228 protein-coding genes, 1 tRNA gene and 1 pseudogene (1 of these 230 running past the window's edge) are annotated in these 228001 nt (G+C 66.6%); 112 read left to right on the top strand and 118 right to left on the bottom strand.

The window, feature by feature from the left end; all coding sequences use genetic code 11:
• Positions 1 to 28 precede the first annotated feature (28 nt).
• Both G6N44_RS24535 and pruA read right to left on the bottom strand, forming a co-directional pair.
• Positions 29 to 985 (bottom strand): proline dehydrogenase family protein, encoded by a 957-nt coding sequence (locus G6N44_RS24535; RefSeq protein ID WP_163668544.1) that lies wholly within the window; start codon positions 983 to 985, stop codon positions 29 to 31.
• 1 nt (position 986) lies between these two features.
• The gene (pruA, locus tag G6N44_RS24530) at positions 987 to 2615 is read right to left on the bottom strand and encodes an L-glutamate gamma-semialdehyde dehydrogenase (protein WP_163668543.1); all 1629 of its coding nucleotides are present in this window, start codon (positions 2613 to 2615) and stop codon (positions 987 to 989) included.
• An 84-nt stretch (positions 2616 to 2699) separates the two neighbouring features.
• Here pruA and G6N44_RS24525 point away from each other — a divergent pair, with 84 nt between their 5' ends.
• The 4 genes from G6N44_RS24525 to G6N44_RS24510 all read left to right on the top strand — a co-directional run bounded on the left by G6N44_RS24525 (position 2700) and on the right by G6N44_RS24510 (position 7670).
• A complete protein-coding gene (locus tag G6N44_RS24525; protein WP_163668542.1) occupies positions 2700 to 4271 on the top strand; it encodes a helix-turn-helix domain-containing protein in 1572 nt (523 codons plus the stop codon).
• Between the two features lie 85 nt (positions 4272 to 4356).
• Positions 4357 to 5841, top strand: coding sequence for a carotenoid oxygenase family protein (locus tag G6N44_RS24520; protein ID WP_163668541.1), 1485 nt, complete (start codon positions 4357 to 4359; stop codon positions 5839 to 5841).
• Between the two features lie 9 nt (positions 5842 to 5850).
• The gene (locus G6N44_RS24515) at positions 5851 to 7056 is read left to right on the top strand and encodes a sensor histidine kinase (RefSeq protein ID WP_235682865.1); all 1206 of its coding nucleotides are present in this window, start codon (positions 5851 to 5853) and stop codon (positions 7054 to 7056) included.
• Entirely contained in the window at positions 7053 to 7670 is a 618-nt protein-coding gene (locus G6N44_RS24510; RefSeq protein WP_163668540.1) for a response regulator, read from the top strand. The genes G6N44_RS24515 and G6N44_RS24510 overlap by 4 nt, the downstream gene beginning before the upstream one ends.
• Here the strand turns inward: G6N44_RS24510 and dapC are convergent.
• Positions 7659 to 8765 carry a succinyldiaminopimelate transaminase gene (dapC, locus tag G6N44_RS24505; RefSeq protein ID WP_163668539.1) on the bottom strand — a complete coding sequence of 369 codons (1107 nt, stop codon included), beginning with the start codon at positions 8763 to 8765 and terminating at the stop codon, positions 7659 to 7661. The two genes, G6N44_RS24510 and dapC, sit on opposite strands and share 12 nt — an antisense overlap.
• A 29-nt stretch (positions 8766 to 8794) precedes the next feature.
• Complete coding sequence (gene fdxA / locus G6N44_RS24500) at positions 8795 to 9118, bottom strand: ferredoxin (RefSeq protein WP_163668537.1); 324 nt, start codon at positions 9116 to 9118, stop codon at positions 8795 to 8797.
• A 266-nt stretch (positions 9119 to 9384) separates the two neighbouring features.
• Between fdxA (G6N44_RS24500) and G6N44_RS24495 the strand changes: the two genes are divergently transcribed.
• The 4 genes from G6N44_RS24495 (at position 9385) to G6N44_RS24480 (ending at position 15298) form a co-directional block, all read left to right on the top strand.
• Complete coding sequence (locus tag G6N44_RS24495) at positions 9385 to 11400, top strand: NADPH-dependent 2,4-dienoyl-CoA reductase (RefSeq protein WP_163668536.1); 2016 nt, start codon at positions 9385 to 9387, stop codon at positions 11398 to 11400.
• A 141-nt stretch (positions 11401 to 11541) separates the two neighbouring features.
• Complete coding sequence (locus tag G6N44_RS24490; protein ID WP_163668535.1) at positions 11542 to 13875, top strand: nitric-oxide reductase large subunit; 2334 nt, start codon at positions 11542 to 11544, stop codon at positions 13873 to 13875.
• Positions 13872 to 14498, top strand: coding sequence for a hypothetical protein (locus G6N44_RS24485; protein ID WP_163668534.1), 627 nt, complete (start codon positions 13872 to 13874; stop codon positions 14496 to 14498). Before G6N44_RS24490 ends, G6N44_RS24485 begins: the two co-directional genes overlap by 4 nt.
• Entirely contained in the window at positions 14495 to 15298 is an 804-nt protein-coding gene (locus G6N44_RS24480) for a slipin family protein (RefSeq protein WP_163668533.1), read from the top strand. The genes G6N44_RS24485 and G6N44_RS24480 overlap by 4 nt, the downstream gene beginning before the upstream one ends.
• On the opposite strand, the gene G6N44_RS24475 is transcribed toward G6N44_RS24480, so the two are convergent.
• Together G6N44_RS24475 and fdxA (G6N44_RS24470) are read right to left on the bottom strand one after the other, a co-directional pair.
• Entirely contained in the window at positions 15295 to 15930 is a 636-nt protein-coding gene (locus tag G6N44_RS24475) for a helix-turn-helix transcriptional regulator (protein ID WP_163668532.1), read from the bottom strand. The two genes, G6N44_RS24480 and G6N44_RS24475, sit on opposite strands and share 4 nt — an antisense overlap.
• On the bottom strand, positions 15927 to 16271 hold the full coding sequence (gene fdxA / locus G6N44_RS24470) for a ferredoxin (RefSeq protein ID WP_163668531.1): 345 nt from the start codon (positions 16269 to 16271) through the stop codon (positions 15927 to 15929). The genes G6N44_RS24475 and fdxA (G6N44_RS24470) overlap by 4 nt, the downstream gene beginning before the upstream one ends.
• Positions 16272 to 16320: 49 nt before the next feature.
• On the opposite strand from fdxA (G6N44_RS24470), the gene ctaD reads away from it, so the two are divergent.
• A complete protein-coding gene (gene ctaD / locus G6N44_RS24465) occupies positions 16321 to 18018 on the top strand; it encodes an aa3-type cytochrome oxidase subunit I (RefSeq protein WP_163668530.1) in 1698 nt (565 codons plus the stop codon).
• Positions 18019 to 18110: 92 nt separating this feature from the next.
• Here ctaD and G6N44_RS24460 read toward each other — a convergent pair whose 3' ends face one another.
• Together G6N44_RS24460 and G6N44_RS24455 are read right to left on the bottom strand one after the other, a co-directional pair.
• Complete coding sequence (locus G6N44_RS24460) at positions 18111 to 18659, bottom strand: YceI family protein (RefSeq protein ID WP_163668528.1); 549 nt, start codon at positions 18657 to 18659, stop codon at positions 18111 to 18113.
• 125 nt (positions 18660 to 18784) lie between these two features.
• Positions 18785 to 21376, bottom strand: coding sequence for a bifunctional FO biosynthesis protein CofGH (locus G6N44_RS24455; RefSeq protein ID WP_163668526.1), 2592 nt, complete (start codon positions 21374 to 21376; stop codon positions 18785 to 18787).
• A gap of 202 nt (positions 21377 to 21578) precedes the next feature.
• Between G6N44_RS24455 and G6N44_RS24450 the strand changes: the two genes are divergently transcribed.
• A complete protein-coding gene (locus G6N44_RS24450) occupies positions 21579 to 23066 on the top strand; it encodes a hypothetical protein (RefSeq protein WP_163668524.1) in 1488 nt (495 codons plus the stop codon).
• 1 nt (position 23067) lies between these two features.
• Here G6N44_RS24450 and G6N44_RS24445 read toward each other — a convergent pair whose 3' ends face one another.
• Both G6N44_RS24445 and mshB read right to left on the bottom strand, forming a co-directional pair.
• Positions 23068 to 23490: a hypothetical protein gene (locus tag G6N44_RS24445; RefSeq protein ID WP_170309424.1), complete on the bottom strand. Its 423-nt coding sequence runs from the start codon at positions 23488 to 23490 to the stop codon at positions 23068 to 23070.
• Positions 23491 to 23602: 112 nt separating this feature from the next.
• Complete coding sequence (gene mshB, locus G6N44_RS24440) at positions 23603 to 24460, bottom strand: N-acetyl-1-D-myo-inositol-2-amino-2-deoxy-alpha-D-glucopyranoside deacetylase (RefSeq protein WP_163668520.1); 858 nt, start codon at positions 24458 to 24460, stop codon at positions 23603 to 23605.
• A 640-nt stretch (positions 24461 to 25100) separates the two neighbouring features.
• Here mshB and G6N44_RS24435 point away from each other — a divergent pair.
• The gene (locus G6N44_RS24435; protein WP_163668518.1) at positions 25101 to 26468 is read left to right on the top strand and encodes a hypothetical protein; all 1368 of its coding nucleotides are present in this window, start codon (positions 25101 to 25103) and stop codon (positions 26466 to 26468) included.
• Between the two features lie 75 nt (positions 26469 to 26543).
• On the opposite strand, the gene G6N44_RS24430 is transcribed toward G6N44_RS24435, so the two are convergent.
• Positions 26544 to 28415, bottom strand: coding sequence for an ABC transporter family substrate-binding protein (locus G6N44_RS24430; RefSeq protein WP_163668516.1), 1872 nt, complete (start codon positions 28413 to 28415; stop codon positions 26544 to 26546).
• 536 nt (positions 28416 to 28951) lie between these two features.
• Here G6N44_RS24430 and G6N44_RS24425 point away from each other — a divergent pair.
• Positions 28952 to 30253: a hypothetical protein gene (locus G6N44_RS24425; protein ID WP_163668514.1), complete on the top strand. Its 1302-nt coding sequence runs from the start codon at positions 28952 to 28954 to the stop codon at positions 30251 to 30253.
• Positions 30254 to 30316: 63 nt separating this feature from the next.
• Here G6N44_RS24425 and typA read toward each other — a convergent pair whose 3' ends face one another.
• Positions 30317 to 32218, bottom strand: coding sequence for a translational GTPase TypA (gene typA / locus G6N44_RS24420; protein ID WP_163668512.1), 1902 nt, complete (start codon positions 32216 to 32218; stop codon positions 30317 to 30319).
• Positions 32219 to 32505: 287 nt separating this feature from the next.
• Here typA and G6N44_RS24415 point away from each other — a divergent pair, with 287 nt between their 5' ends.
• On the top strand, positions 32506 to 32772 hold the full coding sequence (locus tag G6N44_RS24415; protein WP_163668510.1) for a hypothetical protein: 267 nt from the start codon (positions 32506 to 32508) through the stop codon (positions 32770 to 32772).
• Here G6N44_RS24415 and G6N44_RS24410 read toward each other — a convergent pair.
• The 8 genes from G6N44_RS24410 to G6N44_RS24375 all read right to left on the bottom strand — a co-directional run bounded on the left by G6N44_RS24410 (position 32769) and on the right by G6N44_RS24375 (position 43176).
• Positions 32769 to 33206, bottom strand: coding sequence for a pyridoxamine 5'-phosphate oxidase family protein (locus G6N44_RS24410; protein WP_163668508.1), 438 nt, complete (start codon positions 33204 to 33206; stop codon positions 32769 to 32771). The two genes, G6N44_RS24415 and G6N44_RS24410, sit on opposite strands and share 4 nt — an antisense overlap.
• Before the next feature lie 5 nt (positions 33207 to 33211).
• The gene (locus G6N44_RS24405; RefSeq protein ID WP_163668506.1) at positions 33212 to 34597 is read right to left on the bottom strand and encodes a WS/DGAT/MGAT family O-acyltransferase; all 1386 of its coding nucleotides are present in this window, start codon (positions 34595 to 34597) and stop codon (positions 33212 to 33214) included.
• 73 nt (positions 34598 to 34670) lie between these two features.
• A complete protein-coding gene (narI, locus tag G6N44_RS24400) occupies positions 34671 to 35396 on the bottom strand; it encodes a respiratory nitrate reductase subunit gamma (protein WP_163668504.1) in 726 nt (241 codons plus the stop codon).
• A gap of 13 nt (positions 35397 to 35409) precedes the next feature.
• Positions 35410 to 36048, bottom strand: coding sequence for a nitrate reductase molybdenum cofactor assembly chaperone (narJ, locus tag G6N44_RS24395; RefSeq protein ID WP_163668502.1), 639 nt, complete (start codon positions 36046 to 36048; stop codon positions 35410 to 35412).
• A gap of 12 nt (positions 36049 to 36060) precedes the next feature.
• Positions 36061 to 37704, bottom strand: coding sequence for a nitrate reductase subunit beta (gene narH / locus G6N44_RS24390; protein ID WP_163668500.1), 1644 nt, complete (start codon positions 37702 to 37704; stop codon positions 36061 to 36063).
• Positions 37701 to 41381: a nitrate reductase subunit alpha gene (locus tag G6N44_RS24385; protein WP_163668498.1), complete on the bottom strand. Its 3681-nt coding sequence runs from the start codon at positions 41379 to 41381 to the stop codon at positions 37701 to 37703. The genes narH and G6N44_RS24385 overlap by 4 nt, the downstream gene beginning before the upstream one ends.
• Positions 41378 to 42559 (bottom strand): nitrate/nitrite transporter, encoded by a 1182-nt coding sequence (locus tag G6N44_RS24380; protein ID WP_170309423.1) that lies wholly within the window; start codon positions 42557 to 42559, stop codon positions 41378 to 41380. The genes G6N44_RS24385 and G6N44_RS24380 overlap by 4 nt, the downstream gene beginning before the upstream one ends.
• Before the next feature lie 206 nt (positions 42560 to 42765).
• Complete coding sequence (locus G6N44_RS24375) at positions 42766 to 43176, bottom strand: (deoxy)nucleoside triphosphate pyrophosphohydrolase (RefSeq protein WP_163668495.1); 411 nt, start codon at positions 43174 to 43176, stop codon at positions 42766 to 42768.
• Positions 43177 to 43203: 27 nt separating this feature from the next.
• Here G6N44_RS24375 and G6N44_RS24370 point away from each other — a divergent pair, with 27 nt between their 5' ends.
• Positions 43204 to 43497, top strand: coding sequence for a 4a-hydroxytetrahydrobiopterin dehydratase (locus tag G6N44_RS24370; RefSeq protein WP_163668493.1), 294 nt, complete (start codon positions 43204 to 43206; stop codon positions 43495 to 43497).
• On the opposite strand, the gene G6N44_RS24365 is transcribed toward G6N44_RS24370, so the two are convergent.
• Positions 43466 to 44611, bottom strand: coding sequence for a mannosyltransferase (locus G6N44_RS24365; RefSeq protein WP_235682864.1), 1146 nt, complete (start codon positions 44609 to 44611; stop codon positions 43466 to 43468). The genes G6N44_RS24370 and G6N44_RS24365 overlap by 32 nt on opposite strands.
• A 292-nt stretch (positions 44612 to 44903) precedes the next feature.
• On the opposite strand from G6N44_RS24365, the gene G6N44_RS24360 reads away from it, so the two are divergent.
• Complete coding sequence (locus G6N44_RS24360) at positions 44904 to 45560, top strand: hypothetical protein (protein ID WP_163668491.1); 657 nt, start codon at positions 44904 to 44906, stop codon at positions 45558 to 45560.
• A gap of 53 nt (positions 45561 to 45613) precedes the next feature.
• A complete protein-coding gene (locus G6N44_RS24355) occupies positions 45614 to 46612 on the top strand; it encodes an Rv1157c family protein (RefSeq protein WP_163668489.1) in 999 nt (332 codons plus the stop codon).
• Positions 46613 to 46704: 92 nt separating this feature from the next.
• Here G6N44_RS24355 and G6N44_RS24350 read toward each other — a convergent pair whose 3' ends face one another.
• Positions 46705 to 46854 (bottom strand): DUF1059 domain-containing protein, encoded by a 150-nt coding sequence (locus G6N44_RS24350; RefSeq protein ID WP_163668488.1) that lies wholly within the window; start codon positions 46852 to 46854, stop codon positions 46705 to 46707.
• A gap of 45 nt (positions 46855 to 46899) precedes the next feature.
• On the opposite strand from G6N44_RS24350, the gene G6N44_RS24345 reads away from it, so the two are divergent.
• Complete coding sequence (locus G6N44_RS24345; RefSeq protein WP_163668486.1) at positions 46900 to 47553, top strand: nitroreductase family protein; 654 nt, start codon at positions 46900 to 46902, stop codon at positions 47551 to 47553.
• A gap of 16 nt (positions 47554 to 47569) precedes the next feature.
• Here G6N44_RS24345 and G6N44_RS24340 read toward each other — a convergent pair whose 3' ends face one another.
• Positions 47570 to 48148, bottom strand: coding sequence for an HhH-GPD-type base excision DNA repair protein (locus tag G6N44_RS24340; RefSeq protein ID WP_163668484.1), 579 nt, complete (start codon positions 48146 to 48148; stop codon positions 47570 to 47572).
• A 92-nt stretch (positions 48149 to 48240) separates the two neighbouring features.
• On the opposite strand from G6N44_RS24340, the gene G6N44_RS24335 reads away from it, so the two are divergent.
• From G6N44_RS24335 to G6N44_RS24305, 7 genes are all read left to right on the top strand, one after another.
• Positions 48241 to 48543, top strand: a complete 303-nt coding sequence (locus G6N44_RS24335; protein WP_163668482.1) for a DUF732 domain-containing protein — start codon at positions 48241 to 48243, stop codon at positions 48541 to 48543.
• Between the two features lie 21 nt (positions 48544 to 48564).
• The gene (locus G6N44_RS24330) at positions 48565 to 49764 is read left to right on the top strand and encodes a sensor histidine kinase (RefSeq protein ID WP_163668480.1); all 1200 of its coding nucleotides are present in this window, start codon (positions 48565 to 48567) and stop codon (positions 49762 to 49764) included.
• Positions 49761 to 50546, top strand: a complete 786-nt coding sequence (locus G6N44_RS24325) for a LytR/AlgR family response regulator transcription factor (protein ID WP_163668478.1) — start codon at positions 49761 to 49763, stop codon at positions 50544 to 50546. Before G6N44_RS24330 ends, G6N44_RS24325 begins: the two co-directional genes overlap by 4 nt.
• Positions 50539 to 50913, top strand: coding sequence for a hypothetical protein (locus G6N44_RS24320; protein ID WP_163668476.1), 375 nt, complete (start codon positions 50539 to 50541; stop codon positions 50911 to 50913). Before G6N44_RS24325 ends, G6N44_RS24320 begins: the two co-directional genes overlap by 8 nt.
• Positions 50910 to 52640, top strand: a complete 1731-nt coding sequence (locus G6N44_RS24315) for a sodium/solute symporter (RefSeq protein WP_163668474.1) — start codon at positions 50910 to 50912, stop codon at positions 52638 to 52640. Before G6N44_RS24320 ends, G6N44_RS24315 begins: the two co-directional genes overlap by 4 nt.
• A gap of 144 nt (positions 52641 to 52784) precedes the next feature.
• Positions 52785 to 53129 carry a DUF485 domain-containing protein gene (locus G6N44_RS24310; protein ID WP_163668472.1) on the top strand — a complete coding sequence of 115 codons (345 nt, stop codon included), beginning with the start codon at positions 52785 to 52787 and terminating at the stop codon, positions 53127 to 53129.
• Complete coding sequence (locus tag G6N44_RS24305; protein ID WP_163668470.1) at positions 53129 to 54760, top strand: monocarboxylic acid transporter; 1632 nt, start codon at positions 53129 to 53131, stop codon at positions 54758 to 54760. Before G6N44_RS24310 ends, G6N44_RS24305 begins: the two co-directional genes overlap by 1 nt.
• Before the next feature lie 26 nt (positions 54761 to 54786).
• Here the strand turns inward: G6N44_RS24305 and G6N44_RS29925 are convergent, their stop codons facing one another.
• Positions 54787 to 54888 (bottom strand): helix-turn-helix domain-containing protein, encoded by a 102-nt coding sequence (locus G6N44_RS29925; protein WP_163668468.1) that lies wholly within the window; start codon positions 54886 to 54888, stop codon positions 54787 to 54789.
• Between the two features lie 692 nt (positions 54889 to 55580).
• On the opposite strand from G6N44_RS29925, the gene G6N44_RS24295 reads away from it, so the two are divergent.
• Entirely contained in the window at positions 55581 to 56903 is a 1323-nt protein-coding gene (locus tag G6N44_RS24295) for an acyltransferase family protein (RefSeq protein ID WP_163668466.1), read from the top strand.
• A 35-nt stretch (positions 56904 to 56938) separates the two neighbouring features.
• On the opposite strand, the gene G6N44_RS24290 is transcribed toward G6N44_RS24295, so the two are convergent.
• Both G6N44_RS24290 and G6N44_RS24285 read right to left on the bottom strand, forming a co-directional pair.
• Complete coding sequence (locus tag G6N44_RS24290; protein WP_163668464.1) at positions 56939 to 57112, bottom strand: DUF5302 domain-containing protein; 174 nt, start codon at positions 57110 to 57112, stop codon at positions 56939 to 56941.
• Positions 57113 to 57158: 46 nt separating this feature from the next.
• A complete protein-coding gene (locus G6N44_RS24285) occupies positions 57159 to 57602 on the bottom strand; it encodes a PPOX class F420-dependent oxidoreductase (protein ID WP_163668462.1) in 444 nt (147 codons plus the stop codon).
• Positions 57603 to 57633: 31 nt separating this feature from the next.
• On the opposite strand from G6N44_RS24285, the gene G6N44_RS24280 reads away from it, so the two are divergent.
• Genes G6N44_RS24280 through G6N44_RS24270 form a run of 3 tightly spaced genes read left to right on the top strand, consistent with a single transcriptional unit; the run spans position 57634 to position 59988 of the window.
• Positions 57634 to 58464, top strand: a complete 831-nt coding sequence (locus G6N44_RS24280; RefSeq protein ID WP_163668460.1) for a class I SAM-dependent methyltransferase — start codon at positions 57634 to 57636, stop codon at positions 58462 to 58464.
• 19 nt (positions 58465 to 58483) lie between these two features.
• Entirely contained in the window at positions 58484 to 59455 is a 972-nt protein-coding gene (locus G6N44_RS24275) for an alpha/beta hydrolase family protein (RefSeq protein WP_163668459.1), read from the top strand.
• Between the two features lie 17 nt (positions 59456 to 59472).
• Positions 59473 to 59988: a DUF1697 domain-containing protein gene (locus G6N44_RS24270; protein WP_163668457.1), complete on the top strand. Its 516-nt coding sequence runs from the start codon at positions 59473 to 59475 to the stop codon at positions 59986 to 59988.
• Positions 59989 to 59992: 4 nt separating this feature from the next.
• Here the strand turns inward: G6N44_RS24270 and otnI are convergent, their stop codons facing one another.
• Positions 59993 to 60778 (bottom strand): 2-oxo-tetronate isomerase, encoded by a 786-nt coding sequence (gene otnI / locus G6N44_RS24265; protein ID WP_163668455.1) that lies wholly within the window; start codon positions 60776 to 60778, stop codon positions 59993 to 59995.
• Positions 60779 to 60882: 104 nt separating this feature from the next.
• Here otnI and G6N44_RS24260 point away from each other — a divergent pair, with 104 nt between their 5' ends.
• On the top strand, positions 60883 to 61716 hold the full coding sequence (locus tag G6N44_RS24260; RefSeq protein ID WP_163668453.1) for a class I SAM-dependent methyltransferase: 834 nt from the start codon (positions 60883 to 60885) through the stop codon (positions 61714 to 61716).
• 15 nt (positions 61717 to 61731) lie between these two features.
• Here G6N44_RS24260 and G6N44_RS24255 read toward each other — a convergent pair whose 3' ends face one another.
• Both G6N44_RS24255 and G6N44_RS24250 read right to left on the bottom strand, forming a co-directional pair.
• Positions 61732 to 64887, bottom strand: a complete 3156-nt coding sequence (locus G6N44_RS24255) for a bifunctional cytochrome P450/NADPH--P450 reductase (RefSeq protein ID WP_163668451.1) — start codon at positions 64885 to 64887, stop codon at positions 61732 to 61734.
• Between the two features lie 47 nt (positions 64888 to 64934).
• Positions 64935 to 66443 carry a flavin-containing monooxygenase gene (locus G6N44_RS24250; protein ID WP_163668449.1) on the bottom strand — a complete coding sequence of 503 codons (1509 nt, stop codon included), beginning with the start codon at positions 66441 to 66443 and terminating at the stop codon, positions 64935 to 64937.
• Positions 66444 to 66543: 100 nt separating this feature from the next.
• On the opposite strand from G6N44_RS24250, the gene G6N44_RS24245 reads away from it, so the two are divergent.
• A complete protein-coding gene (locus G6N44_RS24245; protein WP_163668447.1) occupies positions 66544 to 67773 on the top strand; it encodes an Rv1453 family transcriptional regulator in 1230 nt (409 codons plus the stop codon).
• 6 nt (positions 67774 to 67779) lie between these two features.
• Here G6N44_RS24245 and G6N44_RS24240 read toward each other — a convergent pair whose 3' ends face one another.
• Positions 67780 to 68145, bottom strand: a complete 366-nt coding sequence (locus G6N44_RS24240) for an Rv1152 family transcriptional regulator (protein WP_163670308.1) — start codon at positions 68143 to 68145, stop codon at positions 67780 to 67782.
• A gap of 36 nt (positions 68146 to 68181) precedes the next feature.
• Here G6N44_RS24240 and G6N44_RS24235 point away from each other — a divergent pair, with 36 nt between their 5' ends.
• Positions 68182 to 68910: an NAD-dependent deacylase gene (locus G6N44_RS24235; protein WP_163668444.1), complete on the top strand. Its 729-nt coding sequence runs from the start codon at positions 68182 to 68184 to the stop codon at positions 68908 to 68910.
• Here G6N44_RS24235 and G6N44_RS24230 read toward each other — a convergent pair.
• Genes G6N44_RS24230 through G6N44_RS24220 form a run of 3 tightly spaced genes read right to left on the bottom strand, consistent with a single transcriptional unit; the run spans position 68907 to position 72605 of the window.
• The gene (locus G6N44_RS24230) at positions 68907 to 69542 is read right to left on the bottom strand and encodes a class I SAM-dependent methyltransferase (RefSeq protein WP_163668442.1); all 636 of its coding nucleotides are present in this window, start codon (positions 69540 to 69542) and stop codon (positions 68907 to 68909) included. The genes G6N44_RS24235 and G6N44_RS24230 overlap by 4 nt on opposite strands.
• On the bottom strand, positions 69539 to 70270 hold the full coding sequence (locus G6N44_RS24225; RefSeq protein ID WP_163668441.1) for a TetR/AcrR family transcriptional regulator: 732 nt from the start codon (positions 70268 to 70270) through the stop codon (positions 69539 to 69541). Before G6N44_RS24225 ends, G6N44_RS24230 begins: the two co-directional genes overlap by 4 nt.
• A 1-nt stretch (position 70271) precedes the next feature.
• Positions 70272 to 72605 carry an MMPL family transporter gene (locus tag G6N44_RS24220; RefSeq protein WP_163668439.1) on the bottom strand — a complete coding sequence of 778 codons (2334 nt, stop codon included), beginning with the start codon at positions 72603 to 72605 and terminating at the stop codon, positions 70272 to 70274.
• Between the two features lie 153 nt (positions 72606 to 72758).
• Here G6N44_RS24220 and G6N44_RS24215 point away from each other — a divergent pair, with 153 nt between their 5' ends.
• Together G6N44_RS24215 and G6N44_RS29725 are read left to right on the top strand one after the other, a co-directional pair.
• Complete coding sequence (locus G6N44_RS24215) at positions 72759 to 73295, top strand: DoxX family protein (RefSeq protein WP_163668437.1); 537 nt, start codon at positions 72759 to 72761, stop codon at positions 73293 to 73295.
• A gap of 83 nt (positions 73296 to 73378) precedes the next feature.
• Positions 73379 to 73510, top strand: a complete 132-nt coding sequence (locus tag G6N44_RS29725; protein ID WP_088305117.1) for a hypothetical protein — start codon at positions 73379 to 73381, stop codon at positions 73508 to 73510.
• 78 nt (positions 73511 to 73588) lie between these two features.
• Here the strand turns inward: G6N44_RS29725 and G6N44_RS24210 are convergent, their stop codons facing one another.
• The 3 genes from G6N44_RS24210 to G6N44_RS24200 are packed head-to-tail and all read right to left on the bottom strand — an operon-like array spanning position 73589 to position 76521.
• The gene (locus G6N44_RS24210) at positions 73589 to 74602 is read right to left on the bottom strand and encodes an NAD(P)H-dependent flavin oxidoreductase (RefSeq protein WP_163668434.1); all 1014 of its coding nucleotides are present in this window, start codon (positions 74600 to 74602) and stop codon (positions 73589 to 73591) included.
• Positions 74603 to 74618: 16 nt separating this feature from the next.
• The gene (locus tag G6N44_RS24205) at positions 74619 to 75383 is read right to left on the bottom strand and encodes a 3-hydroxyacyl-CoA dehydrogenase (RefSeq protein WP_163668432.1); all 765 of its coding nucleotides are present in this window, start codon (positions 75381 to 75383) and stop codon (positions 74619 to 74621) included.
• 52 nt (positions 75384 to 75435) lie between these two features.
• Positions 75436 to 76521: a CaiB/BaiF CoA transferase family protein gene (locus G6N44_RS24200; RefSeq protein WP_163668430.1), complete on the bottom strand. Its 1086-nt coding sequence runs from the start codon at positions 76519 to 76521 to the stop codon at positions 75436 to 75438.
• A 112-nt stretch (positions 76522 to 76633) separates the two neighbouring features.
• Here G6N44_RS24200 and G6N44_RS24195 point away from each other — a divergent pair, with 112 nt between their 5' ends.
• Both G6N44_RS24195 and tet(V) read left to right on the top strand, forming a co-directional pair.
• Positions 76634 to 77437 carry an enoyl-CoA hydratase gene (locus G6N44_RS24195; RefSeq protein WP_163668429.1) on the top strand — a complete coding sequence of 268 codons (804 nt, stop codon included), beginning with the start codon at positions 76634 to 76636 and terminating at the stop codon, positions 77435 to 77437.
• A gap of 76 nt (positions 77438 to 77513) precedes the next feature.
• Positions 77514 to 78794 (top strand): tetracycline efflux MFS transporter Tet(V), encoded by a 1281-nt coding sequence (gene tet(V) / locus G6N44_RS24190; protein WP_163668427.1) that lies wholly within the window; start codon positions 77514 to 77516, stop codon positions 78792 to 78794.
• A gap of 19 nt (positions 78795 to 78813) precedes the next feature.
• Here the strand turns inward: tet(V) and G6N44_RS24185 are convergent, their stop codons facing one another.
• On the bottom strand, positions 78814 to 79335 hold the full coding sequence (locus G6N44_RS24185) for a gamma carbonic anhydrase family protein (protein ID WP_090518556.1): 522 nt from the start codon (positions 79333 to 79335) through the stop codon (positions 78814 to 78816).
• Positions 79336 to 79614: 279 nt separating this feature from the next.
• On the opposite strand from G6N44_RS24185, the gene G6N44_RS24180 reads away from it, so the two are divergent.
• Positions 79615 to 80409 (top strand): fasciclin domain-containing protein, encoded by a 795-nt coding sequence (locus tag G6N44_RS24180; RefSeq protein WP_235682863.1) that lies wholly within the window; start codon positions 79615 to 79617, stop codon positions 80407 to 80409.
• A gap of 13 nt (positions 80410 to 80422) precedes the next feature.
• Here the strand turns inward: G6N44_RS24180 and G6N44_RS24175 are convergent.
• The 3 genes and pseudogenes from G6N44_RS24175 to G6N44_RS24165 all read right to left on the bottom strand — a co-directional run.
• Positions 80423 to 81157, bottom strand: a pseudogene (locus G6N44_RS24175) (acyl-CoA dehydrogenase family protein); the annotation flags it as partial.
• 3 nt (positions 81158 to 81160) lie between these two features.
• Positions 81161 to 81955, bottom strand: coding sequence for a crotonase/enoyl-CoA hydratase family protein (locus tag G6N44_RS24170; protein ID WP_163668423.1), 795 nt, complete (start codon positions 81953 to 81955; stop codon positions 81161 to 81163).
• Positions 81952 to 83112: a thiolase family protein gene (locus G6N44_RS24165; RefSeq protein ID WP_163668421.1), complete on the bottom strand. Its 1161-nt coding sequence runs from the start codon at positions 83110 to 83112 to the stop codon at positions 81952 to 81954. Before G6N44_RS24165 ends, G6N44_RS24170 begins: the two co-directional genes overlap by 4 nt.
• Positions 83113 to 83313: 201 nt before the next feature.
• Here G6N44_RS24165 and G6N44_RS24160 point away from each other — a divergent pair, with 201 nt between their 5' ends.
• Positions 83314 to 84105 carry a FadR/GntR family transcriptional regulator gene (locus G6N44_RS24160; RefSeq protein WP_163668419.1) on the top strand — a complete coding sequence of 264 codons (792 nt, stop codon included), beginning with the start codon at positions 83314 to 83316 and terminating at the stop codon, positions 84103 to 84105.
• Between the two features lie 12 nt (positions 84106 to 84117).
• Here G6N44_RS24160 and G6N44_RS24155 read toward each other — a convergent pair whose 3' ends face one another.
• From G6N44_RS24155 to G6N44_RS24125, 7 genes are all read right to left on the bottom strand, one after another.
• Positions 84118 to 85866 carry a DUF3556 domain-containing protein gene (locus G6N44_RS24155; protein ID WP_163668417.1) on the bottom strand — a complete coding sequence of 583 codons (1749 nt, stop codon included), beginning with the start codon at positions 85864 to 85866 and terminating at the stop codon, positions 84118 to 84120.
• Between the two features lie 77 nt (positions 85867 to 85943).
• On the bottom strand, positions 85944 to 86468 hold the full coding sequence (locus tag G6N44_RS24150; protein WP_163668415.1) for a DoxX family protein: 525 nt from the start codon (positions 86466 to 86468) through the stop codon (positions 85944 to 85946).
• A 45-nt stretch (positions 86469 to 86513) separates the two neighbouring features.
• Entirely contained in the window at positions 86514 to 87773 is a 1260-nt protein-coding gene (locus G6N44_RS24145; protein ID WP_163668413.1) for a WS/DGAT domain-containing protein, read from the bottom strand.
• Positions 87763 to 88668 carry an alpha/beta fold hydrolase gene (locus G6N44_RS24140; protein ID WP_163668411.1) on the bottom strand — a complete coding sequence of 302 codons (906 nt, stop codon included), beginning with the start codon at positions 88666 to 88668 and terminating at the stop codon, positions 87763 to 87765. The genes G6N44_RS24145 and G6N44_RS24140 overlap by 11 nt, the downstream gene beginning before the upstream one ends.
• Positions 88665 to 89378 carry a hypothetical protein gene (locus G6N44_RS24135; protein ID WP_163668409.1) on the bottom strand — a complete coding sequence of 238 codons (714 nt, stop codon included), beginning with the start codon at positions 89376 to 89378 and terminating at the stop codon, positions 88665 to 88667. The genes G6N44_RS24140 and G6N44_RS24135 overlap by 4 nt, the downstream gene beginning before the upstream one ends.
• Positions 89375 to 90028 (bottom strand): Rv1363c family protein, encoded by a 654-nt coding sequence (locus tag G6N44_RS24130; RefSeq protein ID WP_163668407.1) that lies wholly within the window; start codon positions 90026 to 90028, stop codon positions 89375 to 89377. The genes G6N44_RS24135 and G6N44_RS24130 overlap by 4 nt, the downstream gene beginning before the upstream one ends.
• Positions 90029 to 90146: 118 nt before the next feature.
• Positions 90147 to 90797, bottom strand: a complete 651-nt coding sequence (locus tag G6N44_RS24125; RefSeq protein WP_235682862.1) for a TetR/AcrR family transcriptional regulator — start codon at positions 90795 to 90797, stop codon at positions 90147 to 90149.
• A 100-nt stretch (positions 90798 to 90897) separates the two neighbouring features.
• Between G6N44_RS24125 and G6N44_RS24120 the strand changes: the two genes are divergently transcribed.
• Entirely contained in the window at positions 90898 to 91770 is an 873-nt protein-coding gene (locus G6N44_RS24120; protein WP_372508285.1) for an alpha/beta fold hydrolase, read from the top strand.
• A 22-nt stretch (positions 91771 to 91792) separates the two neighbouring features.
• Here G6N44_RS24120 and G6N44_RS29125 read toward each other — a convergent pair whose 3' ends face one another.
• Positions 91793 to 91963, bottom strand: coding sequence for a hypothetical protein (locus tag G6N44_RS29125; RefSeq protein WP_170309422.1), 171 nt, complete (start codon positions 91961 to 91963; stop codon positions 91793 to 91795).
• Between the two features lie 26 nt (positions 91964 to 91989).
• On the opposite strand from G6N44_RS29125, the gene G6N44_RS24115 reads away from it, so the two are divergent.
• Complete coding sequence (locus G6N44_RS24115) at positions 91990 to 92685, top strand: guanylate cyclase (RefSeq protein ID WP_163668403.1); 696 nt, start codon at positions 91990 to 91992, stop codon at positions 92683 to 92685.
• Positions 92686 to 92798: 113 nt separating this feature from the next.
• On the opposite strand, the gene G6N44_RS24110 is transcribed toward G6N44_RS24115, so the two are convergent.
• Positions 92799 to 93545 carry a class I SAM-dependent methyltransferase gene (locus G6N44_RS24110; protein ID WP_163668401.1) on the bottom strand — a complete coding sequence of 249 codons (747 nt, stop codon included), beginning with the start codon at positions 93543 to 93545 and terminating at the stop codon, positions 92799 to 92801.
• A gap of 105 nt (positions 93546 to 93650) precedes the next feature.
• Here G6N44_RS24110 and arr point away from each other — a divergent pair, with 105 nt between their 5' ends.
• Positions 93651 to 94058 (top strand): NAD(+)--rifampin ADP-ribosyltransferase, encoded by a 408-nt coding sequence (arr, locus tag G6N44_RS24105; RefSeq protein WP_163668399.1) that lies wholly within the window; start codon positions 93651 to 93653, stop codon positions 94056 to 94058.
• A gap of 55 nt (positions 94059 to 94113) precedes the next feature.
• Here the strand turns inward: arr and G6N44_RS24100 are convergent, their stop codons facing one another.
• Complete coding sequence (locus G6N44_RS24100; RefSeq protein ID WP_163668397.1) at positions 94114 to 94626, bottom strand: OsmC family protein; 513 nt, start codon at positions 94624 to 94626, stop codon at positions 94114 to 94116.
• Positions 94627 to 94731: 105 nt separating this feature from the next.
• Entirely contained in the window at positions 94732 to 95805 is a 1074-nt protein-coding gene (gene ychF, locus G6N44_RS24095) for a redox-regulated ATPase YchF (protein WP_163668395.1), read from the bottom strand.
• Between the two features lie 84 nt (positions 95806 to 95889).
• Here ychF and G6N44_RS24090 point away from each other — a divergent pair, with 84 nt between their 5' ends.
• The gene (locus G6N44_RS24090; protein WP_163668393.1) at positions 95890 to 97080 is read left to right on the top strand and encodes a DUF6542 domain-containing protein; all 1191 of its coding nucleotides are present in this window, start codon (positions 95890 to 95892) and stop codon (positions 97078 to 97080) included.
• Positions 97081 to 97113: 33 nt separating this feature from the next.
• Here G6N44_RS24090 and G6N44_RS24085 read toward each other — a convergent pair whose 3' ends face one another.
• Entirely contained in the window at positions 97114 to 98124 is a 1011-nt protein-coding gene (locus G6N44_RS24085; RefSeq protein WP_163668391.1) for a 4-hydroxy-3-methylbut-2-enyl diphosphate reductase, read from the bottom strand.
• A gap of 64 nt (positions 98125 to 98188) precedes the next feature.
• Between G6N44_RS24085 and G6N44_RS24080 the strand changes: the two genes are divergently transcribed.
• From G6N44_RS24080 to G6N44_RS24065, 4 genes are all read left to right on the top strand, one after another.
• Positions 98189 to 98767, top strand: a complete 579-nt coding sequence (locus tag G6N44_RS24080) for a lipid droplet-associated protein (RefSeq protein WP_163668389.1) — start codon at positions 98189 to 98191, stop codon at positions 98765 to 98767.
• Entirely contained in the window at positions 98764 to 99993 is a 1230-nt protein-coding gene (gene xseA / locus G6N44_RS24075; protein ID WP_163668387.1) for an exodeoxyribonuclease VII large subunit, read from the top strand. Before G6N44_RS24080 ends, xseA begins: the two co-directional genes overlap by 4 nt.
• A gap of 19 nt (positions 99994 to 100012) precedes the next feature.
• Entirely contained in the window at positions 100013 to 100225 is a 213-nt protein-coding gene (locus G6N44_RS24070) for an exodeoxyribonuclease VII small subunit (RefSeq protein WP_163670304.1), read from the top strand.
• A gap of 63 nt (positions 100226 to 100288) precedes the next feature.
• Positions 100289 to 101368, top strand: coding sequence for a 3-beta-hydroxysteroid dehydrogenase (locus G6N44_RS24065; protein ID WP_163668385.1), 1080 nt, complete (start codon positions 100289 to 100291; stop codon positions 101366 to 101368).
• Between the two features lie 7 nt (positions 101369 to 101375).
• Here the strand turns inward: G6N44_RS24065 and G6N44_RS24060 are convergent, their stop codons facing one another.
• Entirely contained in the window at positions 101376 to 101651 is a 276-nt protein-coding gene (locus tag G6N44_RS24060; protein ID WP_163668383.1) for a dsRBD fold-containing protein, read from the bottom strand.
• A complete protein-coding gene (locus G6N44_RS24055) occupies positions 101644 to 102744 on the bottom strand; it encodes a tellurite resistance/C4-dicarboxylate transporter family protein (RefSeq protein WP_163668381.1) in 1101 nt (366 codons plus the stop codon). The genes G6N44_RS24060 and G6N44_RS24055 overlap by 8 nt, the downstream gene beginning before the upstream one ends.
• Before the next feature lie 134 nt (positions 102745 to 102878).
• Here G6N44_RS24055 and G6N44_RS24050 point away from each other — a divergent pair, with 134 nt between their 5' ends.
• From G6N44_RS24050 to G6N44_RS24040, 3 genes are all read left to right on the top strand, one after another.
• Positions 102879 to 104429: an arylsulfatase gene (locus G6N44_RS24050; RefSeq protein WP_163668379.1), complete on the top strand. Its 1551-nt coding sequence runs from the start codon at positions 102879 to 102881 to the stop codon at positions 104427 to 104429.
• The gene (locus tag G6N44_RS24045; RefSeq protein ID WP_163668377.1) at positions 104430 to 105323 is read left to right on the top strand and encodes an HAD family hydrolase; all 894 of its coding nucleotides are present in this window, start codon (positions 104430 to 104432) and stop codon (positions 105321 to 105323) included. It begins immediately after the preceding gene.
• Between the two features lie 78 nt (positions 105324 to 105401).
• Positions 105402 to 106286, top strand: a complete 885-nt coding sequence (locus tag G6N44_RS24040) for a formylglycine-generating enzyme family protein (RefSeq protein ID WP_163668375.1) — start codon at positions 105402 to 105404, stop codon at positions 106284 to 106286.
• Here the strand turns inward: G6N44_RS24040 and G6N44_RS24035 are convergent.
• Complete coding sequence (locus G6N44_RS24035; protein ID WP_163668373.1) at positions 106283 to 106837, bottom strand: TetR/AcrR family transcriptional regulator; 555 nt, start codon at positions 106835 to 106837, stop codon at positions 106283 to 106285. The genes G6N44_RS24040 and G6N44_RS24035 overlap by 4 nt on opposite strands.
• 165 nt (positions 106838 to 107002) lie before the next feature.
• Here G6N44_RS24035 and G6N44_RS24030 point away from each other — a divergent pair, with 165 nt between their 5' ends.
• The gene (locus G6N44_RS24030) at positions 107003 to 108202 is read left to right on the top strand and encodes a cytochrome P450 (protein WP_163668371.1); all 1200 of its coding nucleotides are present in this window, start codon (positions 107003 to 107005) and stop codon (positions 108200 to 108202) included.
• Between the two features lie 12 nt (positions 108203 to 108214).
• On the opposite strand, the gene G6N44_RS24025 is transcribed toward G6N44_RS24030, so the two are convergent.
• Positions 108215 to 108490 (bottom strand): hypothetical protein, encoded by a 276-nt coding sequence (locus G6N44_RS24025; RefSeq protein WP_235682861.1) that lies wholly within the window; start codon positions 108488 to 108490, stop codon positions 108215 to 108217.
• 397 nt (positions 108491 to 108887) lie between these two features.
• Here G6N44_RS24025 and G6N44_RS24020 point away from each other — a divergent pair, with 397 nt between their 5' ends.
• The 4 genes from G6N44_RS24020 to G6N44_RS24005 are packed head-to-tail and all read left to right on the top strand — an operon-like array spanning position 108888 to position 112803.
• The gene (locus tag G6N44_RS24020; protein WP_163668369.1) at positions 108888 to 109967 is read left to right on the top strand and encodes a cholesterol dehydrogenase/isomerase; all 1080 of its coding nucleotides are present in this window, start codon (positions 108888 to 108890) and stop codon (positions 109965 to 109967) included.
• On the top strand, positions 109964 to 110737 hold the full coding sequence (locus tag G6N44_RS24015) for an SDR family NAD(P)-dependent oxidoreductase (protein ID WP_163668367.1): 774 nt from the start codon (positions 109964 to 109966) through the stop codon (positions 110735 to 110737). Before G6N44_RS24020 ends, G6N44_RS24015 begins: the two co-directional genes overlap by 4 nt.
• On the top strand, positions 110734 to 111555 hold the full coding sequence (locus G6N44_RS24010) for an SDR family NAD(P)-dependent oxidoreductase (protein WP_163668365.1): 822 nt from the start codon (positions 110734 to 110736) through the stop codon (positions 111553 to 111555). The genes G6N44_RS24015 and G6N44_RS24010 overlap by 4 nt, the downstream gene beginning before the upstream one ends.
• A 33-nt stretch (positions 111556 to 111588) precedes the next feature.
• Positions 111589 to 112803 (top strand): AI-2E family transporter, encoded by a 1215-nt coding sequence (locus G6N44_RS24005; RefSeq protein WP_163668363.1) that lies wholly within the window; start codon positions 111589 to 111591, stop codon positions 112801 to 112803.
• Here G6N44_RS24005 and G6N44_RS24000 read toward each other — a convergent pair.
• Positions 112800 to 113603, bottom strand: a complete 804-nt coding sequence (locus tag G6N44_RS24000) for a dienelactone hydrolase family protein (protein ID WP_170309421.1) — start codon at positions 113601 to 113603, stop codon at positions 112800 to 112802. The genes G6N44_RS24005 and G6N44_RS24000 overlap by 4 nt on opposite strands.
• Before the next feature lie 23 nt (positions 113604 to 113626).
• Positions 113627 to 114265, bottom strand: a complete 639-nt coding sequence (locus tag G6N44_RS23995; protein ID WP_163668359.1) for a DUF4245 domain-containing protein — start codon at positions 114263 to 114265, stop codon at positions 113627 to 113629.
• Positions 114266 to 114320: 55 nt separating this feature from the next.
• Here G6N44_RS23995 and glpX point away from each other — a divergent pair, with 55 nt between their 5' ends.
• Positions 114321 to 115349: a class II fructose-bisphosphatase gene (gene glpX, locus G6N44_RS23990; protein ID WP_163668357.1), complete on the top strand. Its 1029-nt coding sequence runs from the start codon at positions 114321 to 114323 to the stop codon at positions 115347 to 115349.
• Between the two features lie 18 nt (positions 115350 to 115367).
• A complete protein-coding gene (locus tag G6N44_RS23985; protein ID WP_163668355.1) occupies positions 115368 to 116777 on the top strand; it encodes a class II fumarate hydratase in 1410 nt (469 codons plus the stop codon).
• Between the two features lie 64 nt (positions 116778 to 116841).
• On the opposite strand, the gene G6N44_RS23980 is transcribed toward G6N44_RS23985, so the two are convergent.
• From G6N44_RS23980 to G6N44_RS23925, 12 genes are all read right to left on the bottom strand, one after another.
• Positions 116842 to 118566 (bottom strand): GAF domain-containing sensor histidine kinase, encoded by a 1725-nt coding sequence (locus G6N44_RS23980; protein WP_163668354.1) that lies wholly within the window; start codon positions 118564 to 118566, stop codon positions 116842 to 116844.
• A gap of 42 nt (positions 118567 to 118608) precedes the next feature.
• A complete protein-coding gene (locus G6N44_RS23975) occupies positions 118609 to 119031 on the bottom strand; it encodes a pyridoxamine 5'-phosphate oxidase family protein (protein ID WP_163668353.1) in 423 nt (140 codons plus the stop codon).
• Positions 119032 to 119121: 90 nt separating this feature from the next.
• A complete protein-coding gene (gene dosR, locus G6N44_RS23970) occupies positions 119122 to 119760 on the bottom strand; it encodes a hypoxia response regulator transcription factor DosR/DevR (RefSeq protein ID WP_163668352.1) in 639 nt (212 codons plus the stop codon).
• Entirely contained in the window at positions 119757 to 120212 is a 456-nt protein-coding gene (locus G6N44_RS23965; protein ID WP_163668351.1) for a universal stress protein, read from the bottom strand. Before G6N44_RS23965 ends, dosR begins: the two co-directional genes overlap by 4 nt.
• Before the next feature lie 9 nt (positions 120213 to 120221).
• A complete protein-coding gene (locus tag G6N44_RS23960) occupies positions 120222 to 121202 on the bottom strand; it encodes an Acg family FMN-binding oxidoreductase (protein ID WP_163668350.1) in 981 nt (326 codons plus the stop codon).
• Between the two features lie 77 nt (positions 121203 to 121279).
• A complete protein-coding gene (locus tag G6N44_RS23955; protein WP_163668349.1) occupies positions 121280 to 122164 on the bottom strand; it encodes a polysaccharide deacetylase family protein in 885 nt (294 codons plus the stop codon).
• An 85-nt stretch (positions 122165 to 122249) separates the two neighbouring features.
• Positions 122250 to 123563 carry an RNA 5'-3' helicase PhoH2 gene (locus G6N44_RS23950; RefSeq protein ID WP_163668348.1) on the bottom strand — a complete coding sequence of 438 codons (1314 nt, stop codon included), beginning with the start codon at positions 123561 to 123563 and terminating at the stop codon, positions 122250 to 122252.
• A gap of 200 nt (positions 123564 to 123763) precedes the next feature.
• Positions 123764 to 124591 carry an acyl-ACP desaturase gene (locus G6N44_RS23945; protein WP_163668347.1) on the bottom strand — a complete coding sequence of 276 codons (828 nt, stop codon included), beginning with the start codon at positions 124589 to 124591 and terminating at the stop codon, positions 123764 to 123766.
• Between the two features lie 67 nt (positions 124592 to 124658).
• The gene (locus G6N44_RS23940) at positions 124659 to 126122 is read right to left on the bottom strand and encodes a glycine hydroxymethyltransferase (RefSeq protein ID WP_163668345.1); all 1464 of its coding nucleotides are present in this window, start codon (positions 126120 to 126122) and stop codon (positions 124659 to 124661) included.
• 75 nt (positions 126123 to 126197) lie between these two features.
• On the bottom strand, positions 126198 to 126566 hold the full coding sequence (locus G6N44_RS23935; RefSeq protein WP_163660029.1) for a hypothetical protein: 369 nt from the start codon (positions 126564 to 126566) through the stop codon (positions 126198 to 126200).
• Between the two features lie 311 nt (positions 126567 to 126877).
• Complete coding sequence (locus G6N44_RS23930) at positions 126878 to 127330, bottom strand: hypothetical protein (protein WP_163668344.1); 453 nt, start codon at positions 127328 to 127330, stop codon at positions 126878 to 126880.
• Between the two features lie 189 nt (positions 127331 to 127519).
• Positions 127520 to 128767: a DUF885 domain-containing protein gene (locus G6N44_RS23925; RefSeq protein WP_235682860.1), complete on the bottom strand. Its 1248-nt coding sequence runs from the start codon at positions 128765 to 128767 to the stop codon at positions 127520 to 127522.
• Positions 128768 to 128797: 30 nt separating this feature from the next.
• On the opposite strand from G6N44_RS23925, the gene coaA reads away from it, so the two are divergent.
• Entirely contained in the window at positions 128798 to 129736 is a 939-nt protein-coding gene (gene coaA, locus G6N44_RS23920) for a type I pantothenate kinase (RefSeq protein WP_163668342.1), read from the top strand.
• An 82-nt stretch (positions 129737 to 129818) separates the two neighbouring features.
• Here the strand turns inward: coaA and G6N44_RS23915 are convergent, their stop codons facing one another.
• The 4 genes from G6N44_RS23915 to G6N44_RS23900 form a co-directional block, all read right to left on the bottom strand.
• Positions 129819 to 130232 (bottom strand): hypothetical protein, encoded by a 414-nt coding sequence (locus G6N44_RS23915; protein ID WP_163668340.1) that lies wholly within the window; start codon positions 130230 to 130232, stop codon positions 129819 to 129821.
• Between the two features lie 120 nt (positions 130233 to 130352).
• A complete protein-coding gene (locus G6N44_RS23910; protein WP_163668338.1) occupies positions 130353 to 130778 on the bottom strand; it encodes a hypothetical protein in 426 nt (141 codons plus the stop codon).
• Positions 130779 to 130912: 134 nt separating this feature from the next.
• A complete protein-coding gene (locus G6N44_RS23905) occupies positions 130913 to 132274 on the bottom strand; it encodes a hypothetical protein (RefSeq protein WP_163668336.1) in 1362 nt (453 codons plus the stop codon).
• 12 nt (positions 132275 to 132286) lie between these two features.
• Positions 132287 to 133081, bottom strand: a complete 795-nt coding sequence (locus G6N44_RS23900; protein ID WP_163668334.1) for a (2Z,6E)-farnesyl diphosphate synthase — start codon at positions 133079 to 133081, stop codon at positions 132287 to 132289.
• Between the two features lie 56 nt (positions 133082 to 133137).
• Here G6N44_RS23900 and trhA point away from each other — a divergent pair, with 56 nt between their 5' ends.
• Complete coding sequence (gene trhA / locus G6N44_RS23895; protein ID WP_163668332.1) at positions 133138 to 133881, top strand: PAQR family membrane homeostasis protein TrhA; 744 nt, start codon at positions 133138 to 133140, stop codon at positions 133879 to 133881.
• Position 133882: 1 nt separating this feature from the next.
• Here trhA and G6N44_RS23890 read toward each other — a convergent pair whose 3' ends face one another.
• The 4 genes from G6N44_RS23890 to mca are packed head-to-tail and all read right to left on the bottom strand — an operon-like array spanning position 133883 to position 137429.
• Positions 133883 to 134254, bottom strand: a complete 372-nt coding sequence (locus tag G6N44_RS23890) for a nuclear transport factor 2 family protein (protein WP_163668330.1) — start codon at positions 134252 to 134254, stop codon at positions 133883 to 133885.
• 10 nt (positions 134255 to 134264) lie between these two features.
• Positions 134265 to 136304, bottom strand: a complete 2040-nt coding sequence (locus G6N44_RS23885) for a thioredoxin domain-containing protein (RefSeq protein ID WP_163668328.1) — start codon at positions 136302 to 136304, stop codon at positions 134265 to 134267.
• The gene (locus G6N44_RS23880) at positions 136264 to 136566 is read right to left on the bottom strand and encodes a hypothetical protein (protein ID WP_163668326.1); all 303 of its coding nucleotides are present in this window, start codon (positions 136564 to 136566) and stop codon (positions 136264 to 136266) included. Before G6N44_RS23880 ends, G6N44_RS23885 begins: the two co-directional genes overlap by 41 nt.
• Positions 136563 to 137429 carry a mycothiol conjugate amidase Mca gene (gene mca, locus G6N44_RS23875; protein WP_163668324.1) on the bottom strand — a complete coding sequence of 289 codons (867 nt, stop codon included), beginning with the start codon at positions 137427 to 137429 and terminating at the stop codon, positions 136563 to 136565. The genes G6N44_RS23880 and mca overlap by 4 nt, the downstream gene beginning before the upstream one ends.
• A 127-nt stretch (positions 137430 to 137556) precedes the next feature.
• Here mca and G6N44_RS23870 point away from each other — a divergent pair, with 127 nt between their 5' ends.
• The 3 genes from G6N44_RS23870 to G6N44_RS23860 all read left to right on the top strand — a co-directional run bounded on the left by G6N44_RS23870 (position 137557) and on the right by G6N44_RS23860 (position 139416).
• Positions 137557 to 137979 carry a DUF4307 domain-containing protein gene (locus G6N44_RS23870; protein ID WP_163668322.1) on the top strand — a complete coding sequence of 141 codons (423 nt, stop codon included), beginning with the start codon at positions 137557 to 137559 and terminating at the stop codon, positions 137977 to 137979.
• A gap of 235 nt (positions 137980 to 138214) precedes the next feature.
• Positions 138215 to 138709 carry a transcription elongation factor GreA gene (greA, locus tag G6N44_RS23865; RefSeq protein WP_163668321.1) on the top strand — a complete coding sequence of 165 codons (495 nt, stop codon included), beginning with the start codon at positions 138215 to 138217 and terminating at the stop codon, positions 138707 to 138709.
• 35 nt (positions 138710 to 138744) lie between these two features.
• Entirely contained in the window at positions 138745 to 139416 is a 672-nt protein-coding gene (locus G6N44_RS23860; RefSeq protein ID WP_163668319.1) for a GOLPH3/VPS74 family protein, read from the top strand.
• A gap of 13 nt (positions 139417 to 139429) precedes the next feature.
• On the opposite strand, the gene G6N44_RS23855 is transcribed toward G6N44_RS23860, so the two are convergent.
• The 5 genes from G6N44_RS23855 to G6N44_RS23835 all read right to left on the bottom strand — a co-directional run bounded on the left by G6N44_RS23855 (position 139430) and on the right by G6N44_RS23835 (position 145110).
• Positions 139430 to 140587 carry a cystathionine gamma-synthase gene (locus tag G6N44_RS23855; protein WP_163668317.1) on the bottom strand — a complete coding sequence of 386 codons (1158 nt, stop codon included), beginning with the start codon at positions 140585 to 140587 and terminating at the stop codon, positions 139430 to 139432.
• 48 nt (positions 140588 to 140635) lie between these two features.
• Positions 140636 to 141184, bottom strand: a complete 549-nt coding sequence (locus G6N44_RS23850) for a TM2 domain-containing protein (RefSeq protein ID WP_372508224.1) — start codon at positions 141182 to 141184, stop codon at positions 140636 to 140638.
• 147 nt (positions 141185 to 141331) lie between these two features.
• Positions 141332 to 142441 carry a hypothetical protein gene (locus G6N44_RS23845; RefSeq protein WP_163668315.1) on the bottom strand — a complete coding sequence of 370 codons (1110 nt, stop codon included), beginning with the start codon at positions 142439 to 142441 and terminating at the stop codon, positions 141332 to 141334.
• 207 nt (positions 142442 to 142648) lie between these two features.
• The gene (locus G6N44_RS23840) at positions 142649 to 144043 is read right to left on the bottom strand and encodes a cystathionine beta-synthase (protein ID WP_163668314.1); all 1395 of its coding nucleotides are present in this window, start codon (positions 144041 to 144043) and stop codon (positions 142649 to 142651) included.
• Positions 144044 to 144072: 29 nt separating this feature from the next.
• The gene (locus G6N44_RS23835; protein ID WP_163668312.1) at positions 144073 to 145110 is read right to left on the bottom strand and encodes an alpha/beta hydrolase fold domain-containing protein; all 1038 of its coding nucleotides are present in this window, start codon (positions 145108 to 145110) and stop codon (positions 144073 to 144075) included.
• Positions 145111 to 145303: 193 nt separating this feature from the next.
• On the opposite strand from G6N44_RS23835, the gene G6N44_RS23830 reads away from it, so the two are divergent.
• Together G6N44_RS23830 and G6N44_RS23825 are read left to right on the top strand one after the other, a co-directional pair.
• Positions 145304 to 146254, top strand: coding sequence for an SGNH/GDSL hydrolase family protein (locus tag G6N44_RS23830; protein WP_163668310.1), 951 nt, complete (start codon positions 145304 to 145306; stop codon positions 146252 to 146254).
• A 44-nt stretch (positions 146255 to 146298) separates the two neighbouring features.
• Entirely contained in the window at positions 146299 to 147516 is a 1218-nt protein-coding gene (locus G6N44_RS23825; RefSeq protein WP_163668308.1) for an acetyl-CoA C-acetyltransferase, read from the top strand.
• A 134-nt stretch (positions 147517 to 147650) separates the two neighbouring features.
• On the opposite strand, the gene G6N44_RS23820 is transcribed toward G6N44_RS23825, so the two are convergent.
• Positions 147651 to 148499 (bottom strand): Bax inhibitor-1/YccA family protein, encoded by an 849-nt coding sequence (locus G6N44_RS23820; RefSeq protein WP_163668306.1) that lies wholly within the window; start codon positions 148497 to 148499, stop codon positions 147651 to 147653.
• Positions 148500 to 148676: 177 nt separating this feature from the next.
• Here G6N44_RS23820 and G6N44_RS23815 point away from each other — a divergent pair, with 177 nt between their 5' ends.
• From G6N44_RS23815 to G6N44_RS23805, 3 genes are read left to right on the top strand one after another with little or no spacing between them, the layout of a single operon-like run.
• Positions 148677 to 149711: an enoyl-CoA hydratase/isomerase family protein gene (locus G6N44_RS23815; RefSeq protein WP_163668304.1), complete on the top strand. Its 1035-nt coding sequence runs from the start codon at positions 148677 to 148679 to the stop codon at positions 149709 to 149711.
• A gap of 11 nt (positions 149712 to 149722) precedes the next feature.
• Positions 149723 to 150499: an enoyl-CoA hydratase gene (locus G6N44_RS23810; RefSeq protein ID WP_163668302.1), complete on the top strand. Its 777-nt coding sequence runs from the start codon at positions 149723 to 149725 to the stop codon at positions 150497 to 150499.
• 9 nt (positions 150500 to 150508) lie between these two features.
• The gene (locus tag G6N44_RS23805; RefSeq protein ID WP_163668300.1) at positions 150509 to 152206 is read left to right on the top strand and encodes an alpha/beta hydrolase; all 1698 of its coding nucleotides are present in this window, start codon (positions 150509 to 150511) and stop codon (positions 152204 to 152206) included.
• Between the two features lie 70 nt (positions 152207 to 152276).
• Here G6N44_RS23805 and G6N44_RS23800 read toward each other — a convergent pair whose 3' ends face one another.
• Together G6N44_RS23800 and G6N44_RS23795 are read right to left on the bottom strand one after the other, a co-directional pair.
• Positions 152277 to 152648: a rhodanese-like domain-containing protein gene (locus tag G6N44_RS23800; RefSeq protein WP_163668297.1), complete on the bottom strand. Its 372-nt coding sequence runs from the start codon at positions 152646 to 152648 to the stop codon at positions 152277 to 152279.
• A gap of 5 nt (positions 152649 to 152653) precedes the next feature.
• Entirely contained in the window at positions 152654 to 153169 is a 516-nt protein-coding gene (locus tag G6N44_RS23795; RefSeq protein WP_163668295.1) for a cysteine dioxygenase, read from the bottom strand.
• Between the two features lie 118 nt (positions 153170 to 153287).
• Here G6N44_RS23795 and lpqV point away from each other — a divergent pair, with 118 nt between their 5' ends.
• Positions 153288 to 153746, top strand: coding sequence for a lipoprotein LpqV (gene lpqV / locus G6N44_RS23790; RefSeq protein ID WP_163668293.1), 459 nt, complete (start codon positions 153288 to 153290; stop codon positions 153744 to 153746).
• Positions 153747 to 153818: 72 nt separating this feature from the next.
• A complete protein-coding gene (locus G6N44_RS23785; protein ID WP_179964434.1) occupies positions 153819 to 154793 on the top strand; it encodes a patatin-like phospholipase family protein in 975 nt (324 codons plus the stop codon).
• Position 154794: 1 nt separating this feature from the next.
• Here G6N44_RS23785 and G6N44_RS23780 read toward each other — a convergent pair whose 3' ends face one another.
• From G6N44_RS23780 to G6N44_RS23770, 3 genes are all read right to left on the bottom strand, one after another.
• Complete coding sequence (locus G6N44_RS23780; RefSeq protein ID WP_163668289.1) at positions 154795 to 155652, bottom strand: patatin-like phospholipase family protein; 858 nt, start codon at positions 155650 to 155652, stop codon at positions 154795 to 154797.
• Between the two features lie 35 nt (positions 155653 to 155687).
• Positions 155688 to 156542 carry a class II glutamine amidotransferase gene (locus G6N44_RS23775; RefSeq protein ID WP_163668287.1) on the bottom strand — a complete coding sequence of 285 codons (855 nt, stop codon included), beginning with the start codon at positions 156540 to 156542 and terminating at the stop codon, positions 155688 to 155690.
• Positions 156543 to 156615: 73 nt separating this feature from the next.
• Positions 156616 to 157656 (bottom strand): NAD(P)H-dependent amine dehydrogenase family protein, encoded by a 1041-nt coding sequence (locus tag G6N44_RS23770; protein ID WP_163668285.1) that lies wholly within the window; start codon positions 157654 to 157656, stop codon positions 156616 to 156618.
• Positions 157657 to 157735: 79 nt separating this feature from the next.
• Between G6N44_RS23770 and G6N44_RS23765 the strand changes: the two genes are divergently transcribed.
• Positions 157736 to 158926, top strand: coding sequence for a lipid-transfer protein (locus tag G6N44_RS23765; protein ID WP_163668283.1), 1191 nt, complete (start codon positions 157736 to 157738; stop codon positions 158924 to 158926).
• 124 nt (positions 158927 to 159050) lie between these two features.
• Positions 159051 to 160811, top strand: coding sequence for a hypothetical protein (locus G6N44_RS23760; protein WP_163668282.1), 1761 nt, complete (start codon positions 159051 to 159053; stop codon positions 160809 to 160811).
• A gap of 90 nt (positions 160812 to 160901) precedes the next feature.
• Here G6N44_RS23760 and G6N44_RS23755 read toward each other — a convergent pair whose 3' ends face one another.
• Positions 160902 to 162524 (bottom strand): fatty acid--CoA ligase, encoded by a 1623-nt coding sequence (locus tag G6N44_RS23755; protein ID WP_163668280.1) that lies wholly within the window; start codon positions 162522 to 162524, stop codon positions 160902 to 160904.
• 126 nt (positions 162525 to 162650) lie between these two features.
• On the opposite strand from G6N44_RS23755, the gene G6N44_RS23750 reads away from it, so the two are divergent.
• Positions 162651 to 162956, top strand: coding sequence for a hypothetical protein (locus G6N44_RS23750; protein ID WP_163668278.1), 306 nt, complete (start codon positions 162651 to 162653; stop codon positions 162954 to 162956).
• Positions 162957 to 162960: 4 nt separating this feature from the next.
• Here the strand turns inward: G6N44_RS23750 and G6N44_RS23745 are convergent, their stop codons facing one another.
• Positions 162961 to 163275, bottom strand: a complete 315-nt coding sequence (locus G6N44_RS23745; RefSeq protein ID WP_163668276.1) for a hypothetical protein — start codon at positions 163273 to 163275, stop codon at positions 162961 to 162963.
• 169 nt (positions 163276 to 163444) lie between these two features.
• On the opposite strand from G6N44_RS23745, the gene G6N44_RS29200 reads away from it, so the two are divergent.
• Positions 163445 to 163636 (top strand): hypothetical protein, encoded by a 192-nt coding sequence (locus G6N44_RS29200; RefSeq protein WP_163668274.1) that lies wholly within the window; start codon positions 163445 to 163447, stop codon positions 163634 to 163636.
• Between the two features lie 209 nt (positions 163637 to 163845).
• Here G6N44_RS29200 and G6N44_RS23735 read toward each other — a convergent pair whose 3' ends face one another.
• The 7 genes from G6N44_RS23735 to G6N44_RS23705 all read right to left on the bottom strand — a co-directional run bounded on the left by G6N44_RS23735 (position 163846) and on the right by G6N44_RS23705 (position 169833).
• Positions 163846 to 164934 carry an MmpL3/TtfA transport complex stabilizer gene (locus tag G6N44_RS23735; protein ID WP_163668272.1) on the bottom strand — a complete coding sequence of 363 codons (1089 nt, stop codon included), beginning with the start codon at positions 164932 to 164934 and terminating at the stop codon, positions 163846 to 163848.
• A 434-nt stretch (positions 164935 to 165368) separates the two neighbouring features.
• Positions 165369 to 166055: a helix-turn-helix domain-containing protein gene (locus G6N44_RS23730; protein ID WP_163668270.1), complete on the bottom strand. Its 687-nt coding sequence runs from the start codon at positions 166053 to 166055 to the stop codon at positions 165369 to 165371.
• 67 nt (positions 166056 to 166122) lie between these two features.
• Positions 166123 to 166929, bottom strand: a complete 807-nt coding sequence (locus G6N44_RS23725; RefSeq protein ID WP_163668268.1) for a class I SAM-dependent methyltransferase — start codon at positions 166927 to 166929, stop codon at positions 166123 to 166125.
• Positions 166926 to 167714, bottom strand: coding sequence for an ABC transporter permease (locus G6N44_RS23720; protein WP_163668266.1), 789 nt, complete (start codon positions 167712 to 167714; stop codon positions 166926 to 166928). The genes G6N44_RS23725 and G6N44_RS23720 overlap by 4 nt, the downstream gene beginning before the upstream one ends.
• Positions 167711 to 168418, bottom strand: coding sequence for an ABC transporter ATP-binding protein (locus G6N44_RS23715; RefSeq protein WP_163668264.1), 708 nt, complete (start codon positions 168416 to 168418; stop codon positions 167711 to 167713). The genes G6N44_RS23720 and G6N44_RS23715 overlap by 4 nt, the downstream gene beginning before the upstream one ends.
• 7 nt (positions 168419 to 168425) lie before the next feature.
• Positions 168426 to 168881 carry an MTB12 C-terminal domain-containing protein gene (locus tag G6N44_RS23710; protein WP_163668262.1) on the bottom strand — a complete coding sequence of 152 codons (456 nt, stop codon included), beginning with the start codon at positions 168879 to 168881 and terminating at the stop codon, positions 168426 to 168428.
• Positions 168882 to 168993: 112 nt separating this feature from the next.
• Entirely contained in the window at positions 168994 to 169833 is an 840-nt protein-coding gene (locus G6N44_RS23705) for a peptidoglycan recognition protein family protein (RefSeq protein ID WP_163668260.1), read from the bottom strand.
• Positions 169834 to 170077: 244 nt separating this feature from the next.
• On the opposite strand from G6N44_RS23705, the gene G6N44_RS23700 reads away from it, so the two are divergent.
• Positions 170078 to 170764, top strand: coding sequence for a DUF3060 domain-containing protein (locus G6N44_RS23700; protein WP_179964433.1), 687 nt, complete (start codon positions 170078 to 170080; stop codon positions 170762 to 170764).
• Positions 170765 to 170785: 21 nt separating this feature from the next.
• Here the strand turns inward: G6N44_RS23700 and G6N44_RS23695 are convergent, their stop codons facing one another.
• Together G6N44_RS23695 and G6N44_RS23690 are read right to left on the bottom strand one after the other, a co-directional pair.
• Positions 170786 to 171559, bottom strand: a complete 774-nt coding sequence (locus tag G6N44_RS23695; protein WP_163668256.1) for an amino acid ABC transporter ATP-binding protein — start codon at positions 171557 to 171559, stop codon at positions 170786 to 170788.
• Complete coding sequence (locus G6N44_RS23690; protein ID WP_407666182.1) at positions 171556 to 172926, bottom strand: amino acid ABC transporter substrate-binding protein/permease; 1371 nt, start codon at positions 172924 to 172926, stop codon at positions 171556 to 171558. Before G6N44_RS23690 ends, G6N44_RS23695 begins: the two co-directional genes overlap by 4 nt.
• Before the next feature lie 517 nt (positions 172927 to 173443).
• Between G6N44_RS23690 and G6N44_RS23685 the strand changes: the two genes are divergently transcribed.
• Entirely contained in the window at positions 173444 to 173737 is a 294-nt protein-coding gene (locus G6N44_RS23685; protein WP_163668252.1) for a hypothetical protein, read from the top strand.
• A 126-nt stretch (positions 173738 to 173863) separates the two neighbouring features.
• Here the strand turns inward: G6N44_RS23685 and G6N44_RS23680 are convergent, their stop codons facing one another.
• Positions 173864 to 174178 (bottom strand): hypothetical protein, encoded by a 315-nt coding sequence (locus G6N44_RS23680; RefSeq protein WP_235682859.1) that lies wholly within the window; start codon positions 174176 to 174178, stop codon positions 173864 to 173866.
• 158 nt (positions 174179 to 174336) lie between these two features.
• Between G6N44_RS23680 and G6N44_RS23675 the strand changes: the two genes are divergently transcribed.
• Positions 174337 to 174633, top strand: a complete 297-nt coding sequence (locus G6N44_RS23675; RefSeq protein WP_163668249.1) for a DUF4193 domain-containing protein — start codon at positions 174337 to 174339, stop codon at positions 174631 to 174633.
• A gap of 34 nt (positions 174634 to 174667) precedes the next feature.
• On the opposite strand, the gene G6N44_RS23670 is transcribed toward G6N44_RS23675, so the two are convergent.
• On the bottom strand, positions 174668 to 175408 hold the full coding sequence (locus tag G6N44_RS23670; protein ID WP_163668247.1) for a TetR/AcrR family transcriptional regulator: 741 nt from the start codon (positions 175406 to 175408) through the stop codon (positions 174668 to 174670).
• Positions 175409 to 175499: 91 nt separating this feature from the next.
• Here G6N44_RS23670 and G6N44_RS23665 point away from each other — a divergent pair, with 91 nt between their 5' ends.
• From G6N44_RS23665 to G6N44_RS23635, 7 genes are all read left to right on the top strand, one after another.
• Positions 175500 to 176912, top strand: a complete 1413-nt coding sequence (locus G6N44_RS23665) for an NAD(P)/FAD-dependent oxidoreductase (RefSeq protein ID WP_163668245.1) — start codon at positions 175500 to 175502, stop codon at positions 176910 to 176912.
• A 62-nt stretch (positions 176913 to 176974) separates the two neighbouring features.
• Positions 176975 to 177301 (top strand): hypothetical protein, encoded by a 327-nt coding sequence (locus G6N44_RS23660; RefSeq protein ID WP_163660028.1) that lies wholly within the window; start codon positions 176975 to 176977, stop codon positions 177299 to 177301.
• Between the two features lie 45 nt (positions 177302 to 177346).
• Positions 177347 to 178609 (top strand): YeeE/YedE thiosulfate transporter family protein, encoded by a 1263-nt coding sequence (locus tag G6N44_RS23655; protein WP_163668243.1) that lies wholly within the window; start codon positions 177347 to 177349, stop codon positions 178607 to 178609.
• A gap of 62 nt (positions 178610 to 178671) precedes the next feature.
• Positions 178672 to 179235, top strand: a complete 564-nt coding sequence (locus G6N44_RS23650) for a hypothetical protein (RefSeq protein ID WP_163668241.1) — start codon at positions 178672 to 178674, stop codon at positions 179233 to 179235.
• 62 nt (positions 179236 to 179297) lie between these two features.
• Positions 179298 to 180608, top strand: a complete 1311-nt coding sequence (locus tag G6N44_RS23645; RefSeq protein ID WP_235683120.1) for a Dyp-type peroxidase — start codon at positions 179298 to 179300, stop codon at positions 180606 to 180608.
• Positions 180605 to 181621, top strand: a complete 1017-nt coding sequence (locus tag G6N44_RS23640) for a hypothetical protein (protein WP_163668237.1) — start codon at positions 180605 to 180607, stop codon at positions 181619 to 181621. Before G6N44_RS23645 ends, G6N44_RS23640 begins: the two co-directional genes overlap by 4 nt.
• The gene (locus G6N44_RS23635; protein WP_163668235.1) at positions 181621 to 182460 is read left to right on the top strand and encodes a bile acid:sodium symporter family protein; all 840 of its coding nucleotides are present in this window, start codon (positions 181621 to 181623) and stop codon (positions 182458 to 182460) included. The genes G6N44_RS23640 and G6N44_RS23635 overlap by 1 nt, the downstream gene beginning before the upstream one ends.
• Here the strand turns inward: G6N44_RS23635 and G6N44_RS23630 are convergent.
• From G6N44_RS23630 to G6N44_RS23615, 4 genes are all read right to left on the bottom strand, one after another.
• The gene (locus G6N44_RS23630; RefSeq protein ID WP_235682858.1) at positions 182390 to 182716 is read right to left on the bottom strand and encodes a LuxR C-terminal-related transcriptional regulator; all 327 of its coding nucleotides are present in this window, start codon (positions 182714 to 182716) and stop codon (positions 182390 to 182392) included. The genes G6N44_RS23635 and G6N44_RS23630 overlap by 71 nt on opposite strands.
• The gene (locus G6N44_RS29615; RefSeq protein WP_163668233.1) at positions 182638 to 184653 is read right to left on the bottom strand and encodes a winged helix-turn-helix domain-containing protein; all 2016 of its coding nucleotides are present in this window, start codon (positions 184651 to 184653) and stop codon (positions 182638 to 182640) included. Before G6N44_RS29615 ends, G6N44_RS23630 begins: the two co-directional genes overlap by 79 nt.
• Positions 184654 to 184893: 240 nt before the next feature.
• On the bottom strand, positions 184894 to 185316 hold the full coding sequence (locus tag G6N44_RS23620) for a hypothetical protein (protein WP_163668231.1): 423 nt from the start codon (positions 185314 to 185316) through the stop codon (positions 184894 to 184896).
• A gap of 159 nt (positions 185317 to 185475) precedes the next feature.
• On the bottom strand, positions 185476 to 185649 hold the full coding sequence (locus G6N44_RS23615; protein ID WP_163668229.1) for a hypothetical protein: 174 nt from the start codon (positions 185647 to 185649) through the stop codon (positions 185476 to 185478).
• 131 nt (positions 185650 to 185780) lie between these two features.
• Here G6N44_RS23615 and G6N44_RS23610 point away from each other — a divergent pair, with 131 nt between their 5' ends.
• The 5 genes from G6N44_RS23610 (at position 185781) to G6N44_RS23590 (ending at position 188562) form a co-directional block, all read left to right on the top strand.
• Complete coding sequence (locus G6N44_RS23610) at positions 185781 to 186620, top strand: glycoside hydrolase family 16 protein (protein ID WP_163668227.1); 840 nt, start codon at positions 185781 to 185783, stop codon at positions 186618 to 186620.
• Positions 186621 to 186701: 81 nt separating this feature from the next.
• The gene (locus G6N44_RS23605) at positions 186702 to 187115 is read left to right on the top strand and encodes a PAS domain-containing protein (protein WP_163668225.1); all 414 of its coding nucleotides are present in this window, start codon (positions 186702 to 186704) and stop codon (positions 187113 to 187115) included.
• Between the two features lie 35 nt (positions 187116 to 187150).
• Positions 187151 to 187570 carry a MarR family winged helix-turn-helix transcriptional regulator gene (locus tag G6N44_RS23600; protein ID WP_163670297.1) on the top strand — a complete coding sequence of 140 codons (420 nt, stop codon included), beginning with the start codon at positions 187151 to 187153 and terminating at the stop codon, positions 187568 to 187570.
• Between the two features lie 81 nt (positions 187571 to 187651).
• Entirely contained in the window at positions 187652 to 188089 is a 438-nt protein-coding gene (locus G6N44_RS23595; protein ID WP_163668223.1) for an OsmC family peroxiredoxin, read from the top strand.
• Positions 188086 to 188562, top strand: coding sequence for a hemerythrin domain-containing protein (locus tag G6N44_RS23590; protein WP_163668221.1), 477 nt, complete (start codon positions 188086 to 188088; stop codon positions 188560 to 188562). The genes G6N44_RS23595 and G6N44_RS23590 overlap by 4 nt, the downstream gene beginning before the upstream one ends.
• 8 nt (positions 188563 to 188570) lie before the next feature.
• Here G6N44_RS23590 and G6N44_RS23585 read toward each other — a convergent pair whose 3' ends face one another.
• Complete coding sequence (locus G6N44_RS23585) at positions 188571 to 190403, bottom strand: hypothetical protein (RefSeq protein WP_163668220.1); 1833 nt, start codon at positions 190401 to 190403, stop codon at positions 188571 to 188573.
• Between the two features lie 157 nt (positions 190404 to 190560).
• On the opposite strand from G6N44_RS23585, the gene G6N44_RS23580 reads away from it, so the two are divergent.
• Positions 190561 to 192702 carry a M64 family metallopeptidase gene (locus G6N44_RS23580; protein ID WP_163668218.1) on the top strand — a complete coding sequence of 714 codons (2142 nt, stop codon included), beginning with the start codon at positions 190561 to 190563 and terminating at the stop codon, positions 192700 to 192702.
• 11 nt (positions 192703 to 192713) lie between these two features.
• The gene (locus tag G6N44_RS23575) at positions 192714 to 193439 is read left to right on the top strand and encodes a hypothetical protein (RefSeq protein WP_163668216.1); all 726 of its coding nucleotides are present in this window, start codon (positions 192714 to 192716) and stop codon (positions 193437 to 193439) included.
• Here the strand turns inward: G6N44_RS23575 and G6N44_RS23570 are convergent.
• Positions 193436 to 193927, bottom strand: a complete 492-nt coding sequence (locus G6N44_RS23570) for a DUF6636 domain-containing protein (RefSeq protein WP_163668215.1) — start codon at positions 193925 to 193927, stop codon at positions 193436 to 193438. The genes G6N44_RS23575 and G6N44_RS23570 overlap by 4 nt on opposite strands.
• Before the next feature lie 158 nt (positions 193928 to 194085).
• Entirely contained in the window at positions 194086 to 194718 is a 633-nt protein-coding gene (locus tag G6N44_RS23565) for a cutinase family protein (RefSeq protein ID WP_163668213.1), read from the bottom strand.
• Between the two features lie 140 nt (positions 194719 to 194858).
• Here G6N44_RS23565 and G6N44_RS23560 point away from each other — a divergent pair, with 140 nt between their 5' ends.
• From G6N44_RS23560 to G6N44_RS23545, 4 genes are all read left to right on the top strand, one after another.
• Positions 194859 to 195716 (top strand): CDP-diacylglycerol diphosphatase, encoded by an 858-nt coding sequence (locus G6N44_RS23560; protein ID WP_163668211.1) that lies wholly within the window; start codon positions 194859 to 194861, stop codon positions 195714 to 195716.
• 178 nt (positions 195717 to 195894) lie between these two features.
• Positions 195895 to 196521: a riboflavin biosynthesis intermediates N-glycosidase gene (locus tag G6N44_RS23555; RefSeq protein WP_163668210.1), complete on the top strand. Its 627-nt coding sequence runs from the start codon at positions 195895 to 195897 to the stop codon at positions 196519 to 196521.
• Positions 196522 to 196791: 270 nt separating this feature from the next.
• Positions 196792 to 197019, top strand: coding sequence for a hypothetical protein (locus G6N44_RS23550; RefSeq protein ID WP_163668208.1), 228 nt, complete (start codon positions 196792 to 196794; stop codon positions 197017 to 197019).
• A gap of 61 nt (positions 197020 to 197080) precedes the next feature.
• A complete protein-coding gene (locus G6N44_RS23545; RefSeq protein ID WP_235682857.1) occupies positions 197081 to 197839 on the top strand; it encodes a tyrosine-type recombinase/integrase in 759 nt (252 codons plus the stop codon).
• A 47-nt stretch (positions 197840 to 197886) separates the two neighbouring features.
• Here G6N44_RS23545 and G6N44_RS23540 read toward each other — a convergent pair.
• A tRNA-Leu gene (locus G6N44_RS23540) sits at positions 197887 to 197960 on the bottom strand.
• A 117-nt stretch (positions 197961 to 198077) separates the two neighbouring features.
• Between G6N44_RS23540 and G6N44_RS23535 the strand changes: the two genes are divergently transcribed.
• The 4 genes from G6N44_RS23535 to G6N44_RS23520 all read left to right on the top strand — a co-directional run bounded on the left by G6N44_RS23535 (position 198078) and on the right by G6N44_RS23520 (position 202337).
• Complete coding sequence (locus G6N44_RS23535; protein ID WP_163668206.1) at positions 198078 to 198776, top strand: hemerythrin domain-containing protein; 699 nt, start codon at positions 198078 to 198080, stop codon at positions 198774 to 198776.
• Between the two features lie 25 nt (positions 198777 to 198801).
• The gene (locus tag G6N44_RS23530) at positions 198802 to 199008 is read left to right on the top strand and encodes a hypothetical protein (protein ID WP_163668204.1); all 207 of its coding nucleotides are present in this window, start codon (positions 198802 to 198804) and stop codon (positions 199006 to 199008) included.
• Between the two features lie 123 nt (positions 199009 to 199131).
• Complete coding sequence (locus G6N44_RS23525) at positions 199132 to 199839, top strand: ABC transporter ATP-binding protein (RefSeq protein WP_372508225.1); 708 nt, start codon at positions 199132 to 199134, stop codon at positions 199837 to 199839.
• Complete coding sequence (locus tag G6N44_RS23520; RefSeq protein ID WP_163668202.1) at positions 199836 to 202337, top strand: ABC transporter permease; 2502 nt, start codon at positions 199836 to 199838, stop codon at positions 202335 to 202337. Before G6N44_RS23525 ends, G6N44_RS23520 begins: the two co-directional genes overlap by 4 nt.
• Here G6N44_RS23520 and G6N44_RS23515 read toward each other — a convergent pair.
• The 3 genes from G6N44_RS23515 to G6N44_RS23505 are packed head-to-tail and all read right to left on the bottom strand — an operon-like array spanning position 202324 to position 204714.
• A complete protein-coding gene (locus G6N44_RS23515) occupies positions 202324 to 202947 on the bottom strand; it encodes a class I SAM-dependent methyltransferase (protein WP_163668200.1) in 624 nt (207 codons plus the stop codon). The two genes, G6N44_RS23520 and G6N44_RS23515, sit on opposite strands and share 14 nt — an antisense overlap.
• Positions 202944 to 203513: a DUF4389 domain-containing protein gene (locus G6N44_RS23510; protein ID WP_163670295.1), complete on the bottom strand. Its 570-nt coding sequence runs from the start codon at positions 203511 to 203513 to the stop codon at positions 202944 to 202946. The genes G6N44_RS23515 and G6N44_RS23510 overlap by 4 nt, the downstream gene beginning before the upstream one ends.
• A gap of 10 nt (positions 203514 to 203523) precedes the next feature.
• Entirely contained in the window at positions 203524 to 204714 is a 1191-nt protein-coding gene (locus tag G6N44_RS23505; RefSeq protein WP_163670294.1) for an FAD-dependent oxidoreductase, read from the bottom strand.
• A 262-nt stretch (positions 204715 to 204976) separates the two neighbouring features.
• On the opposite strand from G6N44_RS23505, the gene G6N44_RS23500 reads away from it, so the two are divergent.
• The 13 genes from G6N44_RS23500 to G6N44_RS23440 all read left to right on the top strand — a co-directional run bounded on the left by G6N44_RS23500 (position 204977) and on the right by G6N44_RS23440 (position 220358).
• Positions 204977 to 205081, top strand: a complete 105-nt coding sequence (locus G6N44_RS23500; RefSeq protein ID WP_220099787.1) for a potassium-transporting ATPase — start codon at positions 204977 to 204979, stop codon at positions 205079 to 205081.
• Entirely contained in the window at positions 205078 to 205167 is a 90-nt protein-coding gene (locus tag G6N44_RS23495) for a potassium-transporting ATPase subunit F (RefSeq protein WP_163668199.1), read from the top strand. The genes G6N44_RS23500 and G6N44_RS23495 overlap by 4 nt, the downstream gene beginning before the upstream one ends.
• The gene (gene kdpA / locus G6N44_RS23490) at positions 205167 to 206837 is read left to right on the top strand and encodes a potassium-transporting ATPase subunit KdpA (RefSeq protein ID WP_163668198.1); all 1671 of its coding nucleotides are present in this window, start codon (positions 205167 to 205169) and stop codon (positions 206835 to 206837) included. The genes G6N44_RS23495 and kdpA overlap by 1 nt, the downstream gene beginning before the upstream one ends.
• 119 nt (positions 206838 to 206956) lie before the next feature.
• Positions 206957 to 209014 (top strand): potassium-transporting ATPase subunit KdpB, encoded by a 2058-nt coding sequence (kdpB, locus tag G6N44_RS23485; protein WP_235683119.1) that lies wholly within the window; start codon positions 206957 to 206959, stop codon positions 209012 to 209014.
• A 1-nt stretch (position 209015) separates the two neighbouring features.
• Positions 209016 to 209876 (top strand): potassium-transporting ATPase subunit C, encoded by an 861-nt coding sequence (locus G6N44_RS23480; protein ID WP_163668196.1) that lies wholly within the window; start codon positions 209016 to 209018, stop codon positions 209874 to 209876.
• 19 nt (positions 209877 to 209895) lie between these two features.
• The gene (locus tag G6N44_RS23475) at positions 209896 to 212430 is read left to right on the top strand and encodes a DUF4118 domain-containing protein (protein ID WP_163668195.1); all 2535 of its coding nucleotides are present in this window, start codon (positions 209896 to 209898) and stop codon (positions 212428 to 212430) included.
• The gene (locus G6N44_RS23470) at positions 212427 to 213128 is read left to right on the top strand and encodes a response regulator (protein WP_163668194.1); all 702 of its coding nucleotides are present in this window, start codon (positions 212427 to 212429) and stop codon (positions 213126 to 213128) included. Before G6N44_RS23475 ends, G6N44_RS23470 begins: the two co-directional genes overlap by 4 nt.
• Before the next feature lie 117 nt (positions 213129 to 213245).
• Positions 213246 to 215114, top strand: a complete 1869-nt coding sequence (locus G6N44_RS23465; protein ID WP_163668193.1) for a propionyl-CoA synthetase — start codon at positions 213246 to 213248, stop codon at positions 215112 to 215114.
• Positions 215115 to 215611: 497 nt separating this feature from the next.
• The gene (locus tag G6N44_RS23460; RefSeq protein ID WP_163668192.1) at positions 215612 to 216316 is read left to right on the top strand and encodes a ZIP family metal transporter; all 705 of its coding nucleotides are present in this window, start codon (positions 215612 to 215614) and stop codon (positions 216314 to 216316) included.
• Between the two features lie 17 nt (positions 216317 to 216333).
• Positions 216334 to 217119 (top strand): prolipoprotein diacylglyceryl transferase, encoded by a 786-nt coding sequence (locus G6N44_RS23455; protein WP_163668191.1) that lies wholly within the window; start codon positions 216334 to 216336, stop codon positions 217117 to 217119.
• Complete coding sequence (locus G6N44_RS23450) at positions 217116 to 217532, top strand: hypothetical protein (RefSeq protein ID WP_235682856.1); 417 nt, start codon at positions 217116 to 217118, stop codon at positions 217530 to 217532. The genes G6N44_RS23455 and G6N44_RS23450 overlap by 4 nt, the downstream gene beginning before the upstream one ends.
• Before the next feature lie 8 nt (positions 217533 to 217540).
• Complete coding sequence (locus tag G6N44_RS23445; RefSeq protein ID WP_163670291.1) at positions 217541 to 219097, top strand: radical SAM protein; 1557 nt, start codon at positions 217541 to 217543, stop codon at positions 219095 to 219097.
• Positions 219098 to 219308: 211 nt separating this feature from the next.
• On the top strand, positions 219309 to 220358 hold the full coding sequence (locus G6N44_RS23440; protein WP_179964432.1) for an MPT63 family protein: 1050 nt from the start codon (positions 219309 to 219311) through the stop codon (positions 220356 to 220358).
• 157 nt (positions 220359 to 220515) lie between these two features.
• Here G6N44_RS23440 and G6N44_RS23435 read toward each other — a convergent pair whose 3' ends face one another.
• From G6N44_RS23435 to G6N44_RS23415, 5 genes are all read right to left on the bottom strand, one after another.
• The gene (locus G6N44_RS23435) at positions 220516 to 221460 is read right to left on the bottom strand and encodes a Ppx/GppA phosphatase family protein (protein WP_170309419.1); all 945 of its coding nucleotides are present in this window, start codon (positions 221458 to 221460) and stop codon (positions 220516 to 220518) included.
• The gene (locus tag G6N44_RS23430; RefSeq protein WP_163668187.1) at positions 221451 to 221942 is read right to left on the bottom strand and encodes a DUF501 domain-containing protein; all 492 of its coding nucleotides are present in this window, start codon (positions 221940 to 221942) and stop codon (positions 221451 to 221453) included. Before G6N44_RS23430 ends, G6N44_RS23435 begins: the two co-directional genes overlap by 10 nt.
• A complete protein-coding gene (locus G6N44_RS23425; protein WP_163668186.1) occupies positions 221935 to 222630 on the bottom strand; it encodes an FtsB family cell division protein in 696 nt (231 codons plus the stop codon). The genes G6N44_RS23430 and G6N44_RS23425 overlap by 8 nt, the downstream gene beginning before the upstream one ends.
• A gap of 21 nt (positions 222631 to 222651) precedes the next feature.
• Positions 222652 to 223935 carry a phosphopyruvate hydratase gene (gene eno / locus G6N44_RS23420; RefSeq protein ID WP_163668184.1) on the bottom strand — a complete coding sequence of 428 codons (1284 nt, stop codon included), beginning with the start codon at positions 223933 to 223935 and terminating at the stop codon, positions 222652 to 222654.
• A gap of 97 nt (positions 223936 to 224032) precedes the next feature.
• The gene (locus tag G6N44_RS23415) at positions 224033 to 224764 is read right to left on the bottom strand and encodes a lytic transglycosylase domain-containing protein (protein WP_163668182.1); all 732 of its coding nucleotides are present in this window, start codon (positions 224762 to 224764) and stop codon (positions 224033 to 224035) included.
• 208 nt (positions 224765 to 224972) lie between these two features.
• Here G6N44_RS23415 and efeU point away from each other — a divergent pair, with 208 nt between their 5' ends.
• The 3 genes in view from efeU to efeB are tightly spaced (each overlapping or abutting the next) and all read left to right on the top strand, a layout consistent with a single transcriptional unit that may run on beyond the window.
• A complete protein-coding gene (gene efeU, locus G6N44_RS23410; RefSeq protein WP_163668180.1) occupies positions 224973 to 225920 on the top strand; it encodes an iron uptake transporter permease EfeU in 948 nt (315 codons plus the stop codon).
• Positions 225917 to 227080, top strand: coding sequence for an iron uptake system protein EfeO (gene efeO / locus G6N44_RS23405; protein WP_163668178.1), 1164 nt, complete (start codon positions 225917 to 225919; stop codon positions 227078 to 227080). Before efeU ends, efeO begins: the two co-directional genes overlap by 4 nt.
• A protein-coding gene (gene efeB / locus G6N44_RS23400) for an iron uptake transporter deferrochelatase/peroxidase subunit (protein ID WP_163668176.1) crosses the window boundary here: on the top strand, positions 227061 to 228001 show its 5' portion. It continues 382 nt past the right edge of the window; only the first 941 of its 1323 coding nucleotides appear in the window; the start codon lies at positions 227061 to 227063; the stop codon falls past the right edge of the window. The genes efeO and efeB overlap by 20 nt, the downstream gene beginning before the upstream one ends.

Below are 228001 nucleotides of genomic sequence, written 5' to 3'. Positions count from 1 at the left end.
GGATCACCCCGCTGAAATAGCGGCGGGCTCAGCGTCGTTCGGCCAGAGCACGCAGGAAGAACATCAGGTTGGCCGGGCGCTCGGCCAATCGCCGCACGAAGTAGCCGTACCACTCGTTGCCGAACGGGACGTACACGCGCACATGGTTACCGGCCTCGGCGAGCCGGCGTTGTTCGGCGTCGCGGATGTTGTAGAGCATCTGGTACTCGAAACCGTTTACACCTCGGCCGAATTCAGCGGCCAGTGCCGGCACCGCGTCGATGATCTCCGGGTCGTGCGAGGCCACCATCGGATAACCCGACCCGGCCATCAGCACCCGCAGGCAGCGCAGGTAGGAGTCGGTGACCTCCTCGGCGTCACGGTAGGCCACCGAGGCGGGTTCGTCGTAGGCGCCCTTACACAGCCTGATCCGGGCTCCAGATGCGGACTCGCGACAGTCAGCCTCGGTACGGTGCAGGTAGGCCTGCAGAACGGTGCCCAGCCAGTCGAATTCGGTACGCAGGTCACACACGATCGACAGCGTCGAGTCCGTGGTGGTGTGGTCCTCGGCGTCCACCGTCACCCAGGCCCCCACGTCACGGGCCTTGGCGCAGATCGTGTGCGCGTTCTCGTAGGCGATCTTCTCACCATCGCGCGGCAGTGCCTGCCCGAGCGCCGAGAGCTTGAGTGACACTTCCAGCGGACTCACCGCTGCATCAACGTCACCGCGGTGCGCCAACCCGTCGAGCAGGGTCAGGTAGGCCTGCACGGTGCGTTCGGCGTCCTCATTGCTCGTGGTGTCCTCACCGAGGTAGTCGACGGTGACGAAGCGGCCCGAATCCCGCAGCGCGCCGACGGTGTCGAGCGCGTCGGGCACGGTCTCCCCTGCAACGAAGCGGTCGACCACCTTGCGGGTGATCGGGAGACGTTCGGCCGTGTGACGTAGCCGCGGCGAGTGCGACGCGGCCAGGATCGTGGGGCGCGCAACCCGCTGGAACACGCCCATCTCAGGCCTCCATGTGCGGGTAGGTGTGGTTGGTGGGCGGCACGAACGTCTCCTTGATGGAGCGGGCCGAGGTCCAGCGCAACAGGTTCAGCGCCGAGCCGGCCTTGTCGTTGGTGCCCGAGGCGCGGGATCCGCCGAACGGCTGCTGACCGACGACCGCGCCGGTCGGTTTGTCGTTGACGTAGAAATTGCCTGCCGCGTTCCGCAGCCGATCCTGCGCGGTGAGCACGGCGGCGCGATCGTCGGCGATCACCGCGCCGGTCAGAGCGTAACGAGCCCCGGTATCCACGACGTCGAGGATGCGTTCGTACTCCCCGTCCGGGTAGACGTGCACGGCGAGGATCGGGCCGAAGTACTCCGTGGAGAAGGCTTCGTCCGTCGGGTCGTCGGACAGCAGGACGGTGGGCCGCACGAAATAGCCCTCGCTGTCGTCGTATTCGCCGCCGGCCGCGATGGTGACGCCCGCGGTGCCTTTGGCCCGTTCGATTGCCGCGACGTTCTTGGCGAAGGCGCGTTCGTCAATCACGGCCCCGCCGTAGTTGGTCAGGTCGGTGACATCGCCGTACTTGAGGTCCGATGTGGCCGAGAGGAAGTCGTCGCCCATCTCGTGCCACACCGACCGCGGAATGAAGGCCCGCGAGGCCGCTGAGCACTTCTGTCCCTGATAGTCGAAGGCGCCGCGGATCAGGGCGGTGCGCAGCACATCCGGGCGGGCCGAAGCGTGCGCGACGACGAAGTCCTTGCCGCCGGTCTCGCCGACCAACCGTGGATACGTGTGGTAGCGCTCGATATTCGCGCCGACCTCGCGCCACAGGTGCTGGAACGTGGCGGTCGACCCGGTGAAGTGGATACCGGCCAGGTGCGGATCGGCCAGCGCCACATCGGAAACCGCGATCCCGTCACCGGTCACCAGGTTGATCACCCCGGGCGGCAGCCCGGCGGCCTCCAGCAGCTGCATGGTCAGGTAGGCCGCGAAAGTCTGGGTGGGTGAAGGTTTCCACACCACGGTGTTGCCCATCAGTGCGGGCGCGGTGGGCAGGTTACCGGCGATCGCGGTGAAGTTGAACGGCGTGATGGCGTAGACGAAACCCTCGAGCGGCCGGTGGTCGGTGCGGTTCCACACCCCGGGGCTGCTGATCGGCTGCTGAGCCAGGATCTGGCGGGCGAACTCGACGTTGAACCGCCAGAAGTCGATCAGCTCGCAGGGGGCGTCGATCTCGGCCTGGTAGGCGGTCTTGGACTGGCCGAGCATCGTGGCCGCGGCGATCTTCTCCCGCCACGGTCCGGACAACAGGTCGGCCGCGCGCAGGAACACCGCGGCGCGTTCGTCGAACGGCATCGCCGCCCACTCGTGTTTGGCGGCCAGGGCGGCGTCGATGGCCGCGCCGGCGTCGGAGCGTTCGGCGTTGGTCAGCGTGCCCAGCCGCGCGCTGTGGCAATGCGGCTGCACGACGTCAATCCGTGCGCCGTTGCCCATCATGTGTTTGCCGCCGATGACGTGCGGCAGGTCGATCGGGGCGCCGGTCAGTTCGCCGAGCGCGGTGATGAGCCGGGCGCGTTCGCCCGAGCCCGGTGCGTAGTCGTGGACCGGCTCGTTGGCCGGCGCGGGCACGTCGGTGATGGCATCCATGAGTTCAAGAATCCCCGACGTGACCCACACAACACTTGTCCGATCAGACAAGCTCGACCGCAGATATCAGTAGAATCGGACAACATGCGGACGACGGGTGTCAGCCTGGGCCAACTGCTGTTGGCGCTGGACGCCACGCTGGTCCGGCTGGTGCAGGCACCACGCGGCCTGGACCTGCCGGTGGCCTCGGCCGCGCTGATCGATTCCGACGATGTGCGACTGGGCCTGGCGCCGTCCGCGGGGGCCGCCGACGTGTTCTTCCTGCTCGGCGTCTCCGAGAACGACGCGCTGCGCTGGGTCGAGCAGCAGAGTGTGCGCCGCGCACCCACGGCGATCTTCATGAAGGAACCGTCGGCGGCAGTGGTCAGCCGCGCGGTGGCCGCGGGCACCGCGGTGGTGGCCGTCGACCCGAGGGCCCGCTGGGAGCGGCTGTACCGGTTGGTCAACCACGTCTTCGAACACCACGGTGACGGCGCCCTGCACGATTCGGGCACCGACCTGTTCGGCCTGGCCCAGTCCGTGGCCGAACGCACGCACGGCATGGTCAGCATCGAGGACGCCCAGTCACACGTGCTGGCGTACTCGGCCTCCAGCGACGAGGCCGACGAGTTGCGGCGGTTGTCGATCCTCGGGCGGGCCGGGCCACCGGAGCATCTGGCCTGGATCGCGCAGTGGGGCATCTTCGATGCGCTGCGCTCCCGGCCGGAGGCGGTGCGGGTGGCCGAGCGCCCCGAACTGGGGTTGCGCCCCCGGCTGGCGATCGGCATTTTCGCGCCCGCGCCCGACGAGCGCCGGGCCCCCGCCTTCGTCGGCACGATCTGGGTGCAGCAGGGCGGCCGCCCGCTCGCCGAGGATTCCGAGGACGTGCTGCGCGGGGCCGCGGTGCTGGCCGCACGCATCATGGCCCGGCTGGCGGCGGCGCCGTCGACGCATGCCGTGCGGGTGCAGGAACTGCTGGGCTTGCGAGAGTCAGATGAGGCGTCCGATACCGAGCTGATCGCCCGGGAACTCGGGGTCGCCGTGGACGGTCGAGCCGCGGTGATCGGGTTCGACAGCCACGCCGCAGGTACCCGATTGGCCGACGTTCTGGCATTGAGCGCCAGCGCTTTTCGTCACGACGCGCAGCTGGCGTCGGCGGGGTCCCGGGTCTACGTGTTGTTCCCCAGCACCGGTAAGGCGGTGACGTCGTGGGTGCGGGGCACGGTGGCGGCGCTGCGCGCCGAGCTGGGGCTGGAGTTGCGTGCGGTGGTCGCCAGTCCGGTGGCCGGGTTGTCCGGTGCGGCCGGCGCCCGCGTCGATGTGGACCGGGTGCTCGACACCGCCGAACGCCACCCCGGGACACTGGCCGCAGTCACCTCACTGGCCGAGGCGCGCACCACGGTGCTACTCGACGAGATCGTCACCGCGATCGCCGCCGACGAGCGGTTGATCGACCCACGGGTGCAGACCCTGCGGGCCGACGAGCCGGTACTGGCCGAAACCCTGGGCGTGTACCTGGACTGCTTCGGTGATGTCGCCACGGCCGCCCAGCACCTGCACGTGCATCCCAACACCGTGCGCTACCGGATCCGCCGGGTCGAGCAATTGTTGGGAGCCTCGCTCAACGATGCCGATGTCCGGTTGCTACTCGCGTTGAGTCTGCGCGCGACGGCGTGAGCCGGGCCGTGTCCATCGTTCGGTTGACAGAGGAATCAGCCGTGAAGTCGTCGCGCCGAAGCCGCCGAAGCGGCACCGTAGGGGTATGACTACCGAAGCGGTTCAGCAGGAATCCGAACATCCGTTTCTGAGTGGGAACTTCGCCCCGGTACATGACGAGGTCACCGTCACCGACCTCACCGTCACCGGGACCATTCCGGACTATCTCGACGGGCGCTACCTGCGCACCGGGCCCAACCCGCTGCGGGCTCCCGATCCGAAGCACCACCACTGGTTCCTGGGTGACGGTATGGCGCACGGGATCCGGCTGCGCGACGGCGCCGCGACCTGGTACCGCAACCGCTGGATCCGGTCGAGTTCGGTGGCCCGTGAGCTCGGCGAGAAGTGGGCCGGCGGCGCGCACGCGGGCGGATTCGATTTCCCGGCCAACACCAACATCATCGGTCATGCCGGCAAGACCCTGGTGATCACCGAGGCCGGGGCGCGGCCCTATGAGCTCACCGAGGAACTCGACACGGTGGGCCCGTCCGACTTCTGCGGCACGCTGTTCGGCGGATTCACCGCGCATCCCAAGCACGATCCGAAAACCGGTGAGCTACACGCCGTCTCGTACAACCCGCTGCGGGGAAACCTGGTGAGCTACTCCGTCACCGGGGTGGACGGCCGGGTCCGGCACACCGTCGACATCGCCTTGCCCGCGCACACGATGATGCACGACTTCACCCTGACCGAGAAGTACGTGGTGATCTACGACCTGCCGGTGCAGCTGGACCTGAGCACCATGGTCAAGAGCGCTCCGGCACGAGCCGCGGCGCGGCTGCTGACCGGATTCGCCGCCCGCCACGCGGCACCGGACTTCGTGTTGCGCGCGGCGATGCGCGGTTCCGAACGGGCCGCACTGCCGACCACCTCGATGCCCTACCGATGGGCGCCGGAACACGGTGCCCGCCTCGGGGTGCTGCCGCGCGAGGGTACGGCCGCCGACATCCGCTGGTTCGACGTGCCGCCGTGCTACGTATTCCACGCCCTCAACGGTTTTGACCAGACCGGGCCCGACGGCGAGCAGATCGTGCTCGACGTCGTCCGGCACCCGGCGGTGTTCACCACCGGGGACCGGCTGTTCACCGACTCGATCACATTGGACCGCTGGATCATCGGCCTTCACAGCGGCCGGGTTCACGAGCAGCGACTCCATGACGAGACGCAGGAGTTCCCCCGCATCGACGACCGGCTCACCGGGCGGCAGCACCGGTACGGCTACACCGTCAGCCTCCCGTCAGAACCGGACGCCGCGCCGGCTGCCATCCTGCGCCACGACCTGCGCGACGGCACCACCGACCGAGTCGACTTCGGGCCCGGGCGCGAACCCGGCGAGTTCGTCTTCGTCCCGTCCGGACCTGATGCCGACGAGAACGACGGTGTGGTGATGGGCTTCGTCTACGACCGTGCCGAGAACCGCAGCGATCTCGTACTGCTCGACGGGCAGAGCCTGGCACCCGTTGCCACCGTGCATATTCCGGTTCGGGTTCCGCACGGCTTCCACGGCAACTGGGTGGCGTCGGACCGTTAGCATCGGCAGATGACCGAAACCCCGGCGTCGCGGGCCGCGCTGCGCGAACCGTCGGACTGGCACTGGATGTGGGAGACCTACGTCTGCGGGCTGTGCGTCGCGGCGATCCTCGCCGTCGTGCTTCTGCGACACACCTTCGGCGGCAACCTGCCGGTGGCCTGCGGAGCGCTCATCGCGATGGTGGTGATCGTGCTGGCATTCGGACGCAACATCATTCGCGAAGCAGACCCGATCGCCGGTCCAGTGCGGGCGCGGACGGCAGCGTTCGTGGCGGTGATGATCGGACTGTGGCTCGTCGCACTGCTGGCGGCACCCCCGGCCGTCGCGGCGGTTCCGGCGCTCTACCCGCTGATCTTTGCGACGCTGCCACTGACGGCGGCGCTGACGCTGACCTTCCTGGTCACCGTCGCTCCGTTGGGCCTCGCTGCGGCAAGCCACGGGCCGGGATGGCCGAGTTTGCCTGCCGTGGCGGCGGTGACCCTGGTGGGCGCGGTGGCGGCACCGATCATCGGTACGACGATCATGACGACCATGCGCCAGCGGCAACAGTTGACCGAGACGGTCGCCGAGCTGGCGGCCAGTCGGGCCCGGGCCGCTCAACTGTCCCGCGAGGCCGGGGTGGCCGCCGAGCGGGAGCGACTGGCCCGGGAGATCCACGACACCCTGGCACAGGGGTTCACCAGCATCGTGGCGCTCGCCCAGGCCGTGCAGGCCGAGCGCGAGAGCGATCCGGCCGCCGCCGCCCGGCACGTCGAGCTGATCCGCAGCACCGCACGGGACAACCTGGCCGAGGCACGCACGATGGTGACCCGGTTGACGCCGGCCGCGTTGGAGAAGGGCTCCCTGCCCGCCGCCCTGCGCCGCCAGTGCGAACGCCTGGCTGCCGAGACCGGCATCGTGGTCGACGTCCATATCGACGACGACCTACCGCAGCTCGGGATGGCCACCGACGTGGTGTTGCTGCGCAGCGCACAGGAGGCGATGGCGAACGTACGCCGGCATTCCCAGGCCGATGAACTCCGGGTCCGGCTGGAACCCGCGCCGGACGGGGTACGACTTTCCCTGTCCGACAACGGCGTCGGCCTACGGCCCCATCACGTCGACGGATTCGGCCTGCGTGGCATGCAGGCCCGGCTGGATCAGGTCGGCGGCACGCTGACACTGTCCACACCAGATGGTGGCGGCCTACAGGTGATCGTGGCGGTCCCGGCATGACCACCGTTCTGCTGGTCGATGACCATCCGGTGGTCCGCGAGGGGCTCCGCGGCATGATCGATGTCGAGGACGACCTGACCGTGATCGGGGAGGCCGGCTCCGGGTCCGAGGCGATCGCGCTGGCCCACACACTGCGACCCGACGTCATCCTGATGGATCTGCGGATGCCCGGGATCGACGGGGTCACCGCGACTGCGCAGATTCTGGCCGACAATCCGTCAACCCACATCGTCGTGGTCACGACCTACGAAAGCGATACCGACATCCTGCGCGCCGTCGAGGCCGGGGCGACGGGCTACCTGCTCAAGGATGCGTCCCGCGCCGAGCTGGCCCGTGCCGTGCGCGACGCCGCGCGCGGCAAGACCGTACTGGCCCCCGGGGTTGCCGACCGACTGGTGAACGCGGTCCGCGCGCCCGCGGTGACATTGTCGGTGCGGGAGGCCGAGGTGCTGGCGTTGGTGTCCACCGGTGCCACCAACGCCGATATCGGCCGCGCCCTGCACATCAGCGAGGCCACGGTGAAGACGCATCTGCTGCGCGCGTTCCACAAACTCGGGGTGTCCGATCGCACGGCGGCGGTCACCACCGCGATGTCGCTGGGGTTATTGGGCTGACAACCGCTGCACGGCAGTGGCGATGCGCTCATCGGTCGCGGTCAGCGCAACCCGGACGAACTGGGCCCCGGCGGGACCATAGAACTCGCCCGGCGCCGCCAGGATCCCGCGCTCGGCCAACCACCGGACGGTGTCGCGGCACGGCTCCCCGCGGGTGGCCCACAGATACAGGCCGGCCTCGGAGTGCTCGACGGTGAACCCGGCCGCCTGCAGGGCTGGCAGCAGGACCGCGCGGCGCCTCGCGTACCGCTCGCGCTGGGCGATCTCGTGCTCGTCGTCGTCGAGTGCGGCCACCATCGCGGCCTGCACCGGTCCAGGGACCATCATCCCGGCGTGCTTGCGCACCGCGAGCAACTCGGCGACCACAGCGGGGTCGCCGGCGACGAACCCGGCCCGGTAGCCGGCCAACGACGACGTCTTGGACAGGGAGTGGATGGCCAACAACCCGGTGTGGTCACCGTCGCAGACCGACGGGTGCAGGACGCTGAGCGGTTCGGCTTCCCAGCTCAGCCCCAGATAGCACTCGTCGGAGGCGACCAGCACGCCGCGGTCGCGGGCCCAGGACACCACCTTGCGGAGGTGATCCAGCGGGAGCACCTTGCCGGTGGGGTTACTGGGCGAGTTGAGAAAGATCAGGGCGGGACGCTGCGGGCCCAGCTGAGTCAGTGAATCGGCACGCAGCACCTGCGCCCCGGCCAGCAGGGCACCGACCTCGTAGGTCGGGTAAGCCAGCTCAGGGACAACGACGGCATCGCCGGGGCCGATCGCCAGCAGCGTCGGCAGCCAGGCAATCAGCTCCTTGGTACCGATCACCGGCAGCACCGCCTCCGGCGCCAGGTCGGTGATGCCGTACCGGCGTCGCAGTGCCGCTTCGGCGGAGGCACGCAGGGCGGGGGTACCGGCCGTCGTCGGATAACCGGGAGCGGAACTGGCGGCAGCCAGCGCCCGCTGGACGACCGGAGCTACCTCATCGACGGGCGTGCCTACCGAAAGGTCGACGATTCCGTCGCGGTGCGAACGGGCCAGAGCGGTGACGTCGGCCAGGGTGTCCCAGGGGAACTCTGGCAGTGCCGCCGAACGACGCTGTCGCACCACGTCAGTCTCGAAACCGGATCCGACTGTGCTCAGTCCTCGGCCTTGGCCGGCAGATCCTTGATCACCTGCGGATCGTTGTCGGTCTGGCCGACCTTGGAGGCGCCGCCGGGCGAACCCAACTCGTTGAAGAAGTCGGCGTTGACCTGCGTGTAGCTACCCCACTGGTCCGGCACGTCATCTTCGTAGTAGATGGCCTCGACCGGGCAGACCGGTTCGCACGCGCCGCAATCCACACACTCGTCGGGGTGGATGTACAGCATGCGGGCACCCTCGTAGATGCAATCGACAGGGCACTCCTCGATACATGCCTTGTCTTTGACGTCGACGCAGGGTTCGGCAATGACGTACGTCACTGATGTCTCTCCTGTCCAGTGGGCTGCTGGGCTCGGTGTTCGGGGACTCTGATGAGTTCGACGTCAAAGTATGCGTTGCCCATACTCGGACGCTCGTCTCAGTGTGCCCTAACTTATGCGCGTCACCCCACTCTGGGAGAGGCGCGCAGTAACTGATACTAAACGTCGCACATACACCACGCCTAGCCGCCCGACCGATTCCGCCAACCCGCCCTAAATCAATCAATTAGTTGCATAGGACCGTCGGTCCCACTTACCCTGCGGACATGGCGTTGAGCTATCCGCACCTTTTGTCGCCGTTGGACCTCGGGTTCACCACGCTGCGCAACCGCGTGGTGATGGGCTCGATGCACACGGGTCTCGAAGACCGCGCCGGTGACACTGCCAAGCTGGCCGAATACTTCGCCGAGCGAGCCCGCGGCGGCGTCGGGCTGATCATCACCGGCGGCTACGCCCCGAACCGGACCGGCTGGCTGCTGCCGTTCGCCTCACAACTGGTGTCCTCCACCGAAGCGCGGCGCCACCGCCGGATCACCGGCGCCGTGCACGAGGCCGACGGCAAGATCCTGCTGCAGATCCTGCACGCGGGACGCTATGCGTATCACCCACTTTCGGTGAGCGCATCATCGATCAAGGCCCCGATCAACCCGTTCAAGCCGCGCGCCTTGCGGGACGTCGAGGGCACTGTCGACGATTTCGTCAGCTGCGCACTGCTGGCCCGCGAGGCCGGTTATGACGGCGTCGAGATCATGGGCAGCGAGGGCTATCTGCTCAACCAGTTCCTGGCCCCGCGTACCAACAAGCGCACCGACGCATGGGGCGGGACGCCCGAGAAACGCCGCCGCTTCCCGGTCGAGATCGTGCGACGGGTGCGTGAGGCGGTGGGCCCCGACTTCATCATCTGCTACCGCCTGTCGATGGCCGACTACGTCGAGGACGGTCAGAGCTGGGAGGAAACCGTTGCCCTCGCAACGGAAGTCGAGGCCGCCGGAGCGACGATCCTCAACTCGGGCTTCGGCTGGCACGAGGCCCGGATACCCACGATCGTCACCTCGGTACCCAACAGCGCGTTCGTCGACATCAGCAGTGCGGTGGCCGAACACGTCTCCATCCCCGTGGTGGCATCCAACCGGATCAACATGCCGCAGAACGCCGAACAGATCCTGACCGACACCCACGTCCAGTTGATCTCCATGGCGCGGCCCTTGCTCAGCGATCCGGACTGGGTACTCAAGGCCGCCGAGGCGCGTGCCGACGAGATCAACACCTGCATCGCATGCAATCAGGCCTGCCTCGACCATGCCTTTGTGCACCAAAAGGTTTCGTGTCTACTCAACCCCAGGGCCGGGCGGGAAACGACACTGGTGCTCAGCCCGACACGTCGAGCCCGATCCGTGGCCGTCGTGGGGGCCGGCCCGGCCGGACTGGCCACCGCAGTCAGTGCCGCCCAGCGCGGCCACCGGGTGACACTGTTCGAGGCGGGGTCGGCCATCGGAGGCCAATTCGACCTGGCGAGAAGGATTCCCGGCAAGGAAGAGTTCAACGAGACCATCAGGTACTACACGACGATGCTCGACAAGTTCGAAGTCGACGTGCAGCTGGGGGTTCGGGCCGGAGTCGACGACCTGACCGGCTTCGACGACGTGGTGCTCGCCAGTGGGGTGACGCCGCGGCTTCCCGCCATCCCCGGGATCGACCATCCGAAGGTGCTCACCTATGTCCAGGCCATCACCGGTGCACCCGTGGGTAAGTCGGTGGCGGTGATCGGCGCCGGCGGGATCGGCTTCGATGTCAGCGAATTCCTGACGACCGACAACTCGCCCACGCTGAACCTCAAGGAATGGAAGGCCGAATGGGGCGCGGCCGACCCGCAGGAAGCTCGCGGAGCGCTCACCACTGCGGTGCCCGCCCCGGCCGTCCGTGAGGTGTACCTGCTGCAGCGCACAAAGGGCCCACAGGGCCGCAACCTCGGCAAGACCAGCGGCTGGGTGCATCGCGCCTCATTGAAAGCCAAAGGGGTGCATCAGCTTTCCGGAGTGAACTACGAGCTCATCGACGATGACGGTCTGCACATCAGTTTCGGTTCCGAACGCCGAGACCGGCGTGTGCTCCCCGTCGACAACGTGGTGATTTGCGCCGGGCAAGAGTCGGTGCGCGATCTCGAAGACGCGCTGTGTGCCCGCGGCATCACACCACATCTCATCGGCGGAGCGGCCGTCGCCGCCGAACTCGACGCCAAGCGCGCGATCCGTCAGGGCACGGAGTTGGCCGCCCGGCTCTAGGCCCATCCCGGAAGCGATGTGCTCGGCATTCCCCAATTCCCGAATATTTGACGTTCGGGAAAGGTAGCTTCAGACGCGTCGACAACGTCCATCGTGCGGGGTCAATCGTGGTTCCGCACTGTTCTGTTGGGGAGTCAGAGCATGGCGATCAAGCCCGTCGAACCACCCTCATCGTCGCGCGCCGATGTCACGTCGGCCGAACGGCTGATCGGCAAAGGCTGGGTCCAGGGCGTCGCTCTGGTGATGATCTTCGGATTCTTCGTGATGGGCATCCTGGCCTATCGCACCTACACCGCATCGATGCCGATGCCGGACAAGGTGGCGACCGAATCCGGCCGGGTGGTCTTCACCGGCGAGGATGTCACCCGCGGCCAGGAGATCTTCCAGGCCCGCGGACTACAGGAATACGGGTCGATCGTCGGTCACGGTGCGTACCTGGGGCCCGATTACACCGCCGACTACCTGCGCCGGGCCACCGATGACGTCGCAGCACAGTTGCGGGCCGGTGGCATGACCGATACCCACAACGCCGTGGTCGAGGAGTTCCGTACCAACCGCTACAACCCGGACACCGGCACCCTGATGTTCACCGACCGGCAGGCCACCGCATTCGACAACATCACCGCGCACTATGCCGCGTTCTTCGGCGAGGACTCCACCAAGTACGGTCTGCTCCCGAAACTGATCACCGACCCCACCGAAATCCATGACCTGACAGCATTTTTCGCCTGGACCGCGTGGGCGGCGGCCGCCGAGCGCCCCGGCCACAGCTACAGCTACACCAACAACTGGCCGGCCGAACCGCGGGTGGACAACGGACCCACCGCCCAACTGGTGGTCTGGTCGGCACTGTCTCTGGTGATGCTGCTGGGCGGCACCGGGATCATGTTCGCGGTCTACGGCCGGTGGAGCCAGAAGATCGGCTGGCAGAGCAGCGAAGCTCCCATCCTGTCCTTCCGCCAGCCCGGTGAGGTGGCGCTGACCCGCTCCCAGCGCGCGACGATCTGGTTCTTCGCGATCGTCTCGGTCCTCTTCCTGGCCCAGGCCCTGCTCGGCGCCGCGGTCCAGCATTACCGGGCCGAGCTGTCCAATTTCTTCGGCCTCGACCTCGCCGCGCTGCTGCCCTACAACCTGGCCCGCACCTGGCACCTGCAGCTGGCCCTGCTGTGGCCCGCCGCGGCGTTCCTGGCCGGTGGAATCTTCCTGACCCCGTTCATCGCCCGACGCGAACCCAAACGCCAGCACTGGCTGGCCTACGGTCTGCTCGGCGCCCTCGTCGTGGTGGTGGTCGGCTCGCTGATCACCGAAGCCCTGTCGATCTACGGCCTGGTCCCGTCCGGATCGCTGTTCTCCCAACAGTGGGAGTACCTTGACCTGCCCCGGTTGTGGCAGGTGCTGCTGACCGTCGGCATGTTCCTGTGGATCATCATCATCTGGCGCGGCATGCGCGATCGGCTCAGGGGCGAAGCCAAAACCAACATGCCGTGGGTGTTCCTGTTCGCCGGCCTGGCAATCCCGGCCTTCTATGCAGTCGGACTGCTGGCCGGCAGCGACACCCACCTGACCGTCGCCGATTTCTGGCGGTTCTGGGTGGTGCATCTGTGGGTCGAGGACTTCCTCGAACTGTTCACCACCGTGATGGTCGCCTACATCTTCGTGATGCTCGGCGTGGTGAGTCAGCGGATCGCACTCGGCGTCATCTTCCTCGACGTGATCCTGTACTCCGCGGGCGGAGTCATCGGCACCATGCACCATCTGTACTTCTCCGGAACACCGGTGGAGCACATGGCACTCGGAGCATTCTTCTCGGCCGCCGAGGTGATACCGCTGACCTTCCTCACCATCGAGGCCTGGGCCTTCCTGCAACTGGGGTCCAGACAGAGGGCCGGCGACACCAAACCATTCCCGCATCGCTGGGCGGTGATGTTCCTGGTGGCCGTGGGTTTCTGGAACTTCGTGGGCGCAGGCATCTTCGGGTTCCTGATCAACCTGCCGATCGTGTCGTACTACCAGATCGGCACCGCGCTGACCGCCAACCACGGACACGCGGCGATGATGGGCGTGTACGGCATGCTGGCGGTCGGGCTGGCCATGTTCGCCTTCCGCTACGTGATCCCGTCGCAGAAGTGGCCGGAGAGGTGGGCACGAATATCGTTCTGGTGCCTCAATATCGGGCTGGCCTGGATGGTGTTCGCCAGCCTGCTGCCACTCGGGGTCATCCAGCTGTACCACTCGGTCAACCAGGGGTATTTCGAGGCCCGCTCGCTGGGCTTCCTCACCCAGCCCGGCAACGCCCTGCTGGAATGGCTGCGCCTGCCCGGTGACGTCATCTTCATCGTCGGCGGCATCCTGCCGTTCATCTGGATTTCCTGGCAGGCGCTGCGCCACTTCCGCTACGGCGAGACCGCCGACGAGCTGCCCGAGAACCCGCTCTACACCGAGATCCCGGCCACCCCGGTGAAAGAGGCCCCTTGAGTCCCCCGTCGGTCACCGCGTGGCTGGTCGCCGGCTACGCGATACTGCTGGTCGCGGTCGCATGGGGGTTCGACTCGATGGCCCGGCGGACATCGGCACGCGCGTTACGTTGGCGCACCGGACAATTCACCTATCACGCCGACCACGACGCCTGGAAGTGCCCGGAGGACCAGTGGTTGTGGCCGACATCGTTCGACCCGGCCAACCGGGTGATGCGGTATCGCGCCAAGCCCGCCGTCTGCAACAGCTGCCCGGTCAAGTCCACCTGCACGACGTCCTCACACGGACGCGAGATCAGCCGCGAGGTCGATCCGTGGCCGCACTCCGAGGCCGGCCAGTTCCACCGCGGAATCGCCTGCGTGATAGCCGGTTTGGCGTTGATACTGCTCGCGGCGACCCTGATCGACCAGCACGGCGCCGGTGACGTGATCGTGCTGCTGACCACCGCGGCGGTCGTCGCCGCCGCAACGGTGCCGTTGGCCCGTCACCTGTGGTCGAGCCCGGCCAACGCACCCGACCACCTACCGCACCGCACGGGCGAGCAGGAGCTCAGCGCCGCGACGGTCGACCGGTTCACCACTCGGTGGGGCGGGGACTGGTCGGACCGGAAGGAGAATCAGTGAGCGGATTGTGGTTGTTCCTCGCCGCGGCGGGGGTGATCGTGTTGATCGCGCTGGCCTACTTCTCGTTGAAGGTGCTGCGCGAATATGAGCGCGGCGTGGTGTTCCGGATGGGACGCGCCCGGCCGTTGTACGGGCCGGGCCTGGTGGCGCTGCTGCCATTGGCCGACCGGATGGTGCGTGTCGATCAGCGCGTAGTGACGCTGACCATCCCGCCGCAGGAAGTGATCACCCGCGACAATGTGCCCGCGCGGGTGAACGCCGTGGTGATGTTCCAGGTGACCGATCCGCTGAAAGCGATCATGGCGGTGGAGAACTACGCGGTGGCCACCTCACAGATCGCCCAGACCACACTGCGGTCGCTGCTCGGCCGGGCCGACCTTGACACGCTGCTGGCGCACCGCGAGGACCTCAACGTGGATCTGCGAAGAATCATCGAAATCCAGAGCGCCCTGTGGGGTGTCGAGGTGCGCGTGGTCGAGATCAAAGATGTGGAGATCCCCGAGTCCATGCAGCGGGCGATGGCCCGCGAGGCCGAGGCCGAACGCGAACGCCGCGCCAAGGTGATCAATGCCCGCGGTGAGCTGCAGGCCTCCGAGGAGTTGCGCCAGGCCGCCGAAACCCTGTCGAGAAATCCCGCCTCGCTTCAGCTCAGATACCTGCAGACACTCCTTGAGCTCGGGGCCGACCAGAATTCGACGGTGGTGTTCCCGCTGCCGGTCGACATCATCACACCGTTCTTGAAGAACCCCGCCATCCTGGGTGAGGCCGTGGCCAATGGGTTGGCCAAACACCGGGACTAAGTCGCTGTTGAGCCGCTCAGTTGTGCGACGCACCGGTCGGATTCGACGAACGGGTGCAGGCTGTCAACCGTGACCGGTGCGCCCCAGGCCGTCATCGCCCCCTGCATCAGACCCAGGTGCACCGGGCAGATGACGTCCGGATGTTCCCGCGCAAATTCCAGAAAAGGACAGTGCCGCAACGCGATTTCGGTGCCGGCCTGGTCTGGTTCGGGGGCGAAGCCGAGGTCGTCGAGCAGGTCGACCAACTTCTCCACCGGCGTTCGGTCGGCCGCATCGGATCGGTCGGCCGCCAACCGCGCACCCATCTTGCGCCCCGCTGCAATGGCAGCCGCACCGGGTGCCGCCTCAGCGCCGACCGATTCGACCAGTGCCTCGGCGAGCAGCCGATAGTGGCGCGGACCTGAGGGGTCCATGCCGCCAACCGCGGCGAACAGCTGGGGCGGGCGCCCCGGCTTGTCCCGCGCGCCCGCGACCCGGCGGACCTGTTCCTGCGCGAGGAGGGCATCGAGGTGGAAGCGCACGGTGTTGGCGTGCACGTCGAGTTGTTCGGCGATGGCCGCGATGCTCATCGGCGTATCCGCGTCGCGCAACACCGCCAGGACGTCACGGCGTCGCCCACGGGGCGCGTTCATGACGGTTGTGGCGGCAGGCTCGCCACCAGCGGCGCGTCCGCAGCCACCGGCCCCAGCTTGGCCGCCCCGCCGGGCGAGCCCAACGGCTCGTCCCGTCCGGGCAGCGTGTCGGAGAAGAACGCGTCGTTGTCATCCTTGTAGGCCTCGAGCTCGTCGGGCAGGTCATCCTCGTAGTAGATGGCCTCGACCGGGCAGACGGGTTCGCAGGCGCCGCAGTCCACACACTCGTCGGGATGGATGTAGAGCGCACGCGCACCCTCGTAGATGCAGTCGACCGGGCATTCCTCGACGCACGCGCGATCCTTCACATCAACACATGGCTTGCCGATCACGTATGTCATGGCCCATAGTTTATACAAGGCTTGTTTGTAAAAAAACTGGAGCAATGCGATGACGGCACACACAACCTCGTCAATCAGCACCGACCTCACCAGCACGCGGCCATTCCCGCCGCGTCTAGGGCCACGTGGAAATCTGGTCTACAAGCTCATCACGACCACCGATCACAAGATGATCGGGATGATGTACATGGTCGCGTGCTACGTGTTCTTCTTCACCGGCGGCTTGATGGCGCTGTTCATCCGCACCGAACTCACCGCACCGGGGCTGCAGTTTCTGTCCACCGAGCAGTACAACCAGTTGTTCACCATGCACGGCACCGTGATGCTGTTGTTCTACGCCACCCCGATCGTGTTCGGATTCGCCAACCTCGTCCTACCTCTGCAGATCGGCGCACCCGACGTCGCGTTCCCGAGGCTGAACGCCCTGTCTTTCTGGCTGTTCGTGTTCGGTGCCCTCATCGCCCTCGCCGGGTTCATCACTCCCGGTGGCGCTGCAGACTTCGGCTGGACCGCCTACGCCCCGCTGAGCAATGCCATCCATTCCCCCGGCGCCGGCGGTGACCTGTGGATCCTGGGTCTGGCCGTGGCCGGTCTCGGCACCATCCTCGGAGCCGTCAACATGATCACCACCGTGGTGTGCATGCGCGCGCCCGGCATGGTGATGTTCCGGATGCCGATCTTCACCTGGAACATCCTCGTCACCAGCGTTCTGGTGCTGATGGTGTTCCCGCTGTTGACCGCCGCACTGTTCGGCCTGGCCGCCGACCGTCACCTCGGCGCTCACATCTACGACCCCGCCAACGGCGGAGTCATCCTGTGGCAGCACCTGTTCTGGTTCTTCGGCCATCCCGAGGTCTACGTGGTGGCGTTGCCGTTCTTCGGCATCGTCACCGAGATCATCCCGGTGTTCTCCCGCAAACCGCTGTTCGGCTACACCACCCTGATCTACGCGACGATAAGCATCGGCGCCCTCTCGATGGCGGTCTGGGCACACCACATGTTCGCAACGGGCGCCGTTCTGCTTCCTTTCTTCTCGCTCATGTCGTACATGATCGCGGTACCGACCGGTATCAAGTTCTTCAACTGGATCGGCACGATGTGGAAGGGGCAGTTGACATTTGAAACACCGATGCTGTTCTCGGTGGGCTTCATGGTCACGTTCCTGCTCGGTGGACTCTCCGGTGTCATGCTGGCCAGCCCGCCGATCGACTTCCACGTCACCGATACGTACTTCCTGATCGCACACTTCCACTACGTGCTGTTCGGCACCATCGTGTTCGCCTCGTTCGGCGGCGTGTACTTCTGGTTCCCGAAGATGACCGGCCGACTGCTCGACGAGCGCCTGGGCAAGATCCATTTCTGGCTGACGTTCATCGGTTTTCACACCACGTTCCTGGTGCAGCACTGGCTGGGTAACGAGGGCATGCCGCGTCGCTACGCCGACTACCTGCCGTCGGACGGTTTCACGACGCTCAACGTGGTCTCCAGCATCGGCGCCTTCATCCTGGGTGTCTCGATGCTGCCGTTCGTGTGGAACGTCTTCAAGAGTTGGCGCTACGGCGAGCCGGTTGTCGTCGACGACCCGTGGGGCTACGGAAACTCGTTGGAATGGGCCACCAGTTGCCCGCCGCCGCGGCACAACTTCACCGAGCTGCCCCGGATCCGTTCGGAACGGCCGGCTTTCGAGTTGCACTACCCGCACATGGTCGAGCGGATGCGGGCCGAGTCGCACATCGGCCGCCATTGACCCGCGACGCCCCACCCACCAATGTCACGCTGGAGTGGCTCTCGGACGCGAGAGCCACTCCAGCGTGACAAAGGGTTGGGTCAATCAGCAGATCAGGCCTGCTTGAGCGCCTCGATTTCGAGGGTGATGGTCACCTTGTCGCCGACGACGGTGCCCCCGGTCTCCAGAGGCATGTCGATGTCGATGCCGAAGTCCTTGCGGTTCAACACCACCGAGGCTTCGAATCCGGCCACCGCACCCTGACCCATGCCGGCGTTCACGCCGTTGTACTCAAGCTTGAGCGACACCGGCTTGGTCACGCCCTTGAGGGTGAAATCGCCCTCGACGACGTAGTCGTCCCCGTCGGGTCGCACACCGGTGGAAACAAAGGTCGCGGTCGGGTAGTTCTCGGCATCGAAGAAGTCTGCGGACCGCACGTGCGCGTCGCGCTGCTCGTTGCGGGTGTCGATCGAGGTGACGTCGATGGTGGCGTTGACCGACGGGGTGCCGTCCTCGGCGACGACAACCGCGCCGCTGAACGTCTGGAAACTACCCCGCACCTTGCTGACCATGAGATGGCGGACTGAGAAGTTGACGGACGAGTGCACAGGATCGATGGCCCAGGTACCTGCGGTCAGGTCGGTGGCTACGGCGGCGGTCATGGTGTCTCCTCGGGTCTAGTGCCGGCCGGTCCGGCGCCTTCATCAGACACAACCGGACCGCAGTCCGATTCAATTCCCGATTGCGGAGATTTTCTTCCACCTTTTTCTTGCCGAGCGGTGAAAACCTAGGCAGCGAGCGGCGAGTAGTCCGTGGTGCGCTGCCGGGCGGGACGGCCGATGCCCTCGGCGATCGCGACGAGTTCGGCCACCGTCTTGGCCGACCCGTTCTCCGAACCGGCCATCCGGGAGATCGTCTCCTCCATCAACGTGCCACCCAGATCGTTGGCACCACCGCGCAGCATCACCTGGGTGCGCTCGACGCCGAGCTTCACCCACGACGTCTGAATCGACGAGATCCTGCCGTGCAACATGATCCGAGCCAAGGCATGCACAGCACGGTTGTCACGGTGCGTCGGCCCGGGACGGGATCCGCCGGCCAGATACAGCGGCGAGGACTGGTGCACGAACGGCAGCGGCACGAATTCGGTGAAGCCGCCGGTCTGATCCTGGATGCCACGGAGCACATTGAGGTGGCCCACCCAGTGCTTGGGCGTGTCGACGTGGCCGTACATCATCGTCGACGACGAGCGCAGGCCCACCTCGTGCGCGGTCGTCACGACATTGATCCACTCCGAGGTCGGCAGCTTGCCCTTGGTCAGCACCCAACGCACCTCGTCGTCGAGGATCTCGGCGGCCGTGCCGGGGATCGACCCCAGCCCGGCCTCGCGCAGCGAGGTAAGCCACTCCCGCACGGACAGGCCGCTGCGGGTGACGCCGTTGGCGATCTCCATGGGCGAGAAGGCGTGTACGTGCATGGACGGCACGCGAGCCTTGACGGCCCGCACCAGATCGGCATAGCCGGTGACCGGAAGCTCCGGGTCGATGCCGCCCTGCATGCAGACTTCGGTGGCGCCGGCGACGTGGGCCTCCCAGGCCCGGTCGGCCACCTCGTCGGTGGACAGCGAGTAGGCGTCGGCGTCGCCCTTGCGCTGGGCGAAGGCGCAGAACCGGCACCCGGTGTAGCAGATGTTGGTGAAGTTGATGTTGCGGTTCACGACGTAGGTGACGTCATCGCCGACGACATCGCGACGCAGCGAATCCGCCAGTGCGGTAACGGCTTCCAACGCCGGACCATCCGCCGTGGCCAATGCGAGGTACTCGCCGTCACTGCAGCCGCCCGGATCGCGTTCGGCGGAGCGCAACGCGGCCAGCACATCCGTGTCGACGCGTTCGGGGGCGCGGGCAGCCAGTTCGTGCACCTTGGCGCGGATCGACTCCCAGTCGCCGAACGCACTGTCGAGGTCACTGCGGGTCTCGGTGAGCCTGCCCTCGGAGTCGATCGCGGAGTGCAGATCGATGCGGCCCAACGATTCCGATGCTTCGTCGGGTTCCTGCCACGGCCGCCCGACCGGGTTGACGTCAATGGCGAACCCGGTGTCGGGATCGGCCAGTGCGTCGACGTGCTCGCGCACCCGCGGATCGATCCAGGCCGCCCCGGCCTGCACGTACTGCGGTTGCGCGGTGAGCCGCTGCACCAGGTCGTAGCCGGCTTCGGCGGTGACATCGGCCAGTTCGTCCAGCGCCGGCCAGGGCCGTTCGGGGTTGACGTGATCGGGGGTCAGCGGTGAGACCCCACCCCAGTCGTCCACACCAGCACCGATGAGCGCCAGGCATTCGTCACGCGACACCAGGTTCGGCGGAGCCTGGATCCGCATCTTGGGCCCCAGTACCAGCCGCGTCACCGCGATCGTCGCCAGGAAGTCGTCGATCCCCGCATCGGGCGTAGCCGCCATGGCGGTGTGGTCCTTGGCCCGGAAGTTCTGCACGATCACTTCCTGGACGTGCCCGAACTCCTTGTGGGACTTGCGGATCGCGTGCATGGTCTCGGCACGCTCGGTCAGCGTCTCGCCGATGCCGACCAGCAGGCCGGTGGTGAACGGAACTGAAAGCCTGCCGGCGTCGTCCAGGGTGCGCAGCCGCACCGCCGGGTCCTTGTCCGGGCTGCCGTAGTGCGCCTCGCCCTTGACCTCGAACAGGCGCCGGGAGGTGGTCTCCAGCATCATGCCCATCGACGGCGCGACGGGCTTCAGCCGAGACAGCTCCGACCAGCTCATCACGCCCGGATTCAGGTGCGGCAGCAGCCCGGTCTCCTCGAGCACGCGAATGGCCATGGCTCGCACATAGTCGAGCGTGGAGTCGTAGCCGCGCTCATCGAGCCACTGGCGGGCCTCGTCCCAGCGTTCCTCGGGGCGGTCACCCAAGGTGAACAACGCCTCCTTGCAGCCCAACTCCGCGCCGCGGCGAGCCACGTCGAGAATCTCGTCGGGCTCCATGTACATGCCCATGCCCTGTGCGCGCAGCTTGCCGGGCACGGTCACGAAGGTGCAGTAGTGGCAGGTGTCGCGGCACAGATGCGTGATGGGGATGAAGACCTTGCGCGAATAGCTGACCGGAAGCCGGCCGTTAACCCCGTACCGGCCCGCCGATTGCAGGCCCGCATCGCGTACCCGGGCGGCGCTGGCACACAGATCCGCCAGATCCTCGCCACGGGCCGTCATCGCGATCGCGGCCTCGTCGACGTTGAGGGTCACGCCGTCACGAGCCCGGCGCAACACCCGCCGCAGAGCCCCCGAAGTGGTCGGCGCGGTGGGCGCAGCGGACTTCGGCGGGACGGCCGGGATGGGCAGATCGGCGCCGTGCTGGGGGTTCAGAGCCACTTCCGTGTAACCCCGTCGTTGTGCACGATCATCCACGCGTCTCACATTCTGGAACCAATGCGCCCGGCATACCGGCCACAGTAGCCCCAGCACGTCAACGTGGTGCGGGGCGCTTACTGGACACGGACGGTAAAGGAGCCACAAACCAGTGGGCCACCACGTAAGTTAATCGAGTCGGGGAGGGGATACCGGAGGGGTCGTGATGTCTACAAGTGTTCGTTCCTATCTCGTGGCCGGCGCCGCAGCAGCCACCGCCACAGCCATCGCACTCACCCCGGTGCAGGCAGCCCCGGCTGACATCGCCATCCCGGCGCACCCGACAGCGACCCAGCCTCAACTGACGCAGGCGATGATCGATCTGCTGGCGGCTGCCAGCAGGATGACCGCCGCGGTAGCCCCCAAGGTGGCCGCCCAACCCGGCGCCCCCAGCCTGGGAGTGGCCCCGGCGGCGGCAACGACGGGCCAAGTCGGTGTCCAGAACGCCGCCAGCGACTGGCTGACCTGGGCCTACGACGGCATCCAGAGCTGGGTCGACTGGGGTGTGGCCTACGCACAGGAGATCGCCTACTGGCTGGGAGGCTGGGGAGTTCCGTTCGCCTGGGCGATCGGCGATCAGATCGGCATCTTCTACAACGCCCTGATCAAGCCGATCGCCGATGGCTACTTCGACAACTGGCTGGTTCCGGTCGTCAACGATCCGCTGAACCTCGCCGTGTGGTGGAACGGCTTCGTCAGCACCGTGGGGGCCGCGATCAACGCCGGTGTCAACTTCGGCGTCCAAGAGTTCAATTTCTTCTTCGGCTGGATTCTGCCGCCGCTGCCCGGACCGCCGCCGGGCTGGCCGTTCAACACCCTGGCCACCCAGAGCCTGTCGGCCGGACTCGCCACCCCCGGTGCCCTCTTCCCCGGCCTGCGCGAACTCGTCGGCGACGTTGTCCTGCCGCCCTCGGATTTCGTGACCGACGCAGCGGTGAACACCATCAGCGGCGCCTACGGGCTCGTGCACAATGCGACCAGCTTCGCGGTCGACGGGGCCGACAACGTTCTCGATTCGTTGCGCCTGAACTTCCTCAGCCGGCAGCTCGACATCAACCACGACCTCGTCAGCGCGCTGTCGAGTCAGGGTGTCGGCCTGACCACCGACCTGATCCAGGTCCCGGACCGCTACCTGAACGACGTGTTGAAGGACGGCCAGGGGCTCCTGGAGGCCGCCGGAACCGAAGCCCGCTTCGTCGGCAACAGCATCGTCTCGCATGGCAACAACGCGGTCGACGCCGTCGGGAACTACGTCGGCGATCAGGTCAACTACTTCACCCCCGGATTCGCGGCGACCGAGACCAACACCGACGAGGTGACGAACGTGCCGACGTCGGTGCGCGCGTCGTTGCAGGACCCGGTCGATCAGGTGAAGGACACGGCACCGAAGCCGACCAGTCCGGTCACCAACCGCAATATCAAGACCGAGACGACCGACAAGGCGACGGATCTGCCGTCGCGGGTTCAGGCCCGGGTCCAGGGCGCGGTCGACGCCGCGCAGAAGGCCCGCGACGACGCACGCGAGGCGGTCAAGACCGCCGTCAAGAACGTCACGCCGAAGCCCAGGGTAAAGAAGGAAAAGTCCTTGGCTGCCAAGGACTCCAGCGCCAACGCCCCGTCGAACACAGGCACAGACAAAGACGACAAGAAGTGAGTCAGCGGAGGTAACGCCGTCGCAGCAGTACCAGCGGAGGTAACGCGCCGGCGGCGATCAGTATCAACGATCCGAAGGCCATTACGCCCGGCCCGGCGAAGATGATGTCTCCGCCCGGTCCCCCGAACGTCATCGCCACCACGGTGGCCAGCCATGTCCACAGCGGCAACGCCGCCAACCGCATGGAATCGGTCCAGTACATGGCCGCCCAGACGAGCGCGGTATTGACGGCCCCCGCAGCCAGTGCGCTGATCGGAAACGGGATCGATCCGATGTGTGAAGGCAGCAGTAATGCGCCTACGACGGCTGAGAGGACGCCGTCAACCGCGAGCAGTGCCAGGACGACGCGGCCCAGCACAAGGTCCGAGGGCGGGTTCAGGTGGGAATGCTGTCGAGCAGACCGACCATCGAACCGACCACCCACTGGTAGTTGTCAAAACGGTCCTGCCAGTGCTGCAGGTTCGGATCCATATCGGGGTCCATGAATGTCCCTTCGACGCCACTGATTGACCGGAGCTTACCGCGTGCGGTTTCGGCTATTGCAGATTCAGCCCGGCCAGCAGGTCGGTTTCCCACCCGCGGGTATCGCGCTCGCCCGCGTCGCCCGATACGAGCAGGTAATGCTCCTCACCGAGGATCGGCAGGGCGAGGTTGTTGGACAGGGCGAATCCACTCCCGTCGGGTGCGACGGTGACCTGGGTGGCGTGCGCGCGCATCGCGGCGACCTTGGCCGGCAGTTGGGCGCCGGCCTCGACGACGGCATCGATCTGGTCGTCGGCGTACCCGAACGGAACGTCCCCGACGTCGATGCGGATCCAGTCCTCCGGCACGTCCTTCATGCCTTGGAGGCCGGCCCGCATCGCGGTGCTGGCCATGACCGTCCAATAGAACTTGGGGACGGTCCAGCCGGCGGCCGCGACGGCCGCGGTGGTGACGCGGTGGGCCTGTTTGTGGTCGGGGTGCCCGTACCCGCCGTCGGGGTCGTAGGTGACGACGACGTGCGGTTGCAGATCCTCGATGACGCGCACGAGTTCGTCTACCGCTTCATCAAAATCGGCGTCGATGAACCGCTGTTGCTTGCGCGCCGAGGAACCGTCCATACCCGAGTCCCGCCATCGACCGGGGCCGCCGAGGAATTGCGGTGCGCCGATGCCGAGTGCGCTCAGTGCCTTGGTCAGCTCGCTGATCCGGTATCCGCCGAGTTGATCGGCGTGGTCGACGGCCAGGTTCGCATAGCGATCGCCGATGACCTCCCCCTCTTCGCCGAGGGTGCAGGTCACCACATGCACGTCGGCGCCGAGCGCCGCGTAGTGCGCGATCGTGGCACCGGTGGTGAGGGTTTCGTCGTCCGGATGGGCGTGAACGAACAGCAGGCGGGGCGTTTCGCTGGGCATCGTGATCGACGATAGCCGTGCCCTGCGGGCCGCGCAGAAAGACACTCACCGCCGACCGTCAGACCGATGATCGGCCTGAAATCGCTCGCCTAGCGGCGCAACAACGTAATGGTCGACTAAACAGACCGGGCAAACCCCCGACAACGAAATCCGCAATTTTTGAAACTGACTGAGACTGCCACTTCGTTGCCAACGCAAGCAACGGAGTGGATACCGGGACCGCAGGCCCGACCAGTGTCCGGCATCTCATCCGAGCAGCCCCTGTTTTACAGATCACACTCATATGTCCAATGTGTGCGCGCTAACTTCCCGGCCCACGCCCGGATGACGTTACCGCTGGGTAACCTAACCGAACTTATCGCCAGCACCCCCGCTGGCAACCGAGTGGCATAGCGCGCCAAATGTTTGCTATGACGCTTCGAACTTATGGATAATATCGCTACATCTGGTAGCGAAACAATGCGATTTGACCGCGACAAACTCGCATTACCAGCAATATTTCAGATACCCGGAGTTCATTTGCCGGACAGCACGATGGTTCCGGGGGGCTGAAAATCTGCTGAGAGAATTTGCAGACAACTGAACTTACTTTGGGGTAACTTCTGCGCCGACCCTAGTTACGTCCCCGTAAGGAGATCCCATGCAACTCGTTTCTCGGTCGTACCTGGCCGCCGGCGTCGCGCTCGTAGGCGCCAGCGCCATCGCAATCAGCCCCCTGGCCCCGCCCGCTCCGGACGCTCACTTCCCCGCAATTGACTCCTCGTCTGCTGCGGTGAATCTCACCGCAGCCGCCAATCCCCTCGAACTGTGGGCCGAGGTGATCGGAGCCGCCGTCGGGAACATCGGCGGCCTGGGCGAACAGTGGATGGCGGACCCGGCCCCGATCCTGACCCAGATCATCGCCAACCAGCTGCACACCGCAAATGTCTTGGGCGCCGCGGCGCAGACGACGGCCGACGGACTCAAAGCCGCGCTGTCCCCCGACGGTTGGTCGAGCTTTCCAGCGTCAATGCAGGGCGCTCTCGATCTGATCGCGGCCGGGGATCTGGAGAACGGCCTCGCCAGCGCGGTATCGAGCTTCATCCTGCTCGCACTGCCGCTACAGATCGGTGTGGGCATGGCGTGGCCCGCGCTTGCGCAGCCGTTCGTAAATCTGGGACAGTTCGCCCTCCACGTCAACGACATGGTCCCGGCGATCCTGGTGAGCGGACTGCTGAGCCCCTTGACGGTAACCGCCGCCGCAACCGGACATGTCATCGACAGCCTGGTCAGCGCGGCGAGCAGCGGCGACCCGGCCGAGTTCGCGACCGCCTTGGTGAATGCTCCGGCCACCATCACCGGCGCCCTGCTCAACGGATACGACGTCTTCGGCACCCCCACCGGCGGTCTGCTGAATCCGCCGGACCAGTGGGGCATCGGCGGAGGCATCTCGACGGTGCTGACCGCAATTGCCGGCATCGCGAACTCGATCAAGACGCCGGGCGCCGATCGCGGCGATCTGCTCGGCAACCTGCCCGGCCTCGGGGGTGCGTCCGAGACGAGTGCGGTATTGGATTCCACACTCGCCTCCACCACCAAGACCGTGACGCTGGATGTCACACCGGCCAAGGCGCTGGTAGCTGCCCCGGCGGCCGTGGAGACCTCGACACCGCAGGTTGAGAAGACAGAGTCGGCTCCAATCGCCAGCGCCGTTTCCAGCACTGAAGCTGAGAGTGCAGTCGAGGCTCCGACGGCCGATGCCACGGATGCCGCTGCCGACACCGATGCAGCTGCCACCGAGGGCGACGACGCCACGAAGACCGTCACCAAGGCATCGCCTAAGGCTTCGGTCAAGGCTGCCAAGGGGCAGGCCAAGGTCAGCAATTCCGCCAAGGCGGTCCGCGACCAGGTGAAGTCAGCGGCGAAGAAGTTGACCAACGGCCTCAAGAAGGACAAGACCGGCCCCAAGAAGAGCGCGGAGAAGAAGGCCGGGTCCTCCAGCGACTCGGCCAAGGGCGCCGACAAGTAGCCCCACAGCGCGACCAGGCGGGCCCCCTTCACACGGTGTGGAGGGGGCCCACTGTTCGTTTCTGGCTGTTGCTTCCTACCGCGCCTTTGCCCAACTGCCCGCATCGCCAACGATGCCGACGGGCACGGCGCCGGACAGGCTCACGTTCTGCACACTCGGTCCGGCCGCGACGATCGTGGTGTCCTGCAGGATCGGAAGAACCGTCGCCATACTCCACAGTCGAGGTTCGACAGCCTGGATCACCTCGGCGATGTTCTGCGAACCATCGAGCGCCCCATCGATTTTCGACTGGATGCTGTGGTCGCAGATGCCGGTGATATTGCTGGGCGCCTGCACCAGCTCGTCCGATTCCGGGGCCGGAAGCGGCTGAGTGGGTGTCGGTGTGCTGGCCGGCGGGACGGGCGCGGTGCTCGTGGTGGACTTCGGCGACGGCGACGGCGCGATGCCCGGGACCGTGGTAGAGACGGCTGTCGCCTCCAACGCCCGGCAGCCGTAGCGCGAGGCGAGGCTGGTGGCCAGGTCTCCCCCGGCCTGACGCCAGCCGACGACGGCGTCGACGCGGTTGTTTGTCAACGCATCGCTGTAGAGCGCAACAGGATCCAGGGCCAGCACCGAGGCGTCGATACCGACGTTGCGGAGTTGATCGGCCGCGGTGTTGGCGACGGCGATCGATGTCGGATCGTTGGACGCCACACCGAGAACCAAGGACAGTACCGCGCCGTCCTTGGTGATGCGCTGCCTGCCGTTGTCAGGTTCCGACGATGCTCCGTCTGCAGGCGGCTCGGCTGCGGGCTCGATCTGATAGCCGGCTCCGCGCAACAGATCCAGCGCGGCCTCCCGCGACATGGCCGGCGGTGCGGTGGGGACGTAACCGGGGTCCGACGGCGAGCGCACCTGGGCCTGTGCCAGCGTCACCGTGTTGTCATCACCCGCACCCACCGACGCCAGCAGGTCGACGTCGATCAGGCCCAGGATCGCCCTGCGCACCTGGGCTTGCGCCAGGTCGGGCTGCCCGCCGCGCAGGGTCAGCTGCATCACCCGCGGGGTGACGATCCTGGCGGTACGGACATCCGGGATGGCGCTCAGCTGCGCGAAAGTTGCTGCGCCACCGTGCACCTGGGCTACCTGGGTGTCGCCGTTGCGGATCGAGTCGGCAAGCGCTGCCGGTGCCCCGCCCCGGCGGAACAACACCAGGTCGGGCTTGGCCGGCACACTCCAGTACCGGTCGTTGCGGGCCAGCAGGATCTCATCCCGTTGCGGGTCGATGCTGTCCACCCGGAACTGCCCGCCGGTGACGGGCATCGCGCGGGCCAGACCTGCGCCGAAACCGCCGGGAACGTCCTTGATGATGTGGGCCGGGAGGATGTCGTTGAACAGTTCCCGCCACGCCGGATACGGCTGGGAGAAGGTCACCACCGCCTGCTTGCCGCCCTCCACCGATTGCACTCCGGTGATCAGGTCGTAGCCGGACGGATCGACAACGCCCGGCTGGCCGACCATCTGGCGCCACAGATACCAGTAGTCGTCGGCGGCGATGGGCGCATTGTCGGTCCACTGCGCCTCGGGACGGATCTTGTAGGTGACCGTGAACGGGTTCTCACTGGTCACCTCGGCCGAATCGAGCAGCGTGGTGTCGAGCTCCCAACGCGAGCCCGTCGGGGACTTCGGGTCGGGGACCGGCCGGAACGAACTCGGCAGGACCATCGCCGCGACGGCCGCATTCACCGGCGACTGATCCGACAGCAGGTGCGGATTGAATCCGGGACCGATCGAATCGATCGCCATGATGATCTGCGTCGCCTTCATCGGGGGCGGCGGTGCTGTCTCAGTCGTCTCGGTGCTCTGCGGTGCCGGCGGGGGGCTGACCGTACAGCCGCTGAACAGCAACGTCGGCACGGAAATGAGTATGCCGATCGTCCCGTGGGCGCGGCGAAGGGGTGACGGCACGTCCCTCAGCGTATCGACTGACCGGAAGCGCACTGAGCCACGCACCGACAGGGCGTCCCAACCCCTCGATCCGCAAATGGTGGCCGGCAGGCATCGCGAGCGTGAACCCGCCGCGACAATTCGCGCGAAAAAATCGCAATCGATTCATATTGGGCGCCAAAACTGACCGATTGGGACACCTACCCCCAGATCAAATCTGATTGCTGCTCAACATTGCACGCCGGCACGAGCCAGCGCCCGGCGCGACGCCGCAAACATGGCACAACGGACGATCGCGCCACTTTGCTTGGCGGCGATGCCGATGCACAGCCTTCCCCTACTCCTCAGCTAAATCAACGACACAGGGATCCGTGACTTTCGGTTGCATGACACAACTTGCCAGGAAACTTGGCCGATCGGATGGTCTTTGTGTATGCAAAATCTCGAATTCACCTGAGAAATTCTTAAGTTGACTCTATCGTCGAGGACGTCAGTTTCGGACCAGAGCAACCAAATCAACAGGGGGAAGCACGATGCACGTTGGTGTGAAGCAATCGATGACAACAGCAACAGCGCTACTCGCGGCAGGCGCGATCACCATCGGCCCGGCAATCGGACCGGTCAGCGCACAGACCCCGGAAGCGCTGCGAGCCGCGCATGTTGCGGATATCAACCTCATGGCGAACCCGGATCCGATTGCGGCACTCCAGGGTTTCAGCGAATCCGGGTTGCGTTTCGTCCAAGGCATCGCACAGCTACCGGTGGCCGCCATCGCCGCTGCCCTCGCCATCGCCGACGGCGACCGCCAGGCCTTCTACAACTCGCTCCGTCAAGTCATCGATGCCCCGCTGTGGGCCATCGACCCCGCCCTGGGAATCAACCAAACGTCACTCACCGGCAAGGGCCTGGCGGCGCTGTTCCCCGACCAGGCCGGCGATATTCAGGCCTTCCGCAACGACGTGCTGTGGGCAGCGACCAATAATTTCCGATCATCGATCGCCGACCTCCTCGGGGTCGCCGACACCAGCACTCCCCTCGACGTGCTCACCCCGCTCGCCGGTTTCGCTGCGGGCGCCCTCGACTCCGGGTATCGACTGGTGGAAGGCCTCGCACTGGCCCCGTTCGGACCGCTCAAAGCGATCATTGACATCGCCGGCGGCATGGAGCCCAACGTCGCCGTCTACAACATGCTCAACGATTACATCAGCGCTCCACTTTGGGTGGCCGACTCCTTCATGGGTACCGGCCCGACCCAGCAGGCCATCCCCATCGGGCTGAAGGCGCTGTTGCCCAACCGAGCCGACGGTATTCAGGACTTCCGGAACGACGTGTTGTGGAAAGCGACGAACTCCGTCCGTGAAGTCGTCCGCGACGCGCTTGGCGTGGACCCGAGCGCCAATCCGAACAATCCGCAAAACACATTGGTCACCAGCAATGTGAACGAGCCTCCCGCTCCGAAGACGTTGGTCACCCTCGACGTCGAAACGGCGCCGCCGGCGCCCGAGACGGTCACGGGGGAGACGGTGCCGACGGAGAAGGTGGAGATCAAGAAACCCACGGTCGAGAGGGCGACACCGCTGGTGAGGACACGGAGTCAGCTTCGCGAGAGCCTCAACTTCAGCACGCACCAGACCGGAGCCAAGGTGTCCGGGGACTCGGACGCGTCGACACCGACCAAGCCCGACACCACCGATCTCCAAACCAGCGTCAATCAGCTCAAGGAGAAGTTCGGCTTCAAGGCCGGCAACGACAGCCCGACCCCGGGCAAAGCCACCACCACCGCCGGCAACTCCACCGGTGCCGCCACTACGAACGACGGCGCCGGCAAGAAGTCCGGCCCCAAGAGCGACGCGGCCTGAGAACTGTTGTGCCAGTAGCGATATCGCGGGGGATATCGCTACTGGCACATCACAGCTCGGAAGTTATCCGCGGGCCTTCGCCCGGGCCTTCGCCCGCGCCCGCAGCGAAGCCGTCAGCTCAACCTTGCGCACGCGGACGACCTCGGGGGTCACCTCGACGCACTCGTCCTCGGCGCAGAATTCCATGGCCTGTTCCAGACTCAGGTCCAGTGGCCGCGCCAGCGTCTCCATGACGTCGGCGGTCGACGACCGCATGTTCGTCAGCTTCTTCTCGCGGGTGATGTTGATGTCGAGATCCTCGGCGCGCGGGTTGATACCCACCACCTGACCCTCATAGGTGTCCTCACCCGGCTCGACGAAGAACTGTCCGCGGTCGCCCAGCTGGATCATCGCGAACGGGGTGATCGAGCCGGACCGGTCGCTCACCAGCGAGCCGGTATGGCGGGCCCGGATCTCCCCGGCCCACGGTCGATAGCCCTCGAACACGGCGTTGGCGATGCCGGTGCCACGCGTCTCGGTCAGGAAGTCGGTGCGGAAGCCGATCAGCCCGCGGCTGGGCACCACGAAGTCCATCCGCACCCAGCCGGCGGCGTGGTTGGTCATCTGTTCCATCCGGCCCTTGCGGTTGGCCATCAGCTGGGTGATGGAGCCGACGAACTCCTCCGGGCAGTCGATGGTCAGCTCTTCGAACGGCTCGTGCAGCTTGCCGTCGACGTTCTTGGTGACCACCTGCGGCTTGCCGACGGTCAGCTCGAAGCCCTCGCGCCGCATCTGCTCGACGAGGATGGCCAGCGCCAGCTCACCGCGGCCCTGCACCTCCCAGGCGTCGGGACGGCCGATGTCGACGACCCGGATCGACACGTTGCCGACCAGTTCGCTGTCGAGGCGGTTCTTGACCATGCGGGCGGTCAGCTTGTGGCCCGACACCCGACCAGCCAGCGGCGAGGTATTCGTGCCGATCGTGACCGAGATGGCCGGTTCGTCGACCGTGATGCGCGGCAGAGCGTGCGAGTTGTCGGGATCGGCCAGGGTGTCGCCGATCATGATCTCCGGGATACCCGCGACGGCGACAATGTCGCCGGCGACGGCATCTTCGGTCGGAGTGCGGTCGACGCCCTCGGTGGCCAGCAGTTCAGTGATCTTGGCGGTGGTGATCACCGGGGACCCGTCCACCTCACGCATCCAGGCGACCTGCTGCCCCTTCTTGAGCCGGCCGTTGTAGATGCGGATCAGCGCGAGGCGGCCCAGGAAGGCCGACGCGTCAAGGTTGGTGACCAGGGCCTGCAGCGGCGCCTCCGGATCACCCGAGGGTGCCGGGATGTGCTCCATCAGCACGTCGAACAGCGGGTCCAGGTTCTCGCCCTCGGGGTTCTCACCGTTGGCGGGCTGCGTCGTCGACGCGATACCGGCCCGGCCCGAGGCGTACAGAGTGGGCAGATCCAGCGCCTTCTCGGCGGCGGCCTGAGCCTCGTCGTCCAGGTCGGAGGCAACATCGAGCAGCAGGTCGTGGCTTTCCTCGACCACCTCGGCGATGCGGGCGTCGGGCCGGTCGGTCTTGTTGACCACCAGGATCACCGGCAGGTGCGCGCCGAGGGCCTTGCGCAGCACGAACCGGGTCTGCGGCAACGGCCCCTCCGAGGCGTCCACCAGCAGAACCACGCCGTCCACCATGGACAGGCCGCGCTCCACCTCGCCGCCGAAATCGGCGTGACCAGGGGTGTCGATGACGTTGATCACCGTCATCGTGCCGTCCGCGTGGTGCCGGTGCACCGCGGTGTTCTTGGCCAGGATGGTGATGCCCTTTTCCTTCTCCAGGTCACCGGAGTCCATCAGGCGTTCGACCGCGTCGTCGCCGCGGTGCGTCAAGGCACCCGACTGCCGCAGCATCGCGTCGACTAGGGTCGTCTTGCCGTGGTCGACGTGGGCGACGATGGCGACATTGCGAAAGCTCGGGCGTGAATCCACCTCGACATTCTCGCAGGCTGGCCGGTCGATCACGAAAACGAGAGAGCCCCGTCACGTTGAAGCCCGCAAAGATCGCCGGCCTGAAGCCCAAGAAAAAGTGCTGCAAGAGCAAGCCCCGCTGCAAACGCTGTCCGCTGGTTCTACACAAGGTGCGCAAGGCTGAGCACAACGGATTACGCGGTAAAGAACTGGACAAGGTCTTCAAACGAGCCAGGAAGTCCTAGGTTTCGCGAGTACCGTTTGAGGTATCCGTCACACTGCGATAGGCGAGCTTGGAGGTGCCGGTCATGACGGTTTATGAAGCGCTCACGGTCGCGTTGATCATGGTGCTCGCTGCGGGGACCACCGTCGCGATCTACGTCGGCATGGCCAACTGGATCGGCGCCTGTTACATGGTCCGGTGCAGCGAATGCCACCATCTGACCTTCGCGTCGGCCAACCGGCCGCAGGCTTCCTGCGCGCACTGCCGTCACCCGGTGCTGCTGCACCCCCTGTACGCGACGCAGCACCCGGGTCACGCCGTACGGGTGGTCGGCGACCGGCTCCGGTACTAGCCGGTGCCCGCCGCACCGTAGTGCGGCATCGCATGGTCCCGGAGCTGACGTCCGGTGACCTTCTCCGAGCGGATCCGCACGAAATGATCGCGCCGTCCCTCGGCCCACGGTTGCACGAACGTCCCGGCGATTTGCACCTGCTCGTCCACGCCGGTGATGTGCTCGGCATGCCCGACGATCGTGACGCTCCAGCCGCTGCGTAGATCGGCATCGAGCTCGTCGGCCTGGAACGCCACCACCTGGTGGTCGGTCGCGGCGACCAGCTTGGGCCCGCCGGCCACCCGGATCACCACATCGTCATGCCACAACCGGAAGTTGACGGGCTGCACGGCCGGTAATGCGTCCTCGGTGAACACCAGCCTGCCGACGCGTACCCCCTCCAGCAGATCCAGACACTGCCTGCGGGTGAGGACGCCGAGTTCAGATCCCTTCATGACGATCAACCTCCTTCTACCAGTTGCAGGGTACCCATCGGGGTGCTGCGCCAGTGGCCAATACTGATATCGACCAGACGGGCAACCGCACGTTCGATGCCGCGGGCCAGTTCGGACACATCCGGCGCCGAGTCGTAATCGCCGATCACTCCGAAGGCCAGGCGGTCGGCGTAGCTCATGATCGCGATGCCGGTCCGCAGTTGCATCGCCAGCGGCGGAATCGGAAGCAACCGGACGATCTCACAACCCATGACACGCAACCGATTCCGCGGACCCGGGACATTGGTGGCCACGGTGACGACGCCGCGCTGCGGCAACCGGGTCAGTGCCCGCACCGTCCACGCCGTGAGCGGGAACGGAATCGCGTTCGCCGCGGACGCCAGAATGTTCCCCGCTTCGCGCTGCCCACTGGCCTTGGCCCTGGACAGCCTGGAATGCACGGCGCGCAACTGCTGTACCGGATCGGCCTTGTCGACCGGGAGGTACGGCAACATCACCGACACGCGGTTGTCGGTCCGACCGTCCGCATCCGCGGTGCGCACCGAAACGGGCACCAGAGTGCGCAGCGCGTCGCGCGTCGGCTTTTCACCGCGGCGGATCAGTGTGTTCCGGAATGTGTCGGTGATCGCCGCCAGTGCAACATCATTGACGGTCACACCGAATTCCCGGCACACCGTGTCGACATCGTCCATCGACACCTCGCCGGTGGCATAGCGCCGCATACTGCTCACCGGGCCGGTCAACGAGGTTGCCGCCGCCGGACGCAGCAGGCCGGTGACGATGTCGAGAGCGCCGTGTACCGCCTGCATCGCGGCCGCGGGCAGCCCGCTCGAAATGCGCCACGCCTTACCGATCCACTCGACAGGGCCGAAAGCAGCCGGCCCCCCGGCGGCTTGGAGTTTCGCACCGGGTCCGGCCAGGCCACCGTCGTCACACAGCCGGCTCAACAGACGCGTGGCCGCGATCCCGTCGGCGATGCAGTGGTGGACCTTCAGCAGGATCGCCCATCTTCCACTGGCCAGGCCGTCGACGATCCAGCACTCCCACAACGGCCGGTCCCGGTCGAGACGACGTTCCATGATGTCGGCGGCCCACCGGTACATCGCCGCATCGTCACCGGGTGCAGGCAGCGCCGTGTACCGAATATGGTGTGCGGCATCGAAGTTGGTGTCGTCGGCCCAGTGAGGCGCGCCGAGGTCAAGCGGCTGGGTGTGCAGCAGTTGATGCAATCGGGGTACGGTCAGGGCGCGCTCGGCCAGCGACGCCATGACCTTCTCGGGCCGGGGCATCGGGCCGTCCAACACCGCGATCGCCCCGATCGCCAGGCTCGCGTGCCGGTCGGAGTCCTCCGCTTCCAGGAACCCTGCGTCAAGTACGGTCAACTGCTCCATAGAACGATCGTCCACCTTTTGGCCCTGACCGGGCAGGGCCAAAGGTCCCTACTTGAGACGCCGGCGTACTTCCTCACCAGCCCCGACGGTGCGGCCGTGAGCCGACCAACTCACTGCGCTCGGCGACATCACGGCTGCGGTACACGACGTAAGGACGGAACAGGTAACCGATCGGGGCGCTGAACACGTGCACCAGTCGGGTGAACGGCCACAGGCAGAACAGCGCGAGCGCGATCATCACGTGGATGTGGAAGTACACCGGCGCCTGGGCCATCAGGTCACCGCGGGGCTGGAAGATCCAGATCGAGCGGAACCACGGCGACACGGTTTCGCGGTAGTCGTGCTCGGCACCCCCCGGCGTCACACCCATCGCGGTGCAGGCGAAGCCCGCCACCATCGCCGCCACCAGCACGAGGTACATCGTCTTGTCGTTGGCCGTGGTGGCCATGAAGACCGGGCCGGTGACGCGGCGGCGGTAGATCAGCAGGGCGATCCCGACCAGCGCGGCGATGCCGGCGATGCCGCCCAGGATCACCGCCTGGAGATGGTAGACGTGAGCATTCATCACCAGGTCCATCCACGACTCGGGGATCAGCAGGCCGATGACGTGCCCGATGAACACCACCAGGATGCCGAAGTGAAACATCGGACTGGCGATCCGCAGCAAGCGCGACTCATAGAGTTGCGATGAACGCGTGGTCCAGCCGAACTTGTCGTAGCGATACCGCCACCAGGTGCCGACGGCCACCGTCGCCAGCGTCACGTACGGCACGACGTCCCAGAAGATCTCCCAGTTCATCTCAGCAGTCTCCTTACGCCCTACGTGGCGGTACGGTCAGTTGAAACGGTTGCAGTCCAACGGATTCAGCGGGCGGACCGGCCATCATCAGGTGTGCCACGTCGTCGACGGAGGCCAGGGACGGCAGAGTTGCGGCCACCGCGGCGACCACCGGCGAGTACGGCGAGCCCCCGTCGGCCAACGCGCGCGCAACCACGCCGATCGGGACCCGGTACTTGGCGAGCAGTCGCCGGCCTGCATCGGGGTCGACGGTGGCGGCGAACTCCAGCACCACCGGAAGATGATCGGGTGCCTCGGCTTTCGGCATCTCAACCCCCGCGGCACGGTAGGTCTGGGTGAATTCGACCATCTCCGCGCCACGGTTGCGGGTATCCCCGGACGTCCAGTAGGTCAGCAGCATGGTGCAGCGCTTCTGCAGATCGAAGGTTTCGACGTACTCCTGCGCCAGCTCCATGGTGGGCCGAAGGCTCAGCCCGACAACCGTTTCGCCCAGCAACGCCCTGGGCTCACCGGTGACGTGGTCCAACAGGCGGGCCGCGGTCTGCAGTCGATCGGCATGGCCGTCGTCCGGGTAGGCGAGCAGCAGCGACGCCGCCTGCCACACCAGGCGGTCCTGCAGCGGGCTGCCGGAGCGGCTCCTACGCTTCCTCACTCGTTCTCCTGACTAATCCTGCGGGAACATGCCCGTCGGTGTTCCCCGGCCGTCCCAGTTGAGCAGATTGACCCGCGACGGCCGTTCGGCGTTGGCGGCCATGCCGCTGCCGGTCTGGCGGTGCTGGAGCGCATGGAAGGTCTCCACCGCTACCGGCACCGGCCCGCCGCTGGCCTCGCCGAACGGACCCGACTCATACATCCCGGGCCCGCCTTCGAAGGACAGCGAGCAGCCGGGCTCCTCGGCGCCGGGTATCGCCTCGGAGCTGTACGCAGTCGGAATGACATAGCGCTCCTCGTATTTCGCGATCGCCAGCAGCCGGTACATCTCGTACATCTGTTCCTCGGTCATGCCGACCGCGGCCGGGATGTGCGGCTGTGTCTGACGTCCGAGGTTGATGTCGCGCATGTAGGACCGCATCGCCGCCAGACGGCGCAGCACTCCTTCGACGACGGCGGTGTCCCCCGCAGTGAACAACCCGGCCAGGTACTCGATCGGGATACGCAACGCCTCCAGCGCCCCGAAGAGATTCCCGACGTCCTCACCGTCGTGCCCGTCCCGGCTTACCGCGTCGACCACGGGTGACAGCGGAGGGATGTACCACACCATCGGCACTGTCCGGTATTCCGGATGCAACGGCAGCGCAACGCCATACGTGTGAATGAGCTTGTACACCGGTGAGCGTTGCGCGGCCTCGATCCACTCGTCGGAGATGCCCTCGGCGCGGGCACCGGCAATCACCTCGGGGTCGGTCGGATCAAGCAGGATCTGGCGCTGGGCCTCATAGAGATCCTTGTCGTCGGGTACCGATGCCGCCTCCAGCACCCGGTCGACGTCGTAGAGCACCAGACCGAGGTAGCGCAACCGGCCCACGCAGGTTTCCGAGCACACCGTGGGCAACCCGACCTCGATGCGCGGGTAGCACAGCGTGCATTTCTCCGCCTTGCCGGTCTTGTGATTGAAATAGACCTTCTTGTACGGGCATCCGGACACGCACATGCGCCAGCCACGGCAGCGGTCCTGATCGACCAGCACGATGCCGTCCTCGGAGCGCTTGTACATCGCGCCCGAAGGGCACGACGCCACACACGCCGGGTTCAGGCAGTGCTCGCAGATCCGGGGCAGATAGAACATGAAGGTCTGCTCGAGTTCGAGCTTGATCTGCTCGCTGACCTGTTTGAGGACCGGGTCCCCCGGCACGATCTCGGGCGAACCGGCCAGATCGTCGTCCCAGTTCGCCGACCATGACACCTTCATCGGTTTCCCGGTGATCAGGCTGCGCGGCGGGGCGGTCGGGATGTGCTCGCCCAGCGGTGCCGAGGTCAGGTTCTCGTAGTCGTAGGTCCACGGCTCGTAGTAGTCGTCGATCGACGGCAACTTCGGGTTCGCGAAGATCCTGGCCAACTTGGCCAGCCGGCCGCCGTCCCGCAACCGCAGCCGGCCACGGCGGTCCAGCTTCCAGCCCCCGCGCCACTTCTCCTGATCCTGATAGGTGCGTGGATAGCCTTGCCCCGGACGGGTTTCGACGTTGTTGAACCAGACGTATTCGGTACCGGCCCGGTTGGTCCAGGCCTGTTTGCAGGTCACCGAACAGGTATGACATCCGATGCACTTGTCGAGGTTCATCACCATCGCCATCTGTGCCATGACCTTCACTGGTACTTCACCTCCTGCGAGCGGCGGCGGACCACCGTCACTTCGTCACGCTGATTTCCGGTGGGGCCGAGGTAGTTGAACGCAAACGAGTGCTGCGCGTAGCCACCGGCGAGATGGCTGGGCTTGACCAACAGCCGGGTCAGCGAATTGTGGATGCCGCCACGGGTTCCGGTGGTTTCGCTCAGCGGCACGTCGATGGTCCGTTCCTGTGCGTGGTAGACGTACACCACCCCTTCTGGCATCCGGTGGCTGACGACGGCACGACACACCAACACGCCGTTGCGGTTGACCGCCTCGATCCAGTCGTTGTCTTTCACTTCGATCTTCGCCGCATCCAACGGGCTCATCCACATGGTGGGACCACCACGGGACAGCGAGAGCATGAACAGGTTGTCCTGGTACTCCGAGTGGATCGACCACTTGGAATGCGGGGTCAGGTAGCGCACCGTCAAGCCGATGCCGTCCCGCTGCCCGACCTGGGACTCGCCGAACAGCCTCGCCATGTCCAAGGGCGGCCGGTAGATCGGCAGCTGCTCGCCGAGTTCCTCCAACCAGTCGTGATCGACATAGAAATGCATTCGCCCGGTGAGCGTGTGGAACGGCTTGAGCTCCTCGATGTTCACCGTGAACGGCGCGTAGCGGCGGCCACCCGTCTCACTGCCGGACCACTCCGGGCTGGTGATCACCGGCACGGGCCTGGCCTGGGTGTCGGCGTAGGTGATCCGACGTTCCTCACTGCCTTCGGCCAGGTGCACCAGTCTGCGTCCCGTGCGCTTCTCCAGCTCCTTGAAGCCCTCCACGGCCAGCCGGCCATTGGAGGTGCCCGACAAGGCCAGGATCACGTCGGCCATCCGTTCGGCCGTGGTGATCGCGGGCCGGCCCTGTGCCGCACCCGAATCCATCACCCCGAACTTCAGGCCGAGTTCACGAACCTCCTGATCGGGATGGGTGGTGACGCCCTTGGTGGTCAGGCCCAAGCTGTCGACCAGCGGCCCGAGTGCCGACCACTTCTCGGCGATCGCCGTGTAGTCACGCTCCACGACCACCAGCGGGCCCATCGTCTTGCCCGGCACCGGTGTCTCGCCGGTCGTCCGCCAATCATGTTCGGTACCACCCGGGTAGGCCATCGCACCCGGGGTGTCGTGCTGCAACGTACCCATCACCACATCGGTGCGGGTACCCAGATGCCGGGCCGCCAGAGCACTGAACGTCCGCGCGATCGCCCCGAAAGCCTCGAAGTCCGAACGGGTTTCCCAGGGCGGGTCGACGGCCGGAGTGAACGCATGCACATACGGGTGCATATCCGTGCTGGACAGGTCGGCCTTCTCGTACCAGGTCGCCGCGGGAAGCACCACATCCGAGAGCAGTGTCGTCGAGGTCATGCGGAAGTCGATCGACATCAGCATGTCGAGCTTGCCCTCGGGGATGTCGTCGGTCCAGGCGACGTCATTGGGCCGCAGGTCTTCCCCGGTAGGCTCGGCTTGCACGTTCGACGTGGTGCCGAGCAGGTGGCGCAGGAAGTACTCGTTGCCCTTGCTGGACGAGCCCAGCAGATTGGCCCGCCAGATACTGAGCACCCGGGGCCAGTTGAGCGGATTGTCCGGGTCGGTGACGGCCAATTTCAGTTCGCCACTGGCCAATTGGTCGGCCACATAGTCCGGCACCTCCTGGCCGGCGGCATTGGCCTCGTCGGCCACATCCAGACTGGAGCGGTCGAATTGCGGGAAGAACGGTGTCCACCCCATGGCCGCGGCCGAAGTCAACACGTCCATGGTGTGTTTGTCGCGGAATCGGCCCCGGCCGACCGGACTGGACAGCGCATCGGCGCGGTAACCGTCATAGCGCCACTGGTCGGTGTGGACATACCAGTACGACGTCCCGGCCATCTGCCGCGGCGGGCGTGACCAGTCGGTGCCCATCGCCATCGCAGACCAGCCGGTGACCGGTCGGCACTTCTCCTGGCCGACGTAATGCGCCCACCCGCCACCGTTGCGGCCCATCGAACCGGTGAGCAACAGCAGCGCCAGCACCGCGCGGTAGGTCGCGTCGCCGTGGAACCACTGGCAGATGCCTGCACCCATGATGATCATCGACCGACCGCCGGATTCCTCGGCGTTGCGGGCGAATTCGCGTGCCACCCGGATCGCCTGGGCGGCAGAAACACCGGTGATCTGCTCCTGCCAGGCCGGCGTGCAGCCTTGGCTCGCGTCGTCGTACCCGGTGGGCCACTCGCCGGGCAGGCCCGGCCGGTGCACACCGTACTGGGCCAGCATCAGATCGAACACCGTGCACACCAGGTGCTCCCCGACCCGCCGCACCGGGACACCGCGCTGCAGGGTCGCGCCACTGCCGTCCACGGTGTCAAACCGCGGCAGCGTGATCTCGGCGGTCTCGAAGGTGTCCCCCAGCACGGTCAGGGCGGGAGTCAGGCCCTCCAGGTCGAGGTTCCACTTGCCGACACCGTCGTTGCCGAACCGAAACCCGAGCGAACCCTGGGGTACCGCGACGCTGTTGCTGGCACCGTCGAGCAGCACCGGCTTGAACGCCGCATTCTCCATGTCATAGCCGAGATCGGCCGCGGTGAGGTTCTTCCCGGGGACGAGCACACCGTTGCGCTCCTCGAGCTTGACCAGGAACGGCAGATCGGTGAACTGACGCACGTAGTCGACGAAGAACGGAACCCGTTTCTGCACAAAGCATTCGTCGAGGATGACGTGACCCATCGCCATCGCCAGCGCACCGTCGGTGCCCGCAGCACACGGCATCCACTCGTCGGCGAACTTGGTGTTGTCGGCGTAATCCGGGCTGACGCTGACAACCTTCGTGCCGCGGTAGCGGACCTCGGCCATCCAGTGTGCGTCGGGTGTACGGGTGACCGGGACGTTGGAACCCCACATCATCAGATATGACGCATCCCACCAGTCACCGGACTCCGGTACGTCGGTCTGATCGCCGAACACCTGCGGGGAGGCCACCGGCAGATCGGCATACCAGTCGTAGAACGACGTCATCACCCCGCCGATGAGCTCGATGAACCGGGACCCCGCCGCGAACGACACCATCGACATCGCCGGGATGGGCGAGAAGCCCGCCACCCGGTCCGGCCCGTAGGTCTTGATCGTGTGCACGTGCGCGGCCGCGATCATCTCGGTGGCCTCGGTCCAGGTCACCCGCATCAGGCCGCCCTTGCCACGGGCCTGGTGATAACGCCTGCGCCGCACCGGGTCTCCCTGGATATCGGCCCACGCCAGCACCGGATCCTTCAGGCGGGCCTTGGCTTCCCGGTACATCTCGACCAGCACGCCGCGCGCATACGGATAGCGCACCCGCGTCGGCGAGTAGGTGTACCAGGAGAACGCCGCACCACGAGGACAGCCGCGCGGCTCATACTCGGGCCGGTCCGGACCGACCGACGGGTAATCGGTCTCCTGGGTCTCCCAGGTGATGATCCCGTCCTTGACATAGATCTTCCAGGAACACGATCCGGTGCAGTTCACCCCGTGTGTGGAGCGCACCACCTTGTCGTGACTCCACCGGTCGCGGTAGAACACATCACCCTCGCGGCCTCCCTTGCGGGTGACCGTACGCAGGTCGCCGGAGATCTCACCGGGGGTGAAGAAGCGGCCACTGCGCTCGAGCAGTTCCTCGATCGATCCGCCGACGCGGGGCTTGCTCATCGTTGGGCCTCCTTGGCCGGTTCGGGCTCGTGGGCATGCAATCGGAGTGCGGTGTAGCCCAACGCGACCAGCGCCGTCGCCACCAACAGCATCAGTCCGACCGTGTAGTCGTTGTCGACCGCATCGTATGTCGCACCCATCACCAACGGCGGGAAGTAACCACCCAAACCGCCTGCGGCAGCGACGATCCCGGTGACCGAACCCACTTCTTTCGCGGGTGCCCGGCGGGCCACCCAGGCGAACACTCCGCCGGTACCGATACCCAGGAAGATCGCCAGACTGACGAAGGTGGCCGCTGACCACACGTCAGGCGGCGGCTGGAACATCGCGACGAAGGCCAGCACGGCCGTCCCGGCGAACGAGGTGAGTACCACGTACTTCGGCGGTATCCGATCCGAGATCGCGCCGCCGATGGGCCGGGCAAGTACCGCAGCCAACGCGAATCCCGCTGTGCGGGTGCCTGCTTCGACCGCGGAGAAGTCATAGATGGTCTTGATGTAGGTGGGCAGGTAGTTGCTGAACGCGACGAAGCCACCGAAGACCACCGCGTACAGGAACGACATCTCCCACGTGACCGGCAGTTTCAGTGCCGATTTGAGTTTCGGCAGCACCGGGTCGGTGTTGGGTTGGAAAACCGGCGAGTTCCGCATCGCCACGAAGCACAACAGCGCCGTGAGAGCCAGGGCCACCGCGATGATGACGTGGGTGGTGAACAATCCGAATGCGTGCACGAGTCGCGGTGTGAAGAATGCCGACAACGCCGTGCCGACCATGCCCATGCCGAACACGCCGGTGGCATAACCCCGGCGCGCCGGCGCATACCAGTTGTTGGCGAAGGGGATGCCGACGGCGAATATGGTGCCCGCGATGCCCAGGAAGAACCCGCAGACCAGAAGGAGCGGATACGACCTCGCCTCGCCCGCGGCACCGACCGCCAGCACCGGCAGGATCGAAGCCAGCGTCACCGCGAGGAACATTGTGCGGCCGCCGAATCTGTCGGTCAGCGAGCCGACGGCGATCCGCCCGACCGATCCGACGAGTATCGGTGTGGCGACCAGCATCGAAGCCTGCGTACTGCTGAGCCTCATGTCGCCGGCGTAGGTGGTGGAAAGCGGGCCGATCATGTTCCAAGCCCAAAAATTGATCGCCGAGACCCAAGTGGCCAGCACGAGATTCATACTCTGGCCCTGGAGTGGCGCGCTAGCCGTGCTCACCTCACCAGCAAAACATCATGTCTCTGCGGTTGCGTCACTTTCCCGGAAACGTTGCGGGCGGTTTCATGGAAATGTAATCCGCAACATTTGCATGCCTAAATTGATTCCATTGCCGGTGGCAAGTGATTTATCGCGCGAGCGGACGCGCAGGTACCCGAAATACCGTCGTGTCAGGTACTTTCACGTCTGCTCGGCGGAGAAAGCGCGTCCAGCAGATCCGGTAACCAGGCCCGGTCGGCGGGCACCCATGGCAGATCGTGGAGTTCGTCGGCGGTCACCCACCGCAGCGCCTGGTGATCGTGCGGCTGCGGGGTGCCCGCGCTCAACGTCGCCCGGTATGCGCGCAGCGTCATACCCGTCGGCAGTGCGACGTCGGCACCGAGGCGGGCACCCACGATCACCCCGACACCCAGTTCCTCCCTGAGCTCCCGCACCAAGGCGTCCGCGTCACTCTCCCCCCTCGCCACCTTTCCACCGGGCAGCTCCCACAGCCCGGCCAGCTCCGGCGGCCGCTGACGCTGAGCGACCAGCAGCCGGCCCGCACAGAGCAGTGCACCTGCGACAACGATCTGCTCATTCATCGCGCCCGACGGTATACCGTCGGGCATATGGCCGTGTTATCGAACGATCAAGTCGACGCCGCACTGCCCGATCTGCCGGGCTGGGAACGTGCGGCGGGCGCACTGCGCAGATCTACCAAATTCCCGACGTTCCTCGACGGTATCGACGCGGTGCGCCGCGTGGCTGAATTCGCCGAGGAAAAGGACCACCATCCCGACATCGACATCCGCTGGCGCACAGTCACTTTCGCGCTGGTGACGCATTCGGCCGGCGGTATCACCGAGAAAGACGTCCAGATGGCCAAGGAGATCAACCGGATTCTGACCGGCTCGTCCGACTAGTCGTCGCGATCCAGGCCAGCGTCGCCAGGCTGGCGACGATGTAGATCAGCCCGGCCCAGGCCAGGTACCAGGGGCGGCTGATCTCCCAGATGGTCGGCTGGGCGAAGCTGAGCAGCCACGGCACCCCGATCAGCGTCAGCGCCAACCAGACCCACCCGAGGATTCTCGCGCCCAGCCGGCCGGACAGCGGCCCGTACAACAGCCAGATCATCAGCGGGATCAGCCAGACCCAGTGGTGCGTCCAAGAAATCGGCGAGAACAACAACCCGAACAGACTCACGATCACGATGGCGCCGAGCCGGTCGGTGCTGCCGCCGACGGCCCGCCATGCCAGTACGGCAAGGACCGCGGTGACGGCGATGCCGATCAGCACAACCGGACCGTACCCGGCGTCATGCCCCAGTATCCGGGAGATCCCGCCGCGCCAGGATTGGTTGAACGACGTTCCGATCGGGCCGATCCGGTCGGCGTCCCCGAGCAACTCGGTGAAGTATCGGCGCGCCTGGTCGCCGATCACCCAAGCAGAAACCGCGACGGTCCCGCAGAACACCACGGCCGAGAACACCGCGACGCCCCACCGCCGCGCGCCGAGGAAGTAGAGCCCCGACACCGCAGGCGTGAGCTTGATCCCCGCGGCCAACCCGACCAACAACCCCGACAGCCACCAACGATTGCTGTACACGGCGTAGAGGACTGCCAGCACCAGGACGACATTCACCTGCCCGTAGTCGAACGTGCTGCGCAGCGGTTCGGTCCAGATACCCACGGCGGTCCACACCATCGCGACACGCGGGTCGGCATCCGGCCCCAGGAGCCGTTGACTGATCCGCACCACGCCGTACAACGCTGCGATGATCCCGATCTGCCAGCAGAACGCGACCAGCCCGAACGGCAACAGATGCAACGGGTAGAACACCACCGCAGCGAACGGCGGATACGTGAAAGGCAGTGGGAAATCCGGTGTCTGGTCCGCGTAGACGTAGTCGTAGAGCGCGCCGGGGCCGTCCAGCATGGCGGCGCCACCGACGTAGACGTGCAGATCGACGAAGTTGGCACCGTTGGGGACGAGATACGTCCAGGCCAGGCGTGCCGCGATGCTGAGAACCAGCAACATCGGCGCCAGACGGTAGAGCCGCGCGGTTGCTGAGACGTGGGTGGCCGGTTCGGTGTTAACGGAGACGACTCTAGCGACCCGGTGAGTCCGCTTTGTCACGCCAGCGTGGCTCTCGCCGCCGACCGTCACTCCAGCGTGACATTCGGGGCGCCACATCACGCCCGGGGCACTGCCCGGTAACGAATTCGACCAGCGCAGTAACGGTTGAATAAATGCCACACGTGTCACTTGAGTCCCACCGGTAACTCGATAGTTTCACCTTCAGACGTGTTAGCAACCGATTGGGAGAACCATGATCTTCACCTGGAAAGCACTTTCCACCAGCATGATCGCGGCCGCCGGCGCAGTCCCGGTCGCGTTGGCCCTCAGCGCCACAGCGAACGCCGAACCGGTGGCCCCCGCCCCGGTCCCGGCGCCGAACCTGCCGATCGTCAACCAACTCGCCGGCGTGCCGGCCGCCGCGCCGCAACTGCTGCAAGGCGTGAGCTCGGCACTGACCGGCACCCCTGCCGCCGCACCGGCGCCGGTTCCGTCGGCCACCGCGTCGGTGACGCTGCCGCAGGCACCGACCGCCGTCTCACCGGCAGCGGCCAACGCACCCCTGGGATCGTTCGTGCCGGGCTTGCCGACCGCACCCGTTGCCGCCCCGGCCGCAACGGTCCCGACGGCGCCCGTCACCGGCCCGGCATCGCTGATTCCGTCGGCCGAGGTCACCATCCCACAGGTGCCCGGGATGCCCTTCTCGCTGCCGCAGAAGGTGAACATCCCGGGTGATCTGGCCTCGCTGGCTCCGGTCGCAGCTCAGGCCGCCCTGCCCGCTGCGGCGGCCCCGTTGGCCCCCGCCGCGGCAGCAGCGCCGGCGATTGCGGCTCCTGCCGCCGCCGCTCCGGCCGCGTTCAACCCCGAGATCGCGGCACTGGCACCGCTGCTGACTGCCGGCCTGCCCTGATCCCCGAACTGGTCTGACCGCCCGAAACGATTTGGAAAGCCATGACACCGCGTATGCCCCTGAAAACGATGTTCGGCACCGCCGCTGCAATCGGGTCCACCGCCCTGTTGCTGTTCAGCAGCGCCGTAGCGAACGCCGATCCGGCGCCGCTGCCGATCGACGCGGTGCAGGCACCCGGTCTGCCGGCGATGGAGAGTCTGAGCCCGATCATTCAGCAGGCCGCAGCCGATCCCGGGGGCGCCGTGCAGCTGTTGATGGCGGCCGCGCAAGCGTTCGCTGCCAACAAATCGGAATCGGCTGAATCCCGCAATGTCGCGACGGCGGTCAACCATTTCGCGGCGCAGCCCGTCGCCACACCAGAGCATGTTCCTGCTCTGGGCGCCGGCAGCGACGCGCACCTGCCGATGGGTGTCGACCCGGCCCATGCGGCCGGGCCGGCCCCCGAGGCGCTGCCGGCTCCGGCTCCGGCTCCGGCACCCGAAGCCGTAACGGCCCCGGCCCCGGCCCCGGAAGCGTCGCCCGCCCCCGCACCCGCTCCGGGGGCGGTCCCGGCCGCGGTCACCATCCCCGCACCGGCACCGGCACCCGCGCCTGAGGCTGCCGCGGCGGGTGCCCCGGCTCCCGCCCCGGGATTCGGGCCCAACACGCCGACGAAGCAGGACTTCATGTATCCGTCGATCGGCAATGGATGCCTCAAGGACGGCGGAAACGTTCTGGCCACGGCGATTTCAGTGGCGGGCCCGGCCTCGATCCCGCTGCCCGGCCCCCAACCAGGCCAGACCGCGTACGTGTTCACCGCGATCGGCACCCCCGCCCCCGCCGCCGAGCAGAAGCTTCCGCTCAACGCCACGTGGGTGAACCTGACGACGGGCAAGTCCGGCAGCGTGACACTGCAGCCGCGCTCGGACATCAACCCCGAGGGTCCGACCACGCTGACCGCGATCGCCGATACCGGTTCCGGCAGCATCATGACCACGATCTTCGGACAGGTCACGACGACCGAGATGCAGTGCCAGTTCATGCCCACCATCGGATCCACGGTGGTGCCCTGACCACACCATATGAATAATGGGGAAACGAAATTCCCGGTCGCTTGCCTCATGGCTGGCGACCGGGAATTTTGTCAGGAGAGGGAAATTGCGGCTCAGTAGGCCATGAACAGGATCATTTCACGGTCGTACTCCCGCCCGGGGTGCTGCTGAGCCAGATGCACCTGGGCCTTCTCGACCAGGTCGTCCTCGTCGGTCCCGCTGATCGCTTCTCCGCACGGGCAGTTCAGATGTGTCTTCGCCATATGTTCACCATTGCATAGCTCGTCTCCCGACAAAAGGATCTCGTCATGGACGTGTACGACGTCATGCGCACGACCGGGGCCACCCGCGAGTTCACCGCCGAACCCCTGCCCGACGATGTGCTGGAACGGATCCTCGACAACGCCCGGTTCGCGCCTAGCGGCGGCAATCGACAGGGCACGCGTGTCGTGGTGATTCGCGATCGGGACACCCGCGAGTCCCTTGTCGATCTGAGCGTCACCGGAGCGCGCCGCTACCTCGCCCAACAGCGCAATGGTGAGAGCCCGTGGAATCCGGTGCATCCCATCGGCGTATCAGCCGACGAGGTGGCCGCCGTGCAGGTTCCGCGGGCCACCCTGCTCCTTGACGCCGCCGTGGTGCTGGTGGTCTGCGTCGACCTCGGCGTGGTCGCGGCGATCGACCAGGATCTCGACCGCATCGGCGTGGTGTCCGGGGCCTCGGTGTATCCGTTCGTGTGGAACATCCTGCTGGCGGCGCGCAACGAAGGGTACGGCGGCGTGCTGACCACCATGGCCGTGGCGGAGGAACCCGGAGTCAAGGCCTTGCTCGGGATACCCGACCCGTTCGCGATCGCCGCGGTGCTGCCGCTGGGCAAGCCGGTACGCCAGGTCACCAAGCTCAAGCGCAATCCGGTGGCAGAGATCGCCAGTCGCGAACGATTCGACGGGCCTGCCTTCTAGATCAACGCCGGTTCGGCTAACCCTTGGCTTCCTTGGCCGCGGCCTTCATCTGTTTCTTGTAGCTACGCACTTTCTGCAACGACCCGGGGTCCACGACGTCGGCCACCGACCTGAAGCTGCCGGCCGTGCCGTAATCCCCCGCGGCCTCACGCCAACCCGCAGGTGTCACCCCGTACTGCTTGCCCAACAGCGCCAAGAAGATTCGCGCCTTCTGGTCGCCGAATCCGGGCAGCCGCTTGAGCCGGCGCAACACCTCTTTGCCGTCGGGGTCGCCGTCGGTCCACAGGGCCGTCACGTCGCCGTCGTACTCGTCGACGATGACCCGGGCGAGGTCCTGCACCCGCTTGCCCATCGACCCCGGAAACCGGTGGATGGCAGGGGTCTGCGAAACCAACGCGATGAACTCGTCCGGGTTGTAGTCGGCGATCTCGCGGGCGTCGACGTCACCGAGACGGTCGGCGATCTTCTTCGGCCCGGCGAACGCCGTCTCCATCGGAATCTGCTGGTCCAACAGCATCCCGACCAGCAGCGCGAACGGGTTGGACTCCAGTAGAGCGTCGGCTTCGGGATCTTGGACCAGCTGCAGTTTTCCCACGTCGCCAGTCTAGGACTACAGAGGTTTTCGACGCCTCTGTCAGCCCAGTGTGCGAACGTAGATGCGACAACCGGTGGGTATGCCTGTAGGAGATGGACATGAGACGCGTCGTTGCACCTCTATTTGCAGCGGTGATTACCGCGATCGCCTTGGCCGCCACGGCCAACGCCATCCCCGACCAGGGCACCCCGGCGTTCGACGAATACATGCAGGGCCTGGAGCGCAACGGATTCCACCTGAATCCCGATACCGCATGGCGCGTCGCCCACCAGGCTTGCCAGGGCGGTATACCGGGCTACATCAGTTGGGAACTGGCTGCACAGGGCGTTTTCGGCCCCGGTTCGGAGCAGCGGGTGTACGACGTGGCCAGAAAGTACGCCTGCCCCGTTCAGTAGCCGGTTTAAGGTTGGCCCACGATGTCCGGCGAGGTTGCAGTCGCGCTGGCCCTGGCGCTGATCCTGGCGGCAGTCGCCACCGTCGTCGTGGTGCGCACCCGACGGGTGGTGGCCACCCCCACGGAACGCGCCGTGCACACCGCACTGCACACCGCCGCGCAGGCCGCCCGGGCGCTGCGCCAAGGTTTGGACACCGAATCCGCGCAGACTGCCGCGCCGTACCTGCGCGAGCTGACCGGCACCGCGGGGCTCGCGCTGTTCGACGACGACGCCGCCCTGCTGGCCCGCGATCACGACGACGAGGCCATCTGGCAGTCGGGGACCGTCGAGGTCTGCGCCGACACCGCCCGCGAGTCGATCAATGCGGGTCGCCGGGTACTGCACACCGCACGGTCGACGGCTGTCGTGGCACAGCCGCTGCTGACCGAGGGCGGCGAGGTGCTCGGCGCACTGGTGGTGCTGGCCCCGGCCAGCCCGGGCCCGGGCATGCTCGGCGCGGTCGGTGAGGTGGCCCGCTACGCCGCCAGCCAGATCGAACTCGCCGAACTCGACGCTTCGCGCGCCCGCCTGGATCGGGCCGAGGTGCTGGCGTTGCGCGCTCAGATCAGTCCACACTTCATCTACAACGCGCTCAACACGATTGCCTCGTTCGTCCGCACCGACCCGGACCGGGCCCGCGAACTCATCCTGGAATTCGCCGATTTCACCCGATACTCGTTCCGCGCGGCCGGCCCGTACACGACGCTGGCCGACGAGCTTCGCAACATCGACCGCTACCTGACCTTGGAGCGGGCTCGGTTCGGCACCAATCTGCGGGTGCGACTTCAGGTGGCTCCCGAGGTGCTCAATGTCGTGGTGCCGTTCCTGGCGCTGCAACCCCTGGTGGAAAACGCAGTGCGGCACGGGCTGGCCGGCAACGGCGGCGGATCGGTGGAGATCGTGGCCCGCGACGCGGGCACCGAATGCGTGATCACGGTCGAGGACGACGGCACCGGCATGGATCCCGACACGCTGCGCGCCGGCCCCGGCGACGCACTGGCCGATCGCACCGGTGAATCCGCCCACGTCGGGTTGACGAATGTGGACCATCGGCTGCGCGCGGCATTCGGCAACGATTACGGTCTTGTGGTCGAGACAGCGGTCGGGGCGGGCACCAAAGTGGTGATGCGCGTACCGAAGTTCCGCTCAGGGGTCCGAGCCGGTGGAGGTGCGGTGGGGTGAGCTCCAACCTGACCGTGCTGGCCGTCGATGACGAGGCACCCGCACTCGACGAACTGGCCTATCTGCTGGGCCGGCACCCCGACGTCGGCGAGGTTCACTCTGCCTCCGACGCCACCTCGGCGCTGCGCGAACTCAACCAGCACACCATCGACGCGGTGTTCCTCGACATCAACATGCCCGGTCTGTCCGGCATCGAATTGGCCGGGGTGCTGGCCAATTACGCGCACCGGCCCGCCGTGGTGTTCGTGACCGCCCACGAGGACAAGGCGGTGGCGGCCTTCGACGTCGGCGCGGTCGACTATCTGCTCAAGCCGATCCGGCAGGACCGACTGGACGAGGCGGTACGCCGCGTTGTCTCGACAGCGCCGAAGACACCGGCCACGCCCCAGCCCGACGACCAGGACTGGAATGTGGTCCCCGCCGAACTGGGCGGCATCACCCACCTGGTGCCCCGCGACAGTATCGGGTGGGTCGAAGCCGAGGGTGACTATGCGCGTCTGCACTCGACAACCGGCGCCCATCTGGTGCGAATCCCGTTGAGCACCTTGGAAATCCGCTGGCGTGATCACGGATTCCAACGCATCCACCGGTCGTACCTGGTGTCACTGCGGCAGGTCACCGGGCTGCGCACGGCCGACGGCGCGGTGCTGGTGCGGTTACGCGCCAACGGAACCTCCCCCGCCGTGGAACTTCCGGTGAGCCGGCGCCAGGCTCGCGAACTCCGCGACCGGTTGGTCCGCGATCCGATGCGCTCCCTCAAGCCGGCGGGCAGCGATGAGTGACGGGTCCACCCCGCAACGGGAACGGATCGTGCTGGCGCACCGGCGCGGTACCCGCATGGTGCGCACCCGCATCGAGGTGGCCGAGCAGACCCAGGTGGGCGACGCACTGGTACGCGGCCTGGTGCGCACCCAGTTGGGACTCGCTGTGCGACTGGCCGCGGTGGTGATCACGGTCGTGGTCGCACTCGTGCTGGTCAATGCCGCCGTACCGGATCTGGCCGCGCTCACGGTGTTCGGCATCCGGCTCAACTGGCTGATCCTGGGCGGGCTGCTGTACCCGCTGTTGTACGGCGTGGGGCGGCTGTATGTGCGGCTGGCCGAGCAGGGCGAGCGGGACTTCGTCCGGGTCGTCGACAGCGAGCCATGACCGGCGCACCGCTGACCGCCGCCGCGCTGCTCGCCTCCGCGGTGGCCACCATCGCCATCGGCGCCTACGGACTCCGGTTGTCGCGCACCACCTCCGACTTCCTGGTGGCTTCGCGCAGCGTCGGCCCGCAGTGGAATGCCGCCGCCATCTCCGGCGAATACCTCTCCGCTGCCTCATTTCTCGGGGTGGCCGGGCTGATCGCGAAATACGGTGCCGACGCGCTGTGGTACCCGGTCGGTTTCACCGCGGGCTATCTGGGTGTGCTGTTGTTCGTGGCCGCACCGCTACGGCGGTCGGGGGCGTACACCGTCCCTGATTTCGCCGAATTCCGGCTCGGCTCGGCGCGCCTGCGCAAGGTGGCCATGCTCGTCGTCGTGGTGATCTGCCTGTTCTATCTGGCCCCGCAGTACCAGGGGGCCGGGCTCGCCCTGAAAACGCTTCTGGGCGTTCCGGTCTGGACCGGTCCGCTACTGGTCGCCGCGATCGTCATCACCAATGTGGTGGCCGGCGGTATGCGGTCGATCACGTTCGTGCAGGCCTTCCAGTACTGGCTCAAGCTCACCGCCATCGCGGTCCCGGCCCTGGCACTGCTCGGGTTGTTCATCAATGACGGCGGCGAATTGGGCGGCCCGCTGCCGCCCACCGTGCAGCAGCAGACCACGGTGCAGATCGAGGCCGCAGTGGTGGTCCAGGTGATCGAACCGGCCGGCATCACCGTGTCCGGCGATCTGGACGGCCGCCACGTCGAGTCCGCCACGATCACCGCGCCCGGGCAGCACGCCCTCGGCGCAGGCACCACGCTGACCTTGGCGGCCGGCGCGGCCACGCCCGTGGTGGCCGGCACGCCGGGCACCGGCAGTGAGTGGGTCTCCTCGGGCGGGGGCCTCGGCGGCGGACATCCGCTCTATCAGGTGCTGTCCATCATCGTCGCGACGTTCCTGGGCACCATGGGTCTGCCGCACGTGCTGGTCCGCTTCTACACCAACCCCGACGGGCGGGCCGCCCGGCGCACCGCGCTGGCGGTGGTGGCACTGCTGTCAGTGTTCTACTTCTTCCCGATCCTGCTGGGGGTCTTCTCCCGGTTGTACGTCCCGCAGCTACTCATCACCGGAACTGCCGACGCTGCAGTACTTTTGGCGCCGGGCGCCGCCGTCGGAGGAATCGGCGGCCAACTGTTGGCCGCCCTGGTGGCCGCAGGCGCCATCGCGGCCTTCCTGGCCACCTCCTCGGGGCTGCTGATCAGCATCGCCGGCGCCCTGGCCACCGATGTGCTGCGCGGCCGGGTCCGCGACTTCCGGATCGCCGCGGTGGTAGGCGGGCTGATCCCGATTCCGTTGTCCCTGATGGTTTCCGGACTCGAGTTGTCCCGCAGCGTCGGACTGGCCTTCGCCGTCGCGGCGTCGACGTTGTGCCCGCTGCTGGTGCTCGGGATCTGGTGGCGGGGCCTGACGGCGATCGGCGCGGCCTGCGGGCTCGTGGTGGGCGGGTGTGTGTGCGGCGGCGCGGTGCTCGTGGCGATCAGCGGCGGAGTCGACGACGATGTACTCGGCGGATGGCCCGCGGTCATGGTGGGCTACCCCGCGGCGGTCAGCGTGCCGATCGCCTTCCTCACGATGATCGCCGTCAGCCTGTTCACCCGACCCACCCCCGGCGTCGCGCAGATCTTCGCCCGCATGCACGTTCCGGAGCGCCTCGGCCTGGGCGTCGAGCGCGTACCCGCAGGCTGAGCTTCCCGCCGCTCAGCCTCCCCGACCGACCGCTCAGCGCAGCGATGACCGAACTCGGCGTATCGACCGCGATACCCATCGCATGTGACCCAGCTCTCAATTAGGTTCTCCGCTATCCCACAGTCAATTGTCAGGAGTCCTCGGGTGACCGAAACCGACCTTCCCGAGAGGACTATCCCCACCGGGGAACGGTTCCTCGCCACGCAGGCAAGCCCTGAGTTCCAGGAATTGCGTACCCGCCTGCGCCGCTTCGTCTTTCCGATGACCGCATTCTTCCTGATCTGGTATGCCCTCTACGTCGCCCTCGGCGCATTCGCCCACGACTTCATGGCCGTCCGGGTGTTCGGCAACATCAACGTCGGTCTGCTGGTCGGGCTGGGCCAGTTCCTGACCACGTTCCTCATCACCGGGCTCTACGTGCGCTTCGCCAATCGGGAACTCGACCCGCGGGCCACCGCCATCCGCGAAGAGCTGGAGGGTACGGCCTGATGTCGACCACGTACCTCGCCGCCGAGACCGTCGGCAACCCCGTCGCCAACATCGCCATCTTCGGGGTATTCGTCCTGGTCACCCTGTTCGTGGTGATCCGGGCCAGCAAGCGCAACGCCACCGCCGACGAATTCTTCACCGGGGGGCGAGCCTTCTCCGGACCGCAGAACGGCATCGCCATCGCCGGCGACTACCTGTCGGCGGCCAGCTTCCTCGGCATTGCCGGCGCGATCGCCGTCTACGGCTACGACGGCTTCCTCTACTCTATCGGTTTCCTGGTCGCCTGGCTGGTGGCCCTGCTGTTGGTGGCCGAATTGCTGCGCAATACCGGCAAATTCACCATGGCGGACGTGCTGAGCTTCCGGCTCAAGCAGAAACCCGTGCGGTTGGCCGCCGCCACCTCCACCATGACGGTGTCGCTGTTCTATCTGCTGGCCCAGATGGCCGGTGCCGGCGGATTGGTGGCGCTGCTGCTCAACATCAACAGCCGGACCGGACAGTCCGTCGTCATCGCCGTGGTCGGTGTGCTGATGATCGTCTACGTTCTGGTCGGCGGCATGAAGGGCACCACCTGGGTGCAGATCATCAAGGCCGTGCTGCTGATCGCGGGCGCCGCATTCATGACCGTGATGGTGCTGGCCAAGTTCGGACTCAACTTCTCCGACATCCTCGGCTCGGCGCAATCCGCCATCTCGGGTTCGACCAGTACCGCCGTCTCGGGTCGCGACGTGTTGGCCCCGGGCGCCCAGTACGGCGGTTCGCTCACCTCGCAGATCAACTTCATCTCGCTGGCCCTGGCATTGGTGCTGGGCACCGCGGGCCTGCCGCATGTGCTGATGCGGTTCTACACGGTGCCCACCGCCAAGGAAGCCCGGCGCTCGGTGGTCTGGGCGATCGCCCTGATCGGCGCCTTCTACCTGTTCACGTTGGTGCTGGGCTACGGCGCGGCAGCGATTGTCGGGCCAGACCGCATCCTGGCCGCCGCGGGTGGACAGAATGCCGCCGCACCACTGTTGGCCTTCGAACTCGGCGGCGTCATCCTGCTCGGCGTCATCTCCGCGGTGGCCTTCGCCACCATCCTGGCGGTGGTCGCGGGCCTGACCATCACGGCGTCGGCCTCGTTCGCCCACGACGTGTACGCATCAGTCATGAAGTCGCACAAGGTGACCGAGAGTGAGCAGGTTCGGGTGTCGCGCATCACCGCGGTGGTGCTCGGCCTGCTGGGCATCGGCCTCGGTATCCTGGCCAACGGCCAGAACATCGCCTTCCTGGTGGCGCTGGCGTTCGCCGTGGCGGCCGCGGCCAACCTGCCGACCATCGTGTACTCGCTGTACTGGAAGCGGTTCAACACCCGCGGCGCGCTGTGGAGCATGTACGGCGGGCTGATCTCGACCATTGTGCTGATCGTGTTCTCCCCGGCCGTGTCGGGCAGCAAGACCGCGATGATCCCGGGCGCGGACTTCGACTTCTTCCCGCTGGCCAATCCGGGCATCGTGTCGATCCCGCTGGCCTTCGCGCTCGGCATCATCGGCACGCTCACCTCTCCCGACACCGGGGACCCCGAGCTCAACGCCGAGATGGAAGTGCGGTCGCTGACGGGTGTGGGCGCTGAGAAGGCGGTTGCGCACTAGAAGGGTTAACGGGTCGAGCGGCGTCGCTACCATTCAGCGTGCGCCGCTGCCCCGCCATGACGTGCCAGCACCTCGTACTGCTCGACCGTGGGATCGAGACAGAACCGGAATGTGGTGTGACGCGCCATCACTGATCAACGTCTCACACACCACCGACAAGTGCCCTGGCCAGCGCGAACGCCCATGGTACGGATGATCAATATCGATAGTCACGTGACCACAGACCCGGTCAGCGGCACCGACGGCATCTGGGCGCCAATCCTTTGCCGCGGAGATATCCGCACCCGATCGCCGGCGCAGGCCGACCGCAGCGGTGATGGTTTTTCCCGGCATCAAGGCGTCCCCAGTGGCCGGACCGCGCGAGTTCGACGAGGCTAAGAAAGTCGACGGAGTCAAACGCCATGCACTCGTCGGCACCACCTGTGTTCTGGTCGCCGCGGCCGACGTGGCGGACCGTGCCGCATTCCCACGCTGCTGCCCAAGGCGAAGCCGATTACGCCGACCATCAGCCACGTGTGGGTGGACCAGGGCCACACAGGCAGGCCTCACCACCGCCGCGGCTAAGGCCAGCGGCGCCGTCGACATGGTCTCCGGGCCCAAACCCGGCCACGGCTTCATCGTCCAACCTCGACGCTCGGTGGTCGAACACACCAACGGTTCGATCTATCACTGCCGCCACAATGACCGCCACTACGAAACGGCCCATGGCCGCCCACGAACGCTTCGTCTACCTCAACCAAATCACCCTGCTACTCCGGCGAAGCGAATCCCGTATTTCTACCTAGGGACTACGCGACCTCGGGGCCATAGCGTTTCTGTCATGACCGTTGCGTGCGAAGAAGCCCCCGAAAAGGCCGGGCTGTTCCCGTCCCCCGCCGAGGTGGAGGCCCAGACCCCCGCTGACCGGGACCGGGCCATCGACGTCATCCGGATCGTCTCGCTGATCGGTGTGGTGTTCGGCCACACCGTCATGGCGACCAGCACGATCCGCGACGACGTGTTCATCTGGAGCAACCTGCTCACGGCATCCACCGTGTTCCAGGCGCTGACCTGGGTGTTCCAGATCATGCCGCTGTTCTTCTTCGCCGGTGTGGCGGCTTCGGTGCAGTCCTGGAAGCCCGGCTCCTCCTGGGGCGGCTGGCTGCTGAAGCGCTGCACCCGGCTCTACCGCCCGGTGTTCTACTACCTGGCCTTCTGGACTGTCACCCTGGCGGTGCTGCGGTTCGTCCTGCCCGAACATGTCTACGAACCCATCGCCGGCATCTCCGTCCAGCTGCTGTGGTTCCTGGGCGCCTACGTCCTGGTGCTGGCCGCGGTGCCCCTGCTGGCCCGCATCACCACCACCGCCCAGGTCGCCGGTGCGGTGATCGGCACCTATGCGTTCATCGCCACGATCGACGCAGTCCGGATCACCGCCGACAGCACTGAGGGCTACGCCTCGCTGGGCTACCTCAACACCGTGGTGTGGCTGATTCCCGGCGTGTTCGGTGTCGCCTACCGACGGAACCTGCTGTCCAGCGGCGCCGCGTGCAAGATCGGGATCGGCATGCTCGGGGTGAACCTGGCGCTGCTGTACTTCGGCCCGTACGAGCTGAGCCTGGTCGGCATCGAGACCCAGCAGCTCAAGAACATGACACCGCCCTCACTGCTGCTGGCCGGCCACGCAATCATGATGTGCGCGTTCGCGATTGCCGCCGCCCCCGCCATCAACCGGTGGGCGCGGCGGCCGCGGGTATGGTGGCTGACCGCGATCGGAAACTCCGGCGCGATGACGCTGTATCTGTGGCACATGCCGCTGCTGCTGGGCCTGCACCTGGTCTTCGACTACCTGGGCCTGGACCGCTACGACCCGTCGGCCCCCGGATTCCTGGCCCTGTCGGTGCTGCAGTTGGCATTGATGGCCGGACTGGTGGCGATGGCGTTCGTCGCACTGCGCCCGCTGGAGAATTCGCCGCTGCCGCTGTGGGACGGCGGCAAGGTGGCCGGCCCCGGGATCCGCAGCTCGGCGGTGGGCCTGCTGCTGTGCCTGGCCGGTGCGGCGACGCTGACCTCGGTCGCCTGGGGCCTGAAGGATCAGGGTGTCTACTGCGTGGCAGTCATGCTGGCCGCCCTCGTAGCGGCTCGCGCGCTGGCCCGCGACTGACCATCGACGCTGCGCACTACGGAACGGGTTAGGGGCTAGCCGCTCTTGCGACGGAACTCCCGCCGACCCTCGACGGGGCCGTGGGCCTTGGAGTGTTTGGATCCCCCGTCGGTGTGGGCAGACCCCGATGCCGCCTTGGCGTTCTTACGCTCGAGAGCCTCGCGGAACTTGCGCTTGTTGTCGTCTTCCGGCACTTCGTCGCTCGCCATAGGGGCAGCCTAGTCCGACCGGACGGGCAGTGAGCGCAGGCAGGCCCTAACGCTTGCCCGGCGGCATCCCGTACACGTGTGTGATCGGCAGGGTCAGCAGCACGCGGCGATCGTCGACCATCGCGCGCCGGTAATCATCCCAGTCCGGATGCTCGCCGGCGATGTTGCGGTACAAGGCAATCAGCCCCTCGACCGTATCGTCCTCTGGCGCCGCGGCGGGTGGGGTGAGAATCGAGTTGCCTTCGGCGACCGCGTAGGACCAGCCGTCGTCGGAGCTGACATGAATCGAGGCCCGGGGATCACGTCGCAGGTTGCGGGTCTTGGCCCGGGGCTCGGCGACGGAGATCTGGATCTGCAATGCCCGCGGGTCGAAGTAATAGGAGACATTCGACAGCTGCGGACGACCGTCCTGTTTGATCGTCGCGAGAACTCCCATCGAGTTACCGCCGATCAAGGCCAAAAGCTTGTCGTCGAAAACCTGGCGCCCCATGTGACGAGCGTACGTCTTTACCATCGGTTCGATGAGTGTGATTGACGGCAACATCCTCGAGGGCGTCTCGGCGACGTCGCTGTGGACCCTGAGCAACCGCGGTCTGGAGGCCAGACGGTCCGACGGCGTGATCCGCGACCCGTGGGCGGTGGCCCTGCGCGACTCGATCGACTACGACTACCGCAAGTTCGGCAGGCCGACACAGACCCACGCCCTGCGGGCCCGCACGTTCGACGTCGAGACCCGCGACTACCTCTCGACGCACCCGAAGTCCGCAGTGGTGGCATTGGCCGAGGGCCTGCAGACCAGTTTCTGGCGACTCGACCAGGCCGGCGTGGCCGACGAATTGACCTGGTATTCAGTTGATCTACCGGCCGTCATCGCGATCCGGGACGAACTCCTGCCCCATGACGACCGCATCGTCGCCCTGGCCCAGTCGGCGCTCGACCGCAGTTGGATGGACCATGTCGACGCTGCCGACGGTGTGTTCATCACCGCCGAGGGCCTGCTGATGTACCTGGAGCCCGAGGATGTGCGCGCCCTGATCGCCGACTGCGCGGCACGCTTTCCCGGTGGGCGGATGGTATTCGACTCGATTCCGCACTGGGTGAGCCGGCGCACCCTCAAAGGCCTGCGCCTGTCCGACCGCTACATCGCGCCGCCGATGCCGTTCGCGCTGACCGCCGACGAGGGCCTGGCCATGGCAGGGAACGGGCCGGGAGCCATCCCCGGAGTGAAATCTGCCCGGGACGTGCCCATGCAGGCCGGGCGCGGCCTGTTCAAGCTGGCCGCCGGATCGTGGCCGGACCGGATCGACACGATCCACCGCATCAGGCCGTCCATCACGGTGTTGGACTTCTGACCGGTCCGGCTGCAACCAGATGCCACTGCAGAAACGCCGCCTGCTGACGGTGCTCACCACCCTGCTGATCGCCGGGGCCATCCCGTCGTGCACGACGACAGCGGCGACGACCGAGAGGAGGTCCGCTGAGCTCACGGTGGTTCCCGAGGCGCTCACCCTGCACGACGCGACTGTCACCCGCCTCCACTACCTGTCGGACGCGCACCCCACCGGCCGTGACCTCGACCAGAACTGGGCCGACCTGTACCTGCCCGCCGGAACGCATGCGTTCAATTCGGTCCCGCTGGTGGTGCTCATCCACGGCGGCGGGTGGCAGAGCACCATGGGCGCCGGGGTCTTCGCCGGACTGGCCCGCGAGCTCAGCAGCCGTGGCATGGCCGTCTACAACATCGAGTACCGGAGGTTGGGGTCGGGCGGCGGATGGCCGACCACATTCGACGACGTGGCGCGCGCCATGGACTACGTCGCCGAAGTGGCCCTGCGGTATCCGCAGCTGGCGATTGAGGATGCGCTCGTCGTCGGCCACAGTGCGGGAGCCCAGTTGGCGGTGTGGGCCAGCACCCGGCAGGACCTGCGCGGTGACGAGGTCGGCTTCCAGCCTCGCTTCCGGCCGACCAGGGTCATCTCGCTGGCCGGCCCACTCGACATGGTCTACGCCGCCAACCACGGCGACAACCGCATCGTCGCGGTGCTCGGGGGCCGTCCGGCGGACGTGCCGAAGCGGTACGCCTCGGTCGATCCGATCCAGAACCTCGACCCGAACGTGCCGGTGATCGCGATCCATGGATCCCTCGACACCGTTGTCGCACCGGCAAACTCGCAACGCTATGTCGCAGCGCTCAAGAAGCGCGGCGGGCGGGCCGCCGTCGAGTTGCTCCCGGGTGAGAACCACACGTCGATTGTGTCGACGCGCTCCCCCAGCTTCCGGCGGGTGCTGAACCTGATCACCGCCACCGCGAAGGCCGAACTGGACCAGCTGCCGGTGAAGTGACTGACTAGGCTGAGGCCGTGACCCGCTACATCGCGTTTCTGCGCGGCGTCAACGTCGGTGGCGTCAATCTCAAGATGGCCGACGTCGCGAAGGCCATGACGGCGGCCGGGTTCAGCGACGTTCGTACGATTCTGGCAAGCGGAAATATCTTGCTGGACAGCACTTCCGATGCCGCGAAGGTCCGCAGCACGGCCGAGCGCACCCTCCGAGACACCTTCGGCTACGAAGCCTGGGTGCTGGTGTACGACGTGCCCACCCTGCAGAAGATCTCCACCGGTTATCCATTCGAGCGGGAGGTCCCTGACCACCACTCCTACGTCACGTTCGTCAGCGACGCCGAAATGCTCGACGAGCTCGCGGCCCTGCCCCCTGGAGACGACGAAAAGGTGCAGCGCGGCGACGGGGTGCTCTATTGGCAGGTGCCCCGAACGGCGACACTCGCCAGTGCGATCGGCAAGACCATGGGCAAGACGCGCTACAAATCCTGCTCGACCACCAGAAACCTGCGCACCCTGGACAGGGTGCTGCGCTGAGACGTCACCCGCGTGCTCGTCGCATCCACCCCAATCCTGCGCTGGTGCCGGCAGCGGGGCGGTACTCACAGCCCACCCAGCCCCCGTAACCGGTCTCATCGATGACAGCGAGCAGGTGGTCGATCGCCAGTTCGCCACTGTCCGGTTCATGCCGATCGGGGACTCCGGCAATCTGCACGTGCCCGACGCGACCGGTCGGAAGGTCCGAGCGCAACCGGATCGTCAGGTCGCCCTCGGTGATCTGACAGTGGTACAGGTCGAGTTGGACTTTGAGGTTCGGTGCCCCGATCCCGCCGACGATCTGGTGGGCCTCGTCCTGCCGGCTCAGCAGGTAGCCGGGCATGTCGCGCTGGTTGATCGGTTCGATCAGCACGTCGACGCCGCGGCCCGCGGCCTGATCGGCGGCCCAGGTGAGGTTGTCGCGGCACACCGCCAGCCGCTCTTCGCGGACGGCACCGGCTGGGACGAGGCCGGCCATCACGTGCACGCGTGGGCAGTTGAGCACCTCGGCGTAGCCCAGGGCGCGGGCGAACCCGTCCCGGAACTCGGCCTCGCGGCCGGGCAGCGAGGCGGTACCGCGTTCCCCGGCGTCGAAGTCCCCCGGTGGCGCGTTGAACAGAACCTGACGCAGGCCGTGGGCGTCGAGTCGCGCGCGCAGTTGCTCGGCCGGGTGGGCATACGGAAAGAGGTACTCCACCGCGGTGAATCCGTCGGCCGCCGCCGCGGCAAAGCGATCGAGAAAGTCGTGCTCGGCGTACATCATGGAGAGATTGGCGGCAAAGCGAGGCACGGCAGACTCCTTCCAGCTGAGCCGGTCAGCGGTTGACGACATCTTTGCGCGTGCGGTCGACGGTGTCAGCCCGCCCCTGGCAGAACACGGGTACATTCGCGCCCATGACGGGTACCTCAGGCAAGGTGAGCGGCAGTGCGCTCACCGGAGTTTCCGAGACCGCACTGCTGACCCTGCAGGTGCGCGCACATGAGGCGCGCCGCCCCGACGGTCTGATCGATGATCCGATGGCGGTGCAATTGGTCGACTCGATCGATTTCGATTTCGCCAAGTTCGGCCCCAGCCGCCGCCAGGACATGCCTCTGCGGTCGTTGCTGTTCGACCAGACGACTGGCAACTACCTGCGGGACCACCCGAAGGCCACCGTGGTGGCACTGGCCGAGGGTCTGCAGACCAGCTTTTACCGCCTGGACGCCGCCGGCCTGGGTCATGAGTTCCGTTGGCTGTCAGTCGATCTGGAGCCGATGATCGAGCTTCGCAGCAAGCTGCTGCCGAAGCCGGACCGCGTCACGCAGTGCGCCCAGTCGGCACTGGACTTCAGCTGGATGGACCGTGTCGACACCAGCCACGGAGTGTTCATCACCGCCGAGGGCCTGCTGATGTATCTGCGGCCCGAGGAGTCCATGTCGCTGATCCGTGCCTGCGCGCAACGCTTTCCGGGCGGACAGATGATGTTTGACCTGCCGCCGGCGTTCTTCGCCTTCCTGACCCGCAAGGGGATGCCGACGTCGATGCGCTATCGGGTGCCTCCCATGCCGTTCACCTTGTCCCCGGACGAACTCGCCGACCTCGTCAACACCGTGCCCGGGGTCCGGACGGTGCGCGACCTGCCGATGCCGCCGGGCCGCGGCAGGATCCTCAACGCCTTACTGCAGGCGCAGCATCTGCCGATCTTCGACCGGGTACGCCCGGTGATGGGGCTGCTGGAGTTCGGTTAGACCGGCGGCTGATCCCTACTGCGCCCACACATCCTCGACATAGCGATCTGAACCCACCAGGTCGGTGAGCCACTGTGAGGCGGCGGCATCGTCGGCCCCGGTGTGGTGACGGTAGATATCGCGGAAGGCTCCGCGCACCGCGGGAGCCATCCGGGCTCCGTCACCACAGATGTACACGTGGGCATCCATGTCCGGGTCGCCCAGCATCGCCCAGACCTCGTCGGCATCGGCGGTGATCCGATCCTGGACGTACCGGATCTCGTCTTCGGGCCGCCGCGAGAAGGCCGGGCGCATCCGCACCACGCCCGCACGTTCGGCCGCCTCGAATTCGTCGCGGAACAGGTAGTCGACATCCGGGTGGCGCACCCCGAAGAAACACAATGCCGATGTGAAAGGCTCGCCCGCGGCCTGCGCCGCCAGCCGGTCCCCGATGAATCCCCGGAACGGGGCGACCCCGGTCCCGGCACCGACCAGGATGACGTTCTTCGCCGGCTCGGCACCGGCGCGGAACGCCCGGCGGGCGGTGTCGACTCGCATCCGAATCCGTTGTCCCGGTGCCGCATCGGCGAGATAGCTCGATGACACCCCGCGGAAGACGCCGTATCCGGACCGGGCCGGGCCCTCGAGCACGCTGACCACCAGTTCGACCTCACGCGGCACCCGACGGGCCGACGATGCGATGGAGTAGTGCCGGGGCGCCATCGGCTCGAACAACTCCAGCAGTTCGGCACGCGACAGCTCGGTCGCCGGAAACTCCGCCATACATTCGGTGATACACATGGCACGGGTCTCGGGGTGCTCGGCCAGTTCGGTCAGGGCCGACCGTTCCGGCGGGCACGGATTGGCTGTCGCCAGGCGCAGCAGCTGACTTCGACTGGCCGGCTTGCGGAGCTCGATGAAATGGGTGAGCAGTTCACGAACGCTGACTTCGCGGTCGACGGCGATGGCCCGGCGTGTGCTGCGCCGCGGATTGACCGAGATCCGACGGTCGAGCCGCAACTCCAACAGCTCCGCGACCTCGTCCACGACCTCAGGGCTGTTGTCGGGCAGTACCGTGAGGTGATCACCGGTCTGGTATCCGAGGCCATCGGGAAGCGCTATCCGAATGAGCCGCTTGGCATTTCCCATGTCCCTGTGGTCGACCAGCGCCACGTTGTCCAGAACTGTCGCGGGTTGGACCTCGAAACGCGCATCGATCGCCGACGTCACCGGGCCGTCGATAGCGCGCAGTTCGTACAGGAGTTCGTCGGTGGTGTCGGCGGGCAGCTGGGCACCGGCCGCCGGGGCGAGCGCGTCCCACAGGGCTGCGGAGAAGTCTTCCACAGTCCCGGCGAAGTCCCCTGACGTATCGGCTTCGCTACGCGGAATCACCGGTGGGCCAACCAGTTCCGAGAGTCGCTGCTCGATGCGTTTGGGAATACTCTGGTAGGTCTCGGCCCAGTTCCGATCGCCGACACCGAGTATGGCGTACGGGATGGTCGGTTGGGCCTGTGTGCCCGGATCGTCCAGCCATTCGACGAAGCGACGCGCATCGTCGGTGGGTTGCCCGTTGTAGGACGCCGCGATCACCACCAGCGCCCCCTCGGTGGGCAGCGCGCCCGCTGCCGTGTCGAGCGCAGCCACGGTGGTCTGATAACCCAGGTCGGTGGCCTCGTCGGCCAGCTGCTGTGCCAGCGCGCGACAATTGCCCAGGTTCGAGCCGTGCAGCACAGTCACTTTCGAACCCGGTGTCGCCACCGCGCGCGGCCGGGTCGCCGGCGCCGCCTCCGGCGTCGCCGCCGCGGTGTGCCTGCGGTCCGAGGGTGTCCGGCGCACCAGGTCGAGATGGAACCCGACCGGTTTGCGCAACAGATCGCTGTGCGTGCGGAGCTGGTAGTGCTCGGCGTCCAGGAAGCGGTACCGGTGCACCAGGGTGGCCAGCGCCATGGTCGCCTCGTGCAGGGCGAACTGACGGCCGATGCAGGACCGCGCCCCGGTGCCGAACGGCTTGAACAGGTTGACCGGACGTCCGGCGGACTGCTCGGCCCCGAACCGGTCCGGGTCGAAGATGTCGACGTTGTCACCCCACTCTGGCTGCCGGTGCAGGGCCGACGTCATCACCGTGACGACCTCGCCCTTGCGCACCGGGTACCGGCCTCCGATGACGGTGTCCGCCAATGCCATCCGGTCGAACTCGCGGACCGGCGGGGACAGACGCAGCGTCTCGTCGACGATCTGGCGGACGTAGGTGAGCTTGCCGATCTCGTCGAATGCGGGCACGTGGTCATCGTCCGGACCGAACACCGTGTCGACCTCCAGACACGCCCGGTGCAGCACCGCAGGGTTCTTGACGATGCTGTACAGCGCGGTCGGCATCAGAGTCGAGGTGGTGTCCTGGCCGGCGATCAGGAAGGTCAGGATCTGGTTGCGGATGCTGTCGTGCCCGAGAGGAGGCGTGCCGTCGGCACCCGGTTCGAGCATCAACGCGAGCAGGTCGTCCAGATCGACCGCACCCGCGCGGTGCCCGGCGATCAATTCGTCGATGAAGGCGAACAGCTTGTCACGCTCGGCGGCGAAGACCGCCCGGTCGCCACCGCCCGGGGAGAGGATCTGTGCCAGCGCAGCTGCGAAGCTGGCCGGGATGTCGGCCAGCCCGTCCTGGCGATAGGAGTCGAATCGCGCACCGAACCCGGCCAGACCCACGGTGTCCATGGCCAGCTTCGCCAGATCCCCCGCGACGTCAACCAACCGCGGCCCGACCGCTGCGGCGGTTTCGTCCCACAGCGCGATGAGCTGGCGGTTGATGTCGAGCATGGCCGGGTGATAGCTGCGTAACCCGCTGAAGCTGAACCCTGGCATCAGGACGTCATGGGCCTGCTGCCAACCGTTTTCGCCGGGATACGACGTGAACAGGCCATTGCCGACCAGCGTCCGGAAGCGGTCCAGCCGGACCGTGATGCCCTTGGTGAAGCGTGTCTCGTCGCACAGTTCGTCGACCAGCGACAGGGAGCACGCATAGAGCCGCCGGCTGCCGGTGAAGTCGGCGTAGAACAGGGGCCCGTACTGTTCGGCGAGCACGTCGGCGGGGAGCGCGTAGGGCCGGCCGGCCACCGGCCCCGGCGGTAGGTCCAGACCCACCGCCGAGGGGACATCGTCGATGTCCGGTGGCAGAGCCGGTGAGAACCTCTCCATGAGCGCGAGCTTAGCCACGCGCGATGAGCTGTCCCTGAAAATCAGTCTCAGCGAGCGAGCTGAGGCGCCCGGTCGGGATCGTCGGCACTCTGCCGCGATCCGAACCGCAGAGCCGAGTCTTCGACGGGGCCGTTACGCAGCGTCTGTGCGTCGATCGTGTAGTTCATCGTCATCTGCCACGGTCCGTCGACGCCCTGGCGGGGCATCTCCTCGATCGAGCGCTGCACGTACCCGGCTCCGAAGTCCAGAAGCGGGCGGGTCTGACCCCCGGCGAACTCGGGTTGCACGGTGTCGAATCCGTTGTCGTCCATGTGCTTCAGCAGTCGGCAGAAGTGCTCGCAGAGCAGTCCGACCTTCAGCGTCCACGACGAGTTGGTGTAGCCGAACGCGAAGGCGAAGTTCGGCACGCCCGAGAGCATGATGCCCTTGTAGGCCACGGACTCGGCGAGGTTCACCGGCTCACCGTCTACGGTGAGCGACATCCCGCCGAACAGCTGGATGTTGAGTCCCGTTGCGGTGACGATGATGTCGGCGTCCAGTTCGCGGCCGGACTCCAGCAGGATGCCCTTCTCGGTGAACGTCGCGATGCGGTCGGTGACCACCGAGGCACTGCCGTTACCGATGGCCTTGAAGAGGTCTCCGTCGGGCACCGCACACAACCGCTGGTCCCACGGGTTGTAGTGGGGCGCGAAGTGCTCGTCGACGGGGTATCCCTTGGGCAACTTGGCGGCGTTGACCTTCCGGATCAGCCAGCGGGCCGCAGTCGGGAACTTCTGGCACAGCGTGTAGACGGTGCGCTGCTTGATGACGTTCTTGCGCCGGGCCGCCGCATAGCCCAGGTGATCGCCCAGCAACCGCCTGGCGGTGTTGGCGAAGGCGTCCTTGGCCGGGACGGGAAGCACGTAGGTGGGCGATCGCTGCAGCATGGTCACGTGCCCTGCGGTCGGTGCCATCGACGGCACCAGGGTCACCGCAGTGGCACCGCTACCGATCACGACGACCTTCTTGCCGGTGTAGTCGAGGTCCTCGGGCCAGTGCTGGGGATGCACGATCTGGCCGGTGAATCGCTCCTGCCCTTCGAAGTGCGGGGTGTAGCCCTCGTCGTAGCGGTAGTAACCGCCGCCGCAGAAGAGCCAGTTCGCCGAGATCTGCACGAGTTCCGGATCCGCGCCGTCGCTGCCGGTCCGCTCGACGTCCACGGTCCAGGTGGCCGTTGCGGAATCCCACGCCGCGCCGAGCACCTTGTGGTGGAACCGGATCTTCTCGTCGATGCCGTTCTCTGACACCGTCTCACGCAGGTAGGCCAGGATCTTGTCGGCAGTGGCGATGGCGTGCTCGTCGCGCCACGGCTTGAACTCGTAGCCGAAGGTGTGCAGGTCGGAGTCCGATCGAATACCGGGGTACCGGAACAGGTCCCACGTGCCGCCGGTGGCGCCACGGGCCTCCAGAATGGCGTAGCTGCGGCCGGGGTGCTCGCGCTGCAGATAGTAGGCGGCACCGATACCGGAGATGCCGGCGCCGATGATGAGTACGTCGACGTGTTCGGTGTGGTTCATGTCTCAATGGTCCCGACCGGAAGAACACCGCCCAAGGTCAGAAATGCCGAACTTCACCCAATCGGTGGTGCACTTTGCACCACCGCTCTACGCTGGGGAGATGGTGTGGCAGCCACCGTCGCAGCGGGTGCAGGACCTGATCCGGCAGTGTGCACAGATTGTCATCAATCCCCGGCAGGAATGGCTCGACGCGTTCGATGCCGCAGTCCTGGCGGCCAGCCCCACAATCGCGTCCGACCCCGAACTGGCCGGCGCCGTCATCCGCAGCAACCACGCCAACCTGTTCTTCTGGGGCACGGCGAACGTCCGCGATCCGGGCGCTCCGGTGCCGCCGAACACCGGACCGGAGCCGCTGAGCATCGCCCGGGAACTGGTGCGCCGCGGCGTCACCGAGTTTCCCCTCGATGCCTACCGGGTCGGCGAGGGTGTGGCGTGGCGTCGTCTCATGGAGATCGCCTTCGAGCTCACGTCGGACCCTGCCGAACTCCACGAGATGCTGGATGTCTGCTCGCAGTCCATCAGTACGTTCGTCGACACCACACTGGCCGGGATCGCTGCCCAGATCGACCTGGAACGCGACGACCTGACCCGCGGCACCCACGCCGAGCGGCGCGAGACCGTCGCGCTGCTGCTCGAAGGTGCTCCGATCCCCCGGCAGCGCGCGGAAGCGCGCCTGGGCCACGCGCTGACCGGAGTCCACACGGCTTCGGTGATCTGGAGCGAGGATCCCGGCGGCGACATGTCCGGGTTGGACCGGGCCGCCGAGGCATTCGGCCAGGACTGCGGCGATCCACGACCGTTGAGCGTGCTGGCGAGCACCGCGACCCGCTGGGTGTGGGCGGCCGGTAACGCCGACCTCCAGCACGGCTTCGAGGCGCTCACCCGTGTCGCTGGAGACCTGGACGGTGTCCGCATCGCCGTCGGACCAGCCGCCCAAGGTCTGGATGGCTTCCGACGCAGCCACTTCGATGCGATCACCACTCAGCAGATGATGGCCCGGCTGCACTCCACGCAACAGATCGCACGGTTCACCGACGTCGAATTGATCGCACTCATCACCGCCGAACCCGATCGCGCTGCCGAATTCGTCAGCCACAATCTCGGCGCGTTCGAGACGGCCGACACCGAAATGCAGGCAACGGTCAGGGTGTTCGTCCACGAACAGTGCAACGCTTCGCGCGCCGCGACGAGGCTGTACCTGCATCGCAATACGCTGCTGCGCCGACTGGCCCGCGCCGACGAACTTCTGCCCCGCCCACTGGCCGAGAACAGCGTCGCAGTCGCCGTCGCGCTGGATGTACTCCGCTGGCGCGGCGACGCGACCGGTTGAACCCGATCAGTCGAATGCGTTGTCCAGATAGCGCAGGGCATCGGCCTTGCCGATCCCCAGCGCACGAGCGGCCTCGGCGAACGAATGCGCGGCGGTGGCCATCGCCGCATCGGCCGGATCGGCCCGTGCGACGAACGTGCCGTACCGCCCCCGGGTCTCCAATACCCCCGCCGACTCCAACTCGCGATAGGCCCTCGCCACGGTATTCACCGCGAGCCCGACCTTCCCCGCCAGTTCACGCACCGTAGGCAATCGGGCACCCGGTGTCAGGCGTCCCTGCCGAATACCCTCGATAATCTGGACCCTGAGTTGATCGAACAACGGCTTTTCCCCGCTCGAATCAACCAGGACCCAATCCCCCAACTCGACCACATGCTCAGTATCACCCAAACCGACTACGTTGGTCATGTGCAAGTGACTGTCCTCAGTGGTGCCGGGATCTCGGCAGAGAGCGGTGTACCCACATTCCGCGATGTCGAGACGGGCCTGTGGGCACAGGTGGACCCGTACGAGATATCCAGCATCGAAGGCTGGCAGCGGCATCCGGAGAAAGTCTGGGCCTGGTATCTGTGGCGCCACTACATGATGTCCCAGGTGCAGCCCAATGACGGGCATCTGGCCGTGGCTGCCTGGCAGGATTTCGCCGACGTACACGTCGTCACCCAGAACGTAGACAACCTGCACGAGCGCGCCGGCAGTACCAATGTCTACCATCTGCACGGAAATCTGTTCGAGTTCCGTTGCGATGCATGCGGTTCGAGGTTCGAAGGCGATCTGCCCGCTATGCCGGAGCCGGTCGAGACGATCGCCCCTCCGGTGTGCCCGTGCGGCGGCCTGATCCGGCCGAGCGTGGTGTGGTTCGGCGAGCCGCTGCCCGACGACGCCTGGCAGCACTCGGTACTGGCGGTCAGTAACGCCGATGTGGTGATCGTGGTGGGCACCAGCTCAGTCGTCTATCCGGCGGCAGGCCTGCCCGAGGCCGCCCTGGCCGCGGGCACCGTGGTGATCGAGGTCAATCCGGAGCGCACACCGTTGTCCGACAGCGCGACGGTTTCCCTACGTGAGACCGCGGCCGGTTCCCTGCCGAACCTGCTGCAGCGGTTGCCTACGCTCCTCGGTAGTCGCGACGTCGGCTAGGCAGGCCGAACCGCACGCCCGATCGCGAACTCCGTCACCGGCAGTGGCACCCAGTCCGGCATCGCGATCTCACGATGCGCAACCTCAACCTGAAATCCGCTGTCTGCGATGGTCCGCTCGGTGTGCCGATGAGTGTGGCAGTTGCCGAACAACCGCGGCCAGACGGTGGCATCGGCCACCCGCTGCATCCCGGCCCGCCAGCCACTACCGGCGACATGCTCCAGGTACCGCAGCTCCCCGCCCGGCCGGACCATCGAAAATAGCTGCCGTAGAACAGTATCCGGCCGATCGATCGAGCACAGCACCAGCGAGCAGACCACTGCGTCGAATGGTTCTGTGCTGCTGAATCTCTCGGCGGTGTCGCTGGTGACGGTTACCGACACCGGGGCTTGGACCGCCGCTCTGCGGGCAACTTCGGCGAGGTGACGTTCTGGCTCGATGGCGACCACCTCGGTGACCGTGGACGGGTAGTAGGCGAAGTTCGTCCCGGTGCCCGCGCCGATCTCCAGGACCCGCCCGCTGAGTCCGGCGAGGTTGTCACGGCGCAGTCGACGCAGCGCCTTCGGCTCCGAACTCGACAGCGTCTTCCACACCCGGGCGAAGAACGGATTGTCTGAGGTCTTGTCAGTCACGGCAGGTGCCCTTCTTCGATGTCATCAGCACTGTGTTCATCGGCCAGTCCCTTCAACCGGGCGATGGTCTCCATGGGTTCCAGATCGGTTCCGATGATCCCAGAGACGATCTGACCGGTGCACACCGCGCGCAGAACTCGATCGGTGAACTCCTCGACATCGCCCCACGGCAGATACGGTTTGGAGATCAGCAGGGCGGCCACCCCGTGCGCTGCGGTCCACAGTTCGAGCGCCATCGCGGTGGCGTCCCCGGGCGGGTAGATCCCCTCGGTGATGAGTGCGGCTATGGTCGCCCGCATGTGCTGGAATGCCGAACTGTTCAGCGCGGTGTCGACGTCGCTGCCGGGTCTGCCCTCACCCATGGTGGCCAGCCGATACAGCTCGGGTGTTCGCCTGGCGAAGTTCACATAGGCGTGGCCCTGCGCGCGCAGCACCTCGATGGTGGGTGGGTGATCGACCCCGGCCGGCCTGGAAGCCCGCTGCATCTCCTCGTCGAGTTTCTCGAAGTACCGCGAGCAGACCGCGTCCAGCAGCGTGTCCTTGTCGGCGAAATGCAGGTAGATCGACGGTGAAGTCACTCCGATGCGCTGGGCCACCGAGCGGATCGACACTGCCTTGGCATTGCCGGTATCCAACAGCAATTCGGTTGTGACATCGAGGATCTGATCACGCAGAAGCTCGCCGGAACCACGTGGGGCGCGGTGTCGTTTACGCGGTTGGGTCGTCACGCTAGCCGGCGTCCGTCACACCGGCCCCGGCGCGTTCGCGTTTGCCGCCATCCCCGGGAGCGTCACCGGGCGCACCAGGGTCCAGATCGTCCGGACCCGACTCGCTGATCCCGATCCGCTTGTGCAGCCGGGCCAACGGTGCCGGTGCCCACCAGTTCCACTGGCCCATCAAATGCATGAATGCCGGCACCAACAGCATGCGTACCAAGGTGGCATCGACGAGAACCGCGATGGTCAGGCCGAGACCGAACATCCGCATGAAGGCCACCTGCGCGGCGATCAGTGCGGCGAACGAGATCGACATCAACAGCGCCGCAGCTGTCACCACGCGACCGGTGCGGGCCAGGCCGAGCGCGACGCTCTCGTCGTTCCGTTCGCGTGCGGACATTTCGGTGCCGTCGGGACGGACCAGGCCGGGTGACAGCCAGTACTCGCGGATCCGCGAGACCAGGAACACCTCATAGTCCATCGACAATCCGAATGCGATGCAGAACAACAACACCGGCAGGTTGGCCACCAAGGTGCCTGTCGATGTGGTGCCGAGCGCACCGAGGTGGCCGTCCTGGAAGATCCACACCAGCGCACCGAATGCCGCCGACAGGGACAACACGTTGAGCACCAACGCTTTCAGTGGGAGCACCACACTGCCCGTGAGCAGGAACAGCAGCACGAAGGTGATGGCCGCGATGATGCCGAGCACCATCGGCAACCGGGACGTGATCGCATACGAGCTGTCGCGGTTCACCTGCGCCATGCCGGTGAACTGCACCTCGGTCGGTGCCGGCACCGCGTGCAGAGCGTCGAGCTGAGCCTCGGAGGCGTCGCTGAACAACGGCACGTGACTACCCACGGTGAGAAATGCACTGCCGTCGGCGATTCCGGTTCCCGAGGCCGGCGGGCCGACCCGACGGCCGTCGACAAAGGTGCCCCCCGGCGCGGACACCGAGGCACCGTCGGCTGCCTGCGACAGGTCGCGTGCGTAGCGGTCGAGTTCGGCCGGCGGCAACGCGGTCACGTCGGGCAGCACCACGGTGACCGCAGTCGAGGAATCGACCGCGAAATCGTTGCGCAGTTCGTCGCCGAGCTGGCGGGACGACGCCGAGGGCGGCAACACCCGGTCATCGGGGAAGCCCCACTTGATACCGAGGAAGGGAGCACCCAGCATCAGCAGCAACGCGATGACCCCGATCCCGACCGGAACCGATCTACGCATGACCCGCTTGGTCGTCCGGTACCAGAACGTCTGCTCGACGGGTTTGTGCAAGGGTTCAGGCCGACCGAGGATCCGCCGGAGGAACCGGCGCACGTCGTAGGCGTCGAGACGGTCACCGAGCAGCGCAATGGCGGCCGGCGCCACGACGATGGCCGCGAACGCCGCCAGCGCCACCACCGCGATACCCGCGTAGGCGAAGGACTTGAGGAAGTACATCGGGAACAGCACCATCGCCACCATCGACAGCGCCACCGTCATCGCCGAGAACAGCACTGTGCGCCCGGCAGTCGCCATGGTGCGTACCAGAGCCCGATCCGGTTCGACTCCGTCGGCCAGTTCGTCGCGATAACGGCTGATGATCAGCAGGGTGTAGTCGATCGCCAGCGCCAGCCCCATCGCGACGGTGAGGTTGAGGGCGAAGATCGAGACGTCTGTGACCATGGTGAACCCGCGCAGCACCGCCAGCGATCCGAGGATCGCGAAACCTCCGACGGCAAGCGGCAGCGCGGCGGCCAGCAGTCCGCCGAAAACCCACACCAAAACGAGGAAGCTCAACGGGATCGCGATGGATTCCATCATCAGCAGGTCTTTTTCGCTCTGCCCGTTGATCTGGACGTAGATCATCGCCTCACCCCCGGCCCGCACGGTCACGCCGTCACGGTCGTGCACGAGTTGATCGGTGAGTGCCTTGGCGTGCTTCTGCGCGCCGCTCTCCCCGCCGGTGATGCCCGCCAGGACCAGCCCGGTCTTGCCGTCCTTGCTGATCAGCGTGGCTGCCGCGGGTGCGGGTACGGTCCAGGCCGAGCTGACCTGGGTCACGTACGGAGATCTTTTGAGCTGAGCGGCGATGTCGGTGCCCGCCGCACGCGCGGCCGGGCTCTGGGCGCCGGTGGCCGAGTCGTCGGTGACGCTGATGACCAACTGCATGTCTCCGCGGGCGAACTTGTCCGAGAGTAGCTGGGTGGCCTGCGCAGATTCCGAAGTCGGATCCTGGAATCCGCCCGCCGACAGGCTCTTGGCGACGGGAATGCCGAAGATGCCCGCGGCGACCATCGCCAGTGCGGCGACGATGAGGACCCGCCGCGGTGCGGCGAGGGCCAGATGCGCGATTCGGTGCAGCACGTAGTGTCCTTCCCCAATGGGTATCGCCGTTAAGTTAACAACGGTAAGTTTCCAGCGTCAACGTGGGCCTCGCTCTACACACGGACCCCGACGCCGAAGGGTTCAACTCCGAGTGCGCGATGAATTCGGACGCCTCCCTGCGTCTAATAAGTCATGACAATCACCACCGACGCCGAAACCGCGACCACACGCATGACCGATACCGGGTTGCTCATCCTGCGCATCGCCACCGGCGCAACCATGCTGCAAGCCGGCCTGATCAAGGCATTCGACTTCGGCACCGCCGTGGGATTCATGGAATCCAGCGGTTGGCGGTTCCCCGCGTTCGGCGCGTTCATGGTGACCGCGGCCGAAACCCTGGGCGGCATCGGCCTGCTGCTGGGTGCCCTTACCCCGCTGGCCGCCTGTGCGGTGATCGGTGCGATGGTCGACGCCTGGGCTGTGAACGTCTCGGCGGACGCCTTCTGGTCCCAGCCGTTCAACGTTCCGTTCCTGGCCGCATTCGCCGCCGCCGCTCTGCTGTTCACCGGCGCCGGCGCGTTCTCGGTCGATCACCGGGTATTCGGCCGGTCCAAGGTGTCGGCCAAGGCGGCGGTCGGGCTATTGGTGATCGGCGTCGCAGCCGCCGTGGTGACCTGGATCGCCCTGAACGGGACGAACCCCATCCACGTCACAAGCCCTACTGGCTAGAAACCTACCGAAAAGTAGGATTGCCACCATTTTCCGAACCGTAACTCAAAGATTCCTTAATAGTGACCCATACGCTCAGTGTCATGTGGATCGACGACACCAGTGCAGATGTCATCAAGGTCGACTTCGAGGCCCTCTACCACGGCGATTTCCTCGTCGAGGGCGACACCTCGGAGCAGTTTGACGACTACCAGGAGCTGCCCACCGCAGTATGAGAAAACGCGCGCCTCGCGGCGCGCGTTTCCCATCTTCAGTTTGCCGTAATTTGCCCTTCCCAGGGCCGCAGTCCTCGCTCAGGCGAGGACTGCTTCCTTCTCAGACTCGGCTTCGCCCGCACCGACCATGTTCGCCAGGCGCCCACTGATCAGCAGCTCGGCGTCCGCCACCATTCGCGAGACGAGTTCGCCGCAGGTGGGAATGTCGTTGATCAGACCCATCGAGGTTCCGACCGACCAGATGCCTGCGTCGAGATCACCGACCTCATAGACCTTCACGCCGCGTTTGCCGGCCACCAGATCCTTGACGTCCTCGAACTGGCCGCCGTCTTTGAGGATCTGCACCACCTCACGTGAGACCGCGTTGCTTGCGACCCGCGCGGTGTTACCCAGGCTGCGGAAGATCAGCTCGGTGTCGAGCTCCGTGCCCGCCACTATCGCTTCCTTGACCTTGTGATGAATCGACGACTCGGCGGTGCACATGAACCGCGAGCCCATGTTGATGCCATCGGCGCCCAGCGCCAGCGCGGCCACCAGACCACGCGCATCGGCGAAACCACCCGAGGCGATCATCGGGATGTCGATCTTCTCCGACGCCGCCGGGATCAGGACCAGGCCTGGAATGTCGTCCTCGCCCGGATGACCGGCGCACTCGAACCCGTCGATGCTGATGCCGTCCACGCCCAGGCTCTGCGCCTTCACAGCGTGGCGCACCGAGGTGCACTTGTGCAGCACCTTGATACCGTTGGCGTGGAACATCGGCAGATGCGGCGCCGGGTTGGAGCCCGCGGTCTCGACGATCTTGATGCCCGAGTCGACGATCACCTGGCGGTACTCGTCGTATGGCGGCGGGTTGATCGTGGGCAGGATCGTCAGGTTCACCCCGAACGGCTTGTCGGTGAGCTCACGACACCGCTCGATCTCCTTGGCCAGATCGGCCGGAGTGGGCTGTGTGAGCGCGGTGATGAACCCCAACGCACCCGCATTGGCCACGGCCGCAACGAGTTCGGCGCGGCCGACCCACTGCATGCCACCCTGCACGATGGGGTGCTCGATCCCGAATGTCTCGGTGAACTTCGTCATCAATGCCATAAATTCGCCTTCCTAGTTACCGCGGAGCCATGCGGATAGCGCCGTCGAGGCGGATGACCTCGCCGTTGAGCATCGGGTTCTCGATGATGTGCACAGCCAGGGCGCCATACTCATCGGGATCGCCCAACCGGGCTGGGTGCGGCACCTGCTGGCCCAGCGAGCGCTGAGCCTCCTCGGGCAGCGAGCCCAGCAGCGGCGTCTTGAACAGACCCGGCGCGATGGTGCACACCCGGATCAGCTCACGCGACAGATCCCGCGCGATCGGCAGGGTCATGCCCACCACACCGCCCTTGGACGCCGAGTAGGCGGCCTGCCCGATCTGACCGTCGAACGCCGCGACGGAGGCGGTGTTGATGATGACGCCGCGCTCTGCTGAGTTCCTGCCGTCGAGCGGCGTAGTCCTGGCGATGCGCTCGGCGCTGAGCCGGATCACGTTGAATGTGCCGATCAGGTTGACCTCGACCACCTTGCGGAACCCATCCAGTGGGAACGCACCGTTCTTGCTCAGGGTCTTGATCGCGTTGCCGATGCCCGCGCAGTTGACGTTGATCCGCACCGGGCCAAGCGATTCCGCGACATCGAGTGCCTCGGTCACGCCCGCCTCGTCGGTGACGTCGGTGGCGACGAACTTGGCCCGATCACCCAGTTCGGCCACGACCTCTTCACCCTTGAGGTCGATCACGACCACCTGGGCGCCGGCATCGAGCAGCCGCTTGGTGGTGGCCAGGCCCAGGCCGGAGGCACCGCCGGTGACGACGGCTACCGCGTCTTTGATCTCCACTTACCGCATTCCTTTCCGGCCGGCATGGCGCCGACCTCCTGATGTGGTTGAACTAAACCCAGTCCCGCAGAACGGCTTCGGTGTCCGCTCCGCGCGGGCCCGGCGGTGTCGGCACCGCCGGGGTGCTGCGGGAGAACCGTGGTGCCGGCATCGGTTGCAGGTTGCCGCCTTCGTCGAAGAACGTGTTGCGCTCGGCAATGTGCGGCTCGGTGAGGACCTCGGCGAAAGACAGCACCGGTGCCGCACACGCGTCAGTGCCGGCGAACACCTCGGCCCAGTGGTCCCGGTCGTGCGCGGCGAATGCCTTGGTGAAGGCCTCGCGCAGCTCGGGCCAGCGGGCCATGTCGTTCTGGCCCGGCAGATCGGCATCCTCCAGGCCCAGTCCCTTGAGCAGCTCGGCGTAAAACTGCGGTTCGATCGCCCCGATCGACATGTAGCGGCCATCGGAGGTCTCGTAGGTGTCGTAGTACGGAGCGCCGGTGTCGAGCATGTTGGTGCCGCGCTCGTCGGACCACAGGCCCTGGCTGCGGAAGCTCCACATCATCTGCATCAGCACACTGGACCCGTCGATCATCGCCGCGTCGATCACCTGCCCCTTGCCCGAGCTCTGCCGCTCGAACAGTGCCGAGAGGATGCCGACGAGCAGGAACATCGACCCACCACCGAAATCACCGGCGAGGTTCAGCGGTGGGACGGGACGTTCCCCCGCGCGACCCACGGCGTGCAGCAGGCCGTTGAGGGAGATGTAGTTGATGTCGTGGCCGGCCTGCAGGGCCCGTGGGCCTTCCTGTCCCCAACCCGTCATGCGGGCGTAGATCAGTCGTTCGTTGACCTTCGCGCAGTCCTCAGGCCCCAGACCCAACCGCTCGGTGACGCCGGGACGGAAACCCTCGATCAGCACGTCGGCCTTCTCGATGAGTGTGAGCACCAGCGCGCGGCCCTCGTCGCTCTTCATGTCCGCGGCCACCGACCGGCGGTTACGCAACATGGTGTCGGCACTGGGCGTACCGGTGTCCTTGCCCGGCCGCTCGATCCGCACCACATCGGCCCCAAGATCGCCGAGAATCATCGCCGCGTGCGGGCCCGGGCCGATACCGGCCAACTCCACGACGCGCAAACCTTGCAGTGGTCCTGCCATGCTCTTTCGCCCCTTTGCGTGTTGGCCTCGGTTGACCGGTGACATAGCTTACTTGTATAACCTTCTCGACCGGCATGGCCATAGCCATCCCCGCCAGACCTAAGGTGCATAGATGACCGTGACCCGCGAATACCCCGACGTAGAAGACGTGACCGTATCGCTCGAGGGCGCCGTGCTGTCGGTGACGCTGAACCGGCCGGACAGCCTCAATTCGCTGACCCAGAACATGCTCGTGGCAATCGCCGATGCCGTTGATCTGGCCGCCACCGACCCGGATGTGCGGGTGGTTCGCCTCGGCGGCGCGGGCCGCGGGTTCAGCTCCGGCGCCGGCATCAGTGAGGAAGACCAGAAGGCCAAGAGTCACGACGCCGCGGGCGTGCTCGACGCCGCCAACCGTGCCGTCGCCTCCATCGTCGCGCTGCCCAAGCCGGTCGTGGCCGTCGTGCAGGGACCGGCCGCCGGCGTCGGGGTGTCACTGGCCCTGGCGTCCGACGTCGTGCTGGCCTCGGAGCATGCCTTCTTCCTGCTGGCGTTCACCAAGATCGGGTTGATGCCCGACGGCGGTGCCTCGGCTCTCGTTGCCGCCAACATCGGCCGGATCCGGGCCATGCGCCTGGCGCTGCTGGCCGACCGCCTCACCGCCACCGACGCTTACGACTGGGGTCTGATCAGCGCGGTGTACCCGGCCGACGAGCTCGACGCCGCGGTGGACAAGGTCATCGCCAAGCTGCGGTCCGGTCCGGCGCTGGCCCTGCGCGAGACCAAGCATGCCGTCAACGCGGCCACCCTCACCGAGCTCGAGGGCGCCTTCGCCCGCGAACGCGAGGGCCAGCTGCAGCTGCTGGCGTCCGACGACTTCCGCGAGGGCACCAAGGCCTTCCAGCAGAACCGGCGCCCGGAGTTCACCCAGCGGTAGCTGCCCGCCGGGCGCCCAGCGGCGAAAATCGTTGGACCCGAACCCCTCCGGGTGGGCACCATCAAATGTTGTGAGCATGCACCACGACACGGAGGTGCCGGTCGGCCAGACCGGCGGCTGGGGCGTGCTCGCACCCTTCCGCATCCGCGAATACCGGCTGTTGATCGCCGCGGTCACGTTGTCGATCTTCGCCGAAGGTATGTGGTCGGTGGTGATGGCGTTACAGGTCATCGCGATCGACAACGATCCGGCCTCGCTGTCGCTGGTGGCCACGTGCCTCGGAGTCGGCTTGGTGGGGTTCGTCCTCGTCGGCGGGATCGCCGCCGACCGGATCAACCAGCGCACGATCATCATCGCGGTGGAGACCGTCAATCTGGTGACGGTCACGACGGTCGCGGCACTGGGCCTGCTCGATGTGCTCAAGATCTGGCACCTGGCCGTCGCGGCGGGCATTCTCGGCATCGCCGCGGCGTTCTTCTTCCCGGCCTACAGCGCGCTCCTGCCGCGCATCCTTCCGCCGGAACAACTGTTGGCGGCCAACGGCGTCGAGGGTGTGGTGCGCCCGGTGTTCCAGCGATCGATCGGTCCCGCAATCGCGGGCATGGTGATCGCCGCGACCTTCCCCGCGCTGGGGGCAGCGGTGGTGGCGGTACTGTTCGGGCTCGGCCTGGCTCTGCTGGTGGCCACCCGGGGAACCGCGGATCCGGTTGCGGCACAGGATGACAGCGTGCGGCCACCCGTATTGCGCGATCTGCGTGAAGGTTTCGCGTTCATGGTGCGCACCCCGTGGCTGCTGTGGACGCTGTTGTTCGCCAGCATGTTCGTGCTCGTCATCCTCGGGCCGATCGAGGTGCTGCTGCCGTTCATCGCCCAGGACCGGTTCGCCGACGGCGCCCGGGCCTACGGATTCATCCTGGCGTTCTTCGGATTCGGCAGCGCCCTGGGTGCATTGACGGTGTCCTCGCGCCGGATGCCGCGGCGCTACCTGACCACGATGATGCTGATGTGGGGGCTGGGTTCGGTTCCGCTGGTGGTCGTCGGCGTCACGTCGTCGTTCCCGTTGATGGCGGCGGCCACGTTCAGCATCGGCGTCACCGACGGTGCCGCGATGGTGATCTGGGGAACGCTGCTGCAGCGCCGGGTGCCGACGGAGATGCTGGGCCGGGTGTCGAGCCTGGACTTCTTCGTCTCGCTCGCGTTCATGCCGCTGTCGTTCGCGATCGTCGGCCCGTTGTCGAAGGTCGTCTCGATGGAGTCGATCTTCCTGGTGGCCGGGCTGTTACCCGCCGTCCTGGCTACGGTCGCCGTGACCGCGGCCCGGATGCCGCGCGACGAGGTGGCGCACCCGCTGCGCTGACTCACGCCTGCTCGCCGGATTACTCCGCGTCGCGGTGCAATCCGGTCAGGTGTGTGTAGGCCGCCGCGTTGAGTTGGTTGTGGCCGACCTCGTCATCGCTGAGCTCTCGGCGCACCTTGGCGGGCACACCGGCCACCAGCGAGCGCGGCGGTACCACCATGCCCTGGGGCACGACCGCACCGGCGGCCACCAGCGAGCCGGCACCGATCACCGCGCCGTTGAGCACCACCGCACCCATCCCGACCAGGCTGTCCTGCTCGACGGTGCAGCCGTGAAGCACCACGTTGTGACCCACCGTCACCCCGGTGGCGATCCGACACGGAAAACCCGGGTCGACGTGGACGGTCACGCCGTCCTGGATGTTGCTGCCCGCACCGACCTCGATGGGCTCGACCTCGGCGCGCAGCGTGGCGCCGTACCAGACGCTGGCACCGGCGGCCAGCGAAACCTGGCCGATCACACTGGCATTGGGGGCAACCCAGGCGTCCGGGTCGATCTGCGGGGTATGACCGGCGACGGAGACGATCAGCGGCTCTGGCATGCCGGTCATGGTAGACAGCCGACCGGCCGGCTCACGCGCCTCGCCCCGGCACCGTGGCCGAGCACCCGAAAAGACCAGGTCACAGGCACCCGGGTCGTCGGAGTCGGCAATTCGGCTTTGCCGTAACCATGTAGTAACCCTTACCATCCGATGCGGCGCCGCGGGATCGCTGAGGCTGTTTTGCTCGCGGTGCTCGCCATCGTCACGCCGAGCACCGTGTAACGCGCCACCGCCGGCCGACGATTACAGGCTAGGCATGAGCGGGAGGAAAACCCACCGATGAAGAATCGCACCAAGACCCTGGGCGTTGCGGCGGCGGTCGCCGCTGTGACGGCGTCGCTGCCGCTGGCAGTCACCGCCTACGCTGACCCGGCGCCGACGACGACCACCGCTCCGGTGGTGGAGATCCCGGACCCCCAGGGCCCGGGCTGCGACAACTTCAAGAAGGCAATGCCGGATTGGAAGAGCCTCGCGGATCTGCCGACGGGCAAGGTTCTGGCGAGCATCCCGGACATCAGCACGTTCAACGCGGCACTGTCCGGCGGCTTGAACCCGGACGTCAACATCGTTCCGGTGCTCGACAACGGCCCGTACGTGATCTTCGCGCCGACCAACGACGCGTTCGCTGCCATGGAACCGGGCAAGCTCGACGCGCTGAAGGCCGATCCGGCCGCGTTGACCAGCCTGGACTACTACCACGCCTTCCTGGGTCTGCTCGGCCCCGACGACGTCAAGGGCCAGCGCCCCACCCAGCAGGGTGCCGAGGTCAAGGTGACCGGCAAGGGCGGCGACATCAAGGTCAACGACACCGCCAAGCTGGTGTGCGGTCCCATCCAGTCCCAGAACGCCCGCATCTACCTGATCGACACCGTGCTGGACCCCAACACCCCGCCGGAGGCCCTGGTGCCGACGATCAGCGGCACCAGCACCACGCCCACCACCGCGCCCACCACCACGGCGCCGGAAGCGATCGCCGACGCCGATCGGCTGATCGACCCCTTGCGGACTCTCGCCGATCAGACGTATAACGTGCCCCTCTTCATCTCGCAACGGGCGAGTTTGGCCTTCTCGTAGAAGCGATCCCGGGAAGTCGCTCCGAGGGCAGGTTGGTCATCAGGTGGTAGAAACCGCGACCTTCCTTGCCGAGCAGGTTGGCGTTCGGCACGCGCACGTTCTCGAAGTGCAGCTCGGAGGTGTCCTGGCTGTGCAGGCCCATCTTGTCGAGCTTGCGCCCGCGGGTGAAGCCCTCCATGCCCCGCTCCACCACGAACAGGGTGAAGCCCTTGTGGCCGGCCTCGGGGTCGGTGCGCGCGACCACGACACACAGGTCGCAGTTGATGCCCGAGGAGATGAAGGTCTTGGAGCCGTTGATGATCCAGTCGTCACCGTCACGCACCGCAGACGTCCGGATGCCGGCCAGGTCGCTGCCAGCGCCCGGCTCGGTCATCGCGATCGCGATGATCAGCTCACCGCTGGCGATGCCGGGCATCCAGCGCTGCTTCTGCTCGTCGTTGGCCAGCTCCTTGAAGTACGGGCCGACGACGTCGTTGTGCAGGCTCAGCGCCGGGCCGTGCACACCCGCCTTGGCGAGCTCCTCGTCGATGATGGCGTTGAACCGGAAGTCATCCGAGCCGCCGCCGCCGAACTCCTCGGGCATGTTGAATCCGATGAGGCCGTACTTGCCCGCGGCGGTGTAGGCCGACCGGTCGACGATGCGCTCGGTCTCCCACTTCTCCGCGTGGGGCACGAGCTCACGCTCGATGTACTCCTTGACCGTCGCGCGGAACGCTTCGTGTTCGGCGGTGTAGATCTGTCGCTTCATGGCTTACTTTGCCTTCCAAACAGGTTCGCGCTTCTGAGCGAAGGCCAGTGGGCCCTCCTTGGCATCCTCGGTCTGCAGCAGGGTCCTGAATTCGTGGTTGGTGCGCTTCCAGCCGTCCTGGTCGCCGGTGATGACGCCCTCGTCGACGCCGTAGGCAACCCGCTTGGAGGCCTGCACGGCCAGCGGGGCATTGCCCGTGATCCGCTCGGCGAGCTTGAGTGCGGCATCGACGACGGTGCCGTCGGGCACGACCTGGTTGATCAGGCCCCAGCGCAGCGCGTCGGCCGAGGTCATCGGTTCACCGGTGAACAGGAGCTCGTTGGCCACCTTGCGAGGCAGTTGCTCGGCGATCCGGAACACGCCACCGGCACCGGCGATCAGGCCCCGCTTCACCTCGGGCAGACCGAACTTCGCGCTTTCCTCGGCGACGATCAGGTCACTGGCCAGGGCCAGTTCGGTGCCCCCACCCAGTGCGGTGCCGTTGACCGCGGCGATCGTCGGCTTGTCGATGAAATGGCTGACGTAGCCGGCGAATCCGTATTCCGGATGCTCGGGGTGAAAGAGGTTCTCGCCCCGCGAGATCGCCTTCAGGTCGGCGCCGGCACAGAACGACTTGTCGCCCGAACCCGTGATCACCACGGCGCGGATCTCGGGATCGTTCTGCGCCTGCTCCAACGCGTCGCCGACGGCGATGCTGACCGAGCCGTTGATCGCGTTGCGCGCCTCGGGCCGGTTGATCGTAATGAGCAATACGTTGCCGCGCTTCTCTACGAGCGCGCCGGGCTGGGTGTCGGTCACAGGAGCTCCAGAATGGTCGCGTTGGCCTGGCCGCCGCCCTCGCACATGGTCTGCAGGCCGTACTGAATGTTGTTGTCGCGCATGTGGTACAGCAGGGTCGTCAGGATGCGGGCACCCGAACCACCGAGCGGGTGGCCCAGAGCGATCGCGCCACCGTTGGGGTTGACGCGGCTCTCGTCGGCGCCGATGTCCTTGAGCCAGGCCATCGGAACCGGGGCGAACGCCTCGTTGACCTCGAATGCACCGATCTGGTCGACGCTCAGGCCGGACTTGGCCAGAGCCTTCTGGGTGGCAGGGATCGGTGCGGTCAGCATGATGACCGGGTCGGCGCCGGCGAGCACGGCGGTATGCACCTTGGCAAGTGGCTTGAGCCCCAGTGCTTTTGCCTTCTCGGCCGACATGATCAGCAGCGCGGCCGAACCGTCGGAGATCTGGCTGGAGTTACCAGCGTGGATCACGCCGTCCTCCTTGAAGGCCGGCTTGATCGCGGCCATGGACTCGACGGTGCCGCCGCGACGGATGCCGCCGTCTTCCAGAACTGTGCTCTTGTTACCGTCCGCATCCGTTACCTTGATCCCGACGATCTGGTCCTTGAACGCACCGGCATCCTGTGCGGCAGCGGCCTTCTCGTGCGAACGCAGCGAGAACTCGTCGAGCTGGGTGCGCGACAGGCCCCACTGCTCGGCGATCATCTCGGCGCCGACACCCTGGTTCGGGGTCTGGCCGTTGTAGCGCGCCCGAAAGGCCTCCGGGTAGGGGTGCCCGCCGTTGGCCAGCGAGGAGCCCATCGGAGTGCGCGACATCGACTCGACGCCACCGGCGACCGCGACGTCGTAATGCCCGGCGATCACACCGGCGACGGCGAAGTGCAGGGACTGCTGACTGGAACCGCACTGGCGGTCGACAGTGACACCGGGAACGGTCTCCGGCCAACCGGCGGTCAGCAGAGCGGTGCGGGCGATGTCGAGGGCCTGCTCACCGGCCTGCATGACGCAGCCCCAGATGACGTCGTCGACGAGGGCGGGGTCGATGCCGGCGCGCTGCACGAGGCCGTTGAGGACCTGGGCGGACAGCTCCGCCGGGTGGACACCGGACAGGGCGCCGTTGCGCTTCCCGACTGGCGACCGGACGGCCTCGACGATGACGGCTTCAGCCATGACTTCTCCTTTGAAGGGTGGGGCGCTACCCCGATTGGACCCGATGGGGCACTCGAGGTGAAAATAACTCAGTAGGTTTACTAGGTCAACCTACTAGTTGGTAGGCGTCGATCACGACGATCCAGCGGTAGTCAGATGGTTTACTGAGTTGTATAGCTGACCATCCGGCCAGCACGACGTTGTCTTACCTGGGAGTGTCTGGTGGCTCGAACCACACCGCTGGCGCCGATGATCGGCCCCGACGCGATCGCACCGCAGGCACCGGTCCGTTCCCCGAAGACCGCCGAACTCGTCGCGGGCACACTTCGGCGCATGGTCGTCGACGGCCAGCTCAAAGAGGGCGACTTCCTGCCCAACGAAGCCGAGCTCATGGAGCATTTCGGGGTGAGCAGACCGACGCTGCGCGAGGCGGTGCGCGTGTTGGAATCCGAGCGCCTGGTCGAGGTCCGACGCGGCTCCCGCACCGGAGCCCGGGTTCGGGTGCCCGGCCCCGAGATCGTCGCCCGGCCGGCGGGCCTGCTGCTCGAGCTCTCCGGCGCCGACATCGCCGATCTCCTGGTGGGACGCGCGGCAATCGAGCCGATGGCCGCGCGCCTGCTCGCCGAGAAGGGCGATGAGGCGGCGTTCGCGGAACTGGAACGGATGCTCGACGAGCACATCCCACGCGACCATCAGTCGGACCAGTTGGCCGCGACCACCGGCGACTTTCACCGCCGTGTCGTGGAACTGTCGGGCAATGCCACACTCGGCATCATTGCCGGCATGCTGCACGAGATCACCGTGCGCCACCATGCCTTCCTGTTCAAGGAACGCAGGCCGGTCTCGAAGACCGACTACGACAAGCTCATGCGGTCCTACCGCAAGCTGATCCAGATCATCCGCTCCGGGGACGGCGACGCCGCCGAGGCACATTGGCGCAAGCATCTCGACACTGCGCGCATCCTGATGCTGCAGGACATCGAGAGCGTCAAGGTCCGCGACGTCATGCGCTGAGGACCTTGCCGATCAGGATCGCGGGGCGGAAACCGATTCCACGTCGTAGACCGGCAGTTCGTCGTCCCAGGGCTGGCGCGTCACCATGTCGGCAACCTTGACGTATCCCCGCTCGAATTCGCCGGTGGCGGCGTCGACGAGCCGGTACTGCTGGGTCTGATGCTGGATCGGCTGCGCGTCGAGCATGACGATGCGCACCTCCCCCGGCTCGAAATGACATCGCTTCTGCAGCGCGGCCACGAGTTGCTCGTTGCTCATGTGCCCGTCACCGAAGTTCCAGCCGATGGCCGTGGAGACGATCCGCTCACCATCGGTCAACACGTAGTCGTCCTCGTTGTGGCCGACCATCGCCCGGTGCGCCAACGTAAACAGGGCCCGGCCGTGGGAATTGAAGCCGCGGAACGCATATCCCATGTACAGGTACATCTGGGCAACCTCCGGGCTGCCGTAGTACCGCTCCATCTGAGAGGCGGGCATGCTGGCGATCGCGACGATATTCTTCTCGATCTTCTCCGCGGCCGACGGCTTGATGCACCACAACGAGGTGTCCCAGTTGCCGGCGTAGTAGCGCATGCCGGGCAGGAACGAGATCTTGCGAGGGAACAGGTTTCCCAGCACCACGATGCCCGCGACAACGGCGAACAACACGATCGGCCACGGGCTGGTGAGATCACCGAGGCCGATCCCGGCATGCCCGACGAACAGCGCCAGCACGGAGAACATCATGAAGACGTTCCACTCCAGTGGCACCCCCATCGGGATGGAGCTCAGGATTCCGAAGTGGAACACCAGCATGACGAATGCCGCGATCGTCGTCGCCCAACCCCCGTGGGAGAAGAACAGCACCAACGGAACCAGACCTTCGACGGCGGTGGAGAAATGTGCCACGAAGCGTGACGGTCGGCCGGGTCGAAGGTCGTCCGGGAAATGCTCGAAGAACTTGCGTTTGATGAACCGTGGCCGGAACACCGGGTTGTTGCTCATCATCGTCGAGATGACGAACGGGAAGTGTTTGGTGAGCTTGGATGCCGCCGCGCCGATCCAGATGGTCAGGCAGATGAGCTTGGCCGCGATGATGATGTCGGCGCCGCTGAAGAGGAAGCAGACCGCCAGCGAGCCGTAGACCTCGCCGCGGGCGGCCAGGAAGATCACCTTGTCGCGCAGACCGGCCACGGCCAGCAGACCGACGATCGTGGCGGTCTGCCACACCGGCAGCACGCCGATCTCGCTGCCGAGCGCCGGGATGGGACCGGTGCCCTGCGAGAACAGGGCGATGACGAGTACCACCAGTAGCGCCGCGTACAAAGCGACGTCGACGACGGTGCGGTCGTCACCCTTGGTCAACGGCACCCGGTTGGGCCACGGTGGTAGCCGAATCGTCTTGGGTCGCAACCAGTACAGGACCGAACCCATGGGCGGGAAGAACCGGTTGTTCAGCGGCCCGAAGCCGCAGCCGAGACCGATGACCTCGAACAGCATCGTGTAGAACACGACCTTCTGGTAGACGATCGGCTCGGCGTACCAGGAGGAAACTTCGGAGAACCCGCTCAGCCCTCCCAACCCGGTGGTGGTCAGCGCGATCAACCAGGCACCGAGGATGTAGGCCAGGATCTTGACGACGTAGAACAGGTGCAGTGCCACCGGGGTCCCGAAACCGACCTCGGCCCAGTGCCGCGCCATCGGCTGGATCTTCTGCGCGCGAGTGCCCTTGCTCCACTGCTCAAAGTCGATCTCGGGAGATTCCTGTTTGAGAAAACCCATACTGCTCAGACTAGAACGTGTTCTAGTCCCGGGGTAGCCATTCGGCCCAGTCAGCGGTCATCTGCCCGCCGGGCACACTAGGCCTTCTTCACGGGCGGGCGGAAGAAGATCACCAGCTGGCCGATGCCACCGACCAGGCCGAGAACGACCGCGATCGCCAGCCCGCACCAGCCGTGCAGCAGGTGATAGAAGCTGCAGTTGGAGAACAGCAGATGATCCAGGCTGTAGCGACCGGCCCCGGTACCGGCGATCGCCACCGCGGCCACCGCCAGGATCAGGTTGTACTCCCAGCCCTCCTTGACGATGAAGAAGCCGTTGTGCCGGTGCACGGTCCAGGCCGCCACCAGCATCAGCGCCACAAAGCCGGCGGCGGGCACCGGGGTCAGCAGCCCGAGGGCCAGGCCGAGGCCGGCGGCGATCTCGGTGCCGGCCGCGACCCGGGCATGGAACATGCCCGGCTTCATGCCGATGCTGTCGAACCATCCGGCGGTCCCGGGGATCCGCCCCCCACCGAAGAACTTGTTGTAGCCGTGTGCGGCCATGGTCAGGCCGAGCACCACCCGCAGGAGCAGGATCGCAGTGTCGTAAGCAGAGGAAGCCATGTAACAGAATGTAGGACATCTGTTAAGCCGCCGCGATGCTGGCCTCTACCCCAGCGCAGCATTCAGCCGGTCGAGGTAGGCGTCGATATCCCCGATCGCCGACTCCGCGGCGAACACGCTGATCGAGATGGTGTCCCCCACGCCCGTCACGCAGTGGGTGAGCCCCACCATCGGCGACAGTCCGGGGAACGCCGCCGCCAGCCGCACCGGCTTGCCGCCGAATCCGAAATCCGCGGCGCCGCAGTTCACACTGGACACCACGGTGTTGCCGGTGACGGTCGCCGACCGCGCATCGGGATTGAACTGACCGATGCCCCACCGCAGGAGCGGCGCCGGGGTCGCGGCGAACGCTCGCTCCGAGGCCCGCATCGCCGGATGGGCGGCGCGTTCGCGCCGCGCTGCCAGCTCAGCGGCGATCGCGTCGCGGCGCTGCGCCACCGGCAGCGACGGATGCAGGCCCACGCCGACCGTGCCGAAATGGTTGTAAGCCTGGCGCGGACCAGATTTCGCCATGGTCACCTCCGCACCCAAGGAGGAAGGATCCGTCCCCAGCTCACGGAGCTGGCCGGCTAGCGCCTCGGATATCCCGGCCAGGGCACCCACCGTCACGGTGGCACCCGCCAGTTGCGCCCGATCCCGGACGACCGTCCGCATGCTGCGTACGCCCGAGGGACGGTCGTTGGTCCGGAGCGGCGGACGCGGCGTCGCGGCCGGTGGCACCCGCCCCGCCTCGGTGTCGGCCACCAACTGCCGGTGGGCCCTGGCCGCTTCGACACTGCGCCACGGCAGCATCGCGGGATGGCCGTACACCGGCACCACCGGTGCGACCGCTCCCTGTCGACCGAACATCACCGCGGCCGGGCCGCAGGTGCGCCCACCGCCGCCGAGGGCATGGGTGATCTGCAGGACCGCCACCGTGCCTGCCCCGGCGACACCGGGGATTCCCTCGACGCCGGGAAAGACATGGAGCCGCCACGGCAATACCCGCGCATCGAGTTGAGCGTCCACCAGCCCGCTCACGGCGGCCAGACAACCCAGCCACGTCGAGTCGTCGAGATCGTGTACCACGAAACAGGATTCGTCGACCCGGAACGGCACCCAGGCCGGGTAGTGCAGCCGCGCGGTGTCGTCGATGCGTTGCGACAGGTCCGGGGCGGTCCGGGCCTGGGCGGCCAACTCACCCAGTGCCGCCGGCAGGTCGGCGGGCACGCCGTCGAATCCGTAGAGCAGAAAGGTGTCGTTGGGCATCCTGGACGACATCCAGAACATCTGCGCGTCGACCGCAGTGAGTCGGTTAACCGGCACGTCCGACGAAGTCCAGGATGCGGGCGGCCGTGACGTCCGGCTGATCGAGTTGCAGGAAGTGACCGCCGGATTCGACGACATGGGCCTCGCTGCCCGCAGGCAGTACCTCGCGTACCCACCGGATGTAATCCGGTGCGGCACAGCCATCGTCGGTGCCGTGCAGATACAGCGACGGCAACACCGGTGGTAGCAGCCAGTGCTGGTGCAGCTCGGCGTATTGCGGCGGGGGCTTGCTCATCCGGATCGTGGCCCGGTAATAGCCCAGCGCGGCGCGCCACCGGTCCGGTGCCCCGATCGAGGCGTCGACGTGGCGCAGGTCCTCGGCCGCGTCGTATCCCGGCGACCACGTCTTCCACAGCCGCGGAACCACCCACGATGCGGAACGCTCAGGCAGCCAAGGCAATTGAAAGTACATCATGTACCAACTGCGCAGCGCCTGACGCGGCAACTGGGCCAGCAGCTTGCCGGCATCAGGCACCCGACCCAGCGGCCGAAACGAGGCCAACGGCGGTACCGACATGATCACGGCCTTTTTGAACGGGCCGTCGGGCAGCGCGGCCACACCCGAGGCCGCCATGGCACCCCAATCGTGGCCGATGACCACATCGCGCCCGGTCGGCCCGACCGCCTGCAGCAGGCGCAGCGCATCGTCCATCAGTGCACCGACGTGATAGCTGCCGTCGGCGGGATTCGACGAGGGCACGTAGCCGCGCATGAACGGCGCCACGACTTTCCAGCCGGCCTCCGCAAGAACCGGGGCCACCTTGCGCCAGCCGTAAGCGGTGTCGGGAAACCCGTGTAGACACAATGCAACCGGGCCGTCGTCGGGCCCCCACACCAGCGCCCGCAGTTGTACCGCGGGGGTGGTGACGTCGATCCAGCGCGGTTCGGTCACAGCCGGACCGGCTCGTATTTGGCCATCAGCCAGCGGTCGCCCTCTTTGACCATCGTGACCTTTGCCACCGACGGGGTCTTTTCAGGCATGTGGTCGCCGACCTGGACGCTCTGGTTGACGAACAGCACCATCTCGACGCTGTCCGGTGTCGCGTTGACCGTTCCGACCTTCAGCACGTCGGCGACTGCTGCGATCCGCTGAGCGTGCGCGGCCGGGACCACCTCGTTCATCATCGCGGTGTATGTACCGAGGAATTCCCCGGTCATCCGCTCGCGGGCCGCAGTGAGCTGCTGGTCGACCGTTTCAGTCTCATACGACAGCATCTGGACCGTGATTTCGGTGGCCGCCTGTATCGATTCGGCGCGGGCCGTGTCGCTGTCGTCCTGCACCACGGTCAGCCATCGCAGCACGCCGGAGGCCGCCGCCAACACCAACGCGATGACTGCCAGCACGACAGGCAGGCTGACCCGAGAGCGCTCGCGGGACGGTTCAGCTTCCTCGGCGGGCGCGTCCGCGACTTCGGCGTCTTCGGTCTCGACCGCTTCGGTCTCGACCGCTTCGGTCTCGACCGCTTCGGTCTCGACCGTTTCCGGCTCCGGGCTTGTCTTCTCAAGGCTGATCTGCTCAGTGGCTACCGGCTCGGCGCTCTCCGCAGACTCGGCTGCGGCCTTACGACGCCCCGCCGGCGGCATCGTGTGCCGGCCGCTCACTGGATGAACTCCACGTTGGAAACCTTCGCTTTGCCATCAATATCCTGCACCGTCAACACCATTCGCCACACCTGGGGAGCCTGCTCCGGGACGCCCGCATTCGTGGACCGAACCGTCACGGACATGAGCACGTCCGCCGTGTCCTCGGAGTAGGACTCCAGACCCGATGCGGTAACCGTGCCAACCGACTTCGACTTGATCTGCTTGACCACGTCGAGAAACGACTTCGAACGTTTCTCGAAGTCGTCATAGAACCGTCCGGTCGATGAGTCGAGTACCCGCTGGATGTCGTCTTCGGCGTGCTCCCAGTCGATGCTTGTCAGGTTCGTGGCACCTTGGCGCGCGGTTTCCATGAACATGTCCCGCCGCTGCTGTTCCTGGTGGACCTGGTAGTAGTCGTAGCCCAGCCAACCGGTCAGCGCCATGAGCGCGACGACGAGCACCCCACCGACCACCGCCGCAGGCGACGAGGGCAGGAACCGGCGCCGCTCGGGTGCCGTGTGCTCGGTAACGTCCGACGCGTCCTCGGCGGCCTCGCCGTCAGCGACCTCGTCAGCCTCTTCGGGTTGTTCGACAGCCTCGGCTTCTGGGGCGGACGGGCTCGACTCCTCGGCCTCGGTCGGCTCGGCGTCGGCGCTGTCGTCTGCCATACATCTGCTCCTCGGTGGCGCTGCAGTTTCGCGTGCGAAGGTACGCGTGCGGTCCAACGTACGTGGCAGCGGTCACACCGTCATCAGCGGTACCGGCAGTCCCGGATAGGGCCCGCCCCTACGTGTTGTCGGGCTCCCCACATGTGCGGCGCGCCCCCACCGCGCGCAGAGCAAAGTCCACCGACGCGGCACGCGCACACTCCCAATCTCTGTCATCTCCGCCGGTCCCCAGACGGGCCAACTCATCGCTGACCACCGCGCGAATAGCCGCGGCATCCCGCTCCGGCCTGGTCAACGGAAACGACCCGTCGGCACGGCCGCGGCGCAGGAGGCCCGCCAAGGACCGCTCTCGGTCGCGACGCCACTGCTCTTGCCCGGACTGGTAGCCCCTGGCCGCGCGAACCTCCTCCAGATCCAGAACTATCGCCCGCCCGCGAATCCGCGCATCCTGTATCGCGTCGAACGACACCCGGATCCACTGCGCCAGCAGATCTGCCGGCGCACCGTCGGTGTCGTCCGCGATCTGGTCGAGCCCAAGGCCCAACACCCGGCCCGAGCACTCCTGCATGGCCAGGAACAATGCGTCCTTGGATTCGAAGTGCCGATAGAACGCCCGGCTGGACACCCCGGCCCGCGCCAGCACCGCAGCAATCGGCACCGCACCGGTGTGGGGCTCGGCCAGGCACTTGAACGCGGCCCTGATGATCGCGCGGCGCTCGCCGACGTCACCCGCGCCGTCATCCAGCTCGATACCTTGCTCAATCCACACGACTGACAATTCTAGGAACGGCACGCTGGTACGGGTCGCAGATGCGGCGAAAATATCCCTGGGTAACGTGATCTCCCGGGGCCTGCCGAGAGGAATGTTCGTGAGCACCGGGAACACCGAGCACAGCGAATCACGCGTCGTCACGTTCCGGGGCGTCGATGACCTGAACCTGGTCGGCGACGAATGGAACCGGGAAGCCGCGTCCGCTGCGGATCGACCAACAGTTCTCCTGCTGCACGGCGGCGGCCAGAACCGGTACTCCTGGAAGAACACCGGGCAGATCCTGGCCGACGACGGCTTGCACGTGATCGCACTCGACGCGCGTGGCCACGGCGACAGCGACCGCTCCCCCAGCGCGAACTATTCAGTGGAGGCGCTGAGCTCCGACGTGCAGCACGTGCTCTATCAAGTCGACCGCCCGGTGGTGCTGATCGGGGCCAGCATGGGCGGGCTGACCAGCATCCTGGCCTCTCACGAGGCCGGCCCGGAGCTGGTCACCAAGCTGGTGCTGGTCGACGTGGTGCCCCGGTTCGAGAAGAGCGGCAGCGCACGTATCCGCGACTTCATGTTCACCAACGTCGACGGTTTCGACACCCTGGAACAGGCCGCCGAGGCAGTCTCGGCCTACCTGCCCCACCGAACCAAGCCGCGTAGCCCGGAGGGACTGAAGAAGAACCTGCGGCTGCGTGACGGCCGCTGGTACTGGCACTGGGACCCAGCCTTCCTCACCAAGCCCGAGGACGATCCGTTCGCCCGGGTGGACAAGCTCGAGCAGGCCGCGATGAACCTGACCATCCCGATCCTGCTGATCCGCGGCAAGCTCTCCGACGTGGTCAGTCCCGAGGGCGTGCAGGACTTCCTGGAGAAGGTGCCCGCCGTCGAGTTCGTCGAGTTGTCCGATGCGGGGCACACCGCGGCCGGCGACGACAACGATGCGTTCACCGAGGTCGTCGTGGAGTTCGTCGGGCGGTGAGCCCCGACCGCGGCACCGTCGGCTACGGCGTCGGTTCTGTCTGCTCTGCCTCGGCCAACCGCTGGTGGAGCCGCTCGCGGATGTCCTGCGGCGTATAGGCGTTGCGGCGACGCTGATCCCGCGCCACCATGACGCCACCCGCGACGACTCCGGCGACACCGGCCAGTCCAACCCACTTCCAGATGCTGCGCATGACCACAGTGTGCATAAGCTGCGCAGGTGAATGCGAACACGGTGTCTTTGACCAAGGCGCTGGAGGACACCCGCACCGGCGACATCTGGCTGTTCCGCGGCGGCTCCGGGCCCGACCGGGCCATCCAGACCCTGACCAACAGCCCCGTCAACCACGTCGGGATGACGGTGGCGATCGACGACCTGCCACCACTGATCTGGCATGCCGAACTCGGCGACAAGCTGCTCGACATGTGGACCGGTACCAATCACCGCGGCGTGCAACTCAACGACGCCCGCCAGGTGGTCGAACGCTGGGCGCACAGCTACGGGCAGCGTTGTTGGTTGCGTCAGCTCACCCCGTTCGCATCGCGCGAGCAGGAGGACCAGCTCCTCAAGGTGATCGCCCGGATGAACGGGACGGCCTTCCCCACCACGGCCCGGTTGACCGGACGCTGGCTGCGCGGACGGGTACCGATCGTCAGCGATTTCACCCGGGGAATTCCCTTTGTGCACAAGAAGGTTCGCGAGTCCGCCGAACGCAAGAAGGCAAGCACCCGGCAGGTCGGACTGGAGACCGCCTACTGCGCGGAGACCGTGGCCATCACGTACGAGGAGATGGACCTGCTGACCACCGAGAAGCACTACAACTGGTTCGACCCCGGCTCGTTCTGGAGTGGGGACGCGTTGCCACTGGCCGCCGGATACGCGTTGGGTGACGAGATCTCCGTGCTCATCGACTGAGCCACTTTCGGCTGCGATGTGCTCGGCGTGCTCAACGCCTAGGACTACTGCCAGTATTGAGCAGTAATCCTAGGTATTGAGCTCCTTTCCACGAGCCCTATATACGAAGGCGCTCAGACCGTTCCGCGCGCCGCCCACGCAGTAGCGGTAATGGTGAAGGGGCCACCGCCCAGATGATCTCGAGCCACCGATTCGAGATGCGCGCGACCGGCGTCGTCGAGGCTCTGGACATAGTCACCGGCGGGACCGACACCGAAGGTATATGGCTCCCACCACTCCTCGAACGTGGGATGCACAACGTCGACGGCAATCGGATGCTCCTGCACATCACGCAGCCCGGCCGTTTCCAATACCTCTGTCAGATGTCCTTGGTGCGCACCGGAGAGTAGCGCTTCATCCTCAGCGTCGGGATCGATCAGGTGGACCGCCTCCCAGAATGGCGCCAGGGCACCGGTTGGCCCGTCCCACACACATGCGGCGACGACACCCCCACGTCGCGTCACACGGGCCATCTGCCCTATGCCGACCACAGGATCCGTCATGAAGTGCACCACCAACTGCGCCAGGGCAGCATCGAAATCGGCTGCATCATAAGGTAATTCCTCTGCCACGCCCTGACGCACGTCGATATCCGGGAATCGCGCGCGGATCGCGTCGATGAACGGTGCGGACGGATCGATCGCTGAGACCCGGGCTCGGACCGCAAGCAGATGCGCCGTCAGCGCACCCGGCCCACACCCCACGTCGAGTACGTGGTCGCCGGCGCGCACCCCGGAAAATGCCGCGAAGACCTCCGCAAGAGGCTCGGCGTACCTGCCCATGAAGCGCGCGTAGGCATCCGGCGGGACGAGAAAACCCACCAGCAAATGGTATGTCGGCGGCTCCTTCAGGAGCTACCCGTTGAAGTGGAGCTTCACCACTTTTCCGGCACCGATGAACGTCACGACCGTCGGTAACCTGTCGAGATGGGCGGGGTATTGGATGACGGGCCGTTCTTTCACGGCACAAAGGCCGAACTGCGGGTGGGTGATCTCCTCACCGCCGGCTTCCGCTCCAACTACCGGCCCGAAATCGTGATGAACCACATCTACTTCACCGCGTTGCGCGACGGCGCAGGCCTCGCAGCCGAACTCGCCGCGGGCGACGGTGCCCCGCGGGTCTATGCCGTGGAACCGACCGGGAGGTTCGAGAACGATCCCAACGTCACCGACAAGAAGTTCCCGGGCAATCCCACCCGGTCCTATCGCAGCACCGAGCCACTCCGGATCGTCGGCGAGGTCACCGACTGGACGCGGCTGACACCCGACGCTCTTCAGACATGGCGAGCCCGGCTTGCCGAAATCCACGCCGAACGAGGAGAAATCATCAACTAGGACGCCGCGTTGAAGCGGAGCTCCGCCGCATGCCGTCGCCCGAGAAAGCTCACGACTACCCGACTTTCAACGTCGCGCGCACCGGCGTCGTATTCCGGGTCAGATCCAGCACCGGGCAGTGCGCCTCGACGGCCTCATGCAGCTCGCGATAGCGCTCCTCGGTTTCCGGCCCGGTCACCGTCACCATCACCCGGACCTCGCCGAAACCCGCCCGCACAGCGTCGTCCAGTCCGAAGAAGCCGCGGACGTCGAGGTCGCCTTCGGCGCGCGCGGAAATGTCGTCCACGGCGATGTCGAGTTTCTCCGACCAGAACCGCCACGTCACGATATGGCAGGACAGCAGTGAGGCCAGGTAGAACTCGACCGGATTCGGGGCCTTGTTCTCCCCACCCAGCGCTGGCGGTTCGTCGACCTCAACGCTGTACTGCCCCAGCGTGACCGAGCTGGCTACTGCGCCATGCGCCTGCGCGGCGGCCCGGAACACCACCTTCGCGTTGGCTTCGTTTGCCGTGACCGCATCGGCGGTAGCGGCGATTATCCCGGCGAGGTGATTGGTCGATGTCTCCACAAGGAGGCGATAGTAGCGACCGGCAAACGGCACCGGGACCGCACGTGTGGCTTGCGCACCAAAACCGTGCGGAATGCGCACACCACACCGTCGACGCATACCCGGCTATACGTTGAAGCGGAACTCCACCACGTCCCCGTCGACCATCACGTAGTCCTTGCCTTCGATCCGGACCTTGCCCGCGGCTTTGGCAGCAGCCATCGACCCGGCCTCGACGAGATCCTCGAACGACACCACCTCGGCCTTGATGAAGCCCTTCTCGAAGTCGGTGTGGATCACGCCGGCCGCTTTGGGTGCGGTGTCACCCTGGTGGATGGTCCAAGCCCGTGATTCCTTCGGCCCCGCCGTCAGGTAGGTCTGCAGCCGCAGGGTGTGGAAACCCGCCCGCGCCAACGCATCCAGACCACGCTCGCTCTGCCCGATGGATTCCAGCAGCTCGTTGGCGGACTCGTCGTCGAGCTCGATCAGTTCCGATTCGATCTTGGCGTCCAGGAACACCGCGTCCGCCGGGGCCACCAGGGCCCGCAGCTCGGCCTGCTTGGCCTGATCGGTCAGCACCGATTCGTCGGCGTTGAAGACGTACAGGAACGGCTTGGTGGTCATCAGGTTCAGCTCACGCAGCACCGACCAGTCCTTGCCGGTGGAGAACAGCGTCTTGCCTTCATCAAAAATCGCCTGCGCCGCGACCGCCGCATCCAGGACCGGCTTGCGCTCCTTGTTGGTGCGGGCTTCCTTCTCCAGACGCGGCACCGCCTTCTCGAGCGTCTGCATGTCCGCCAGGATCAGCTCGGTCTCGATCACCTCGATGTCCGAACGCGGATCCACCCGTCCGTCGACATGGATCACGTCGTCATCGGAGAACACCCGCACCACCTGACAGATGGCATCGCATTCACGGATGTTGGCGAGGAACTTGTTGCCGAGGCCGGCGCCTTCGGACGCGCCTTTGACGATCCCGGCGATGTCGACGAACGTCACCGGGGCCGGCACCGTCTTCTCCGAGCCGAAAATCTCGGCGAGCTTGTCGAGCCGGGGATCGGGCAACGGCACCACGCCCTCGTTGGGCTCGATGGTCGCAAACGGGTAGTTGGCCGCCAACACGTCGTTCCGTGTCAGGGCGTTGAACAGAGTCGACTTTCCGACGTTCGGCAAACCGACGATTCCCAGGTTCAGGCTCACAGAGAGGAGAGTCTAGGCCCGTGTGACCGGCACGCCAGCGTCAGCTGGCAGCACACGGCCAGACACAGCCGGTACGGTCTACGTGTGTCAGGACAGCGCGCGCAGCCGGCAGTGCCGGCTGACCATCGCTCTGCACACCCGCGATTCGCCGGTGTGCCGTGGTGGGGAGCTGTCATTTTGGCGGTCACGGCTACCGCGATCGGCTTTGCCTTCGACGCCGGTTCGGGCGATCGTGAGCTCAGTTCGGTGTTCGCGATCTGCTATTCCCTCGGTTGCATCGGGGCGGTGCTGGCCGTTCAGCAGGCCGGGTTGTTCACCGCGGTGATCCAGCCCCCACTGATCTTGTTCGTCGCGGTACCCGGGTCGTATTTCCTGTTCCACGGCGGCGAGCTGCAGGGCGTCAAAGACCTGGCCATCAACTGCGGATATCCGCTGATCGAACGTTTCCCGCTGATGCTGTTCCTCTCGGCCACGGTGCTGCTGATCGGGCTGGGCCGGTGGTACGTCGGCCTGACGTCGCGCAACGACTCCGAAGTGGACGACGTATCCGGGACGGCCAAGGGCGCCAAAACGGCCACGGCAACGCCGTTCGCGGGAATTGTGTCATCCGTCACAACAAGACTTTCCGGGCTGGTGCTCCGCAAACCCGCCACGGCATCGACGCGCCGGGACCGGACCGCCGCGCAGGACCCTGCCGCGGATGGCCCGCCGCGCCGCCGTCCCTCCGAACGACCGCCACGGCGACGTCCGGCCGGGGAGCCGGGCACGGGCGCCGCGGCGGCGGCCGGAGCAGACACCGGACGGGCCCGAGGCGAGCGCAGACCGACCAAACGCACCGCACCGCCCCGACCCCGCCCCAGCCGGGCAGCCGCCGGCGATCTCGGCAGTGAACTCGACGGTGGGATTCCCGAGCGACCACGGCGGCCCAGGCCCCCGCGTTCGCCCGAGCCCGGGGACGGTGAGCCGCGTAGGCGGGTGCGCACCCAGCCACGTGAGCCGCGCAGGCAACCACCGCCCGAGCGACGGGACGCCGGCGCGTTCGATGCCCCACGTGAGCGCCCACAGCGGCAGCGTCGCCGATTCGACGACTATCAGCCATTCGAGGACTCGTTCGATCCGCCGGCCGGATCCGGCCGTTCGACGCACCATCCGGTGTCACGGGTGCGGTACCGCGGTTCTGACGACGAGGATCACCGGGTGGAGCACCGGACGCGACCGCGCTCACCAAAGGGTGCGGCGGCCCGGGGACGTCACTCCCTGGACTACGACGACTAAAGGCCGGTCAACCCGGTCCCGATTGACGCGGGGTCAGGCCCGCGGCGGACGGATCTCACGCGGCAGCGCGAACACCAACGTCTCGTTGGCGGTGGTCACGGGCTGCACGGTGCCGTAGCCGTATTCGGCAAGCCGCTCAAGGACACCACGCACCAGCACCTCGGGCACCGATGCCCCGGAGGTGACGCCCACCGTGGTGACGCCCTCCAGCCAGACCGGGTCGATGTCCTCGGCGTAATCCACCAGATGAGCAGCTTGCGATCCGGCGCCGAGGGCCACCTCGACCAGCCGGACCGAGTTGGATGAGTTCTTCGAGCCGACCACGATCACCAGTTCGCACTCGGGCGCCATTGCCTTGACCGCAACCTGGCGGTTCTGGGTGGCGTAGCAGATGTCGTCACTCGGTGGATCCTGCAGCGTCGGGAACTTCTCGCGGAGCCGGCGCACCGTCTCCATGGTCTCGTCGACACTCAGCGTGGTCTGCGACAACCAGATCACCTTGTTCGGGTCACGCACCGTGACGTTGTCGACGGCATCCGGGTTGTCGACCACCTGGACATGGTCGGGTGCCTCACCGGCGGTGCCGACCACCTCCTCATGTCCGGTGTGGCCGACGAGCAGGATGTCGTAGTCGTCGCGGGCGAACCGCTTGGCCTCGTTGTGGACCTTGGTGACCAGCGGGCAGGTGGCGTCGATCGTCCTCAGATTGCGCGCGGCGGCCTCCACGTGGACGGTCGGCGCGACGCCGTGCGCCGAGAACACGACGATGGCACCCTCGGGAACCTCGCTGGTCTCTTCGACGAAGACGGCGCCGGCCTTGGCCAGCGTTTCGACGACGTGCACGTTGTGCACGATCTCGTGCCGTACGTAGACCGGGGCGCCGTGTTTCTCCAGGGCGCGCTCGACGGTCTCGACGGCGCGATCGACCCCGGCGCAATATCCGCGCGGTTCGGCCAGCAGGACTCGCTTGCCGGTGGCTTGCGAACCGCCTGACCGCACCGAGCTCGTGGCACCCGGGATACCCATGTTGATTGTCGGCGGCATGTCTCCAAGGGTACGGGGCCACGGCGCAACGGAGCCAGCCATGGCGGTGGCTAGTCTGTTGTTCATGGGAACTGCACCGTACGGGGTCCGGCTGCTGGTGGGCGCGGCCGCGACCGCGATCGAGGAAACGCGCAAGCTGCCCCAAACCATCCTGATGTACCCCATGACGGTGGCCAGCCAGGCGGCCAACATCTTCATGCATGTCCAGCAGAACCTCGCCGAACTGGTCGTCAAGGGCGACGAAACGCTCGAGCAGATTTTTCCGCCCAAGGACGAGCAGCCCGAGTGGGCCACCTTCGACGAGGATCTCGACTCCGACCTCGAGGACGACACCGCCGACGACCGGTCCACCGACGACGAGCGGCGTACCGAGGGACGGTTCGCGCTGTACAGCACCGGAGAGCCCGGGGCCGCTGCTGCGACGAACGGTAAGGCCGCGCGTGCCTCCGGATCGGGAGTGGCGCCGGACATCGCGGGCGAGCTCGGATACGAGTCGCTGACGCTGGCGCAGCTTCGCGCCCGGTTGGGCTCGCTGCGCGTGGCCGACCTTGAGGCGTTGTTGGCCTTCGAGGAGGCCGGCCGGGCCCGCGCACCGTTCGTCACGTTGCTCGCCAACAGGATCACCCGCGCGACCGCGAAGTGACCGAACCGGGCCAGTCGCCGGAGAACCCCTGGCCGGTCCGCGCCGTGGCGACCCGCGTCGCCAAGTGGATCGACCGGCTCGGCACCGTGTGGGTCGAGGGCCAGCTGACCGAGCTCAAGATCCGTCCGGATTCCAAAACCGTCTTCATGGTGCTGCGGGATCCGGCGGCCGACATGTCGCTGACCCTGACCTGCCCGCGCGATCTGGTACGCAATGCCCCGGTCAAGCTGTCCGAGGGCACCCAGGTGATCATCTGCGGCAAGCCCAATTTCTATACCGGCCGCGGCACATTCTCGTTGCGGGTCAGCGAGATTCGCGCCGTCGGCATCGGTGAGCTGTTGGCCCGGATCGAGCGGCTGCGCCGGCTGCTGGAGGCCGAGGGACTGTTCGACCCACGCCTCAAACGGCCGATCCCGTTCCTGCCCAACACCATCGGCCTGATCACCGGACGCGCCTCGGCCGCCGAGCGGGACGTGACGACGGTCGCCACCACCCGTTGGCCCGCGGTGCGCTTCACGATCCGCAACACGATCGTCCAGGGACCCAATGCCGTTCCCCAGATTGTGGAGGCACTCGCAGCGCTGGACGCCGACGATACCGTCGACGTCATCGTGCTGGCCCGCGGCGGCGGCAGCGTCGAGGACCTGCTGCCGTTCTCCGACGAGACCCTGTGCCGGGCCATCGTCGCCTGCCGCACCCCGGTGGTCAGCGCGATCGGCCACGAGCCTGACACTCCCCTGTCCGACCTCGTCGCCGACCTACGCGCGGCCACCCCGACGGACGCGGCCAAGCGGATCGTTCCCGACGCGGCCGCCGAGCAGGCGTTGATCACCGATCTGCACCGCCGCAGCGCCCGCGCGCTACGCAACTGGGTGCACCGCGAGCAGCACCACCTGCAGCAGTTGCGCAGCCGCCCGGTCCTCGCGCAGCCCCTGGCGGCGCTCACCGCACGCGCCGACGAGATCGCGCGTGCCAGAACCAACGCCCAACGTGACATCACGCGACTGATCGCCGCGGAGACCGATACCATCGGCCACCTGTCTGCGCGGCTGACCGCGCTGGGCCCGGCCGCCACCCTGGCCCGCGGGTACGCCGTGGTCCAGTCGGTCGCGGCGTCCGGGGAGCCATCGGTTCTCCGTTCGGTGTCCGACGCACCAAGCGGCACCCGCCTGCGGGTTCGGGTGCCCGACGGCGTCATCTCAGCGGTCAGCGACGGTACCGAGTAAGGGTGTGAGGATCGTGAGCATTAAGCCTATTAGTGAATTGGGCTATGAAGAGGCCCGTGATGAGCTGATCGCCGTCGTGCAGCAGTTGGAGCAGGGTGGGCTCGACCTCGATGCTTCGCTCAACCTCTGGGAACGAGGCGAGAAGCTGGCACAACGCTGCGAAGAACATTTAGCCGGAGCACGACAGCGCGTCGAACAGGCACTGGCTGCGCGCGAGTCCGACGACGATTGACCCAGCAACCATTTTCACTATTCGGTCTCGAAACTGGAACCTGTTTCAGTTAAGCTGCCCGCCATGGGTGACGCATCTCTGACCACTGAACTCGGCCGCGTCCTGGTTACCGGCGGCTCCGGCTTCGTCGGTGCCAATCTGGTGACCGAGCTGCTCGACCGCGGGTACCCGGTGCGCTCCTTCGACCGCGCGCCGTCGCCACTGGGCGATCACGCCGGCCTTGAGGTCATCGAAGGCGACATCTGCGACAAGCCGACCGTGGCCGCTGCCGTCAAGGACATCGACACGATCATCCACACCGCCGCCATCATCGACCTGATGGGCGGCGCCTCGGTCACCGACGAATACCGGAAGCGCAGCTTCGACGTCAACGTCGAGGGCACCAAGAACCTCGTGCACGCGGCACAGCAAGCGGGCGTCAAGCGCTTCGTCTACACCGCGTCCAACAGCGTGGTGATGGGTGGGCAGGACATCGTCAACGGTGACGAGACCATGCCGTACACCACCCGGTTCAACGACCTCTACACCGAGACCAAGGTGGTTGCCGAGAAGTTCGTGCTCAGCGAGAACGGCAAGCACGACATGCTGACGTGCGCCATCCGGCCCAGCGGCATCTGGGGTCGTGGCGACCAGACCATGTTCCGCAAGGTGTTCGAGAACGTGCTCTCCGGACACGTCAAGGTGCTCGTCGGCAACAAGAACATCAAGCTCGACAACTCCTACGTGCACAACCTGATCCACGGGTTCATCCTGGCCGGCCAGCATCTGGTCCCCGGCGGCACCGCACCCGGCCAGGCCTACTTCATCAACGACGGCGAGCCGATCAACATGTTCGAGTTCGCCCGCCCGGTGCTCGCCGCGTGCGGACGTCCACTGCCGACGTTCTACGTGTCAGGCAAGCTCGTGCACAAGGTGATGATGGCCTGGCAGTGGCTGCACTTCAAGTTCGCTCTGCCCGAGCCGCTGATCGAACCCCTTGCGGTGGAACGGCTTTACCTCAACAACTACTTCTCGATCGCCAAGGCCAAACGCGACCTGGGCTACGAGCCGTTGTTCACCACCGAGCAGGCCATGGCCGAGTGCATGCCCTACTACGTCGACCTGTTCCGTGAGATGGCGTCCGACGCCAAGCAGACTGCCTAGAAGGCAATCAGCGGTACAGATGCACCGGATGGTGCGTCGACTGTTCGATGCGCGCCGATGCGGCATGCAGTAGATCGCTGCCCAAAGCGATAAGCGCGCGGGCCGCGGCGATCTCCTCACCGATCATCGGTGCACCCGGGTCTCTCGGGTTGCGGTAGGAATCTCCGGTGGTGGACATCGTGTCATCGCGCACCTCCGCCCGGGCCGTGGCGTGGGTGTGGATCTCGTCCTCGGAGAACTCGATCTCGACGAGCCATTTGTTGGTCAGGTCCTTGTCATACATGTCGATCACCCTCCACCTCCAAGGGTGCGCCGGATACGCCGTTCACGCCAGAGGTGGTGTCGCGATCGCGCCAGAGCGTAAGGACGAGGTGGCGCAGCATCGCCACGAATACCAGCGCCCACACCGCCAGTGCGATCCAGCCCTCGACGTATCCGATGCGCTCCACGATCGGCAATTGGTCGGCCTGACCCAGGTAGTGGCCGCCGACCCCGTACATACCGAGCGGGAAGACCACACTCCACAGGGTGGCGTCATAGCGCAATGGAATGCGATGAACCCAGTGGCGCCAGATCCCGGCCGCGATCAACGGTGGGATCAGCCAGGTGCCGAAGGCCCAGAAGAACACCGACGCTCCCGCGATCAGGCCGCGGGTGGCCGCGACCATGGGCGCGTCCGCCATCTCCACGATCCGGGCCCCGGCCACCACGGTGATGGCGGTGGCTCCCATCGCCACCCAGTACGGCGGCGTGAGATCGGCAGGCAGCAAGGGATACAGCAGCATACGAACTGCGACGAAGATGCCCGCTGCACCGTAGAGAAATATCCCTACCGACCACGAGAACACCGCCAGCAGCGCCAGTTCCGAACGCCCCGCCGATATTTCGGGCTGCAATGCCGCGGCCAGCACCGCGACGGACTGACTGGCGACCACCCAGATGAACCAGGTGCCATTGGCGCTCTGCAGTACCGGTCGGGCGGCCTGCCCGAGAACCGCCGTCCACGGCACCACGTAGCCCAGCACCATCCAGGCCACCCAACCGATCACCAGGAGCCCGAACGCCAGCCCGAAATGGCCGTCGGTGGCCAGCCTGGTGCCCACCACACATGTCGCGGCCACGAACGTGAACATGGCGAAACCCCGTCGGGGATCGGTCAGATCGTCCATGAACTCACGGCGGTAGCGGGCGGTGCGCGCAACGGTCAGGGCCACCAACACCAGATAGGCGACCGCCGCGACCCACAACAGCACCACCGAAACTGCATGCGCACGGTGGTAAGTCGCGGCAATGGACATGATTCCCGTGGCCATCACGAGTGCGAAGTAACCGGGATGCAGGGTGCGCACTGCCTCGAGTACCTTCGGCTCACTCATGGGTCTGGTCATACCACCGCGCTGTCCGGCAAAAGTGGAAATTTCCGGCGACAGGTGGGAGAACCCGCGTCGGAGGCTCCGGCCAAGGCCTACTGTCGGAACAGAGGTGAATCTGTCGAGGCGAGGAGCCGACCATGCCTGAAGACAAGCCGAATATTCTGGTGATCTGGGGCGACGACATCGGCATCAGCAACCTGAGTTGCTACAGCGACGGGTTGATGGGCTACCGCACACCGAACATCGACCGCCTCGCCGACGAGGGCATGCGGTTCACCGACTCCTACGGGGAGCAAAGCTGCACCGCGGGCCGGGCGGCCTTCATCAGTGGGCAGAGCGTGTACCGCACCGGAATGAGCAAAGTCGGTGCGCCGGGCGTGGATATCGGTTGGGCCGCAGAGGATCCGACGATCGCCGAGTTGCTCAAACCCATGGGCTACGCCACCGGCCAGTTCGGTAAGAACCATTTCGGCGACCTGAACAAGTACCTGCCGACCGTGCACGGGTTCGACGAGTTCTTCGGCAACCTGTATCACCTCAACGCCGAAGAGGAACCGGAGAACTTCAACTACCCCCACGAAGACCGCTACCCGCGGCTGTACAGCTTCGCCAGGCCGCGCGGGGTACTCAAGTGCAAGGCCACCGCCGAGGTGTCCACCGAGCCCGACGATCCGAAGTTCGGGCCGGTCGGAAAGCAGACCATCGAGGAAACCGGGCCGCTGACCGGCAAACGGATGGAAACCATCGACGAAGACATCGCCGACGCCACGGTCGACTACATCAAGCGTCAGCACGGCGAGGGCAATCCGTTCTTCGTGTGGTGCAACTTCACCCACATGCACCTCTACACCCACACCAAGCCCGAGAGCCGCGGGCAGGCCGGCCTGTGGCAGTCGCCCTACCACGACACGATGATCGACCACGACCGCAACGTGGGCACGGTGCTGAACGTGCTCGACGAACTCGGCATCGCCGAGGACACCATCGTCATTTACTCCACCGACAACGGACCGCACCGCAACAGCTGGCCCGACGGTGGCACCACGCCGTTCCGAAGCGAGAAGAACACCAACTGGGAGGGCGCCTTCCGGGTCCCTGAGTTGATCCGCTGGCCCGGAAAGATCAAGGCCGGTTCGGTGTCCAACGAGATCATCCAGCACCACGACTGGCTGCCGACCCTGTTGGCCGCCGCGGGTGACCCCGACATCGCCGAGAAGCTCAAGACCGGCCACACGGCCGGTGCCGACGGCAAGACCGAGTACAAGGTGCACATCGACGGGTACAACCTGTTGCCGTACCTGACCGGCGAGGTGGAGACCAGCCCACGCCGTGGGTTCTTCTATTTCTCCGACGACGGCGACCTGGTGGCGCTGCGGTTCGAGAACTGGAAGATCGTCTTTGCCGAGCAGCGGTGCCAGGGCACGTTGCGGGTTTGGGCCGAACCCTTCACGCCACTGCGTCTGCCGAAGCTGTTCAATCTCCGGACCGACCCCTACGAGTACGCCGATATCACGTCGAACACGTACTACGAATGGCTGATGCGGAACGACTTCTTCATCTTCTACGCGACGGCGATGGCGACGAAGTTCCTCGAGACATTCAAGGAATTCCCGCCCCGGCACCCCCCGGCCAGCTTCAGCGTGGACCAGGCGGTCGAGAAGCTGCACCAGTTCCTGGCCAAAGACTAGATGTTGGATTCCTGGACCGACGGCTCCACGAAGTCGGCGATCGTCGACTTCGTGGGGCGGGCCACCGAGCAGGTGGCACCCGAAGAGCGTGTCGCCGTGTTCGACAACGACGGAACCCTGTGGTGCGAGAAGCCGGCCTACATCCAGCTGGATTTCCTGGTGCGCAGACTCGCTGCGCAGGCCGCCGCCGACCCGACCTTGGCAGCCGAGCAGCCGTATCGGGCCGCAGCGGCCGGTGATCTCGCCTGGTTCGGCGATGCCGTCACCAGGCATTACAACGGTGACGATTCCGCACTGAAAATCCTTGCCGGCGGCATACTTTCGGCGTATTCCGGACTGTCTGTGGAGGACCACGCCGACCAGATCAAGGCGTTCTTCGCGGCGGCCCGGCACCCGACTCTGGGCCGCGCGTACACCGCGTGCGGCTATCTCCCGATGGTCGAGTTGCTGCGCTATCTGGAGGCCAACGGGTTCACCAATTACATCGTCTCCGGTGGCGGCCGTGATTTCATGCGCCCCGTGACGGAGTCGATGTACGGCGTACCGCCGGAGCGGGTGATCGGCAGTTCGGTGGGGCTGGATTTCGTCGACGGCCAGCTCAAGACCACCGCCACACCAGAATTCCTGAACGACGGCCCGGTCAAGGCCGTCCGTATCTGGGGCCGGGTCGGACGCCGGCCGATCTTCGCGGCAGGCAACTCCAACGGCGATATCCAGATGCTGGAGTACGCCACCGGCGGGGCGGGCCCGTCGCTGGGCCTGCTGGTGCGTCACGACGACGCCGACCGCGAATTCGATTACACCGCAGGCGCGGACCACGCGCTGAGGCTGGCCTCCGACCGCGGTTGGACGGTGGCGAGTATGCGTGACGATTGGACGACGGTCTTTGACTGAGGCCGCACCGAGGTCATCGACTCTGCGCCCAGGGCGCCAAAGTGCGAGTACGCCTCGCCCTCGCCGCAGAGTCGACACATGACATCCACCGACCTGGTCTGGATTCCGGCCCAGACAACGATCCTCGGGTCGGACGCGCACTACCCCGAGGAGGCACCGGCGCGTGAGATCTCGACCGCGGGATTCTGGATCCAGCGCCATCAGGTGACCAACGCCGACTACGCCCAATTCGTGGACTCCACCGGATATCTCACCGTCGCCGAACAGCCGGTGAACCCGGACGACTTCCCGGGCGCGCAGGCGGAGAACCTGGCGCCCGGCTCGATGGTGTTCCAGCGCACCGCGGGTCCGGTGGACCTGCGGCACATCAGCCAGTGGTGGGCGTGGACGCCGGGAGCGTGCTGGAATCACCCACGCGGGCCCCGCTCGTCACTGAAGGGACGCGAACAACATCCCGTGGTGCACATCGCCTTTGACGATGCCGAGGCGTATGCGGACTGGGCGGGTCTGGAACTGCCCACCGAAGCGGAGTGGGAGACCGCGGCCCGTGGTGCGATCTCGGGGGCCGTATACACCTGGGGCGACGAGCCCGAGCCGCCGGCACAACGCCTGGCCAACTACTGGCATGGCGAGTTCCCCTACCTGCCCGATACCGGTTATGGCACAACGAAACCGGTGGGCAGCTTCGAGCCCAACGGTTACGGCCTGTTCGACATGGCCGGCAACGTCTGGGAGTGGACCACCGACTGGTACGGCGAGGACCGGGCCACCACGCCCTGCTGTGCCGCTGACACCTACGACCCGAACCAGCCGCAGTTCCAGATCGGCCGCAGAGTGATCAAAGGTGGCTCGTTCCTGTGCGCCGACAGCTACTGCCTGCGGTACCGCCCGGCCGCCCGGCGGCCCCAGATGGTGGATACCGGCATGAGCCACATCGGCTTTCGATGCATCAGACGGCCCTAGCCGAACGCCGGCGCGACAAAGCGCCTCAGTATCTGCTGCTCGGCAGCCTCGTCGGGCCCGGGCCAGACCAACAACGACAGCACCAGGCGCACGATCCATGCCGCAGCCGCCGGGTCATCCTCGTCCAGTCCGGTGAGTTCGGCGGCAAACGCGGCAGGCACCGGCGATTGCGTCAGGTCCGCCATCCCACCCCCACTGCGCAGTGAGCCGAGTAGCAGACCGAACATCGGATCGGCTCGAATGCGTTGCAATGCCACGGTGATGGCCGTCAGCACCCGTTGCGCGCCGGTCAGTCCGTCGACCGCTCGTCGCACCTCCCCCACGATCGAAGCGGCCAACCGAGCCAGCACGGCGTCGCGGATCTGCGCCTTGCCGCCGGCATGCCGATAGACCGTCGCACGCGAGCAGTGCACCCGAGCCGCCAGCGCGTCGATGTCCAGTGCGTCGAACCCGTCGCGGGCGGCCAGTTCGGCCGCCGCGGCATAGATGCGCTCGGCGGCCTCGATGCGCCGGTCACCCCCGACCAGCCAGTCCGCACGCCCGGGAGACATAGCTGAAACTCTATCGCACTGTGAGACGGAATCACGGATAAATCTCACCCGGCGTGCAGGTCACCACCCCGCCCTGAGACAGCTGGCGCCAGGGAGCCCAGGAGGCGAGTATCAACCTGTCCGGGCCTCATTGACGGGCCCGGATTCACCGGCCAACCTGGCCCAATGCTCCTGGCACACGAACTGTTCGAGCCCGCCTGCCTGCAGGATCCGTATCCGCTCTACGACCGGTTGCGGGTCCAGGGACCGGTGGCGCAGGTCGGCGACTCCCCGTTCTTCGTGGTGACATCGTTCGACGCCGTGATCGAGGCCACCGCACGGACCCAGGACTTCTCGTCGAATCTCACCGCAACCATGTGGTCTCAGCCCGATGGCACGGTCGCCCCGTTCGGCATGGGCGAGCCGGGCGGCCCGATCCACGTGCTGGCCACTGCCGACGATCCGGCCCATGCCGCCCACCGCAAGATGGTGCTGCCCCGGATGGCCGCCAAGCGGATAGCCGAATTGGAACCGTTCATCGCTGCCATCACCGCCGACCTGCTGGCCGGGGCAAACGGAGAATTCGAGTGGATGTCTACCTTGGCGGACCGACTGCCCATGCTGGTGGTCGCGCATCTACTCGGACTGCCTGCAGCGGATGTGGATCGACTGGTGACCTGGGCCTATGCCAGCACGCAGCTGCTGGACGGGCTGGTCGACGCCGAACAGCTGACCGCGTCGGGGATCGCGGCCGTGGAGCTCGGCGGGTATCTGACCGAACGGTTCGGTGCAGCGTCGGCAAACCCGGGAGACAACCTGCTCGGAGACCTCGTGGCCTACTGCGCGGCCGAACGCGTGTCCCGCGACTCGGCGGTGTTCATGTTGATCCAGCTGGTGGGCGCGGGAGGCGAATCGACCGCGTCGTTGATCGGCAGCGCGGCATGGATTCTGAGCCGACGCCCCGACCTCGCCGAACGGCTGCGCCGGGATCCCGCGATGGTCACGCCGTTCATGGAGGAGGTATTGCGGTTCGAGTCCCCATTCCGGGGCCACTATCGGCACGTCCTGGCCGATACCGAACTGGCAGGTATCGCACTGCCCGCGGGTAGCCACCTACTGCTGCTGTGGGGTGCGGCCAACCGGGATCCGGCGGTATTCGAGGATCCGAACGAGTTCCGGCTGGATCGGCCGAACGTCAAGAATCACTTGGCATTCGGCAAGGGCGGGCACTTCTGCCTCGGGGCCGCACTGGCCCGGCTCGAAGCCCGCCTCGTGATCTCGGCCCTACTGTCCCCCGGCAACACCCTCCGGCCGGCCGGGGACGCCGAATGGCAACCCAGCCTGTTGGTGCGCCGGTTACGTCAGCTTCCGCTGAGCGTGCGGTGAAGCTACCTGGAGTCAGGCCGCTTGCACGGCAAGGGCAATGCTGTCGTCGTCGACGAACACCAGCCCGCCGTCGTCGAGGTTGACCGCCCACCGCCGCGCCGGTTGCGCGATTCGCTCACCGGCGACGTCGACCGCGGTACCGGCCAAGTCGGCAAAATCTTCGACGACCACGCCGTGCAATTCGTCATCAGTCCCCGGATAAACAACCACCGAGGATCCCACAGCAACGTCTTCGGCAATTTCGCCGGAGTCGTTGTCGTTAACCCCTGTCACGACATCTTCGGACATCACGCACCTCCCCAATTACTGACGCGTGCAACCGAGTACATCACAAACACCTGCGATCGGTTCACTTTCGTCGATACCTACAGCCACACCCTGCATAGGTCTCGGGCAAATTTCCAAATCCGGTAACGAATACCGTTCCGGCAAATGCGTCACACCGGGGTGTGGCATGTGCCCCCGGTCACATGTACTCCGCGACCGCGCCATTGATCAATGCTTTTGAGGCAACCGCAGCAACATTCGCCTTTCCGGATGCCGCCCCAGTACGACGCCTAGGTACCGGTTGCTGAACACCCGCGGGCGAACGGCCTCCGATGAACCCACTCCGACGTCGGGATCGCGGTGACACACACCACACCCATGTTCGCTAGGGTTGCAACACGTTCTAGCAAGGAGGCCTATGTCCGAGGCTGTTTTGGTTACCGGTGCGTTCGGTTTGGTGGGCTCCGCCGTCGTGAAGACCCTGGCCGCCGGCGGACGCACGGTCGTCGCGACCGATCTCGACGTGCCGGCGAACCGCAAGGCCGCCGCTGCACTCCCGGCAGCCGTACAGGTGCGCTGGGCCGACCTGACCGATTCTGCCGCCGTCGACGCACTGGTGACCGCGGTTGCCCCGGCGGCGATCATCCACCTCGCCGCGATCATCCCGCCGTTCTGCTACATGCGCCGCGGGCTGGCCCGCAAGGTCAACGTCGAGGCCACCGCAGCACTGCTCCGCGCTGCCGAGGCCCAACCCACCCCGCCCCGGTTCGTCCAGGCGTCGAGTATCGCGGTTTACGGTGCCCGCAACCCGCACCACATCGATGACGTACTGACCCCCGACACCCCGACCAACGCCTCCGACATCTACGGCGCGCACAAGGTCGAGGCCGAAGCCCTGGTACGGGCCTCGAAACTGGACTGGCTGATCCTTCGTCTCGGTGGCGTGATGAGCTCGCAGTTCAGCCTCGGCATCGACGTCGACCTCATCTCGTTCGAGAGTGTCCTGCCCGCCGACGGGCGGCTGCAGACCGTCGACGTTCGTGATGTTGCGGCGGCGTTCGTCGCCGCCACCACGGTCCCGACCGAGACCGCCAATCACGAGGTTCTGCTGATCGGCGGCGACCCTGAAACACACCGTCACATCCAGTCCGCCGTCGGTTCGCAAGCGGCCGCTGCGATGGGTATCAAGGGCGGCCTGCCGATCGGCCGGCCCGGCAACCCCGATGACGACGCGGCCTGGTTCGCGACCGACTGGATGGACACCAGCCGCGCGCAGGAAGTGCTCGGATTCCAGCACCACTCGTGGCCGCAGCTCTTGGCAGACACCAGGGCCAACGCCGGGTTGAAGCGTTTCCCGATCGGACTGGCGGCACCCCTGATCCGCGCGTTCCTGCGGTCGAAGTCCGCCTACAAGGACTATCCGGGACAGTTGGCCGACCCGTGGAACGCCATCGACAAGAAGTGGGGCGACCACCGACCGGACGGGAACCAGGCATGACCACCGAACGCGTAGCGATCGTCATCGGCGGGGCCTCGGGGATCGGCTGGGCCAGCGCGCAGGCCCTGGCCGCCGACGGCTGCCGCATCGTTGTCGCCGACCGTGACGCCGACGGCGCGGCGGCCCGGGCCGCCCAGCTCGGTGCACCGCACACCAGCGCCTACGTCGACGTCACCGACGAGGACGCGGTGCAGAAGTTGTTCGCTGAAGTTACCCGCGCCGGCTCTATTCATGTCGTGCTCAACTGCGCGGGGTTCAGCAATATCGGCCTGATCACCGACCTGGCGGTCGAGGACTTCCGCTCCGTAGTCGACGTCTGCCTCAACGGCGGGTTCATCGTCGCCAAGCACGCCGGCCGCAACCTGCCCGAAGGTGGTGTCCTGGTGTCGATTTCGTCGCTGAACGGACGCCAGCCCGCGGCCGGCATGAGCGCCTACTGCGCGGCCAAGGCCGGGCTGTCGATGCTGACGCAGGTGGCCGCACTGGAAATGGGCCCGCGCGGTATCCGGGTCAACGCGATCGCGCCGGGATTCGTGAAAACCCCGCTGACCGATCCCGCGGCGATGATCCCCGGAGTCGTCGAGGAGTACGTCGAGAACACTGCGCTGGGCCGCAGCGGAACCCCCGAGGACATCGCTGCCGCGGTGGTGTTCCTGTGTTCGCCGCAAGCATCGTGGCTGACCGGCGAGGTGCTCGATCTCAACGGCGGCGCGCACCTCAAGCGCTATCCGGACATCCTCGGCCATGTCATGAAGCTGGCCCAGGGGTGAGCAGGCTCGCCGGTAAACAGGCGATCGTCACCGGCGCCGGGTCCGGTATCGGTGCAGCGCTGTGCCGCGCCTTGGTCGCCGCCGGCGCCGAGGTGCTCTGCACCGACATCGACGAAGGTGCCGCCGCGCAGACCGCTGCGCCTCTCGGCGCCCGGTCGGCACGTCTCGACGTCACCGATGCGGCCGCGGTGCAGGCCGCGGTCGACGGCGTCGTGGAGCGGGCCGGAAAGCTCGATCTGATGTTCAACAACGCGGGCATCGTCTGGGGCGGCGACACCGAACTGCTCACGCTGGACCAGTGGAACGCCATCATCGACATCAACGTGCGCGGCGTCGTCCACGGTGTCGCCGCCGCGTATCCGCAGATGATCCGGCAGGGCCACGGCCACATCGTCAACACCGCGTCGATGGCCGGCTTGGCCGCCGCGGGCCAGCTCACCAGCTATGTGATGACCAAGCATGCCGTCGTCGGGTTGTCCCTGGCCCTGCGCTCGGAGGCGGCGGCCCACGGTGTGGGCGTGCTGGCGGTGTGCCCGGCCGCGGTCGAGACGCCGATCCTGGACAAAGGCGCGGTCGGCGGATTCGTCGGGCGTGATTACTTCCTGCAGGGCCAGGGGGTCAAGACCGCCTACGACGCCGACCGACTGGCCGCCGACACCCTGCGCGCCATCGCCGCCAACAAGGCCATCCTGGTCAAACCCCGTCGCGCTCATGCCTCCTGGCTGCTCGCCCGGTTGGCGCCCGGCCTCATGCAGCGGCTGTCCGTCAAGTTCGTCGCCTCACAACGCGCCGGCCAGGCCGCGCGCCACCCGGCATGAGGATAGGGTCAGCCCAACGGCGGGAAGGGACCCATGAAAGACGAGTTCACCCTCACCCAGAAGCGTGCGTTGGCGGTCTTCACCGTGCTGGCCCTGTTGCTCGGGGCCTACTTCCTGCGCGGCTTCTTCGTCCTGATCGTGATGGCCGCGGTGGGCGCCTACTTGTTCACCCCGCTGTACCAACGGTTTCAGCGCCGTCTGGGCACCGGCTTATCGGCCACGCTGACCCTGTTGGTCGCCATCCTCATGGTGATCATCCCGATATCGCTCGTGGTGTTCATGGCCATCGTGCAGATCACCCAATTGGTCAACACGGTCAGCAACTGGATCGGCAACACCGACCTCAGCACGCTCGGCGACCGGACGCTGCAATTCGTCAACTCACTGCTGCAACGGGTGCCCTTCCTCGACATCCACCTCACCGCGGATTCGTTGCGCGACACCGTGGTCAAGCTGGCTCAGCACCTCGGCGAATGGTTGCTCGGCATCCTGCAGGGCGCGGTCGGTGGCATGGTCGGCGCGATCACCTCGTCGATCATCTTCCTGTACGTGTTCATCTCGATGCTGGTCAACAGGAATGAGATCGCCACCCTGATCCGCCGGCTGAACCCGCTCGGCGAGGAGATCACCGACCTGTACCTGGCCAAGACCGGCGCCATGGTGAAGGGAACGGTCAAGGGCCAGTTCGTGATCGCGTTCTGCCAGGGCGTGGCCGGCGCGATATCCATCTACATCGCCGGCTTCCACGAGGGATTCTTCGTCTTCGCGATCCTGTTGACCGCGCTGTCGGTGATCCCGCTCGGCGGCGGTATCGTGACCATTCCGTTCGGCATCGGAATGATGTTCTTCGGCAACGTCATCGGCGGTATCTTCGTCGTGGTGTTCCACCTGCTGGTGGTCACCAACATCGACAATCTGCTGCGCCCGTGGCTGGTGCCCAAGGCGGCCCGGCTCGACCCCGCCCTGATGCTGCTGGCGGTGTTCGCCGGCATCTCGATGTTCGGCTTCTTCGGGATCGTGATCGGGCCGGTGCTGATGATTATCATCGCCACCACGGTCATGGTGTACCTGGCCGTCTACAAGGGCGTCGAGCTCGAAACCGACGAACCCGACGTGCCGGGACAGAGCCCGTGGCGGCGGTTGTGGGCCTGGTTCCAGAAACGGCTCGGCGGCAAGCCCGACGTACCCCGGGCCGAGCCCGAATCCGAAACGGCCGAGGCCGAAACCGGCAGCCGCACCTCCAGCTAATTCGCGCTCAGTCGCGCGGTGAGAAACGCCACCACCCGCTTACGCGCCTCATACGCAGGATGCCCGTCGACCTCACGCACCTCGGCGGTCAGCACCGAATGTGCTGACGCCGGGATGCCGGCGGCATTGCCCTTTGTCGAGTCGATCTCGATGACCTCGAACGCATCGCCCAGCCGCGCCTTGAGGGTGGCGAACCGCTCCCCCGGCACCATCCGGTCCTGACTGAACCGCAGGGCCAGCGCGCACAGGCCGTCGTCAGCGGCACGCTGTTCGATGATCTTGAGCTCGGCCTCCGACATTCCCGGATCGCGCTTCTGCGCCGCCGTGAGGGGTATCGGCACCGACGGCTGGCTCAGCACCGGGGCCAGCACGCTGTCGTCCACTGCGGCAGCGAGGGCGAACCCACCGGTGAAGCACTGCCCGATGACGCCCACACCTTTACCAGGGGTATTGGCATTGAGGTCGCGGGCCAGTGCCCGTAGGTAGTGCGCGACGGGCCGGTCGGCATTGGTGGCGAATGCCGAAAACTCCCGTGTCACGCACGCTTTCACCAGGACACCGATGGCACCCGGACGCACCGCCGCCGCACCCGGGGTGCCGAACAGTGACGGCGCGGCCACCGTGAAGCCGTTGTCCACCAGGTGGTTGCCCAGCGCGAGGACGCCGGGATGCAGGCCGGGGATCTCGGGAATCAGGACGACACCGGGGCCTTGGCCCTTGCGGTACACGTCGTAGGTCTGGTCGGCGGCGGTGAAGGGGGTGACCGTCCACCCGGTGAGATCTGCAACTGGCGACGACAACACGGGCTCCATCCGTTAGTGCGTCACGGCCGCTTCATCGGCAGCGGCGACTGCTTCTGCGTCGCACTCGCCAGCGTACGGTACTCATCAGTACCACCGGCACCTGTGATGGCGACCTGCGCCGGCCCGCGCAGCCGCGTCGTCCACACCGGTTCCGGGTCGCTGCTCTCGTAGACCACCCAGGTCACCCCGTCGACATTCTGAGTACCCGACGGGTACGAATCCGGCTTGATCGAGGCCACCAGCGCGGCCTCGTCGGCATTGCTCTGGGTCAGGCTCAGATACTTCCCGTTGGGTGCCAGGTAGCCGATACGCGAGGACACCGCGCGGCCGTGCTGCCCGTCGGGCAACGTCACACCGCCGTCGATGCCGTGGCGGCTGCCGGAGTTCGGCCGCCAGCCTTCGGGCAGCTGGGGCATCCGGATGGGGATCTTCAGCGCGTCGGCGTCGGCCTGCAGGGCAGCCGGCGCATCGAATTCCGGCGCCGGGCCCGCCCCGGGTCCGGCCGCCTGAAATGAGCACATTCCGAGCATCCCGGCCAACACGACGCAGGCCACCACCAGCGGCACCATCGACCAGAACATGTCCCGGCCGTCCTGCAGTAACCGTGCCTTTGCCGGTTTGGGGGCAGGCGTCGGCTGGGCGGTGGGCTGATCGGACATGGCTGCCAGTATCCCAGCTCCCAAACCCGCGGCCCGTTCTGGGACAATCTGGGCCATGAGTCCCACGCGGGGGGAAGCCCCGGATCGCAACCTTGCCCTTGAGCTCGTCCGGGTAACCGAGGCCGGCGCCATGGCCGCGGGCCGCTGGGTGGGTCGCGGCGACAAGGAGGGCGGTGACGGGGCTGCCGTCGACGCCATGCGTGAGCTGGTCAACTCGGTGTCGATGCGCGGTGTCGTGGTGATCGGCGAGGGCGAGAAAGACGAAGCCCCGATGCTCTTCAACGGCGAAGAGGTCGGTAACGGCGACGGCCCCGAATGCGACTTCGCCGTCGACCCGGTCGACGGCACCACACTGATGAGCAAGGGCATGCCCAATGCCATCTCGGTGCTGGCCGTCGCCGAGCGCGGCGCGATGTTCGACCCGTCGGCGGTGTTCTACATGAACAAGATCGCCGTCGGCCCCGAATGCGCCGACGCCATCGACATCACCGCCCCGATCGGCGAGAACATCCGCCGGGTGGCCAAGGCGCGTGGCGCCTCGGTGAGCGATCTGACCGTGTGCATCCTGGACCGGCCGCGCCACACCCAGCTGATCGACGATGCCCGCGCCGCCGGCGCCCGCATCAGGCTGATCACCGACGGCGACGTCGCAGGCGCGATCTCGGCCTGTCGGCCCAACTCGGGCACCGACATCCTGGCCGGTATCGGCGGCACCCCCGAGGGCATCATCGCCGCGGCCGCGATCCGCTGCATGGGTGGTGCGATCCAGGCCCAGCTGGCCCCCACCGACGACGCCGAACGCCAGAAGGCCATCGACGCCGGCTACGACCTGGACCAGGTGCTGTCGACCGACGACCTGGTCTCGGGTGACAACGTCTTCTTCTGCGCCACCGGCGTCACCGACGGTGACCTGCTCAAGGGCGTGCAGTACTACCCCGGCGGGTGCACCACCCAGTCCATCGTGATGCGATCCAAGTCCGGCACCGTCCGGATGATCGAGGCCTACCACCGGCTGACCAAACTCAACGAGTACTCCGCCATCGATTTCACCGGCGACAAGACCGCCGCCTACCCGCTCCCGTAACTGGTCAGAAAGGTCAGCATGAGCTCCGACACCGACGTCGAATACCGCATCGAGCACGACACCATGGGCGAGGTCCGGGTGCCGGTCAACGCCCTGTGGCGGGCGCAGACCCAGCGCGCCGTGGAGAACTTCCCGATCTCCTTCCGCGGGCTGGAGCGCACCCAGATCCGCGCGCTGGGCCTGCTGAAGGCGGCCTGCGCGCAGGTCAACAAGGACCTGGGCCTGCTGGCCGCCGAGAAGGCCGACGCCATCATCGCCGCGGCCGGCGAGATCGCCGACGGCCTGCACGACGACCAGTTCCCGATCGATGTGTTCCAGACCGGCTCGGGCACCAGCTCGAACATGAACGCCAACGAGGTGATCGCCTCGATCGCCGCCCGCAACGGCGTGACGGTCCACCCCAACGACGACGTGAACATGTCGCAGAGCTCCAATGACACGTTCCCGACCGCCACTCACATCGCGGCCACCGAAGCCGCTGTGCGCCACCTGATTCCGGCACTCGAGGTGCTCCACGAGTCGCTGGCCGCCAAGGCCAAGCAGTGGAAGACCGTGGTCAAGTCGGGACGCACCCACCTGATGGACGCCGTCCCGGTGACGCTGGGCCAGGAGTTCGGTGGCTACGCCCGTCAGATCGAGGCCGGCATCGAAAGAGTGAAGGCCACGCTGCCCCGCCTGGGCGAGCTCGCCATCGGCGGTACCGCCGTGGGCACCGGGCTCAACGCCCCCGACGGTTTCGGACCCAAGGTGGTCGACGTGCTGGTCAACCAGACCGGTCTGGCCGAATTGCGCACCGCCGCAGACGCGTTCGAGGCCCAGGCGGCCCGCGACGGGTTGGTCGAGGCATCGGGCGCGCTCAAGACCATCGCCGCCTCGCTGACCAAGATCGCCAACGACGTGCGCTGGATGGGTTCGGGCCCGCTGACCGGCCTCGGCGAGATCGCACTGCCGGACCTGCAGCCGGGCAGCTCGATCATGCCGGGCAAGGTCAATCCCGTTCTGCCCGAGGCGGTTACCCAGGTGGCCGCGCAGGTCATCGGCAACGACGCCGCAGTCACCGTCGGTGGCCTGTCGGGTGCCTTTGAGCTGAACGTCTACATCCCGATGATGGCGCGCAACGTGCTCGAGTCGTTCACCTTGCTGGCCAACGTGTCTCGGTTGTTCGCCGAGAAGTGCATCGACGGCCTGGTTGCCAACGAGGATCATCTGCGCACTCTGGCCGAGTCCTCCCCGTCGATCGTGACGCCGCTGAACTCGGCGATCGGCTACGAGGAGGCCGCCAAGGTCGCCAAGCAGGCCCTCAAGGAGAAAAAGACCATCCGCCAGACCGTGATCGACCGCGGCCTGATCGGCGACAAGCTGTCGGAGGCCGAGTTGGACAAGCGTCTCGACGTGCTGGCCATGGCGAAGGTCAAGCGCGGCGAGTAGTTTCGCCCGGTGATTGCAGAGGCGCCCCGAAACCACCAGGTTTCGGGGCGCTTTTGTATCTGCGCTACTCGGGAAGCGGTGCGGCCCAACGCAACACGGTCCCACCGCCGGGCCGATCGGTGATCGTGAACCGGCCGCCCGCACTCAGCGCCCGGGCCCGCAGATTCCCCAGCCCGCTCTCGGTGACCTCGGCGGCAATCCCGCAGCCGTTGTCGGACACCTCGATGGACAGGTCGTCGGCCACCTCCACGAACACGGCGAGTTCGGTTGCCCCCGAATGACGTACGGCATTGCTGATCGCTTCACGCAGCACCGCCTCGGCATGGTCTGCCAGCGTCGAATCGACCACCGACAGCGGGCCGACGAACCGGGTGCCGGTGTGTATCTGCGCGTCGGCGAACTGGGCGATCACCTCGTCGAGGCGTTGCCGTAACCGCGTCGCGCCGGCCTGGGCGCCGTGCAGGTCGAAGATCGCGGTCCGGATCTCCTGGATCACCGCCTGGAGATCGTCCACGGTGGCGGTGAGCCGCTGCTGCACCTCGGGGGAATGCGCCCGCGGGATCGTGCCCTGCAGTGACAGTCCGACCGCGAACAGGCGTTGGATCACGTGGTCGTGCAGGTCCCGGGCGATGCGATCCCGATCGGCCAGGATCTCCAACTCGCGCACGCTGCGCTGCGAGCTGGCCAGTTGCCAGGCCACCGCGGCCTGGTCGGCGAACGCCGCGGCCATGTCGAGTTGCTCGGCGGTGAAGCTCTGGGCGCCGTCGGCGCGCACGGCCACCAGTACCCCGGCGACGGTGTCGGTCGCCCGCAGCGGCAGCACCAGCGCCGGGCCGCCTGCGTCGTCCAGCTCGAGGCGGTCGAGCCGGTGCGGTGTGCCGTCGTGGAACGCCGCGCTCACCGCCCCCTCCGCTGAATGCGGGCCCACCGGAAGCGTGTCGATCGAGGTCGGGCGGCCCGCGGTGGCGGCCACAACGAGGGTGTCGGCCTCACCGGCGGGTACCTCGCTGCCGGGCACCGCGACCACGATGCGGTCGGCCCCGGTCAGTTTGAGGGTCTCATCGGCCACCATGCGGAACACCCTGGCCGGGTCGGTGCCGCCGAGCAGTTCGGTGCCGATGTCGCGGGTGGCCGCGATCCAGGCCTGCCGGTCACGGGAGAGCTGGTAGAGCCGGGCGTTCTCCACCGCGACGCCCGCGGCCGCAGCCAGTGCCTCCACCAGCACCTCGTCGTCCTCGCTGAACGGCTGCCCGTTGGTCTTCTCGGTGAGGTAGAGGTTGCCGAACACCTCGTCGCGGATCCGCACGGGCACACCGAGAAAGGTCCGCATCGGCGGATGGTTGGGCGGGAACCCGACCGACGCGGGATGTTCGCGGATGTCGTCGAGGCGGATCGGTTGCGGGTCGTCGATCAGCACACCGAGCACACCACGCCCCTCGGGCAGGTGCCCGATCACGGCCCGGGTGGCGTCATCGATGCCCTGATAGACGAACTCCGTCAGCTCATGGTCGTCGCCGCGGACACCCAGCGCGCCGTAGCGGGCATCGACCAGTTCGATCGCGGTCCGCACGATGGTGCTCAGCGTGACTTCGAGGTCCAGACCCGAGGTCACCGCGAGCATGGCCTCGACCAGGCCGTCGATCCGGTCGCGGCCGGTGATGATCTCCTCGACCCGGTCCTGGACCTCGGTGAGCAGTTCGCGCAGGCGCAACTGCGCGAGAGTGTTCCGCAACGGTGGAGTTCGCTGTTCATCGTCGGGCTGCACACCGTGACCAGTCACGTCCACCATGCTGGCACTACCGGCCGCGGCGCACCAAGCTCGCCCAGGTCCTCACTCCGCATCCGGTTCGGGTCCGAACCGGAACCGACGGCCGGTGACCCGCACCGGTGACACCCGTACATAGTGGGTCTTGGCCGTGGCAGTCCACGGCAGTAACTGCGCCCGCTCCGCTTCGTCCAGTTCCTCGTCGGTGCGCAGCGTGCGGGCCACGCCTCGCACGATCACACTCCAGCCTTCGGCCGCGTCGTGATCGTCGGCCTCGAACAACACGTGGTTGTTGATGGCCGCGCTGATCAGCTTGGTCCCCGCCGCGGTCCGGAACAGGATGGTGCGGTTCTGCACTGCGAAATTGACCGGGAAGATGTGCGCCTCGTCATCGACCGCGGTGACGAGGCGGCCCAGCGACACCCCGCCCAGCAGGTCCCAACTCTCCCGCTCGGAGAGAACATCGACCGGCGCACTGCGCGTAGACATTCCGGTTTCCATAGCGACGACGCTATCGCCGCGCACATCGCGGCACCACGGCCGAAAGCCCTATCCCTCAGGGACCAAAGACCCTGGCCTCTACTGACGCGGACGGTCCAGGGTCGAGGCGAACACCGCGGCCTGCGTGCGACGTTCCATGCCCAGCTTGGCCAACAACCGCGACACGTAGTTCTTGACGGTCTTCTCGGCGAGGAACATCCGGGCCGCGATCTGCCGGTTGGTCAGCCCTTCCCCCAGCAGATCCAGCAGCACCCGCTCCTGCTGCGTCAGCCCGGCCAACGGGTCGGCCCGCTCGGCATCACTGCGCAGTTTCGCCATCAGCGCCGTGGCGGCACGATTGTCCAGCAGCGACTTCCCGGCCCCGACGTCCTTGATCGCCTGGGCCAGCTCCATCCCTTTGATGTCCTTGACCACGTAACCACTGGCGCCGGCCAGGATCGCGTCGAGCATCGCCTCGTCCGAGGTGAACGACGTCAGCATCAGACAGCGCAGATCGGGCATGCGCGACAACAGTTCCCGACACAGCTCGATGCCGTTGCCGTCGGGCAGCCGGACGTCGAGCACCGCGACGTCCGGGTTGAGGGCCGGCACCCGGGCCAGCGCCTGAGCCACCGAATCGGCCTCGCCGATCACGTCCAGCTCCGGGTCGGCGCTGAGCAGGTCGATCAGCCCACGGCGAACCACCTCATGGTCGTCGACCAGAAAGAGTCTGATCATCCCCCGAGTGTCACAGGCCGGTCGCGCCGATCGCAAGTGAACACCGCGCAACCCGAGGAAGCCAATGCGGCCTGCAACCCGGGCGTATCCGGGTGGCCGGCGCCGACCACGAGCATCTGGGCCGACTCCGGGTGTGCCGTCAGATAATCCGCAGCGCTGCTGTAGCCGTCGACGGTCTGCACGTCGAGAGCAGGGGATCGTTTCAGCGCGCGGGCCAACCGCCGCTCCAGCTGCGCTGCCGACAACCGGTCACGCTCGGCGACGGCGGTCGCGTCGTACATCTCGCGATGCCGGGCTCCCCAGGTGGTCAGCACCCGCAGCGGTGCGCCGCGTCCCACGGCCTCCTCGATCGCGGCGTGCAGCGCGTCGTTGCTGGCGGCGCGACCGTCGGCTTCGACCAGAACGGCGGCAGCAGCGGGGGCGGGGGCGGGGGCGGTCAGGGTGTCGGTCATGGTCGTCTCCTATTCGAAGGTCAGGAAGGTATCGACGCCGCGGCGCGGTGTCGGCGGTGGTGTCTCGATGAGCGTCGGAGCGATTCCGATCCGGACCAGCAACTGCGGGCAGGCATCACGACCGATCAGGGTGCCGATGATGTCGCGGCTGGCGTGCAACTCGGTCACGTGGCTCACCGGGCAGGTACTCAGACCCGACAGCGTGCATTCGAGCAGCACGGCCGAGAGCGCCTCGCCCGCATCGAGGGCATCTGCCCTGCTGTACCCGTCGGTGGACAGCACCACCAGCGTCGCTGAATCGTCGCGGACGGCGGGCCGTCGATCGGAGTGTGAGGTGACCGGGAAGGTTCGTGCCACCGCGACCCGCTCACTTTCCGCAGCCGAGATCAGGGCACTCTGCGGAATGCCATCCTCGGTCGCGAAGGGTGTTGTCCACCAAGCAAGTTCGGAATGGTAGGCGGAATCGTACAGACGCAGCGTCTCGGTCAGCGCGGCTGCCTCGGCCACGTCGGCGCGCATCTCCTCGGCCAGCACATCCAGATGCACCGGGCCGTCGGCCAACCGCACCCGCAACAAAGCCTCGAAGGAATCGAAGCCCGCGTACCCCGCCATCGGCAGGCGGTCGGTACGCCGGGCCAGAATCGCATCGGCGCGCCGGCGATGGGCATCGGTGACCAAGTCCATCGGCGAGAACTGCAACGTCGCCAGATGATCGGGATCATTCGGATTCGGGAAGCGGTCGACGCCGGTGGTCCACCCGGCTGCGGCCATAGCGACCCGCAGATGGTCCAGCAGCACCCCGCAGCTGATGATCGCCTCACGCGACGATCGATCGGTCGCGGCCACCACGCGACCGGGGTCCAAGTGCAGGTGCACGTCGTTGCCCTCGACCACGAGCCGCCACGGTTGGGTGTTGTGCAGCGAAGGTGCTCGTGATGCCAACTGCACCGCATTGGTGAGGGTCGCAGAATCGAACATCGTCTCGGGCATGCTTCAAGCCTCGTCGTGCCCGGGTCTGTCGGTTAGGGTCTTTGGTCCTCAACCCGACGCGATGTGCGTCTCACTGGTCAGGCCCCGTTGTTGGGGCCACCCGAATTCGCGCCGGGGATGTCGGTGATCGGGAAATTCGGCATCGGTGCCGGCGACGGTGTCGCGGGCAACGACGGGATCTCCTCGGCCGGGATGTCTTTGAGCGCCTCGGCCGGCGGCACGGGCGGACCATTCTCCCGGCTGCCGTAACTGGTGCCGGGCTCACGTTCACCGAGCAGGTGGCTGACGGTCACCAGGTGGTAGCCGTTCGCCTTGAGCACCGGGATGAACTGGTACACCAGATCCACGGTGGACGAGTAGGTGTCATGAAAAAGTACGACAGCACCCGGTTTGATCTGCGTCATCAGCATGTAGCGGGAGGCGGCGAGGTCGGCGTCGTTGGCCCAGTCGAACGGGATGACGTCCCAGTTGATGTCGGCCAACCCCTGCTTGCCGGCCTCGGCGAGCACCTGGTCGTTGATCAACCCGCCTGCCGTGCGCACCAGCTTCGGCCGTTGGCCCGTCGCGGCCTCGATGGCGTCACTGGCCCTGCTGAACTGCGTCGGGATCTCCTCCGGCGGAATGCCCGTCATGTCGGGGTGCTCCCAGGTGTGGCTGCCGACCTCCATGCCCGCGTCGGCGATGCGCCGCGCACCCTCGGGGTTGGCGGCCACCTTGTTCCCGATCAGGAAGAACGTGGCCTTGGCGTCGTTGTCCTTGAGGATCTGCAGCAGCCGGTCGGTGTACGGGCCGGGCCCGTCGTCGAAGGTCAGTGCGATGCACTTCTCGGTCGCACAGTCCACGTGGTCGGGATCGTCGCGACGGATGTGGCCGGTGAGCACTCCCACCACCAGGACCGCGACGGCGGCGAGCACGCCGACCACAGTCCACCGCCACGCCTGGCTGTTGGGAAGCCTCACCACTCCGGCAGCCTACCGGCCTGCGATTTGGGTGCGTTCGGTAACGCCTGGGGGTACCGAACGCACCCAAATCACTCCGGATCGGGACTCAGGGCAGGGCGCCGGGGCTGAACTCCTCCAGCATCTCGGTGACCAGCGCGGCGATCGGCGAGCGTTCGCTGCGCTGCAACGTGACGTGGGCGAACAGCGGATGGCCCTTGAGCCTCTCGATCACTGCCGCGACACCGTCGTGGCGGCCGACCCGCAGGTTGTCCCGCTGTGCCACGTCGTGGGTCAGCACCACCCGCGATCCCGCGCCCAGCCGCGACAGCACGGTCAGCAGCACATTGCGCTCCAGTGACTGCGCCTCGTCGACGATGACGAACGAGTCGTGCAGCGAACGGCCCCGAATGTGGGTCAACGGAAGCACTTCCAGCATCCCGCGGGACAGCACCTCGTCGAGGACCGCCGGGCTGGCCAGCCCTTCGAGGGTGTCGAAGACGGCTTGGGCCCACGGCCCCATCTTCTCGCTCTCGCTGCCGGGAAGGTAGCCGAGATCCTGTCCGCCGACCGCATACAGCGGACGGAACACCACGACCTTGCGCTGAGTTCGGCGTTCCAGCACGGCCTCCAGGCCCGCGCACAGAGCGAGCGCGGATTTGCCGGTGCCGGCCTTACCGCCCAGCGACACGATGCCGACGGATTCGTCGAGCAGCAGATCGAGGGCGACGCGCTGTTCGGCTGACCTTCCCCGGAGGCCGAACACTTCGCGATCACCGCGGACCACCTGCACCCGCTTCTCGGCATTGACCCGACCCAGTGCTGACGAGCTGCCGCCGAGTAACCGAATCCCGGTGTGGCAGGGCAGGTCCCGGGCCTCGGCCAGGTCGATCTCCCCGTCGGCGAACAAGGTGTCGATTTCCTCGGCAGCCACGTCCAACTCGGTCATACCGGTCCAGCCGGACACCACGACATCCTGCGCGTGATACTCGTCGGCGGCCAGACCCACGGCACCGGCCTTGACGCGCAGCGGGATGTCCTTGCTCACCAACGTGACGTGCTTGCCCTCTGCGGCGAGATTGGCCGCGCACGCCAGGATGCGGGTGTCGTTGGTGTCGGTGCGGAAACCTGAAGGCAGTACCGACGGGTCGATGTGATTCAGCTCGACCTGCAGCGTACCGCCTTCTGCCCCAACGGGAATCGGCTGATCCAGCCGTCCATGCTCAAGCCGCAGATCATCGAACATCCGCAGCGCCTGCCGGGCGAACCAACCCAGCTCGTGGTGATGCCGTTTGGCCTCGAGCTCGCTGATCACGACCAGCGGGACCACCACTTCATGCTCGGCGAACCGGGTGCATGCCCATGGATCGGACAGCAACACGGAAGTGTCGAGCACGTAGGTACGGACAGGTGAATCAGTCACGTGGCGCTCCTAGAACCCGCGCGGCCCCACACGAGTTGCTCGGTGGACACTGCGGCACCAGGACCGGAGCCGGTCCTCTCGTGATCTAACCGATCGGTACCGTCCGGACAGCAGAGCATGTCGCTAGCCATCGGATTCGACGCTACTCCCGCGGTGACGGGGTTGCTGGCTGGCGCGCCGGGGGTATGACGCCCGGCGCGTTACGTGTTGATGAACTCCTGGAGCGCGGCTTCATCGGCCAGGCCCCAGGCGGTGATCCGGTCGGAGATGACCTTCGCCAGCGCGGCCTTGTCGAAGATGCCGGTCTCGGCCACCAGCGCGACCTTGTCCTGGTATGCGTCGATGTCCGCGCCGATCACATCGAGCTCGCGGGCGCGGGCGGCGATGGCCGCGACGGTCTCGTCGCGATGGGTCCCCAGCAGGTGCGAGACCAGGTTGGCGAAGAACAGCTCGTGACGCTCCTCGTCGAGGACGATGCGGTCGATCATGGCGCCCAGCACCGGCTCGGCGATCTGCCCCCGCAGGCTGCGGGTGAACACCGCGTGCGCACGCTCGAAGAACGCCATGAACACCAGCGTCTCGAACTGGCTGTAGCGATCGGCGCGGTAACCCTTCATCACGTGCTCGACGCGCACGTCCTCGTTGGCCGTCGGGTCGATCTCGCGGGTGACGACGAGGTAGTTGCGCAGCGCGACGGCGTGCAGGTGCTCCTCGGCGGTCCAGCGGCCCAGGAATCGGCCCCACTTCTCCTCGAGGATGAAGTGCTCGACGAGCTCGCGGTGATAACCGGACAGGTTGTCCTTGGTGATCAGCAGGATCTCCAAGGCATCGGTGACGTGCTTGGGTAACGTCACCGACGACGGATCCCAATCCTGGCCACCGAGGAACGCAAAGTTCTCGCCCTGGTCGAACGGCACGTAATCGTGTGCGTACCAGAGATCCTCGGTATCCAGGTGTCGACGCAGCTCGGCCTCGACGACGGGCTCGAGTTCCAGGGTCAGCGCATTAGCGACAGGTTTCTGTGCCATGCGGTAACTGTAACCCGTGTACACACATTTCTAAAAGTCGGCTCGCTGTGATGTCGAGCGCCCCGACTCAGAGGGTGAGGCCCGGGTACAGCGGGTTCGCGTCGAGCAGCTCCGCAGAGGCGGCGTGTACCCGATCAGCAGTGCCGTCGGCGAGCTTGTACTTGGCCTTCGACGTCCCCTCGGGCTGCGTGTTGGACAGCACCTCGACGATCAGCTCGGCGACCCGGTCGAAGTCGTCGGCGCCGAATCCGCGGCTGGTGAGCGCGGGCGTACCCAACCGCACACCGCTGGTGTACCAGGCGCCGTTCGGATCGGCCGGGATCGCGTTGCGGTTGGTGACCACACCCGCGTCCAGCAGCGCGGACTCGGCCTGGCGGCCGGTCAGGCCGAACGAACGCACGTCGAGCAGCACCAGGTGGTTGTCGGTGCCACCGGTGACCAGGCTCGCGTCCCGCTTGACGAAGCCGTCGGCCAGCGCCTGGGCGTTGTCGGCGACCGCCTGGGCGTAGGTCTGGAACGCCGGCTGACGCGCCTCGGCCAGCGCAACGGCCTTGGCCGCCATGACATGGCTCAGCGGCCCGCCGAGCACCATCGGGCAGCCCTTGTCGACGGCCGGGGCGAATTCCTCGGTGGCCAGCACCATGCCGCCGCGCGGGCCGCGCAGCGACTTGTGCGTGGTGGTCGTGGTGACGTGGGCGTGCGGCACCGGGTTCTCGTCACCGGTGAACACCTTGCCCGCGACCAGGCCGGCGAAGTGCGCCATGTCGACCATCAGGGTGGCGCCCACCTCGTCGGCGATCTCGCGCATCTTGGCGAAGTTCACCCGGCGCGGGTACGCCGAATAACCGGCGACCAGAACCAACGGCTTGAACTCACGGGCCGCGGCGGCCACCGCGTCGTAGTCCAGGAAACCCGTCTCGGGGTTGGTCTCGTAGCTGTGCTGATGGAACATCTTGCCGGAGATGTTGGGCCGGAAACCGTGCGTCAGGTGCCCGCCGGCGTCCAGGGACATACCCAGCAGACGCTGGTTGCCGAGCTTGGCCCGCAGCTTCTCCCAGTCCGCCTCGGACAGGTCGTTGACGTGCTTGGCGCCCAGTTCGGCCAGGCCCGGTGCCTCCACCTTGGTGGCCAGGATGGCCCAGTAGGCAACCAGATTGGCATCGATGCCGGAGTGCGGCTGGACGTAGGCGTAGGGGGCGCCAAACAGTTCACGCGCGTGCTCGGCGGCCAGCGCCTCGACGGTGTCGACGTTCTGGCAGCCCGCGTAGAAGCGGTGCCCGACCGTGCCCTCGGCGTACTTGTCGGAGAACCAGGTGCCCATGGTGAGCAGCACGGCCGGGGAAGCGTAGTTCTCACTGGCGATCAGCTTGAGTGAATCGCGTTGATCGGCAAGCTCTTTGCGGGTAGCTGCCGCGACCCGGGGCTCGACGGATTCGATGACCTGCAACGCTGCCTGGTAGGCGGCACTTGAGGTCTCGGCGTAATCCGCGCCGGAAGCCGCGGGCAAGGTGGATGACGAATCTGCTGCCATGCCGTTTAGCCTAGTCGGGGCGGGTCAGCTCGACGGTCCCGGGCCGGGTTGACCCGACGGCCGCCGGCGGTCAGATCACTTTTTGTGGTTCCACGCGCCACCGGCCTTGCCGTTGGCATAACCGCCGCCAGGCCACCCCTTGCTCCAGTCGTGACCGGCCCAGGCGCCACCGGGCCACCCTTTGCTCCAGTCGTGACCGGCCCAGGCACCACCGGGCCACCCCTTGCTCCAATCCCAGCCGGCCCACGCGCCGCCTGGCCACGGGCTCACGAGAGGAGGAGGCTTTGGCGGGGCCACCGTCTCGCCGTTCAAAACCACGACTGGATCGGCATTGGTCACCATCGCAGGTCCGGCCAGCAACCCGGCCAGGCCCATCGAGCCCACCGCCACGACCGCACCGGCCATGCGCTTGACCCGGTTCGATTTCGTGCTCGTTGTAGTCATGTCGACCCCTTGCTGCCGCTCGGTACGTCGCACGATGCTCAGCAAATATTTTACGCCCGGCTAGCGAGCCCGATCAAGGTACCGGTACGCCAGGAATCGAGAGTCCGACGAACAGCGAATCAAGGTCAGTACTTGCCTTTTCAACTGGGATTTTCAGGAACCAGCCCACCGCAGGCGCAACAAAGTCGGCGGATCAGGTTACAGAACACCAGAGATCGCTCTCAGCAAAGCCAGGACACCTGCGCCGACGACTGGCATCTCGCAAAAAACCGGGGGCCGACCCGTTGGTCCGCCGGTTTGGCGGGCTGCGATCAGCCGCGGTGGAGCCACCCGCCGCCGGCCTTGCCGTGGATCAGCGCGCCACCGCCCTTGCCGTGCGCGAAACCACCACCGGCGGTGCCGTTGGCGTAACCGCCGCCGGGCCACCCCTTGCTCCAGTCGTGACCGGCCCACGCGCCTCCGGGCCACGGGCTGACCAGCGGCGGGATCTCGACGCCGGGGATGCCGGGGACACCTGGGACGCCGGCTCCGCCGGCGATGCCGGTGACGATGGACGTCACCGGATCGCTACCGACCTTTGTGGCCGGAGCTTTTTTGCCGCCGGGCTTGGCCGGTGCCACCGGATCGCTGCCGACCTTCGTGACGGGACTGGCATCGGCGACTGCCGCGGGGCCGACGATGGCGGCGAACCCCATCGCACCGGCCGCCACGACGATGCCGGCGATGCGCGTGATGCTGTTCCGTTTCCCGGGTGTTGCTGACATGTTCATTCCCTTGCCGTGACCCGGCTGCTTCGCCGGGCCCCTCGGCAACCATGTTACCGATCAGTAACAAAGCCGATCAAGCGATTGAGGCAGAGCTCACCTGGAGCAGAAACAGCGACGTCGGCCACTAAACTGGCAAACCGCTGTGCTACCGCTTCGGCGACGCGGGAAATCATGTCCAGGAGTTTGCTATGACGCGCTCCGGAGGGTGGACGGGATCAGCGGCTCGTCGAGCAGCCGCCCGAAGCGTTGGGTCATCGTGACGCCATCGGGTCGGTCGTCGAGCCACCCCCGCAGCAGCCGGTACCCCTCGACGTAGGTGCTGGTGTAGGCCCGCCACAGCGGCGAGGACAAGAACCGCAGCGTCTGCCTGGCCCGGTCACCGCCGACCAGAAGCCAGCGCCCGAGGAACTCCACCACCTCGTCGACGTCGCGATGCTCGTCGTGCAGCATCAACGCGGCGTCCTGGCGCACGTCGGCCAGCCCGGCCACCGCCTCCGAGATCGCCTCGGCGCGCTCCCCGTCGAACCGAAGCCCCAGATCGGCGTAGATATCGGCCGCCCACGCGCCCCAACCCGGCCCGACGATGGCATGCAACGCGAGGTCGGCCAGGCCCTCGGCCATCAGGCACTGCGGGGTGTTGACGAGAAAGATCGTCTGCTCCAGTTGATTTTGACCGGCCACCAGGCCGGCTTCCTTGCGGCAGTGCTCGGTGTGATGGCCTGGGTAGGACTCGTGAGCCACCAGCCGGGGCAGGTTGGCCATCTGCTGTTTGAGGTCGGCGTTGACCGCGACGGTGGACTTGTAGTCACCCAGGTAGTAGTTGAATCCGGACCACGGTTTGTCGGTGACCACCTCATAGGTGACGGTCTCCGTTTCCGGCAGCGGGTAGGCGGCGCGCACCTTGTCGCGCAGGGCCGAGGAGAACGCATGGATGCACTCCTCCAGCCGGGCCGGCGGGATCTCGTCTCCGGTGCGGTGTGCCTGAATACGCGCGGCCAGTGGGCCGGTACCCCCGAGCGCGTCGTCGAGTTTTGCGTGGGCCTGCCGGTACTTCTCCGGGTCGCCCTTGCTGATCCGCACGTCGAAATAGGCCTGCACCTCGTCGACGAATCCGACCTGCTCACCGGCGAACTGTCGGCCCGCGCAGTTGAGCGCTCTCAGATGCGCGGCAATGTATTCGGCGCGGTCCCCATCGAGGTCGTCTGGGATCTGGGTCAGTAGCCGATCCGCTTGCCGAGCAAGATCGGCCGGGTCGGGCGCGGGCTCGTTCTCGACCGCACGGCGCAGCTGCGGGTCCCCGGTGAAGGAGTCGACATACCCCTCCTCAACCCGGTCGAAGCGCAGGCCGAGGAGCAGATATTCGCGAATGAGAGTGGCCGAGTCCGTCACCATGCCGGTTCCGGAGCCCGTCTTTTTCTCGATCCCGTTAGCCATGCCCCCAACCGTAGATGTAAGACTGATCGGATGCCGCGGCCCAGCGAGCCGAGCCCCTATGTGGAGTTCGACCGAAGTCAATGGCGTGCACTGCGCATGTCGACACCGCTGAAACTCACCGAGGACGAACTGCTGCGCCTGCGCGGTATGGGCGAGAAACTCGACATCCTCGAGGTCGAAGAGGTCTATCTGCCCCTGGCCCGTTTGATCCACCTTCAGGTGGCCGCCCGGCAGCGCTTGTTCGCCGCGACGTCGGAGTTCCTCGGCGAGCCGCAGCAGAATCCGGACCGGCCGGTGCCGTTCGTCATCGGCGTGGCGGGCAGCGTGGCAGTCGGGAAGTCGACCACTGCCCGTGTGCTGCAGGCCCTGCTGGCCCGCTGGGGCCACCACCCCCGCGTCGACCTCGTGACCACCGACGGGTTTCTCTACCCCAACAAGGAGCTCAACCGCCGGAACCTCATGCACCGCAAGGGTTTCCCGGAGAGTTACGACCGGCGCGGGTTGATGCGGTTCGTCACCGCGGTGAAATCCGGCGCCGACGAAGTCTGTGCGCCGGTGTACTCACACCTGCTGTACGACATCGTGCTGGGCGAGAAGCAGGTGGTGCGGCATCCGGACATCCTGATCCTGGAAGGCCTCAACGTTCTGCAGACCGGGCCGGCGCTCATGGTCTCGGACCTGTTCGACTTCTCGGTGTATGTCGACGCACGTATCGAGGACATCGAAAAGTGGTACATCTCGCGGTTCCTGACGATGCGCTCGACAGCGTTCGCCGATCCGGCGTCGCACTTCCATCACTACTCGACCCTGACCGATGAGCAGGCCGTGTTCGCCGCCCGCGATATCTGGCATTCCATCAACCGGCCCAACCTGATCGAGAACATCCTGCCGACCCGGCCGCGCGCCACCCTGGTGCTGCGCAAGGACGCCGATCACGCGATCAACCGGCTGCGACTGCGGAAGTTGTGACCAGCGCAGTTCCGGTCGCCGCTTATCTGCCAGGCACGCAGATCGCCCAGAGCCGCACCGGCTCTGGGCGATCGCAGGTCGGTCAGGCCGGGATCCGTTTGACCCCGACGTACTGCCACTCGGCCATCGCCAGCGTGTAGATGCCGGTGGCGATGACGACCACCACGCCCGCGGTGGTGAGTGCCATCGTGAAGACGGCGATCAGGGCGATCACAGTGCAGGCCGCGTTGGCGATCACGGTGCCGATGCCGGCGGGACGCACCCGCTCGATGCCCGCGAGCGCGAACACCACGATGCCGTAGACAACCGAGAAGATGCCGACGCCGTATTCGACCGATTTCGGTAGCCCGGTGAGGTCGGAGAAGTACCCGGCTGCGGCCAGCAGCACGATCCCGACGATGCCCACGAATACTGCGTCGACCCGCATGGCCAGGCGCAGTAGCGAATCGGTTCCCTTCCTGGTGGCGGTGGATCCGGTGGCGGTGATGGCGGTCATGATTCTCCTTCTCTCCGGTGTGATTTCTTTGTCGTGCATTGACGTCGTGCGGTGGAGCACGGTGCGGGGATACGCGCCGTAACCTCTTGCGGCGGCACCCCGCACCGGCTCGGCAAGGAGTCACGCCAGACGGCGCACTCCGCGGTACTGCAGCCAGGCCAAGACGGCGGTGGCGCTGACGAATCCGAGTACCAATTCATCGCCGGTCCCGGTCAAGGCCAACCAGCCGACCCCGATCGCGATGACCGTCACGACCGCGAATGCCACGTTGCCGGCGAGGACTGCGATGCCCACCGTCCGGATGCGCGGGGCCGCGGCCAGGACGTACAGCAGCGCACCGTAGCCGACCAGGCCGGCTCCGACGACCCACCCGGCGGTGGCCGACAGGCCTGCGATGCGCGCCAGTCGATCGGCGGCCATGGCCACGAGCAGGCCGACGCCGGCGCACACGGTGGCATCAGCCCGCAGGGCGAAGCGCAGCAGGGAATCTCCCGACGCCGTCGCGGTTGTCGGGTCGGTGAATGTTCGGTGCAGGGTCGCGGTCATCTCAGACTCCTCGGCGATGAGCGTGTCGATTGGTGGAACACCTCCGACACTGCTCACCAGCCGCTGCCAGATCGACGCCAAACACTGCCAAGCACTGCCAAGCCCAGGTCAGCCCGGTTGAGGCGGTGGGGGCGTCAGTCGTTGGCGGTCACCAAGGCGCCACGCAGGTCGGCGGCGATCACGCGCGCCGCGGCGTTCTGCCAGTTGTGCAGCGACCGCTGCGGCACCTCGGTGACGAACCACTGCCAGGCCTGCCGCGCCACCGGGTCGAGCCCCGCGGCGGTGGCGTTCTGCGCGTAGGCGCGGACCCCGACGACGTACGGGAAGTACAGCGAGTTGTAGTGGCGCCATTGCTCGGTGGTGCCGAAGTCGCCGCCGTCGCGGGGCTTGAGCGCGGAGATGCGGTCGGCCAGCAGCGCCTTGAGTTCGTTCGCGCGTTCCAGTGGCTGATCGGGTGCCCCGCGCCGGGCGAGCCGGGCGTCGATGACGGGCAGCGAGGTCAACGGGCTGGCGACCAGCTTGGACAGATCGCCGTAGTGGCCCAACGCGCGCCGGGTGAGCCGGGTGAAGGCGTCGTCGTCGATACCGCCCAGCGGGTGATCCGATCGCAGCGGCAGTGCAGCCTCGGTCTGGCGCAACACTTCACGGTCGGCACGCAGGTCCGGAGACCGGGAAAAGGCCAGCCGGTCGAACAGGCCGGCCAGCGGATCGGCCAGTACCTCCACCGCGACCGCGACGGCCAGGCTGGTGAACAGCAGGATCGTCATGACGGTACGGCCGGTACCGGCGTCGAGCACGATCATCCCGATCAGGGCTTGAGCGGCGAACGGCACGGCAATCACCAGCGTGCCGATGATCGAACGACGCATGTCCGCCCGGAGCGCCTGACCTTCGTCGAAGGCATCCCAGATCGCGACCGCCACCCCGAGCAGCGCGACGTCGAATCCGGTGGAGGCCAAGGCCAGCCAGCTAGGAACCAACCCGAGTGGGATCACCAGGATCGCGTTACCCAGCGCGAAAAACAGCGTCGCCACGATGATGAAGCCCACCACCGACCCGGGTTTGGCGCCGCCGACCACGGCCTTGACCATGGCGCCCAGCGCGGACAGCGAGATGACCGCGAACATCACCCAGTGCCCGGTCCGCAGCGGGCCGTCGACGCTGCCCGCGAGCCCTGCCCCGGCGAAGGCCAGGACCGCGACGGCAAAGATCGCGGCGATCTCACCCACCCGCGACCGGAAGGAATCCGCCGGGCGGGCAAGCTCGACCATCACCGCGAACCAGGCGATGCCCGGCAGCGCCACCAGATAGATCTCGATGCGGCTGAGCACTTCCGAGCCGGTGACCAACCGGACCGCATCGAGCGCGACGACGCCCGCGAAACTGGTCAGCCCCAGCGACGCGAGAACCAGGACCGGTTTACCCGGGTCGCGGGCGAGCAGGTAGAGGCCCAGCCACCAGCTGAGCGCGAAGACCACTGCCGACAGCGCAGCCATGGCCCCAGTGTCTCACTTTCCGAAGCGACGATGCCTGGCGGTGTAATCGCGCAGGGCGCGCAGGAAGTCGACGCGACGGAACGCGGGCCAGTGCGCCTCGGTGAACCACATCTCCGAATATGCGCTCTGCCACAACAGGAATCCGGACAGCCGTTGCTCACCCGAGGTGCGAATGACGAGATCTGGGTCGGGTTGGCCGGAGGTGTAGAGGTTCTCCGAGATCCCCTCGACCGTGACCGCTTCCACGAGTTGTTCGGCGGTCGCCCCGTCGGCCAGTTGCTTGGACAGCAGTGCCCGCACCGCGTCGACGATCTCCTGACGTCCGCCGTACGCGACGGCGACGTTCACATGAAAAGTGGCAGCACTTGCCGGCGTCGTACTCTCCACCGCGTCACGCAACCGCCGGGCCGTTTCCTCCCCCAACAACCCCAGGTCACCGACGGTGCGCACGCTCCACGTGTTCGACGGGGCGCAGATCTCCTCGACCACATCGGTGATGATCTCGATCAGGGCGGATAATTCTTCTGGGTCGCGCTGCAGGTTCTCGGTCGAGAGCAGGTAGACCGTCGTCATCTCGATCCCCGCGGCCTGACACCAGCGCAGCATCTCGGCGATCTTGGCCGCGCCCATCCGGTAACCGATGCTGACATCGTCGTAACCTGCGTCACGCGCCCAGCGACGGTTCCCGTCGCACAGCACTGCGATATGGCGAGGCAGTTCGGATCTGGACTGCGCCAGTTCGTGACGCAACCGCATCTCGTAGAGCCGATAGGCCGGTTCCTTGAGCCGCGGGGGAATGATGTCCACGAGAGTCCAGACTACTGTGAGCGTCGGGGTACACCACGGTTCTCAATGGAGGTGACATGACTGCGCCGACAGGTAGCACCAAGCCCTACCGCTCAGCGGCCGCGACGAGCAAGCCCGCGGAAGATCTGCCGGAGGCGGTCGCCGAAGGTGTCGCCCAGTTCCTGGGCAGGCCCCGCGCGCGGGGCTGGATCCACGTGTACTCGGCCATCGTCGCGTTCATCGCCGGGGCAGCCCTGGTGTCGGTGTCGTGGTCGGTGGAGTCCACCCGCGCGGGCCTGGCGACCCTGCTCTACACCTTCACGATCGTGGCGATGTTCACCGTCAGCGGCACCTATCACCGGGTGACCTGGAGATCGGCGAACGCCCGCAAGTGGATGAAGCGCCTCGATCACTCGATGATCTTCATCTTCATCGCCGGGAGCTATACCCCGTTCGCACTGCTGGCGCTGCCCGAATCCAAAGGGATGGTGCTGTTCTGGATCGTCTGGGGTGGCGCGATCGCGGGTGTGCTGCTCAAGATGTTCTGGCCGTCAGCACCACGCTGGCTGGGCGTCCCGCTCTACATCCTGTTGGGCTGGGTCGCGGCCTGGTTCATCGGGCCGATCATGCACGGGGCCGGTGTGGCCGCGGTGGTGCTGCTGATCGTCGGCGGCGCGCTCTACAGCATCGGCGGCGTCTTGTACGCGCTCAAGTGGCCCAACCCGTGGCCGACCACGTTCGGCCATCACGAGTTCTTCCACGCCTGCACGGCGGTAGCGGCGATCTGCCACTACATCGCCATGTGGTTCGCCGTCTTCTGAGCTACAGCTGGGTGATGTCGGCCGCCGACCAGTACGCCTTCATCGACGTGATGTTGCCCTCGGCGTCGAACGTCATGACTTCCATCGGTTCGATGCGCATCGCGCCGGCGATGGTGATGGCGAACAGGAACGCCGCCTCGTGTCCACCCGGGCGGAACTGCAGCAGCTCGGTGCCGATGCTGCCGGCTGCCTCCATGTTCTTGTAGAAGCCTTCGATCGCCTGGCGTCCGATGTGCACCTCGCCGCTACCCACCGGGTCCTCCAGCGTCGCGTCGTCGGCGTAGAGCGCGGCGACGTCGGCCGCGGAGCCGCCGGCGACGGTGTCGAGATAGCGCTTGACGAAGGACTCCAGCGTTGCAGCATCGTGGCTCATGGCCGCGAGGCTACACGCCGCCACTTCTACCGTCCGGCGGTTGGCCACCCAGCGAGACCGCGAGATCCCCGACCGTCGTGACCGGCAGATCACACACCGTCCCACGGCACACATAGGCCGCGTCGGCGCCGTCCACCCGGTCGCGCCCTTTGAGCAACGGCGAGGAGTCTGCGCCACCTGGGGCGCCGCCGATCACCAGAGCCCCGCCGGGGGCCAGCCGGCGCGCCGCGGACAGCAGCGGCGAGGCCGGATCACCGGCCACCGCGATCTGGATCGGCCCACTCACCTGCGCCTCGGCCACTGCGAGCCAGTGCCCGCCCGAGCGGGCCGCGCGGGCCAGGATCGGTGTGGCCGAGGACAGAGTCGCCTGTGCCGCATCCACATAACGCTGGGAGCCGGTCAGATATCCCGCCGCCTGCAGGGCCTCGGCGATCAGCGCGGCGCCCGACGGCGTCGCACCGTCGATCGGGTCGGCGGGACGCACCATCAACGGCTCGGCGTCGTCGGCGGTGTCGAACCAGCGGCCCGGCTGATCGGGATCGGCAAAGTGTTCGAGCGCGATATCCAGCAGGCCGACGGCCTCGTCCAGCCCGAACCCGGCGAGTTGGTGCAGCGTCAGCAATGCGGTGGCCAGCGCCGCGTGATCCTCCAGAATCGCCGCGCTCTCCCCCACCCGGCCGCCCAGGCCGGCCCGACGCAGCCGGCCGTCCACCAAGTGCAGGTCCAGCAGTTGGCGCGCGCATCCGACTGCTGCAGAGAGTAATTCGGGCTGCTCGAGTGCCACCGCGGCTTCGGCCAGCGCGGTGATGGCCAGGCCGTTCCAGGCGGTCACCACCTTGTCGTCGCGGGCCGGTTGGGGCCGCAGGGCGCGGGCTGCCAATAGTCCCGCACGCACCGACGCGAACCGCGCATCGTCGTCGGGATCGCGGTGCAGTTGCAGCACCGAAGCACCGTGTTCGAACGTGCCGCGCGCGGTGACACCGAAAAGTGAAGCCGCCCAAGCGCCGTCGTCCTCCCCCAGAACGGAGCGCAGCTCAGCCGGCGTCCACACGTAGGTCAGCCCTTCGTGTCCGCCGGCGTCGGCGTCCAGCGAGGAGGTGAACATGGCACCCGCACCCAGATCCGACATGATGAACGCGGCTGTCTCTGCGGTCACCCGGCGCGCCAACGGATCCCCGGTACGCCGGGCCAGGTGCGCATACACCCGCAACAGCAGCGCGTTGTCGTAGAGCATCTTCTCGAAGTGCGGCACCACCCAGTGCGGGTCGACGCTGTAACGAGCGAAGCCCCCGGCCAACTGGTCGTAGATCCCTCCGCGGGCCATCGCGGCGCACGTCCGCTCGACGGCCCCCAACGCCGCTGCCGAACCCGTGCGTTCGTGGTGGCGCAACAACGCCTCCAACAACGCCGAGGGTGGGAATTTCGGTGCGCCCCCAAAGCCGCCGTACGACATGTCTTCGTCGTTCAGCACAGCGGCCACCGCGTGATCGCACAACTCATGCCCCACCGGTTCGCCGCCGCCGGGCAGCCCAGCTGACATCGAGCGCAACTCGTTGGCGATCTGATCGGAGGCCCGCTCGACCTCGTCGCGCCGGTCCTGCCAGGTTTCGGCGACCGCGTCCAACAGTTGCAGAAACCCGAGCTTCGGGTAGTAGGTGCCGCAGAAGAACGGCCGGCCGGCCGGGGTGAGGAAGCAGGTCATGGGCCAGCCGCCCTGCCCGGTGAGCGCAACGGTGGCGTTCATATAGACGGCGTCCAGATCCGGACGCTCCTCGCGGTCGACCTTGATGCAGACGAATCCGTCGTTGAGCACTGCGGCCACGTCGGCATCTTCGAACGATTCGTGCGCCATCACGTGACACCAGTGGCACGCCGCATATCCGATGGACAGCAGGATGGGGACGTCCCGGGAGGCGGCTTCAGCGAGCGCCTCGGGCGTCCATTCTCGCCAGTGCACCGGGTTGTCGGCGTGCTGGCGCAGGTACGGGCTGGTGGACCCGCCGAGCGTGTTACCCGCTACCGGGCTCACGTGGCCGACCTTGACGGTCATCGGGGGCGCCGTTCACTGCGCCGTCACCGGAGCCGTCGGCGGTGCCTTCGTCGGCAGCCTGGTCGGGCTCGGGGTGTTCCCGGTCGAAGGACTCGGGCAGCTTGCGCAGGTGGCGGTTCATCGACCACACCAGCGCAAAGGTGCCGATCAGCAGCGCCACCGTGACCAACAGGCCGAGCGGGGTCGCCTTACCGAACTCCGGGCCGGTATTTCGCGGCTCGTCGGCGAGCAGTGTGACCACTGCGGTCAAAGTGTCGATCATTTCTCAATCCCGGTGAACAGGTCGTCTTCCGGCAGGGTCACCGGCACACGCGACCGCGCCAATTCGAACTCCTCAGTCGGCCAGAGCCGCTGCTGCCACTCGATCGGCGCATGAAAGAAATCGCCTTTCGGGTCGATCTGCGTCGCATGTGCGCGCAGTGCATCGTCACGCTGACTGAAGTACTTCGAGCATTCAACACGGGTGGTGACCCGCTTGGCGAACGGGTCGTGGTCCGGGTCCCAGTGTTCCAGCCATTTACCGAAGGGGCCCAGCCGACCGTTCTTGGCGAACTCGTCCTGCAGCAGTTGCATGCGCTCACGGAGGAAGCCGTGGTTGTAGTACAGCTTCGAGACGTTCCACGGCTCCCCGACCTCGGGGTACAGCCGGTGGTCTGCGGCCGCCTCATAGGCCGCAACCGAGACCTCATGGCAGCGGATGTGGTCGGGGTGGGGGTAGCCACCGTTCTCGTCGTAGGTGGTCAGTACGTGCGGTTGGAACTCCCGGATCACTTGGACCAGACGGCTGACCGGCTGGACGAGCGGTACGCATGCGAAGCATCCGTCCGGCAGCGGGGGCAGTGGGTCGCCCTCGGGTAGGCCCGAGTCGACGAATCCCAGCCAGCGATGCTCGACGCCCAGGATCTCGGCCGCCTTGGCCATCTCGTCACGGCGCACCTCGTGGATCCGGCCGTGTACCTCGGGGAGGTCCATTGCCGGATTGAGTATGTCGCCGCGCTCGCCGCCGGTGAGCGTCACGACCATGACGCGCACACCTTCGGCCGCGTAGCGCGCGGTGGTAGCCGCACCCTTACTGGACTCGTCGTCCGGGTGGGCATGCACCGCCATCAACCGCAGTTCACTCATTTCGCTTTCATCTAACTACGGAGCCCTCTGACCTATGCCCGATACCTACCCGCAGCCGCCCTCAACCCGTCGATCCGCTCCCTGGGCGTCGGTGGCCAACCTGTCTCGCCCTATAGTTCCAGTTCTGATGATCGAACGCCCCGCCGCCCGCTACGGATCCCGCCAAATTCCCCGCCGGACCCGGCGGTGGATCACGTTCGCACTGGTCGGCCTGGTGGCGACGGCGGGTGTGATCCTCGCGATCGTGGCTTTCCAGCGCTTGGGTACCGGCGAGGTCAAAGGCGAGTTGTCGGCCTACGAACTGATCGACAACCAGACGGTGTCGGTGACGATCGGCGTGACCCGTCCCGACCCCTCGATACCGGTGGTGTGCATCGTCCGGGCACGCTCGATCGACGGCAGCGAGACCGGCCGACGCGAGATCCTGGTCGGCCCGTCCGATCAGATGGTCGTGCAGGTGACCGCGGACGTGAAATCCAGCCGACCTCCCGTGATCGGCGACGTCTACGGGTGCGGGACGGATGTGCCGTCCTACCTGGTAGCGCCCTGATCTCGACGCCGGCAACCAACGTCCGACAGCGATTAGGTGAAGATTCGTCGGCGTCTCGGTGGTACGATTGTGCGATACACGGTTCCTGGCTTGGGGCCGTGTATTGCTGCATTAGCACTCGGTTAGGTGCTGAAGCCCGCGGCAATACACCTGCGCCCGGCCCGGAAACGACGACTTCGCATGCGGGGAAGGCGTGGGAGCGCCGCATGACCAGGACAGACGGGAGCACGAGAACATGACCGATACACAGGTCACCTGGCTCACTCAGGATGCATTCGACCGGTTGAAGGTGGAGCTGGATCAGCTGATCGCCAACCGGCCGGTGATCGCCGCCGAGATCAACGACCGCCGCGAAGAGGGCGACCTGCGCGAGAACGGTGGGTACCACGCCGCCCGCGAGGAGCAGGGCCAGCAGGAGGCCCGCATCCGCCAGCTGCAGGAGCTCCTCAACAACGCCAAGGTCGGTGAGGCACCCAAGCAGTCCGGTGTCGCACTGCCCGGCTCGGTCGTCAAGGTGTACTACGACGACAAGAAGGACGACACCGAGACGTTCCTGATCGCCACCCGCCAGGAGGGCATCAGCGTCGGCAAGCTCGAGGTGTACTCCCCCAACTCACCGCTGGGCAGTGCACTGATCGACGCCAAGGTCGGCGAGTCGCGCACCTACACCGTGCCGAACGGCAACACCGTCAAGGTCACCCTGGTCAGCGCCGAGCCCTACCACGACTGACGGGCCGGTACGGGGGAAGCACTACAGTCGGGGAAATGGCGCAGATCGCCGAAGACCTGTTCTTGCTGTTGCTGGACAACGCAGCCGCGCAGCCCGGGCTTGACCGCCATCGTCGGGAGAAAGTACTCAGCGCCGCAGTACTACTGGACTTGGCGTATGCCTGCCGGATCCGCCCTGCCATGGCAGGTGAACCGATCGAGGCCGGCCGTTTGATCGCGCTGGCCGGCGATTGGCCCGCCGATCCGATCGGAGACCCGGCGTTCGAACTGCTGCAACGCCGGCCATTGTCGGCCGAGTCCACGCTGACCAAGCTCGGCAAGCACACCCAGCTCAACCTCGAGCAGCATCTGGAACGCGTCGGTCAGATCCGCCGGGTCCGCACACCCGGCAAAGGTTTTCCGGGCAAGCCGGTCTACTGCTGGCCGCTGACCAACCGAGACCGGGTCAGCCGGGCTCGGGAGGCCCTGCTGGCCGCACTGTTCGAGGGCCACAACCCGGTGCCGGCCATCGCCGCGATCATCTGCCTGCTGCATGCGGTTGACGGGCTGGGCGCGATACTGAGCCTCAACGACCGGGGCTGGCGCTGGGTACATGCCCGGTCCACCGAAATCGCCACGGGCATCTGGGTGGACGACGCCGCGTCGGCACTGCCCGAGATGAATCTGGCAGTGACGACATCGGCGTTGCGCCCGGCCCTGATGGCCTAGCGTTCCCGGCGCGTCAGGACTTGAGGGCCTGCTCCAGGTCGGCCAGCAGGTCGGCAGCATGCTCGATACCCACCGACAGCCGCACCAGGTTGTCGGGCACCTCCAGCTGCGAGCCCGCAGTCGACGCATGCGTCATGGCGCCTGGGTACTCGATCAACGACTCCACCCCGCCGAGCGACTCTGCGAGAATGAAAAGCTCAGTGCGCGAGCATAATTCACGTGCCGCGCGAGGCCCACCACGCAGTTGCAGGCTCACCATGCCGCCGAAACCGGACATCTGCCGCGCCGCCACATCGTGGTTGGGGTGACTGGCCAGACCGGGATAGAGCACGGTCTCGACGGCGGGATGGCCCTCGAGGAATTCGGCTACCAGCGCGGCATTCTCGCTGTGCTGACGCATCCGCAGCACCAGCGTCTTGAGCCCACGCATGGTCAGGTATGCGTCGAAGGGTCCCGGCACGGCACCGGCGCCGTTCTGCAGGAATGCGAATGCCGCGTCGAGTTCCTCGTCGTTGGTCAGCAGCGCACCGCCCACCACATCCGAGTGCCCACCGATGTACTTGGTGGTCGAGTGCAGCACGATATCGGCACCCAGCAGCAGTGGCTGCTGCAGTGCCGGTGAGGCAAAAGTGTTGTCCACCAACACCTTGACGCCCGAAGACGACGCGATCTGGACGATCCCGGGGATGTCCGCCACGCTCAGCAGCGGGTTGGTGGGCGTCTCCACCCAGATCAACCGGGTCCGCGGGGTGAGCGCCGAGCGCACCGCGTCCAGGTCGCTCAGCGGGACCGGGGTGTGGGTGACCCCCCACTGCGAGAACACCTTGTCGATGAGGCGGAACGTACCGCCGTAGGCGTCATCGGGAATCACCACGTGGTCCCCGGGCCGCAACACCGCGCGCAGGGCGCAGTCGGTGGCGGCCATGCCCGAACTGAAGGCGCGCCCGTAGGCGGCTTCCTCGACCGCGGCCAGCGCCGATTCCAGCGCCTGCCGGGTGGGATTTCCGGTACGGGCGTACTCGAATCCACCACGCAACCCGCCGACGCCGTCCTGGGCGAAGGTCGAGCTGGCGTAGATCGGGGTGTTGACGGCTCCGGTGCCCGGATCGGGTCGGTAACCGGCGTGGATGGCTTTTGTGGCCAGACCGTGCCACCTGCGCTGTTCACTCATAACGTGACGAGCCTATCGGGGTGGGTGCAAGCGTGCCCGGCCGGTCAGCTACGGACGCAGCTTGCGCCCGTTCGCGTCGGGCATCGATCGGGTGAACATCATCACCGAATCCACCAGAGCCCAGATTCCGACGCCGAGACAGATGAAGAGCCCGACGATCAGCCAGGACGTGATGAGGCCGAGGATGGTCAGCCCCAGCTGAACCCCGCCGATCGTGGTGTAGCCGATGTAGAAGCGTCCGACACCGAAACCGCCCAGGAAGAACTGCAGCAGGCCGGCGGTCATCGCTGGTTTGTCAGAGAGCGGCTCCCCGGTGAGGGGATCGCGACCGAACGGCGCCGACGGATCTGCGGGATAGGCACCGTAGGGCTGCGGCTGGCCCGGGTACCCGGCCTGCGGGCCCTGGGGCGGGTACCCACCGTATTGCGGCGCACCCTGCGGAGGGAAACCCTGGGGCGGCATCCCCTGCGGGGGCATCCCCTGCGGGGGCATCCCCTGCGGGGGCATCCCCTGCGGGGGCATCCCCTGCGGGGGCATCCCTTGGGGCGGAAACCCCTGGGGCGGCATCCCGTGGAAATCCCCGGGCGGATTCGGCATTGACATGAGGGCCCCGACTTTCTCGAATACGCCGAACTCCGATATCGATTCGGCGTCGGCAGGCTAGCTGAAATGATGTCACGGAACACAGCGCCCACGGCGCAGGCATTTCTGCCGTACGCGCCGTGGGCGCTGAGATCGGTTCTTCTACGGGGTCAGCGGTGCCACCGGGCCGCCGCTGAGCCGACGCCAGGCGTAGACCTGAATCAGCAGGATCAACGGGATTCCCACGATCAGGCCGAGCCCGCACGGGATCGACCCGACGAGTGCGATCGCCACCATCACGAGCACCGTGAGCAGCACGGTGCCGAATTTGGGCTTGACCATCGCGAAGCTCGCCTTGACCGCGTCGACGCCCTTGAGATTGCGATCCACGGCTGCAACCGTCGTGAACAGGAACAGGACACCGAGAAGAATCTCGGCGATCCAGGCCAGCGGCATGCTCAAGAAGGTGAGCCCCGGCATCAGCATCGCAGGCAGGAACAGCACCGCGACGACCGCAAAGGTGATCAGACCGACGATCACGGTCGCAAGGATCACGTTGCCGACGTTGCGCGGCTTGAAGAACGATCCGATCGTCACGGGCTGTCCGTCGGCGATGTCGAGCAACCCCGCGGTGTAAGCCGCCGCGATCCAACCGCTCATGACCAACAGCACTATTCCCGCGACGAGCATCACGGCGCCGCCGGCGATCCCGAGATCGGTCGACGCCGAGAAGCTGAAGCCGTCGTCGTAGGACTCGTACCTGCTGGCGGTGTCGGGCGACACCGCGTTCGCGATCAGCGTGAAGATGACCCAGACGGCGCTGATAGCGGCTCCGTACACGAGTCCCGGCACGATCAGCTCAGCCGGATGCTTGAGGAACTTGTTCCAGGCCCACGAGAAGGCATCACCGACGTTGTAGGGAGCGCCGCCGAATCCGGGTCCGCCTGCGGGTGGGTAGCCGGGGGCCCCGTAGCCGGCCGGCGGGAATCCACCGGGAGGCGGGTAGCCACCGGGAGGCGGGTAGCCACCGGGAGGCGGGTAGCCACCGGCACCGGGAGGCGGAGGAGGCGGATAGCCGCCACCCTGCGGCGGTGGCGGGTAGCTGCCACCGGGGGGCGGCGGTGGCGGGTACCTGCCACCGGAGGGCGGCGGTGGCGGGTAGCTGCCACCGGAGGGCGGCGGCGGCGGGTAGCTGCCCCCGGGGGGCGGCGGCGGGTGGCCACCCTCCGGCGGCGGCGGGTAATTCCCGGGCGGGGGCGGTTGATCGGTCACGTCGAAAGCTCTCCTCATCTGCCGATAGCGCTCCGCGCGGGCGGACGCTACGTTCTGCCGGCACCTAGATGGCCAGACTGCTCCACAGGCAGATTACGCATCGTCAACCACCTTTGGCAGGACAAAACGAGCGTGTTCGCCGGGCACAGTGGGCCGGTCGTTGATGGAGACAAGGCATTTCACGCGGCGCAATGCGCCCGGCCGTGCCTAGTGCCGCCCACCGGCCTCGGACAGGAACCCGAGCAGATCGTGACGGGTGATCACACCGGCGGGTTTACCGTCGTCGACGACCATCACCGCGTCGCACTCACTGAGCGTCTTGGCGGCGGTCGAGACCAGCTCCCCCGCGCCGATCAGCGGCAGCGGCGGGCTCATGTGCTCGGCCACCGCATCGGCCAGTTTCGCCCGGCCCTCGAACACCGCCGACAGCAGCTCGCGCTCGGACACACTGCCGGCCACTTCGCCTGCCATCACCGGGGGCTCGGCACCGACCACCGGCATCTGCGAGACGCCGTACTCGCGCAGGATGCCGATCGCGTCGCGGACGGTTTCCGACGGGTGGGTGTGCACCAGATCCGGTAGTGCCCCGGACTTGCCACGCAGCACGTCGCCGACGGTCGACTGCTCGATCGACCCGTCCAACCGGTTGCGCAGGAATCCGTAGGACGACATCCAGGCGTCGTTGAAAATCTTCGAGAGGTAGCCGCGTCCGCCGTCGGGCAGCAGCACCACCACGACCGAGTCCGGACCGGCCTTGCGTGCCACCTCAAGTGCGGCCACCACCGCCATGCCGCAGGATCCGCCGACCAGCAGCGCCTCTTCGCGGGCCAGCCGCCGCGTCATGTCGAACGAATCGGAGTCGGACACGGCGATGATCCCGTCGGGAACCGCGGGGTCGTAGGCCGACGGCCAGAAGTCCTCGCCGACGCCTTCCACCAGGTACGGGCGTCCGGTTCCACCGGAGTACACCGAGCCCTCCGGGTCGGCGCCGATCACCTGGACCTTGCCGTCGGACACCTCCTTCAGGTAGCGCCCGGTGCCCGTGATGGTGCCGCCGGTGCCGACCCCGGCCACGAAGTGTGTGACCGTGCCGTCGGTGTCGGCCCAGATCTCCGGACCCGTGGTCTCGTAGTGGCTGGCCGGCCCCATCGGGTTGGAGTACTGGTCGGGCTTCCAGGCGCCGTCGATCTCCTCGACCAGGCGGTTGGAGACGCTGTAGTAGCTGTCCGGGTGATCCGGCGGCACCGCCGTCGGGCACACCACGACCTCGGCGCCGTAAGCGCGCAACACATTCTGCTTGTCCTCGCTGACCTTGTCCGGGCAGACGAAGATGCACTTGTAGCCGCGCGTCTGGGCCACCAGCGCCAACCCGACCCCGGTGTTACCCGACGTCGGCTCGACGATCGTGCCGCCGGGCTTGAGCTGACCGCTGGCCTCGGCGGCATCGATCATCTTGGCGGCGATGCGGTCCTTGGAGCTGCCGCCGGGGTTCAGGTACTCGATCTTGGCCAAGACCATGCCTGAGCCTTCGGGGACAACCGAGTTCAGCTGTACCAGCGGGGTATTGCCGATGAGCTCACTGATGTGCCTGGCTATACGCATACGTCTATGGTCTCAGGCCAGCCGATCGCCTACCAGGTCGCCTCTCGGATGTACTCCCCGATCTGGCGCAGAGAACGCTTGGCCTCGGACACGAAAGGCGACGCAAGCTGGAAGACATGCATCTGTCCGGGCCAGATTCGGAGCTCGACGGGGACACCCGCGGCGGCCAGCATGTGCGCCCCCTTGCGCGCATCGCTGAGCAATGCCTCCGACCCGGACGCGTGGATCAGGGTGCGCGGCAGACCGGGCTCGATGTGATCGAGCGGCTCGTAGACGCCTTCTCCTGCACGTTTGGCCGCCGTCTCGATGAGCGCCAGGAGAGCGTCGAAGGCCTTGGCCGGGAACATCGCGTCGGTGTGCAGGTTGGGGTGGTTGGCCCGCGATTCGCTGTCGATCTCGAACAGCGGCGACATGGCGACCAGGGCGGCGGGCACCTCTCCCTCGTCGAGCAGGCGCTCGGCCAGCGCCAGCGACAGGTAGCCGCCCGCCGAGTCACCGGCCAGGACGATCTGGTGCGGCTCGTAACCGGCCGACCGCAGCCACTGGTAGCCCTCGTAGCAGTCGTCGATGGCGGTCCCCACCGAGTGCTTGGGCAGCATGCGGTAGTCGACCACCAGCACCGGGCTGTCGGCGTAACCCGACAGTGCGGTCACGACCCCCGAGTGCGTGTTGCCCCCGCAGGCCAGGAACGCCCCGCCGTGCAGGTACAGGACGACGCTGCGCTTGCCGTCTGCCGGCAGCACACCGTCGGCACGTACGAGGTGGGCGTTGCAGTTGGGTAGCGCGATGGTGGCCTTGATGGTTCCCGGCGGCTGCCGGAGCACCCGGGCGGCGAAGTCGAGCAGCCCGAACGGCCACGGCAGATGCGGCGCCTGGCTACCGATTGCCAAGACCGGCTTGATTGTCAGCGTTGCCGCCAGCGAAGCCAATCGGCCTGCCAGGCTCGGGCCGTCCTCGACCGCCTCGACCGGCCCGCCGTCGCTGACCGGAAACCTACGCCCGCGGTATGCCCTAGCTGGGCTGATGCCGGCATAATGGGTCCTGGACACCTTGCTCGGTGCAGTCATGGTCACCACCTCCTACGTCTTTGTAGTACTAGGTGAGCTTCGTCACTCAGACAACCCGGGTAACTTAGCTTGACATCCGTAAACAGTTCAACAGTCAAATAAACTGAATTGATACCGGACTTGATACAGCACCGTGACCGGCACGGGCGATGCGCCACGCGGATAACCCGTCGCATCCACCTAGACTCATCTCGTGGGCATACGCATGGCGCGTCGGTCGACCATTAGCCTCGCCGCCGCGGTGGTGGCATCTACGGCTTCGGCCTACATCGGGGCACGCAATCTGTTGAGCGGACAGGCGGACAAGGCTCGTCAGGTCATCCCCAAGGCCTGGGACGTCCCGCCCCGCGCCGACGGTGTGTATGTCCCCGGCGGCGGCCCGGTCGAGAAGTGGGAACGCGGAGTCCCCTTCGACGTGCACCTGATGATCTTCGGCGACTCCACGGCGACCGGATACGGCTGCCACGTCCCCGATGAGGTGCCCGGGGTGTTGATCGCCCGGGGTGTGGCCGATCAGTTCGACAAGCGAGTCCGCTTGAGTACCAAGGCGATTGTCGGCGCCACGTCCAAGGGGTTGTCCGGCCAGATCGACGCCATGTTCGTGGCGGGGCCGCCACCGGATGCCGCGGTGATCATGATCGGCGCCAACGACATCACCAAACCCAACGGCATCGGGGCCTCGGCGCACCGACTGGGCGCCGCGGTACGCCGACTGCGCTCGGCGGGAGCCGTCGTCGTGGTCGGCACCTGCCCGGACTTCGGCGTGATCACCGCGATCCCGCAGCCGCTGCGCTGGTACGCCCGCACCCGCGGCCTGCGTCTGGCCCGCGCCCAGGCGGGGGCGGTACGGGCCGCAGGCGGCTTTCCCGTGCCGTTCTCCGATCTGCTGGCACCGGAGTTCTACAAGGCCCCTGACCTGTTGTTCTCCGAGGACATGTTCCATCCGTCAGCGGCAGGCTACGCACTGGCGGCCAAGCAGTTGCTACCCGCGCTGTGCACTGTTCTCGGCGAGTGGGACGGTGACGCGGCGCTGGAATCCGGGGCCGCCGACACCCGGACACTGCTGACCCGGCTGGGCGGGGTCAGCAGGCTGTGGCGCCGCTCAACCGGGGTGCCCGCACCCATCGTGGTGCACGCGGGCTAGTTTCAATCTGAGTTTTCTAAGCCATTCGATTAGCAGGAGCCGTCATGCCTGAAGCCGTCATCGTTGCCACTGCCCGCTCACCGATCGGCCGGGCCGTCAAGGGCTCGCTGGCCACAATGCGTCCCGACGACCTGGCCGCGCAGATGGTGCGCGCCGTGTTGGACAAGGTGCCGTCGCTGGATCCCCGCGACGTCGACGACCTGATGATGGGCTGCGCCCAGCCCGCCGGCGAGGCCGGTTACAACATCGCTCGCGCGGTGGCCGTCGAACTCGGCTACGACTTCATGCCCGGCACCACCGTCAACCGGTACTGCTCGTCGTCGCTGCAGACCACCCGGATGGCCTTCCACGCCATCAAGGCCGGCGAGGGTGACGTGTTCATCTCCGCGGGTGTCGAGACGGTGTCGCGGTTCGGCGTCGGTGCCGCCGACGGTGCGCCGAACAGCAAGAACTCGCTGTTCGATGAGGCCCAGGCGCGCACGCTCACGCAGGCCGAGGGCGACATCAAGTGGCACGACCCGCGCGCGGACGGCCTGATCCCGGACGTCTACATCGCCATGGGCCAGACGGCCGAGAACGTCGCCACCTACACCGGCATCAGCCGCGAAGACCAGGATCACTGGGGCGTGCGGTCGCAGAACCGCGCCGAGGAAGCCATCAAGAGCGGCTTCTTCGAGCGCGAGATCGTTCCCGTGACGCTGCCCGACGGCACCGTCGTCTCCACCGATGACGGCCCGCGCGCCGGCACCTCGTACGACAAGATCAGCCAGCTCAAGCCGGTGTTCCGGGCCAACGGCACGATCACCGCGGGCAACGCGTGTCCGCTGAACGACGGCGCCGCCGCCGTCGTCATCATGAGCGACACCAAGGCCAAGGAGCTGGGCCTGACCCCGCTGGCCCGGATCGTCTCCACCGGGGTCTCCGGGCTGTCGCCGGAGATCATGGGCCTGGGCCCGATCGAGGCCATCAAGAAGGCGCTGGCCAAGGCCAGCAAGAAGATCTCCGACATCGACCTGGTCGAGATCAACGAGGCCTTCGCCGTGCAGGTGCTCGGTTCGGCGCGGGAACTCGGCATCGACGAGGACAAGCTCAATGTCTCGGGCGGCGCGATCGCGCTGGGCCACCCGTTCGGCATGACCGGTGCCCGCATCACCGCCACGCTGCTGAACAACCTGTCCACCTACGACAAGACCTTCGGCATCGAGTCGATGTGCGTCGGTGGCGGCCAGGGTATGGCGATGGTTGTGGAGCGCCTTTCCTAAGTTTGTATTTGGCGTTGACTCTGCGGTGAGGGCGCAAAAGTGCGAGTAGCCCGTGCCCTCACCGCAGAGTCGACGCCACAGCCCAAAAGAAAAAGGCGCCCGCAATCGCGGACGCCTTTCTCGGGGCAGGGTTGCTAGTCGTTGTTGAAGTACGACAGCAACCGCAGGATCTCGATGTACAGCCAGACCAGAGTGACGGTCAGACCCAGGGCGATGCCCCACGCGGCCTTCTCCGGAGCACCGGCACGGACCATCTGGTCGGCGGCGTCGAAGTCGATCAGGAAGCTGAACGCCGCGATGCCGATGCACACCAGCGAGAAGATGATGGCCATCATGCCGCCGTCGCGCAGGCCCATCCCGGCACCGCCGCCAACGCCGAACATCGCCAACACGAAGTTGAGCAGCATGAGTGCCAGGACACCGAACATGGCGGCCACGATCATGCGGGTGAACTTCGGCGTGACGCGGATGGCCCCGGTCTTGTAGACGACCAGCATTCCGAAGAACACGCCCATGGTGCCGACGATCGCCTGCGCGATCATGCCCACGCCGCCGACCGAGGCGATGTTGGCGATGATGAACGACACCGCACCGAGGAACAGGCCCTCCAGCGCTGCGTAGCTCAGCACGATCGCCGGGTTGTCCTGCTTGCGGCCGAAGGTGGCCACCAGGACGAGGGCCAGGCCGCCGAGACCGCCCACAAGGGCGAACGGGGTCGCCAGGCCGATGTTGCCCGACACCAGGAAGTAGGAGACCACCGCGACGGCCGACAGCACGGCCAGGGTGATGCCGGTCTTGGTGACGACGTCATCGATGGTCAGCGGCCGGGAAACGCCGGTCTGAGGCTGATCCAGGTACTCCTGCGCGTAAGGCTGCGCATGCACCTGCTGTGCACCGAAGCCGGCGGCTCCGGTACCAAATTGTGCGTATCCGCCCTGCTGCTTGGGCAGGCTGCGGAATACCGGGTTGCTGGTTTCGCGCACCGTCGGGTCCTCTCTGATGAGATGTGTTCGAGTACGAACTAGTAGCTCAACGATCAATGTTCCGGCTGGGTTCCCGTCAGCCTCCAGAAAGCTTTCAGGAAACGTCCAGGTTTTGATCTGGAGGCAAACCATACCCGTAGCGCACCACACCAGGGGGGCCGAACTAGATTGCAACTCGTGACAGAAAACGAGGACGTCCTAGTAAGTGTCCGCAACGGCGTCGGGATCCTCACGCTGAACCGGCCCAAGGCGATCAACTCGCTCAATGACGCCATGGTCGCGGGAATCTCCGAGGCGCTGCACGCCTGGGCGGACGACGACTCCATCCACACGGTCCTGCTGACCGGCGCCGGCGAACGTGGGTTGTGCGCGGGTGGTGACGTGGTGGCGCTCTATCACAGCGCGAAGGCCGACGACGGGGCGGCGCAGCGGTTCTGGTGGGACGAGTACCTGCTCAACGCCTATATCGGTGGTTACCCGAAACCGTATGTGGCGTTGATGGACGGCATCGTGATGGGCGGCGGCGTCGGCGTCGCATCCCACGGCAGCGTCCGGATCGCGACCGACACCACCAAGATGGCGATGCCCGAGGTCGGCATCGGCTTCATCCCCGACGTAGGCGGCACCTATCTGCTCTCGCGCGCCCCCGGCGCGCTCGGCCTGCACGCCGCGCTCACCGGCGCCCCGTTCTCCGGAGCCGACGCGATCGCCATGGGCTTCGCCGACCATTACGTGCCGCACGACAAGCTGGCCGACTTCGCCGAGACCGTCGTCAATGACGGGGTGGACAACGCCCTGGCCATCTACGCCATCGAACCGCCGACCAGCCCGCTGCTCGAACAGCGCGGCTGGATCGACGAGTGCTATGCCGGCGACACCGTGGCCGACATCATCGCCGCACTGCGCGGGCACGACGAGCAGTCCGCGCACGCCGCCGCGGATCTGATCGCCACCCGCTCCCCCATCGCCCTGTCCGTCACGCTGGAAGCGGTGCGCCGGGCCGCCGAGCTGGCGACACTGGAGGACGTGCTGCGCCAGGAGTACCGAACCTCGTGCGCCTCGGTGAAATCGCATGACTTCGTCGAGGGCATCCGCGCTCAACTCGTCGACAAGGACCGCAACCCGCAGTGGTCCCCGGCCTCGGTCGCAGCGGTCACCCCCGCCGACATCGAGGCGTACTTCGTTCCGACCGACCCTGATCTGACCTTTTAGGAGGACAACAAATGAGTGAGTTCGAGACGATCCTGGTGACCCGCACCGACCGGGTCGCCACCATCAAGCTGAACCGACCCAAGGCGCTCAACGCGCTCAACACCCAGGTGATGACCGAAGTCACCACGGCCGCAGCTGAACTCGACCGTGACCCAAGTGTCGGCGCCATCATCGTCACCGGCAATGAGAAGGCGTTCGCCGCCGGAGCCGACATCAAGGAGATGGCTGAGCTGTCGTTCGCCGACGTGTACTCGGCCGACTTCTTCGAGCTGTGGTCGAAGTTCGCCGCCACCCGCACTCCGACGATCGCCGCGGTCGCCGGATACGCGCTGGGCGGCGGCTGCGAGCTGGCGATGATGTGCGACATCCTGATCGCCGCAGACTCGGCGAAGTTCGGTCAGCCCGAGATCAAACTGGGCGTGCTACCGGGGATGGGCGGCAGCCAGCGGTTGACCCGGGCGATCGGCAAGGCCAAGGCGATGGACCTGATCCTCACCGGCCGCACCATCGACGCCGTCGAGGCCGAGCGCGCCGGGCTGGTGTCGCGACTGGTGTCTGCCGACACGCTGATCGACGAGGCCCTGGCGGTGGCCGCGACCATTGCGGGGATGTCGCTGTCGGCCTCGCGGATGGCCAAGGAAGCGGTCAACCGCGCCTTCGAATCCAGCTTGACCGAAGGGCTGCTCTACGAGCGCAGGCTGTTTCACTCGGCCTTCGCCACCGACGACCAGAAGGAAGGCATGGCGGCGTTCTCCGAGAAGCGCGCCGCTAACTTCACCCATCGCTAAGGTCGACGGGTGACCGACACCGCCGTTGCCGAAGAAACCCCGTCACCGCCGGCCGCCCCGGTGGGCAAGCCCGACTGGTGGGTACGCCACTACACGTTCTTCGGGACGGCGGTGGGCCTGGTGTTCATCTGGTTCTCGCTGACCCCGTCGCTGCTGCCGCGCGGACCCCTGTTCCAGGCGTTGGTCAGCGGCGGCGCCGGCGCGATCGGTTACAGCCTCGGGGTTTTCGGGGTCTGGCTGGTGCGCTACATGCGTTCGGCCGATTCGAGCCCGAAAGCCCCGAAATGGGCATGGCTGACGTTGGTGGCGGTCGGCATCGTCGGCCAGATCCTGATGATCATCTACTTCCACGTGTGGCAGGACGAAGTCCGCGACTTGATGGGAGTGGCGCGGCTGAAGTTCTGGGATCACCCGTTGACCGCGGTGTTGTCGATCATCGTGCTGTTCGTCTTCGTCGAGATCGGTCAGCTGGTCGGCCGCCTGGTTCGGTTCCTGGTGCGCCAACTCAATAGGGTTGCGCCGCGGCGAGTTTCGGCGGTTGTCGTGGTGGCCCTGCTGCTGGCACTGACCATCGCACTGCTCAACGGGGTGGTGGCCCGCGTCGCGATGGACAAGATCAACCGCACCTTCTCCGCAGTCAACGACGAGACCAGCCCCGATTCCGCCGCACCGACGTCCACGCTGCGCTCGGGCGGCCCGGGCTCACTGGACAGCTGGGAATCCCTGGGCCACCAGGGCCGGGTGTTCGTCTCGGCCGGGCCTACGGTGCAACACCTTTCGCGGTTCAACGGCAAGCCCGCGATCGAGCCGATCCGGGCGTACGCCGGCCTGCACTCCGCAGACGGCATCAGGGCCACGGCGGCCTTGGCGGCCAGGGAGTTACAACGCACCGGCGGCCTGGACCGGGCCGTGGTCGCGGTGGCCACCACCACCGGCACGGGGTGGATCAACGAGGCCGAGGCCTCGGCCCTGGAGTACATGTACAACGGCAACACCGCGATCGTCAGCATGCAGTACTCGTTCCTGCCCAGTTGGTTGTCGTTCCTGGTGGACAAGGAGAATGCGCGGCAGGCCGGACAGGCTCTGTTCGAGGCGGTCGACGCGCTGGTGCGCGAACGTCCAGAAGGCAAGCGTCCCAAGCTCGTGGTGTTCGGCGAAAGCCTCGGCTCATTCGGTGGCGAGGCGCCGTTCCTCGCGTTGAACAATCTGGTGGCACGCACCGATGGCGCACTCTTCTCCGGACCGACGTTCCAGAACACGATCTGGGACACCCTGACCCGCGACCGCGACGCGGGCTCACCGATGTGGCTGCCGATCTACGACAAGGGCGAGAATGTGCGGTTCTCCGCCGAGGCCCGCAACCTGGACCGGCCCGCCGATCCGTGGGGTCACCCCCGCGTGGTCTATCTCCAGCACGCCTCCGACCCGATCGCCTGGTGGAACACGGATCTCCTTTTCACAGAACCGGACTGGCTCAAGGAGCCCCGTGGATACGACGTGTCCGGACGCATGCAGTGGATTCCGATCGTGACGTTCCTGCAGGTGTCGGCAGACATGGCGGTGGCGGTCGACGTTCCCGACGGACACGGTCACGTCTACGTCAAGGATGTGGCCAATGCCTGGGCCGCCGTCCTGCAGCCGCCGGGCTGGACGCCGGAGAAGACCGAGAAACTACGTCCGTTGCTGTCCAGCGGCGAGGGTGCCTGAGTTCTGCGCCGAGCGGCCGGTTATGTCACACCGAACACGAAAAGCTGTGCAATAAATGGCCATTCGACATTCAACTGAGGGCACCGGCGGCGACCAGCGCGTGGTACCCGCCGACGATGTCGGTGGATCGGTGCAGCCCCAGATCCACCAACGATGCGGCAGCCAGGCTCGAGGTGTAGCCCTCCGAGCACAGGATCACCCAGTAGACGTCGTCGTCGACGGCCTGCGGGATCCGCGCTTCGCTGGTCGGGTCGCAGCGCCACTCCAGCACGTTGCGTTCGATGACCAGCGCGCCGGGCACCGACCCTTCGGCGGCGCGCTGGGCAGCCGGACGGATGTCGACCAGCACGGCTCCGGAATCGAGCGCCTCGGGAAGGTCCGAGGCCGGCAGTCGGTTCAGCCGGGTACGGGCCTGCTCCAGCACGGTGTCGATGCGACTCATGGCCATCACTCCGGCGCGTCGGTGAGCTCGGTACGGTTGCGGCGCAACGTCTTCTGCGGCGTCACCTCGTAGTAGGACATCGCCGTCAGCGGCGGCGAGTAGGCGTGCACGCTCAGGGTCGGCCCGGCCACCGCACCGGGCGCCTGCACCACGTCGTGGACCCAGCCCAGCGGGAAGGCGGCCTGGTCCCCCGCCTCGAGCCGCCGGTGACGCAACAGCTCACCGTTCCAACGGGATTCGGTCAGCTCACCGGACGCCACGGTCAAGGCGCCCAGGGAACCACCGTGATCGTGCAGTTCGGTGGACTTGTCGGGCACCCAGCTGATCAGCCAGACCTCGACTTCATCGTCACCGGACAACCGGCTGTACCACCGGTCATCCTTGGGCAGCCCGCGCAGCAGGCGGTCGTAGCGGCCGGACAGCACGTCGTCGGCGGCGCGGTCGGTGGTGTGCAGCAGATCGGGCAATCGCAGCCGGGTGGGCGCGGAAACCGCAGGAACAGGTGCAAGTGTGGACAGCATGAGAGGAACTCCAGGAATGACGGTCGGAAAGGGTGGACGGGTCCGCTAACGCGCCCGACAACACTCCTGAAATCCGGTCACTTCCGTCACGGCCGCCAGTGTTGCATAGATTGGCGGCATGCGCTGTTACACCTGGACCACCCGCCTGACCGCCGGAACCGTCGCCGCCGCCGGTCTGAGCCTGCTGATCGGATGCTCTACCGAGGCCGGCACGGAGCAACCCGGGGAGTCCGCGGCACCGTCGCCACAAGCCACCGCGACGTCGGAATCGTCGACCCCGACGGCCAAGCCGGGTGAGGTCGCGGTGTCTCCCGGTGGAGTCACGACCGCGGTCGGTGCCGACGCCCAGTCCACCGAAGAGGAGTACTTCCAGGCCTGTCACGCCGCCAAGATCTGGATGGAGGCCAAGGGCGGAGACCTCAAGGAGCAGATCGAGCCTTACCTGGCGAGCGTCCAGGCACCCGAGGCGGCGCCCGGTCCGGGCACCTACAACGTGGCCTGGGCTGATCTCGAGCCGGGGCGTCAGGCTGCGGTCGTCGTCGCCGCGCAGGCAGCGGCCGACGAGCTCTGCAGCTAGTTCGAATCAGGCTGCGGCAAACTCCCAGTCGGCTGGCGCCAACGGTGGGGCGGTGTGCTTCACAATGGACGTATGCGTATTGCCCTGGCCCTCGGCAGTGGTGGGGCTCGTGGCTACGCGCACATCGGGGTGATCCACGAGTTGCAGTCCCGCGGGCACGAGATCGTCGGCGTCTCCGGCTCGTCGATGGGCGCGCTGGTCGGCGGCCTGCACGCGGCGGGCAGGCTTGATGACTTCGCCGAATGGGCCCGGACACTGACCCAGCGCGCGGTGCTGCGGCTACTCGACCCGTCGATCAGCGCGGCAGGCATCCTGCGTGCGGAGAAGATCCTGGACGCGGTGCGTGACATCCTCGGCGAGGTCACCATCGAGGAGCTGCCGATTCCCTACACCGCGGTCGCCACCGATCTCATTGCGGGCAAATCGGTGTGGCTGCAGCGCGGCCCGGTGGATTCGGCGATCCGCGCCTCGATCGCCATCCCCGGCGTGATCGCCCCGCACGTGCTCGACGGCCGGTTGCTCGGCGACGGCGGCATTCTCGACCCGCTGCCCATGGCGCCGATCGCCGCGGTCAATGCCGATCTGACCATCGCGGTCAGCCTGTCCGGCGGTGATCCCGGGACGGCCGCGGTGCCCGCCGCCGATCTAGAGCCCAAGCCGAGCACCGAATGGCTCAACCGGATGCTGCGCAGCACCTCGGCGGTGCTCGACACCGCCTCGGTGCGCAATGTGCTGGACCGGCCGACGGCCCGGGCCATCCTGAGCCGGTTCGGGTCCTCGGTGCCCGACGCTTACCCCGACACCGGGGCGGACACCGACCCGGGCGAGGTGCAGCCGGCCGATCTGCCGCGTCTGGGCAGCTTCGAGGTCATGTACCGCACCATCGACATCGCTCAGGGCGCGCTGGCCCGGCACACGCTGGCGGCCTATCCGCCGGATCTGCTCATCGAGGTGCCCCGCTCGGTGTGCCGCAGCCTGGAGTTCAACCGGGCAGCCGAGGTGATCACCGCCGGGCAGGAGTTGGCCGCGGCGGCGCTCGACCGCTGAATCAGCCCGCCAGGAACTCCGCGACCTCGGCGGCCACTCGTCGGCCCTGTGCCCGGCCCGCGTGAGCCGAGGGCACCCGGCAGGCCGGGTCGAGCGGGTTCTTGCCGAACGCGGCCAGGGCATCGTCGTCGGCGAAGATCCCGAATGACCGCCCGTCGAAGCCATCGACCTCCTCGGCCGCGCCGGCACCGAACGGCGAGGGTGTCGAGCGACCTTGCGGGACCAGTGCCACTGCGGTGTCACAGTCGGCCGCCAGGACCATGTTGACCACGCTACCGATCCCGCCGTCCATGAACCGGCGGCCGTCGATGGTGACGACCGGCCACACCCCGGGTACCGCGCAACTGGCGGTGACGGCGTCGACCAGTGATGCCCCGGAATCAGAGTTGAGCGTCACCAGCTCACCGGTGTCGATGTCGATGGCCGAGATCCGCAGTACCCGATCGGGCCAGTCATGCGAGGGCAGCCGCGCTTCGATCACCTTGCGCCGCACCGCCGGGCCGATGGTGTCGGTGCGCAGCGCCACGGCACCGATGCCCTGCAGTTTCTGTGCCTTGGTGGTGTTGGGCGTCAGCATCGCCTTGACGAACAGGTCGGTGACGTTGTCGATACCCACACCCGGGTCGAGTTCGGCGGACGCGGTGCCGACCTGGAGTTCGAACAGCTCCGCCAGGCTCAGCCCGCTGCCGAGTTGCGCTGACACCGTCGACCCGGCTGACGTACCGACCAGCACATCGGATGCGAGCAACGCGTCAGCCGTTTCGGGAGATGCGTCGGCAATGCCCTGCAGGATGCCGGTCTCCCAGGCGATCCCGGCGATACCGCCGCCGGCGAGCACCAGTGCACGTTTGGAAGTCACGAATGTCGAGTGTGCCAGGGGCCGGAAAGCCTCGGCTAAGCGTGTTGCGATGCCTCGGCCTGGGCGGACAGATCCTCACGACGCAAGAGGTGACGCGGCCGATCCGGAAACGCGACCCGGGTGTTGATCCGCAGGTCGGCGTCGACGTGTACCAGTTCGCCGGGGGCGATGAGCCGCCAGTGCTCGCCGTCCATCGGCTCGCTGGCGAACAGCACCGACGGCTGCGACGTCAGGTGCTCGGATTCGGCCCGGATCCGGGTGCTGCGCAGACGCAGGCGCCGCTGATCGGGGTGCCTGCGGTCGAGCACGTACAACTCGTGGGTGTCCGGGTAGCGCAGGGCCCACATGTCGGTGGCGGTGCTGAGCAGGAGGTTGATCGCGTAGATCGGTACGTTGTCGGCCAGCCAGCCGACGGCATCGACGATGCCCGCGCCGACGTCTCCGTCACGCCCGCGTACGGCCGCGGTGATGAGGGCGAATACGCGTTCCGAGTCGGTCTGGCCCCCGACCAGGTCGGCCACGCCGAGCTCGCCCATCCGAGCGTCGAGCGCATCCAGACCTTCGACCACCCCGTTGTGCGCGAAGATCCGGCCGTCCTGGAGGAACGGATGGGTGTTCGCCACGTCGAGCGCGCCGGTCGAGGCGTAGCGGACGTGGGCGATGAACGTCGTCGCGGTGACTTCGTTTGCCTCGGTGGAGAATTCGCAGTCCCGCCAGGCCGCCACCGGCTCCTTGTGCAGCGCTGGCTTTCCATCGGCGCCGAAGATGCCAAGGCCGGTGCCATCGGGGTTGCGGCGGCTCTGCGCGGCGAGGTTGTCCGGGGCGTCCAGCAGCCAGAAGGTCGCCGGCACCAGTCGGCGACCGGCGTGCAAACCGAACAAGCGGCACATCGACTCAGTCTGAGGGATCGGGTGCCGAAACTGAAGCTATGTGCGAACTACCGCCGAAATCTCGCACACAAGTTCAGGTTCGGCGGGCTTTGCCCGTGATGAGCGGCAGGTCCGGGTAGGTCACCACGCCGGGTTCGGCGGCACACACCGCGGGCACCGAGTTGACGCAGTGCGCGGCGGTGGCGACCACACCGGACTCTGGGCCCTCCTCGCCCGCTTCGGACTGGAACCCCTTGATGATGACCGTGAAGTCCGGGTTGCCGCGGACCTCCATCTCGTAGCGCTGCCCGGCCGGCCCGAAAGTCCATGCGGGGTCCAGGTTTTCCTCACCCATCAGCCAGTTCACCGTGACCCGGACGACGGGCTCTCCGTCGACCACCGCCTCCCAGTGGAACTTACGGCCGGCGACCTGACCGGGTTCGATGACGCCGATCGGTGAGTCGATGGGGGCAGTGGCCACCGCGATCTCCTGCGTGGCCCGGATCCGCGGGTCGATGGTGAACCCGATGTGGTCGACGACCATCTTGACGGCCTGGATGAAGCCGCCGTCGAGCATCTTCTGCATCGGCCCGCTCAGTGCGGTATCGGGGGTGCCGCCGAATCCCATCACGTGGCGCACCACGTCGGGCGCGTCATAGGTGCGCAGGTCGGAAAACTCCTCGGCACGAACGAAACTCACTCCGGTCGCCATCGCGGAGAACACCAGCGGAAATTTTTCGCTGATCCCGCCGGGGGCGATGCCGGTGCCGTGCAGCGTGGCGTTGCCCTCCAGCGCGGCGGCCCGCATCGGCGCGGCCTGCTTCTCGCTCGGGTACAACCAGCCGACGGGGGTGATCACGTTCTTGCCCGAGCGCAGCAGCGCCGCGACCTCGTCGGGATTGGGAATCAACGGTGAGTAGATCACCGCGTCGGCGTCCAGCGCCAGGATCTCCTCGAGGTTGTTGGTGGCGACGACGCCGATGGGTTCGGTACCGATGATCTCGCCGACGTCACGGCCGTTCTTGGCGTCGGAGTGCACCCAGCAGCCGACCAGTTCCAGGTCGGGATGTTCGAGCACGCCCTTGATCGCGGCGACGCCGACCCCACCGGTAGCCCACTGTACGACCTTGAGCACGGCGCACTCCTCCCGAAAAACTAGAACGTGTTCCAACTATCTCTACACCACGGAAACCGTGATCTGTATGTTTCTCGGCATGGCAAACAAAGTTTTCGTCGTCGGCGTCGGCATGACGAAGTTCGAGAAGCCCGGCCGGAAAGAGGGCTGGGACTACCCGGACATGGCCCGCGAGTCCGGCACCAACGCGTTGGCGGACGCCGGGATCTCCTATGACCAGGTTCAGCAGGGGTACGTCGGGTACTGCTCGGGGGATTCCACCTCGGGTCAGCGTGCGCTCTACGAACTCGGCATGACCGGCATCCCGATCGTCAACGTCAACAACAACTGTTCCACCGGTTCGACCGCGCTTTACCTTGCCGCACAGGCGATCCGCGGCGGACTCGCCGATTGCACGATGGCGCTGGGCTTCGAGAAGATGCAACCGGGTTCGCTGGGCGGCGGCGCGCAGGATCGCGAGTCCCCGCTGGGTAGGCACGTCAAGGCGCTGGCCGAGATCGACGAGTTCGCCTTCCCCGTCGCACCGTGGATGTTCGGTGCGGCCGGCCGCGAGCACATGAAGAAGTACGGCACCACTGCTGAACATTTCGCAAAGATCGGCTACAAGAACCACAAGCATTCGGTCAACAACCCGTACGCCCAGTTCCAGGACGAGTACACCCTCGAGGACATCCTGGGCGCCAAGATGATCTCCGATCCGCTGACCAAGCTGCAGTGCTCCCCCACCTCCGACGGGTCGGGCGCAGCCATCGTCGCCAGCGAGGCGTTCGTCGACAAGCACGGGCTGGCCGCACAGGCGGTGGAGATCGTCGGGCAGGCGATGACCACCGACTTCGCCTCGACCTTCGACGGCAGCGCTGCCAACATCATCGGCTACGACATGAATGTGCAAGCCGCCCAGCAGGTTTACGCGCAGTCCGGTCTCGGACCCGAAGACTTCCAGGTGATCGAGCTGCACGATTGCTTCTCCGCCAACGAACTCCTGCTGTACGAAGCCCTGGGCCTATGCGGCGAGGGTGAGGCGGCGCGGTTGATCGACAACAACGACACCACCTACGGCGGTCGCTGGGTGGTCAACCCCTCCGGAGGGTTGATCTCCAAGGGCCACCCGCTGGGTGCGACGGGCCTGGCCCAGTGCGCCGAGTTGACCTGGCAGTTGCGCGGCACCGCCGACAAGCGCCAGGTCGAGAACGTCACCGCGACGCTGCAGCACAACATCGGGCTCGGCGGCGCGGCCGTCGTGACCGCCTACCAGCGCGCCGAGCGGTAACCACTAGCCCGGTCACCCGGTTTCCTGCGGCGCTGATTGGCTGATTGCGACGAGGCCGGTTCTCGGCCGGAGGCCAAGCCGGCCATCCAAGTAATCACCAAGTGCGCTCGGCAATGATGCCGCGGTGGATCAGACACCTGAGCAAGTGCCCTTGTCGCAACGCCTGTGGGCCCCCCTGTGGCAGCAAGCCAGGCACCGGCCGGCGCGCCTCGGCCCCGGCCGCATCGCGGTACCCCTGCGCATCCTCGCCGTCCTTACCTGGCTCGGCTCCGTGATCATGCTGGCGTTCGGCTTCATCCCGGGCCTGTTCGAGTCGAAGGATGGCAGCCTCTACGGCGGCGAACTCGTATTCCTCTACTCGCCGTTCTGGCCGCTGCTGGGCGGCCTCGCCATCGGTTCGGGCGCGGCCGCCGCAGGCTACGTCGTCACGGCCACCGGCCCGGACGCCCCGCGACACCACGCGGCGCTGGCGTGGTGTGCCGGGGTGTGGGTCCCGCTGATCCCCGTCCTAATGCTGGCAATCGGCCGCGACTGGCAGACGATCCCCGCGGCCGTCGCGTGGCTCGCCGGCGCCGAGGTGGTGATCGGCTGTCTGCACGTGCGGCGCCGCGCTCCCCGGCCGTGGGTGGGGCTCGTGCTCGCCTGCCTTGTCGCAGCGCCATGGATCCCCGCCATCCATGCGAATCTCCGGTTCGGGCTCGCCCTGAACGCCGCCAAGCCACCGCCTGACGGCGAACTGCTCGAAATGTTCATCGCCGATGTCTCGACCCGGACCTACGTTCCCGGTATCGCGCTCGCCTTCGTCGGGGCCATGGCCACCGCAGGCGTTGCACTGGCCGCGCACTCCCGGTCGGCCGTCGCCCAGCAGATCTCCGCGCATCGTGGCGGTTGGCGGCTCACCGCAATCATCTGCGCCCTCGCGGTCGGTGTCATCGTGCTCGAGGTGTCCGGCGTCGCGGGAGTCTCCTCGGGCTTCATCGAGGACTACTGGGGGCTTGGCCACCCTTGGACGTGGCCACACGCCGTCCTCGTCGCGGTCGCCATCGCCTACGTGACCCAGCGCTCGTTTCGGACGCCGTTGGTGCAGCGCGGCGACGTGGCCGCGACTTTGGCCATCGGTGTCAGCGCACTCGCCGTCCACATCCTGATCGCCATCGTCCTGATCGTGAACCTGGTCGCGGATGCGATCACTGGTCCGCGGGCTGACAGCATTTCACCGCCCGAAGGCCTCGTTCTCCTGATCGCCTGGCTCGGCCTCGCCGCATTGGTCCCCATCGCGCTGCGTGAGCGGTGGGACGGTACGGTCGGACAGGCAGTCGCGAGAGTGGGACTGCTGTTCCTGGTCCCTGTCTACATCGGGGTGTTGGGCGACCAGTTGGGTTACCACTGGCCCGTCACCTTCTGGGCGAAGGCTCCGCAGGTTGCCATCTGCCTGACCATCATCGGTTGTGTCGCAACGATCTTCGGCCTTCTTGGTAGACCAACACCCATATCGTCGGAGATGACGAACCGGCTGGTGCTCATCCCACTGCTGATCGTCAGTGGTGCATCCTGGCTGCCGAACGTCATCGCCGTCCCGTTGACGCCCGTCATCGCAGTCACCGCCGCGTTGTTTGCACTGTTGTGGGCGTTGCCGGCAGTTGACCGCGACGAGGAACACGCCGGCAGCGTCCTGACAGTGTCGGCGCAGCTGTTGCTGGTCGCCGCGGCCTCGGCGATCGTCTCGTGCCTTCCGGACATTTCGGCCGGCGATCCGACGCTCGCGATGCTGCTGTTCGGCGTGCCATTGAGCGTCCTACTGTGTGCCAAGGTAACCCAAGCGTCGAGACTGCAGCCGGTAGATGGCCGGGGCGATCTCGTCGACGTCCTCCCAACGCCGAAGTGATTACGCATTTCCTGCATGGTCATGGAGATGTTCTCCATCTCGGCTGCTAGGGCCAGGATGTTGCGGGCCCATAGTCGACACTCGACGGCACTAGAGCGTGACGATCTCGTAGACGCCGTCGGCGTGCCGGGCCCGGATGGTCTTCTTGTCGTACTTGCCCACGCTGGTGCGTGGTACCTGCTCGACGAACGCCCACCTCTCGGGCAGCCACCAGCGAACCACTTTGTCCGCCAGGAACTCTCGTAGCTCCCCCGGGCTGACCGAAACACCCGACTCCAACACCACCACCGCCAGCGGACGTTCCTGCCACCGCTCGTCGGGCACCCCGACCACGGCCGCCTCGAGCACCGCCGGATGCGCGATCAGGTGGTTCTCCAACTCGACCGACGAGATCCACTCCCCGCCGGACTTGATGACGTCCTTGGCGCGGTCGGTCAGCGTGACGTAGCCCTGCGGATCGATCGAGCCGACGTCCCCGGTGCGCAGCCAGCCGGTGTCGAACTTCTCGGCGTCGAGGCCCAGGTAGTAGGCGCCGGTGATCCACGGCCCGCGCACCTCGAGCTCACCGACTGACGTGCCGTCCTTGGGCAGTGGGGCGCCCTCGTCGTCGACGATGCGCACCTCCACGCCGCACATCGGGCGGCCCTGGCTGACGCGCATCTCCCAGTGTCGTTCCTCGGACACACCGGGCAGCGGTTTGGCCGCGGTCGCCAGCGGTGAGGTCTCGGTCATCCCCCAGGCTTGCTGGATGTACACGCCGTGGCGGTCCTGGAACGTCTGCATCAGCGAGAGCGGCACCGCCGAACCACCGCAGGCCACCAGCCGCAGCGACGAAAGATCGTGTCCCGGGTTCGTTTCCAGGCAGTGCATGACGTCATTCCAGATGGTCGGCACCGCGCCGGCCAGCGTGGGGCGCTGCGATTCGATCAGTTCGATCAGTGAGGCACCGTCCATGAACCGGTCGGGCATCACCAGGTTGGCGCCGGCCATCAGCGCCGCATACGGCAGCCCCCACGCATTGGCGTGGAACATCGGCACGATCGGCAGTACCGAGTCGCTGCAGCTGACGTCGAGCGCGTTGGCCGTGCAGGTGCTCAACGCATGGAGGTAGCTCGACCGGTGGCTGTACACCACACCCTTCGGATTGCCGGTGGTGCCGCTGGTGTAACACATTGCCGCTGCGGAGTTTTCGTCGATCTCCGGCCAGTCGAACTCTTGTGGCTGCCCCGCCAGCAGCTCGTCCCAGCGCAGCACCGTCTTTCCGGTCAGCATGCCGGCATCTCCGTCGCCGACGACGATCACGGTGTGCACGGTATCCAGCAGCGGCAACACCGGGGCCAGCAGCGGTGCGACGGAGGCGTCGACGATGACGATCTGGTCGGCCGCCTCGTTGGCGATGTGGGCGATCTGTTCGGGTGAGAGGCGGATGTTCAGGGTATGCAGCACCGCACCCATCGCGGGCACGGCGAGGTAGGCGGCGAGATGTTCGGTGTTGTTCCACATGAAGGTGCCGACGCGCTCGTCACCGGCTATCCCCAGCCCGCGCAGAGCATGCGCCAACTGGGCCGCCTGTTCGCCCAGTTCGCGATAGCTGATGGTGCGGTAGCGGCCCTGGCCGCAGGCGCTGGTCACGGTCCGGTCGCCATTGGTTGCGCAGGCGTGGCGCAGTATCGCGGTGATCGTCAACGGCCAGTTCTGCATCGTGCTGTCCACGGGCGCGATGGTATTCGCTCGCCGGGAAGGACCGGCGGGAACGGATCGAATTCCCGCAACGATGTATGTGGAGGATGATGGGTTCGTACCGACGAAAGGGTTCGGAGATCAATGGGGTCGACGTGCATGAAGTGGTCACTGACAATCGCCGTGGCGGTGTTCGGGGTGGTCGGCGCGTCGTCCGCGGTGGCATCGGCCGACGAAACCGCACAGCAGACGATCAGCCGACTGGAGGCTGAGGGGTACACCGTCACCATCGACAAGATCGGCACCGCACCACTGGACCAGTGCGTGGTCACCGATGTGCGTAACCCCCAACACATCTCCCAATTGATGCCCTATGTCGGGCCGGGCCTCGGCGGAAACAATCGGATATTGCTTCCGACGACCACCAGCCAGACCGTGTCGGTGTCGCTCAACTGCCAGCCCTGAACCGTCACTTCGAGCAGTCGAGCGACACCGTGATGGTGCGGCGCACCACCACGGGTACCAGGTCGAATTCCTTCGAGCCGTTCTTGCCGAATCGTTCGACCCGGATGAGTCTGGTCTGGGTCTGAGGATTGCGGATGCTCGTGACGGTGCACTGGTCCAGTGGGGCACTGCCCACTCGATCGATGTTCACATAGAACCCCTCGGCTTCCAGCCGACCGATCGTGACGATCGGCGAATCGGCCGACGCCGGAATCGCGGTCGCCAGAAGAGTTCCGATTGCCGCCCCCGACGCGGCCAGTATGACCACTGACGCTCGCATGGCGGTGTCTCCCTTGCTGACTGATGGGTGTACATCACCTAGAACGAGCGGCGGATCACCGTGGTTCAACGACGAGATCCGCCGCCGGCGGTACCGACCGCCCGCTCAGATCCCCGCACAGAGCGCGACGAAGGGAATCGGTGCGCAGATACCCACCGAGAAGTGGGGCGTGACGTCACCGTTCCACGCGGGTGGCGGGGCTGGTGGAGGCGGCGGCAAGGGGGCGGCCACGCAGGTGTTCGACGGTGGATCGAACACGGTGCCCACGCCACACTCGGTGGCGTTGCTGACCACCGGGAAGCTCATGCTCACCGCTGCCAGCGACGCGACCGCAGCCATGCTGATGGTTGTCAAGCGATGAATCATGCAGCTCATCGCAGGCCTCCCGTGGATCACCCTCGACCCTGCTTACGGTCAGATTCTACGACTCACAGGCCGCGGACAGCAGCCCTGAATTGAAGGGCGCGAAGGAGCCCGGGATGGTCCGCGTGAACCCGCTACCAGCGGATATCAGGGCCACCGTTGCGAAAGGTCGTTGCCTTCACAAATGGGGGCGGCACCGCGATGAATTCAGACGCCGACCGGCGCCAGGGCGGGCAGTGCGTGCATCTCCACCGCGTCCACCGCGGACAGCTGTGCGTACAGCGACTCGGCGACGTCGAAGACGTTGACCTGTCCGGCGTAGTCGGCGATGTACAGACGAGTTCCGTTGTCGCGCACGGCGACCGCTGCAGGCTGCGCCTGCACGTCGATGCTGCCCTGAATTTCGCCGGTCAGCGCGCACCAGACGACGACGCGGTCGTAGTCGACCAGGTACGCGCGGGTGGCGTCAGGGCTCAGCACCAGCTGGGTCGGTGCCGAGCCGACCTCGACGGCGTCCACCACAGTCCCGGCCGACAGGTCCACCGTGTGGACCACGCCGCGGTGCTCAAGGTCGGAGGTCAGCACGTAGGCAACGCCGTCGCCGATCGCAATGTCGCGGATCGGGGCGCCGATCCACACCGTGGCCTCTGCCTGTGCGGTTTCGGTGTTGACGACGACCAGCCGGCTGCCGCGGAGATCGGAGGTGGCGACACAGAGCCGCTTACCGGTCGAGTCGATCTGCAGGGCATCCAGATTCATGCCGACACCGGTGGCGATGTCGATCGTGCCGACGCGCTCGGCGGTGGTGTCGATGACGGCGATGTCGATGCGCTCGTGGCCGGTGCGACCGGCGTACACACGCTTGCCGCCCGGGCTGATCGCCAGGGCGGTGACGCCGAACGCCAGCGGGTATTCGGCGAGCACAGTGCCGGTGATGGTGTCGACCGTAACGATCGAGTCATGCCCGGCGCCGGAAACGCTCACGTGGGCGTGGTCATCGGCGACGACGACGGCGAACGGGTCACCGGCCAGTCGAACCGAGCCCACCACTCCCGTGGTGTGGGGATTGAGAACCGTCAGGCTCTGGGTTCCGGCATTGGTGACCACCACGGTGTCACGGTCGGGATCCACGGCGATGTCGCCGATGGGTCCGCGGCCGACCTCGGCCAGACCGGCCACGTCGATGCCGTCCAGCGCACCGTCGAACACGACGCCTCGGGCAGACATGTCATCGATGGCTCGGTCATTGCGGCCAGAGCGCAGCGCAGTCAGCGCGCGCAGGAAGTTCTTTGCCATCGTTATCGGCACCTCCGCCGACGGAGCTTTCGCCGGCTCTAGATTTCAGGTCGATCTGCGCCGGGATGGCGCGGTTGCCTTGAGTCTAGCGACGGAACCGACAGCTCCCGGACGACTTCACAGCGAATAAGTGGCCGCCATCAATTCTCCCTCAGAATGCGCTTAGGAAAATCTTCGTTATCGAGCCGTTACCTTTTGGTTGCGCCTGATTAAATGCCCGTTACCAGGCACTTCTTTGGAGCCATCGGATATGACGCATTTCTCGGGCGGCGCGACCGTCAATAGCAATTCTTACCTTCGTCGGCAAAAGTGAGCGGTAAATCACACAACGACACGTCAGCAAACTTTCGTGGGCGTCAAGACTCCGCGACCGGCAGCGAGCGCCGCCACGTGTGACTGCTGTGAAAGATGTGCCATGCCGGGTCGGTTGTTCGCTACCCGGGCAACTGGTCCGTCATCGGCCGGACCACGAGGTTCACCTCGCACGATCCGTGACGGGCGTCAGGGTGTACCGCAGCCTGGTATCGACCGCCGATGACCTCGGCATTCAGGTCGATGACCTCCTGGATCAAGCCCTGCTGGATGCCGCGCACCACCTCGGGGGAATCGACCGCGACCTCGGCCAGCGGGCACGTGCAGATCTCCACGGACACCTCGCCGAACGACGTGAGCACCGAACGGACCTCGAATCCCAGTTCGCCGAGGGTGGCCACCACCAGATCGGCGATCGAGGTCTCACCGCGCCGACGCGCCACCCGCACCCGACGCGCCAGATCGGCACCGATCCGCAGGGCGCGCGCTTCCCGTTCCTCGGCGGTGCCGCCCAGATGTGCCGCGAACAACGCGACGATGTCGGCGTAGTCCAGGCGCGGGGCGATCTCATAGGTCAGCCGTGGCCGGCCAACGCGCCCGGCACCGGACGCCACGCCGCCCCGGCGGATGACGCCCCGCGCCTCCAGCGCGCCCAGGTGAAACCGCGCAGTGGTGACATGGATCCGCAGCGTCTCGGCGATCTGTCGCGCATCGACCGGGGTGTCCGCGGCACGCAGCAGGTCAACTACCCGCTGCCGCTGCAGGCCGACCGCCCGGTCCGATTCGACGCGATCACCATGCCTGGGCATGCCCACATCATGCACGCCGGCGGGCCACCCATCTGCCCCTGGCACAGATGCCATTTCGATTCGGTGCTCAGTCGGAACCGGGCACCACAGCGACGATCGCCACCGCCGTCAACTGCTCGCGGTAGCGATTGAAAGTTCCCCGCATGCTGAGCACCCGTTTGCGCGCGGCCGGGTGGGTGAGGACGTTGCCGACGATCCGCAGTGCACCGAACACGCCTTCGTCGGCGATCACGCGGCGTGGTTGCAGCAGCGCCATCGGGGCAAGGTCGACGCTCTTGATCTCAAATCCGGCGCTGGTCAACAGGTCCGACCACTCTTTGACGGTCAGCGGCCGGGCGTTGACCTTGATGGCCCGCGCCATCTCTCGGCGGATGTCGTCTTTGACGTCGTCGGCCAACTCGTCGGGCATGAGCCCGAGTTCGTGGATGGCGTAGCGCCCGCCGGGACGCAGTACCCGGAAGGCTTCGTCGACGATGGCCTTCTTGGCGTTCTCGCCTTGCATGGTCAGCATGGCCTCGCCGACCACGACGTCGGCGGAGGCGGCCCCCAGCCCGGTTTCTGCGGCATCGGAATCGATGAGCCGACCGCCGGTGGCGGCCACCACCTTCTGCAGCGGCGCTGAGGCCACCGAGCTGGCGTCGACCCCGACGTATGACCGTGGTCGCTGCGCGGCGATGTCGGTGGCGGTGCGGCCCAGCCCGGGGCCGAGTTCGACAACGTCGGAGTCGGCAATCCGGGCCGAGCCCAGCATCCGGGTGGTCAGTTCCAGCCCGCCGGGCCGCAGCACCCGCTTGCCCAACCGGGCCAGCAGCCAGTGCCCCGGCAAGTCGGCGTCGGACCGCTGTGCCAGCGGCAGGTCATTCTTGCGAGTCATTTCGGGATTCCTCCTCTGAGTGCTGTGCACCACGTACTGCACAGCGGGACAACGGAAAACAAGGCGCACGTGTACGCCAGCGCGACGTTTGGGCCCCACGGCGGGGTCAGCACGATGTCTTGGCCGGTGGCGTAGACACCGTTGAGGAACGGCATGAACCGCTGTATCGAATATCCGCCGGGCAGGTATCCGACGGCGGTCTCGATCACATACACCCACAGCAGAATTGCGCCGACGGCGGCGGCAGGCGTACGAATCAATGCACCCACGCCGAGCCCGAGGCCAGCTGCGAAGAATGCGTAGAGCGGCACGGTCCACAGCAACCGCAGGCCGTGCGGGTCGGTCAGCGACACCTGCCCGTAGACCGACTCTGAAATCTGCGGTAGCGCGACGAGCACCAGCACCACCGTGGCCGCCGACAGTGCGGCCCCCAACGTGCCGTAGAACAACCATTTGCCGACGGTGGTCGCCCCGGTGCGCGGCACCGCGAATCGTACGTATTGGTTTGCGCCGGACCTGAATTCGTGCGCCTGTCCGTGAGCCGCCGCCAGTGCCGACAGCACCACGGTCACCGTGATCACCCAGTACGCGGCGTTGGTCGTCGATACCTGCTGGACATGACTCTGGCCCGGGATTCGGGCGAATCGTTCTGCCACGTAGGCAATCAGGAATGTGATCACGGCCGGCAGGATCACCGCAGCCGGGACCAGAACACTCCACAACGGACCGCGACCGCCGGTGCGGGTCATTTCGGCACGCATGCTGCGCAACACGTGCGCGGTCATACCGCGGCCATTCCGAGCAACATGGTCTCCAGATGCAGACGAGGATCGGCGCCGGAGGGAACGATCTCATCGAGGCGGCCCGCGGCGGCGACGCGACCCCGGTCCAACACCAGCAGTCGGTCAGCGGTCAATGCCACCTCACCGAGCACGTGACTCGCCACCACGACCGTGCACCCGTCGGTAGCCAACTGCCGCAACAGCTCCCGCAGCCAGACGATCCCCGGGACGTCAAGGCCGTTGACCGGCTCGTCGAAGATCAGCACCTGCGGCCCGGCCAACAGTGCACCCGCGATGGCCAGCCGCTGCCGAGCGCCCATCGACAGTCCGGCAATGCGACGGTGCCGATGGCCGGCCAGCCCCACCTGGACCAACACCACCTCGATGCGCCCCTCGGGGATACCGCCCAATGCCGCCAACCAGGACAGGTGGCGCAGTGGGCTGTGCCGCGGGTCCATGGTGGACGGGTCGCCGTGCACCCCGAGCGCCCGCATGGGTTCGGTGTGCCCGTCAATAGCCTTGCCGCACACCGTGACCGTGCCGCAGTCGGGTCGCTCGAGGCCGGCGATCAACCGGAGCAACGTGGTCTTTCCGGCGCCGTTGAGACCGAGTAGGCCGGTGACGGTGGCGGGCGGGAACGATGCGGTGACATCGCACAGGGCCGGGGTACCGCCGAAGGCCTTCCCCAGTCCGCAGACTTCGATCATCGCCCGGTCACTGGAAATTACACGGAATGGGTAGGCCCAGGGTGGAGATGCCGCTACACATCGACTTGCTCGCGAGCTTCCACTGTCCGTCGATGTAGCGCCACTCGGCGGGTATCTGCAGCGTCGGTTGCCCTTGACGGCTGCCGTTGATCACCGCAGTGTGACTGGTTCCGTCGTGGGTTTCCGGCCCGGTCACCACAGCCGAGCCTTTCGGCGCACGGAAGACGCCGAGCCGGTAGACCATCTTCGGCACGATGACCGCCCGGGGTCCGCCTTCCAGTTGCGCGGCCTTGACGTAATCCGGCGCCGGGCTCGCCACGAGTAGCTGGATCTGCGCATTCAGCTCCTCCAACGTGGGGACGGGAGCGGTGATGGCGAAGTCCTCGGCGGCAGCCGACGGTGCCAGGGACACTGCGAGTGTTGCGGCTACGGCGCCGGCGACGAGCGGAAACAGGCGCTTCATCAGCGGTTCCTTAATTTGGAGGACAAATCTACGGTTAACCATAGAAGTTTGGTTAGCCTAAGGCAACACCTCCACCCGCAATACCGAGCGCCCGAATTTGCCCAGCGGAACCTCAGAGTCGCAGCGCGGCGGCGGTGGCAGGGCCGACAATGCCGTCGACCCTGAGGCCGGGGGTGCGACGCTGAAACTCCTTGACGGCCGCCTCGGTGTGCGGACCGAAGACGCCGTCGACCTTGAGATCCCCCGCATACTGCGCGTAGTCGCTCCTGAGTCGACGCTGGAGTGCCGCGACGTCTGGGCCCTCCATCGGCCGGAACAGCAGGACGTCGGCATACTGCCCCACCGGAGCCGTCGGCCTGGGCGTCGGTGCCGGCGTCGCGATGTGCCCGATCCGCTCCTCGATGTCGGCGCGCAGGACGTCCATGTCGATGGCCCCCGGATCCCATTTCCCCTGCGCCCGGCCTGCGTACTCCTTGTGGCCGATGGTGCGTGCCGAAGTCTGCGCCAATCTGCGGTTGATCGCCGCGCAGCTTCGCACCAGCGCGAAATACTGTGCGTCAGGCCAGTTCTTACGGTGCGGAGCCGTCGGACTGGTACCGCTGTTGGCACACTCGATACCGATCAGGTGCCAGTTGCCCATGTTCGTCGGCAACCACGGATACATGCCCGCACCCGCATGCCAGGCCACCCCGAGTGCCACGATCGTCACCGTGCCGTCGCGCGCGATGTGCAGTTGCGACAAGGGGCCGGGGAGGTCCGGACGGCCGTTCGCGATCGATGCGGCAGTGGCCCCGTCCGACCCGGTGTGATGCACCATGACCCCGCGGATGTCCTTGAAGTCGCCATGGCCCCGTGTCCGCCACCCGGGGTACTCGACGAGGTCGATACCTTCCGCACGAAGAATGTCGGCCAGCCAGACCGGGTCACCGGTCCATCGTCCTGTCTGAGGCACTCAGGTTCCTTTTCCATGCGCAGCTAACGTTCCGTACCGGCAAGTCTACGCGGGGGGCACGACACCCCGGGGAATGCCGTACGACCGTCAGACAGGTTATGGGCCAATCACTTTGCCCGCAGTCGCCACACCTGGACCTTGCCGTCTCAGCGGGTTCGCGAAGTCCACTTCCAGCAAACGACACCGGGGATCGGCACCGACACTTCCCGCCCGCATCAGCTGCTGAATGTGCGAGCATCTGCGCATGGATCCGAAGGACGACCCTGAGGCCCGCATCCGCGAGTTGGAACGCCCACTCGCCGACGCGGCCCGCTCATCCGAGCTCGGCACCGGGCATTCAGCCGTCCCGCCTCCAACCCAGCCCTGGACCCAGGGCAACACATTCCCGCCGCCGCCCCCTGGTCCGCCCGCGCCGTGGCCGGGCTACGAACCGTATCCGGCGCCGCCGGCACCACAGCGCAAAACGGGCAACCTGCCGGTGTTCTTCATGGTCGGCATGGCGACGGCGATGGCGGTAGTCGGCAGTATCGCGAGCTTCGTGATATTCAGCAGCGACGATTCCGCAAGCACCGACCGGTTCACCGACAGCCAGTCCACGACGATGCGGCGGACTGTCGTCAGCCCGATGCCCCGGCCCGGAGCCGTTGCACCGACGCAGGTTCCGACGGGAGAGACGGTAACCGTCTCGGGCATCAACGGGCACCGGACCCTCGAGTGCCGGGACAACATCGTGATCGTCAGCGGCGTCGAGAACGAATTGGAGATCACCGGTCACTGCACCGCGCTCACCGTCTCCGGCGTCGAGAACGTCGTCACCGTCGAATCTGTCGACACCATCGGGGTGTCCGGATTCGACAACCGCGTCACGTTCCACACGGGCGAACCCGATGTGTCCAAGTCGGGTCAGTCCAACGTGGTCGAGCAGGGTTGATCGGGCTCTTCGTGCGCTGAGCTACAGCACCTTCGACAAGAACTCCTGCAACCGAGGATGTTTGGGGCTGTCGAACACCTCGGAGGGGGTGTCATCCTCGACGATGTTGCCGTCGGCCATGAAGATCACCCGGGAGGCCACCTCGCGGGCAAAACCCATCTCGTGGGTGACGACCACCATCGTCATGCCGCCCTCGGCCAGATCGCGCAGCACCTGCAGTACATCGCCGACCATCTCCGGATCCAGGGCGCTGGTGGCCTCGTCGAACAACATGATGGACGGATTCATCGCCAATGCCCGGGCGATCGCGACCCGCTGCTTCTGCCCACCCGAGAGCGTGGCCGGTTTCACCGCGGCCTTCTCGGCCAGGCCCACCTGGGTCAGCAGTTCCATGGCCCGCTTCTCGGCCGCAGCCTTGTCCATCTTCTTGGTCAGCAGCGGCGCCAGCGTGACGTTGTCGATCACGGTCATGTGCGGGAACAGGTTGAAGTGCTGGAACACCATGCCGATGTGCTGACGGACCTTGTCCAGGTCCACTTTCCGGTCGGTGAGGTCGAATCCGTCGACGGTGACCTTGCCCGCGGTGATGTCCTCGAGCTTGTTGAGGCATCGCAGGAAGGTGGACTTGCCCGACCCCGACGGCCCGATGACACAGACCACTTCACCCTTGCTGACCGTGGTGTCGATACCGTCGAGCACCACCAGATCGCCGAATGATTTCTTCAGCCCTTCGATGCGGATCTTGACGGTGCCCTCGGGCTCGGCGGCCGCGGCTTCCGGTACCAGCTGGGTCATTTGGTGATCCTCTTCTCGAGCCGATCGGAGAATTTGGTGAGCGCCATGATGACGACGAAGTAGATGATGCCGATGATCAGCCACATGTAGAAGGACTGGAAGTTCCGGGCGATGATGATCCGCCCGGTCTGGGTCAGTTCTGCGATGCCGATCACCGAGAGGATCGAGGTGTCCTTGAGGGTGATGACGAACTGGTTGATATAGGACGGGACCATCGTTCGGATCGCCTGCGGCAGAATGACTTTTCGCATCGTCGGCAGATACCCGATACCGAGGCTGCGCGCTGCCTCCATCTGCCCCTTGTCCACCGCCTGGATTCCGCCGCGCACGATCTCGGTCATGTACGCACCGGCATTGAGCGAGAGGGTGATGATGCCCGCGGTCAGCGCCGACATCTGGAAGCCCAGCGCCGCCGGGATGCCGAAGTAGATGAAGAAGGCCTGCACCAGAAGTGGCGTGCCTCGGAAGACATCGACGAAGGTGGTCCCGACGGCGCGCAGCACGATCGACCGCGATACCCGCATCAGCCCGAAGATGACGCCGAGCACCAGCGCGATGGCGATCGAGACGACCGTCAGGATGAGCGTCATCTTCAGGCCGACCATCAGGATCGGGAAGGTGCTCTTGAGCAGTCCGATGAAGGAGTTGTCGGACTCGACGGCGCCCTCGCCGAGGTACTTCTCGACGATCTCGTCATAGCGACCGGACTGCTTGAGTTCCTTGAGGCCGGCGTTGAACTTGCTCAGCAGTTCAGCGTTGCGGCCCTTGTTGACCGCGAAGCCGTAGCTGGCACCCTTCTCCTTCGGCGTCACGGTCTTGAATCCGCTGCCCTGCTGGATGTTGTAGTTCAGCACCGGGTAGTCCTCGAAGACCGCCTGCGAATTGCCGGTCTTCACTTCCTCGAACATCGAGGCCGAATCTGCGAAGTAGACGGTGGAGAAGCCGTACTTGTCCTTGATCGACTCGGCGAACTCGGCCCCCTGGGTGCCGTTCTTGACCGCGACGCGCTTCCCACGCAGATCTTCGTAGGACTTGATGTCCTCGTTGTCCTCCAGCACAGCCATCTGCACGCCGGACTCGAAGTACGGGTCGGAGAAGTCGAACACCTTCTTGCGCGCATCGGTGATCGACATGCCGGCAATCACGCCGTCGGCCTGATTGGCCTGAACGGCCTGCAGCGCGGCGTCGAAGCCCAACGGCTTGACCGTGACGTTGAACTTCTGGTTCGCCGCGATCTCGTTCAGGAGGTCGATGTCGATCCCGACGAATTTGCCTTCCGCGTCCTGGAATTCGAACGGCGCGAAGGTGATGTCGGTAGCGACGATGTAGGTCTCGCCATCGGCGGCGGCTCGGGCCGGCGCCAGCATCGCGGCCCCGAATATCCCGACCAGCAATACCACCACGACGGCCAGTAGCCGTTGCGGGGACCGGATGATTCCGGCGATATCCTCGCCCGACGCGGATTCGGCTCTCATCGTCCAGTCTCCTATCCAGATACGAAACGACGAGTCCCCACGCTATCGCCGTCACTGGGATTCGGGCGGCATTTACCGGTGCACGGTTCGGCACCGCGATCACGTCGCGGGGCGGGCGGGCGCACCGGAACTCATGGGTCGTCGAATTGTCCTGTGCGCGAGGCTGGTTGCGCGGGGAACATCCGGCCGCGATGCCATCGGCCGATGGCATCCCGCGTGTCGGGCTTTACAAATCGCCCGTCCTCGTCCATCCGGCCGCCGTGAGAACCGGTCCTGTAAAAGGACGTTCGGCCGCAGATGCCCCCTATTGAGGTAGTGCACTACGCGTGAACATTGACCTGGGTCAGTCGTACTTTTTCTGCATGAGAGCGCTCGACAGTACGGCGCTTGGTTCAGAGGAAGTTTCGACATGAGCGTTTTCCACCAGGTTTCCGCCATCAGACGCGAAGCCCCGCGACAGACCACGATGCGCCGGCACACGCACGAGCCAGTGCTCATCACCGAACAGCAGGTGCTGTTCGGCACCGCCGCCGCAGCGGGCAGCCACAGGGACCACCATGTCATCGCGGCGATGTCGCACGCGATGTCATCGGTTGCCGAACGCTGGCACGCCCTTGCCGACCGGCGGCACGCGCCCTACTACCCGCCGCGGTGCAGCTATCTGGAGAACAGCCTGATGGCGCGGGAGATGGACCGGCTCTGACCGGCAGGCGCCGACCGGCGGCCGTCCCGGTCGGCGAACATCACACCGGTATGCCGGCTGTCAGCCCGGTCATACCGCGCATCGGCCGGCAGGACCCCTCGTGACGGGCACAAAGACAGTCGAAGGTCAGTCGATACGGATGACGTACGTGCCGTCGTCGTCACGCTCGATCTGGCCGTCGAGGGCGTTGATCCACACCGGGGTGTCGCGTCGCGAACCGAGGAATGCGCTCTGCACGGAGCCACCGGGCTGCAGGTCGACATTCCACTCGTCATCCTGGGCCACGATCGTGAGAAGTTCCTCGCCGTTGGCGCGGCGGATCGAGATCACCTGGCCGTTGGTCTCCAGATCCTCCAGATCCGCATCGTCGTCTTCGAGGTACTCATCAAGCTCAGCGTCATCGAAGTTCTCGGCGTCCGAACCTCTGACATCGTCATGCACGCCGACGACTGTACTCAGCATCACGTCTACCGATGCAGACTGCGGCGGTTTGAACGGCTAACGTGCACCCGACGTTTATAGGTTGTTCGCCCGGGGAACAAGGAGTCCCGCTGCGGCGTTGGCCACAAACATTGGTCTTGAACTTAGGAGGATCATCTATGGCTACTGACTACGACGCCCCGCGCGTCAAGGAGACCGACGAGGCTACCGACGAGTCGCTGGAGGAGCTGGCCGCCCAGCGGCGTACCGCGGCCAACACTGCGGTCATCGACGAGGACGAGGTAGTCGATTCGTTCGACCTGCCCGACGCCGACATCTCCGGCGAGGAGCTGACCGTACGGGTCATCCCGAAGCAGGCTGACGAGTTCACCTGCTCCAGCTGTTTCCTGGTGCAGCACCGCAACCGGTTGGCGCTGCAGAAGGGTGAGCAGCAGCTCTGCATCGAGTGCGTGTAGCCGTATTGAACAGCTTCGAGTAGAGCGGGATCGCCTACTCGGCCTCCCGGTCATCACCCAGGGCGATGTGCGGTAGCGGAACACGCTCTCCCACTTCGCCATTGGCATCACGCAGAGCGGGGGCCGCGAGCCCCTCACGCAACAGCCACCTGGCCAGCTCCAGGGTCTGGGCGATCTCGTCGTCGGAGATGCGCAGCCCGTCGGGCTGCTGACGCAGAGCGATCACACCGTTCCAGGCGCCCCACAGATAGTGCGTCAACCGCAGCGAGTCGACGGGCCGGGCTTCACCGGCGGCGATGGCAGCGTCGATCTGCTCGGCGAATCGGCGCAGCAGCAGACCGACCCGATCGCGGATGCTCGCCTCCGTCTCGTCGTCGCCGGAGAGCGGTTGCGCCCCCGGACTGCGGTACGCCAGAAAATGGAACGCACCCGGATGGTCGAGGTGGAAGCGCAGATACGCGTCACCGCCGGCGAGCACGCGCTGCAGCGGGGTCATCGCCGGATCGTCGCTGCGCTGCATGTATTCGGTGAAGAGTGCGAGCGCCCCGTTGACCAGCTGCAGGTACAGCCCGCGCTTCCCGTCGAAGTGCCCGTAGATGGAGCCAACCGACACATCGGCCAACTCGGCGATCTCCTCGATGCGGGCCTCGCTGTAGCCCTCACGGCTGAACACCACCTCGGCGGCGTCGAGGATGGCCGCACGGGTGCGTGCACGCCGCCTGCCTGCACGGGCCGCACCCGGCGAGGCCGCAGTGTGTACGTCGCCGACGGGCATCGGCCCAGGATAGGTCACACCGGCAATTTCAAAGAGCATTCAAAAACTGAAAATACTTACAAAAACGACATCGTGGTGGCACCCTGACCCCATGCCCGAGGGGCCGGACGTCGTGATCGTCGGTAGCCGCTGCGCGGGGGCCGCGGCGGCAATCAGCCTGGCCAGGCGCGGTCGCACCGTCGTCGCACTGGACAGCGCCGGGTTTCCGTCCGACACACTCTCGACGCATCTGCTCTTCACCCACCACTGGGCGGAGCTGGAGCGGCTCGGCGCACGGGATCGGGTGCTGCGCCTCGGCGCGCCGCTGCACACCCGCGTCGGCCTGGGCACCCCCGGGGTCGAGGCCATCGGGCCGGCCAGCACCTACGAGGGGCTGTCGGCAGGTGCCTGCATCCGCCGCCCCGGCCTCGACCTCGCACTGGTGCAGACCGCCCGCGAAGCCGGCGCCGACGTGCGCGAACACGTCCGGGTGACCGACCTGATCCGCGAACCGTCGGGCCGGGTGGCGGGCGTCCGCTTCAAACGCCGCGACGGTTCGACGGGCAACGTCAACGCGAAGTTGGTGATCGGAGCCGATGGACGGAGGCCCACCGTCGCACGGCTGGTCGGCGCGCGCGAACATCACCGCTGCGACAACCAGCGCATGATGGCCTACGCCTACTATCAGGACACGCATTCCGAGCTGCGCGACCTGGCCATGCAGTGGCGGTTCCGTGATGATCTTGTGACGGTATTCCCCTGCGACGGTGAACAATTGGTCGCCCTGCAGATGCCGCCGGTCCGCCGCGCCGACGAGTTCCGTGCCGATTCGATCGCCGCCTTCGACGCGACCGTCGAGCGCGTCGCGCCTTTCGCACAGCGGCTGCATGGCTGCACCCGAGTCAGCAAGATCCTCGTCTCCTACTCCCATCCCTCCTACTTCCGGCATTCCCAGGGGCCTGGCTGGGCACTGGCCGGGGACGCCGGACACTTCAAGGACCCCGTCACCGCGCAGGGCATTCGCGACGCACTTCGGTTCGGGCGCCTGCTCGGCGAGGCGGCCGCACCGTATCTCGACGACCCGGTCCGCCTGGACCGTGCGCTGGCCTCCTGGGAACTGGACCGCGACGCGCAATGCCTGGCCATGTACCAGTGGGCCAATCAACTCGGCCGCGCCGACGAAGTGTCGCCGATCGAACTCGCCGCCTACCGCTGGTTCGCCGCACGCCCCGGCGGCATGACCGAGATCGCCGATGGCTTCAATCGGATCTGCTCGCCACAGCAACTGTTCTCACCGGGCCGGGTGGTCCGGTTCACCCTGGCCGCGGCCCGCGATCCGAACGTCGACCGCAGGCAATTGTGGTGGACGCTGCGCCGCGACGTGCGCCGGGAAGCCGCTCGGATCGTCGAGGCGACGATGTTCGAACGGCGTCGCACCGTCTCGTCCCGCAGTACCGCGAGCGCTCGAGCCGGGTTTGGTCGATACCCTGGAGAAGCTGATCGCGTCCTGTTGACCCGAGAATGATCGCGTCCTGTTGACCCGAGAATGATCGCGTCCTGTTGACCCGAGAATGAAAGTGGTAAGTGATGACAGCGCTTCGCTCCACTCGACGGTTCATCGTCGCCGCCTGTTCCGCACTCGCGGCGACGGCAGCGGCCGCGGCGGTCGCCACGGCGCCGGCCGCGACGAACAACCTTGCGGCCTGTCCGAACGGTGAGGAAAACGACACCTACGCCGGGACCTGCGTCCCCTATCTGGTTCCGAACTCGCCTGCCGGTAACAGCCTGTGCCCGCCCGGGGTGAGCGGCACCGAATGCGGTTCGGCAGAAGTCCAGTCGGGCCCCACCAGGCCGGCGGTAGCACCGCCCGGGCCGGAGCAGGAACTCGAAGACGTCAGCACACCGGACTTCTGACGATCCCGGCTTATCACCCCCGGAAGGTGCTCGTAGGAGGTGCCCATGGTCAGCGTCACAGCGCCGTTGTGGGTAGGGCTGTTGATCGGTGCGGCGTTCAGTGTGCCGGCCTCGTTGTGGGGAATCGGTAACCCGGAAACGATCATCCGGACCGCCAGGTTGGTCGACCGGCTCCTCATCGGCTGTTTCCTGTTCGTCACCGCCATCGGCGCGGTCCTGCTGTACGGCCTTTACGCGCTCGGGTTCTCGATGCATTTCTCACCGAGACCGACGTATCTGATCGGCGTCACACTCGGTGGGCTGATGTTCGGGGCCGGGGTCGCAGTCAGCGGCTATTTTCCGGGTACCGAGATGATTGCTCTCGGAGAAGGTCGCCGAGACGTCCTGGCAGCGCTGCCCGGCGGACTCCTCGGCGCGGCGGCGTGGACCGCGCTGTACCAGACCGACGTCGGCCGGTGGCTGGTGCATACCGCCGACTTCGGCAACCTCGTGGCGACCGGGGACATCGCGAATATCCGGCCGATCCCCATGCTCCTGATTGCGATCACGTATGCCGCGGTATCACTGACGCTGCTGTATCGCCTGCCGCGGTACCAGGGCGGTGAGCACAGCTGTATGCAGCATCTGCGCAGGGCGAACAGACCGGTCGACGCACATGACCAGACCTGCACCGACGACACCGCCGCCTACCTCGACGAAGGTGTGGCGGTGCCCGCCTGGGCCGGCAACGGCTCACGACTCTCACGTCTGGCCTCACAGCGGGTGTCCAACGGGAACTTCTTCGCGTGGACCACCGCAATGGCAGCCCTGTTCGTCGCCGTGATCGTGGTTCTGTCGCTGTTCCTTCGCCAGCCTTTCGGCATGTCGACCACCTACTCGTGGGTGGTCGGGCACCTGTTCATGCCCGGGTTCGACTACAGCCGAGAGGTCTTCGCCACGATCGGCTGGGAGCCTCTCGTCGTTGCCGGTGTACTCCTCGGATCGCTGTTCTCGGCCCTGTTTGTCAGCCGTCGTTTCAACGCGTTCCGCCCCGTCGTACCGCCCTCCTGGCGTAACCGATTCGGTCCCAGTCGCGCCAAGCGGGCTGCGGCGTGCTTCGTCGGGTCGTTTTTCGTACTTTTCGGCGCCCGGATGGCGGGTGGCTGCACGAGCGGTCACACCCTCAGCGGCGGGGTCCAATTATCAGTCAGTGCATGGCTTTTCACCGCGGCGTTGCTCGGCGCCATGTTCCTCACCGCACGGCTCGTCTACAGTGATTCCAGCTGGAGGGTCACTCCGGTATCCCGGCGTGCATCTACTGCGCCCTGACAGGGCGATTTCCCCCGAATTGGGGGACGACACGGGGGTTTGGCGTCCATAGTCTCGTAACCATGGCGCACAACGGAAACAACGATTGGACCCAGCCGGCGGCTATGGCGCTCCCGAAGGAGGGCTACTTCGAGCTGACCCGAGGGCGATACGGCCCGGTTTTCCCCCGCACCCCCGCGTGCTACGGCTTCAACATCATCGCGAAGGTTCTCGACGGCCACGAGCAGGCCATCCGCGACTACGGCAAGCAGCTCGAGGCGGCCGTCGCCGCGCAGCCCGAAGTGCTGGCCCCACTGAAGCTGCACTACCTGCGCTGGCAGCTGTTCGACGTCGGCTCCGGCCTGCATTTCCAGTACCAGGGCATCTTCGACACCGACTTCGACAAATACACCGAGGACGCGGTGAAACTGTTCAGCTCGACGGGCATCACCACCGCGTTCACCCACCTGGAGGGCTTCCCCAAGGACTGGAAGACCAACCCCGAGGCGTTCATCATGTTCGTCCGCGACCACCAGGTACCGAGCTTCCTGGAGTACGGCGAATACCCGTACGTCACGTCCGAGGAGGTCAAGAAGGCGCTGCGGCTCAAGGCCGCGTTCTCCGACATGCTGGACCAAATGCAATGACAGCAAATGCTGTGGTGCCAAATGCGACGAACGACCTCGAATTCGACGATATCCAGCACATCATGCTGACCGGGACGCCACACCTGACCGGTCGGTACGAGTTCCTGTCGTTCGATAGTCCCGAAGCCGGCCAGGCCTGGCTGGCCGAGATGGTCCCCCTGGTGCAGTCGGCCACCGATGTCCGCGAGACGGTCAATATCTTCAAGCGTTGGGTCAACCTGGCCTTCACCTGGAATGGCTTGCGCGCACTGGGTCTGGACGACGAATCGCTGGCGAGCTTCCCCGACGAGTTCCGGGAAGGGATGGCGTCGCGGGCCGACATCCTCGGGGATACCGGCGCGGCCGCACCCGAACACTGGCTGGGTGGGCTCGCCGGCGACGATCTGCACGCCATCGTCATCCTGTTCGCCCGGGACGAGGAGGAGCGCGTGCGCTGCGTCGGTGAGCACGACGCACTGCTGGCCCGCTGCCCCGGGGTGCGGTCACTGTCCCATCTGGATCTGGCCGCCACTGCACCGTTCGAGTACGACCACGACCACTTCGGGTATCGCGATCCGATTTCACAGCCGCAGATGAAGGGGTCCGGCGAGGTGCTGATCCCCGGTTCGGGCGGGGCGCTGGAACCGGGCGAGTTCCTGCTCGGCTACCCCGACGAGGAGGGCCTGGTCGCCGACCAGCCCACTCCCGAGGCCATTTCGCGCAACGGCAGTTACCTGGCGTACCGCCGACTGGAGGAGCATGTCGGGGTCTTCCGCGACTACCTGAGGCAGACCGCCGAGGGAGACGAAGAGGAGGAGTTGCTGGCCGCCAAGTTCATGGGCCGGTGGCGCAGTGGCGCTCCTCTGGTGCTGGCACCCGAGCGTGACGATCCCGAGCTCGGCGCGGATCCGATGCGCAACAACGATTTCGACTACGGCGAGATGGATCCGCACGGCTACGCCTGCCCGCTCGGTTCCCATGCCCGTCGGCTCAACCCGCGTGACACCGAACCGAATCCGAATCGGCGCAGGCTGATCCGGCGCAGCGGCACCTACGGGCCGGCGTTACCCGAAGGTGCGCCGGACGACGGGGTGGAACGCGGCGTCGGGATGTTCCTGATCTGCGCCAGCTTGGTCCGTCAGTTCGAGTTCGCCCAGAACGTCTGGATCAACGACGCATCGTTCAAAGACCTCGGCAACGAACACGACCCGATCTGCGGCACCCAGGACGGCACGCTGGACTTCAAGATTCCAAAGCGGCCGATCCGCAAGGTACACAAGGGGATACCCGCTTTCACCACGCTCCGCGGCGGAGGGTACTTCTTCCTGCCCGGCCTGAACGGGCTGCGTTACCTCACAGAGCTCGGGACCCCACGAAGCAAGGAGACAGCATGACCACACCCCGTTCATACGCCCGCACCTACAACCAGGCCCACGTCGCCCGGCCACACAACGGCAAGCGACGCGTCAGCATCTACTGGTCGTGGAGCTACCCGTGGGAGGTGCAGCGCGACCCCGCCGAGTTGTACAACCGGTTCTCGACCTTCACCGAGGTACGTCTGGCGACGTGGCCGGCCTACGAATCACCCGAGTACATCGCGCGGAACTTCCTGCAGGGCATCGACGGAACGCTGGAGACGTTTCACCGCTCGTCGCTGGCATTCCAGGAAGTCGCCGGCGAGGCGACCGGGCATCCGGTGGCGGTGTTTCAGCGGGTCGATCAGGCCGGGTACCGGCTGCCGATCGACGAATGCATCCTGAACGACACCGACACCCTGATGATCTTCGGCTTGGACCACCTGCTCGGCGACGAGGCGGCGAGTCCGGAAGAGATCGCCGCGATCCAGCAGTGGTTGAAGCGCGAGGGCACCTGCCTGATGCTGGCACCACACCATGACGTCGGGTTCACCGATGACAAAGAGCAGCAGCAGATGGAGTACCTGCACCACGGTGATCCCCTGACGCCTCGGGTCCAGCGCTTCAGCGGCTATGCCCGGTCGCTGCTGACCGGACTGAACATCCCGGTGCACAACACCTGGGGCCTGCGTCCGGCCACCGTCGAGGGCACCCGACAGGTTTTGCCGCTCACCGCATTCCGCGACCTGGATTCGGCGGGCCTGCTGCGCGACGTCAGCACTCTGGCCTTGCACCCGCACCTGCCGCACTACGAGTTGACCGCGCCCGAGGGGCCCGACCTTCGGGTGCTGGGCCGGCAGCCGATCGACCAGACCCGGCCGCATCCGTTCACCCTGGCCGGCAACACCGAGTTCAACGCACTGATCCACATGCCTCCGTCCGGTGACCGCGCCGGTGACATCGTGCTCGTCGACTCCACCCATTTCACAACCCTGTTCGGCGCCAGCGACAGTCTGAAGTCCTTCTGGCGCAACCTCGTGACGATGGCCTGATGGGCGGCATCAGCGATCTTCTCCTGTCGGGTTCGAACATCGCGGTTGTCCTGTTCGTCGTATCCAGCACTCTGGCCGTCGGTCTGAGCCTGACCGTCGGCCAGATCCTGGCCCCGCTCAAGAACGTTCGCTTGGTGGCGCTGTCGCTGGCGGCCAACTTCGTGCTGGCGCCGCTGGCCGCGTTCGGGTTGTGGCGGGTGTTCGGTCTCGACGAACCGCTCGGGATCGGGTTGCTGCTGGCCGGACTTGCGGCAGGCGCACCGTTCCTGATCAAGCTCGCCGAGTTCGCGAAGGCCGACATGGCCTTCGCGGTCGGGCTGATGGTGCTGCTGATGGTCGTCACCGTCGGGTACGTGCCACTGGTCCTGCCGATCGTCGTCGCAGGCACCGCGGTGAACCCCGCCCAGATCGCGCTGTCCCTGGTGGTGCTGATGCTCATCCCGCTGGCCGCCGGTCTGGTGTTCCGGGCCCGCGCTGCCGGCGCGGCGGCCCGCATCCAGCCGGCCGTGGCGAAGCTGTCCACCATCAGCATGGCGCTGGTGATCGTGCTGACCATCGCGGCCCATTTCAACAGCGTGACATCAGTTTTCGGTACGTTCGCCATCCTGGCGGCCATCATCTACACGGTGATCTGCGCCGGGATCGGTTGGCTCCTGGGCGGATCCGGGTCTCGGGACGTCCTGGCGCTGGGTACCGCACAACGCAACGCCGCCGCTGCGTTCGTGGTCGCCGGCCAGAACTTCGACGACCCGAAGGTCGTCGTGATGATCACCGTGGTGTTGATCGTCGAGTTTGTGATGCTGTTGCCGTTCGCCCGGCGGCTCGCGCGGTCTCGCTGAGCAGCCCGAACCGCGCCGCCTCGGCCACGGCCGCAGCGCGGGACGAAACGCCGAGCTTGCGGTAGATCGACGTGGCCTGGCTTTTCACCGTCTCCCGGCCCAGCGTCAACTCACCGGCAATGCGCTGCAGGGACAGATGGGTGGCCAGCAAAGGCAGCAGCCTGAGCTCGGCCGTCGTCAATGACGGCCGAGCCCCGCGGGCCGCACGGGCTGCTGAGAGGGCACGAATACGTTCCAGCCCCTGCCCGATGCCCACGGCCTCCGGTTCTCGTCGGTGGGCACGCTGCGCGGCATCCAGGTGCCGGTCACACAGTTCGGTGTCGTCGATCTCCACAGCGGTGCCGGCGACCAGCACATGGGCCAACAGCGCGGTACGGGCAGACAGGTCACCCAGCCGGTCGACCAGCCGTTCGGTGGCGCGGACGGCCGAGCGCGCCCCGCCACGTCGCCGCGCCGGGACCGCACCAACGCGTCGACCGCGTAGACCACCACCATCGGGACCATGTCGGACAGGTCCCGTGAGTCGACGATCGAGCGCGCGGCCGCGGCATGTTCGACGGCAGCCGGCAGATCGTCGTCACCGAGGTCCAGAGCGGCGAGATGCGCCAGCGCCGCGGCCTGGAACCCGGGGAGGTCTTCGATCACTGGGAGTGCCGATTCCAGGGTGGTCCGCGCCTGCTCGGGTTCGTCGAGCATGGCCAGCGCGGCGCCTTTCATCATCGTGGCCGCACCCCACCATGGGTTGACCAGATGATCGCCGGCGGCACAGACTGTTTCGGCATGACGGATGACCTCCCCCACCCCGCCGACACCGACCAGAGAACCGACCAGGGCCGCAGCCACATCGACCGAGGGCGTGCCGTCCGCGAGTGGCTTGCCGGTATCGGCCGCGCTCGCCGTCAACAACGACCGCTGGATCAACTCGGCGTCACCGGTCGCCACCCCCAGCCACGCCCGCGCAATCGCCGCGTCGGGGTAGTCGGTGAAGGTCTGCTCATCGATGAGGCTGAGACGCCGGGCCAGGACGCCGACGCGGCCGTCGAAACCCAGTCGCACGGCATCGATACCCACCAGCGCCGCCGCGTGGGCACGGTCGTCGGCAGCCAGCGCCTGGGTCAGCGCGCCGTCGACGTCACCGGCGCGGGCCAGCCGATCTGCCGCCCTCGTCGCCAGCTCCCGGAACCGGTCCGGATCCCGGCCGTGCAACCGCGCGCGCAACAGATCTCCGAAAAGTTGGTGATACCGGTACCAGATTCCCTGGGCGTCAAGGGAAACCAGAAACATATTGCCGGAGCGGGTGATTGCGTCCAGCATCGCGGCCGAATCGGTACGTCCCAGCAACGCATCGAGCTCATCGGCGCTGAAGCGGTCCAGCACCGCTGATTCCATGAGAAACGTTGTGGTGCCTGGTTCGAGCTGACTGAGCACCTCCTCGACCAGGTAGTCGGCCACCAGCCGGTGCCGACCCGTCACCGCGTCAGCGGGTGCGCCATCGCGCAGCGCCAACGCCGCCATGGCGACCCCGGCGGCCCAGCCTTCACATTTGTCGAGTACCCGCGTGATCGTGGCCTGGTCGATGCCGGCATCCAGGGCCGCGAATGCGGCCGCGCCTTCTGATCCCGACAGCTTCAGTTCCGGAATGCCGATCTCGACGACATGGCCCTGCAATCGGCGTCGCCCCAGTTCGAGCGCAGGTTTCTGCCGGCCGACCAGCACCAGGGTCGTCGAACTCGGCGCCAGGTCCACCACGGCGCGCAACGTGTCAGCGGCTGCGCTCGACGACAACTCGTGAACGTCGTCCAGCACCAGCACGATGGGCCCACAGCTTTCGAGTGCCTGGACGAATACCGGCACCAGCTGGGATTCATCGCGGCCCGCGCCCTGCAGGTAGTGCAGCACCGCCGGGTCGATGGGCTTGACCTGGTCCAGCGCGGTGGTCAGGTGCAGCAGCAGGTGCGCGGGGTCGTTGTCGAGGTTGTCGAGGCGCGCCCACGCGAACGGGCGTCCGTCGGCGTCATCCCACTGCGCCACCGCGGTGGTCTTGCCGTATCCCGCGGGTGCAGCCACCACCACCAGGCCGGTGTGATCCTGCAGTAAGCGGGTCACTCCCGGACGGGGAACTCCGGCAAGACCGGCGACCGGTCGGCCGACGGTCGCCACCGGAATGTGCGCCGGCCCGGACCCTGCTACCACCCGAGCATTTTAGGTCAGCGGCGTCAACGGGCGGCTTTCCGCACGACACGTGCGGACGCGGAGCGTCAGATGTTTCGACGGGCTAGGACAGCACCGGATTCAGAAAGACATACAGCGCAACGATTTTCCCGTCACGGGCCAGGATTACGTGAGCAGCTCCAGAGTTCGTTCGCAGCCACCGGGCTCATACCTCGGGCTGGCGCGTTGAAATCTCCCCCGGCGGCGCGAGGAAAACGGGTGCTAGGAGAGCTTCGTCAAGGTGAACGAGAACTGATCACTGCGCTCGGCCGGACCACAGTCACTCGCCTCCCAGGTGGCAAAACCGGTGCCGGCCAGCGTCGCGTCATCCCAGGCGAGCGTGCGTGAGGCGGTGAGCGGGGTGCCTTCGCAGGTCCCCGCATCGGGCCATGGGCTCACCATCGTCCAACGGGTGCCGTCCAGGTGGGCCTGCCCGCCATAGGGCGCCCATGTCGCGCCGCCGGTGGCGGCCACCTCGGCGCATCCCGGCCCACATGACGTCACGGTCCACGTGCTCCAGGTCGACGGGCCGTCGTGGTCGTAGCGATAGGTGCCGTTGAGTTCGTCGGCGGCTGCCGGGCTCGCCAGGCCCACAGCGGCTCCGGCCAGAACCACAGCCGGAATAATGCCCATGACACGTCTCACGATCGCACTCCCTGAAAATTGGCCCCGCCCCGAACCCACAAAATTGACGGGCAGAGCATCTCACACGAACATGCTTTGGGCACAGCGGGATTGACGGTGCGATGGCCCGAGTTGGCGCGGCCTTCGGGAGTGTGACTTAGCTGGCAAACCGGAGGGCGGTCAGCGGGATTCGCCTTCGGATTCGACCAACCCGGCGCTGCGGGCGCTGACGACGACGTGTTCCCAGTTGATCACCACGGCCGCGATCATCGTGATGGCCGTGGCGAAGCCCGCCAGCGAGGCCAACCCGGTGGCCCACTCCCCGCCGGTGGCGAAAGTTTCGATCAGCGTCATGAAATCCACTGTCCCCACGCTTGCTGAGCAGGGATGAAGCGTTTCCTATGGAAATCTTGTCAACCGAACTGCCTGCCGGCAATCCCTTTCGCTCCGTACGTACACACGCAACCGGGTTAGGGTGGTCCACCATGGCCAACTTGGACCGCCGAAAAATGATGATGTTGTCGGGTCTGGGCGCGATGGCGGCGGCGATTCCCGCCCCGCTAGCCAATGCCCTCCCGGCCAGGCCCCAGACACCGCCCGTTCCCGCCCCCTCCGCTCCGCAGTCCGCGGTCAACTACGTGTTCGCCGATGAATTCGACGGCCCTGCCGGCTCGGCACCGAACGCGTCGAAGTGGACCATCGCCAAGGCCCGCGAGACCTTCAAGGAGCCCACCTACTGGGAACAGCCCGGCCGCATCGGGCAGTACCGCAATGATCGTAAGAACGCGTTCCTCGACGGCAAGGGGAATCTCGTCATCCGGGCCACGAAGGAAGGCGACGCCTACTACGGCGCCAAGCTGGCCAGCGTGTGGGAGGGCGGCGCCGGACACACCTGGGAAGCCCGGATCAAGTTCAACTGCCTGACCCCGGGCGCCTGGCCGGCGTTCTGGCTGGGCACCCTGGGCGAGGGCGAACTCGACATCGTCGAGTGGTACGGCAATGGCAAATGGCCGTCGGCCACCACTGTGCACGCCAAGTCCAACGGCGGCGAATGGGAGACCCACAACATCGCCGTCGACTCCGGCTGGCATACGTGGCGCACCCAGTGGGACGCCAACGGCGCGCGGTTCTGGCGGGACTACACCGAAGGCGCGCAGCCCTACTTCGAGGTGTCGGCGAGCCAGCTGCCGGACTGGCCGTTCAACCAGCCCGGCTACACGATGTTCGTCGTCTTGAACCTCGCGGTCGCAGGATCGGGCGGAGAAGACCCCAGCGGGGGCACCTACCCGGCCGACATGCTGGTGGACTACGTCCGCGTCTGGTAAGTATCGGCCCCTGGCGTACCGCCTTCCCGATCGCCTCACACTTGCATACCACAAGTGTTGCCTAGTGCAATACTGCTAGGCATGGACGAAGGAATGATCGCCACTGCACTGTTGTCGGGACCCGACGCGATCATGGCCGCGGACCGAAACGGATTGATTACGTTCTGGAACGGCGGCGCCGAGCGACTGTTCGGGTTTCCCGCCGATCAGGCGGTCGGCGAGTCGCTGGATCTGATCATCCCCAAGAAGCTCCGCGCCCGACATTGGGACGGATGGCACCGGGTCATGCAGACCGGCCAGAGCCGCTACGGCGATGGCGACCTGCTGGCCGTTCCCGCCATACGCGCCGACGGTTCGACCATCTCGGTGGAGTTCGTCATCCACCCGGTCTCCGACACCTCGGGCCAACTCATCGGGGTCGCCGCCACTCTCCGCGATGTCACCGCCCGCTTCGAGGAGACCCGTGACCTGAAGCGCCGGCTCGCCGAACGGTGACGAAGACCGCCGCCGGGGAATTGCGCGCGTTCGAAATGGCATCCCGCGACCTGGTCGGCGTGGCGCTGCGCAGCCTGCAGCACGTCGAGATCTCACTGCCGCAATACCGGTTGCTGGCGGTACTGCAGGAGCGCGGCCGGTCCAGTTCTACGCAGTGCGCCAAGGCGCTCGGCGTGGCCGGTTCGTCGGTGACCCGGTTGGCCGACCGGTTGCATGCCTCGGGCCATCTGGTGCGGGTCGCCGACCCGTCGAACCGCAGGATCGTCGCGTTGGAGTTGACGCCACAGGGACGCGGGCTGGTCAGTGCGGTTGCCGCTCGCCGCCATCGGGAGCTGAGCCGGGTACTCGATCAGATCGACCCGGCCGAACGCGCCGCGTGCGCGGCCGTCCTCGCCACGCTGCACGAGCGGTTCCACGACGGCCGCGCCGATGCCCCCATGCAGATGCCGCTGTAAGCCGTCCCGACCCTGGCCTTATCGGGCCGCGGGGCGTAGCGTTTCTACAAGTCGCTTTTGTAGAAACTATGGAGGGTGGTTATGAGCATCGCCGAACGCAGCGCAGGCACCAGTTGGGAAGGTCCCCTCGCGTCAGGGACGGGTCGATTGGATTCCGGCAGTGGGGTATTGACCGGACTCGATGTGACCTGGGCCGCGCGCACCGAGGCGCCCGGTGGCAAGACCAGCCCCGAGGAGCTGGCGGCGGCCGCGCACTCTTCGTGCTTTTCGATGGCATTGGCGCTGAAACTCGGCGAGCAGCAACTGACCCCCGAACGCCTCGATGTACGGTCCACCGTCACCCTCGACGAGGTCGGCGGCCTACCCACGATCGTCTCCTCTGCGCTGGTCATCAAAGCCCGGGTCAGCGGGGTGGATGCGGCCAAATTCCAACGGATCGTCGACGACGCCGCCGCCCTCTGCCCGGTGTCTCGGTTGTTCGCCGGGGCCGAGATCAGTGTGAAAGCCGAACTCGAGTGACGGCCACCGTGGGGGCGACCCTGGAACGCGAACACCGCACGATCGATGACGGCATCATGGACTTCGCCGGCGCCGATCCGTCTGCGGTCGCCCCCGAGCAGCGGAGCGCTCTCCTTGACTCCATCGCGGTTCTGCGCCGCCACATCTACATCGAAGAGCAATACCTGTTTCCGCCGCTGCGGGCCGCCGGGATGGTCGGGCCGGTGATGGTGATGGTGCGGGAGCACGGCCTGATGTGGCCGCTGCTGGACCAGCTGCAGCGGCTGGTTTCCGACGGAGATTTCGGCACTGCAACACAGCTGTGCCGGGACCTGTTGCAGCAGTTGAACTCTCACAATACGAAAGAGGAGATGATTCTCTACCCGCAGGCCGATGAGGTGTTGTCACCAGGGGATCTCGATGAACTGACCGATCTGCTCAGCACCGCTGAGATTCCGGCGGATTGGGTGTGCGGCGGCGTGTTGAGGTCTTGATCGTCGGACTACACCGCGCCGGCGCCTCCGGTGAAGAGATCCCACGTGGTCTGCAGTCCGTTGAGCACTCCTGCCGGTATGGCGGAGACGAAGTCGATGGCGCTGATGGCGCGCAGTGACGTGATATCGGTGGCCCGTTGCGAGCCGATCAGCACCGCCACGGCATCACCCCGTGCCGTGGTGATGGTGAACGAGTCGTCGCCGTCGCCGTACTGGCCTGCGCAGTCGATGCCGGTCTTGCATGCCCCGGTGGCCGGATCGATGTTCTCGTCGAACATGTCGTTGATCCACCCGGCGGACAGCTCACGGACGGCCAGCGGATTCTGCGGCTGCGGGAACCCGGCGATCAGGTACGCGGTGGCCTGGATCAACGGGTTGCCGCCCTGCATCGGGTCCATGTGCACGCCGTCTTCGAGGACCACACCGGTGAACTGTCCCGGCCTGGCTTCGGTCAGCTGGCCGTTGACATCGCTGAACACGTTGAGAAAGTTCAGTGGGGCGCCGATCTCGTAGATCGGGATGTAGTCGTTCGGGTCGTCATCGCTGGGGTCCGCGGTCCCATTCGTTTCCAGCGCGTCCAGCCGGTCCATGGCGTCGGGGATGATCGAGCCCATCGGCACCGCGTCGTAGATCACCACACCGGCGAGGTCGTTGGGTGCCTCAAGACCCTGGTCGCGTCGGCGTGACAAGCCCTCGGCGTAGTACCCCGCGACGCCGGGCGCGAACCCGCCGCCCAGCGAGTGCCCGACGAGGACGAACTGCGTTGGCACGTCCAGGTTCTCGGTGCGCCCGGCTTTGAGCTCCGCGGTATCCATGCTGGCGTTGAGCGCGGTGCGGTCCGGGTCGAGGAACAACTGGGCGACCGACTCGTGCAGGTTGTCGCCGCCGAGCCACATACCGTCGGCCTCGAACGGATTCGACGAGAACGTGGTGGTGACGACGACGCTGTTGGTCGAATGGGCCAGATACGAGGCCGTGTAGCTGTAGAGCGGGCCGTTCGCCAGAAAGCCGTGCTGCAGGTAGATCATCCGGGCGGGCGGCTCACCGTTCTCGGAGGTAGGGAAATACCAATTGGATTCGACTTCATGGCCCTCGGAGATGACCAGGGTGGAGGTGCTGACCTGGACGGAGTCACGCAATTCCGGCGGAACCACCGGGTCTCCACCGACCACCCGCTCCAGGGTGGCCAGCGTGCCGAACACGGCGTCGCTGATCACCGACAACGCCTTGGGATAGTGCTGCGGTTCGGGATTGAGCGTCAGTGTGCCGAGGCTGCGGATCACGTCGTGGATGGTCTCGACCGGGTCGTGGGCGGCGGGCGCGGCGGCGGAGCGCTCCGGTCGGGCCGGCGGTTGCGGTGCGATCGGTGCCGTCCGGATGCGGATCGGTGGCCGGACCCGCACTTCGGCGACGCGCGGTTGCTGTGCCGCAACCTCCTCGGTGGCGTCGGTGGCGTTGTCCATCACGTCGCGGGTGGTGTCGCCGATGTCACGCAACGCTTTCCGGACGCCGCGGGTGGAATCCCGAAAATCGGCGCGGGCTTTTCGTACCGAAGCAGCGAATGGGCTCGCGGACCGGTCGGATTCTGTCGCCGCGCGTCGTACGGCTTTCGTGTCGGTTGCCGCGGCTTCTGAGCCCTCCGATCTCGCCCGCACTTTTACCGAGCGTGTGCTCCGTGGCGGGGACTGTCGTTCTGAATCGTTGTGTGTGGCCGCCGGCTTGGCATCCTGCTTCCCCGAGTCCCCCTCCTCGGCGTGGGCGGTGCCCGCCCCGGCCAGCACGGCCGCCGACAATCCGGCCGTGAACACTCCGGCACCCACCCATCCTGCGACTCGAGTCATATCCCGCTCCCCCTGTGCGCCGACCCTGACTCGTCGCACGCTAGTGGGACCGGTGACCCTGCGGGCCGAGTTCGGCCAGAACAGGTAGCGCACTACGCGTTCGGTCCAGGGTCTGAAGGAGGATCGTCAGAATCTCACCGCACGAGTGGGGGCTGAGATGACTGACAGTGTGACCGTCCTGCAGGACGTGGGGACCGGGTTGTTCAGTTTCAAGAAGACGCTGGCGATTCTCGGCGACGGATTCGCGGCGGGTGCAGACCAGACGACCTATAACAACTACGTCCGCGACGTCGTGATGAAGCAGGTCTTCGGGGCGGCCAGCTATTACAACGAGGACGCCGCCGCGTGGAACATCCGGCGGGTGAACCTCGAATCGAAGGACTCCGGCGCGAGCGAGCGGACATGGAACGACGCCGGAACGCCGACCGACATCTCCGACGACACATCCACCGACAGCATCCACGACACCGCGCTGAACATCATCGCCAACGGCGCGTGGTGGCACAACTGGTTCGAGGACGGGACCGATACCGGCACCCGGATCAGCAACGCGATCAATACGTGGGCCAAGGGGGCGGATTTCACCCTGATCATCGTCAACTCGACAAAGCCGGGCGGACTGCGCACCGGCACCACCCTCAAGGTCACCCTCAACGAGGGCTGGGCAACCATCGCCCACGAATTCGGCCACGGCTTCGGCGATTTGGCCGACGAGTACAGTGCCAACGGCAAAGGAGCCTTCACCGGTTCCGACCCCGGTAAGGTGAACCTCACCCTCGAAACGAAACGCTCCAAACTGAAATGGAGCAACTACGTCAATCCCTCGACGCCGGTGCCCACCGGCGTGGGGACGGCCGCTGGGTGGACCGTCGGCACCAAGCCCGTCGGGTGGGACGACGCCTCCGACGCCGGGTTGTTCGAGGGCGGCCACACTTTCGAGACCGGGATCTACCGGCCGGTGATCAATTGCCGGATGAACAGCGACACCCCGGACTTCTGCCCGGTCTGCTACACGGAACTCAAGACGCGCTACCACCTTCCCGCCGGGCACGATTTCCGCAAGGCGGTACCCGGGCGGTTCACGTCGACTTACGGTTCGGAGGTCGTCGTCCCCGAGAACCGCGCACTGACCGTCTACCGCGCCGACGGCAACCTGTGGGAGCACAAGAAGACCACGGCCGCAGCCGTCCCCGGCATCTGGGCCATCCGTCCCGGTGACACCTACCTCGCGGCGGACTTCGACGGCGACGGCCGCGACGAACTCGTCGTATTCAACTCCACCGACTGGGTTTTCCCGTACCTCGCGCTGATCAAGGTGAACACCGACGGCACGATGCGGGTGCAGGCACGGTATGACGGGGACATCCCCGGGTGGGGCGGGTTTGCGCGCAACGATCGGCTGATGGCCGGTGACTTCAACGGCGACGGCAAGACCGACCTGCTGATCTACAACTTCGACGACTGGTCGATGCCCTATGTCGCGACGTTGATGTCGACCGGTTCCGGATTCACCCAGAGCCGCCGCTATGACGGCGACATCCCCGGATGGGGCGGGTTGGCCCGCCACGACCAGATCTTCGTCGGCGATTTCGGCGGTACCGACCACGACGACCTACTGATCTGGAACTCGCGGGATTGGAGCAGCGAGTACCTCGGCCTGTTCCGCATGCGACGCGGAGCGTTCAGCTGTATCCGGTTGTGGGAGGACGACCTTCCGGGCTGGGGCGGGTTCGCCAAGCATGACAGGTTCATCGTCGGTGACTTCAACGGTGACGGAAAGGACGATCTCTACCTCTTCAACGGCACCGACTGGGCGAACCCGTACCTGGCGATGTTCCGTTCCACGGGAAGCGATTTCACCCGTAGCCGGATGTTCGACGGCGAGGTCCCCGGCTGGGGCGGAATGCGCCAGGGTGACCAGTTCCTGGCCGCCGATCTCACCGGCAGCGGGAAAGTCGGCCTGTTCGCCTGGAACATGGTCGACTGGTCGCACACCTACGCCGGGCGGATGATCTCCAGCGGCGCCAACCTGTCGGCAGACTTCCGTGAGGACTGGATCGGCGAATGGCACCTGAGTTCATCGGATGTCTTCAACCGCGTTCCCGTCTACGAGCGGTTCCGTCCGCCGATCGGCAAAGGGCACCGGATACTCCCCGGCCCGATCATCCTGCGCGGACCCGACCGCGTGCTCGTGCACAACCGTGACTGGCTGGGCACTTTCCGCGGCGTCCAACCGCTGCGACTGAACTGCATCTACAACAAATGGGTGCACAACTACCGGTACGGCAGAAACTGGTGATGGAGACGAAGATGACTGATTCGACTGAACGGCCGTCGAAGAACCTGCGCCGGCGACGGCCGTTGGGCACGACCACCGACGGGTTCGCCCGCGGTCAGGCCAAGGACGGCGGCACACTATCGGCGCTGCGCCGGGAGCAGACTGGCCGGAGCAAGCCCTCGGTGGCCGCCTCACAGGCGCTGGTCCGTGGTAGCGCCACGAAACGGAAATGGGGTCCCCAGGTGGCACCGGAACGTGAACCAGCAGAACCGGACCGCAGTGTCCGCCTTCGCCTGCAGGTCCGCCGCGGCCGAATCACCGTGCTGGACAGTGCCGTCGTCGAGGCCCCCGCCGCCGATGACGCCGAGGTGCGCGGTTCGGCGTTCCTCGAGGTGCGCGCCGGTGATCAGGTGATCGCGTTGCAACCGCTGATCGATCCCGGACTCAGCATCGGCATTCCCGACCCGGCCGATTCATCTGACGACTTCCGCGGGCATCGTGTCGTTCGCGAATCCACTTGGGAGACTGCCATTCGCGTACCCGTCGGGGCGCTCGCGACCATCGCGCCGAGTGATCTGTCGATCTCGATATTCGAAGCACCCGAACACGTGGTGCTCGACGCACGCTCGTCGCGGTCGGTCGCCTCGCGGGTACGGTCGGTGACGACGTTGGCGAGCAGTTCCCAGCTGCGGGCCCGGGATCTCCCCGAGGGCGTGTTCGGCGGCACGGGGCGCAAGCGACCCTCGCGAGAGCCCTAGCCGAGGTCGAGAGATTCGCGCGATATCCGGAAGAAGTGTCCGGTGGTGGCCTCGGTGCAGATGACACCCGTGGGTTGCGACTCGCACCTGATCGGCCCGGCCGAACGTGCCTGACCGTACGGCAGCGTGGGTGTTCCGGGCTCGAAAATGGTGTCGCCGTGGCAGTGCACCTCGGGTGCGCTGCCCGGCTCCAGGCTGACGCGGTCACCCCAGGCCAGGGGGCAGTCTGTCGGCTTGGGCGGAGGGGTATAGGTGTGCTCACGGATCTCGCAGACGACGCCGTTGGTGCCGTCGACGCCGTCGGAGACCAGACACCAGATATTGCCCGACGGGGTGATGAACTTGTGCGGCGCCGGGCTGGCGTATGCGGTTGCGGGGAGGGCGATGATGGCCGCCACTGCGATGGCGGTCGGCAGCACGCGGCCGCGCCCCATCCCGCCTTTTCCGAGCAGGCGCGTGATGGAGTACGTGCCGAACGTCGTCCCCACTTCCGATCTCCCCTGGTCGTTCGATATAGACGCAGTATCGCCCGTTGGGCCACGGTGAGCGCCCAGAACGTCTGACTTTCCGCGCGTCGTCCGCGAATCTGAGCTTGTGTGCGAGCTTCGGCCAGAATCTCGCACACAAGTTCAGATTCGACGGCTGGCTAGAGCCGACCGGCGGCGAAATCGGCTGCCTGAGCGACCTTTCCGGACTGCACGTAAGAAACATGGGCGCCCATGTCCCAGCCGCCCTCCCAACAGATCGGGTCGCCCTCGTTGCACTGGTCGACGGAGTTGGCAGCGTACTGCGGTGTCAGCGTCGGCAGCGGCATCCCGGCGGCCAGAAGGCCCGAGAAGCTGGTGCGCGGCGCACCGAACAAGGCCGTGGCCGCCACATGGTCGGCGGTCTGGGGAGACGCTGCGTTGGTGGCCTGTTCGATGACCGCCGCCCCCTGCGAGTAGCCGCCGAGCACCATCTTGGTGTTCGGGCAGTTGGCGGCGATGGACTCGATGAGGGACCGCGCCGCGTCGGTGCCGGCCGGGGTGCTGTTGTGGAAATCGTTGTTGGCCGGGTAATCCACCGCGGTTGCGTCGACGGTGCGCGGTGCCGCCCGGGCCCGCAGATCGTCGACGAACGGACCACCGACACTGCCCAGGCCCGGCGGCTCGTTGGTGCCGCGGGCGAACACCACCTCAACATCGGGGCACGGGGCCGCCGCGGCCGGCGCGGCGGTGGCCGTCGGGACAGCTGCGGCGAATGCCGCCACGGCCAGGATCAAAGCAGGCTTGCTGGTCATACCGATCGATCGTAGGACCGTTCCCCCGATCGGGGGACCCGCGATTCCGGTGATTCATCGTCTGACCAGCGGACAGACTCGGTGGCTCTCAAACGGGATGGTGTTTTCAACACACCGACACCCACCCGAGGGGACACCACATGACCACCACCAACCGCATCGGTTTCGCCCGTCGCTTCGCACTCATCACCGCCGCAGCGGCTGTGCCGGTGATGGGACTCGTCGTCGCGCCGACCGCCGGCGCACAGGCCACCGAGTTCGGTCCGTGCGGGAACGTGCACGACAACGTCGACCTCTGGAAGGACGTCAGGTACGCCACGCCCAAGCACAAGGACGGCGCCATCGACGTCGTGTTCCCCGGCGGGGACAAGTCCCGCGGCTACGCGGTCCGGCAAGGACACCACCCCGCGCAGCTGACCGATCTGCTGGTGATCCCGACGGCCCGCGAGACCGGCATCGAATGCGACAACCTGTTGGAAGCCAACGCTCCGCACTACTTCAAGGACGCCTTCGAGCAGGCCAGCATCCTGCCGCCGGGCAACCAGGGTCAGGCTCCGGACTGGGCACTGGGCATCAACTCCGCCGACAACCGCGGCCAGGACCAGCTGCACATCCACGTGACCCTGCTCGACCCGACCGCCCGCGCCGACATCGACCAGGCCGTCAAGAACCACAAGGTCACCAAGGATGAGAAGGCCTGGAAGACCTCGGTGATCGGGGTGCGCGGCCACACCGAGAAGGGCCCGATCGAGACCAGCCCCCGCGGCTACCGGGCGTGGAACACCGACAACATCGACCAGAACTTCTTCGCCGCGCTGAACACCCAGATCGTCGCGCCGCTGAAGAAGGCCGGCGCCGATGTGGGCATGAACAACGAGACCCTGCTGATCACCAAGAACCACCAGGGCCCCGGGTTCATCGTGCTTGCCAGTGACGAGAAGTCCGGCATGACCCCGTTCGGCGTCAACAACATCGAGCGGCTGCTCGACAAGGGCTGACGCTGCCTGCGATCCCAACGGCCACCCGAGTACGGGTGGCCGTTGGTGTTGATGTGCCCCCAGTCGGACTCGCACCGACATAGCGGCCCAGATCGACTGCCCCACAGCGGGTTTACCTGACCAAAGGCATCACCGTAGATCACTGACAGTATCTGTAACTGTGGGCAGAATGTGGGCAGTGAATGAATGGGACGGACTGGTGAGTCCATCCCGGATCGTCGCGTTGACAGCGACAGCTAGGTTGGGTGCCGTGGCGGGAACGAGTGACAGATTACTGGTGCCGGTGATCGATCGGTTCCGCGGTGAGCATTTCTTCCTGTCGAACCATTACCCCGCGGTGACGCCACACCGTGGCCATCTGTTCCCGACGAGTGAGCACGCATACATGGCCGCCAAGACCGACGACCAGGCCGCGATCGCCGCGATCCTCGCAACCGAAGACCCGAATGAAGCCAAGACCATCGCGGCCGCGGCGCCGCTCGTCGACCACTGGGGAACCCGCAAGTACGCGGCCATGGAAGACATCCTCACCGCCAAGTTCACCCACAACCCCGATCTCGCCCACAAGCTGATCGCCACGGCGGGCACCGTCCTGGTGGAGGGCAACACCTGGCACGACCAAACCTGGGGAACCTGCACCTGCGACGAACACCGCGACGTCCCCGGCGACAACGCGCTCGGCGTCATCCTGATGGTCATCCGGATGCGGCTTGCGATTTCAAATCCACAAGGGTCGCGTTTGAAACGCGCCCCTTCCTGCTCGGCTGATATTCGTTACCCATCGGGCTCCGATCGCCGACCATGAGAGACGACGTGAACACCGCACCACCTGACCCTTACGACATCGCCGAGGCACTCGCCGACGCGGCTGATCCCTGCCTCGACGACGGCGCAGTGTCATATTCAATGCTCTGCACGGCGGAGAGCCATTCTTTGCTCTCTACGATCTCCTGCATGCGATCACCGCGGCGCACTACCCGATCCCTCATGACATCGTGTCCGCAGTGCGCGACGCGATCGACTGGCTGCTCGATGGCGCCAGTGCCGCGATCACCTGTACGAGGAGACAGTCGAGATGCGCCGACTGGTCGACCAGGTGCCGTCCACCAACGTGAAGGCTGGCACGATCGGCACGTTCGGCGACGCACACATGGGCTGGATCATCCTCTGCGACGCCGGCCTGACCGATGCGCCCCACGATCAGCAGGCCGACGCGATCCGCGACTGTCTGCGCCACAACAAGCCCGGCTGGGCACTGCGCTATCACCTGCCGGCTGAGGGATTCGGCCACCTACTCGGCTGAGCGCGTCCGGATCACTGTGTCGTCTTCGTCAATCAGCTCCACCTTGCCGACAGTGTGACCGGTGACCGCCTCGAACACGCGGGCTGCTGCCGCGTGCTTGGCGCGCAACGCGGCTCGGGGCGTGAAGCTCCCGGCCCGGTCCAAGCGGAAGAACATCTATTTGACCGCCGAGCAGCTCCAGGTGCTCGCCGTGGAGTCGGGCCGGTACCTGTCGCTGGTGTTGTTGCTCGGAACGGCCGGCCTGCGCTGGGGCGAGGCTGCGGCGCTGCGGGTCGGTGACTTCGACTTCCTCAAACGCAAAGTGGTATTTCACGAGAACGCTGTCGCGGTCGGCGCTGATGTCCACCTGGGCACGCTGAAGTCAGGCAAGGAACGCACGGTTGTGTTGCCCGCGTTCGTCGTTGACGAGCTGGCGAAGACATGCCGGGGCAAGCAGCACGGTGACCTGATCTGGCCGGCCCGCGACGGTGGCCACCTCGGTCCCCCGTCGTCACACGATTCCTGGCTGTCCGGTTCGGTCGGACGCTGCCAGACCGCCGCCACCGCGGCCAGGGCCAAGGAAAGCAAGGGCGGCAAGGAACCGACCACACCGGTAGTCCCGCGTGTTACGGCGCACGCGCTGCGGCACACCGCGGCGTCGTTGGCGATCTCAGCCGGGGCCAACGTGAAGGTGATTCAGCGAATGCTCGGACACTCCTCGGCGGCGATGACATTGGACGTGTACGCCGACTTATTCGATGACGACCTCACTGGGGTTGCCGACAAATTAGATGAGACTGTGGGCAAAATGTGGGCAAAGCGCGCTCAGGCCGCCGGATAGACGCCGCGATATGGCTTCTACCAGCCACGATGCCACAATCGACACGGTGCCCCCAGTCGGACTCGAACCGACACTTGGCGGATTTTAAGTCCGCTGCCTCTGCCAATTGGGCTATGGGGGCGATCGGTAGCACCGTACCTGGCCACGGGGTCGCCACCGGCCACGCCCTGAGCTAGATTGCCCCGCATCACAAGCCGACGCCAAGTCCGCCGCAAGTGCCACCCGTCACGCTAGGCGCATGGAAAGCCCCACTCAGCCGACAACATCCATTCGGGTCACGCCACGCCACGACGGCGACCCCGCACCTGATCTTCTGGGCATCACCCTGGCCCACCGCGCAATGATCACCGATGTCGGCCGGGTCGCAGAGTTGACCGAGGAAATCGCCGACGGGCGCATCCTGTGCGCACCCAACCGCGCGCAGGCACTGGCGCGGTATGTCGATCTGTTGTGCGACTCCATCCACCACCATCACAGGCTCGAGGACCAGGTGTTGTGGCCGGTCATCAAAGCCTCCGCCGGGAGCAATGTGGACCTGACCAAACTGACCGAAGACCACACGGCGCTCGATCCTCGTCTCGACGGGATACGCGCCTTGGCCAACTCGTTTCGGCAGTCGGGCGGCCACAACATTGCCGCGATCCCGCTGAAGGCCGCGCTCCAAGAACTGCACACCATGCTGCGCGACCACATCGCCGACGAGGAGCGCGAGTTGTTCCCGGTGATCCGGCGGCACGTCGCAGTTGCCAACTGGGCCATGGTGGAGAAGGCCGCTCAACGGGGCGGACGGTTGTCCTTCGACGGGCCTCGCACGCTGGCGGTGATGACCGATGACGAGCGGGCCGCGCTGACCGACGAAGTCAGCCCGGTGCTACTGGCCCTGATCAAGCTGATGGCGTTGCGGCACCGGCGATTCGAGCGCCGGGTATTCGGCTGAACGACACAGACGATCAACCCCGGTCATGGCCTTCGTCGATGACAAGTCCGTCTCGGCGGTGCTGAACTACGGCGAGCACTCGGATTGGGTGCGCAATGTCTGGGTCGCCGGCGCAGCCGCTGTGGTTCGTCGCCACAGTGACGCCGGTTTCGACACCTGGGTCGTGCAAATCGAGGCGGCGCGACCCTGGGGTCGAAACCGGCGCCGTGGCCATGGTGGAAGCCCGTTCTGACTGCTCGATGCCACCGAGCGTGCGCAAAACGCGCCGAGTCGGGGCAGCAGACGCGCAGGTTCGCCCAGATAGGCGACATGACCCGGCGTAGGCTGCGCATATCCCGACTCCCGGGAGGCTGCGATGCCCGAACTGGCCATCGAACTGCGCGACGTGGTGCGCGAGTACAAGGTCGGCGGCCAGATCGTCCGCGCTCTCGACGAGATCAGCCTCCACCTCAACGGCGGGCAGTTCGTGTCGATCATCGGGCCCTCGGGCGCGGGTAAGAGCACTCTGCTGCACCTGCTCGGCGCACTGGACTCCCCCGATTCCGGCTCGATCACCTTCGATGGCGAGGAGATCGGGCGCCTGGGCGACGAGCAGCAGTCGGCGTTCCGTCACCACCGGGTCGGGTTCGTCTTCCAGTTCTTCAACCTGTTGCCGACGCTGTCGGCCTGGGAGAACGTGGCCGTCCCGAAGCTGCTCGACGGGGTCCGGCTCGGCAAGGTCAAACCGCAGGCCGTGGAGTTATTGGACCGGGTCGGCCTGGGTAATCGGACCGAGCATCGGCCGTCCGAACTGTCCGGCGGCCAGATGCAACGCGTCGCGGTGGCCCGCGCCATGATGATGGACCCGCCGCTGATCCTCGCCGACGAACCGACGGGCAACCTGGATTCGACGACGGGTGCGGCGATCTTGACCCTGCTGGCCGAGGTCGCCCACGAGGAGGGCCTCGGCCGCCTGGTGGTGATGGTGACCCACAACGCCGAGGCCGCGGCGGCCACCGATCGGATCATCACCCTGCAGGACGGGCGGCTCGGCTCCGACGAGATGTCGGTGGTGCCGGGGTGAAACCCCACCTCGCGATAGGGGCGGCAGCGAGTCGGCTCCGGGTGTTCAGCCTGCGCGAGCTCACCGTGCACCGACGGCGCACGCTGGCCTCGATCGCCGTAATGGCCGTGTCGGCAATGTATCTCGTCGCGATCCTCGGCATCTTCGGGTCGATCACCGGATCGGTCAACCGGCTCGCGGACGGCGTCGCCGGCATCGCCGCGCTGGAGGTCTCGGGTGTCACCGACGCGGGGTTTCCCGAGTCGGTAGCAGCCGATGTCGCCAAGGTTCCCGGTGTGGCGACCGCCGCCCCGATGATCCGGATGTCCGCCCCCACCGCGACCGAACCGGTGCTGCTGTTCGGTGCCGACGACCGCAGCCGTGCCTTGGAAGGCGCCCTGAAAGATGCCGTCGGAGTGGACGTCCAATCCCCGACGGCACAAGAGGGCGTCCGCGTCGGACCCGGCGTCGGGCACGCGAAAGGCGAGACGTTCCAGCTCGGTTCGGGCTCGGTCACCGTCACCGAGGTCCTGGAGGGCAAACAGCTCGCCGATCTCAACGGCGGCCACTACGTGTTGGCCCCACTTCCGTTGGCGCAGAACGTCACCGGACGACAAGGACAGCTCGACTCGATCCTGATCACCACCACACCGGACGCGGATCTCAACACGGTGAGAGAGCAGGTCACCGCGGCGGTGAACGGCCGGGCCCTGGTCGCCGCCCCGAGTTCACGGGCGGCCCGCGCCGGCGACGGCGTCAAGCTGATGAACTACATGGCGTTGATGGGCGCGGCGGTCGCCCTGGTGGTCGGCGCGTTCCTGATCTACACGACGATGACGATGGCGATCGCCCAACGCCGCCCGGTCATCTCGATGCTGCGCGCCATCGGCGGCCGGCGCACCACCATTGTCCGCGACATGCTGGCCGAGGCCACGATCCTCGGGCTGATCGGCGGCACCATCGGATCACTGTTGGGAATCGCGTTGGGCCGCCTGGCAATCGGACGGCTGCCCCCGACGGTGACGCAGGGCCTCGAAGCCCGCATCGAGTACTGGCTGCCCAGCTACGCGATCCCGGTCGCGATCGCGGCCACGGTACTGACCAGTGTGGCGGCGTCGGCGATGGCGGCCCGGCAGGTGTACAAGGTGTCGCCGATCGAGGCGCTGGCCCCGGTCGGGGTGTCGGCGGCCGACAACGTTCCGCGCTGGCTGCGCATCACCACCGGCATCGCGGCCGTGGCGGTGCTGGCGGCGGCGATCCTGATCGTGTTCTACCAACCGGGTTCCATGGCGTTCGTCGCGATCGCAGCCCTGTTCACCGCACAGATCGCACTCGGCTTCGCGTTGGCCGGGCCCATCGTCACGGCCACCGCCGCGGTGGCACGCCTGTTCGGATCGGCCGGGGCGCTGGCGGCGGCGACGGTGGAGCGTGCGCCGAGGCGGGTGTGGGCCACCGTGATGACCGTGCTGATCGCCGTCGTCACCACCGTGGTGATCACCGGGACGAACAACGACATGATCCGCTCGGCCCGTGACGTGTTCGCCCCCGTCGCCGATGTCGACGTCTGGGTGAGCGCCAATTCACCCGATCAGTACCCCACTGATCTTCTGCCCCAAGGCCTTACCCAGAACGTCACCGAAGTGCCCGGGGTCGCGAACGTCACCGAAGGGGCCCTGGGCTTCGCCGTCGTCGGCGGCACCCGCGTCATGCTCGACGGCTTCGCCCCCGGCAGCCACGATGCCCTCTTCCGTGCCCTCGACGACCAGACCCGCGCCGACGTGCTGGCCGGCCGTGGCGTGGTGCTCTCGCAGAATCTGGGCAAGACCCTCGACGTCGGGGTCGGCGACGACCTGCAGTTGCAGACACCGCACGGCCCGCAGCAGGCGAAGGTGCTGGCCCTGGTGCCCTACTTCTCCACGGTGATCGGCACCGTCGGAATGAGTCTCGATCAGATGCGCACCTGGTACGACCGGCCGGGGTCGACGACGCTACAGGTCACCGCGGCCAAGGGCACGGACCCCGAACGCCTGCTGGCCAACATCCGTCACGTCGTCCCCGCGCCGAACCACACTTACGACGGACGCTCCGCGCTGGCTGGTCTGGAAGCTCCGTTGCACCAGAGCATGCTGATCGCCAACGCGGTGTGGATCATCGTGGTGTTCGTCGCCGCGGTCGCGCTGCTGAACACACTGACGTTGTCCGTACTCGAGCGGCGGCGCGAGATCGGGGTGCTGCGGGCGATGGGATCCAGCCGTCGCTACGCGCTGGCCATGGTGCTGGCGGAGGCGGCGGCCATCGGCATCGTGGGCGGCATCCTGGGCCTGCTGATCGGGCTGATCGATCAGTGGCTGTTCAGCCTCGTCAGCGGGGACATCATGAGTTTCAATGTCACGTTCCGGCCCAGTCCCATGGCCCTGGTGTTCACGCTCGGAGCGCTGGCGATCAGCCTGCTGGGCTCGGTGCCGCCGGCGCGACGGGCCGCGCGGCTCAACATCATCGAGGCCGTCAGCGTCGAATAGTCGCGACTCCCTGCAGATGTGGTGTGCAGGGCGGCGGCACCAACGTCCGCCGGGTACTGCGCAGCCCGCTGGTGTCGAACCCGGCGGCGGCGATGGCGTCGACGGTACGACGGTTCGGCTCGCAGCCCGATGACAACCACGCCCACGGCCTCGCAATCAGATCCTGGAACCGACCCATCAGGCCCTCACCGCGCACATGCTCGAGGACGACCAACCGCCCGTCGGGAGTCAGCACGCGCCGGATCTCGGCGAGCGTGGCGGGCACATCATCAACCGAGCACAACACCAGACCCACGTGAACCGAGTCGAAACTACTGTCCGGGAACGGAATCGATTCGCCCGCGCCGGCGACGACATCGACGTTGACACCGTTGCGCCGAGCCAGGGCGCGGGCCATCCGCCGCATCGCGGGATCGGGCTCCACCGCGGCGACAGACGTCACCGCATCCGGCACGAACAGCAGATCGGTCCCCGGCCCGACCCCGATCATCAGCAACCGGCCCGTCGCCTGGCTCATCGCCGACCGGCGGTACCGGCGGTAGAACAGCCGGTCGAATATCGGCATACCGAGCCGATAGATATACGGGAACAACGGGTTACGGTGCCTCACTCGCGGGACCCCAGATCCATTCGAAACGGTGGATATTCGTCGCTCATCAGCGACACGTACACGGCGACCCGGTAGCGCCATCGCACCATCCCCATGAGCAGGTCGAACATGCTCTGCGAGACCGTCCCCCGGGCCGACAGTCGCACCGCGGAGACGACGCACAACACTTGCAACGGCGCCTCCATCGCCCAGCACATGATGATCTGCGGAAGCGCCAACAGCCACTTCACCAGAACCGACCCGCGGGAGAGCTGTTCGGGATAGGCGACCTGGAGATCGCCCGGATAGTCGTCGCGGGGCTTGAGGGTAAAGGGCGGGTACTTGTCGGTGGTGTTCATCGGGAACCGGTAATTCATCACCCGCCACGACCAGCGCAGCACCCCGACATTGAAATCGAACAGGGGCCGCGGATACCGACCGGTGAACAGGATCGCGATACCCGCCGCGAACACCACCAGCGGATACACCAGGTAGAGGCCGATCAGGATCGGGTAGTGCGGCACGGCCAGCACGCACCATTTGACCAGCCACAGCCATCTCGACGGCGCGTCGATCGCGCCTCGCACCCGCACGGTCTCAGCGGGCATGGTCACTGCCGGCGGAGCTCGCCGCGGCGAGCTCCCGACTGATTCCCGCGGCCATCCGGCGGTGGCTCACCACCCGCAGGAAGGTCGCCAACACCCACGTCATCATCCGGTTCGGAACCATCGCCGCCGGCCGCAGTACGGCCTCACCGTGCGACACCTGCAGCGAGGCCACCCGGGACACCGCCGCGACCCGACGGCGACGGCTGTTCTCGTACCAGCGCAGGGCAGCAGAGAGATCGCCGTCGGCACGGTGATGGAAGTCAGAAATCGCCTTGCACAACACCATCGTGTCGAGCAGCGCCTGGTTGGTTCCCTGCGCCAGGGTTGGTGGCATGGTGTGCGCCGCATCGCCCAGCAACGTCAACGCGCCGCGCCCCGGCCCGGGAACGGGATGACGGAAATGCGGATAGGGCGAATGCGCCAGGTCATCGTCGGTCAATGTCGCGAGTACTCGATCAACCAGGTCGGACCATCCGGTGAAATTGGCGCGGATCACCTCGATCGGGCGTTCGGGCCTGACGAAGTCCGGCGACCACGGCAGGTCGAACCACCACTGCACCTCGGTGTCTCCGGCCGGCCAGAGGCCGAGGTTTCCGTGCTCGCCGACGATGACGAAGGCGACGTGCCGATCGGCCCCCTCCGGAAGCGCGGCCAGCCCTTGCCAACTGCACCAGCCCGTCGGCACCGCGGTTGGCGCACCGACGATCTCGCGGATCTTCGAGTGCAGGCCGTCCGCGCCGATCACCAGATCTCCCTCCACACAACGGCCGTCGGCGAAATCGACCCGCATCCCACTGCCGGTCCCGACGCCGACCACCTGCGCGCCACACCGAATCCGTTCAGCCGGAAACCCTTCCAGCAGACGTTCGAGCAGAACCCGACGCGGAACCATCCGGACCGGCGCACCCATCCGGTTCACGATCGCGGCCACGTCGAGGGTGGTCATCGGGCGACCCGTGGAGGTCACCACCCGGACGGTGGTCAGCTCCTGGCCGGCGCCCGCCATTTCGACGCCGAGTTGCTGCAGCACAGTTTCACCGTTCGACCAGATGGTGACGGCACCGCCGCCGGCCCGCACCTCCGGGCGCTGCTCAAACACCGTCACGTCGTGCCCGTCGCGCAACAATCCGCGGGCGATGGAGATACCACCCACCCCTGCGCCGACAACGAGAACCTTCAGCGACGCTTTCGGCGCTGACTGGACGTGGTGCCGGCTCTCGGGCCGTTGTGGGCCCACGGCTCAATTTATGTCCGGTCCGGGGCCGCTGTACAGGGTTGCCGCCTCGTTCCCACAGGCTGGACCGCGTCATACCACCAGCACCCGTTGTCCAAAGACCGTTAAGGACTGCGCCTCGGGCGTAAAGAAACCGTCAAGGCCCCGGTCATGGCTGCTACCTGGACAGATCCTGGGAAAGGCCGCCGAAATCCGGAGGCCCGTAAACGTGTCTTCGAACGGAGACGGCATGTCTGTCCTGCTCTATCTGGTGCTGACAGTGGCGATCTTTGCGCTGCTGGGCCTGGTGCAGAAGTTGGTCGAGGGACTGTGAGCTACGAAAACGTCATCGGCCTGGGCCTGGCGATCCTCATCGCGCTGTTTCTCTTCGCGGCGCTGCTGTTTCCGGAGAGGTTCTAGTGACCACTACCACCGCGGGAATCGTCTTTCTCGCCGTCCTCATCGCCGCGGTGGCGGCCGTCCACGTCCCGCTCGGCGACTACATGTACCGCGTCTACACAGCCGAGAAGCATTCGCGTGTCGAGCGCGTCATCTACCGGCTGATCGGCGCCGATCCGAAGGCCGAACAGACCTGGGGCGCCTATGCCCGCAGCGTGCTGGCCTTCTCCGCGATCAGCGTCCTGTTCCTGTTCACCCTGCAGCTGGTGCAGGGCAAGCTGCCGCTGCATCTGAACGATCCGGGCACCCCGATGACCCCGGCGCTGGCCTGGAACACCGCGATCAGCTTCGTGACCAACACCAACTGGCAGGCCTATTCGGGTGAATCCACCCAGGGCCACCTCGTGCAGATGGCCGGCCTGGCGGTGCAGAACTTCGTCTCTGCCGCGGTCGGCATGGCTGTGGCGATGGCCTTCGTCCGCGGCCTGGTCCGGCGCAACACCGGCGACCTCGGCAACTTCTGGGTCGATCTCGTTCGCGGCAATCTCCGTATCCTGCTGCCGATTTCGATCGTCGGCGCGCTGATCCTGATCGGCGGCGGCGCCATCCAGAACTTCGCGCTGCACAGCGAGGTCGTCAACACGCTCGTCGGAGGCACTCAGACCATCCCGGGCGGACCGGTGGCCAGTCAGGAAGTCATCAAGCTGCTGGGCACCAACGGCGGCGGCTTCTTCAACGCCAACTCGGCGCACCCGTTCGAGAACCCCACCACCTGGACCAACTGGGTGGAGATCTTCCTGATCCTGATGATCCCGTTCTCGCTGCCGCGGACGTTCGGCCGCATGGTGGGCAACGTGAAGCAGGGCTACGCGATCGCCGCGGTGATGGCCGTCATCGCGACACTCAGCGTCAGCCTGATGATGCTGTTCCAGCTGCAGGCCCACGGCACCGTCCCCACCGCCACCGGCGCCGCGATGGAGGGTGTCGAGCAGCGGTTCGGCATCGCCAATTCGGCGGTGTTCGCGGATGCGACGACGCTGACATCGACCGGCGCCGTGGACTCCTTCCACGACTCCTACACCAGCCTCGGCGGCATGATCACGATGTTCAACATGCAGCTCGGCGAAGTGGCTCCCGGCGGTGTCGGCTCCGGGCTGTACGGGATGTTGGTGCTGGCGATCCTGACGGTGTTCGTCGCGGGCCTGATGGTGGGCCGCACCCCGGAATACCTCGGCAAGAAGATCACTCCCCGTGAGATCAAGCTCGCCGCAACATATTTCCTGATCACACCGTTGCTGGTGTTGACCGGCACCGCGGTGGCCATGGCCATGCCCGGCCAACGGGCGGGCATGCTGAACACCGGGCCGCACGGACTGTCGGAGGTGCTGTACGCGTTCACCTCGGCCGCCAACAACAACGGTTCGGCCTTCGCCGGTATCAGCGTCAACACCGAGTGGTACAACACCGCGCTGGGCCTGGCGATGGTGTTCGGCCGGTTCCTGCCGATCATCTTTGTGCTGGCACTCGCCGGATCGCTGGCCCGCCAGGGTAAGACACCTGATTCGGTCGGGACCCTGCCCACCCATCGGCCCCAGTTCGTCGGCATGGTCGCCGGCGTCACGCTGATCCTGGTCGCCCTCACCTTCTTGCCCATGCTCGCGCTCGGGCCTCTTGCCGAAGGAATCCACTGATGCCAAGCGTTCACTCCTCCCCCGTCGCCGAGCGTCACGCCAGAGTGGCTGCCGTCGGCGGCAGCCACTCCAGCGTGACAAAGGGCAATCGAATTCAAGGCGGCCTGCTGGACCCGAAGATGCTGTGGCGCTCGACGCCCGATGCGCTGCGCAAGCTCGACCCGCGCACGCTGTGGCGCAACCCCGTCATGTTCATCGTCGAGATCGGCGCGGTAGCGGCAACACTGTGCGCGATTCTGAACTTGTCCTGGTTCGCCGGGTTGATCGTCGCCTGGCTCTGGCTGACGGTGATCTTCGCCAACCTGGCCGAGGCCGTCGCCGAAGGTCGCGGCAAGGCCCAGGCCGAGTCGCTGCGTAAGACCAAGACCTCCACCATGGCGCGGCGGCTCACCGGCTGGGCACCGGGCAACCCCGGCCACGAAGAAGAGGTGGCCGCACCGCTGCTGCAACAGGGCGACCTCGTCGTGGTCGAGGCCGGCCAGGCCATCCCCGGCGACGGTGATGTCGTGGAAGGCATTGCCTCGGTGGATGAATCGGCGATCACCGGCGAATCGGCACCCGTCATCCGCGAGTCCGGCGGCGACCGGAGCGCCGTCACCGGCGGCACCACGGTGCTGTCCGACCGCATCGTCGTGCAGATCACCCAGAAGCCGGGTGAGAGCTTCATCGACCGGATGATCAACCTCGTCGAGGGCGCCAATCGGCAGAAGACTCCCAACGAAGTCGCGCTGAACATCCTGCTGGCCTCGTTGACGATCATCTTCGTTTTCGCCGTCGCGACCCTGCAGCCGCTGGCGATCTTCTCCAAGGCCAACAACCCCGGCGTGCCGGATACCTTGGCGCTCAGCGGGGACGGCATCTCGGGCATCGTCATGGTGTCGCTGCTGGTGTGTCTGATCCCCACCACCATCGGTGCGTTGCTGAGCGCGATCGGTATCGCCGGCATGGACCGGTTGGTGCAGCGCAACGTGCTGGCCATGTCCGGCCGTGCCGTCGAGGCGGCCGGCGACGTCAACACCCTGCTGCTCGACAAGACCGGCACCATCACCCTCGGCAACCGGCAGGCCGCCGCGTTCGTCCCGCTGTCGAACGTCACGCCGGAACAACTCGCCGATGCGGCTCAGCTGTCCAGCCTGGCCGACGAGACCCCGGAAGGGCGCTCCATCGTGGTATTCGCCAAGCAGGAGCACGGGTTACGTGGCCGCACACCCGGCGAACTCGACAACGCGCGTTGGGTCGAGTTCAGTGCCAACACCCGGATGTCGGGCGTCGATCTGTCCGGCGATCACCGGCTGCGCAAGGGCGCGGCGGGCGCGGTCGCCGAATGGGTGCGTTCCGAAGGTGGCCGGGTACCCACCGAACTCGGTGACATCGTGGACGGGATCTCCGCGGCCGGCGGGACACCGCTGGTGGTCGGACATGTGGTGGACGGCAATGCCGAGGTGCTCGGCGTCATCCATCTCAAGGACGTCGTCAAACAGGGCATGCGCGAACGCTTCGACGAGATGCGCCGCATGGGCATCCGCACGGTGATGATCACCGGCGACAATCCGTTGACGGCCAAGGCCATCGCCGACGAGGCCGGAGTGGACGACTTCCTCGCCGAGGCCACGCCCGAGGACAAGATGGCGCTGATCAAGAAGGAGCAGGCCGGCGGCAAGCTCGTCGCGATGACCGGCGACGGCACCAACGACGCCCCCGCCCTGGCCCAGGCCGATGTCGGCGTCGCGATGAACAGCGGGACCTCGGCGGCCAAAGAGGCCGGCAACATGGTCGATCTCGACTCTGACCCGACCAAGCTCATCGAGATCGTCGAGATCGGCAAGCAGTTGTTGATCACCCGGGGCGCACTGACCACGTTCTCCATCGCCAACGACATCGCGAAGTACTTCGCGATCATCCCGGCGTTGTTCGTGGCCCTGTTTCCCGGCCTGGACCTGCTGAACATCATGCGGCTGCACAGCCCGCAATCGGCGATCCTGTCCGCGGTGATCTTCAACGCGATCATCATCGTGGCGCTGATCCCGTTGGCGCTCAAGGGTGTCCGATACACCCCCAGCAGCGCGTCCAAGCTGTTGAGCCGCAACCTGTACGTCTACGGCCTCGGCGGCATCATCGCGCCGTTCATCGGCATCAAGCTGATCGACCTCGTCGTCCAACTCTTCCCGGGAATGTGACATGAACTTCGCCAACCTGCTCCGCCAACATGCAGCCGCCCTGCGGGCCCTGCTGGTGCTCACCGTGATCCTGGGCATCGGCTACCCGGTCTTCATCTGGCTGGTGGCCCAGATCCCCGGCCTGCGCGACAATGCCGACGGATCGCTGATCGAGGCGAACGGAAAACTGGTCGGCAGCAGCCTGATCGGTCAGTCCTTCACCGATGCCGACGGCAATCCGCTGCCCCGGTACTTCCAGAGCCGGCCGTCGATGGCCGGTGACGGCTACGACCCGATGTCCACCGGCGCGAGCAACCTCGGACCGGAAAGCGTTGTCGACCAACCCGACAAACTGAGCCTGCTCACCCTGGTGTGCTCGCGCAGCGCAGCGGTCGGCACGCTCGACGGCGTCGACGGCGCCCGCCCGTTCTGCACCGGAGGCGGTGTCGGAGCGGTGTTGTCGGTGATCGGGCCCCGCGACACGCGCGGAAACGTCGTGCACCCGACAAAGGTGGTCAGCATCAACGAACCGTGCGACACCACCAAGGTGCCGTTCCTGAACAGCTATGAGGGCGTGCGGGTGGAATGCGCCAAGGCCGGCGAGAATTACAGCCTCGGCCAGATCGTGCCGATCCGCGGCAGCGCACCCGCCGAACCGGCGGTACCGGCCGATGCGGTGACCGCCAGCGGCAGCGGCCTGGACCCGAACATCTCGGTGGCCTACGCCGATCTGCAGGTCGATCGGGTGGCCAAGGCCCGCGGTCTCAACTCCGATCTGGTGCGCGCCGTGGTGGCGCAGCACACCGACGGACGCACCCTGGGCTTCTTCGGCGAACCGCGGGTCAACGTGCTCGAACTCAACATCGCCCTCGACGCGCTGTAAGCACGAGGATGATGGTCTTGTGAGCACGCCGGCGTCGAGCCCCGCCAAACGCGGTGAGCTGCGCATATACCTGGGTGCGGCTCCTGGCGTCGGCAAGACCTACGCGATGCTCGGTGAGGCCCACCGCCGGCTCGAACGCGGCACCGACGTGGTGGCCGCGGTGGTCGAAACGCACGGGCGCAAGAAGACCGCCGAGCTTCTCGAAGGCATCGAGGCCGTCCCGCCGCGCTACATCGAGTACCGGGGAGGCCGCTTCCCCGAACTCGACGTCACAGCGGTGCTGGCCCGCAACCCCCAGGTGGTGTTGGTCGACGAACTCGCCCACACCAACACCCCGGGCAGCAAGAACCCCAAACGCTGGCAGGACGTCGAGGAACTGCTCGCCGCCGGGATCACCGTGATCACGACGGTGAATGTCCAGCATCTGGACAGCCTCAACGACGTGGTCACCCAGATCACCGGAATCGAGCAGCAGGAAAAGGTTCCCGACGACATCGTTCGGGCGGCCGACCAGATCGAACTAGTGGACATCACTCCGGAGGCGTTGCGCCGCAGGCTGTCCCACGGCAATGTGTACGCACCGGAGCGTGTCGATGCCGCACTGTCGAACTACTTCCGGCGCGGAAACCTCACCGCGCTAAGGGAGCTGGCGCTGCTGTGGTTGGCCGATCAGGTCGACGCCGCGCTGGCCAAGTACCGGGCCGACAACAAGATCACCGACACGTGGGAGGCCCGCGAACGCGTCGTCGTCGCCGTCACCGGCGGTGCCGAATCGGAAACCCTGGTGCGCCGGGCATCCCGAATCGCCTCGAAATCCAGTGCCGAGCTGATGGTGGTGCACGTCGTCCGCGGAGACGGACTCTCGGGTGTCTCGGCACCCCAGATGGGCAAGGTGCGGGAGCTGGCCTTGAGCCTGGGCGCCACCCTGCACACCGTCGTCGGCGATGACGTCCCGACGGCGCTCCTGGATTTCGCGCGCGAACGCAATGCCACCCAGTTGGTGCTCGGCACGTCGAGGCGGTCCCGCTGGGCCAGGATGTTCGACGAGGGCATCGGGGCCGTGGTGGTGCAACACTCCGGCAAGATCGACGTCCACATGGTGACCCATGAGCAGGCCCGTCGCGGGTTCAGCTGGGCGACCTCCTCGCCCCCACAGCGTCATATCGTGTCGTGGCTTGCCGCCCTGGTGGTTCCGTCCGCGATCTGCCTGCTGATCGTCGGGGTGCTGGATCCGACCCTCGGGGTCAGCGGCGAGAGCGCCCTGTTCTTCATCGGTGTGCTGGTGGTCGCGCTGCTCGGCGGGGTGGCACCCGCCGCGCTGTCGGCCCTGCTGTCCGGTCTGCTGTTGAACTACTTCCTGGTGGCGCCGCGGCACACGTTCACCATCTCCGAACCCGACAGCGCAGTCACCGTGGTGGTCCTGCTGCTGGTCGCCGTGGCGGTCGCCGCATTGGTCGACGGCGCCGCCAGCCGGGCCCGCGAAGCCCGGAAGGCCTCACAGGAAGCCGAACTGCTGACCCTGTTCGCCGGGTCGGTGCTGCGCGGCGCCGATCTGACCACACTGTTGGAACGCGTCCGCGAAACCTATTCGCAACGCGCGGTGAGTCTGCTGCGGGAACAGAGCGGCACCGCGGAGATCGTTGCCTGTGTCGGCCCGAAACCCTGTGCCGAGGTGGACAGCGCCGATACCGCCATCGAAGTCGGCGACGACGAGTTCTGGCTGCTGATGGCCGGGCGGAAACTCGCCGCCCGCGATCGCCGCGTACTCAGCGCGGTCGCCAAACAGGCTGCCGGACTGGTCAAGCAGCGCGAGCTCACCGAAGAGGCGAGCAAGGCCGCGGCCATCGCGCAGGCCGACGAACTGCGTCGGTCACTGCTGTCGGCGGTCAGCCACGACCTGCGCACCCCGTTGGCCGCGGCCAAGGCGGCGGCCTCGAGCCTGCGCAGCGAGGACATCGATTTCTCGGCCGAGGACACCGCCGAGTTGCTGGCCACCATCGAGGAATCCGTCGATGCGCTCACCGCGCTCGTCGGTAACCTGCTGGACTCCTCCCGACTGTCGGCCGGCGTGGTCCGCCCCGAGCTGCGCCGCGTGTATCTCGAGGAAACCGCGCAACGCGCGTTGCTCGGAATCAGCAAGGGCACCACCGGATTCACCCGCGAAGGCCTGGACCGGGTCAAGGTCGAGGTCGGCGATGCGGTTGCGATGGCCGACGCCGGGCTGTTGGAGCGGGTGCTGGCCAACCTGATCGACAACGCCCTGCGGTATGCACCCGGTGGCCCCATCCGGGTCAGCGCCGGACAGGTCGCCGACCGGGTACTGATCGCGGTGATCGACGAAGGGCCCGGAATGCCGCGCGGCGCCGAGGAACAACTCTTCGCACCGTTTCAACGACTCGGCGATCACAACACCACCATCGGTGTCGGTCTGGGCCTGTCCGTGGCGCGCGGCTTCGTCGAAGCCATGGGCGGCACCATCTCGGCGACCGATACCCCCGGCGGTGGGCTCACCGTCGAAATCGACCTTGCTGCACCGAAAGACGGACCGGTATGACACCCACCAACTCCGCCAAGACACGGGTCCTGGTGATCGACGACGAACCCCAGATCCTTCGCGCGTTGCGGATCAACCTGTCGGTGCGCGGTTACGAGGTCGACACCGCCACCAACGGCGGACAGGGACTTCGCATCGCCGCCGATCACCGGCCCGACGTGATCGTGCTCGATCTCGGCCTGCCGGACATGTCGGGCATCGAGGTGCTGGCCGGGCTTCGCGGCTGGCTCTCGGCACCGGTGATCGTGCTCTCGGCCCGTACCGACTCATCGGACAAGGTTGAGGCCCTCGATGCCGGCGCCGACGACTACGTCACCAAACCCTTTGGCATGGATGAGTTCCTGGCCCGGCTGCGCGCCGCGGTGCGCCGTGGAGCGGCAGCTTCCGAGACCGATGAGCCGGTCATCGAAACCTCCTCGTTCACCGTCGATCTCGCCGCTAAGAAGGTGACGAAGAACAACCACGAGGTACACCTGACCCCCACCGAGTGGGGCATGCTGGAGATGCTGGTGCGCAACCGCGGCAAGTTGGTGGGCCGCGAGGAGCTGCTCAAAGAGGTGTGGGGGCCTGCCTACGCCAAGGAGACGCATTATCTGCGGGTGTACCTGGCGCAACTGCGCCGCAAGCTCGAGGACGATCCGGCACATCCGGTGCACCTGCTGACCGAGGCGGGGATGGGCTACCGCTTCCAGGAGTGACGATTCCTCGGCGAACAGACGACCAATAACCGCGCGTGAGCTACCACCGGCCGCGGACAGGCCACCGACCAGCGAAAATCACCGATCTCGGCTGGCCGGACACGCTACGGTGCCGGTATGTCCGGTTACCGCGCCCTGTTTGACGCCAGCCTCGACGATCCGGCCACGTTCTGGGCCGACGCCGCCAAGGCGGTGACCTGGACCTCCGAGCCCCAGCGCATACTCGACGACTCCAGGCCGCCGTTCTACCGCTGGTTCCCCGACGCTGAGCTCAATACGTGCGCCAACGCCCTGGACCGCCACGTCGCCGAACGCGGCGATCAGGCCGCACTGATCTACGACTCCCCCGTCACCGGCACCAAGGCCACCTACACCTACCGCGAGTTGCGCGACGCCACCGCCCAGTTCGCCGGCGCCCTACGCGGGCTCGGGGTGAACAAGGGCGATCTCGTCGTGATCTACATGCCGATGATCCCCGAGGCCGTCATCGCGATGCTGGCCTGCGCCCGGCTCGGCGCGGTGCACTCGGTGGTGTTCGGTGGGTTCGCCGCGCACGAGTTGGCCACCCGCATCGACGACGCCCGCCCCGTGGTCGTGGTGAGCGCATCCTGCGGTATCGAACCCACCCGCATCATCGAGTACAAGCCGATGCTGGATGCGGCGCTCGACATCGCCGAGCACAAGCCCAGGGCCTGCGTCGTCCTGGAGCGCGAGCAGAGTCCCTGCGGATTGGTCGACGGGCGGGATCACGACTGGCAGCAGTTGGTGGCCGCCGCCCAACCGGCTGATCCGGTGCCGGTGGCCGCCACCGACCCGTTGTACGTGCTGCACACCTCGGGCACCACCGGCAAACCCAAGGGCATCGTCCGTGACAACGGCGGGCACGCGGTGGCCCTGCTGTGGAGCATGCGCCACATCTACGACGTGGCACCCGGCGACGTGTTCTGGGCGGCCTCCGATGTCGGCTGGGTCGTCGGGCACTCCTACATCGTCTACGCCCCCCTGCTCCTGGGCGCGACAACCGTTCTCTACGAAGGTAAACCGATCGGCACCCCCGATGCCGGCGCATTCTGGCGGGTAGCCGCCGAGTACGGCGTCAAGGCGCTGTTCACCGCCCCGACCGCGATCCGCGCGATCAAGAAGGAAGACCCCGAAGGCACCCAGATCGGCAACTACGATCTGTCCGGCTTGAAGTATCTGTTCCAGGCCGGCGAGCGCCTCGACCCCGACACCTACCAGTGGGCCGCGAGCAAGCTCGGCATCCCGATCGTCGACAACTGGTGGCAGACCGAAACGGGCTGGCCCATCGCCGCCAATCCGATGGGGCTGGAAGTGCTGCCGATCAAACCGGGTTCGGCGACGGTGCCGATGCCCGGCTACGACGTACAGATCCTGCAGTCGGACGGCACCCTGTGCGACCCCGGCGAGGAGGGCGCCATCTGCATCAAGCTGCCGCTTCCGCCAGGCACGCTGCCAACGCTGTGGGGCGACGACCATCGTTACGTGGCGTCGTACCTGTCGGCATTCACCGGGTATTACCTCACCGGCGACGGCGGCTACCTGGACTCCGACGACTACCTGTTCGTGATGGGCCGCACCGACGACGTGATCAATGTTGCCGGGCACCGGCTGTCCACCGGGTCGATCGAGGCCGTGCTGGCCGACCACCCGTCCGTGGCCGAATGCGCGGTGATCGGCGTCGCCGACGAACTCAAGGGTCAGGTGCCGCGAGGCTTCGTGGTGCTCAAGTCCGGGGCCACGGGCGACAAGATCGCCGAGGAGCTGGTGACGCGGGTGCGGGAGAATATCGGTGCGGTAGCGGTTTTCAAGAAGGTCGACGTCGTGGCGGCGTTGCCGAAGACCCGCTCGGGCAAGATCTTGCGCAAGACCATGCGCGGTATCGCCGACGGACTCGACGAGCCGGTCCCGTCCACCATCGAGGATCCCGCCGTGCTCGACGCGATCAAGGACGTCCTGCGCCCCTGAAACCGGCACAGCCAAAGGGGTTTCACGCACCGATGACGGCAGAATCGGCACCCGAAACAACCCTCGCGCAAAAAGGGCCCGCCGTTTCCGGAATCCTTTGTTTTCACGGTGGGCCGAACTATTGTGAAGTCGTTATATGTTGATGTCCGACCCAACTCGGGAGTTTGCTGCCGGCTCGCCGACAGCACCCGAACAGTGAGGAGTTGAACGACGATGCGCATGGCAACCAAGGGATCCTGCACCTGTCGCTGTAATGCCTGCGACGGTGGCCACCACTGCGGAAACCCCCCGAACTGCAACGCGCGGCGCTGACGCCGTCGGTGACCTGTCGCCCGGACAACCAGCGACAGGTCACCATCAGCACCCGCCATACCGCCCTGAACAACGGGCCGTAAACCATCGATCGCACCGATCGACCGTGCGATTTCGCGCTTCGTCGCACCTATCGTCACTTCTACTTCCCCCGCGCTGAGCCTCCGTCGGCCTATGCTGCGGCTGTGCTCACCGCGCTGGTCTGGGGCCTGGTCGCCGCATCCTCATTGCTGATCGGTGCGGTCGCCGGGGTAATCCGAAACTGGAATCAACGCCTCGTCGGCCTCGTCCTCGGCTTCGGCGCCGGTGCACTCATCTCCAGCATCTCCTTCGAGCTCGCCGAGGAAGGCTTCCGGGCCAGCGGCGCGTGGGCCGTCGCACTCGGCCTGGCCATCGGGGCCGTGGTGTTCTATCTCGCGGACAAGGCCGTAGATCGGATGGGCCGCAAGGGAACTCAGACCGCCGGGCCACCCCTGCTCCTCGGCGCCCTGCTCGACGGCATTCCCGAACAGGCCGCACTCGGCATCGGCATCGCGACCGGCGCCGGCGTCAGCCTGGCGCTGGTGGTGTCCATCTTCGTCTCCAACCTGCCCGAGGCCATCGGATCAGCAAGCGACATGCGATCAGCCGGTGAGCCGGCCGGCCGCATCGTGGGCGGGTGGGCGGTGATCGCCGCACTCTGCGCGCTGGCCACCGTGGGTGGCTATCAGCTGCAGGATGTCGCCGGTGCCCAATTGCAGGGCGGGATCAATGGTTTCGCCGCCGGAGCACTGCTGGTCATGTTGGTGGGCTCGATGATCCCCGAGGCCACCGAGAAAGCCCGGGAGATCGCCGGACTGGCGGCCGTGCTGGGATTTGCCGTGGCCGCGGGGCTGTCACTGGCCGGCTGACGGGTTACGTTCAGCGGGTGACTACGCAGTGGCACCTGGGACCTCTCAACGTCGGGGTGCACAACCTGTTCGTGGCACTCGGGGTGTTCGCCGCGTTGCTGGTGTTCCTCGCCGAGGCCCGCCGGCGTGGCGCGGTCAACGAGCAGTCCGTGGTCGCTGCGGCCGGGGCGTTGATCGGTGGCGCCATCGGCATGAGGCTGACCGGGTGGATACGGCACCTGGACTTCAGCGCCAATCCGAGCCTGGCGCAGGCCTGGCAGTTCGGCTCGCGCAGCATCATCGGCGGGCTGCTCGGCGCCTATCTCGGGGTGCTGATCGCCAAACGCCTGGGCGGTTACCGGGGCAAGACCGGTGACCTGTTCGCACCCGCGGTCGCGCTCGGCATGGCGATCGGCCGCATCGGCTGTTACCTCACCGAAGCCCCCGGACGGCCCACCACCCTGCCGTGGGGGATTCACGCCCCGGCCGATACCCCCGAATGTCCGGGGTGTCTGGCCGGAGTCGCGATGCACCCGTCGTTTCTGTACGAGATCGCCTTCCAGCTCACCGCATTCGCCGTACTGCTGTGGCTGCGTCCCCGGATCGTCCGGCCCGGTGAGCTGTTCGTGCTCTACGTCGCGGGCTATGCGATGTTCCGTTTCCTCGTCGAGTTCGTCCGGGCCAACGAGACCGTGTGGCTGGATCTGACCCGCCCGCAATGGTTCCTACTGCCATCGCTGCTGATCCTGGGGTTTCGGCTGTGGTACGGCTACCGCCGTGGGTACTATCGCAGCCCAGCCAACACTCAGGAGGTGCCCGCTTGACGACACCGCCCGGCCCATCCGACGACACGCCTCCGTACGGGTTCAGTCCCCCACCTCCGCCCCCTTTCTATCCCGCCTACCAGTACCCGCCCGCGCAACCGCCGCGCCGCATTTCGGTGCCCATGGTGATCCTGGGCCCGTTCATCTACGCTGCACTCAACCTGGTGATCGGATTCCTCGGTTTTCTCGCCGCCGCGGCAGAGGGCAACAGTCGACACGACGCCAGTCTCGTCCTGGCCGGCACCGCGGTGCTGTTGGCCGTCATCGCCTTCGGCGGTGGCACCTTGCTGTTGTTGTCGAAAAGCCCTACGGCCAAGGGCCTTGGTATCGGGCTGATGGTCGGCTGGGCCCTGGTCTCGCTGTTCTCCGCCGGACTGTGCACCGGCATCAACCCCGTGGTGTACAACCTGTGAGCACCGGAATGGGGTTGCGCGGCGACCGGTTGCACCGGTACGTCACCGCGTTCTGCCCCCGATGCCACGACGACGCACCCGAGCGACCGCTCGCCGACGTCGCGCGCCTGGCCGGCATCCTGGTCGAGCGCGAGGGCCGGATCTGGCTCGAACGCGGCTGCCGCACACACGGACTGGTGAGCACGCTCTATGACGAGGATCCCGAGATCCTGTCCTATCTGGAGGAGTGGACCGCCCCGACCAAGGCCCACATCCCCGACGTCGCGGGGAACTTCGACCCGATTCCCTCTGCCTACCTGCGCGGCCTGCCCGAGATGCAGACCCAGCACACGTGCATCCTGCTGCAGGACATCGCCGAAACCTGCAACCTGCGCTGCCCGACCTGTTTCACCGACAGCTCTCCCGATTTGCGCCATGTGGTGCCGACCGCCGACGTGCTGGCCAACGTCGACCAGCGGTTGGCCCGGGAGAACGGCCGTATCGACGTCCTGATGCTCAGCGGGGGCGAACCCACCCTGCACCCGAACCTGGCCGAACTTCTCGATCAGCTGGTCGCCCGCCCGATCACCCGAATCCTGGTCAACAGCAACGGGGTCCGCATCGCCACCGACGACGGCCTACTCGATCTCCTGACCGAACACCGGGAACGCGTCGAGGTCTATCTGCAATACGACGGGCTGTCCGAACAGGCGCACCGTCACCACCGCGGCGGCGATCTGCGGAGGGTCAAAAGCCAAGCCCTCCAGCGACTCTCCGAGCGCGAGATCTTCACCACCCTGGTGATGACGACCGCACTGGGCGTCAACGACGACGAGATCGGCGACATGGTCCGGCTCGCCCTGGAGACTCCCTACGTCGGCGGGCTCACCATCCAACCGCAGTTCGGCTCCGGACGCTCGGGGGCGATCGACCCGATGAACCGGCTCACCCACACCGGGGTGCTCAAGCGGCTGGGCCCGCAAACCGGCGGCGCCGTCACCTGGCGTGACCTGACCGCACTGCCCTGCTCGCACCCGCACTGCTGTTCGGTCGGCTACCTGGTCCGGGACGACAGCGACCAGTGGCGCTCCCTGGTATCGCTCATCGGTACCGAAAGCCTCAAGGACAAACTGGGCCTGGTCTCCAACCGGATCGCCGACGCGGAGATCCCCCGCCAACTTCGCATGGCGGTGCAGGAGTCACTGCTCGGACTGCTCTCCGAGCAGTCGTCGCTTTCGCATCCTCAGATCGGCGACGTCTGGCGCGCCATCTGTGAGAGCTGCGACCTGGGAATGGGGACATTGTTGACGCTGGCGTCCTCGGCCCTGCCGGGCCGTCGCCGCAAGATCCGCAGATTGCTCGGCGAGCGCGTGGTGCGGCTGACCGTCAAGCCGTTCATGGACATGTCCACGATGATCGAGGAGCGGCTGACCCAGTGCTGTGTACACGTCGGCACCCGCTCGGGGCAGTCGGAACCAGCCCAACACCAGTGCGCGCCGTTCTGCGCCGTGCAGGCCTGGCCCGCGCTGGGACGTCAACGGTTGTCCCTGTCGGTAGGTCGGGCATTACCGCTCATCGAGATTTGATGAGGGGACGAATGGGCTGTTCACGGCCACATTCGAATTCGACCACCAGCGTCGGCGACCAGGTCAACGCGCCTTTCTGCCATGCGCTGATGGCAGAAACTGCAAACTGCTGTTCCTAACCGTCCTCTTAAGCTGATAGTTTCGGATGAAGTGGGTGTCCCACCGCCGGGGGGCCTGCCGCCTCTTTCTGGACCAGTCAGGAGTCAACACCTTGAAGAAGTCAAACATCAGTACGGCCTTTGCCGCTGCGGCTATTGCCGCCGCGGCCATCGTCGCCAGCGCCCCGATGGCGCTCGCCGACGCCAGCGCCGACGACAACGCCGTCACCACCGCCGCGCTCGGCGGCCAGGGCAAGCTGGACAACGGCACCCAGAGCTGGACGGTCACCGACCTGAAGCCCAGCACCGACACCATCAACTACACGCCTCGCGGCACCCTGTGGGAAGTCACCGCGACGAATGAAGCTCTCGAGGGCTCGGTGACGCCGATCGTCTCCAACTTCAACATTCGCGCCGCCGATGGGCAGAACTACCGCGCGCTGTTCCAGGTGCCCAGCGCGCAGGGCGTCAACCCGGCCACCCTGTCACAGGGCCAGAAGACCAGCGGCAAGATCTACTTCGACGTGACCGGTGACCAGCCGACCTCGGTCGTCTACAACGCCGGTGGCCACGACGTGCTGGCGTGGGACAAGGGTGCCGCACCCGCTGCAAGCCCGGCCGCCGACGCCCCGAAGCGTCAGGCTCCCGCCGCGGCTCCGGCTGCAGCCCCGGCCGCCGCACCCGCTGCCGGCGCTCCGGCTGCTGCTCCGGCCGCCGCATCCCCGGCCCCCGCGCCCGCTGCCGTCCCGGCCGCACCGGCCGGCACCGGTGCAGGTAGCCGCGCGGCGGACCTGCCTGCCGCCGCTCCGGGCGCCCCGGCCGCCACCCCGGTTGACGCCGAAGCGGTTCCGGCCGCACCGGCACCGGGTGCTCCGGCTCCCGAGTCGACCCCGGTCGCGCACGGCACCCCGGTCGCCGAGGGTGCCCCGGCACCGGCCGCCACCGGTGCAGGCAACGCCGCGACCGCGCTGACGCCGGTTGAGGGTGTGCCCGCCGAGGGTGCACCCGCCGCTGCTCCGGCTGCTCCGGCCGCTCCGGCCGCTCCGGCTGCCCCGGCACCGGCCGGCGAGCCCGCGTTGGTTCCGGCGGGCACCCAGCCCGTCATCACGCCCGCCCCGGCCCCCGCGGTCGCCCCGGCGAGCAACCACGGGACTGCGTCCTGATCTAGGTAGTCAAGGCAACGGCCGGACGCGGATAACCGCGTTCGGCCGTTGTTTTATGTCGAGGGTCCCGCACTTCCCGCCACCGTTTCTACACCTGGGCGGCGCTGACGCTCAGACCACGACCCCACGGTAGAAACCGGCGCGCAGAGAATCGGGGTCAGGCGATCGACAACGCGATGCCGTCGAGAATGTCGTGCTCGCTGACCACCAGTTCGCCGATCCCGGCCCGATCACCGAGAACGGCCGCCAACTCCTCGACGATGATCGCACCGCCGCCGATCACATCGGCACGGCCGGCATGCATCGGTCCGAGCGCCAGGCGTTCCGCCTTCGTCATTCCGATCAACTGCTCACACACCCCGAGCAGATCGTCGAACCCGATGCGGGACAGGTGAATTGCGTCGGGATCATATTCGGTCATCCGCTGTGCCAGCGCCGACAGCGTCGTCATCGTCCCGGCCACCCCCACCCACGTGCGCGCACCTCCGACCGGCACCACCTGCAACGCGTGGGCCAGGCCGTCGCGAGCCACCGCCCGCGCCTGCGCCACCTCGTCCGCGGTGGGCGGATCGGAGTGCAGGCACCGCTCGGTCAGCCGGACACACCCGATGTCGGCAGAGAAGCTCGCCTGCACGGCCGTCTCGCCGAGCACCAGTTCGGTTGACCCACCGCCCAGGTCGACGACCACGAAAGGGCCTGCGGCAGGATCGAGTTCACCGACCGCACCCTGGAATGACAGCTCGGCCTCCTCGGTACCGGTGATCACCTCAGCCACCGATCCCGGGACCACCTTGCCCAGCAGGCGTGCGGTCATCGCGAAGAACTCGTCACGGTTTCCGGCATCGCGCGCAGCCGAGGTGGCGACCATGCGCACCGCGGTCACCGAATGCTCCGCCATCAACGCCACATAATCGGCCAGTGCGGATTCGGTGCGCGCCAAGGCTTCCACGGCGAACTTCCCGGTGGCGTCGACGCCCTGGCCCAACCGCACGACCCGCATCTCGCGGTGCACGTCCCGCAGCCTTCCGTCCACCACGTCGGCGATCAACAGACGAATCGAATTGGTGCCACAATCGATTGCGCCGACCCGCCTCAAACCCATACCTCTCGATCCAGAATTCCCGCCATCGCGGGCTCGACCGCCAGCACCGCCAGCGCCTCGTCACCAAAGGGGTTGACCCCGGGGCCCTTTGCCAACGCGTGGGCCATCACCACGTGCAGACATTTGACCCGGTCGGGCATACCGCCGCCGGTGAACGTGGTACCCAACGATTCGATCGCGTCCCGCTCGGCCAGATACGACTCGTGTGCCCGCCGGTAGGCCGCGGCCAATTCCTCGTCGTCCTGCAGCCGCTCGGACATCTCACGCATCAGCCCGGAGGATTCCAGCCGGCTGGCAGCCGCGGTGAGTGCGGGGTGCGTCAGGTAGTACAGCGTCGGAAACGGTGTGCCGTCAGCAAGTCTGGGCGCAGTCTTCACGACGGCCGGTTCGCCGTTGGGGCAGCGATAGGCGATCTCCAGAACGCCACGTGGTTCGCGGCCCAACTGCCGCGTCACAGCCTCGATGTCGGTGGGATCAACCATGCGGACCTCCGGGTTCGGCCGGCGGCGGTGGCACAGGCGGCCCGGCAGGCACCGGTGGCGATCCGCCGATGGTCGGTGAAACCCCATGGGGCTCATCGGCGATCGTGTGCCACAACGAGGTATACCAGGGCTGGCCGGCCGGCACGGTCGAACCGGGCAGCACCGCCTCCCCCGGCTCAGCCGAGACCACGGCCCCCGGGGGCAGCTGTACCTGATATGGAGTATCGCCGGGCATCACGAAGCCGAGCCGCTCCCTGGCCTGGGCCGCGATGTAGACCGGGTCGGCCAACTTGATCTTCTGCTGCTCCAGGTCGGCGATCTGGGTCCGCAATTGTTCCTCGCTGGCCTTGAGCTGCTTCATCTCGGTGCGTTGGGCGAAGTAGGTGCGGACCGGTCCGGCGATGGTCAGGGTCAGCACGCACACCACCGCGGCCAGGATCGCCGCACGGCGTGCCGTCGAACCGAACCGCTGTTCGGACTGCAGCTCGGCCTGCTGCTGCGCCTGTACCGCAATGGCTTTGGTGACCGTCTCGTCGACAGCCGGCTCGGCCTGCGCCGCGCGGGTTTCGGTCACCCGCCGGCGGGCCTGCGAAGCCCGCGGCCGATTCGCATCCCCGGCCTTGCCCGGCTTACCGGGTCTGGAGGCCGGGGACCGTCGCTTCGGATCGGGCCGCTTCGCTTCGGGCATCGTCGTCGGGAAGGGGTTGGACTACTTGGCCTCGAACCGAGGGAACGCGAGATCGCCGGCGTAACGCGCGGCGTCGCCGAGGGCCTCCTCGATGCGCAGCAGCTGGTTGTACTTGGCCACCCGCTCGCTGCGGGCCGGGGCACCGGTCTTGATCTGACCACTGCCCACCGCAACCGCGAGATCGGCGATGGTGGTGTCCTCGGTCTCGCCGGAACGGTGGCTCATCATGGTGCGGTACCCGCTGTTGTGCGCCAGCGCAACGGCATCCAAGGTTTCGGTGAGCGTGCCGATCTGGTTGACCTTGACCAGCAGCGCGTTGGCGGCGCCGCGTTCGATACCGTCCTCGAGACGTTCCGGGTTGGTGACGAAGAGGTCATCGCCGACCAGTTGGACCCGGTCGCCGATGGCCGAGGTCAACGAGACCCAGCCGTCCCAGTCGTCCTCGGACAGCGGGTCCTCGATCGACACCAGAGGGTATGCGTCGATCAGGCCGGCGTAGAAGTCAGCCATCTGCTCGGCGCTGCGGGTCTCCTTCTCGAAGGCGTAACCCGAACCCTCGGTGTAGAACTCGGTGGCGGCAACATCAAGTGCCAGCGCCACATCGCTGCCCAGCTTGAAGCCGGTGGCCTCGATGGCCGTCACGATCAGGTCCAGTGCGGCCTTGGTGCCCGCGACATCGGGGGCGAACCCGCCCTCATCGCCGAGTCCGGTGGACAGCCCCTGCTTCTTGAGCACGGCCTTGAGCGAGTGGTAGACCTCGGTGCCCCAGCGCAGCGACTCCTTGAAGGAGGGCGCACCGATCGGGGCGACCATGAACTCCTGCACGTCGACCCCGGTATCGGCGTGGGCGCCGCCGTTGAGGATGTTCATCATCGGTACCGGCAGGATGTGCGCATTCGGGCCACCGAGGTAGCGGAACAGCGGCAGCGCGGCACTGTCGGCCGCGGCCTTGGCCACCGCGAGGGAGACGCCGAGGATCGCGTTGGCGCCCAGCCGGGACTTGTCCGCCGTGCCGTCGAGATCCAGCAGTGCCTGGTCCACGAGACGCTGATCGTCGGCGGCGTTGCCGATGATGGCCGGGGCGATCTCGTCGAGCACGGCCTCCACGGCTTTCTCGACGCCCTTGCCGCCGTAGCGGGAGCCGCCGTCACGCAGCTCCACCGCTTCGTGCTCGCCGGTCGACGCGCCCGAGGGCACCGCTGCCCGGGCGAACGTGCCGTCGGTCAGGGCCACCTCGACTTCGACCGTCGGATTACCACGGGAGTCGAGGATCTCGCGGGCTCCAACCTGCTCGATGATGGGCACTGGCTTCTCCTTATTGAGTCCGGCGTGTAGAGATGAGACTAGATCGTGGTCGGCGCAACGGCGTGTTTGGGCGTGTCACACGGGTCGCCCATCTGGGTCACAGGCCGTGGCCGGCCGCATACGCCGTTGCCCAGTCCCGCACCGCACGCGCGTACTGCTCGGAGTTGTTATAGGCCTTGAGCGCCGTCATCCAGCCCCTCGGGCTGGACAGGTCCTTGCCGTACCAGCACAGCAGACCGGCCGCCGAGAGCGCAGCGTCGTCGAAGTTGTCCGGATTCACCACGCCGTCGTTGTTCGCGTCCACCCCGAAATGACCCCAGGTCTCGGGGATGAACTGCATCGGCCCCATGGCTCGATCCATCAGCGGATCGCCGTCGAGCTTGCCCTTGTCGGTGTCAGGAATGCGCATGTTGCCTGCGGTCCCGTCCAACTGCACGCCACGGATCGGCGGGGTGACGTCGCCGTTGCGCGCGATCATCGCGCCGCGATAGGTGCCGTGGTGGCTTTCGACCATGCCGATACCGGCCAGGGTCGTCCACGCCAATTTGCAGTTGGGGTTCACCACCTGGGCAACACGTGCGGCGTAGGCGTAGGCCTCCAGGGCGTTGACGGGCATGTTCATGGCGGGCGCTCGCTGTGCCGCCCATTCGTGCAGCTGATCGGCCGGTCGGCCCTTGGCGTAGATATCGATGGCCGGCACCGGATCCCCGGGCGGCGGCGGCACGCCCTCGGGAATTGGGGTACCCAGATGCCAAGAACAACTGGATGCCAACAGCAGCGCTGTCGCAGCAATTACGGCGACAGCCCGCAGCCAACGCACTGGCGACACCGGACTCCCTCAACCCCGCTCGGTCTGATTGGCCATCGTCGCATGCGCGACTGAGGACGTGGCGGGCGACGGGTCCATGCCGGGAGAACGGCAGGTGAGGGCAGCCGGCCTCACAGATCCCCCTGATAAGGTGAGCCACGCCTTGCTATGGCAAGCCAAGGCTATATTCTTCATGGTGTTTTCACCCCGGTCCAACGAGGACGCTTTGATGTCTGTCATCTCGGACGTTCCGACCAGCACACTGGCCGCGTCCAACGTCACATCCCAGGTATTCGGCAGCGGGCTGATCGGTTTACGGGAGGGCCTCGAAGCCGCCATCGTGGTGTCGATCCTCGTCGCGTTCCTGGTCAAATCCGACCGCCGCGATGCGCTCAAATGGGTGTGGCTGGGCGTCGGCGCCGCGATCGCCATGACCGTCACCGTCTTCCTGGTGATCCAGTTCGGTGAGAACACCATCAGCGGACTGGGCGCCGAAGCCATCGCCGGCATCGCCTCACTGATCGCCGTCGTCATCGTCACCACCATGGTGCTCTGGATGAAGAAGGCCTCCGCCTCGATGTCCGGCCAGCTACGCGGCGACATGTCGCAGGCGCTGCAGACCGGCGGCCTGGCAGTGGCGCTGCTGGCGTTCCTGGCGGTCGGCCGGGAGGGCGTGGAGACCGCGCTGTTCATGGTCGGCTACGCCGAGGCCGAGACACTCTGGCCGCTGACCGGGCTGATCATCGGCGTGCTGATCGCCGCGGCGATCGCCTACGGCATGTACGCCGGCGCCGTCCGGATCAATCTCGCCAAGTTCTTCACCTACACCGGCATCTTCCTGATCGTGGTCGCCGCCGGAATCCTCGCCTACGGGATCAAGGCGCTGCAGACCGTGGGCTGGCTGCCCGGCCTGGGCACCAAGGCTTTCGACATGAGCGGTGCATTCGACTGGTCGGCCTGGTACGGCGAGGTCATCCAGGGTGTCTTCAACATCGACCCCACGCCGACCGTGCTGCAGCTCGCCGCGTGGGTGGCCTACATCGTGGTGGTGCTGGCGCTGTTCCTGAAACCGATTCGCGCCGCGGTCGCCCCGTCGGCCAGTGCCTCCCCCGAGATTTCCTCCGAGCCGACCGTCGAGCCGGAGACCGCCATCGCACCCGAAAGGTCGACCAAGTGAAGATCACCCCTGCCGTCAAGACCGGATTCGCGGCCACCGCCGCGGTGCTGGTCGGCGTCTCGATGAGCGCCTGCCAGGCCAAGGAAGCCGACAGCGGCAGCGCCGGCGCCGAGGGCGCTCAGATCACCGTCGACGCCACCGACACCGGCTGCAAGCTGTCCGAGACGACCGCGACCACCGGCCCGAGCACCTTCGTCGTCACCAACAGCGGCGACAAGGTCACCGAGTTCTACGTCTACGGCGAGGGCGAGCGGGTCATGGGCGAGGTGGAGAACATCTCCCCCGGGCTCAAGCGCCAACTGATCGTGCAGCTCACCCAGCCGGGCACCTACCGGACCTCGTGCCGCCCCGGCATGGTCGGTGAAGGCATCCGCGGCGATTTCCTGGTGACCGGCGAGACCGTGAAGGTCGACACCGAGGGCAAGTTCAAAGAAGCGGCCGACAACTACAAGCGGTACGTGAACAGCCAGGTCGACGCCCTGATCCCGGCCGTCGAAGAGTTCGTCGCCGCGGTCAAGGCCAAGGACGTCGCCAAGGCCAAGGAGCTCTACCCGTCCTCGCGGATCTACTGGGAGCGCATCGAGCCGGTCGCCGAGTCCTTCCCGAACGACCTCGACCCCCGCGTCGACCTGCGGGAGGCCGACCTGGAACCCGGACAGAAGTGGACCGGCTTCCACGCTCTGGAGAAGCAGCTGTGGGTGACCGGCCTGCAGCCGAACGCGAGCGCACTGGGCGACCAGCTGATCGCCGACGTCAAGGAACTCCAGGCCGGCGTGAAGGCTCCCGACTGGACCATCGACTCCACCCAGATCGCCGGTGGCGCACAGGGTCTGCTCGACGAGATCTCGATGAGCAAGATCAGCGGCGAAGAGGACATCTTCAGCCACACCGACCTGTGGGACTTCCGGGCCAACGTCGAAGGTTCGCAGACCGCGGTGGCCTCCGTGCGACCGATCCTCGACGAGCGCGACGCCGAGCTGGGCAAGCGCGTGGACCAGCGGTTCGCCGATGTCGAGAAGTTGCTGGAGAAGTATCGTGACGGCGATGGTTTCGTCTCCTACGAAAAGGTGACCGAACCCCAACGCCAGGAACTGTCGCGCGCCATCGACGCGCTGAGCAAAGAAGTGAGCCAGGTGCAAGGTGTCATCGCCAAGCAATGATTCGTCCGAAGCAACCCCGGATGCCGAGCAGACGAGCGGGTTCTCCCGACGCAAGCTGTTCGGCGCCGCCGGGGTCACCGCTGCGGTAGTCGGTGCGGCCGGCGCGGGTGCGCTGGCCGGCCGCGCCTCTGCCGCCAGCACCACGAACGCTGATCATCTGATCCGTCCGGTGCCGTTTCGAGGTGACCGGCAGGCCGGCATCATCACCGAGGCGCAGGACCGGATGCATTTCTGCTCCTTCGACATCACCACCGACAACCGCGACGACGTCATCGCACTGCTCAAGCAGTGGACCCAGATGGCCGAGCGGATGGTGCGCGGTGAGGAGACCGAAGCCGGCGGCGCCGTGGACGGCAATCCGTATGCGCCGCCGTCGGATACCGGTGAGGCGTTGGGCCTACCGGCCTCCCAGCTGACCCTGACCATCGGGTTCGGGCCATCCTTCTTCCGAAAGGACGGCAAGGACCGCTTCGGCATCGCCGACAAGCAACCCGCCGAGCTCAAAGACCTGCCCAAGTTCCCCAACGAGACCATGGACCCGGCCAAGTGCGGCGGCGACATCTGCGTGCAGGCCTGTGCCAACGATCCACAGGTGGCGGTACACGCAATCCGCAACCTGGCCCGTGTCGGATTCGGCACCGTCGCGGTGCGGTACTCCCAGCTGGGGTTCGGCCGGACCTCGTCGACCACCCGGGATCAGGCCACCCCGCGAAACCTGTTCGGGTTCAAGGACGGAACGAACAATCTCAGGTCCGACGAGACAGATCAGCTCAACCAGAGCGTGTGGGTGGCCGAGGGAGACGGACCGGGCTGGCTCACCGGCGGCAGCTATCTGATCACTCGGCGGATCCGGATGCGGATCGAAAACTGGGACCGCACCACGCTTCTGGAGCAGGAGCGGGTGTTCGGCCGGCAGAAGGG

Source organism: Mycolicibacterium alvei (assembly GCF_010727325.1).
Lineage (GTDB): Bacteria > Actinomycetota > Actinomycetes > Mycobacteriales > Mycobacteriaceae > Mycobacterium > Mycobacterium alvei.
This window is presented reverse-complemented; position numbering and strand designations above follow the sequence as displayed.

Bases quoted from the DNA above. Each gene is read 5' to 3' on its own strand.
- G6N44_RS24015 (WP_163668367.1), top strand. From the start codon at position 109,964: ATGACCACCGAACGCGTAGCGATCGTCATCGGCGGGGCCTCGGGGATC.
- G6N44_RS24130 (WP_163668407.1), bottom strand. From the start codon at position 90,028: ATGGCAGACGACAGCGCCGACGCCGAGCCGACCGAGGCCGAGGAGTCG.
- ctaD (WP_163668530.1), top strand. From the start codon at position 16,321: ATGACGGCACACACAACCTCGTCAATCAGCACCGACCTCACCAGCACG.
- G6N44_RS23855 (WP_163668317.1), bottom strand. From the start codon at position 140,587: ATGAGTGAACAGCGCAGGTGGCACGGTCTGGCCACAAAAGCCATCCAC.
- G6N44_RS23930 (WP_163668344.1), bottom strand. From the start codon at position 127,330: ATGTCAGCAACACCCGGGAAACGGAACAGCATCACGCGCATCGCCGGC.
- kdpB (WP_235683119.1), top strand. From the start codon at position 206,957: ATGCTGTGGCGCTCGACGCCCGATGCGCTGCGCAAGCTCGACCCGCGC.
- G6N44_RS24080 (WP_163668389.1), top strand. From the start codon at position 98,189: ATGGGAACTGCACCGTACGGGGTCCGGCTGCTGGTGGGCGCGGCCGCG.
- G6N44_RS23640 (WP_163668237.1), top strand. From the start codon at position 180,605: ATGACCACACCCCGTTCATACGCCCGCACCTACAACCAGGCCCACGTC.
- G6N44_RS24065 (WP_163668385.1), top strand. From the start codon at position 100,289: ATGGGTGACGCATCTCTGACCACTGAACTCGGCCGCGTCCTGGTTACC.
- G6N44_RS23965 (WP_163668351.1), bottom strand. From the start codon at position 120,212: ATGACCGACACCCTGACCGCCCCCGCCCCCGCCCCCGCTGCTGCCGCC.
- G6N44_RS23890 (WP_163668330.1), bottom strand. From the start codon at position 134,254: ATGAGCCACGATGCTGCAACGCTGGAGTCCTTCGTCAAGCGCTATCTC.
- pruA (WP_163668543.1), bottom strand. From the start codon at position 2,615: ATGGATGCCATCACCGACGTGCCCGCGCCGGCCAACGAGCCGGTCCAC.
- G6N44_RS24435 (WP_163668518.1), top strand. From the start codon at position 25,101: ATGCAACTCGTTTCTCGGTCGTACCTGGCCGCCGGCGTCGCGCTCGTA.
- G6N44_RS24350 (WP_163668488.1), bottom strand. From the start codon at position 46,854: ATGGCGAAGACACATCTGAACTGCCCGTGCGGAGAAGCGATCAGCGGG.
- G6N44_RS24035 (WP_163668373.1), bottom strand. From the start codon at position 106,837: ATGTCTCCCGGGCGTGCGGACTGGCTGGTCGGGGGTGACCGGCGCATC.
- G6N44_RS24460 (WP_163668528.1), bottom strand. From the start codon at position 18,659: ATGACCGCCGCCGTAGCCACCGACCTGACCGCAGGTACCTGGGCCATC.
- G6N44_RS23870 (WP_163668322.1), top strand. From the start codon at position 137,557: ATGATCGAACGCCCCGCCGCCCGCTACGGATCCCGCCAAATTCCCCGC.
- G6N44_RS24195 (WP_163668429.1), top strand. From the start codon at position 76,634: ATGACCGTGACCCGCGAATACCCCGACGTAGAAGACGTGACCGTATCG.
- G6N44_RS23430 (WP_163668187.1), bottom strand. From the start codon at position 221,942: ATGGTTGATCCCACCGACATCGAGGCTGTGACGCGGCAGTTGGGCCGC.
- G6N44_RS24335 (WP_163668482.1), top strand. From the start codon at position 48,241: ATGGACATGAGACGCGTCGTTGCACCTCTATTTGCAGCGGTGATTACC.
- G6N44_RS24315 (WP_163668474.1), top strand. From the start codon at position 50,910: ATGACCGGCGCACCGCTGACCGCCGCCGCGCTGCTCGCCTCCGCGGTG.
- G6N44_RS23745 (WP_163668276.1), bottom strand. From the start codon at position 163,275: ATGCGAGCGTCAGTGGTCATACTGGCCGCGTCGGGGGCGGCAATCGGA.
- glpX (WP_163668357.1), top strand. From the start codon at position 114,321: ATGAGTCCCACGCGGGGGGAAGCCCCGGATCGCAACCTTGCCCTTGAG.
- G6N44_RS23435 (WP_170309419.1), bottom strand. From the start codon at position 221,460: ATGGGTTTGAGGCGGGTCGGCGCAATCGATTGTGGCACCAATTCGATT.
- G6N44_RS24200 (WP_163668430.1), bottom strand. From the start codon at position 76,521: ATGGCAGGACCACTGCAAGGTTTGCGCGTCGTGGAGTTGGCCGGTATC.
- G6N44_RS24030 (WP_163668371.1), top strand. From the start codon at position 107,003: ATGCTCCTGGCACACGAACTGTTCGAGCCCGCCTGCCTGCAGGATCCG.
- G6N44_RS24215 (WP_163668437.1), top strand. From the start codon at position 72,759: ATGACAATCACCACCGACGCCGAAACCGCGACCACACGCATGACCGAT.
- G6N44_RS24295 (WP_163668466.1), top strand. From the start codon at position 55,581: ATGACCGTTGCGTGCGAAGAAGCCCCCGAAAAGGCCGGGCTGTTCCCG.
- G6N44_RS24245 (WP_163668447.1), top strand. From the start codon at position 66,544: ATGGTGTGGCAGCCACCGTCGCAGCGGGTGCAGGACCTGATCCGGCAG.
- G6N44_RS24405 (WP_163668506.1), bottom strand. From the start codon at position 34,597: ATGGAGCAGTTGACCGTACTTGACGCAGGGTTCCTGGAAGCGGAGGAC.
- narI (WP_163668504.1), bottom strand. From the start codon at position 35,396: ATGAACTGGGAGATCTTCTGGGACGTCGTGCCGTACGTGACGCTGGCG.
- G6N44_RS23885 (WP_163668328.1), bottom strand. From the start codon at position 136,304: ATGACCGTCAAGGTCGGCCACGTGAGCCCGGTAGCGGGTAACACGCTC.
- G6N44_RS24060 (WP_163668383.1), bottom strand. From the start codon at position 101,651: ATGTATGACAAGGACCTGACCAACAAATGGCTCGTCGAGATCGAGTTC.
- G6N44_RS23915 (WP_163668340.1), bottom strand. From the start codon at position 130,232: ATGACCGCCATCACCGCCACCGGATCCACCGCCACCAGGAAGGGAACC.
- G6N44_RS24450 (WP_163668524.1), top strand. From the start codon at position 21,579: ATGTCTACAAGTGTTCGTTCCTATCTCGTGGCCGGCGCCGCAGCAGCC.
- mshB (WP_163668520.1), bottom strand. From the start codon at position 24,460: ATGCCCAGCGAAACGCCCCGCCTGCTGTTCGTTCACGCCCATCCGGAC.
- G6N44_RS23995 (WP_163668359.1), bottom strand. From the start codon at position 114,265: ATGTCCGATCAGCCCACCGCCCAGCCGACGCCTGCCCCCAAACCGGCA.
- G6N44_RS23810 (WP_163668302.1), top strand. From the start codon at position 149,723: ATGAGTGAGTTCGAGACGATCCTGGTGACCCGCACCGACCGGGTCGCC.
- G6N44_RS24320 (WP_163668476.1), top strand. From the start codon at position 50,539: ATGAGTGACGGGTCCACCCCGCAACGGGAACGGATCGTGCTGGCGCAC.
- G6N44_RS23795 (WP_163668295.1), bottom strand. From the start codon at position 153,169: ATGCTGTCCACACTTGCACCTGTTCCTGCGGTTTCCGCGCCCACCCGG.
- G6N44_RS23730 (WP_163668270.1), bottom strand. From the start codon at position 166,055: ATGCCCAGGCATGGTGATCGCGTCGAATCGGACCGGGCGGTCGGCCTG.
- G6N44_RS23980 (WP_163668354.1), bottom strand. From the start codon at position 118,566: ATGGTGGACGTGACTGGTCACGGTGTGCAGCCCGACGATGAACAGCGA.
- G6N44_RS23530 (WP_163668204.1), top strand. From the start codon at position 198,802: ATGGCCTTCGTCGATGACAAGTCCGTCTCGGCGGTGCTGAACTACGGC.
- G6N44_RS24355 (WP_163668489.1), top strand. From the start codon at position 45,614: ATGCCCCTGAAAACGATGTTCGGCACCGCCGCTGCAATCGGGTCCACC.
- G6N44_RS24290 (WP_163668464.1), bottom strand. From the start codon at position 57,112: ATGGCGAGCGACGAAGTGCCGGAAGACGACAACAAGCGCAAGTTCCGC.
- G6N44_RS23480 (WP_163668196.1), top strand. From the start codon at position 209,016: ATGAACTTCGCCAACCTGCTCCGCCAACATGCAGCCGCCCTGCGGGCC.
- G6N44_RS24425 (WP_163668514.1), top strand. From the start codon at position 28,952: ATGACAACAGCAACAGCGCTACTCGCGGCAGGCGCGATCACCATCGGC.
- G6N44_RS23910 (WP_163668338.1), bottom strand. From the start codon at position 130,778: ATGACCGCGACCCTGCACCGAACATTCACCGACCCGACAACCGCGACG.
- G6N44_RS23695 (WP_163668256.1), bottom strand. From the start codon at position 171,559: ATGACCCAGCTGGTACCGGAAGCCGCGGCCGCCGAGCCCGAGGGCACC.
- G6N44_RS24055 (WP_163668381.1), bottom strand. From the start codon at position 102,744: ATGAGTGAGCCGAAGGTACTCGAGGCAGTGCGCACCCTGCATCCCGGT.
- G6N44_RS23710 (WP_163668262.1), bottom strand. From the start codon at position 168,881: ATGAAGCGCCTGTTTCCGCTCGTCGCCGGCGCCGTAGCCGCAACACTC.
- G6N44_RS23785 (WP_179964434.1), top strand. From the start codon at position 153,819: ATGCGTATTGCCCTGGCCCTCGGCAGTGGTGGGGCTCGTGGCTACGCG.
- G6N44_RS23725 (WP_163668268.1), bottom strand. From the start codon at position 166,929: ATGACTCGCAAGAATGACCTGCCGCTGGCACAGCGGTCCGACGCCGAC.
- G6N44_RS24040 (WP_163668375.1), top strand. From the start codon at position 105,402: ATGACATCCACCGACCTGGTCTGGATTCCGGCCCAGACAACGATCCTC.
- G6N44_RS23670 (WP_163668247.1), bottom strand. From the start codon at position 175,408: ATGCCCGTCGGCGACGTACACACTGCGGCCTCGCCGGGTGCGGCCCGT.
- G6N44_RS24165 (WP_163668421.1), bottom strand. From the start codon at position 83,112: ATGGCTGAAGCCGTCATCGTCGAGGCCGTCCGGTCGCCAGTCGGGAAG.
- G6N44_RS24305 (WP_163668470.1), top strand. From the start codon at position 53,129: ATGTCGACCACGTACCTCGCCGCCGAGACCGTCGGCAACCCCGTCGCC.
- G6N44_RS23880 (WP_163668326.1), bottom strand. From the start codon at position 136,566: ATGATCGACACTTTGACCGCAGTGGTCACACTGCTCGCCGACGAGCCG.
- greA (WP_163668321.1), top strand. From the start codon at position 138,215: ATGACCGATACACAGGTCACCTGGCTCACTCAGGATGCATTCGACCGG.
- G6N44_RS23445 (WP_163670291.1), top strand. From the start codon at position 217,541: ATGGGGTTGCGCGGCGACCGGTTGCACCGGTACGTCACCGCGTTCTGC.
- G6N44_RS24275 (WP_163668459.1), top strand. From the start codon at position 58,484: ATGCCACTGCAGAAACGCCGCCTGCTGACGGTGCTCACCACCCTGCTG.
- G6N44_RS23765 (WP_163668283.1), top strand. From the start codon at position 157,736: ATGGCAAACAAAGTTTTCGTCGTCGGCGTCGGCATGACGAAGTTCGAG.
- G6N44_RS23665 (WP_163668245.1), top strand. From the start codon at position 175,500: ATGCCCGAGGGGCCGGACGTCGTGATCGTCGGTAGCCGCTGCGCGGGG.
- G6N44_RS29925 (WP_163668468.1), bottom strand. From the start codon at position 54,888: ATGGCGCGTCACACCACATTCCGGTTCTGTCTCGATCCCACGGTCGAG.
- G6N44_RS24285 (WP_163668462.1), bottom strand. From the start codon at position 57,602: ATGGGGCGCCAGGTTTTCGACGACAAGCTTTTGGCCTTGATCGGCGGT.
- lpqV (WP_163668293.1), top strand. From the start codon at position 153,288: ATGCGCTGTTACACCTGGACCACCCGCCTGACCGCCGGAACCGTCGCC.
- G6N44_RS23600 (WP_163670297.1), top strand. From the start codon at position 187,151: ATGGCATCCCGCGACCTGGTCGGCGTGGCGCTGCGCAGCCTGCAGCAC.
- G6N44_RS24180 (WP_235682863.1), top strand. From the start codon at position 79,615: ATGAAGAATCGCACCAAGACCCTGGGCGTTGCGGCGGCGGTCGCCGCT.
- G6N44_RS24155 (WP_163668417.1), bottom strand. From the start codon at position 85,866: ATGGGTTTTCTCAAACAGGAATCTCCCGAGATCGACTTTGAGCAGTGG.
- G6N44_RS23935 (WP_163660029.1), bottom strand. From the start codon at position 126,566: ATGACTACAACGAGCACGAAATCGAACCGGGTCAAGCGCATGGCCGGT.
- trhA (WP_163668332.1), top strand. From the start codon at position 133,138: ATGACTGCGCCGACAGGTAGCACCAAGCCCTACCGCTCAGCGGCCGCG.
- G6N44_RS23925 (WP_235682860.1), bottom strand. From the start codon at position 128,767: ATGGCTAACGGGATCGAGAAAAAGACGGGCTCCGGAACCGGCATGGTG.
- mca (WP_163668324.1), bottom strand. From the start codon at position 137,429: ATGAGTGAACTGCGGTTGATGGCGGTGCATGCCCACCCGGACGACGAG.
- G6N44_RS24050 (WP_163668379.1), top strand. From the start codon at position 102,879: ATGCCTGAAGACAAGCCGAATATTCTGGTGATCTGGGGCGACGACATC.
- G6N44_RS23575 (WP_163668216.1), top strand. From the start codon at position 192,714: ATGACTGATTCGACTGAACGGCCGTCGAAGAACCTGCGCCGGCGACGG.
- G6N44_RS24210 (WP_163668434.1), bottom strand. From the start codon at position 74,602: ATGGCATTGATGACGAAGTTCACCGAGACATTCGGGATCGAGCACCCC.
- G6N44_RS24410 (WP_163668508.1), bottom strand. From the start codon at position 33,206: ATGAAGGGATCTGAACTCGGCGTCCTCACCCGCAGGCAGTGTCTGGAT.
- G6N44_RS24255 (WP_163668451.1), bottom strand. From the start codon at position 64,887: ATGGAGAGGTTCTCACCGGCTCTGCCACCGGACATCGACGATGTCCCC.
- G6N44_RS23850 (WP_372508224.1), bottom strand. From the start codon at position 141,184: ATGCCGAATCCGCCCGGGGATTTCCACGGGATGCCGCCCCAGGGGTTT.
- G6N44_RS23565 (WP_163668213.1), bottom strand. From the start codon at position 194,718: ATGACCAGCAAGCCTGCTTTGATCCTGGCCGTGGCGGCATTCGCCGCA.
- G6N44_RS23905 (WP_163668336.1), bottom strand. From the start codon at position 132,274: ATGGCTGCGCTGTCGGCAGTGGTCTTCGCGCTCAGCTGGTGGCTGGGC.
- G6N44_RS23945 (WP_163668347.1), bottom strand. From the start codon at position 124,591: ATGGCACAGAAACCTGTCGCTAATGCGCTGACCCTGGAACTCGAGCCC.
- G6N44_RS24490 (WP_163668535.1), top strand. From the start codon at position 11,542: ATGGCGATCAAGCCCGTCGAACCACCCTCATCGTCGCGCGCCGATGTC.
- G6N44_RS24515 (WP_235682865.1), top strand. From the start codon at position 5,851: ATGACCGAAACCCCGGCGTCGCGGGCCGCGCTGCGCGAACCGTCGGAC.
- arr (WP_163668399.1), top strand. From the start codon at position 93,651: ATGGGCGGGGTATTGGATGACGGGCCGTTCTTTCACGGCACAAAGGCC.
- G6N44_RS23720 (WP_163668266.1), bottom strand. From the start codon at position 167,714: ATGACCGCGCACGTGTTGCGCAGCATGCGTGCCGAAATGACCCGCACC.
- G6N44_RS24005 (WP_163668363.1), top strand. From the start codon at position 111,589: ATGAAAGACGAGTTCACCCTCACCCAGAAGCGTGCGTTGGCGGTCTTC.
- G6N44_RS23960 (WP_163668350.1), bottom strand. From the start codon at position 121,202: ATGCCCGAGACGATGTTCGATTCTGCGACCCTCACCAATGCGGTGCAG.
- G6N44_RS24475 (WP_163668532.1), bottom strand. From the start codon at position 15,930: ATGAACGCGCCCCGTGGGCGACGCCGTGACGTCCTGGCGGTGTTGCGC.
- dosR (WP_163668352.1), bottom strand. From the start codon at position 119,760: ATGATCAGACTCTTTCTGGTCGACGACCATGAGGTGGTTCGCCGTGGG.
- G6N44_RS24525 (WP_163668542.1), top strand. From the start codon at position 2,700: ATGCGGACGACGGGTGTCAGCCTGGGCCAACTGCTGTTGGCGCTGGAC.
- G6N44_RS23465 (WP_163668193.1), top strand. From the start codon at position 213,246: ATGTCCGGTTACCGCGCCCTGTTTGACGCCAGCCTCGACGATCCGGCC.
- G6N44_RS23685 (WP_163668252.1), top strand. From the start codon at position 173,444: ATGAGCGTTTTCCACCAGGTTTCCGCCATCAGACGCGAAGCCCCGCGA.
- G6N44_RS23940 (WP_163668345.1), bottom strand. From the start codon at position 126,122: ATGGCAGCAGATTCGTCATCCACCTTGCCCGCGGCTTCCGGCGCGGAT.
- G6N44_RS23635 (WP_163668235.1), top strand. From the start codon at position 181,621: ATGGGCGGCATCAGCGATCTTCTCCTGTCGGGTTCGAACATCGCGGTT.
- G6N44_RS23655 (WP_163668243.1), top strand. From the start codon at position 177,347: ATGGTCAGCGTCACAGCGCCGTTGTGGGTAGGGCTGTTGATCGGTGCG.
- G6N44_RS24250 (WP_163668449.1), bottom strand. From the start codon at position 66,443: ATGAACCACACCGAACACGTCGACGTACTCATCATCGGCGCCGGCATC.
- G6N44_RS23825 (WP_163668308.1), top strand. From the start codon at position 146,299: ATGCCTGAAGCCGTCATCGTTGCCACTGCCCGCTCACCGATCGGCCGG.
- G6N44_RS23985 (WP_163668355.1), top strand. From the start codon at position 115,368: ATGAGCTCCGACACCGACGTCGAATACCGCATCGAGCACGACACCATG.
- G6N44_RS23650 (WP_163668241.1), top strand. From the start codon at position 178,672: ATGGCGCACAACGGAAACAACGATTGGACCCAGCCGGCGGCTATGGCG.
- G6N44_RS24260 (WP_163668453.1), top strand. From the start codon at position 60,883: ATGACGGGTACCTCAGGCAAGGTGAGCGGCAGTGCGCTCACCGGAGTT.
- G6N44_RS23835 (WP_163668312.1), bottom strand. From the start codon at position 145,110: ATGACTGCACCGAGCAAGGTGTCCAGGACCCATTATGCCGGCATCAGC.
- G6N44_RS23750 (WP_163668278.1), top strand. From the start codon at position 162,651: ATGAAGTGGTCACTGACAATCGCCGTGGCGGTGTTCGGGGTGGTCGGC.
- G6N44_RS29125 (WP_170309422.1), bottom strand. From the start codon at position 91,963: ATGCGCAGCATCTGGAAGTGGGTTGGACTGGCCGGTGTCGCCGGAGTC.
- G6N44_RS23580 (WP_163668218.1), top strand. From the start codon at position 190,561: ATGACTGACAGTGTGACCGTCCTGCAGGACGTGGGGACCGGGTTGTTC.
- G6N44_RS23860 (WP_163668319.1), top strand. From the start codon at position 138,745: ATGGCGCAGATCGCCGAAGACCTGTTCTTGCTGTTGCTGGACAACGCA.
- G6N44_RS24415 (WP_163668510.1), top strand. From the start codon at position 32,506: ATGACGGTTTATGAAGCGCTCACGGTCGCGTTGATCATGGTGCTCGCT.
- G6N44_RS24365 (WP_235682864.1), bottom strand. From the start codon at position 44,611: ATGTTGCTGGTTCTCAGCATCGCGGCACGCCTGGCCTGGACGTATCTC.
- G6N44_RS23610 (WP_163668227.1), top strand. From the start codon at position 185,781: ATGGCCAACTTGGACCGCCGAAAAATGATGATGTTGTCGGGTCTGGGC.
- G6N44_RS23840 (WP_163668314.1), bottom strand. From the start codon at position 144,043: ATGCGTATAGCCAGGCACATCAGTGAGCTCATCGGCAATACCCCGCTG.
- G6N44_RS24495 (WP_163668536.1), top strand. From the start codon at position 9,385: ATGGCGTTGAGCTATCCGCACCTTTTGTCGCCGTTGGACCTCGGGTTC.
- G6N44_RS24385 (WP_163668498.1), bottom strand. From the start codon at position 41,381: ATGAGCAAGCCCCGCGTCGGCGGATCGATCGAGGAACTGCTCGAGCGC.
- G6N44_RS23700 (WP_179964433.1), top strand. From the start codon at position 170,078: ATGGATCCGAAGGACGACCCTGAGGCCCGCATCCGCGAGTTGGAACGC.
- G6N44_RS24380 (WP_170309423.1), bottom strand. From the start codon at position 42,559: ATGAATCTCGTGCTGGCCACTTGGGTCTCGGCGATCAATTTTTGGGCT.
- G6N44_RS23690 (WP_407666182.1), bottom strand. From the start codon at position 172,926: ATGCTGGCGCCGGCCCGAGCCGCCGCCGATGGCGAGACCTACATCGTC.
- G6N44_RS24150 (WP_163668415.1), bottom strand. From the start codon at position 86,468: ATGGCTTCCTCTGCTTACGACACTGCGATCCTGCTCCTGCGGGTGGTG.
- coaA (WP_163668342.1), top strand. From the start codon at position 128,798: ATGCCGCGGCCCAGCGAGCCGAGCCCCTATGTGGAGTTCGACCGAAGT.
- G6N44_RS24085 (WP_163668391.1), bottom strand. From the start codon at position 98,124: ATGCCGCCGACAATCAACATGGGTATCCCGGGTGCCACGAGCTCGGTG.
- G6N44_RS23605 (WP_163668225.1), top strand. From the start codon at position 186,702: ATGGACGAAGGAATGATCGCCACTGCACTGTTGTCGGGACCCGACGCG.
- G6N44_RS23615 (WP_163668229.1), bottom strand. From the start codon at position 185,649: ATGACGCTGATCGAAACTTTCGCCACCGGCGGGGAGTGGGCCACCGGG.
- G6N44_RS23425 (WP_163668186.1), bottom strand. From the start codon at position 222,630: ATGCCCGAAGCGAAGCGGCCCGATCCGAAGCGACGGTCCCCGGCCTCC.
- G6N44_RS24370 (WP_163668493.1), top strand. From the start codon at position 43,204: ATGGCCGTGTTATCGAACGATCAAGTCGACGCCGCACTGCCCGATCTG.
- G6N44_RS23775 (WP_163668287.1), bottom strand. From the start codon at position 156,542: ATGTGCCGCTTGTTCGGTTTGCACGCCGGTCGCCGACTGGTGCCGGCG.
- G6N44_RS23660 (WP_163660028.1), top strand. From the start codon at position 176,975: ATGACAGCGCTTCGCTCCACTCGACGGTTCATCGTCGCCGCCTGTTCC.
- G6N44_RS23550 (WP_163668208.1), top strand. From the start codon at position 196,792: ATGCGCCGACTGGTCGACCAGGTGCCGTCCACCAACGTGAAGGCTGGC.
- G6N44_RS23595 (WP_163668223.1), top strand. From the start codon at position 187,652: ATGAGCATCGCCGAACGCAGCGCAGGCACCAGTTGGGAAGGTCCCCTC.
- G6N44_RS24020 (WP_163668369.1), top strand. From the start codon at position 108,888: ATGTCCGAGGCTGTTTTGGTTACCGGTGCGTTCGGTTTGGTGGGCTCC.
- G6N44_RS23535 (WP_163668206.1), top strand. From the start codon at position 198,078: ATGGAAAGCCCCACTCAGCCGACAACATCCATTCGGGTCACGCCACGC.
- fdxA (WP_163668531.1), bottom strand. From the start codon at position 16,271: ATGACATACGTGATCGGCAAGCCATGTGTTGATGTGAAGGATCGCGCG.
- G6N44_RS29725 (WP_088305117.1), top strand. From the start codon at position 73,379: ATGTGGATCGACGACACCAGTGCAGATGTCATCAAGGTCGACTTCGAG.
- G6N44_RS23560 (WP_163668211.1), top strand. From the start codon at position 194,859: ATGACCACCACCAACCGCATCGGTTTCGCCCGTCGCTTCGCACTCATC.
- G6N44_RS24360 (WP_163668491.1), top strand. From the start codon at position 44,904: ATGATCTTCACCTGGAAAGCACTTTCCACCAGCATGATCGCGGCCGCC.
- G6N44_RS23645 (WP_235683120.1), top strand. From the start codon at position 179,298: ATGCTGACCGGGACGCCACACCTGACCGGTCGGTACGAGTTCCTGTCG.
- efeU (WP_163668180.1), top strand. From the start codon at position 224,973: ATGTCTGTCATCTCGGACGTTCCGACCAGCACACTGGCCGCGTCCAAC.
- G6N44_RS24185 (WP_090518556.1), bottom strand. From the start codon at position 79,335: ATGCCAGAGCCGCTGATCGTCTCCGTCGCCGGTCATACCCCGCAGATC.
- G6N44_RS24025 (WP_235682861.1), bottom strand. From the start codon at position 108,490: ATGTCCGAAGATGTCGTGACAGGGGTTAACGACAACGACTCCGGCGAA.
- G6N44_RS23675 (WP_163668249.1), top strand. From the start codon at position 174,337: ATGGCTACTGACTACGACGCCCCGCGCGTCAAGGAGACCGACGAGGCT.
- G6N44_RS24510 (WP_163668540.1), top strand. From the start codon at position 7,053: ATGACCACCGTTCTGCTGGTCGATGACCATCCGGTGGTCCGCGAGGGG.
- G6N44_RS23800 (WP_163668297.1), bottom strand. From the start codon at position 152,648: ATGAGTCGCATCGACACCGTGCTGGAGCAGGCCCGTACCCGGCTGAAC.
- G6N44_RS24330 (WP_163668480.1), top strand. From the start codon at position 48,565: ATGTCCGGCGAGGTTGCAGTCGCGCTGGCCCTGGCGCTGATCCTGGCG.
- G6N44_RS23585 (WP_163668220.1), bottom strand. From the start codon at position 190,403: ATGACTCGAGTCGCAGGATGGGTGGGTGCCGGAGTGTTCACGGCCGGA.
- G6N44_RS24045 (WP_163668377.1), top strand. From the start codon at position 104,430: ATGTTGGATTCCTGGACCGACGGCTCCACGAAGTCGGCGATCGTCGAC.
- G6N44_RS24535 (WP_163668544.1), bottom strand. From the start codon at position 985: ATGGGCGTGTTCCAGCGGGTTGCGCGCCCCACGATCCTGGCCGCGTCG.
- G6N44_RS24520 (WP_163668541.1), top strand. From the start codon at position 4,357: ATGACTACCGAAGCGGTTCAGCAGGAATCCGAACATCCGTTTCTGAGT.
- G6N44_RS23975 (WP_163668353.1), bottom strand. From the start codon at position 119,031: ATGTCTACGCGCAGTGCGCCGGTCGATGTTCTCTCCGAGCGGGAGAGT.
- G6N44_RS24280 (WP_163668460.1), top strand. From the start codon at position 57,634: ATGAGTGTGATTGACGGCAACATCCTCGAGGGCGTCTCGGCGACGTCG.
- G6N44_RS24375 (WP_163668495.1), bottom strand. From the start codon at position 43,176: ATGAATGAGCAGATCGTTGTCGCAGGTGCACTGCTCTGTGCGGGCCGG.
- G6N44_RS23715 (WP_163668264.1), bottom strand. From the start codon at position 168,418: ATGATCGAAGTCTGCGGACTGGGGAAGGCCTTCGGCGGTACCCCGGCC.
- G6N44_RS23525 (WP_372508225.1), top strand. From the start codon at position 199,132: ATGCCCGAACTGGCCATCGAACTGCGCGACGTGGTGCGCGAGTACAAG.
- G6N44_RS24345 (WP_163668486.1), top strand. From the start codon at position 46,900: ATGGACGTGTACGACGTCATGCGCACGACCGGGGCCACCCGCGAGTTC.
- G6N44_RS23470 (WP_163668194.1), top strand. From the start codon at position 212,427: ATGACACCCACCAACTCCGCCAAGACACGGGTCCTGGTGATCGACGAC.
- G6N44_RS23735 (WP_163668272.1), bottom strand. From the start codon at position 164,934: ATGGCAAAGAACTTCCTGCGCGCGCTGACTGCGCTGCGCTCTGGCCGC.